This window comes from Pontibacter populi (genome assembly GCF_040278685.1).
Classification (GTDB): domain Bacteria; phylum Bacteroidota; class Bacteroidia; order Cytophagales; family Hymenobacteraceae; genus Pontibacter; species Pontibacter populi.
This window is the reverse complement of record NZ_JBEOKT010000005.1, coordinates 115344-339944: the sequence shown is the minus strand read 5'-3', so window position 1 is coordinate 339944 and position 224601 is coordinate 115344. Positions and strand designations below refer to the sequence as shown.

General features: G+C 44.2%; 197 protein-coding genes and 3 tRNA genes. 138 read left to right on the top strand and 62 right to left on the bottom strand.

Annotation, left to right across the window (positions count from 1 at the left end; translation table 11 throughout):
• The 3 genes from ABS362_RS08080 to ABS362_RS08070 all read right to left on the bottom strand — a co-directional run.
• The coding region (locus ABS362_RS08080) for a DUF4369 domain-containing protein (protein ID WP_350411895.1) at nucleotides 1–890 on the bottom strand (890 nt) is incomplete at its 3' end.
• A gap of 153 nt (nucleotides 891–1043) precedes the next feature.
• Nucleotides 1044–2423: a DNA repair protein RadA gene (gene radA, locus ABS362_RS08075; protein WP_350411894.1), complete on the bottom strand. Its 1380-nt coding sequence runs from the start codon at nucleotides 2421–2423 to the stop codon at nucleotides 1044–1046.
• 126 nt (nucleotides 2424–2549) lie between these two features.
• Entirely contained in the window at nucleotides 2550–5468 is a 2919-nt protein-coding gene (locus ABS362_RS08070) for a CHASE domain-containing protein (RefSeq protein ID WP_350411893.1), read from the bottom strand.
• A 229-nt stretch (nucleotides 5469–5697) separates the two neighbouring features.
• Here ABS362_RS08070 and ABS362_RS08065 point away from each other — a divergent pair, with 229 nt between their 5' ends.
• The 13 genes from ABS362_RS08065 (at nucleotide 5698) to ABS362_RS08005 (ending at nucleotide 16177) form a co-directional block, all read left to right on the top strand.
• Nucleotides 5698–6180, top strand: a complete 483-nt coding sequence (locus ABS362_RS08065; RefSeq protein ID WP_350411892.1) for an Mpo1 family 2-hydroxy fatty acid dioxygenase — start codon at nucleotides 5698–5700, stop codon at nucleotides 6178–6180.
• Nucleotides 6181–6201: 21 nt separating this feature from the next.
• Entirely contained in the window at nucleotides 6202–6921 is a 720-nt protein-coding gene (locus ABS362_RS08060; RefSeq protein ID WP_350411891.1) for a hypothetical protein, read from the top strand.
• 715 nt (nucleotides 6922–7636) lie between these two features.
• Complete coding sequence (locus tag ABS362_RS08055) at nucleotides 7637–8683, top strand: hypothetical protein (RefSeq protein ID WP_350411890.1); 1047 nt, start codon at nucleotides 7637–7639, stop codon at nucleotides 8681–8683.
• Nucleotides 8684–8868: 185 nt separating this feature from the next.
• Complete coding sequence (fumC, locus tag ABS362_RS08050; RefSeq protein ID WP_350411889.1) at nucleotides 8869–10263, top strand: class II fumarate hydratase; 1395 nt, start codon at nucleotides 8869–8871, stop codon at nucleotides 10261–10263.
• Between the two features lie 176 nt (nucleotides 10264–10439).
• Entirely contained in the window at nucleotides 10440–10940 is a 501-nt protein-coding gene (locus tag ABS362_RS08045) for a GbsR/MarR family transcriptional regulator (protein ID WP_350411888.1), read from the top strand.
• 432 nt (nucleotides 10941–11372) lie between these two features.
• A complete protein-coding gene (locus tag ABS362_RS08040) occupies nucleotides 11373–11744 on the top strand; it encodes a hypothetical protein (RefSeq protein WP_350411887.1) in 372 nt (123 codons plus the stop codon).
• 223 nt (nucleotides 11745–11967) lie between these two features.
• Entirely contained in the window at nucleotides 11968–12933 is a 966-nt protein-coding gene (gene rlmF, locus ABS362_RS08035; RefSeq protein WP_350411886.1) for a 23S rRNA (adenine(1618)-N(6))-methyltransferase RlmF, read from the top strand.
• Nucleotides 12934–13190: 257 nt separating this feature from the next.
• On the top strand, nucleotides 13191–13592 hold the full coding sequence (locus tag ABS362_RS08030; RefSeq protein ID WP_350411885.1) for a methionine-R-sulfoxide reductase: 402 nt from the start codon (nucleotides 13191–13193) through the stop codon (nucleotides 13590–13592).
• Nucleotides 13593–13731: 139 nt separating this feature from the next.
• Entirely contained in the window at nucleotides 13732–14040 is a 309-nt protein-coding gene (locus tag ABS362_RS08025; protein WP_350411884.1) for a peptide-methionine (R)-S-oxide reductase, read from the top strand.
• A 24-nt stretch (nucleotides 14041–14064) separates the two neighbouring features.
• The gene (gene msrA / locus ABS362_RS08020) at nucleotides 14065–14604 is read left to right on the top strand and encodes a peptide-methionine (S)-S-oxide reductase MsrA (RefSeq protein ID WP_350411883.1); all 540 of its coding nucleotides are present in this window, start codon (nucleotides 14065–14067) and stop codon (nucleotides 14602–14604) included.
• A 219-nt stretch (nucleotides 14605–14823) separates the two neighbouring features.
• Nucleotides 14824–15201, top strand: coding sequence for a diacylglycerol kinase family protein (locus ABS362_RS08015; RefSeq protein WP_350411882.1), 378 nt, complete (start codon nucleotides 14824–14826; stop codon nucleotides 15199–15201).
• A 111-nt stretch (nucleotides 15202–15312) separates the two neighbouring features.
• Nucleotides 15313–15696: a DUF6970 domain-containing protein gene (locus ABS362_RS08010; protein ID WP_350411881.1), complete on the top strand. Its 384-nt coding sequence runs from the start codon at nucleotides 15313–15315 to the stop codon at nucleotides 15694–15696.
• 4 nt (nucleotides 15697–15700) lie between these two features.
• Nucleotides 15701–16177, top strand: a complete 477-nt coding sequence (locus tag ABS362_RS08005; protein WP_350411880.1) for a DinB family protein — start codon at nucleotides 15701–15703, stop codon at nucleotides 16175–16177.
• Nucleotides 16178–16444: 267 nt separating this feature from the next.
• Here ABS362_RS08005 and ABS362_RS08000 read toward each other — a convergent pair whose 3' ends face one another.
• Nucleotides 16445–17242 carry a DUF4382 domain-containing protein gene (locus ABS362_RS08000; RefSeq protein WP_350411879.1) on the bottom strand — a complete coding sequence of 266 codons (798 nt, stop codon included), beginning with the start codon at nucleotides 17240–17242 and terminating at the stop codon, nucleotides 16445–16447.
• Nucleotides 17243–17495: 253 nt separating this feature from the next.
• Nucleotides 17496–20525, bottom strand: coding sequence for an AsmA-like C-terminal region-containing protein (locus tag ABS362_RS07995; protein ID WP_350411878.1), 3030 nt, complete (start codon nucleotides 20523–20525; stop codon nucleotides 17496–17498).
• A 133-nt stretch (nucleotides 20526–20658) separates the two neighbouring features.
• Between ABS362_RS07995 and ABS362_RS07990 the strand changes: the two genes are divergently transcribed.
• From ABS362_RS07990 to ABS362_RS07980, 3 genes are all read left to right on the top strand, one after another.
• The gene (locus ABS362_RS07990; protein WP_350411877.1) at nucleotides 20659–21672 is read left to right on the top strand and encodes a PorP/SprF family type IX secretion system membrane protein; all 1014 of its coding nucleotides are present in this window, start codon (nucleotides 20659–20661) and stop codon (nucleotides 21670–21672) included.
• Nucleotides 21673–21735: 63 nt separating this feature from the next.
• Nucleotides 21736–22974 (top strand): gliding motility lipoprotein GldJ, encoded by a 1239-nt coding sequence (gldJ, locus tag ABS362_RS07985; RefSeq protein WP_350411876.1) that lies wholly within the window; start codon nucleotides 21736–21738, stop codon nucleotides 22972–22974.
• A 67-nt stretch (nucleotides 22975–23041) separates the two neighbouring features.
• On the top strand, nucleotides 23042–23524 hold the full coding sequence (locus ABS362_RS07980) for a DUF4265 domain-containing protein (protein WP_350411875.1): 483 nt from the start codon (nucleotides 23042–23044) through the stop codon (nucleotides 23522–23524).
• An 8-nt stretch (nucleotides 23525–23532) separates the two neighbouring features.
• Here ABS362_RS07980 and ABS362_RS07975 read toward each other — a convergent pair whose 3' ends face one another.
• On the bottom strand, nucleotides 23533–24219 hold the full coding sequence (locus ABS362_RS07975) for a ComF family protein (protein ID WP_350411874.1): 687 nt from the start codon (nucleotides 24217–24219) through the stop codon (nucleotides 23533–23535).
• A gap of 89 nt (nucleotides 24220–24308) precedes the next feature.
• Here ABS362_RS07975 and ABS362_RS07970 point away from each other — a divergent pair, with 89 nt between their 5' ends.
• The 12 genes from ABS362_RS07970 to ABS362_RS07915 all read left to right on the top strand — a co-directional run bounded on the left by ABS362_RS07970 (nucleotide 24309) and on the right by ABS362_RS07915 (nucleotide 38551).
• Entirely contained in the window at nucleotides 24309–24656 is a 348-nt protein-coding gene (locus tag ABS362_RS07970) for a carboxymuconolactone decarboxylase family protein (protein ID WP_185195066.1), read from the top strand.
• A gap of 73 nt (nucleotides 24657–24729) precedes the next feature.
• Entirely contained in the window at nucleotides 24730–25080 is a 351-nt protein-coding gene (locus ABS362_RS07965; protein ID WP_162344920.1) for a hypothetical protein, read from the top strand.
• 97 nt (nucleotides 25081–25177) lie between these two features.
• Nucleotides 25178–25939, top strand: a complete 762-nt coding sequence (locus tag ABS362_RS07960; RefSeq protein ID WP_350411872.1) for an exodeoxyribonuclease III — start codon at nucleotides 25178–25180, stop codon at nucleotides 25937–25939.
• A 150-nt stretch (nucleotides 25940–26089) separates the two neighbouring features.
• Nucleotides 26090–29401, top strand: a complete 3312-nt coding sequence (locus ABS362_RS07955) for a DUF4175 family protein (protein WP_350411871.1) — start codon at nucleotides 26090–26092, stop codon at nucleotides 29399–29401.
• Between the two features lie 35 nt (nucleotides 29402–29436).
• Nucleotides 29437–29862 carry an ATP-binding protein gene (locus tag ABS362_RS07950; protein ID WP_350411870.1) on the top strand — a complete coding sequence of 142 codons (426 nt, stop codon included), beginning with the start codon at nucleotides 29437–29439 and terminating at the stop codon, nucleotides 29860–29862.
• A complete protein-coding gene (ybeY, locus tag ABS362_RS07945) occupies nucleotides 29846–30274 on the top strand; it encodes an rRNA maturation RNase YbeY (RefSeq protein ID WP_350411869.1) in 429 nt (142 codons plus the stop codon). The genes ABS362_RS07950 and ybeY overlap by 17 nt, the downstream gene beginning before the upstream one ends.
• Nucleotides 30275–30341: 67 nt before the next feature.
• Nucleotides 30342–32204, top strand: coding sequence for a tRNA uridine-5-carboxymethylaminomethyl(34) synthesis enzyme MnmG (gene mnmG, locus ABS362_RS07940; protein ID WP_350411868.1), 1863 nt, complete (start codon nucleotides 30342–30344; stop codon nucleotides 32202–32204).
• Nucleotides 32205–33092 (top strand): class I SAM-dependent methyltransferase, encoded by an 888-nt coding sequence (locus ABS362_RS07935; RefSeq protein ID WP_350411866.1) that lies wholly within the window; start codon nucleotides 32205–32207, stop codon nucleotides 33090–33092.
• 77 nt (nucleotides 33093–33169) lie between these two features.
• A complete protein-coding gene (locus ABS362_RS07930; protein ID WP_350411865.1) occupies nucleotides 33170–34783 on the top strand; it encodes an Ig-like domain-containing protein in 1614 nt (537 codons plus the stop codon).
• A gap of 675 nt (nucleotides 34784–35458) precedes the next feature.
• A complete protein-coding gene (locus ABS362_RS07925; protein WP_350411864.1) occupies nucleotides 35459–37519 on the top strand; it encodes a cation:proton antiporter in 2061 nt (686 codons plus the stop codon).
• Entirely contained in the window at nucleotides 37509–38012 is a 504-nt protein-coding gene (locus tag ABS362_RS07920) for a DUF4385 domain-containing protein (RefSeq protein WP_350411863.1), read from the top strand. The genes ABS362_RS07925 and ABS362_RS07920 overlap by 11 nt, the downstream gene beginning before the upstream one ends.
• A gap of 80 nt (nucleotides 38013–38092) precedes the next feature.
• Nucleotides 38093–38551, top strand: a complete 459-nt coding sequence (locus ABS362_RS07915) for a hypothetical protein (protein WP_350411862.1) — start codon at nucleotides 38093–38095, stop codon at nucleotides 38549–38551.
• A gap of 78 nt (nucleotides 38552–38629) precedes the next feature.
• Here ABS362_RS07915 and ABS362_RS07910 read toward each other — a convergent pair whose 3' ends face one another.
• Nucleotides 38630–39766 carry a hypothetical protein gene (locus ABS362_RS07910; RefSeq protein WP_350411861.1) on the bottom strand — a complete coding sequence of 379 codons (1137 nt, stop codon included), beginning with the start codon at nucleotides 39764–39766 and terminating at the stop codon, nucleotides 38630–38632.
• Between the two features lie 215 nt (nucleotides 39767–39981).
• Between ABS362_RS07910 and ABS362_RS07905 the strand changes: the two genes are divergently transcribed.
• From ABS362_RS07905 to ABS362_RS07850, 12 genes are all read left to right on the top strand, one after another.
• Complete coding sequence (locus tag ABS362_RS07905) at nucleotides 39982–41484, top strand: glycine--tRNA ligase (protein WP_350411860.1); 1503 nt, start codon at nucleotides 39982–39984, stop codon at nucleotides 41482–41484.
• A gap of 458 nt (nucleotides 41485–41942) precedes the next feature.
• Nucleotides 41943–43049, top strand: a complete 1107-nt coding sequence (locus ABS362_RS07900; protein ID WP_350411859.1) for a PQQ-dependent sugar dehydrogenase — start codon at nucleotides 41943–41945, stop codon at nucleotides 43047–43049.
• Nucleotides 43050–43202: 153 nt separating this feature from the next.
• Nucleotides 43203–43355: a hypothetical protein gene (locus ABS362_RS07895; RefSeq protein ID WP_350411858.1), complete on the top strand. Its 153-nt coding sequence runs from the start codon at nucleotides 43203–43205 to the stop codon at nucleotides 43353–43355.
• A gap of 239 nt (nucleotides 43356–43594) precedes the next feature.
• Entirely contained in the window at nucleotides 43595–46945 is a 3351-nt protein-coding gene (ileS, locus tag ABS362_RS07890; protein ID WP_350411857.1) for an isoleucine--tRNA ligase, read from the top strand.
• Between the two features lie 108 nt (nucleotides 46946–47053).
• Entirely contained in the window at nucleotides 47054–47671 is a 618-nt protein-coding gene (locus ABS362_RS07885) for a lipoprotein signal peptidase (RefSeq protein ID WP_350411856.1), read from the top strand.
• A 190-nt stretch (nucleotides 47672–47861) separates the two neighbouring features.
• Entirely contained in the window at nucleotides 47862–48629 is a 768-nt protein-coding gene (locus tag ABS362_RS07880; RefSeq protein ID WP_350411855.1) for a hypothetical protein, read from the top strand.
• A 51-nt stretch (nucleotides 48630–48680) separates the two neighbouring features.
• The gene (locus ABS362_RS07875; protein ID WP_350411854.1) at nucleotides 48681–50510 is read left to right on the top strand and encodes an ABC transporter ATP-binding protein; all 1830 of its coding nucleotides are present in this window, start codon (nucleotides 48681–48683) and stop codon (nucleotides 50508–50510) included.
• A gap of 833 nt (nucleotides 50511–51343) precedes the next feature.
• Nucleotides 51344–53644 carry a ribonuclease R gene (rnr, locus tag ABS362_RS07870; protein WP_350411853.1) on the top strand — a complete coding sequence of 767 codons (2301 nt, stop codon included), beginning with the start codon at nucleotides 51344–51346 and terminating at the stop codon, nucleotides 53642–53644.
• A gap of 7 nt (nucleotides 53645–53651) precedes the next feature.
• On the top strand, nucleotides 53652–54626 hold the full coding sequence (locus tag ABS362_RS07865) for a polyprenyl synthetase family protein (protein WP_350411852.1): 975 nt from the start codon (nucleotides 53652–53654) through the stop codon (nucleotides 54624–54626).
• A 217-nt stretch (nucleotides 54627–54843) separates the two neighbouring features.
• A complete protein-coding gene (locus ABS362_RS07860; protein ID WP_350411851.1) occupies nucleotides 54844–55470 on the top strand; it encodes a rhomboid family intramembrane serine protease in 627 nt (208 codons plus the stop codon).
• Between the two features lie 86 nt (nucleotides 55471–55556).
• A complete protein-coding gene (locus tag ABS362_RS07855) occupies nucleotides 55557–56027 on the top strand; it encodes a fasciclin domain-containing protein (RefSeq protein ID WP_350411850.1) in 471 nt (156 codons plus the stop codon).
• Between the two features lie 325 nt (nucleotides 56028–56352).
• On the top strand, nucleotides 56353–56799 hold the full coding sequence (locus ABS362_RS07850; RefSeq protein WP_350411849.1) for a hypothetical protein: 447 nt from the start codon (nucleotides 56353–56355) through the stop codon (nucleotides 56797–56799).
• 207 nt (nucleotides 56800–57006) lie between these two features.
• Here ABS362_RS07850 and ABS362_RS07845 read toward each other — a convergent pair whose 3' ends face one another.
• A complete protein-coding gene (locus ABS362_RS07845) occupies nucleotides 57007–58860 on the bottom strand; it encodes an ABC transporter ATP-binding protein (protein ID WP_350411848.1) in 1854 nt (617 codons plus the stop codon).
• A 355-nt stretch (nucleotides 58861–59215) separates the two neighbouring features.
• Here ABS362_RS07845 and ABS362_RS07840 point away from each other — a divergent pair, with 355 nt between their 5' ends.
• From ABS362_RS07840 to ABS362_RS07800, 9 genes are all read left to right on the top strand, one after another.
• Nucleotides 59216–59797, top strand: a complete 582-nt coding sequence (locus tag ABS362_RS07840; RefSeq protein WP_350411847.1) for a TonB family protein — start codon at nucleotides 59216–59218, stop codon at nucleotides 59795–59797.
• 12 nt (nucleotides 59798–59809) lie between these two features.
• Complete coding sequence (locus tag ABS362_RS07835) at nucleotides 59810–60637, top strand: TonB family protein (protein WP_350411846.1); 828 nt, start codon at nucleotides 59810–59812, stop codon at nucleotides 60635–60637.
• 19 nt (nucleotides 60638–60656) lie between these two features.
• Nucleotides 60657–61169: a hypothetical protein gene (locus ABS362_RS07830; RefSeq protein ID WP_350411845.1), complete on the top strand. Its 513-nt coding sequence runs from the start codon at nucleotides 60657–60659 to the stop codon at nucleotides 61167–61169.
• Nucleotides 61170–61734: 565 nt separating this feature from the next.
• The gene (locus ABS362_RS07825) at nucleotides 61735–61869 is read left to right on the top strand and encodes a hypothetical protein (protein ID WP_350411844.1); all 135 of its coding nucleotides are present in this window, start codon (nucleotides 61735–61737) and stop codon (nucleotides 61867–61869) included.
• Nucleotides 61832–62392 carry a hypothetical protein gene (locus ABS362_RS07820; RefSeq protein ID WP_350411843.1) on the top strand — a complete coding sequence of 187 codons (561 nt, stop codon included), beginning with the start codon at nucleotides 61832–61834 and terminating at the stop codon, nucleotides 62390–62392. Before ABS362_RS07825 ends, ABS362_RS07820 begins: the two co-directional genes overlap by 38 nt.
• A 15-nt stretch (nucleotides 62393–62407) precedes the next feature.
• Nucleotides 62408–62578 carry a hypothetical protein gene (locus ABS362_RS07815; protein ID WP_350411842.1) on the top strand — a complete coding sequence of 57 codons (171 nt, stop codon included), beginning with the start codon at nucleotides 62408–62410 and terminating at the stop codon, nucleotides 62576–62578.
• A gap of 13 nt (nucleotides 62579–62591) precedes the next feature.
• A complete protein-coding gene (locus tag ABS362_RS07810; RefSeq protein ID WP_350411841.1) occupies nucleotides 62592–62786 on the top strand; it encodes a zinc-ribbon domain-containing protein in 195 nt (64 codons plus the stop codon).
• 1 nt (nucleotide 62787) lies between these two features.
• Entirely contained in the window at nucleotides 62788–63156 is a 369-nt protein-coding gene (locus tag ABS362_RS07805; protein WP_350411840.1) for a magnesium citrate secondary transporter, read from the top strand.
• A gap of 373 nt (nucleotides 63157–63529) precedes the next feature.
• Complete coding sequence (locus ABS362_RS07800) at nucleotides 63530–64252, top strand: head GIN domain-containing protein (protein ID WP_350411839.1); 723 nt, start codon at nucleotides 63530–63532, stop codon at nucleotides 64250–64252.
• Nucleotides 64253–64412: 160 nt separating this feature from the next.
• Here the strand turns inward: ABS362_RS07800 and ABS362_RS07795 are convergent, their stop codons facing one another.
• The 5 genes from ABS362_RS07795 to recF all read right to left on the bottom strand — a co-directional run bounded on the left by ABS362_RS07795 (nucleotide 64413) and on the right by recF (nucleotide 68859).
• Nucleotides 64413–65792 carry a M28 family metallopeptidase gene (locus tag ABS362_RS07795; protein WP_350411838.1) on the bottom strand — a complete coding sequence of 460 codons (1380 nt, stop codon included), beginning with the start codon at nucleotides 65790–65792 and terminating at the stop codon, nucleotides 64413–64415.
• A gap of 68 nt (nucleotides 65793–65860) precedes the next feature.
• Nucleotides 65861–66415, bottom strand: a complete 555-nt coding sequence (locus tag ABS362_RS07790; RefSeq protein ID WP_350411837.1) for an acyl-CoA thioesterase — start codon at nucleotides 66413–66415, stop codon at nucleotides 65861–65863.
• 162 nt (nucleotides 66416–66577) lie between these two features.
• Nucleotides 66578–66901, bottom strand: a complete 324-nt coding sequence (locus ABS362_RS07785; RefSeq protein WP_350411835.1) for a DciA family protein — start codon at nucleotides 66899–66901, stop codon at nucleotides 66578–66580.
• Nucleotides 66902–66976: 75 nt separating this feature from the next.
• Nucleotides 66977–67702, bottom strand: coding sequence for a hypothetical protein (locus ABS362_RS07780; RefSeq protein ID WP_350411834.1), 726 nt, complete (start codon nucleotides 67700–67702; stop codon nucleotides 66977–66979).
• Nucleotides 67703–67752: 50 nt separating this feature from the next.
• A complete protein-coding gene (recF, locus tag ABS362_RS07775) occupies nucleotides 67753–68859 on the bottom strand; it encodes a DNA replication/repair protein RecF (RefSeq protein WP_350411833.1) in 1107 nt (368 codons plus the stop codon).
• 129 nt (nucleotides 68860–68988) lie between these two features.
• On the opposite strand from recF, the gene pdhA reads away from it, so the two are divergent.
• The 3 genes from pdhA to ribH all read left to right on the top strand — a co-directional run bounded on the left by pdhA (nucleotide 68989) and on the right by ribH (nucleotide 71522).
• Nucleotides 68989–70032, top strand: a complete 1044-nt coding sequence (pdhA, locus tag ABS362_RS07770) for a pyruvate dehydrogenase (acetyl-transferring) E1 component subunit alpha (protein ID WP_350411832.1) — start codon at nucleotides 68989–68991, stop codon at nucleotides 70030–70032.
• Nucleotides 70033–70147: 115 nt separating this feature from the next.
• Nucleotides 70148–70861, top strand: coding sequence for a tetratricopeptide repeat protein (locus tag ABS362_RS07765; protein ID WP_350411831.1), 714 nt, complete (start codon nucleotides 70148–70150; stop codon nucleotides 70859–70861).
• A 184-nt stretch (nucleotides 70862–71045) separates the two neighbouring features.
• Complete coding sequence (gene ribH / locus ABS362_RS07760; RefSeq protein WP_350411830.1) at nucleotides 71046–71522, top strand: 6,7-dimethyl-8-ribityllumazine synthase; 477 nt, start codon at nucleotides 71046–71048, stop codon at nucleotides 71520–71522.
• A 76-nt stretch (nucleotides 71523–71598) separates the two neighbouring features.
• On the opposite strand, the gene ABS362_RS07755 is transcribed toward ribH, so the two are convergent.
• Complete coding sequence (locus ABS362_RS07755; RefSeq protein ID WP_350411829.1) at nucleotides 71599–72162, bottom strand: DUF3575 domain-containing protein; 564 nt, start codon at nucleotides 72160–72162, stop codon at nucleotides 71599–71601.
• A gap of 589 nt (nucleotides 72163–72751) precedes the next feature.
• On the opposite strand from ABS362_RS07755, the gene ABS362_RS07750 reads away from it, so the two are divergent.
• The 11 genes from ABS362_RS07750 to recJ all read left to right on the top strand — a co-directional run bounded on the left by ABS362_RS07750 (nucleotide 72752) and on the right by recJ (nucleotide 86529).
• Nucleotides 72752–73141 carry a TraR/DksA family transcriptional regulator gene (locus ABS362_RS07750; protein ID WP_162344883.1) on the top strand — a complete coding sequence of 130 codons (390 nt, stop codon included), beginning with the start codon at nucleotides 72752–72754 and terminating at the stop codon, nucleotides 73139–73141.
• 12 nt (nucleotides 73142–73153) lie between these two features.
• The gene (gene scpB / locus ABS362_RS07745) at nucleotides 73154–73714 is read left to right on the top strand and encodes an SMC-Scp complex subunit ScpB (protein ID WP_350411828.1); all 561 of its coding nucleotides are present in this window, start codon (nucleotides 73154–73156) and stop codon (nucleotides 73712–73714) included.
• An 81-nt stretch (nucleotides 73715–73795) separates the two neighbouring features.
• Nucleotides 73796–75622, top strand: coding sequence for a pseudouridine synthase (locus ABS362_RS07740; protein WP_350411827.1), 1827 nt, complete (start codon nucleotides 73796–73798; stop codon nucleotides 75620–75622).
• Nucleotides 75623–75627: 5 nt separating this feature from the next.
• Entirely contained in the window at nucleotides 75628–76347 is a 720-nt protein-coding gene (locus tag ABS362_RS07735) for a type III pantothenate kinase (protein ID WP_350411826.1), read from the top strand.
• The gene (gene bamG / locus ABS362_RS07730; protein ID WP_350411825.1) at nucleotides 76340–77623 is read left to right on the top strand and encodes a BamG family beta-barrel-assembly machinery protein; all 1284 of its coding nucleotides are present in this window, start codon (nucleotides 76340–76342) and stop codon (nucleotides 77621–77623) included. The genes ABS362_RS07735 and bamG overlap by 8 nt, the downstream gene beginning before the upstream one ends.
• 135 nt (nucleotides 77624–77758) lie before the next feature.
• Nucleotides 77759–78298, top strand: a complete 540-nt coding sequence (lptC, locus tag ABS362_RS07725) for an LPS export ABC transporter periplasmic protein LptC (RefSeq protein WP_350411824.1) — start codon at nucleotides 77759–77761, stop codon at nucleotides 78296–78298.
• The gene (locus tag ABS362_RS07720) at nucleotides 78298–78471 is read left to right on the top strand and encodes a hypothetical protein (protein WP_350411823.1); all 174 of its coding nucleotides are present in this window, start codon (nucleotides 78298–78300) and stop codon (nucleotides 78469–78471) included. The genes lptC and ABS362_RS07720 overlap by 1 nt, the downstream gene beginning before the upstream one ends.
• 17 nt (nucleotides 78472–78488) lie before the next feature.
• Nucleotides 78489–79790, top strand: coding sequence for a hemolysin family protein (locus ABS362_RS07715; RefSeq protein ID WP_350411822.1), 1302 nt, complete (start codon nucleotides 78489–78491; stop codon nucleotides 79788–79790).
• A gap of 77 nt (nucleotides 79791–79867) precedes the next feature.
• Entirely contained in the window at nucleotides 79868–81967 is a 2100-nt protein-coding gene (locus ABS362_RS07710) for a peptidylprolyl isomerase (protein WP_350411821.1), read from the top strand.
• Nucleotides 81968–82116: 149 nt separating this feature from the next.
• Nucleotides 82117–83934, top strand: coding sequence for a tetratricopeptide repeat protein (locus ABS362_RS07705; protein ID WP_350411820.1), 1818 nt, complete (start codon nucleotides 82117–82119; stop codon nucleotides 83932–83934).
• Nucleotides 83935–84822: 888 nt separating this feature from the next.
• Entirely contained in the window at nucleotides 84823–86529 is a 1707-nt protein-coding gene (gene recJ / locus ABS362_RS07700) for a single-stranded-DNA-specific exonuclease RecJ (RefSeq protein ID WP_350411819.1), read from the top strand.
• Nucleotides 86530–86587: 58 nt separating this feature from the next.
• Here recJ and ABS362_RS07695 read toward each other — a convergent pair whose 3' ends face one another.
• Nucleotides 86588–87409, bottom strand: coding sequence for a glycoside hydrolase family 25 protein (locus tag ABS362_RS07695; RefSeq protein WP_350411818.1), 822 nt, complete (start codon nucleotides 87407–87409; stop codon nucleotides 86588–86590).
• Nucleotides 87410–87601: 192 nt separating this feature from the next.
• Between ABS362_RS07695 and lptB the strand changes: the two genes are divergently transcribed.
• Genes lptB through ABS362_RS07680 form a run of 3 tightly spaced genes read left to right on the top strand, consistent with a single transcriptional unit; the run spans nucleotide 87602 to nucleotide 90318 of the window.
• On the top strand, nucleotides 87602–88333 hold the full coding sequence (gene lptB / locus ABS362_RS07690; RefSeq protein ID WP_350411817.1) for an LPS export ABC transporter ATP-binding protein: 732 nt from the start codon (nucleotides 87602–87604) through the stop codon (nucleotides 88331–88333).
• A gap of 51 nt (nucleotides 88334–88384) precedes the next feature.
• Nucleotides 88385–88744, top strand: a complete 360-nt coding sequence (locus ABS362_RS07685; protein WP_350411816.1) for a four helix bundle protein — start codon at nucleotides 88385–88387, stop codon at nucleotides 88742–88744.
• Between the two features lie 56 nt (nucleotides 88745–88800).
• Entirely contained in the window at nucleotides 88801–90318 is a 1518-nt protein-coding gene (locus ABS362_RS07680; RefSeq protein ID WP_491568578.1) for a GH3 auxin-responsive promoter family protein, read from the top strand.
• Nucleotides 90319–90467: 149 nt separating this feature from the next.
• Here ABS362_RS07680 and ABS362_RS07675 read toward each other — a convergent pair whose 3' ends face one another.
• The 3 genes from ABS362_RS07675 to gltX form a co-directional block, all read right to left on the bottom strand.
• Nucleotides 90468–91235, bottom strand: coding sequence for a TIGR00266 family protein (locus ABS362_RS07675; RefSeq protein ID WP_350411814.1), 768 nt, complete (start codon nucleotides 91233–91235; stop codon nucleotides 90468–90470).
• Between the two features lie 110 nt (nucleotides 91236–91345).
• A complete protein-coding gene (locus ABS362_RS07670; RefSeq protein WP_350411813.1) occupies nucleotides 91346–91696 on the bottom strand; it encodes a hypothetical protein in 351 nt (116 codons plus the stop codon).
• Nucleotides 91697–91835: 139 nt separating this feature from the next.
• A complete protein-coding gene (gene gltX / locus ABS362_RS07665) occupies nucleotides 91836–93380 on the bottom strand; it encodes a glutamate--tRNA ligase (RefSeq protein ID WP_350411812.1) in 1545 nt (514 codons plus the stop codon).
• A 175-nt stretch (nucleotides 93381–93555) separates the two neighbouring features.
• Between gltX and ABS362_RS07660 the strand changes: the two genes are divergently transcribed.
• Nucleotides 93556–94581: a YihY/virulence factor BrkB family protein gene (locus ABS362_RS07660; RefSeq protein ID WP_350411811.1), complete on the top strand. Its 1026-nt coding sequence runs from the start codon at nucleotides 93556–93558 to the stop codon at nucleotides 94579–94581.
• Nucleotides 94582–95095: 514 nt separating this feature from the next.
• Here the strand turns inward: ABS362_RS07660 and ABS362_RS07655 are convergent.
• Nucleotides 95096–95476 carry a RidA family protein gene (locus ABS362_RS07655; RefSeq protein WP_350411810.1) on the bottom strand — a complete coding sequence of 127 codons (381 nt, stop codon included), beginning with the start codon at nucleotides 95474–95476 and terminating at the stop codon, nucleotides 95096–95098.
• A 47-nt stretch (nucleotides 95477–95523) separates the two neighbouring features.
• On the opposite strand from ABS362_RS07655, the gene ABS362_RS07650 reads away from it, so the two are divergent.
• Entirely contained in the window at nucleotides 95524–96207 is a 684-nt protein-coding gene (locus tag ABS362_RS07650) for a 3-hydroxyacyl-CoA dehydrogenase family protein (RefSeq protein WP_350411809.1), read from the top strand.
• A gap of 74 nt (nucleotides 96208–96281) precedes the next feature.
• On the opposite strand, the gene glmS is transcribed toward ABS362_RS07650, so the two are convergent.
• The 3 genes from glmS to ABS362_RS07635 all read right to left on the bottom strand — a co-directional run bounded on the left by glmS (nucleotide 96282) and on the right by ABS362_RS07635 (nucleotide 100417).
• Nucleotides 96282–98117, bottom strand: coding sequence for a glutamine--fructose-6-phosphate transaminase (isomerizing) (gene glmS / locus ABS362_RS07645; protein ID WP_350411808.1), 1836 nt, complete (start codon nucleotides 98115–98117; stop codon nucleotides 96282–96284).
• Nucleotides 98118–98202: 85 nt separating this feature from the next.
• Nucleotides 98203–99624: a DUF4270 family protein gene (locus tag ABS362_RS07640; RefSeq protein ID WP_350411807.1), complete on the bottom strand. Its 1422-nt coding sequence runs from the start codon at nucleotides 99622–99624 to the stop codon at nucleotides 98203–98205.
• On the bottom strand, nucleotides 99608–100417 hold the full coding sequence (locus tag ABS362_RS07635) for a glycogen/starch synthase (RefSeq protein ID WP_350411806.1): 810 nt from the start codon (nucleotides 100415–100417) through the stop codon (nucleotides 99608–99610). Before ABS362_RS07635 ends, ABS362_RS07640 begins: the two co-directional genes overlap by 17 nt.
• Before the next feature lie 134 nt (nucleotides 100418–100551).
• On the opposite strand from ABS362_RS07635, the gene panC reads away from it, so the two are divergent.
• The 7 genes from panC to ABS362_RS07600 all read left to right on the top strand — a co-directional run bounded on the left by panC (nucleotide 100552) and on the right by ABS362_RS07600 (nucleotide 106492).
• A complete protein-coding gene (gene panC, locus ABS362_RS07630; protein WP_350411805.1) occupies nucleotides 100552–101406 on the top strand; it encodes a pantoate--beta-alanine ligase in 855 nt (284 codons plus the stop codon).
• 95 nt (nucleotides 101407–101501) lie between these two features.
• The gene (gene panD / locus ABS362_RS07625; RefSeq protein ID WP_162428040.1) at nucleotides 101502–101849 is read left to right on the top strand and encodes an aspartate 1-decarboxylase; all 348 of its coding nucleotides are present in this window, start codon (nucleotides 101502–101504) and stop codon (nucleotides 101847–101849) included.
• Between the two features lie 9 nt (nucleotides 101850–101858).
• Nucleotides 101859–102902: a lysylphosphatidylglycerol synthase transmembrane domain-containing protein gene (locus tag ABS362_RS07620; protein WP_350411804.1), complete on the top strand. Its 1044-nt coding sequence runs from the start codon at nucleotides 101859–101861 to the stop codon at nucleotides 102900–102902.
• The gene (gene rfaE2 / locus ABS362_RS07615) at nucleotides 102886–103380 is read left to right on the top strand and encodes a D-glycero-beta-D-manno-heptose 1-phosphate adenylyltransferase (RefSeq protein ID WP_350411803.1); all 495 of its coding nucleotides are present in this window, start codon (nucleotides 102886–102888) and stop codon (nucleotides 103378–103380) included. The genes ABS362_RS07620 and rfaE2 overlap by 17 nt, the downstream gene beginning before the upstream one ends.
• A 2-nt stretch (nucleotides 103381–103382) precedes the next feature.
• Nucleotides 103383–104057, top strand: coding sequence for a zinc metallopeptidase (locus ABS362_RS07610; protein ID WP_350411802.1), 675 nt, complete (start codon nucleotides 103383–103385; stop codon nucleotides 104055–104057).
• A gap of 212 nt (nucleotides 104058–104269) precedes the next feature.
• On the top strand, nucleotides 104270–105409 hold the full coding sequence (locus tag ABS362_RS07605; protein ID WP_350411801.1) for an acyl-CoA dehydrogenase: 1140 nt from the start codon (nucleotides 104270–104272) through the stop codon (nucleotides 105407–105409).
• A 159-nt stretch (nucleotides 105410–105568) separates the two neighbouring features.
• On the top strand, nucleotides 105569–106492 hold the full coding sequence (locus tag ABS362_RS07600) for an AraC family transcriptional regulator (RefSeq protein WP_350411800.1): 924 nt from the start codon (nucleotides 105569–105571) through the stop codon (nucleotides 106490–106492).
• On the opposite strand, the gene ABS362_RS07595 is transcribed toward ABS362_RS07600, so the two are convergent.
• The 3 genes from ABS362_RS07595 to ABS362_RS07585 are packed head-to-tail and all read right to left on the bottom strand — an operon-like array spanning nucleotide 106475 to nucleotide 108205.
• A complete protein-coding gene (locus tag ABS362_RS07595) occupies nucleotides 106475–107242 on the bottom strand; it encodes a phosphoglycerol geranylgeranyltransferase (RefSeq protein WP_350411799.1) in 768 nt (255 codons plus the stop codon). The genes ABS362_RS07600 and ABS362_RS07595 overlap by 18 nt on opposite strands.
• A complete protein-coding gene (locus ABS362_RS07590) occupies nucleotides 107232–107828 on the bottom strand; it encodes a hypothetical protein (protein ID WP_350411798.1) in 597 nt (198 codons plus the stop codon). The genes ABS362_RS07595 and ABS362_RS07590 overlap by 11 nt, the downstream gene beginning before the upstream one ends.
• Nucleotides 107825–108205, bottom strand: coding sequence for a phage holin family protein (locus ABS362_RS07585; RefSeq protein ID WP_350411797.1), 381 nt, complete (start codon nucleotides 108203–108205; stop codon nucleotides 107825–107827). Before ABS362_RS07585 ends, ABS362_RS07590 begins: the two co-directional genes overlap by 4 nt.
• 153 nt (nucleotides 108206–108358) lie before the next feature.
• On the opposite strand from ABS362_RS07585, the gene ABS362_RS07580 reads away from it, so the two are divergent.
• Nucleotides 108359–109453 (top strand): tetratricopeptide repeat protein, encoded by a 1095-nt coding sequence (locus ABS362_RS07580; protein WP_350411796.1) that lies wholly within the window; start codon nucleotides 108359–108361, stop codon nucleotides 109451–109453.
• On the opposite strand, the gene ABS362_RS07575 is transcribed toward ABS362_RS07580, so the two are convergent.
• The 3 genes from ABS362_RS07575 to ABS362_RS07565 form a co-directional block, all read right to left on the bottom strand.
• Nucleotides 109440–109976 carry a hypothetical protein gene (locus tag ABS362_RS07575; RefSeq protein WP_350411795.1) on the bottom strand — a complete coding sequence of 179 codons (537 nt, stop codon included), beginning with the start codon at nucleotides 109974–109976 and terminating at the stop codon, nucleotides 109440–109442. The two genes, ABS362_RS07580 and ABS362_RS07575, sit on opposite strands and share 14 nt — an antisense overlap.
• 14 nt (nucleotides 109977–109990) lie before the next feature.
• Nucleotides 109991–110176, bottom strand: a complete 186-nt coding sequence (locus tag ABS362_RS07570; protein ID WP_350411794.1) for a hypothetical protein — start codon at nucleotides 110174–110176, stop codon at nucleotides 109991–109993.
• A 186-nt stretch (nucleotides 110177–110362) separates the two neighbouring features.
• Nucleotides 110363–110435, bottom strand: a tRNA-Phe gene (locus tag ABS362_RS07565).
• Between the two features lie 75 nt (nucleotides 110436–110510).
• On the opposite strand from ABS362_RS07565, the gene ABS362_RS07560 reads away from it, so the two are divergent.
• Entirely contained in the window at nucleotides 110511–111647 is a 1137-nt protein-coding gene (locus tag ABS362_RS07560) for a site-specific integrase (RefSeq protein WP_350411792.1), read from the top strand.
• Between the two features lie 271 nt (nucleotides 111648–111918).
• Here ABS362_RS07560 and ABS362_RS07555 read toward each other — a convergent pair whose 3' ends face one another.
• Nucleotides 111919–112392, bottom strand: a complete 474-nt coding sequence (locus ABS362_RS07555; protein ID WP_350411791.1) for a hypothetical protein — start codon at nucleotides 112390–112392, stop codon at nucleotides 111919–111921.
• A 199-nt stretch (nucleotides 112393–112591) separates the two neighbouring features.
• Between ABS362_RS07555 and ABS362_RS07550 the strand changes: the two genes are divergently transcribed.
• A complete protein-coding gene (locus ABS362_RS07550; protein ID WP_350411790.1) occupies nucleotides 112592–112822 on the top strand; it encodes a helix-turn-helix domain-containing protein in 231 nt (76 codons plus the stop codon).
• Between the two features lie 253 nt (nucleotides 112823–113075).
• Here the strand turns inward: ABS362_RS07550 and ABS362_RS07545 are convergent, their stop codons facing one another.
• Nucleotides 113076–114353 (bottom strand): Y-family DNA polymerase, encoded by a 1278-nt coding sequence (locus tag ABS362_RS07545; RefSeq protein WP_350411789.1) that lies wholly within the window; start codon nucleotides 114351–114353, stop codon nucleotides 113076–113078.
• The gene (locus tag ABS362_RS07540; protein ID WP_350411788.1) at nucleotides 114350–114814 is read right to left on the bottom strand and encodes a LexA family protein; all 465 of its coding nucleotides are present in this window, start codon (nucleotides 114812–114814) and stop codon (nucleotides 114350–114352) included. The genes ABS362_RS07545 and ABS362_RS07540 overlap by 4 nt, the downstream gene beginning before the upstream one ends.
• A gap of 322 nt (nucleotides 114815–115136) precedes the next feature.
• Here ABS362_RS07540 and ABS362_RS07535 point away from each other — a divergent pair, with 322 nt between their 5' ends.
• Complete coding sequence (locus tag ABS362_RS07535; RefSeq protein ID WP_350411787.1) at nucleotides 115137–115994, top strand: hypothetical protein; 858 nt, start codon at nucleotides 115137–115139, stop codon at nucleotides 115992–115994.
• A gap of 251 nt (nucleotides 115995–116245) precedes the next feature.
• Here the strand turns inward: ABS362_RS07535 and ABS362_RS07530 are convergent, their stop codons facing one another.
• Genes ABS362_RS07530 through ABS362_RS07520 form a run of 3 tightly spaced genes read right to left on the bottom strand, consistent with a single transcriptional unit; the run spans nucleotide 116246 to nucleotide 117200 of the window.
• Nucleotides 116246–116644, bottom strand: a complete 399-nt coding sequence (locus ABS362_RS07530; RefSeq protein ID WP_350411786.1) for an NUDIX hydrolase — start codon at nucleotides 116642–116644, stop codon at nucleotides 116246–116248.
• A 17-nt stretch (nucleotides 116645–116661) separates the two neighbouring features.
• On the bottom strand, nucleotides 116662–116886 hold the full coding sequence (locus ABS362_RS07525) for a hypothetical protein (RefSeq protein ID WP_350411785.1): 225 nt from the start codon (nucleotides 116884–116886) through the stop codon (nucleotides 116662–116664).
• On the bottom strand, nucleotides 116883–117200 hold the full coding sequence (locus ABS362_RS07520; RefSeq protein ID WP_350411784.1) for a hypothetical protein: 318 nt from the start codon (nucleotides 117198–117200) through the stop codon (nucleotides 116883–116885). The genes ABS362_RS07525 and ABS362_RS07520 overlap by 4 nt, the downstream gene beginning before the upstream one ends.
• A 64-nt stretch (nucleotides 117201–117264) precedes the next feature.
• Between ABS362_RS07520 and ABS362_RS07515 the strand changes: the two genes are divergently transcribed.
• From ABS362_RS07515 to ABS362_RS07495, 5 genes are all read left to right on the top strand, one after another.
• A complete protein-coding gene (locus tag ABS362_RS07515) occupies nucleotides 117265–117696 on the top strand; it encodes a very short patch repair endonuclease (protein ID WP_350411783.1) in 432 nt (143 codons plus the stop codon).
• Nucleotides 117680–118807 carry a DNA (cytosine-5-)-methyltransferase gene (gene dcm, locus ABS362_RS07510; RefSeq protein WP_350411782.1) on the top strand — a complete coding sequence of 376 codons (1128 nt, stop codon included), beginning with the start codon at nucleotides 117680–117682 and terminating at the stop codon, nucleotides 118805–118807. The genes ABS362_RS07515 and dcm overlap by 17 nt, the downstream gene beginning before the upstream one ends.
• A gap of 2 nt (nucleotides 118808–118809) precedes the next feature.
• Nucleotides 118810–120477: an AAA family ATPase gene (locus tag ABS362_RS07505; RefSeq protein ID WP_350411781.1), complete on the top strand. Its 1668-nt coding sequence runs from the start codon at nucleotides 118810–118812 to the stop codon at nucleotides 120475–120477.
• Between the two features lie 40 nt (nucleotides 120478–120517).
• A complete protein-coding gene (locus ABS362_RS07500) occupies nucleotides 120518–121900 on the top strand; it encodes an LlaJI family restriction endonuclease (protein WP_350411779.1) in 1383 nt (460 codons plus the stop codon).
• A 92-nt stretch (nucleotides 121901–121992) separates the two neighbouring features.
• The gene (locus tag ABS362_RS07495) at nucleotides 121993–123033 is read left to right on the top strand and encodes a hypothetical protein (RefSeq protein WP_350411778.1); all 1041 of its coding nucleotides are present in this window, start codon (nucleotides 121993–121995) and stop codon (nucleotides 123031–123033) included.
• A gap of 204 nt (nucleotides 123034–123237) precedes the next feature.
• Here ABS362_RS07495 and ABS362_RS07490 read toward each other — a convergent pair whose 3' ends face one another.
• Both ABS362_RS07490 and ABS362_RS07485 read right to left on the bottom strand, forming a co-directional pair.
• Nucleotides 123238–124242 carry a DUF3871 family protein gene (locus tag ABS362_RS07490; RefSeq protein WP_350411777.1) on the bottom strand — a complete coding sequence of 335 codons (1005 nt, stop codon included), beginning with the start codon at nucleotides 124240–124242 and terminating at the stop codon, nucleotides 123238–123240.
• 536 nt (nucleotides 124243–124778) lie between these two features.
• On the bottom strand, nucleotides 124779–125117 hold the full coding sequence (locus tag ABS362_RS07485) for a hypothetical protein (protein ID WP_350411776.1): 339 nt from the start codon (nucleotides 125115–125117) through the stop codon (nucleotides 124779–124781).
• Nucleotides 125118–125268: 151 nt separating this feature from the next.
• On the opposite strand from ABS362_RS07485, the gene ABS362_RS07480 reads away from it, so the two are divergent.
• Complete coding sequence (locus ABS362_RS07480; RefSeq protein ID WP_350411775.1) at nucleotides 125269–125985, top strand: hypothetical protein; 717 nt, start codon at nucleotides 125269–125271, stop codon at nucleotides 125983–125985.
• 191 nt (nucleotides 125986–126176) lie between these two features.
• Nucleotides 126177–126743, top strand: a complete 567-nt coding sequence (locus ABS362_RS07475) for a hypothetical protein (RefSeq protein ID WP_350411774.1) — start codon at nucleotides 126177–126179, stop codon at nucleotides 126741–126743.
• A 246-nt stretch (nucleotides 126744–126989) separates the two neighbouring features.
• Here ABS362_RS07475 and ABS362_RS07470 read toward each other — a convergent pair whose 3' ends face one another.
• The 4 genes from ABS362_RS07470 to ABS362_RS07455 all read right to left on the bottom strand — a co-directional run bounded on the left by ABS362_RS07470 (nucleotide 126990) and on the right by ABS362_RS07455 (nucleotide 130151).
• Nucleotides 126990–128291 carry a VapE domain-containing protein gene (locus ABS362_RS07470; protein ID WP_350411773.1) on the bottom strand — a complete coding sequence of 434 codons (1302 nt, stop codon included), beginning with the start codon at nucleotides 128289–128291 and terminating at the stop codon, nucleotides 126990–126992.
• Between the two features lie 172 nt (nucleotides 128292–128463).
• Nucleotides 128464–128715, bottom strand: a complete 252-nt coding sequence (locus ABS362_RS07465; RefSeq protein WP_350411772.1) for a hypothetical protein — start codon at nucleotides 128713–128715, stop codon at nucleotides 128464–128466.
• A 77-nt stretch (nucleotides 128716–128792) separates the two neighbouring features.
• On the bottom strand, nucleotides 128793–129590 hold the full coding sequence (locus ABS362_RS07460) for a hypothetical protein (RefSeq protein ID WP_350411771.1): 798 nt from the start codon (nucleotides 129588–129590) through the stop codon (nucleotides 128793–128795).
• A gap of 488 nt (nucleotides 129591–130078) precedes the next feature.
• Nucleotides 130079–130151 (bottom strand) — tRNA-Phe (locus ABS362_RS07455).
• Between the two features lie 168 nt (nucleotides 130152–130319).
• Here ABS362_RS07455 and ABS362_RS07450 point away from each other — a divergent pair.
• The 9 genes from ABS362_RS07450 to ABS362_RS07410 all read left to right on the top strand — a co-directional run bounded on the left by ABS362_RS07450 (nucleotide 130320) and on the right by ABS362_RS07410 (nucleotide 139533).
• Nucleotides 130320–131693, top strand: a complete 1374-nt coding sequence (locus ABS362_RS07450) for a 4Fe-4S dicluster domain-containing protein (RefSeq protein WP_350411770.1) — start codon at nucleotides 130320–130322, stop codon at nucleotides 131691–131693.
• Between the two features lie 97 nt (nucleotides 131694–131790).
• Nucleotides 131791–132606, top strand: coding sequence for a (Fe-S)-binding protein (locus tag ABS362_RS07445; protein WP_350411769.1), 816 nt, complete (start codon nucleotides 131791–131793; stop codon nucleotides 132604–132606).
• 100 nt (nucleotides 132607–132706) lie between these two features.
• Entirely contained in the window at nucleotides 132707–133189 is a 483-nt protein-coding gene (locus ABS362_RS07440; protein ID WP_350411768.1) for a hypothetical protein, read from the top strand.
• A 45-nt stretch (nucleotides 133190–133234) separates the two neighbouring features.
• Nucleotides 133235–135175, top strand: coding sequence for a CHU_0125 family OmpA-like outer membrane integrity protein (locus ABS362_RS07435; RefSeq protein WP_350411767.1), 1941 nt, complete (start codon nucleotides 133235–133237; stop codon nucleotides 135173–135175).
• Nucleotides 135176–135901: 726 nt separating this feature from the next.
• Nucleotides 135902–137071, top strand: coding sequence for an AIR synthase related protein (locus ABS362_RS07430; RefSeq protein WP_350411766.1), 1170 nt, complete (start codon nucleotides 135902–135904; stop codon nucleotides 137069–137071).
• 248 nt (nucleotides 137072–137319) lie between these two features.
• A complete protein-coding gene (locus ABS362_RS07425; protein WP_350411765.1) occupies nucleotides 137320–137601 on the top strand; it encodes a hypothetical protein in 282 nt (93 codons plus the stop codon).
• Nucleotides 137553–138005 (top strand): hypothetical protein, encoded by a 453-nt coding sequence (locus ABS362_RS07420; RefSeq protein ID WP_350411764.1) that lies wholly within the window; start codon nucleotides 137553–137555, stop codon nucleotides 138003–138005. The genes ABS362_RS07425 and ABS362_RS07420 overlap by 49 nt, the downstream gene beginning before the upstream one ends.
• Before the next feature lie 27 nt (nucleotides 138006–138032).
• Nucleotides 138033–138608: a hypothetical protein gene (locus ABS362_RS07415; protein ID WP_350411763.1), complete on the top strand. Its 576-nt coding sequence runs from the start codon at nucleotides 138033–138035 to the stop codon at nucleotides 138606–138608.
• Between the two features lie 190 nt (nucleotides 138609–138798).
• On the top strand, nucleotides 138799–139533 hold the full coding sequence (locus tag ABS362_RS07410; RefSeq protein WP_350411762.1) for a proline and serine-rich protein 1 family protein: 735 nt from the start codon (nucleotides 138799–138801) through the stop codon (nucleotides 139531–139533).
• A gap of 518 nt (nucleotides 139534–140051) precedes the next feature.
• Here ABS362_RS07410 and ABS362_RS07405 read toward each other — a convergent pair.
• Nucleotides 140052–140552 carry a DUF4293 domain-containing protein gene (locus ABS362_RS07405; protein ID WP_350411761.1) on the bottom strand — a complete coding sequence of 167 codons (501 nt, stop codon included), beginning with the start codon at nucleotides 140550–140552 and terminating at the stop codon, nucleotides 140052–140054.
• Nucleotides 140553–140615: 63 nt separating this feature from the next.
• On the opposite strand from ABS362_RS07405, the gene ABS362_RS07400 reads away from it, so the two are divergent.
• The 9 genes from ABS362_RS07400 (at nucleotide 140616) to ABS362_RS07360 (ending at nucleotide 151270) form a co-directional block, all read left to right on the top strand.
• Complete coding sequence (locus ABS362_RS07400) at nucleotides 140616–141815, top strand: acetyl-CoA C-acyltransferase (protein ID WP_350411760.1); 1200 nt, start codon at nucleotides 140616–140618, stop codon at nucleotides 141813–141815.
• A gap of 141 nt (nucleotides 141816–141956) precedes the next feature.
• Complete coding sequence (locus ABS362_RS07395) at nucleotides 141957–142385, top strand: hypothetical protein (RefSeq protein WP_350411759.1); 429 nt, start codon at nucleotides 141957–141959, stop codon at nucleotides 142383–142385.
• A gap of 148 nt (nucleotides 142386–142533) precedes the next feature.
• Entirely contained in the window at nucleotides 142534–143298 is a 765-nt protein-coding gene (gene truA, locus ABS362_RS07390; protein WP_350411758.1) for a tRNA pseudouridine(38-40) synthase TruA, read from the top strand.
• Between the two features lie 6 nt (nucleotides 143299–143304).
• Complete coding sequence (locus tag ABS362_RS07385) at nucleotides 143305–144588, top strand: cystathionine gamma-synthase family protein (RefSeq protein WP_350411757.1); 1284 nt, start codon at nucleotides 143305–143307, stop codon at nucleotides 144586–144588.
• A gap of 313 nt (nucleotides 144589–144901) precedes the next feature.
• Nucleotides 144902–147007: a putative Ig domain-containing protein gene (locus tag ABS362_RS07380; RefSeq protein WP_350411756.1), complete on the top strand. Its 2106-nt coding sequence runs from the start codon at nucleotides 144902–144904 to the stop codon at nucleotides 147005–147007.
• Between the two features lie 82 nt (nucleotides 147008–147089).
• Entirely contained in the window at nucleotides 147090–148916 is a 1827-nt protein-coding gene (locus ABS362_RS07375) for an ABC transporter ATP-binding protein (RefSeq protein ID WP_350411755.1), read from the top strand.
• Nucleotides 148913–149434: a GyrI-like domain-containing protein gene (locus ABS362_RS07370; RefSeq protein WP_350411754.1), complete on the top strand. Its 522-nt coding sequence runs from the start codon at nucleotides 148913–148915 to the stop codon at nucleotides 149432–149434. Before ABS362_RS07375 ends, ABS362_RS07370 begins: the two co-directional genes overlap by 4 nt.
• A gap of 69 nt (nucleotides 149435–149503) precedes the next feature.
• Nucleotides 149504–150121 carry a TetR/AcrR family transcriptional regulator gene (locus ABS362_RS07365; RefSeq protein ID WP_350411752.1) on the top strand — a complete coding sequence of 206 codons (618 nt, stop codon included), beginning with the start codon at nucleotides 149504–149506 and terminating at the stop codon, nucleotides 150119–150121.
• 3 nt (nucleotides 150122–150124) lie between these two features.
• A complete protein-coding gene (locus ABS362_RS07360; protein WP_350411751.1) occupies nucleotides 150125–151270 on the top strand; it encodes a formylglycine-generating enzyme family protein in 1146 nt (381 codons plus the stop codon).
• A gap of 74 nt (nucleotides 151271–151344) precedes the next feature.
• Here the strand turns inward: ABS362_RS07360 and ABS362_RS07355 are convergent, their stop codons facing one another.
• Nucleotides 151345–151758, bottom strand: a complete 414-nt coding sequence (locus ABS362_RS07355) for a hypothetical protein (RefSeq protein WP_350411750.1) — start codon at nucleotides 151756–151758, stop codon at nucleotides 151345–151347.
• A gap of 355 nt (nucleotides 151759–152113) precedes the next feature.
• Nucleotides 152114–153898, bottom strand: a complete 1785-nt coding sequence (locus ABS362_RS07350) for an ABC transporter ATP-binding protein (protein ID WP_350411749.1) — start codon at nucleotides 153896–153898, stop codon at nucleotides 152114–152116.
• Nucleotides 153899–154048: 150 nt separating this feature from the next.
• On the opposite strand from ABS362_RS07350, the gene ABS362_RS07345 reads away from it, so the two are divergent.
• The 8 genes from ABS362_RS07345 (at nucleotide 154049) to coaE (ending at nucleotide 160417) form a co-directional block, all read left to right on the top strand.
• Nucleotides 154049–155152, top strand: coding sequence for a Glu/Leu/Phe/Val family dehydrogenase (locus ABS362_RS07345; RefSeq protein WP_350411748.1), 1104 nt, complete (start codon nucleotides 154049–154051; stop codon nucleotides 155150–155152).
• Nucleotides 155153–155374: 222 nt separating this feature from the next.
• Complete coding sequence (gene nusB, locus ABS362_RS07340; protein WP_350411747.1) at nucleotides 155375–156523, top strand: transcription antitermination factor NusB; 1149 nt, start codon at nucleotides 155375–155377, stop codon at nucleotides 156521–156523.
• Between the two features lie 83 nt (nucleotides 156524–156606).
• Nucleotides 156607–156912, top strand: a complete 306-nt coding sequence (locus ABS362_RS07335) for a YtxH domain-containing protein (protein WP_350411746.1) — start codon at nucleotides 156607–156609, stop codon at nucleotides 156910–156912.
• Between the two features lie 2 nt (nucleotides 156913–156914).
• Complete coding sequence (locus tag ABS362_RS07330) at nucleotides 156915–157913, top strand: isocitrate/isopropylmalate dehydrogenase family protein (protein ID WP_350411745.1); 999 nt, start codon at nucleotides 156915–156917, stop codon at nucleotides 157911–157913.
• A 25-nt stretch (nucleotides 157914–157938) separates the two neighbouring features.
• Entirely contained in the window at nucleotides 157939–158499 is a 561-nt protein-coding gene (locus ABS362_RS07325) for a DUF1573 domain-containing protein (RefSeq protein ID WP_350411744.1), read from the top strand.
• A gap of 20 nt (nucleotides 158500–158519) precedes the next feature.
• Nucleotides 158520–158834: a preprotein translocase subunit YajC gene (gene yajC / locus ABS362_RS07320; protein WP_350411743.1), complete on the top strand. Its 315-nt coding sequence runs from the start codon at nucleotides 158520–158522 to the stop codon at nucleotides 158832–158834.
• 10 nt (nucleotides 158835–158844) lie between these two features.
• A complete protein-coding gene (locus tag ABS362_RS07315; RefSeq protein ID WP_350411742.1) occupies nucleotides 158845–159822 on the top strand; it encodes a hypothetical protein in 978 nt (325 codons plus the stop codon).
• A 1-nt stretch (nucleotide 159823) separates the two neighbouring features.
• Nucleotides 159824–160417, top strand: a complete 594-nt coding sequence (coaE, locus tag ABS362_RS07310) for a dephospho-CoA kinase (RefSeq protein WP_350411741.1) — start codon at nucleotides 159824–159826, stop codon at nucleotides 160415–160417.
• A gap of 782 nt (nucleotides 160418–161199) precedes the next feature.
• On the opposite strand, the gene ABS362_RS07305 is transcribed toward coaE, so the two are convergent.
• Nucleotides 161200–161274, bottom strand: a tRNA-Val gene (locus ABS362_RS07305).
• A 212-nt stretch (nucleotides 161275–161486) separates the two neighbouring features.
• Here ABS362_RS07305 and ABS362_RS07300 point away from each other — a divergent pair.
• Nucleotides 161487–163976: an AsmA-like C-terminal region-containing protein gene (locus ABS362_RS07300; RefSeq protein ID WP_350411740.1), complete on the top strand. Its 2490-nt coding sequence runs from the start codon at nucleotides 161487–161489 to the stop codon at nucleotides 163974–163976.
• 429 nt (nucleotides 163977–164405) lie between these two features.
• On the opposite strand, the gene ABS362_RS07295 is transcribed toward ABS362_RS07300, so the two are convergent.
• Genes ABS362_RS07295 through ABS362_RS07285 form a run of 3 tightly spaced genes read right to left on the bottom strand, consistent with a single transcriptional unit; the run spans nucleotide 164406 to nucleotide 167934 of the window.
• Nucleotides 164406–165578: a mechanosensitive ion channel family protein gene (locus ABS362_RS07295; RefSeq protein WP_350411739.1), complete on the bottom strand. Its 1173-nt coding sequence runs from the start codon at nucleotides 165576–165578 to the stop codon at nucleotides 164406–164408.
• A gap of 1 nt (nucleotide 165579) precedes the next feature.
• Complete coding sequence (locus ABS362_RS07290) at nucleotides 165580–166806, bottom strand: Glu/Leu/Phe/Val dehydrogenase dimerization domain-containing protein (RefSeq protein WP_350411738.1); 1227 nt, start codon at nucleotides 166804–166806, stop codon at nucleotides 165580–165582.
• 60 nt (nucleotides 166807–166866) lie between these two features.
• Nucleotides 166867–167934, bottom strand: coding sequence for an anhydro-N-acetylmuramic acid kinase (locus ABS362_RS07285; protein ID WP_350411737.1), 1068 nt, complete (start codon nucleotides 167932–167934; stop codon nucleotides 166867–166869).
• Between the two features lie 119 nt (nucleotides 167935–168053).
• On the opposite strand from ABS362_RS07285, the gene ABS362_RS07280 reads away from it, so the two are divergent.
• The gene (locus ABS362_RS07280) at nucleotides 168054–168362 is read left to right on the top strand and encodes an ArsR/SmtB family transcription factor (RefSeq protein WP_162347343.1); all 309 of its coding nucleotides are present in this window, start codon (nucleotides 168054–168056) and stop codon (nucleotides 168360–168362) included.
• 135 nt (nucleotides 168363–168497) lie between these two features.
• On the opposite strand, the gene hemA is transcribed toward ABS362_RS07280, so the two are convergent.
• Complete coding sequence (hemA, locus tag ABS362_RS07275) at nucleotides 168498–169772, bottom strand: glutamyl-tRNA reductase (RefSeq protein WP_350411736.1); 1275 nt, start codon at nucleotides 169770–169772, stop codon at nucleotides 168498–168500.
• A 114-nt stretch (nucleotides 169773–169886) separates the two neighbouring features.
• Here hemA and ABS362_RS07270 point away from each other — a divergent pair, with 114 nt between their 5' ends.
• The 4 genes from ABS362_RS07270 (at nucleotide 169887) to ABS362_RS07255 (ending at nucleotide 187201) form a co-directional block, all read left to right on the top strand.
• A complete protein-coding gene (locus ABS362_RS07270; protein ID WP_350411735.1) occupies nucleotides 169887–171068 on the top strand; it encodes an ATP-binding protein in 1182 nt (393 codons plus the stop codon).
• 143 nt (nucleotides 171069–171211) lie between these two features.
• A complete protein-coding gene (locus tag ABS362_RS07265; RefSeq protein ID WP_350411734.1) occupies nucleotides 171212–172144 on the top strand; it encodes a GNAT family N-acetyltransferase in 933 nt (310 codons plus the stop codon).
• Between the two features lie 651 nt (nucleotides 172145–172795).
• Complete coding sequence (locus ABS362_RS07260; RefSeq protein WP_350411733.1) at nucleotides 172796–180403, top strand: T9SS type A sorting domain-containing protein; 7608 nt, start codon at nucleotides 172796–172798, stop codon at nucleotides 180401–180403.
• Between the two features lie 618 nt (nucleotides 180404–181021).
• Nucleotides 181022–187201, top strand: a complete 6180-nt coding sequence (locus ABS362_RS07255; protein ID WP_350411732.1) for a T9SS type A sorting domain-containing protein — start codon at nucleotides 181022–181024, stop codon at nucleotides 187199–187201.
• A 66-nt stretch (nucleotides 187202–187267) separates the two neighbouring features.
• On the opposite strand, the gene ABS362_RS07250 is transcribed toward ABS362_RS07255, so the two are convergent.
• Together ABS362_RS07250 and dusB are read right to left on the bottom strand one after the other, a co-directional pair.
• Complete coding sequence (locus tag ABS362_RS07250; RefSeq protein ID WP_491568579.1) at nucleotides 187268–188104, bottom strand: DMT family transporter; 837 nt, start codon at nucleotides 188102–188104, stop codon at nucleotides 187268–187270.
• 507 nt (nucleotides 188105–188611) lie between these two features.
• On the bottom strand, nucleotides 188612–189607 hold the full coding sequence (gene dusB / locus ABS362_RS07245; RefSeq protein ID WP_350411731.1) for a tRNA dihydrouridine synthase DusB: 996 nt from the start codon (nucleotides 189605–189607) through the stop codon (nucleotides 188612–188614).
• Nucleotides 189608–189660: 53 nt separating this feature from the next.
• On the opposite strand from dusB, the gene ABS362_RS07240 reads away from it, so the two are divergent.
• The 4 genes from ABS362_RS07240 to ABS362_RS07225 all read left to right on the top strand — a co-directional run bounded on the left by ABS362_RS07240 (nucleotide 189661) and on the right by ABS362_RS07225 (nucleotide 193687).
• Nucleotides 189661–190623 (top strand): CPBP family intramembrane glutamic endopeptidase, encoded by a 963-nt coding sequence (locus tag ABS362_RS07240; RefSeq protein ID WP_350411730.1) that lies wholly within the window; start codon nucleotides 189661–189663, stop codon nucleotides 190621–190623.
• Between the two features lie 58 nt (nucleotides 190624–190681).
• Complete coding sequence (locus ABS362_RS07235) at nucleotides 190682–191509, top strand: phosphatidate cytidylyltransferase (protein ID WP_350411728.1); 828 nt, start codon at nucleotides 190682–190684, stop codon at nucleotides 191507–191509.
• Nucleotides 191510–191606: 97 nt separating this feature from the next.
• Nucleotides 191607–192881: a Glu/Leu/Phe/Val family dehydrogenase gene (locus ABS362_RS07230; RefSeq protein WP_350411727.1), complete on the top strand. Its 1275-nt coding sequence runs from the start codon at nucleotides 191607–191609 to the stop codon at nucleotides 192879–192881.
• 122 nt (nucleotides 192882–193003) lie between these two features.
• Nucleotides 193004–193687, top strand: coding sequence for a phosphatidylserine decarboxylase family protein (locus tag ABS362_RS07225; protein ID WP_350411726.1), 684 nt, complete (start codon nucleotides 193004–193006; stop codon nucleotides 193685–193687).
• Nucleotides 193688–194056: 369 nt separating this feature from the next.
• Here ABS362_RS07225 and ABS362_RS07220 read toward each other — a convergent pair whose 3' ends face one another.
• Together ABS362_RS07220 and ribD are read right to left on the bottom strand one after the other, a co-directional pair.
• Nucleotides 194057–194539 (bottom strand): GAF domain-containing protein, encoded by a 483-nt coding sequence (locus ABS362_RS07220; RefSeq protein WP_350411725.1) that lies wholly within the window; start codon nucleotides 194537–194539, stop codon nucleotides 194057–194059.
• Nucleotides 194540–194594: 55 nt separating this feature from the next.
• Complete coding sequence (ribD, locus tag ABS362_RS07215; RefSeq protein ID WP_350411898.1) at nucleotides 194595–195620, bottom strand: bifunctional diaminohydroxyphosphoribosylaminopyrimidine deaminase/5-amino-6-(5-phosphoribosylamino)uracil reductase RibD; 1026 nt, start codon at nucleotides 195618–195620, stop codon at nucleotides 194595–194597.
• Between the two features lie 180 nt (nucleotides 195621–195800).
• On the opposite strand from ribD, the gene prmC reads away from it, so the two are divergent.
• The 8 genes from prmC to ABS362_RS07175 all read left to right on the top strand — a co-directional run bounded on the left by prmC (nucleotide 195801) and on the right by ABS362_RS07175 (nucleotide 202286).
• On the top strand, nucleotides 195801–196655 hold the full coding sequence (gene prmC, locus ABS362_RS07210; protein ID WP_350411724.1) for a peptide chain release factor N(5)-glutamine methyltransferase: 855 nt from the start codon (nucleotides 195801–195803) through the stop codon (nucleotides 196653–196655).
• A 71-nt stretch (nucleotides 196656–196726) separates the two neighbouring features.
• Nucleotides 196727–197761, top strand: coding sequence for a UDP-glucose 4-epimerase GalE (gene galE / locus ABS362_RS07205; protein ID WP_350411723.1), 1035 nt, complete (start codon nucleotides 196727–196729; stop codon nucleotides 197759–197761).
• A 2-nt stretch (nucleotides 197762–197763) separates the two neighbouring features.
• Complete coding sequence (rfbB, locus tag ABS362_RS07200; protein ID WP_350411722.1) at nucleotides 197764–198813, top strand: dTDP-glucose 4,6-dehydratase; 1050 nt, start codon at nucleotides 197764–197766, stop codon at nucleotides 198811–198813.
• A 188-nt stretch (nucleotides 198814–199001) separates the two neighbouring features.
• A complete protein-coding gene (rfbA, locus tag ABS362_RS07195; RefSeq protein ID WP_350411721.1) occupies nucleotides 199002–199871 on the top strand; it encodes a glucose-1-phosphate thymidylyltransferase RfbA in 870 nt (289 codons plus the stop codon).
• A gap of 158 nt (nucleotides 199872–200029) precedes the next feature.
• Nucleotides 200030–200419 carry a DoxX-like family protein gene (locus ABS362_RS07190; RefSeq protein ID WP_350411720.1) on the top strand — a complete coding sequence of 130 codons (390 nt, stop codon included), beginning with the start codon at nucleotides 200030–200032 and terminating at the stop codon, nucleotides 200417–200419.
• Nucleotide 200420: 1 nt separating this feature from the next.
• Nucleotides 200421–201161, top strand: coding sequence for a DUF2071 domain-containing protein (locus tag ABS362_RS07185; protein ID WP_350411719.1), 741 nt, complete (start codon nucleotides 200421–200423; stop codon nucleotides 201159–201161).
• Nucleotides 201125–201907 (top strand): class I SAM-dependent methyltransferase, encoded by a 783-nt coding sequence (locus tag ABS362_RS07180; RefSeq protein ID WP_350411718.1) that lies wholly within the window; start codon nucleotides 201125–201127, stop codon nucleotides 201905–201907. Before ABS362_RS07185 ends, ABS362_RS07180 begins: the two co-directional genes overlap by 37 nt.
• Nucleotides 201891–202286, top strand: coding sequence for a hypothetical protein (locus tag ABS362_RS07175; RefSeq protein WP_350411717.1), 396 nt, complete (start codon nucleotides 201891–201893; stop codon nucleotides 202284–202286). Before ABS362_RS07180 ends, ABS362_RS07175 begins: the two co-directional genes overlap by 17 nt.
• Before the next feature lie 27 nt (nucleotides 202287–202313).
• On the opposite strand, the gene chrA is transcribed toward ABS362_RS07175, so the two are convergent.
• A complete protein-coding gene (gene chrA, locus ABS362_RS07170; protein WP_350411716.1) occupies nucleotides 202314–203483 on the bottom strand; it encodes a chromate efflux transporter in 1170 nt (389 codons plus the stop codon).
• Nucleotides 203484–203554: 71 nt separating this feature from the next.
• Nucleotides 203555–204538: an isopenicillin N synthase family dioxygenase gene (locus ABS362_RS07165; RefSeq protein WP_350411715.1), complete on the bottom strand. Its 984-nt coding sequence runs from the start codon at nucleotides 204536–204538 to the stop codon at nucleotides 203555–203557.
• A gap of 103 nt (nucleotides 204539–204641) precedes the next feature.
• Here ABS362_RS07165 and ABS362_RS07160 point away from each other — a divergent pair, with 103 nt between their 5' ends.
• Nucleotides 204642–205481 carry a hypothetical protein gene (locus ABS362_RS07160; RefSeq protein ID WP_350411714.1) on the top strand — a complete coding sequence of 280 codons (840 nt, stop codon included), beginning with the start codon at nucleotides 204642–204644 and terminating at the stop codon, nucleotides 205479–205481.
• 869 nt (nucleotides 205482–206350) lie between these two features.
• On the opposite strand, the gene floA is transcribed toward ABS362_RS07160, so the two are convergent.
• The 3 genes from floA to proS all read right to left on the bottom strand — a co-directional run bounded on the left by floA (nucleotide 206351) and on the right by proS (nucleotide 209703).
• Nucleotides 206351–207340: a flotillin-like protein FloA gene (floA, locus tag ABS362_RS07155; protein WP_350411713.1), complete on the bottom strand. Its 990-nt coding sequence runs from the start codon at nucleotides 207338–207340 to the stop codon at nucleotides 206351–206353.
• A gap of 10 nt (nucleotides 207341–207350) precedes the next feature.
• On the bottom strand, nucleotides 207351–207824 hold the full coding sequence (locus ABS362_RS07150) for an NfeD family protein (protein ID WP_350411712.1): 474 nt from the start codon (nucleotides 207822–207824) through the stop codon (nucleotides 207351–207353).
• A gap of 400 nt (nucleotides 207825–208224) precedes the next feature.
• On the bottom strand, nucleotides 208225–209703 hold the full coding sequence (proS, locus tag ABS362_RS07145) for a proline--tRNA ligase (protein WP_350411711.1): 1479 nt from the start codon (nucleotides 209701–209703) through the stop codon (nucleotides 208225–208227).
• A gap of 184 nt (nucleotides 209704–209887) precedes the next feature.
• On the opposite strand from proS, the gene ABS362_RS07140 reads away from it, so the two are divergent.
• The 4 genes from ABS362_RS07140 to ABS362_RS07125 all read left to right on the top strand — a co-directional run bounded on the left by ABS362_RS07140 (nucleotide 209888) and on the right by ABS362_RS07125 (nucleotide 216040).
• A complete protein-coding gene (locus ABS362_RS07140) occupies nucleotides 209888–211129 on the top strand; it encodes a hypothetical protein (RefSeq protein WP_350411710.1) in 1242 nt (413 codons plus the stop codon).
• A gap of 28 nt (nucleotides 211130–211157) precedes the next feature.
• Nucleotides 211158–212672 carry an OmpP1/FadL family transporter gene (locus tag ABS362_RS07135; RefSeq protein WP_350411709.1) on the top strand — a complete coding sequence of 505 codons (1515 nt, stop codon included), beginning with the start codon at nucleotides 211158–211160 and terminating at the stop codon, nucleotides 212670–212672.
• Nucleotides 212673–212844: 172 nt separating this feature from the next.
• Nucleotides 212845–215079: a S9 family peptidase gene (locus ABS362_RS07130; RefSeq protein ID WP_350411708.1), complete on the top strand. Its 2235-nt coding sequence runs from the start codon at nucleotides 212845–212847 to the stop codon at nucleotides 215077–215079.
• Nucleotides 215080–215248: 169 nt separating this feature from the next.
• Entirely contained in the window at nucleotides 215249–216040 is a 792-nt protein-coding gene (locus ABS362_RS07125; RefSeq protein WP_350411707.1) for a YybH family protein, read from the top strand.
• Between the two features lie 10 nt (nucleotides 216041–216050).
• Here ABS362_RS07125 and ABS362_RS07120 read toward each other — a convergent pair whose 3' ends face one another.
• The 5 genes from ABS362_RS07120 to ABS362_RS07100 all read right to left on the bottom strand — a co-directional run bounded on the left by ABS362_RS07120 (nucleotide 216051) and on the right by ABS362_RS07100 (nucleotide 221652).
• The gene (locus ABS362_RS07120; RefSeq protein ID WP_350411706.1) at nucleotides 216051–216911 is read right to left on the bottom strand and encodes a RelA/SpoT domain-containing protein; all 861 of its coding nucleotides are present in this window, start codon (nucleotides 216909–216911) and stop codon (nucleotides 216051–216053) included.
• 71 nt (nucleotides 216912–216982) lie between these two features.
• Nucleotides 216983–218266 (bottom strand): chloride channel protein, encoded by a 1284-nt coding sequence (locus tag ABS362_RS07115; protein WP_350411705.1) that lies wholly within the window; start codon nucleotides 218264–218266, stop codon nucleotides 216983–216985.
• Between the two features lie 260 nt (nucleotides 218267–218526).
• The gene (locus tag ABS362_RS07110) at nucleotides 218527–219072 is read right to left on the bottom strand and encodes a hypothetical protein (RefSeq protein ID WP_350411704.1); all 546 of its coding nucleotides are present in this window, start codon (nucleotides 219070–219072) and stop codon (nucleotides 218527–218529) included.
• A 9-nt stretch (nucleotides 219073–219081) separates the two neighbouring features.
• On the bottom strand, nucleotides 219082–220527 hold the full coding sequence (locus ABS362_RS07105) for an aldehyde dehydrogenase (RefSeq protein WP_350411703.1): 1446 nt from the start codon (nucleotides 220525–220527) through the stop codon (nucleotides 219082–219084).
• A 336-nt stretch (nucleotides 220528–220863) separates the two neighbouring features.
• On the bottom strand, nucleotides 220864–221652 hold the full coding sequence (locus ABS362_RS07100; RefSeq protein ID WP_350411702.1) for an SDR family oxidoreductase: 789 nt from the start codon (nucleotides 221650–221652) through the stop codon (nucleotides 220864–220866).
• Between the two features lie 117 nt (nucleotides 221653–221769).
• On the opposite strand from ABS362_RS07100, the gene ABS362_RS07095 reads away from it, so the two are divergent.
• The 3 genes from ABS362_RS07095 to ABS362_RS07085 all read left to right on the top strand — a co-directional run bounded on the left by ABS362_RS07095 (nucleotide 221770) and on the right by ABS362_RS07085 (nucleotide 224571).
• Nucleotides 221770–222309, top strand: a complete 540-nt coding sequence (locus tag ABS362_RS07095) for a 3-hydroxyanthranilate 3,4-dioxygenase (RefSeq protein ID WP_350411700.1) — start codon at nucleotides 221770–221772, stop codon at nucleotides 222307–222309.
• Between the two features lie 377 nt (nucleotides 222310–222686).
• Nucleotides 222687–223976: a cation:proton antiporter gene (locus tag ABS362_RS07090; protein WP_350411699.1), complete on the top strand. Its 1290-nt coding sequence runs from the start codon at nucleotides 222687–222689 to the stop codon at nucleotides 223974–223976.
• On the top strand, nucleotides 223969–224571 hold the full coding sequence (locus ABS362_RS07085) for an alpha-ketoglutarate-dependent dioxygenase AlkB family protein (RefSeq protein ID WP_350411698.1): 603 nt from the start codon (nucleotides 223969–223971) through the stop codon (nucleotides 224569–224571). Before ABS362_RS07090 ends, ABS362_RS07085 begins: the two co-directional genes overlap by 8 nt.
• Nucleotides 224572–224601: the final 30 nt, after the last annotated feature.

Below are 224601 nucleotides of genomic sequence, written 5' to 3'. Positions count from 1 at the left end.
TCTTCGGTGTGGCCAATATGTCCTTTCTGGATAGATTGTTTCAGGATATTTGCCTGTGCCAGTAAACGGGCATTGCCCTGCAGCTTTTCAGCAGCTAGCTTATAGTTGGTTTTATAATATTGTTTATCGGTTTCAGTTAGTCCGGCGGCTTTGGTATAGTGTGCGGTATAGTTGCGCAGGAACGCTATATAAGCAGGGCTTATCGCTAAACCTTTCTGCATGTCCAGTTCATCCAGAAAAGCATAAAAAGAGGTTGAAGGGGCTACATAATTTTTGCTGGCTCCTACACGCTGGCGCAGGGCCGGGTAGGTTACTTTATCGTTGGCGTATCCATACTCGATCTCTGATAGGGCAAAGGCTTTAAATTTATCTGAAACCGGATTTTTGGCTGCATACTTCTCCAGGTTTTTGAGCTGATCTTTCTTGCGCAGGTCCAGGAATTCGGTAAACTCCTTTTCATTTAGCTTAATGTTGTCGGGCAGCACCTGGTAATCTTCTACCTCATCAAAACGGCGGGTGTATTGTGCCAGGTAGTTGTTCTCGTTAGCGCCTTTACCTTCAAACTTTATAGTTTTCAGAAATTTATCACCGTTAAAACTCAGCGTTAAACTATAGCCGGGCTCCAGGTAAACAGGTACTACCTCGTTATCGTGCACCAGTTCGGCCAGCGTAGTTTCTGTAACGGGTATCTCCAGCTTAAAAGTGTTGCCGCTAAGTGCTACAGTTATTTCTTTTTCTTCAGGGATGAGCGGGTTTGGATAGGTGATGACCGTTATCTCATCGGAAAGCGGGTTGGTGATTTTGCCGGTAATAATGGCTTTGCTTTGCCCAAACGTGTAGTGTACCAGCAGCAGTGCTGCCAGCAACAGCAGTAATTGAATTCGCTTCATAAAAGGTTGGAAATAGAATGTTCAGCTACTTTAGCCCAATTTAATGGATTTATGTAACTGAACATCAAGATACTAACTATAAATTCCGGAACAACAGAAATTACTGCACAAAAACAGAAATGCTATAGTTGCTCTTTTATTACTGCAAAAGGCTTATCCAAACAATTCACCAAATACATCTTCCAGCTTACTAAAGGCATGTACTATAATGTTGAACTTACTGAAATCGAGCCCTTTTTTGTTGTATTTAGAGATGTAGATATCGGTAAAGCCCAGCTTTTCAGCTTCGGTAATGCGGTTCTCTACACGATTTACAGCGCGTATCTCGCCACCCAAACCTACTTCTGCAGCAAAGCAGGCTGTGTTTGGTATTGCCAGATCTTCAAACGACGATAGAATAGAAGCACAAACGGCCAGGTCCAGGGCAGGGTCTTCTACTTTAAGACCACCAGCTATGTTCAGGAAAACATCCTGTGCACCAAGCCTGTAGCCACCGCGTTTCTCGAGTACGGCCAGCAGCATGTTCAAGCGCTTGCCATCAAAGCCGGTACTGGTGCGTTGTGGCGTGCCGTACGTAGCAGGGGTTACCAGGCTCTGCACTTCAATTAAAAGCGGCCGGTTACCTTCCAGCGTGGCACCAATGCCAATGCCACTAAACGCATCCTCTCGCTGCGATATCAGGATCTCTGAAGGGTTGCTTACTTCACGCAAGCCAGATCCCATCATCTCATAAATTCCCAGTTCAGAAGTAGAGCCGAAGCGGTTTTTGGTGGTGCGCAGAATACGATAGGTCATGTGGCGGTCGCCCTCAAACTGCAGCACAGTATCCACCATGTGTTCCAGAATTTTAGGACCAGCCAGGTTACCTTCTTTGGTGATGTGGCCGATCAGGAAAACAGGCGTACCACTTTCTTTGGCAAATTTCAGGAGCTCAGCCGTACACTCACGCACCTGGCTCACGCTGCCCGCGCCGGCTTCTATAAAGGAAGAATGAAGCGTCTGGATAGAGTCAACTATAAGTATCTGTGGCTGCAGCTGCTCTATTTGCTTAAAGATGTTTTGGGTACCGGTTTCAGTTAATATAAAGCAGTCGGAGGTGGCTGTTCCAATACGTTCAGCACGCATCTTAATCTGCTGCTCGCTTTCCTCGCCGCTTACATACAGCACGCGCATGCCTCGTAAGCTCAGCGCTATCTGCAGCATCAGCGTCGATTTGCCTATACCTGGCTCGCCACCGATCAGTACCATAGAGCCAGGCACAATGCCGCCACCCAACACACGGTTCAGTTCCTGGTCGGTGGTATCTATGCGCTGCTGCTCCTGAAAAGTAATATCGGCAATTGGTTTAGGTTTGCTTGCCACTTGCGCCGAGCTGCTGCCGACTTTCCAGATGCTGGTCGGGGTCAGTTCTTCGCGCTGCACTACTTCTTCTACGTAAGTGTTCCACTCGCCGCAGGCCGGGCATTTGCCAATCCATTTTGCTGATTGTGCGCCACAGTTCTGGCAGAAGTAGGAGGTTTTTATTTTAGCCATGTAAGGTTAATTCTTGTTGGATTTATAGTTGGCAGAAAGGAGTTTTTTGCCATCAGACTATAACAACTATAAGGTGTAAAACGGTCAATAAAATGCAGCTTAAAGGTAATATTTTGTGGGTAGTAACTATACTTTTTCCTCCACAGGCACCTCTTTAAAATAAACCCTGAACGTGGTGCCCACGCCATGGTCGCTTTCTACTTTTATTTTACCGCCGTTGTTCTCGATAATGCGCTTTACAATGTATAAACCAATACCAGTACCCTCTACGTGCGTGTGCAGGCGCTTAAACATGCTGAATAACTTGTGCTGATGCTCTTTTTTGATACCCAACCCGTTATCGGTAACTTCCAGCACTACATAACCATCCTGGCGGTAAGTGCTTATTTTAACTTCCGGGGTTCTGTCCGTCGACCTGTATTTTACTGCATTGGATACCAGGTTGTACATAATGCTCCGCAGGTTCTTACGGGCATATACTATAGCATCCACGTTAAAGCTGGTATTTATATGGGTGCCTGTTTCATCTACCAGTCCGTTTATGTCTATCAGCACATCTTTCAGCGTTTCATCAAACCGGAGCGGCTCTACTTTAGACTGTAGCTCTTTTTGTACTTTGGTTATCTCGGTAAGGTCGGCTATAGTTCCTTTCAGCTTGTTTATGGAGTTGCTTACCATATCCAGCACTTTTTCGTCTTCGGTGTTAAGCTTGCCGTGCAGTATATCGCGGAGCATAATTACCAGGCCCTCAATGTTCGCGATCGGCGATTTAAGATCGTGAGAGGCAGTGTATACAAAGTTATCCAGGTCGCTATTGATGCGGAGCAGTTCGTTGTTCTTGTCGCTTAACTCATCGTTGGCAGCCAACAACCCCGATCGTGCTGTTACCAATTCCGTTACTTCTATGGCAAATACCAATACTGCTTCTACGTTCCCGTTCAGGTCTTTTAGCGGCTGATATACCAGGTTAAAGTAAGCTTCTATAGGCGCTCCGTTGCCCGTTGGTGTTATAGTTACTGGCACCTCGTTGCCTACATAAGGACTTCCGGTTTTAAAAACTTCCTCTATTTTCTTAAAGAAGCCATCTCCTTCGCGGTCTGTATGTGCTTCGTAAATGGTTCGGCCTACCAGCGGGCGGTTGCCATACAAACTACGGTAAAGCGGGTTAGCCAGCACATACTGCATATCTGGAGCACGCACCAGACCCACCAACGCCGGAACTTCCAGGAACAGCTTCTGCAGCAATTCAGCATTTTGTTTTACTCTTCGCTCGGCTTCCTTTATCTCTGTTATATCGATGATAGAAGTAATGTGGCCCATAAAGCCACCATCGGCGTTAAAACGTGGCGTACTGGTTGTGGCAACCCATCGGTATTGCCCGTCGAGGCGCAGCATTCGGAGTTCCATCCTGAAACTAACGCCTTCTTCAACAGCCTTATCGTATTTCTGGCCAGCGTATTCCCGATCCTCAGCATGAAGGTAACTGATCCACTGACGGTTTAAGGTGTCCTTTAAAGATGTTCCTGTAAAGTCGATCCACTGCTTGTTAACATAGGTAAAATGCCCTGTCTCGTCCGTGATCGCAATAATTACCGGTGCATTATCGGCCATCGCCCTGAAGCGTGCTTCGCTTTCTATAATTGCCTGCTGCGCCCGCTTTTCATCTGTAATATCGCGTACCTCGATTATAGTATAAGCCGGCACTCCGTTTTCGAAAATAGGTTGTGCAGCACAGCTTACGTTTATGAAAGTGCCATCTTTCCGGATAAAATTATCTTCGTGGGCACGCATGTCGTTGTTTGTAGGCAGAGCTCTGTCTATCGGGCATTCATGCATTGGGTAAGGCCTCCCGTCCGGGTAATGATGGTGGATCATTTCGTGGAGCGGCTTACTTGATATCTCCTCGAAGGTATAACCTGTCATTTCTTCCGCAGCGGGGTTCATAAAGGTACAGTAGCCATTGGCATCCATTATAAACAGGGCAGCTGTGGCATTATCGGTTATCGTTTGCTTCAGGCGGTTAGAGCGTCGTGTGCTTGATAGCGACCAGATAATAAAGAACATCAGGAAGCTGATGATGCTACCACCCAGCAAAATGAAATAGGGCAGGCCGGCATCGGAAGTTTGCAGGAAAGATGGTTTAGCTGTGCTGTGTATGCGCCAGGTATTGTTGGCTATAGTTATAGTATTGGTCTTGCTTAGCCGCTGCTTATTTCTGTTGTAATGCAATACGGAATCAGTGCTGTATAACAAGGTCTCTTCGTTCATAGTCGTGCCGTCGTACACTTCTATATCGATGTCGCCATGGTCTTGGCCTAAGGCATAGGACATAAAATCTTTTGCCCGGAAAGGACTATAGATGAAGCCTTTGATCATGTATTGTCGGTCCTGTATAGTTTCAGGGTCAGCGTTGTTGCGGTAAATGGGCAGGTATATCAGAAACCCGGACTGTTCATCTTTACCGGTTTCCTGCACCAGCCGCACCTTGCCCGACATAGCAGGTTGTTTGGTATCGCGGGCAATGCGCATAGCCGACTGCCGGATAGGCTCACTGAACATATCGAAACCAAAAGCCCGCAGGTTACGGCCGGTAAAAGGCTCCAGATAAATAATTGAACTATAGATCGGGCGCTCGCCTTCGGGCGTAACCTTATAATCCTGAAAGCCTTCGTTCCTTATCTGCCTGACGTGTTTTTCCATTTCGTCGGGCCTGATGAAGTGTGTATAACCAAGGCCCTGTATACCCGGGTACTTTTCTTCGAGGTTCAGGTTTTTATAGTAGGTGCGCCAGGCAGCGCGCTCGACAGTATCAGAGGCAATAAATAAGGCTTTCCCCCCGATCAGTATCTGTATGTAGTCGTTAAGGCGTTTGTGAATATCCTGCGTGGCCTGGTCGGCGCGTAGTTCAAATAGTTTTTCGCTTCGCTCGGCAGCCTTCTTCTTTGTCTCGGAATATAAAAATATTGTTACAAGAAAGATGAGCAGGAAAGAGGAGATAGCAATTACATGGTCCTGGATAAAAGAAGCAACTTTAGCTAATCTCATAGAATGGGGTTTAAACTACAGCCAGCGCAATAGTATAAAGTATACTTTTACCCTTTTTATTTGTTGAGCTGCGGTTGTAGCATACCCAAATATACAAAAAACCTATAGCCTAGCAAATTTACCGTTCTTATCATTTTATGACTTTTTGTATAATACGTTTTATCCCAATCTCTTGTAAATTATATACAAATCCGCTACATTAAGTAGTATAACTTATAAACCCTGCCAGATGAAACCGCTACAACAATGGTTTACCGAATATGGCCAAAGCCATCAGAACCATACAAACAAACTGATCCATTGGATATGTGTACCGCTTATCTTTTTCAGTATTATAGGTTTGTTAGCCAGCATCCCAAGCGAGCAGCTTAAACAGTTTTTCCCGGAACAGCTTCAGCCTTTTGTACATTTCGGAACTATAGTTATACTGCTGGGTCTGCTGTTTTACCTGCGCCTGTCGGTAACTATGTTTGTGGGCATGGCTATAGTTTGCGCCACCGTACTCTGGTTCGTGTACCTTGTAGATTATAAAACGGACAGCCCGCTATGGTTGGTAAGCCTGGTTATATTTGTGCTGGCCTGGGTAGGGCAGTTTTACGGACATAAAATAGAAGGCAAAAAACCTTCCTTTTTAAAAGATCTGCAGTTTTTACTGATAGGGCCTGCCTGGTTACTTGGATTTATATACCGGAAATTGGGTATACCCTATTAACTTTGCAGAAAATACCCGTTTATGCTTGAGATTATACGAAGCCTTTTGATAGGCATGTTTGCCATAGCCGCTTTGTTGCCTGTCATACGTTTTGCCATGCGCAGGTTACTGGCAGGCGCAACCGGAGAAAAGCTAACCCCAGACGAACAACAATACATGCAAAAGAAGGAGTGGAAGCTAACAATCGCTTACTTCTTTTTTACCTGCGTACTGGCCGTGTTTAGCGCCGGAGTGCTGGCTATGCTCTCAAGTATCATACATGCTTCTTCCCAGGGTTGGGTGCACCTGCTTACACCTAACTTCCGGGCATTCTTCGCGCCAGGCTTGCTGCTCGGTTTAACATTAGGCGTACTTCCGCTAAAACTGGCTCAAAAAGCACTCTTGGGTCATGATTATGAAATGTACCAAACACACCTACTCCAAACAGAAGGCCGTGGTTCTACAGCTATCTACCGGATCCTTTTCCTGGCAATGATAGTTATTTCCGGCGTGGTTGTCTGGTTTGTAATGCAATGGCACATCAGGGTCTACGAAAACACACTGACCGTTACCAATCTGTTTTCTCAGGAACGCAGCTATAGTATGTCAGATATCAATAAGATCGAATACCTTGGCAACGAAGGAGAATACCTGATAACTTTTAAAGATAACACCAACATTAACACCGCTTACCTGAAGCCTGTACAGTTAGAAATGATCGCTTTATTATCTGAAAAATCAGGGAAAAGGGTGATCAGGTAATATTACTATTTGTCTATCGTGTAGTTCTATAGCTTATTAGGGTTTTGTCATCCCGAGCGTCAGCCGAGGGATCTTATGTGTCTTATAGTTTGATTATTTTCTGATTTTAATCAAGCTATAGTTTCAAACTACTTTCAATCCTGGGAGCTTTACTTGCCTATAGTTTCAAATCAGCTTTGGTGCCCTCACGGCCGGGAGGCCCCGTCTTCGGGCATCGCGCGGTGCGAATCTCTTTTGCTCATTCTTCGCAATGCCTGCGGCACCAGATATTCACAAGGCGCTCAACCCAAAGACAGAGAAATTTCTCATAGCAACTGCTTTTCTATAGTTTGAACCATTGAGCTTCGACATTTATCGTGGTCATAATTTTGTAGGGACAGGCCGCGACCTGTCTGTGGGATAGACTTAAACTATAGAACTACATGTTAACTATAGCAATAGCAGAAAGTCCCCCTTTGAAGGGGGCGAAGGGGGATGTTAATCTATACCAGATCTCTCACGCTGTTCGAGATGACAAAGTAAAAAGCAAAAAACTCCCCGCCTTAGACTACCGAGAAGGGATTTCGAAGGTAGCGAGCGTAGCTCTGAGGGGTTGGGGGTGGTTGGACCACGTTAACTATAAAACTACACTCACCAACATAATCCTAAAATCCTTCAAGTCTTAAAAATCTTAGTTCTGTTAGTATCTTTGCATCCGAATTTCAGGATATCTAAAATGAAGTATAAATTACTGATGCTGATGCTGCTATGGAGTGTGGCAACTATAGCACAGAAGAAAGCAATTACTGTAACCGAGCAAACTATAACGATACCGGCAACAGGCCAGCAAAATATCCTACATTATGGTTTCCAGAAAGGTGACGTGGTGGTGCTGAATGTGGAACCTGACAAACCCGGGCAAACTATAAAACTGGAAGTACAGGACTATACTTCGGGGGCTATCGTTTATAGTTCGCAACCTGTAAAGAAGGTAAAAGAACTGAAGCTGACCGTGCCACAAAAGCTGGTTTACAAGTTTATAATTTCATCTGCATCCGATAAAGCCATACCTGCGCGGTTAGCTATAAAACGTTTGCCTGAAAAAGAAGAAACACGCCACTTCAATTCCAACATTACCTGGAAAACTATAGCTGACACCACCTGGACCACTGCCTCAGAAAAAGTGCTGGTGAAAGGTGAACTGCAGCCTGTTACTTTAGTTGATAAAACATTCCGGGTGGCATCTATGGCAAACCTGAACCCAAGCCGGGTTTCGGTGCCGTTTAAGTTGCCGGCCAACACGGTCCACTGGGTTTACTGGGTAGGCGTGGGGCAGCAATCGGTGGAGGAACTGAAGAACATGACCAAACTGGTAACGAAAGGCGCTTCTGTAATTGCTTCGTCTACTGTGAGTCCGGTGGTTGGTTTTGGATTGGGTTTGCTGCCTAGTCTGCCACAGGTTAATGCCAGCGGAAATATTGATTACTATTTCATGAATAAGCAATCAGCAGAGAAGTTTGTGGCCGATGAAGAAGGCTGGAAACCTTATACTTTCGCGCAGGGCACCGGCATTATCTCCGACTATAAAAAGGTAGCTCTCTCCGAAACCCCGAAAACAACCGATGGCACCCTTTACGCTGTCTTTCGGAACAGCAACACTGTTACAGGGCTGGACATTACCCTGAAGATTGTAGCTTTTGAGCAGGAAAAGAAATACGTAACCAAACAGGTGCGCAAGCCACTGAAAATAGAGCAAAGACAAGTACCAGTATTTGGAGAGTAATCCCATTTGTCATCTCGACGATAGGAGAGATCTATCTCAAATTCTAACTAGATTTCTCATTGCATTCGAAATGACTATATGAGCAGAAACTATAAATGAAGTGTAACTCGAAATTCGTAACTCGTAACTCTTTTTCGTAGTTTTGCCGCAGTTAAACTGATCCTTTAAACCAAACATAAATCGATATGCAAGTTCGCGTAGAGAAAGACACGATGGGCCCGATTGAGGTGCCTGCAGACAAATACTGGGGCGCTCAGACACAACGCTCTAAAGAAAACTTCACCATCGGCGGCCAGTTGATGCCGAAGGAAGTGATCGAAGCTTTTGCTATACTTAAAAAATCGGCTGCATTTGCTAACGCTGAACTAGGTGTATTGGCCCAGGAAAAAGCTGAGATAATCGGTAAAGTTTGTGACGAGATTCTTGAAGGTAAACTGGCTGATGAGTTTCCTCTAGTAGTTTGGCAGACAGGTTCGGGCACGCAGTCTAACATGAACGTGAACGAAGTGGTGGCTAACCGTGCCCACGTACTATTGGGCGGCAACCTGATGGACGAGAAAAAGAAGATTCACCCGAACGACGACGTAAACAAGTCGCAGTCTTCGAACGATACGTTCCCGACGGCGATGCACATTGCCGCTTACAAAAAAGTGGTTGAGCACACATTGCCATTAGTTAAAAAACTTCGTGATACGCTTAACAGCAAAGCCGAGGCTTACATGGATGTGGTGAAGATCGGACGTACGCACCTGATGGACGCTACGCCACTTACACTTGGCCAGGAGCTTTCGGGTTACGTAGCCCAGCTGGACTATGGTATGAAAGCGCTTCGCAACACACTGGAGCACCTGAGCACGCTGGCCCTTGGTGGTTCTGCAGTTGGTACAGGTCTTAACACACCGGCTGGTTACGATGTACTGGTAGCCGAGAAGATCTCTCAGTTTGCCGGCCATACGTTTATCACAGCTCCTAACAAATTCGAGGCTCTTGCCGCACACGATGCTATCGTAGAAACATCTGGAGCGTTGAAGCAACTGGCTGTATCGCTGATGAAGATCGCGAACGATATCCGTTTGCTGGCTTCTGGCCCACGTTCTGGTATCGCTGAGATCCTGATTCCGGAGAATGAACCGGGTTCTTCTATCATGCCAGGTAAAGTAAACCCAACGCAGGCCGAGGCTATGACCATGGTTTGCGCACAGGTGATCGGTAACGACGTGGCTATCTCGGTTGGTGGCATGAACGGCCATTTCGAGCTGAACGTGTTTAAGCCGGTGATGATCTACAACCTGCTGATGAGCGCCCAGCTGATCGGTGATGCCTGCGACTCGTTCGATAAGCATTGCGCCATAGGTATAGAGCCAAACACAGCCCGCATTAAAGAGAACCTGGAGAACTCGCTGATGCTGGTAACGGCCCTTAACCCGCACATCGGTTACGACAACGCCGCCAAGATCGCGAAGAAAGCCCACAAAGAAGGAACAACCCTTCGCCAGGCAGCCATCTCACTGGAACTGCTAACAAACGAGCAGTACGACGAGTGGGTGAAGCCGGAGGACATGATCGGCAGCTTGAAATAGTAAGAACTATAGTTTTATAGATAAAGGAAAAGCAGCTCCGGAAGGGGCTGCTTTTTTTGTTTGATGCTATATCTTTTGATTTAGGTAGAATATCTTTCTATCATATCACTTGTATACGAAGTAATTTAATTTTCAATAATGTTTGAAAGTTATGAAATAACATTTATCATTGTGTCATGGAATACAGCGAAGCAAAACAGCGATATATTGAAGCTTGGGGAAGTCTTGGATCTAGTTGGGGCGTAAACCGTACGATGGCACAAATTCATGCACTTTTAATGATAGCTACTATGCCTTTATCTACTGAAGATATAATGGATGAGCTGAAGATTTCCAGAGGAAATGCAAACATGAACCTTCGTGCGCTTTTGGATTGGGGCCTTGCAAAAAAAGTGCTTATACCTGGTGAAAGAAAAGAGTTTTTCTCTACTGATAAAGACCCTATGGTTTTGGCAGCGCAAGTTGCTAAAGAGCGCAAAAAACGTGAACTGGATCCGATAATAAGGCTTTTGGATGAAGTATCAACTGTACAGGGCGATGATGAACAGGTAAAGGAATTCAGAAAAGTAACTACAGATTTAAAAGGTTTTGCAAAACAGGCTGATTCAGTTATTAATACTTTTATTCAATCTAACTCTAATTGGTTCTTTAAGATATTGGGTAAGATAACTAGGTAAATTTTTTTGATAGTATGTTTCAATAATTACTGAAAGTTATGAATAACAATGAACATTAACTTAACCATAGTTGCTTATTCTATTTATCTACCGATAGGGCTGTTTGTTACATACTGGGTAGGGAAGAGCTTGTATACCAATGGCAGATTATATCTACTGCAGATATTTCAGCATAACGACGCTATGGTTGACCCAATCAATAAAATTTTACTTACAGGGTATTACCTGCTCAATATAGGTTATGTGTTTGTATTGATGGTCCAGGAATTACCTATTCAAACTTATGAGCAACTTTTAGAAGTGTTAAGCAACAGGATTGGTATTATTTTAATTTCCTTGGGATGCATACACATCTTCAATTTATTGACACTCTATTTTATCAGCAGAAAAAACAATAATCAAGAATAATTAAATCACTAAACAGACAGAGTAATGGAAAATGCATTAATGGTTAAAGGTTATCTAATCTATCTTCCTATCGCTTTATTAATGACAGTACTTGTAGCCCGAACGCTTTTCAAGAACAGCCAGATTTTTATGCTCGACATTTTTAATGGTCGACAGGAAATAGCTTTTGCTACCAACCGGCTCTTCGAAATTGGTTTTTATCTGATGAATATCGGAGCAGCTCTCCTTATACTTAAAATGAGCAATGTCCTCACTTCTCAGGATTTGATTGAAGCACTTAGCTACAAATTGGGTGGATTTTCTATTTATTTAGGTATCATGCTATTTCTTAATCTTTTCCTATTCTTCCGGGGCAAACGTAAGGCAAAAGAAAAAGTAGAAGTGAAAGAAGCCTAAGCTACCGTTATACCCGCTAGTGCGAGCTTGTAGCTCGTACTTACATTCTTATTTCAAAACAAAAGCACGAGCTACAAGCTCGCGCCAGCAAGAACGATCAACTATAAACACAGAATCTCGCTTCCGACAAATTACCGCTGAGCTAAAACCTACATTATAAACTATAGCAACAACTATAGATTCACAAAACCTACGTAATTACAAGCACACCACCAGCCGTTTCATGCTTCCTAAAAAGAAAGTACATCCAAAAGAGAAATCGGAGTTGCACCAACGCAATAGGCACCGCGGACGCTATAATTTCAAACAACTTATAGCCAGTTGCCCGGAGCTAAAGCCCTTTGTGAAGCTGAATGAGTACAAGGATGAGTCTGTGGATTTCTTTGACCCGAAGGCAGTAAAAATGCTGAACAAAGCGCTTCTGGCACACTTCTACGACATCAAGCACTGGGATATTCCACAAGGCTACCTAACGCCGCCCATCCCCGGTAGGGCAGATTATATACATTATGTGGCCGACCTGTTAGCCGCCTCAAACCAAGGCAAAATACCGACAGGCAATAAAGTAACGTGCCTTGATGTTGGCGTTGGCGCCAGCTGCATTTACCCGATCATCGGTAACAGGGAGTATGGCTGGTCTTTTATTGGCGCCGATATAGACCCGGTTTCCATACAGTCATCAAACAGCATCGTAGAAGCAAACCCTGCTTTAAAGGGTAATGTGGAGTTGCGGTTGCAGCCAAATGCTAAAAACATCTTTCACGGGATCATCAAAAAGGATGAGTTCATCGATGTGACCATCTGCAACCCGCCCTTTCATGCATCCTTAGCAGAAGCCCAGGCGGGAACCATACGCAAGTTAAAGAACCTGCAGCAAAAGAAGATCGCAAAACCAACCTTGAATTTTGGCGGGCAAAAAGCTGAGTTGTGGTGCGAAGGGGGCGAAAGAGTATTTGTGGAAAACATGATCTCCCAGAGCAAACAATTTTCTACCTCCTGCTTTTGGTTTACAACACTGATCTCAAAAGAATCGAACCTAAAAAGCGTACTATATGCGTTGAAAGCAGCAGGCGCTAAAGATATAAAGACTATACCCATGGGCCAGGGAAATAAAATAAGCCGCATCGTAGCCTGGACGTTTCTCAGCAAAGAGCAACAGCAAAAGTGGGTGGCAGTGAGATGGAAGTAGGTTTCATCCCGAAAGTTTAGCGGTAATGCAACTTGGGGTTATACTTTGCAGCCAGTTTGTAGCTGGCATTTTAAATTTTTCAGCATTCCTGCTTTCGCCAGTTACAAAATGGCTGCCATACCATCCCACAAGTTACCGCTGCGCTCAAACTTGCGGTATTTGCAGTTATTCCAACTATAGATTTACAAAACCTTCTTAACTTTTCGCTGTTCTTAAAACCTCACGTATAAACAGAACAACACAACATTTCTATACCTATGAAAATTGCGAAAGACCCATCAGAATATAACAAGCTTACCCCCGAAGAAGAGCGCATTATAGTACAAAAAGGCACCGAATACCCGGGCACCGGAGAGTACGAGCACAACAAAGCGGAAGGTGTATACTTGTGCCGCCGTTGCAACGCGCCACTTTATACTTCGGAGTACAAGTTTGAGTCGCATTGTGGCTGGCCGAGCTTTGACGATGAAATAACCGGAGCTGTAAAACGCATACCGGATGCCGATGGCAGACGTACTGAAATTGTTTGTGCTAATTGCGGCGCACATTTGGGTCACGTGTTCGAAGGCGAGTACCTGACTCCAAAGAACATCCGCCACTGCGTGAACTCGCTCTCTATGAAGTTTGTGCCGGTAGAAGACCTGGAGAAAGAAGATTAGTTTTCTGCTAACGTAAATCATCCCCCTGCCCCCTTCAAAAGGGACATTCAGTAATGCGTAAATCTATAGTTGATTACATTAGAAGATAAAGTCCCCCTCTGAAGGGGGTAGGGGGATAACAAACTGGATAGGCTCTTACATGACATTCGTACGCAACCAGAAAGTATCGGAGAGCGAGCAGAAAAACGGAGTCTATGTTTGCTCCAACTGCGGACTAATACTATTTGAAGCAAAGTATAAATTTGAGGTTGGTTCGGGCTTCCCAAGCTTCTGGGCACAGGCAGGAGAGAACATAAAGCAGAACCAATTAAACACATATGGTCGGGAACGGATACAACTGTTGTGCAGCCAATGTAAACAGCACCTGGGTCATTTGTTTGACGATGCCCGTACACCAACCAATGTGCGCTACTGCATAAATGCCGATGCGCTGAAGTATAAACTATAGATTACCTAAAAAGACAATAGAACAATGGAAATAGCAACGTTCGGCAATGGATGCTTCTGGTGCACAGAGGCAGTTTTTCAACAACTGAAAGGTGTGGATAAAGTAGAGTCGGGATATGCAGGTGGCCATGTGGAAAACCCTACGTATGAGCAGGTGTGCAGTGCCACTACAGGCCACGCAGAAGTACTACAGATAACTTTTGAACCTGAAGTGATAAGCTACGAAGAGCTATTGCGCGTGTTCTGGGAAACCCACGACCCAACCACTTTAAACCGCCAAGGCAACGACGTTGGCCCGCAGTACCGCTCTATTATTTTTTACCACAACGAAGAGCAAAAACAACTGGCCGAAAAGTATAAACTGGCCTTAGACGAATCGGGCGCATTTGATGACCCTATCGTGACAACTATAGAGCCGCTCACCAATTATTACCCAGCCGAGAATTACCACCAGGATTACTTTCTGAGAAACGGCAGCCAGCCTTATTGCGCCTTTGTAGTTCGTCCTAAAGTAGAGAAGTTCCGGAAGGTGTTTAAAGACAAGTTAAAACCGGAATATAGTTAGTGGCTGTCTGTTATTTGTTATTCGATATTATTCAATAACTTGGAATCGAGCCATTGTTGGTGTTTTCGCTAACAATTCGGTAAAATGGGATTTATACTTGCTGGTGAAAACACACAGTAAGGGCGTGAACTGACGTCAGAATAAACTCTGAATAGCTTAATAGTTCGTAACTTGATATTGTTTATCAAGAATTCGTCATTAATCATTATTAATTCTCCATTGGATAGCTACTTCAAGAAACGCTATAACAGCTTTAAGTTTGCCTTTAAAGGACTGAACTCGGCTGTGCGTTCGGAGCCGCACATGCGCCTGCATATACTGGCTGCCATCGGGGTTATAGTTGCCGGTATCATTTTCAGGGTTACAAAACTGGAGTGGTGCCTGCTGGCCGGAAGTATAGGGTTGGTTATTACCGCCGAGATCTTTAACACTGCCATCGAAACACTCACTAACCTGGTATCGCCGCAGCATAACCCGCTGGCCGGCAAAACCAAAGACCTGGCAGCTGGCGCTGTGCTGGTGGCTGCTATAACGGCAGCTATAGTTGGCCTGATCATCTTTATACCTTACATGCAGGACATGGTCAATTCATATTAAAGCTGTCGGTACCGATCTTCATCCTGCACTATAATTTATCCGTACTTCTCAGAGCGTATTCAAAACTCAGAATTAAATTAGCTACATTTGCAGCCGCTTAAAAAAACGGAAATGTATACAGCCATTAAACGCATACTGATCATTGCCATCTTTGGTATGGCTGCCTGCAAACCAGGCATATCGCCGCAGATTCCGGAAGGAGCTACAGCTAACGCACAGGCGGCACCCTGGCTAAACGAACTGATACAACAACTGCAGGAAGAAGCACCTGCTAACCCACCCGCTAAAATTTACCGCTATACCTATAACGATCAGGAAGTATACTACCTGACAGGCCGTTGCTGCGACATACCATCTAAGCTATTTGACAGGGATGGCAACCAGCTTTGCGAGCCGGATGGCGGTATAACCGGAAAAGGAGATGGCCGCTGCCCTGACTTTGCAGAAAAGCGCACAAACGAAACTATAATTTGGGAAGATAAAAGAGAACGCTAAGACAATGACAGGAAACGACGTACTGAAGAACTTATCAGAATATAATATCTGGGCTAACCAGACCATGCTGGATGTATTTAGCAGCTTACCAGCGGTACCAAACAATGCGGCACGCTTAATGAGCCATGCCCTGAACGCACAGGCCATCTGGATAGCACGCATTACCGGCACAACCAGCCCGGTTAAAGTATGGCAGGAGCATAACCTGGAGCAACTAAAAGAACTGCATAAAAGCGCATCTTATAAAATTGCCGAACTGGTAGCCAACGCCGACGAAGCCGAATTTAACCGCCTGATAAACTATACCAATAGCCAGGGCAACGAATACAGCACCCGCGTGCTCGATATTTTAACACATGCCTTTAACCACGCTACCTACCACCGCGCACAAGTGGCCACAGACCTGCGTAAGAATGGCTTTACACCGCCAAATACCGATTACGTTACCTATGTGCGTGAGCTGATGGGCCAGGTTTATTAAGATTTCAGGTTAATTGGCAAAGGAGAAAAAATTAACCCACCCCTAACCCCTCCGAGGAGGGGAATTTATTAAAGAGCATTTTATTCCCCTCCCTGGAGGGGTTAGGGGTGGGTTAAACTATGCAAGAGATTACACCTCACAACTCCAACAAATAACTATAGTTACCACAAATAAAAAGGAGCTCCAGATGGAGCTCCTTTTTACATGGAGGGGTTCACAAATTAATCAGTTATAGTTGATACCGGTTTAATAACGGCTCAATTTTCCTTATTCAGGCAATTCTATAGTTCCCAGGTCTTTAATGGCATCCTGCGATACTACTACATTTGTTATAGTTGTATCATGGGCAGCGCCTTCTGTAAAGAACTGAACAGAATACGTACCAGCCGGTACACCTTTTATCAGGAAGTTACCTTCGTCGTTGGCATAGCCACCCAGCGTATCGTTAGCGGCTGAGATCACATAAATACCTGGCTTATATTCAGCAGGCGTAACAGCACCTTTTATACCACCAGCAACAGCCTGCGAAATTACACGGATCACCGGTTTCAGGTTGTAACCGCCATTGCCTTTAGCTACTACAGATTTTGCAGCATCAAAGTCAAGCAGCATTACATAGGTTACATCAGACTCCAGCTTTGCATTTACTGATAGCTTAACGCCCGAAGTCTGGCCGCTTGGTGTTTTAAGGTCTATTACTTCACCGCTTTTCAGTTTAACTGAGTTGTCGTCGCCCAGTATAAGTCTGATCTGTGAGATAGTTCCGGCAGGTAGTTCAGAACTTGCCAGCAACGTATCACGGCCATTAGCAAAATCTAGCAGGTTATAGATACCCGGGTTAATCTCATCTAATGTTATCCAGCCTTCTTCGCTGTCAGTGTCTTCGGTGTGTACCTGTACTGATTCAATTTCAACATTTACTTCTTCATAATCGCCGGGTGCATCTGTCATGCGCACTTGCAGCTGAGATGTTCCACTGCCTTCAGAATCAGTGTCGCTGTCGCATGAGCTAAAGCCAAAAATAAGGCCGCTTAACAGGAATGGGATGATCAGTTTTCTTTTCATAATTATTGTATTTAAAAGTTATGGCTCAAATATCTATTGTAAACATGAAGACAACATGAAGATTTAAGTTGCTGTCATTTTTACCACTTGAGCCTGCAGCTTTCCAAAAGCTCTGATAGCAATTGTAGGGTTAGAACGCTGATAACCGCAGGAAATTACGTAAGCCTATATATGAAAGATGCCTGAAGAGGGTACTTCAGGCATCTTTCTTTAAATACAACAATTCTATATTACAGTACTACCATAAATTGTATTATTTTGTACCAGATTTTGTAGTGTCGGTTGGCGTTACAACAGGTTTAGCAGCCGGTTTTGCTTTCGGTTTCAGAAAATCAGTGATCTTATCGGTAGCCTGCTTCTTTATATTCTGTTCTGCTTCCAGTCTCTTTTTCTCTAATTCCTGGCGTGCTTTCAGTTCTGCTTCCTGCTTTCTGCGGTTCAATTCATTTCTGATACTGTCTTCTGCCTGCGCCTTTCGCTGGTCCAGTTTCAGTTTTGCATCATCCAGTTTGTTCTGTACCGCTTCTTTTACCAGGTTTGATGCCTGTTCTTTTACGCTGCCACCTGCCAGGCTAACTTTAGGATCAGCCAATGTGCCGCCCACTTTCAGGTTAAGCGTTACACGCTCCGCCGCTTTTAACTGGTTACCACCAATCATACCAGCCAACCGTGAGTTGATTTCCTGTCCTACCTTACCGGTTGGCACATTCAGGGCAGTTACATAATCTATCTGGCCGTTCACGTTATTGCTACCGCCCACGGTCATCTGCATATCACCTACCTTCAGGTCGAAAGGTTTAATTACCAGGCTACCGTCTATTATCTGGGCATCGATGATCTTGTTCTCGATCACGAAGTTCTTCAGTTCATCCAGGCGTGTCAGGGTACTGATCTGGTTCACGATCTTTACATCCCGCACAGCAGCCTTCAACACCTTTATTACACCGGCACCATCCAGCGTTTTAAACACCGGTGTCATGTCCGGGGCCATCTCGCCGGCAAAATTAAACTTGGTATTAAATGTACCATCCAGCAAACCGGCAATAGGAGCCAGTACTTTTATAGTATTAAAGGCCGAGAATGCTTGTTTAAAGTTAAGGTTCTGCACGTCCAGGGCCATATCGAACAATGGCTTCGAAAGATCCTGCGTGTTGTAGCTGCCGTTTGTAGCAAAAGTAGCCCCTAAGGTGTTAAAGGTAATTTTGTCCAGCTTCGCGATCCTATCTTTTACCAGCACGCGGCCTGTTATATTATTAAGTGTCAGGTTATCATAAAGCACTTTCTTGGCATTCACGTTCAGGGCAATGTCCAGGTTAGCTGGGATCTCTACTACCCCTTCGGCTTCAGTACTAGCTACAGGTTCGCCAGTCTCTTCTACCATCCACTCGTTCACGTCAAAGATGTTAGAGTTCAGGTTAAAGTTACCGCGCAGGCTCTGGTTATCGGCTAAGGCATAGCCCAGGTAGTTAGAGATGCTACCGTTTGCCTGTATATCGCTCTTACCTAAATAACCATTCAAGTTTTTGATCTCGATGCGCTCGTTGTTGAATACGGCATCGGCTTTACTGATCTTTATACCCTGCGGCATATCGGTGCTCACAAAATTCAGGTTAGCAATTCCCATCGTACCATTCGCCGACACATTACTATACTTCTCTGCTTCAATGTCGCTTAGCTTCCCTTTAGCTGCCACGTTCGCATTTATTCTACCCGATACGGTCATGCCTTCCTGCGGGAAGATCTTGGTCAGTTTGGTCAGGTCAAGTATACCTTTAATATCGAAGTCGAACGACGGCTTATCTATACCTGCAATAAGGGCACGGCCAGAAAGGGGCTCGCCATCCAGAGTCATGTTAAAGTTCTCTACATTAATGCGGGTGTCGTCGGTGTTGCCAGTCTTGTTCAGTATATTGGTTACCATGTTCAGGTTCTCGATAGGAGCCGGAAAATCCTTGGACTTAATGTAACCGTTCGTCAGGCGCATATCGGCATCTATAACCGGCATACTTGTTTTGGAGTAAATGCCTTTTGCATCAGCATCTACTTTCAGTAAGCCACGCAATGTCATTCCTTCAATCGGGAACACTTTGGTCATTTCGGTCAGGTCGATATTTGCTTTAACATTACCATCAACCTTCATCGGCTCCAGGCCTTCTACCAGCACTTTGGCATCAACAGGGTTCTTGCCCAGGTCTAAATGCAGTTGGCGTACGTTTATAGTTGTGTTATTCGGGTTGCCATCTTTGTTATCGATGCGCATGTCTACGTTAATGTTGCGGGCAGCCTGTGGCAGGTCAGGGTACTTAAAAAAACCGTTGATGATCTTCAGTTCTGTACCAAAGCCCGGCATCAGGGTATCAATCATACGACCTTTAAAGTAACCGTCGAAGCTTAGCTTACCTTCCGTTTTAATATCCTTGAACTGCTCTGTGTACATGCCCGGCACCACCGACAACACATTTTTAAAATCTGTCTCGGTAGCTTTAAAGGTCAGGTCAAAGTCCATGGCCTCGTCAGGCATCAGTATAGTTCCGGCAAAAGTGAAAGGCAGCTCGTTAACCCGGATGTTGTTGTCCTTGAAAGTATAAAGCGACTTAGCAAGGTCCATCGCCATGGTTACATCAGCATCCAGCTTTCCGTTCTCTATATAGTTTACACCATCGTAGGTCATAGTAAAGCGGTCTGATGTTGTCTGCGATTTCATATCGAACACATCTTTGGCAAAGTCGCCGGAGCCGGTATGGTTTACATTATAAGCAGCCATACCAAACGGAATGCTCAGGTCATCATAGAAAAGGGTACCATTGTTTACTTCCCATTTTTTTATGGCTATGGCAAAATCGCTGGCGGTAGTATCTGTTGGGGTAGGAGCCGCCGTGTCGGGTTTCATAATGTCCCAGTTGGCTTTGCCACTTTTCAGAACTATAAGCCTGATCTTTGGCTCCTCCATGGTAACAGAAGTAATTTCCAGTTCATCGCCGGCAACTACACTCATCAGGTCCAGGCCCATCCTGAAAGACGGCACCTGCGCCAGTGTGTCGGTGGCAAAAGAATCGATTCCAACTATAGCCAGGTTCTCAACGCCCAGCGATACATTCGGAAAATCGCGGAAAAGCGAAAGGCTTACATCATCGGTCTGGTAAAGCACGTTCGCATTAATATTCTTTGCTATCTCTTTGTCCAGGGTTTGTTTGATTTTATCTTTGAACAGAACAGGCACTAATGCCGCTACTGCCAGCAACACTGCCAGAAAAACAAAGAAGCCAATAACTACTTTTTTCATATCGGTCAGGTAAGGGTATCTTGTTATAAATGTGTATCCTGTAAATGTATAGCCAAAACTATGCAAAACTTTAAAGGCAAGGTAGAGTTAGCAGTAATTTTTAAGATTTGCCTGTTTTGACTTACTTTAAAGCATGTTTTCAAAAAAACGGATCTTGTGTATAGTTGCCTGCCTGTGGTGCCTTGTTGCCACGGCACAGGATGTACATTACTCCCAACAATACGCCAACCGCTTAAACCTGAACCCTGCTTTTGCCGGCCTGAACCACGACTGGAGCGTAACTGTAAGTCACCGAACACAATGGCCTGCTCTTAACGGAGCTTTTATTACGAACCAGGTAGCTGCAGACTTTTCACTTCCGAATACAAAAAGTGCAATTAGTTTTGCGCTTCAGCAAGATAAAGCAGGTATTGGCGGATTACAAAAACTGGCTGCTTCGGCAGGTTATGCTTATCACACCCCATTAACAGACCGTATTACCTTATCCGCAGGTTTGCAGGCTACGGTTGCCTCTATGCGTATAAACTTTGATAACCTTGTTTTTGGCGACCAACTGAGCAATAACGGGCAGACAGCAGTTACATCTGCAGAAGTAAATACCTTTGAACCAACACACTATGCCAGCTTTGCTACCGGTGTTTTAATTTACACCAATCAACTATGGCTGGGCATTACTGCTGCTCATCTTAATAAACCTGCTTATGGGTTCGGAGAAAAAACTACCCTGCCGATGCGATTTTTGGCAAACACTGGTTATAAGTTTTACGTTAGCAGCTACCGAACAAACGCTGGCACAACAGAATTTAGCATATCGCCAACGGCTACCTTTACACATCAGGAAAATTTTAATAGGCTTGATGCAGGTTTATACACTAATTACACACCTGTTTCGTTAGGATTATTATATAAAGGAGTACCGGTAACAGGCGGCTCAAACCAGGAGCAGGCACTTGCCGTAATAGCAGGGCTGCAGCTTAACCAGGTAAAAGTAGGGTTTAGCCACGACGTTGGAATAAGCGATTTTTACCGGCAAAGCGGAGGTGCAACGGAAATTTCTATAGTTTTTGAACGACTTGATACAGATAAAGTGTTTCGAAGCCGCTCACGGTCAAAAATAAGCAGACGCATTATTTGTCCGGAAATCTAATTTTAGTTATAATTGCACATTAAACTACGTTACAAGAACCTTATCTTAATTGGGTGCTATTTTATGAAATTTGCTAAGTATTTATCGGCAATGGTTTTGGGAGGCTTACTCCTTACTGCCTGCAATAGAGGAGGAAATCCTACCAGCACAGACCCGGGAGATTACAGCTCCGCTACAGGTATAGAGTATGGCGAGGATGAAGAAGCCTTTGCTGTTGAGGATTACGCTGATATTCAGGGTGGTCCGGGCTTGATCTTTATTGAAGGTGGCCGTACCGTGTTAGGTTCTATGGAAGAGGATGTTGCCATGACGCGCGATAATATTGAGCGTACGGTAACAGTTGCTTCTTTTTATATGGATGAAACCGAAGTAGCGAACATCCATTGGCTGGAGTACCTGCACTACATTAAGCAGGATTCGGTGCCGGAAGTATACCAGGCTGCCCTGCCGGATACTACTGTTTGGGAGCGTCAGCTTTCTTTCAACGACCCTTATGTAACGTATTACCTGCGTTATCCTGGTTTCCGCTTCTTCCCGGTTGTGGGGGTAAGCTGGTTGCAGGCTAACAACTATGCCATCTGGCGTACTGCTAAGGTTAACGAAAACCTGGCTAAAGAAGCTACCGGTGGCGGTGGCAGAAGAGGTCTGTTTGGCAGAAAAGGCGGCGAGGAAGCTCCTGCTGAAGGCGAAAAACCATCTATCGAGTCTGGTTATGTATTACCAAACTACCGTCTCCCAACAGAGGCTGAGTGGGAATATGCAGCCCAGGCCATGATCGGTACACAATACTCTGAAGACGAAAACCAGAATCACCGCAGATTGTACCCTTGGGACGGACACCAGGTTCGTAACCCGTATGGCAAGCAGATGGGTAAGTTTTTGGCTAACTTTAAGCGTGGCCGTGGTGACTATGCCGGTATAGCTGGAGCCCTGAACGATGGTGCGATGATCACAGACTATATTTATGCTTACCCGCCAAACGACTTCGGTCTGTATAACATGGCTGGTAACGTGAACGAGTGGGTACAAGACGTTTACCGTCCGCTTTCTTACGAGGATGTGGAAGACCTGAACCCATTCCGTAGAGATGGTTTCCTGGATGAAAAAGAAAACTATGCTAACGCTGATGTTAAAGATTTCCACTCTCTGATCAACGACGAAGTACGCGTTTACAAAGGTGGTTCGTGGAAAGATGTAGCATACTGGTTATCTCCGGGTACGCGCCGCTTCATGACCCAGGATTCATCAACAGCAACGATCGGTTTCCGTTGTGCTATGATCAACGCTGGTTCAAACAGATAATAAAGTTTACCTAACTATAGTTTTAAAGCCCGGACCAACATCCGGGCTTTATATTTTATATACCCCTATGAAAGAAGAAACAACCGAACATGCTCAGATCATAGTGAGAAGTTACAGCGATGTGTTTGAGCAGGATATAGAAGAAACGCTTTGGGCTTTTGTGCTGGATAAGGAAAACAGGCTGTACCAGATCGATAGCATTCCGTTCTATACTTCGCTGATTGCCTCAAATGATATTGTATTTGCAGACATCGACCCGGAAACAAAACAACTGGTTTACCAGAAAACAGTTAGCTACGGAGGTCACTCTACTATACAAGTAGTATTGAGCGACGAAACTATAGCTATGGATGACATTCGTGATACTTTCAGTAAGATGCGTTGTGTATCGGAACAGGTGAATGATGATTTTTTTGTGCTGGATGTTCCGGAAGATGTAGACTATAGTTTGGTAAAAACTGAACTAGATAAGCTGGAAGCAGAGGAGAAGATAGAGTATGCAGAGCCGAGCCTTTCGGATGTGCACCGCAAACAAACTTCAGGACTATAAACTATAGATCAGGCGGCAGCTATAGTTACAATACTGACTTCGGCTGCTCCTGCCTTTAACATCGCAACAGCACAGGCTTCTAAGGTTGCACCTGTTGTCAGTACATCATCCACTATAAGTATTCGTTTTTCTTTAACCTCTTCAGGATTAGATACTTCAAAAACCTGTTCTACATTGTGCCAGCGATTCAACCTGTCTTTCCGGGTTTGCGTGCTGGTATTTATAGTTCTGATTAGTACATCTGTTCTGGCAGGTAAATCCATAGCCTCGGCCAAACCACGCGCAAAAAAATCGGATTGGTTGTAGCCACGTTTGCGCAGCTTTTGTTTATGCAACGGCACCGGAACTATAAGATCGAACTGCTCATTATACTGAAAATCTTTAAGTAAGCTGCCATACCGTTGCCCCAAATGCTCACCCAGATCTTTAGCTCCTTTATATTTTAACTGGTGCAACAGCCGCTGCACACGACCCTTCGATTGGAAGTACACATAAGCAAATGCAAATCTGACAGGCACTTTACCCCAGAACCTGCGTTGCAACGGGTTTCGTTCGGTCGCTCCATGCTCATGAAAATCAGTATAAGGTAGCTTTATATTACAATCTGTACAGATGTAGCGCTCGCCTTTAACCATGGCTCCATTACAGGCAAAACAACTTTCCGGAAATAATAAGGCAAGCAGATCCTGAAACATAGTAGAGGGGTAGTGGTTAAGGTTTTGTTATTTTTTTGCCGTAATTTTATAATTATAGTTAAGCTATTTCAGCTAATCAATTTACAACAATGAGTCAAATAGAAGAATTCAACGAATATCGCTCGCGCATGAACGAGCGCATCATGTCTTACGACAATAAAGTGATTAAACGCTTCTTTAACCTTGATACAAATACATACGCAGAAGGAGCACTTGATGTAAAAACGAAAGAAATGCTGGGTTTGGTTGCCTCTATGGTTTTGCGTTGCGACGATTGCATTAAATACCACCTGGGCAAAAGCTTTGAAGAAGGCGTTACCGACGAAGAGGTATTTGAAGTATTCTCGATCGCCAACCTGGTAGGTGGTTCCATCGTGATCCCGCACTTCAGAAGAGCCGTGGAATATTGGGAAGAACTAAAAGCACAGAAAAGTTAATTGTTTAATGGTTGCATGGTACATTGTTAATGTTATCATAGATTAACAATTTAACTATGCAGCAATTCAACTTATGATAGAAGAATCAGATAACTTAGAACATAGATGGACGCAGCTTCGGGCTTTTATGATGAAGCAATTCGGAAAAAAGCCTGACCTGAACACCATTCTTTTCTTAATCGGAATTCAGGAACTCGGCAAAGGCATAACAGATTTTACCAAAGAAGAAAAGCAAGACCTGATGCACATTGCCACCTGTAAAGTATTCAGCCTGTCGGGTTACTACGAACTGGAAAAGATAGACGAAGACGGCTGGCCCCACTATAGAGCTGTTAAACCAATTCCGTTTGCCAACCTGAAAGAGCAGGAAAAAATGCTGAAGTGGCACATCCTGGAATATTTTACGCAGGCAGATCAACTATAATTTTTTAGTCAAAAGACTGTATGAAAGTGGACAAAGGACTTATAATTCTAATGTAGTCTTTTGTCATTCAGTCCTTTGTCAAATAGTCAAGTACAAAATGAAGATCATTACTTACAACGTTAACGGCATTCGTGCTGCTATCAGCAAAGGCTTCCAGGATTGGGTGAAGGCTGCTAACCCCGATGTACTGTGCCTGCAGGAGATAAAAGCTTGCGAACAAAAATTTGACCGTGCCATTTTCGAAGACATGGGTTACAACGTATACCTGCATCCGGCTGTTAAAAAAGGCTATAGTGGTGTGGCTATACTTTCAAAACTGAAACCGAACCATGTAGAGATAGGTTGTGGTATTGATTGCTACGATTTTGAGGGCCGGGTTATACGCGCAGACTACGACGATTATTCTGTGATGAGCGTATACATGCCTTCCGGCTCGAGCGGGGAGGAGCGCCAGGGCTTTAAGTTTCAGTGGATGGATGATTTCTATGGGTACATGGGCGATCTGAAACAAACACTGCCTGGACTTATAGTTAGCGGCGATTATAATATTTGCCACCAGCCAATAGATATTCATAACCCGAAATCGAATGCGAAGAGTTCAGGCTTTTTACCAGAAGAGCGTAACTGGCTCAGCAAGTTTATTGATAGCGGCTTTATAGATTCGTTCAGGCATTTTAATAAAGAGCCGCACAACTATACCTGGTGGAGTTACAGAGCCGGAGCACGCAACAAAAATCTTGGCTGGCGTATTGATTATAATATGGCTACCCAAAACCTAAGTGACAGGCTAAAACGATCGGCCATACTTACGGAAGCCAAACACTCTGACCATTGCCCTGTTCTGCTGGAAATAGGGTAGGCGGAACATACGAAAAGAATGTATTTTATAGTTATATTTAAGAGCACCTGATTATTAACTTTATAGTTTCATATACAGATAATTAGGTGCTTTTGCTTTATGTATAGCTGTAACCGCTCTGGTGGGTTAACGTTATAGTAACAAACACCTATGAAACAACAGGATGCACTTACCCAACTGATGCATCAGCTGCAGGCGTTCAAGAAGAAATTCTACCTGAACCTGTTGCTGCGGGGTAGCTTGTTTGCTATCGGCATGTTGCTTTCTATTTACATTATCTATAGTTTACTCGAGTACGTCTTTTATTTTCCGCAGATAGTACGCGCAATCCTTCTCTTTTCCTTTATAGGTATCATCATCTATGCTTTTGTTCGCTGGATAGCGATGCCGGTGGCTGCGTTGGCAAATCTTAGCAAGATCTTATCGGATGAACAGGCTGCTTTAAAAGTCGGTAGCTTTTATCCTGAAATAAAAGATAAGTTACTGAATGCCATCCAATTAAATAGCCTGGATAGAACAAACGAGCTGATAGCGGCTAGTATTAACCAGCGTTCCGGCCAGTTATTGCAGTTCAGGTTTAAAGATGCCGTTACCTACAAAGAGAATAAGCCGATCCTGAAATATGTGGCGCTTCCAGCTGTAGTCGCTCTCCTGATAGCGATGGTTTATCCGGCAATCTTCGTGCAGGGCACCGAACGCATTATAAACTATAAAACAGCATACGCACCGGTAGCTCCTTTTACTTTTGAAGTACAGAACGATGAACTACAGACTTTCCGGGGCGAAGACTTTGTGCTGAAAGTAGCGATTGAAGGGCAGGCCCTACCTAAGGAAGTATTCATCAATTATAATGGCCGCAGGCAATTATTGCAAAAAGCGGCAGACGGCAACTATAGTTATACGTTTAAGCAGCCACTCAAACCGATAGATTTCGAATTGGAAGGCTCTGGTTTTATGTCGGATACCTATACTTTAGAAACGCTTTCCCGCCCCAATCTTAAAGACTTTGAACTACAGGTACAATACCCAGCTTACCTGAACCGAAAACCTGAACTGATCCAGAATACCGGGAACGCAACCGTACCCGAAGGCAGCACGCTCACGTGGAACTTCAAAGCTTCCGAAACCGAAACTATAAACCTCTCTTTCGATAATCCGGCTCAGCAACTGAAAGCTGTAAGAGCAGACAACAGCTTTACGGCCACCAAAAAGATCAGCGAAAGCCAGAACTATAGTATCCAACTCAAAAACAAGCACAGCGCTAACAAAGAAGACATCAAATATCAAATTACAGCCATTGCTGATAAACATCCGCAGATTACGCTGGAACAGTTCCAGGACACAGCACTCTATAGTTATTTAGTGTTGGGTGGCGATGTAGCAGATGACTATGGTTTGTCCCGTTTGGCTATTCATTACCGCATCAGTAAGCAGGATAACCCTAAAGCTGGTTATAAAACTATAGCCCTACCACTTTCCCCCAGCCAGATTAGCCAGGCCTATTATTACCAATGGAACACCGCAGCCCTGAACATGCAGCCCGGCGATAAGCTGGAATACTTTGTTCAGGTTTGGGATAACGATGGCCTTCACGGACCTAAAAATGCCCGCACCCGCACCTTCGAGTTAAAAGTACCAACCAAGCGTGAGCTTGAAAAAGAACTTGACAGTAACGCCCAATCGGTAGGTAGCCAGATAAGCAAGACACTGGAGAAAGCGAACAAGTTACAGGATGAACTGGCTAAGTCAGAGGAGAAGTTAAAGACTAAGCGCGATCTGAACTGGCAGGATAAAAAACAACTGGAGGACCTGGTAGAAAAGAAAAAGCAACTGGAGCAGGACCTGGCAGCCATGAAGGAAATGTTTAACGAGCTGAATAAAAAGCAGAACATGCTAAGCGAGCAGGACAAGCAACTGGCCGAAAAAGCACAGGAACTGCAAAAGCTAATGAACGACCTGCTCGACCCTGAAACTAAGAAACTATACGAAGAACTGGAAAAGCTGCTTCAGGAGAAACAATCTAACGACCCTGAGCTTCAGAAGCTGTTGAGCAAACTCGATAACCGCGAGAAGAACCTGGAGCGCGAGTTAGAACGGGCAATGGAACTGTTCAAGCAACTACAATTTGAGCAGAAGCTGGATAACATAACCGAGAAATTGGAGGAAATGGCCCAGGAGCAGGAAAAGCTAGCTGATAAAACAGAACAGAAGCAGGAAGGCAACGAGCAACTACAGGAGCAGCAGAAGGATCTTCAGGAACAGTTTGAAGAAGTGAAAAAGCAAATGGATGAACTCAAAGAACTGAACGAAAATCTGGAAAACCCGAACTCGATGGATGAGCAACAGCAGGAGAAGGGCGAAGAGCAGATCGAGCAGAACATGGAGCAAAGCCAGCAGCAACTTCAGAAACAGCAAAACAAAAAAGCCAGCGAAAGCCAGCAAAAAGCAGGAAAACAGATGAAACAAATGGCCCAGCAAATGGACCAGATGATGAGCAGTATGAGCATGTCGGGTATGCAGCAGAACCTCGACCACTTGCGTGACATCCTGGAGAACCTGATCAAGCTATCCTTCGACCAGGAAGCTGTCATGAAATCGTTCCGTTCAGTTAACCAGAGCGACCCACGTTTTATCGCGTTATCGCAGGAGCAGCTCAGTCTGCGCGATAATGCCAAGATAATTGAAGACAGTTTATTCTCACTTGCTAAAAAAGTATTCCAAATTCAGTCGTTTGTTACCCGCGAAGTGACCACCATGAACCAGAGCATGGATAACAGCATGAAGGAACTCCGGGATAGAAATGTAAGCAAAGCCACAGCGCAACAACAACTCGCCATGACGAGTATGAATAATTTGGCCCTGATGCTGAACGACGCTTTGAAGCAAATGCAACAAGCCATGCAGAACATGCAGGGCGGAATGGCCGGAAAACAGAAGGGAAATCAGAAAAAACCGGGCGGTTTAGGCGAATTGCAGGACGCTTTGAATAAAAAAATAGAAGATTTGAAAAAAGGTGGCAAATCAGGTAAGGCACTGTCTGAAGAATTAGCTAAATTAGCTGCTGAGCAGGAGGCTCTCCGGAATGCCCTTCGTGAAATGGAGAAACAAGGCGCCAAGCCAGGTGAAAATGGGAAACAGGGTGAACTGGGAAATATTAGCCGGATGATGGAACAAAGCGAGACTGATCTCGTTAATAAACGGTTGACTGAGCAAACGATCATGCGGCAACGTGAGATCCTGACCCGGTTACTGGAAGCAGAAAGGTCGATGAAAGAGCGGGAGTTGGATAATAAACGGGAAGCTAAAACCGCACAAGACATTGCACGTAAACTTCCACCATCGTTTGAGAAGTACCTTAAAGCAAAAGAAAAGCAGACTGAATTACTTAAAACTATACCACCGGCTTTGTCACCGTACTATAAGCAAAAGGTAAATGAGTATTTTCAGAACTCTAAATTTTAAAAAAGCACCTAATAGTTTACATACCTAAGATTAATATGAATCAAGTTAAAATTCAGATTCCTTCCTTAATCGAAAACATCCGCGTAATTGAAAGTTTTATAGACAACTCAAAGGAAGAATTCGAGTTTGAAGATGATATCTATGGCAACATTATGGTTGCTGTGACAGAGTCTGTGAATAACGCTATCCGACACGGAAATAAGTTTGATAAAGACAAGAACGTTTATCTTACCTTAATGGTAGAACAGAACCAGCTTCTGTTTGAAGTGGAAGATGAAGGTCCTGGTTTTGATTACCAGCACCTGCCAGATCCTACTGCACCTGAAAACTTGGAGAACCCAGGCGGCCGTGGTATTTTCCTGATGCGCAACCTTTGCGACGAAGTTAACTTCCTGGATAACGGCAAGAAGGTACAATTGAAATTTAATATCGAAATGCATCAGAATGGATCATCCAATTGAGTTTCATAGCGAAGACATTGAATTTTCGTTATCAAACCCGGAGCAAGTAGCTGATTGGATTGCAACCATTATTGAGCAACACGATTTTGAGCTGGCTGGTCTTACCTACATCTTCTGTTCTGACGATTACCTGCACCAGATAAATGTAGAATATTTAGATCACGATACGCTTACAGATATTATCACTTTTGACAATGCCGATGAAGAAGGCGTAGTTGAAAGTGATATTTTTGTTAGTATAGATCGCGTCAAAGATAACGCACAAACATTAGGCATACCTTTCGAGGACGAACTTCACCGCGTTCTTATTCATGGCGTACTGCATCTGCTTGGTTTTAAAGACAAAACCGAAGAGCAGGAAGCACTTATGCGCAAACAAGAAGATTCTTGTTTATCTTTGCGAAAATTTTAATCGCAAAAAAGGAATTACCAATCCAAAGATGATGTTTCACGTGAAACATCTCTAAATTCAGAAATACATGTTTCCAGAATACGATATTATAGTTGTAGGAGCAGGCCACGCGGGATGCGAGGCCGCTGCTGCAGCTGCAAAAATGGGTTCAAAGGTTTTAATGGCCACCATGAACATGAATACGATTGCGCAGATGTCGTGCAACCCAGCTATGGGTGGTGTGGCAAAAGGGCAGATCGTACGTGAAGTTGATGCATTGGGCGGAATGAGCGGTATCATCACTGACCAAACCATGATCCAGTTCCGGATGCTTAATAAATCTAAAGGTCCGGCTATGTGGAGCCCGCGCGCGCAAAGCGACCGCATGCGATTTGCCGAAGCCTGGCGCCTGACTTTGGAGCAAACGGAGAATGTTGACTTCTGGCAAGAGATGGTTACGGGCATAGAAGTAGAAGAGGGAAGAGCCGTAGGTGTACGCACAAGCCTGGGGATAACTATACGTGGAAAGGCCGTTATCTTAACGAATGGTACATTTCTGAATGGTATTATCCACATTGGTGAGCGCCAGTTGGGAGGTGGCAGAGCCGCAGAAAAATCAGCAAAAGGTTTGACCGAGCAACTGAAAGAACTAGGCTTTGAAGCTGGCCGAATGAAGACCGGGACACCTCCGCGCGTGGATGGTCGCTCACTGGACTATAGCCGAATGGAAGAACAGTTCGGTGATGAGAACCCTTCTAAATTCTCTTACACCGAAACGACACCACTTGCACAACAACGCAGCTGCTACATAACCTATACCAACTCTGAAGTACACGATATCCTGAAAACCGGCTTTGAAAAATCGCCGATGTTCCAGGGACGAATTCAAGGTTTAGGCCCACGTTATTGCCCATCTATAGAAGATAAGATCAACCGTTTTGCTGACCGCGATCGTCACCAGATATTTGTGGAGCCGGAAGGATGGAGCACTGTGGAAGTTTACGTAAACGGTTTCTCTAGCTCGCTACCAGAAGATGTACAGTTAAAAGCGTTGCGTAAGATCGTAGGTTTCGAGAATGCTAAAATGTTCCGTCCGGGTTATGCAATAGAGTACGACTTCTTCCCGCCAACACAGCTTAACCTGAGTTTAGAAACAAAGCAGGTTGAGAACCTTTACTTTGCGGGTCAGATTAATGGTACAACCGGTTACGAAGAAGCTGCTTGCCAGGGATTGATGGCAGGTATAAATGCGCACAACAAGATAAACCAAAAAGCACCGTTCATATTAAAAAGATCAGAAGCTTACATTGGTGTATTAATTGATGACCTGGTAAACAAAGGTACTGATGAACCTTACCGTATGTTTACGTCACGTGCCGAGCACCGCATATTGCTGCGCCAGGATAACGCTGATATCAGACTTACAAAGCTTGGTTATGACCTTGGCTTGGCTGATGAAAGCAGATTAAAAACTGTGGAAAAGAAGATAGCCGAAACAGCTGAAATCATCGCTTACTTAAATAATAAGCCGATTGAGCCCGGAGATATCAACAGCATGCTGGAGAGCATGGGCTCAGCACCGATCGTAGAAAAGCAGCGTGCTGGCCAACTGATCAAACGACCTAATATCGAGATCCAACATATAGCGGCGGCAATACCTGCGGTTAAAGAATATTTAAGTAAGTTTAAAGCTGATAGTGTTGAGCAGGCTGAAATAGCAGTGAAGTATGAAAGCTACATCGAGAAAGAATACACGATGGCTGCGAAAATGGGCGAACTCGAAAACTATATTATAAAAGATAGAATCAACTACCGTAACATACCTGCCTTATCAGCGGAGGCAAAAGAAAAACTACTTAAGGTGCAGCCTGAAACTATAGGCCAGGCATCAAGAATAAGTGGCGTTTCGCCGGCTGATATTTCGGTATTGATGGTATACCTTGGAAAATAAATGAGCTACGAAAGACTGGAGCAGTGCCCGATCTGCAGTAAAGAGGATTTCAAAAACTTTATGGTAGTAACCGACAACTCTGTTTCAAAGGAGAGCTTTGTGATAGTGGAATGCGAGAACTGTACGTTTAAGTTTACAAATCCTCGTCCGGATGCAGAAAGCATTGGCAGCTATTACGAGTCGGAAGATTATATCTCGCACAGCAATACCAAAACCGGTATCATAAACAGGGCTTACCATGTGGTGCGCTCTATAACTACCAAACAGAAAGTAGAACTGATAAACCGGCATGTACCAGCCAAAGGAACAATACTGGATTATGGTTGTGGCACTGGAGTATTCCTGACAGCTTGTAAAAAAGATGGTTGGAAAATACGTGGGATAGAGCCAAGCGATAAGGCAAGAGAATTAGCGGAGAAAGCATCGGGAACCTCTATAGCTACAAGCTTATCGGAACTGGAAGATGAGAAGTTTGATGTGATCACGTTGTGGCATGTACTGGAGCATATGCATACGCTGAACGAAACTATAAAACAGCTGATCTCTCATTTAACGGAAGACGGTGTGCTTATAATTGCTGTACCAAATGCAGACTCGCATGACGCAAAAGAGTATAAGGAAAACTGGGCAGCTTATGATGTGCCCCGACACTTATACCACTTTACACAACCAACCATGAAGCGCTTGCTAAAGAAGCATAAGATGCAACTGGAGGAAGTGCTGCCTATGAAGTTTGATGCGTATTACGTAAGCATGCTGAGTGAAAAACATAAAGAGGGTAAAACCAAAATGCTGAACAGCGTACTAAATGGTTACAAATCGAACAGCTATGCCGAAAAAAATGGCAACGATTACTCAAGCCTGATCTTTGTAGCTAAACGTAAATAAGCATAAAACAGCAAATCAAAAATACCGTGGAAAAGGCAAGCGAAAGTTTGCCTCTTTTCATTTTTAAGCCATATTCTATGAAAATTGTCAACACCGTATTATTGGCATCAACTATTGTTACTCTGGCATCATGTGCCAGCGTTAGCAGCCCGGAAGGAGGACCAAAAGATACGACACCACCAACATTAATAAGCAGCACTCCGGCAGATCAGCAACTGAATGTAAACACAAGGACTATAAGTCTGCAATTTGATGAAGATGTGCAACAAGTAAATCTGCAGAAAGAATTACTGATCACTCCATATACGGATAACAAGTACCGGATAAAAATGGATGATGAGGTATTGATCCTAACCTTTGAAAAACCACTTCAGGACAGCACCACATATACCTTCAATTTCAGAAATGGAATTGCCGACATTAAAGAAAAGACAGTTGCCAAGGGATTAAAGCTTTCGTTCAGTACGGGAACATTTATTGATACAAGTAGGGTAGCCGGCCAGGTAGTAAACCTGATGACACAGGAACCGGAAGCAGATGCTATAGTTGCGCTTTACCCGGCAGAAGATACTTTGAACATACGAAAAAGCAGACCATACTACCAGGCACAAACCAATGCGCAGGGAGAATTCAGCTTCGAAAATATACGCGAAGGCAACTATAGAATATACGCGCTGAAAGATAAGAACAACAACTCGCTGTATGATAACGAAGGAGAGCGGATAGGTTTCCTGAAAAAACCTTTAACAATAAAAGCCGATTCTCAGAAAGTAACATTACAGACGTTTATTATTGATACCAAGAAGCCAATTGCCTTACAAAGACAAAAACTGGCGGACAGATTTACAATAACTTACAGTGAAGGCATAGAGAAAATAAATGCTGTTACTGCTACCGGGAAAGACACCATCTACTATAAAGCACTACCGGATGGCAAAACGATAGAGCTATTCAAAAGTCAAAATTTTAACGGTGGAAAAGCTTTAGTGGCAGCTGTGGATTCTGCTGGCAATAATACGCTGGATACAATTCAGGTGGATTTTGGCCAGGATTATACACAACGAATAAAAGGAGCGGCAATCAAAACTATCAACACAAAATCTGGTAACACCTTGTACCGCCCCAGCCAAAAACTAACGATAGAATTACAAACCCAGGTCAACATTAAAGGTACAGCTCCAATAACTATTCAAACTGATACAGCTACAAGCCTAGCTGTAAAATATCCGGAACAAATATCGCTTGATAAAACTGGAACCGAACTCACATTTACAATTCCGAAATTGGCAACCAGGCAGGCACCTTATACTATAGTTTTAGATAGTACCCAGATCGTGCCGATTCAAGGTAAAAATCTGAGCTACCCGAAACTGAACTTAACTATAGGGGAGGACAAAGGAACAGGCAGTGCCCAGGGAACTATAGCTACCACAGCTAAATCATTTATAGTGCAGTTGCTCGACAACAACTTTAAAGTTGTAAAGGAACTGAGGAATACCCGGAATTTCATTTTCCGTAATGTGGAGCCAGGCGTTTACAATATCCGGGTGTTAGTAGATGAAAATAATAATGGCAAATGGGACAGAGGCTCAGGCAAATTTGACAAGGAACCCGAAAGAGTATACATGTACCCGAATGAAGTAGAGATAAGGGCCAACTGGGAACTGGAAGACATCAAAATCGAACTATAGACAATAGGAGATCCAAAACGGGTCTCCTTTTTTTATGTACAATGTTTCACAACCCGTTCAAACATCTGGTCATGAGCGTAAGTAAAACATGTTCCACCGGACAAAACTTGTTACAAAAACTGCGAAAGAACCATAAAAATCTAAACAAAAAGGGAAAACCAAAAGTTGGTACAAGAAATCCACAAGTTGGTGTGGTATAACTGTGGATAAAAGTGGGTAATGTATTGAAAACACAAACACCCTAACCAACCGAGCATCCAAAAAGACCATGTTCCACGCTAAAAAGTGGATAGTGGTTTATAAGTACACATCAAAAAAACAGTTTTCCACGCGTGGAACAGGTGTGCAAAAAGAAATTCACATAAAACGCGTAAAAGTGGAAAAGCCATTTAACGGGCTGATCTATAAAATAATCGGAAGTTTAAAACTGTGGAACACCTGTGGATGAAACCAGAAACAGTAAACAAGTTATGAGCTTTGCCCGTGAAACATGAAACTTATGCACTTATAAACAGCCTAAATAGTGAAAGAAAGAAGAATTTAAGATTTAAGTTTTTTAAAATAATTAGAAGGTTGAATGTGTGGAAAGGTGTGGAACAGGAAGAAAAATGGCTTGAAAAAAATTAAAAGGAATATCTTTAAGAAGAGAAAAGAAAACGAACCAAAATAAAACGAATGAAATTAGCGCTGAAACTGACACTACCGTTCGAAGATCCTGTACTGATATTTACGCTGGTGCTTTTTATAATACTGGTATCCACAATAATTCTGAAAAGAATAAAAATACCAGGCATAGTGGGCCTGATCATAGCCGGTGTAATAATTGGTCCAAATGGCTTCGGGATACTACAGCGCGATGCCAGCATGATACTGTTCGGGACGGTGGGTATACTTTATATCATGTTCCTGGCAGGCCTTGAGATGGATATGGTAGGGTTTAAAAAGACCAAGAGCAGAAGCATTACCTATGGCGCACTTACCTTTTTGGTACCTATCATAATAGGGGCATTAACTTTCTTTTACCTTTTCGAATACGAATTTAAGTCTGCGGTATTACTAGGCTGTATGTTTGCGTCGCATACGTTGCTGGCGTACCCGATCGTCTCTAAACTGGGATTGGCTAAGAACGAAGCAGTAACGGTAACTATAGGTGGTACTATAATAACAGATACAGCAGTACTGATTGTGCTGGCAATTATAGTTGGCTCAATGGAGGGTAATATAAGCGCGACTTACTGGATGATACTGGCCTTAAAGCTGGCGGTATTTGTAGCGGTGGTACTGTTTGTTTTCCCGATGATTGCCAAGTTTGTTTTTAAAAGGATAGAAAGCGAAAAGGGAGCGCAGTTCATTTTTGTGCTGGCCATGGTATTTGCCGCTTCTTTTCTGGCGGAGCTGGCAGGTGTAGAGGCAATCCTGGGAGCGTTCCTGGCAGGTCTGGCACTAAACCAACTGATACCTCATACGTCAGCCCTCATGAACCGCCTGGAGTTTGTGGGTAACAATATTTTTGTGCCTTTCTTCCTGCTAAGTGTAGGTATGCTGGTTGATGTGAGTGTACTGTTTGAAGGGTGGCAGGCACTGGCAACTATAGTTATTGTAATTATACTGGCCATACTTACCAAATGGATAGCAGCATTTATAACACAGAAACTATACGGGTACTCATTAACCCAACGAAACCTTATATTCGGGCTTAGCACTGCAAGAGCCGCAGCAACACTTGCTGTAATACTGGTTGGTTTTGAAATGGGTATAGTAGAGGAATTTGCGCTGAACCTGACCGTAGTATTGATATTGGCAACCAGCCTTGTGAGTTCGTTTATTACCGAGAGAGCAGGACGTGCATTGGCAATTATCGAAAGCCGAAGAAAACCAGACCTGAGCGAAAAGCCTGACCGTATCCTGGTACCTATTGCAAACCCGGCAACTATAGAAAACCTGATAGATCTTTCTATCATGCTTAAAAACCCGGATTACCATGAGCCAATTTATCCGCTGGCAGTAGTAATCGACAACGAGCATGCAGAGGAGGAGATCTTCAAGAAAAACAAAATGCTGCAGGAGGCCATTAAACATGCTTCGGCTACTGACAACGACGTGCAACTGGTTTCTAAAATAGACATGAATATCTCGAGCGGGATATTACGTGCTATGAAGGAGATGATGATAACGGAAGTGGTGCTGGGCTGGAACGCCAAGATAACGACCCGCGACCGTATTTTCGGGACAGTGCTTGACAACCTGCTGGAGAATACAGAACAGATGATACTGGTGAGTAAGATCGTGCAGCCGCTTAATACTACCCGCCGTATTATCGTTATTGTTCCGTTAAACACCGAACTGGAGCGTGGCTATTTAAGATGGATCAGGTCGGTTAAGACATTATCGGTGCAGCTGGGTGCCAAAATATTATTCAGAGGCCGTAGACGTACCTTAAACAAGATCAAACAGACATTGGCAACTACTAAGCCTATAGTAGAAGCGGAGTTTGAGCCACTTACTGATTTTAAGGAAGTGGAAAACATGAAAACCAAGCTGGCAAAAGATGATATGATTGTGGTGATATCAGCGCGGCGAGGCACCATTTCTTACAACAGCAACATGGACTATGTGCCACGACTGCTATCCAGGAACTATAAAGAGAACAGCTTTATTATAGTTTACCCGGAGCAAAACCCGATGCTGCAAGAAAACGGATACCTAAACCTGGGCTACGCAGCAGATGGCAGATGATAAAAAAGCGTTTAACTATAACCTTGATTTCGATAAGACCGATTTCAGGAAAAACCCGGAACTATACCGTGTAGGTAAAGGCGAACAGGGAGTGTTGCTGGTAGAGCCTTATAAATCCGAGATACTGCCGCACTGGCGCTTTAAAACGCCCGAAATAGCCAAAGAATCGTCGGAGAAGATCTATAGTTTGTTTGAGGAATACCTGGAGCAGGAAGATTTTGTGGGAGCCGACATGGCACGCAAGTTTTTACAGATGGGGTACACCAGATCGCGACGCTATGCCAACCATAAATCCGGAAAGAAGTATAAAGGCCCTGTGCCCGACGATAAAAAAGGACAGAGCGGCGCACACGGCCGTGAGGAATTACCGAGAGAGATGGATCCGGTAAAAGCAGAATCAGCGGCTATCTTTAAAAAAAAGTGGGATCAGGCAAAACAGCACAGTACCTATATCAGATTAAAAGAGGCATTTAAAGCCCGTTATGAGCGATAAAATAATTAGCTGTAACCGTAATATCTCATAAAGAGTAATTCACATATCTTTGCATAAAAAGAAAAACACACTATAAAAAAATGATCAATAAAGACATCAGGTTAGGCAAGGGACTTGGTAAGATCAAGTTCGGCCTGACACAGGACGAAGTAGAAGAGTTAATTGGCGAGCCGGAAGAGGTGGAAGAATCGGATGAAGACGATGAGTTCGAGCACCAGGCCTGGAATTACTGGGAAGAGGGCTACTCGCTATACTTCGACAAAGAAGATGACTACCGCCTAAGCTGTATAGAAACGGCAAACCGCGAAGTTCAGCTTTGGGATGAGCGCATTTTTGAAATGAGCCAGGAACAGGTAAAACAACTTTTTGCAGATCATGATATAGTTGATCCGGAGGAAGAGGAAATGGAAGGCGGCGAAACCCGTATCTCTTACGAGCGCCACATGATAGACCTGTACTTCGACGAAGACCAGCTGATAGCCGTAAACTTCGGCGTTTATATTGACGACAACCTGGAAGTAAAGTGGCCTGAGAAATAAGCTCAAGCTAAACTATAAACCATAAAAAAGGCGCTGCAAAATCTGCAGCGCCTTTTCTGTTTTCATAAACTATAGTTCTTACTTAAAGAAGAAGCTTTTCAGTTCTTCCTGCATTACAGGGTTAATTGCAATAGCAAGTATCAGCGATATGATCAGACCTATAGTTACCGAAATGATATCTTTAAAAATCAGGTTAAAGGTTTTCGCGAATTTCTCACCTTTATCGTGTGCACGCAGGCGCATACCCAGCTCACGGCCGGCCAGCAAACCAACAAACACCCAGGTAGTACTCATCGGTATGTTATTCACTTCTTTAAAGTAGTAAAGTATAAGGGCGTATACCAGGTCAATTATAGTTGCGCTTCTAACATCACGTACTTCCGATTTCTCATTGATTACGTTCTGTATCTTGTCGCCTTTCATGTAGAACAGGAAGCCCAGACCCAGGAAGATAAAGCCTGTAAAGGCCAGGAACTCATAAATGTTCATTTGGCGTGGCAGGTAAACTGCAATGTTAGCCAAGTCCTGCGCCAACCATATGTACCACAGAAATCCACTGATTACCCACTGCGCTACTGTCCAGAAGAAATGTGCTTCACCTTTGATAAAGCGTTTTATAACCTTAGATAGTGCCAGGTAAATAATAAGTGCCGCAAAGAAGGCCCCAAAGTAACCTAACAAGCTTTTATTAACCATGCTTACAATAGTACCCGATGAAGCCGTGAAAACGCTCAGCAACATAAACGTTGTAGAAACCGGGATACGGAAACGGGTTAAAAGCAGAAGTATAATAGGAGAAGCCAGCTGCAGGTATACAAAGCTGGTTGGTGTTTTATCAAGGCCTTTCGTAGCTAAACGCTGATACGTAACGTCGCCATCAAAAACATACCAGCTGTAAGAAACAGTAGCAACAAAAATAAGGCCCATAAACAGCCATTGCCAGTACCATTTTTTGTCTTCGTTAGAGCCTATAAAAGTACCAAGCGTTTGTATACTGTCGTTGGCGATAGCAGAGTAACCGGCAAAAGCAAAACCAACCCACATGGCTATACTCGGGTAAGGATAAACTGCACCTGCGAGTATCAGAGAGAAAGCTATGAAGTATAAGAACTTCTTTTCTTTCTGCAGAACTACATCAACAAGGCTATATCTTTTGGTAAACTTGTGAGGGTGAGCATCTAAAACGTGCTTCGGGCTTTTTTTAGTTTTAGGCATTTTGGTGTCTAAAGATGGTAAATTAAAAAACGGCGCAAGTTAGTTTAATTTATTGTTATGAATTAAAGGCTAATGTTATCAAATTGTTAACACACCCGAAACTGCCATCAAGCTCTTATAAGCCTACAAACTATAGTTAGCTAACTATAAAAAGCACCTCTAAAACAGAAAATACGTTTGGCATACGCAATGCTAAAAAAGCTATCTTTGCACCTATGGCAACAAAAGAGAAAACTACTGAAGAAAATACCCAGTTAAAAGACATTATTTCGCATGCAAAAGAGTACGGTTTCGTATTCCCGAGCAGTGAGATCTACGATGGTTTGCAGGCTGTTTATGATTACGGCCAGATGGGTGTGGAGCTGAAGAACAACATAAAGCAGCTCTGGTGGAAATGCATGACTCAACTGAACGAGAACGTGGTTGGCCTGGATGCAGCCATCTTTATGCACCCGCTTACCTGGAAGGCTTCCGGCCACATCGATAGCTTTAACGACCCGATGATCGATAACAAAGACTCGAAGAAGCGTTACCGTGCCGATGTGCTGATCGAAGAAAAAGCTGCTGCTTTAGAGAATGAAGGCAAAGTAGAAGAATCGGGAGCACTGCTGGCTGAGATGGGTAAGCTGTTGGAAGCAGAAGACCTTGACGGTGTACGTGAGCTTATAGTTCGTGAAAATATAAAATGCCCTATTTCCGGAACAACTAACTGGACCGAAGTTCGGCAGTTTAATTTAATGTTCTCAACGCAGGTTGGTTCTGTAGCTGAAGATTCGAGCACTATCTATTTAAGACCGGAAACGGCTCAGGGTATATTCGTTAATTTCCTGAATGTGCAGAAGACCGGCCGTATGAAAGTACCTTTTGGTATCGCTCAGATTGGTAAAGCCTTCCGTAACGAGATTGTGGCGCGTCAGTTCATTTTCCGTATGCGTGAGTTTGAACAGATGGAATTGCAGTTCTTTGTACGCCCTGGCACCGAGATGGAATGGTACGAGAAATGGAAAGCAGCCCGCAAGACCTGGCACGAAGCAATTGGTATTCCGGCTGAGAGCCTGCGCTACCACGACCACGAAAAGCTGGCCCACTACGCAAACGCTGCTGTTGATATCGAGTATAAATTCCCGTTCGGTTTTAAAGAAGTAGAAGGTATCCACTCGCGTACTGATTTCGACCTGACCCAACATCAGGAGCTGAGCCGCAAGAAAATGCAGTACTTCGATAACGACCTGAACGCAGATGGCAAGCCATATGGTAACTACATTCCTTACGTGATCGAAACATCGGCCGGTGCTGACCGCCTGTTCCTGATGACGCTTTGCAATGCCTACCAGGAAGAAGAAATTACTGAAGGCGACGCGACCAAAACGCGTACGTTCCTAAAGTTGCACCCGGCTTTATCTCCGGTTAAGGCTGCTATTCTTCCGTTAACTAAAAAAGACGGCCTGCCGGAAAAAGCAACTGAGATCTTCAATTCGCTGAAGTACGATTTCAACATGATCTACGAAGAGCGCGACAGTATCGGTAAGCGTTACACCCGTCAGGATTTAATAGGAACACCATTCTGTGTCGCCGTGGATCACCAGACACTGGAAGACAACACCGTTACCGTTCGTGACCGCGACAGTCGCGAGCAGGTGCGTATGCCGATCTCAGAGCTAAGAACTTACATTGACAATGCCGTTAGCTTCAGAAGCATACTGGAGAAATTAGCATAACTATAAACTATAGTTTAAACGAAAGCCGAAGGTTATGCAGCCTTCGGCTTTTTTATTTATAAAGATATCGGGCTTGCTGTTTTGGACATCCCTGTCCGAAACTTTACTGCTTAGGACGTCCACGTCCGCGTAAACAGTAACACGGGGACAAGGATGTCCCCAACAGTCTTTTTTCAGACATCTATGTCCTAAAGAGCATAACTATAAACTATAGTATTATTTGAAAGGCAGCCTGGGAAACCAGGCTGCCTTTTTCTTTGGTGTTCCCTGTGGAAAAATCTTATGAAATCAGCCCATTTTATACTGTAACCGCATTTTAACTATAGTTTATACTATAGGCAGGAGCAAAAACTATAGTTAGAGTAATCAGCAAAATCAGGTAAAAAGAGCACTTAGGACCTAACCTTTTAAATCTGACTGAAGTTAGAAGGCTTGTTAGATCTTAATACAACACGATTATGCTTAAATGTCTGAAATCACTCTTATTTCTCAGCTTATTTTTCCAGTTCAGCTGCAACGACAATGACGACCAACCAGATCCTGTTCTACCGGATGCCGAATTTACCGATAGAGTAGTTACAAGTGGTTTAAGTTATCCCTGGGAATTGGTCTGGGGCTCTGATAATGCTATCTGGATGACGGAGCGTGGTGGAAAAGTAAGCCGCGTAAATCCTGAAACAGGCACCATAACTATAGTTGCTACTATAAATGAAGTTGAATCGAGGGGAGAAGGTGGCTTGTTAGGCATGGCCCTGCACCCAAATTTTAGTTCTACCCCGGAAGTTTTCCTGGTTTACAACTATGTAACTGTTGGCGGCGAATACTCTGAGAAAGTAGTAAAGTACAGCTATAACGGTTCTGCACTTATTAATCCGCAGGTCATTTTTGATGGTATTGGTGCGCTTAATTATCACAATGGTAGTCGACTGGTTATTTCTGATGATCTGAAATTATACATAACTACTGGTGATGCTGGTACCGTGCAGTGGGCGCAGGATATGAGTTCGCCGAACGGCAAAGTGCTGCGCATAAACCTGGATGGCTCTATTCCTGCTGATAACCCGGTAAGTGGAAATGCAGTCTGGAGTTTAGGTCACCGTAATGCGCAGGGGCTTGTTTTTGCGAAAGGTAAACTATACAGTTCCGAGCATGGGCCGGAAAAAGATGACGAGATAAATATCATTCAGAAAGGTGGTAACTATGGCTGGCCGGATGTAAATGGCTTTTGCGACGAAGCTGGTGAGCAAAGTTTCTGTAATGAAAAGAACGTGGTAGAACCGTTGGTAAGCTATACGCCAACTATAGCTGTAAGCGGAATGGATTACTATGACAACGCCCAGATACCACAATGGAAAAACTCGTTGCTGGTAGCTACCCTGAAAGATCGGACTCTCTACCAGTTTAAGCTAAATGAAGCCGGTACCGAAATTATAGAAACCAACGAATTTTACCGCGGCGAGTATGGTAGGCTGCGCGATGTGTTAGTTGCTCCAAACGGTAAAGTATATATAGCTACCAGCAATGGCTCCGACGATAAGATCATAGAGATCAGCCGTGGAAACTGATTGTTGAAAAACCGAAAGGAATAGCGCGCTAAAGCTCCCTTTCAGCGATTTTATAGTTTAGTTTTCAACTATAGTTTCTGCTTCGTTCCACAGGGAACAAAACTATAGTTCAGGCTAGAATGTTATCTATAGACAGACCAAATCTATAAAGCTATGGCAAACACATCTAAAACAAACAGCAGCAAGTCATCTGAAAAAGACCCGTGCTGGAAAGGGTACGAACAAGTAGGCATGAAAACCAAAGACGGTAATAAAGTGCCGAATTGTGTTCCGGAAAGCAAATCATCATCTAAAAAGAAAAGTTAATTAAGGCAGATAAGTAAAAGAAAAGCTCCGCTCGAAACGGGGCTTTTTTGTTGCCGCACTTATATGCAATGGTTGTTGTTAGCTTTAAGAGATGCCGGTAAGCATTTTGAGTTTATAAGAATGAGCAAAATTGCCTAACTTTACCGGCTTATAGTCAAACTGCTAACTATAGCTGCTAAACCTATAGTTTATAGTTTAGATATCAGTGCATTCGTGAGATAAAGATAAACCTGAAAACGGTGAAGTATAACGAGTATAAAAATCTGAATTACGCCAAGCTTGGCGAAGACGTACTGGCTTTCTGGAAAGAGCACAACATCTTCCAGAAATCAGTGGCGACGCGTGAAGGCAACGATAACTTCGTGTTTTACGAAGGGCCGCCATCTGCAAACGGAACGCCAGGTATTCACCACGTAATGGCGCGTGCGGTTAAAGATATTTTCTGTCGCTACAAAACCCTGAAGGGCTACCAGGTAAACCGCAAAGGCGGCTGGGACACACACGGCCTTCCGGTAGAGCTGCAGGTTGAGAAAGAACTGGGCATTACCAAAGAAGATATCGGTAAGAAGATAACGGTAGAGGAATATAACCAGCGCTGCCGCGAAACAGTAATGCGTTTTAAGGACCAGTGGGACGACCTGACCGAGAAGATGGGTTACTGGGTAGACCTGGACAATCCGTACATCACCTTTGAAAACGAATACATCGAATCTTGCTGGGCACTGCTGAAGCGCCTGTACGATAAAGGTTATTTGTATAAAGGATATACGATACAGCCATACTCGCCGGGTGCAGGTACAGGTCTGAGCTCGCACGAGCTGAACCAGCCGGGCTGCTACCAGATGGTAAAAGATACCACTATCGTCGCGCAGTTCGAGCTCAAGAAGATCACCCGTAACATGTTCCTGTTCGAGAACGAAGAGGAGAAAGTTTACTTCCTTGCCTGGACGACGACCCCATGGACGCTTCCGGCTAACACCGCACTGGCAGTTGGGAAAGGTATAAAGTATGTGAAGGTGAAAACCTATAACCCGTATACTTACGCGCCGATCTCGGTTATACTTGCCAAAGACCTGGTAAGCCGCTACTTCAACGATAAAGCCAAAGACCTTGCCCTGGAAGACTATAAACCGGGTGATAAACTGGTGCCGTTTAAAGTGGTAGAAGAGTTTGTGGGTGCTGACCTGGCAGGAGTAGAGTACCACCAGTTGATGCCATACGTGCAGCCGGACAAGCCAGCCTTCAGAGTTATAGTTGGAGATTTCGTGACAACCGAAGATGGTACAGGTATCGTGCATATCTCACCAACATTCGGTGCCGACGACTTTAGAGTAGCCGCTCAGAACGACATACCGGCGCTGCTGGTAACTGACGAGAATGGCAAGCAAGTACCTATCGTAGACAAGCAAGGTAAGTTTGTGAAAGAAATCACGGACTTTGCCGGCATGTACGTGAAGAACTACGATGGGCAGGATGAGTCTGATCCGAATTATAGGTCAACCGACGTATTGATCGCCATCAAACTGAAAGAAGAAAACAAAGCCTTTAAAGTAGAGAAATACGAGCACACTTACCCGCATTGCTGGAGAACCGACAAGCCGGTACTTTACTACCCACTGGATAGCTGGTTCATCAAAACTACTGCGGTGAAGGAAAGAATGATCGAGCTGAACAAGACGATCAACTGGAAACCGGAATCTACGGGCTCTGGCCGTTTTGGTAACTGGCTCGAGAACCTGGTTGACTGGAACCTGTCGCGCTCGCGCTACTGGGGTACGCCGCTGCCAATCTGGAGAACTGAGGATGGGGAAGAAGAAATCTGCATTGGTTCTATTGCAGAGCTGAGTGAGCAGATCGATCATGCTGTGGATAAAGGTTTCATGGATGCGGCTGTTGAGATAAACGACCTGCACCGCCCATACGTGGATAACATCGTATTGGTAAGCCCATCAGGCAAGCCAATGTACAGAGAGCCAGACCTTATCGACGTTTGGTTCGATTCTGGTGCGATGCCTTATGCACAGTGGCATTACCCGCTGGAGAACAAAGACATTTTTGAGCAGAACTTCCCGGCAGACTATATTGCCGAAGGTGTTGACCAGACCCGTGGCTGGTTCTTTACGCTGCACGCCCTGGCTGTGATGCTGGAAGACAGCGTAGCGTACAAAAACGTGATCGCAAACGGCTTGGTGCTGGATAAGAACGGAAACAAGATGAGCAAGCGCTTAGGCAACGCCATCGACCCGTTTGAAATGATAGGCCAGTATGGTCCGGATGCTGTGCGTTGGTACATGATCGCGAATGCGCCGCCATGGGATAACCTGAAATTTAATGCAGATGGTGTAGTGGAAACACAGCGCCGTTTCTTCGGAACGCTGCAGAATACGTACTCTTTCTTCGCGCTGTACGCTAACCTGGATAACTTCATGTATGCCGAAGCCGATGTGTCGCTGGAGCGCAGAACTGAAAGTGACCGTTGGATCATCTCGAAACTGAATACGCTGGTGCAGGATGTAGACGCTTATTTTGCAGACTACGATCCAACCAAAGCCGCCCGCGCTATCCAGGATTTCGTGACCGATGATTTGAGTAACTGGTACGTGCGCCTTAACCGCAAACGTTTCTGGAAAGGTGAGTACAACGAAGATAAGATCGCTGCTTACCAGACACTTTATACTTGCCTGGAAACGATAGCCAAACTTGCTTCGCCTATCGCGCCGTTCTATACCGAGCAATTGTTCCGTGACCTGAACAGCGTAAGCGGTAAAAACAAAGTTGAGTCAGTGCATCTTGCTTATTACCCTGAAGTATCACTTGCTGCTATAAACGAAGACCTGGAAGAGCGCATGGCGCTGGCACAGTCGGTATCATCATTGGTACACTCGCTGCGCAAAAAGCACATGATCAAGGTGCGTCAGCCGTTGCAGCGTGTGCTTATACCGATACTAAGCGAGCACACCAAGCACCAGATACAGGCCGTAGAAGACCTGATCATGAGCGAAGTGAACGTGAAGCACATCGAGTATATTGATGATACTTCCGGCATTTTGGTAAAGAAGATCAAGCCTAACTTTAAAAAGCTGGGCCAGGTATTCGGACCGAAAATGAAACTGGTTGCCGCCGCTGTGCAGCAAATGAACCAGGATGACATCGCAAAGCTGGAACGTGAAGGTGGCTTTGAAGTACTGATCGCGGATGATGAAACTGCCGTGCTGACACCGGATGATGTGGAGATCTCTTCAGAAGATATACCAGGTTGGTTGGTAGCCAGCGAAGGCAAACTGACAGTGGCCCTGGATGTAACTATAACCGAAGAGCTGAAGCAGGAGGGCATCGCCCGCGACCTGGTAAACCGTATCCAGAACCTGCGCAAAGACAGCAACTTGGAAGTACAAGACAAGATCCATATCCTGATGCAGCCATCTGCTCCGGAAGTAAATGCTGCCGTCGATAATTTCAGAGACTATATCTGTACCGAAACCCAGGCATTGAGCCTGGCTATAGTTGACGGATTGCCGGATGGTACACTGTTGGAAATGGACGAGTACCAGATCTACATGCAGATCCGTACTGAAGCTGTTACAGTTTAAACTATAAACGCACCCGTTTGTCTAATACTGACGGGTGCGTTTCTTTTTATTAAGTATACTTGCAGTTGCTGATAAAAATAACCCGGCAGCGCTGCTTACCTGACACACATGAAATACTGGAAATTTTACCTGCTCAGCCTTGTTGTGATCCTGATTGACCAGGTCGTAAAGCTGATCGTGCATTACAACATGGAAATGGGCCTTCCGGGCGAGATACATGTTATCGGCGATTTTTTTAAGCTGCACTATACCCTGAACCCGGGTATGGCATTTGGCGTGGAGTTGGGCTCTGAGTATGGCAAGCTAATGCTAACGTTGTTTCGTTTAGTGGCTATGTTTGGTATCGGTTATTACTTGTACTACCTGGTAGAGCATAGAGCTCCGAAAGGCTTGATCTGGTGTATTGCACTTATATTGGGTGGAGCAGTTGGTAACCTGATCGACAGTACATTCTATGGTGTTTTATTTGATAACGCTCCTTATGGATCGTCTACGCCATGGTTCCATGGGCAGGTAATTGATATGTTTTACCTGGATATCTGGGAAGGCATTATACCGCATTGGGTACCTTTAATGGGTGGAAAACCGATGTCGTTGTGGCCGATCTTTAACGTAGCCGATGCTGCTATTTTTATTGGTGTATTAACTATCCTGTTCAATCAAAAACGCTTTTTTGGCGAGCACCACGAGCAGGAACACAAAACTGTACAACAGCAAGGCTTCTAAGCTGAACTATAAACTATAAAAAGGCGGCTGTTCCATGTGGAGCAGCCGCCTTTTTGTTTTTGCCGGAAATGCAATTTCAGAATTGATAAGCCGTTTATAGTTCTGGCAAAATCATCTGTTTATAGTCAGAAAAATCTCACTTATATTTAATACTTTATTGCCTGTAATGACATTTTCATTCTTTTGATCAATGAAACTACCAAAACTTTTAGCCGCCGTTTTTTTATCGTTTAGCTTATACTCCTGTAGCTGCGAAGACGTGAATCTGGGTAAGTTGGAGCAAACTGGTGAACTGACTTCTTTTCTGCCGGCACAGGGAAGAAGCTATTTTGCTACATATAACAATACTAAACTGCCACTTTCTTACTATACACCAGATGACTCTTCTCCGCTAAGAGTACCAGTAAGAGAAACAGGTAGCAAAGCAATGGTCGGCAAAGGTGGTACCTATGATTGCATCGAATACTATACTGCCGAAGAGAAAGAGTATCCAGGTTATATAGAGGGGAAAAACCCATTCTATTTAAATCAGAAGTATACGAAGGATGTTAATCAGTTTGCTTTCAACAGCATTAAAGACAAAGACCAGGTAGTAGATGTAATTGAATTTATAGTTGGCTTTAACAATAAATTTCCGACTACTATAACCCGCGGCATGGGTAGCTACGATAGTTTTATGCCATACCGAAGCTTTACGTTAGCTAAAGATCCGGAAGCGTTACTGTTTAAGCGAAGTGACATGACACAGGAGTTTTTACCAACTATAACCCTGAATGGCGTGCAGCACCAGAACGTTTACCACCTGTACCTGAACAGCCCGCAGTACACCGAAGACGAAAAATTCTTTAACCAGTATTACCCGCTGGACTATCCGCAGGGCATTTATGTGAAGGAAGGAATTGGTATAGTTCAGGCCTATACCGCCGATGGTAAGCAGATAGATATAACAGTAGAGTAGCGAATACGGCAAAAACTCTTATTTTTACCTGAAGCTTAAACCTGAATTACCTTGACTACCCCGAAACCCATTCTTAAAGTCACCAACCTGGAAACCGTTTTCTCGACACACCGCGGCACTACCAAGGCTGTGGACAAGGTATCGTTTGAAATATACCCGGGCGAAACGGTAGCTATAGTTGGAGAGTCAGGTTCAGGTAAGTCGGTTACATCGCTTTCAGTGATGCGGCTAATCAACACACCACCGGGCCGCATAGCAGGTGGTACAGCCATTTTCCAGTCAGAGAAGTTTGGCGAAGTAGACCTGTTCTCGTTGCCTGAAAACCAGATGCAGCAGATACGTGGCAATGACATTTCGATGATATTCCAGGAGCCGATGTCATCGCTGAACCCGGTTTATACCTGTGGAAAACAAGTGGCGGAGGTATTGCTGCTGCACAGGGAAATTTCAGAAAAAGAGGCCAGGGAGCGAACTGTAGCCCTTTTTGAGAAAGCCAAACTACCACGACCGGAGAAGATTTTCGATGCTTATCCACATGAGATTTCTGGCGGACAGAAGCAGCGCGTAATGATCGCCATGGCCATGGCCTGTGAGCCAAGTATACTAATTGCTGATGAGCCAACTACGGCCCTGGACGTAACCGTGCAGGCACGCATGTTGCAACTGATCGATGAGCTTCGTGTAAAAGAAAATACAGCTGTTCTGTTCATCACGCACGATCTGGGAGTAGTGGCCGAAATTGCCGACCGTATCCTGGTAATGTATAAAGGCAAACTGGTAGAGCAGGGGAAGGTACTGGATATCTTTACAAATCCACAGCACCCTTATACCAAAGGTTTGCTAGCCTGCCGTCCTAAACTATCTGCCAAGCCACAATCTATACTTCCGACGGTTTCTGATTTTATGCTGGAAGATGAAAATGGGAACATTATAGAGCGAAAGAAAGAAGTTGTTGAGCCATCGCTGGTAGATGTGGTGAATAGCTATGTAGGCACCGTTACTGATATAAAACACCAGCAGGACAACAAGCAAAAGCCACCCTTACTTAAAGTGGATAACCTGAAAGTATACTTTCCGATAAAGAAAGGCTTTTTTGGTCGTACTACCGATTATGTAAAAGCTGTGGATGGCGTGAGCTTTACTGTTAACCCCGGTGAAACGATTGGCCTGGTAGGAGAGTCGGGTTGTGGGAAAACTACCTTAGGCCGTGCCTTACTACGGTTAGTAGAACCCACAGAGGGTAGTATTATCTTCAATGGCCGTGATATAGCCCAGCTTAGCTCAGAAGAGCTCCGCAAAAGCCGACGCGATTTCCAGATGATCTTCCAGGATCCCTACGCATCGCTGAACCCAATGCACACAGTAGGTGATGCTATTATGGAGCCTATGCGTGTGCATAAACTATACGCTAACGACAAAGAACGCAAAGCTAAAACCATGGAACTGCTTGAAAAGGTAGGGCTTACGGCAGAACACTTCCAGCGTTATCCACATGAGTTCTCGGGTGGCCAGCGGCAGCGTATCAGTATTGCCCGGGCATTAGCCTTACAGCCTAAATGCATTATCTGCGACGAATCCGTTTCAGCGCTGGATGTATCGGTGCAGGCACAGGTGCTTAATTTGCTTAATAAACTAAAGCAGGAGTTCCAGATGACCTATATCTTTATTACCCACGACTTGTCAGTGGCCAAATATATGTCGGACCGCATTCTGGTAATGAGCAAAGGGCAGATCGTGGAGAGTGGCACACCGCAGCAACTATACCTCAACCCACAGCAGGAATACACACGCACTCTCATTAACGCCATCCCGAAAGGCGAAGTAGAAGACATCCTGCAGGCGCAGGAGAAACGCGAGTTAATGAAAGCAGGGCGGTTATAGTTTCAAAGTTTCCGTTGTCCAACCACCCCCAACCCCTCAGAGCTACGCTCGCTACCTTCGAAATCTCTTCCCGGTAGTTTAATGCGGGGAGTTTTTATGCTATTTACTTTGTCATCTCGAACAGCGTGAGAGATCTGATACAGTTAACATCCCCCTTCGCCCCCTTCAAAGGGGGACTTTCTGTCTTTGCTATAGTTGAGGTTATAGTTTTATAGTTACAGCCAGTCGAGCGGACAGGTCGCGACCTGTCCCTACGGAACTATGACCACGATAAATGTCGGAGCTTACCGGTTCAAACTATAGAAAAGCAGTTGCTATGAGAAATTTATCAGTCTTTGGGTTGAGCGCCTTGTGAATATCTGGTGCCGTCAGGCATTGCGAGGTACGAGCAAAAGAGATTCGCGCAGCGCGATGCCCGAAGACGGGGCCTCCCTTAATGAGGGCACCAAAGCTGGATTGAAACGATAGGAGAGTAAAGCTCCCAGGATGAAAAGTGATTTGAAAGGATAGCTTGGTTAAAGAAGGATTACCCTAACTATAGAACCCAGATTTCTCCTAACGTCGAAATGACAAAAGAGAAACTATAGGATACATAAGATCCTTCGACTAACGCTCTAAATGACAAAGGAATTAAAAACTTAACCCTTTCTTAACACACATTATTCCCGATCAATAACCATTATATAGCAGTTTCTATATAAATTACCCTATAATTGCAATTATACTTTAGCCAAAGCGCTTTTTGTGGCGTATAGTATCAAAACTATTTAAGGTAAAGATTGTAAATACACTGGAGTGCGGCCAATGGGGCTGAATTCCTACCAATAAGATACATGAGAAGTAAAAGAGATAACACTAGCGGCAGAGGAAAAGGCCGCAGCGACAAAGGTGGCTCCCGCCGTGGCGAGTCATCAGCAAGAAAAGAAGGATCACCACGCAGTGAATCATCATCAAGAAGAGAATCGGGCGGTAGCCGCAGATCAGGTGACAGAAGAGAATCGTCTGGGCGCAGAGAAGGTGGCCGCGACAAGTCAGCTAAAGGAATGGTGCTGGAACTGTTCTCTAAAAATCCCGATACAGAATTTACGCTTCGCCAGATATACCGCCGCTTAGGTGTGGTAGATAAAAAAGGCCGTGAACTGGTAAGCGATATGCTTTCCGCCTTGCAGCGCGATGGCCGTATTCTGGTAGACGAAGACAAGTATACGCTAAACCTGAAGGTGGAAATTATCACCGGCAGGGTAGATATGGCCAATAATAAGTACGCTTACATTGTATCGGAACAGACTGAAGACGACGTGCGCGTGTTCCGGGAACACCTGAACTATGCCATGGATGGCGACACCGTGAAAGTAGAAGTATTGCCAACCTATGAAGGCGGACGTGCCGAAGGTATAGTTGTGGAAATTCTGGAGCGCCGCCGCGAAGAGCTGGTAGGTATCATGCAGTTGTCGAAGAACTTTGGCTTTGTAGTTCCGGATTTCAAGAAACTATATTTCGATATTTTTGTAGGCGAGCGTGGCCTTAATGGGGCTGAGAACGGCGACAAGGTACTGGTAAAAATTACCGAATGGCCTGATAAACCCGGCAAGAACCCGACTGGCGAAGTAACGCGTGTATTCGGACCTGCGGGCGAGCACGAAGCTGAGATCCATTCTATAATGGCGGAGTTCGGTTTGCCATTCGAGTTTCCGGAAACTGTAGAAGAAGAAGCTGAAAGCATATCAGATAAGATCACACAAAGTGAAATTGCCAAGCGCCGCGACTTCAGAGATGTAACCACATTTACCATTGACCCCGCAGATGCCAAGGACTTTGACGATGCCTTGTCGATACAAAAACTTGAAAATGGTAACTGGGAAATAGGTGTGCACATTGCTGATGTAACGCATTACGTGCACCCAAAAACGATACTGGAGAAGGAAGCTTTCCACAGAGCTACATCGGTTTATCTTGTGGATAGAACAGTGCCAATGTTGCCTGAGCGACTCTCAAACGGCCTTTGCTCGTTGCGCCCGAACGAAGAAAAGCTGACTTTCTCGGCTGTGTTTGAGCTCGATGATAATGGTAAACTATACAGCGAATGGTTTGGCCGCACTGTAATTTACTCTGACCGCAGATTTGCATACGAAGAAGCACAGGAGCGTATCGAAACCGGCGAAGGTGACTTTGCAGAAGAGATCAACATCCTGAACGGCATCGCCAAAAAACTAAAAGATAAACGCTTTAAGAATGGCGCCATCAGCTTTGAGACCACTGAAGTTAAATTTAAGCTGGATGATAACGGCAAGCCACTTTACATTTATGTAAAAGAGCGCAAGGATGCCCACAAACTGATTGAAGAATTCATGCTGCTGGCCAACAAAAAGGTAGCGGAGTTTGTGTATAACCTGGGCAAAGGCAAAAAGCACCCGACTATGGTTTACCGTACGCACGGCGCTCCAGACCCGGATAAACTGAGCACCTTCTCGATATTTGCCCGCAAGTTTGGCTATAAAGTAGACCCGGATGGCAACATATCAGCAGAACTGAACAACCTGGCCGAAGAAACTGAAGGCAAACCAGAGCAGAACGTACTGCAGAACCTGGCTATCCGTACGATGGCAAAGGCAAAGTATAGCACCGAGCCGGAAGGCCACTTTGGCTTGGCATTCGCGCATTATTCGCACTTTACATCGCCTATCCGTCGATACCCTGATATGATGGCGCACCGCCTGTTGCAGCATTATTTAGATGGTGGCCCATCTACGGAGAAAGATGAATACGAAGCAAAATGCCAGCACTCTTCTGAAATGGAAAAACGTGCTGCCGATGCCGAGCGTGCGTCTATCAAGTATAAGCAGGTAGAGTTTATGAAGGATACTATCGGCAACCAATACAAAGGAATTGTGTCTGGTGTTACAGAATGGGGTATATTTGTGGAGATCGAGGAGAACAAGTGCGAAGGCATGGTACGCCTGTCGAGTCTGAACGACGATTACTATGAACTTGATGCCAACAATTATCGCATTATTGGTCGCCAGAGCAAGCGTATTATTTCGTTTGGCGATGAAGTGCTGGTAGAGGTAACAAGCGCCAACCTGAACGACCGCACCATCGATCTGGAACTGGTAGAAACACTAAAAACACACTAATTACCCTGTGGATATCAACATCCTGTCTGAAAAGATAAACCATACCTTAAGTACGCTTCGCTACGGCGAGCAACCATCCGAACTATACGAACCCATCCGCTATATAATGGCGCTTGGCGGCAAACGCATCCGGCCTATGCTGGTGCTGTTGTCGGCTAAAATGTTTGCTGATGATATCGAGAAGGCACTTTTGCCTGCTGCAGGGGTAGAGGTTTTCCACAACTTCACGCTCATGCACGACGACATAATGGACAAAGCTCCGCTGCGCCGTGGTCAGCAAACCGTACACGAAAAATGGAATGCCAACATTGCTATACTTAGCGGCGATGTGATGCTGGTACGTGCGTACGAGCTCATGGCAAAAGCAGAACCGGACAAGTTGGGAAGAGTGCTGCAACTGTTCAGTAAAACCGCTGCCGAAGTTTGTGAAGGCCAACAACTGGATATGAATTTTGAGCAGCGCACCAAGGTTAGCATTCCAGAGTATATCCAGATGATAACTTTGAAGACAGCTGTGTTGCTAGGCTTTAGTTTAGAACTGGGCGCTATACTGCAGGGGGCTCCCGATACCGATGCTGAACACCTAAGGCTATTCGGAAACAACATTGGCATTGCCTTCCAGTTGCGTGACGACCTGTTGGATGTGTATGGCGATAAAGAAAAGTTTGGCAAACAGGTGGGTGGAGATATCCTTTCTGATAAAAAGACTTTCCTGATGTTGACCGCGCTGGAGCAGGCCAACCCGGAGCAACTGCAAACTATAGTTAGCTGGCGCGACAAAACACAGGAAACTATAGCCGAAGCCAAAGTAAAGGCCATTACGCAGGTTTACGACGAGCTAAACATCCGCCAGCAGACCGAGCAGCAGATAGACCTTTACTTTAAAGAAGCCTTGTGCCACCTGGATGCCATTGCCCTTCCGGAAGAACAAAAAGCAACTATACGCGGTCTGGCTATGCAGCTAATGGAGCGGGATAGTTAATTGTTAATTGCTATATTGTTGATTGTTGAAGTTTGTCTGAATCAGGATTTTCAGGATTAAAAGATTGACAGGATTTTTATAGTTGCTAAACCTATCATACGGGATCATAAAAATTAGCATAATCTCGATCTCTAGCCTAATCTGATAATCTGTAAAATCTTAAGAGTCTTAGTTCAACTTTCTAACCTTCTAACTTCCAAATTTTCTAACTCTAAAAATGAGCGTTACCCTTATATTGATCATCATTACTGTCGGGATCTCGTGGTATGCATTTAGCAACCATAGCCTGATGGAGAAATGGATATTTTACCCTTACACGGTAAACCGCGATAATTCCTGGCACCGCTTTATTACCTCAGGGTTCCTGCACGCCGATTTCTCGCACCTGTTTTTCAATATGTTTACGCTGTATTTCTTCGGTACCAACGTAGAGTACACATTTATTGGAAATTTTGGCGTTGTTACCGGTATCCTGATCTACCTGCTGATCTATATTGGTGGTATCATCGTTTCAGATATCCCTACTTACATCAAACACCGAAACGACCCGGGCTATCGTGCATTGGGTGCATCGGGTGGGGTGGCTTCTGTAGTTTTCTCCAGCATATTGTTTTACCCGACAGCAGATATCTGCTTATATGCTGTGCTTTGTATTCCTGGGTTCATACTTGGTATTTTGTACCTGATGTATTCTTACTTCTCGGGGAAGCGCATGGGCGACAACATTAACCACGATGCGCACTTTTATGGGGCTGTTTATGGCTTTGTAATCAGCTTAGCTATAGTTCCGCAGGCAGGTCCATATTTTATAGACCAGATCGCTGGCTGGAGACTTCCATTTTAATTGCACTGTTTTCTGGAAGTTTATAGTACAAGCTTACTTTAGTTAGGATTGCACGTATAAGTGTTTGAAAACAAACGTTTACACTTATGCGCCCCTCTAACTTTTTACTTGCCTTCACCCTGTTTGCTTTTCTGTTTACGAACATAAACTTACAGGCCCAGACCGTAGCTTCTGCTGAAGCTGCCCGAACAACCATGATCGAATACATCATGAAAGACAGGCCTGTTCTGGTAAGTTTGCTTACAACTGCCGGCCTTGTTCCGGCCCTTTCCGGCGATTCGCCTTACACTTTGTTTGCCCCACCCGAGTCAGAGCTTAAAGCGCTACAGAACGAGCCTGCTGATAGGATACGCATGGTAATGGCCGGGCATATTGTAAAAGGAAAGTATACCGAAAAAGACCTGAAAGATGGTGCCAAGCTGCAAGCTTTAAATGGCGAAACTATTACTGTTTGCCGCAAAAAGAGCACGTTGGTTAATGGCGTAAGCATTACCACTCCGGATACAGAATTAAAGAATGGGGTTTTACATATTGTAAGCAGCAAACTAACTAATTAAGCTGTAATAACCCCTCAATAAGAAGTTACATAAACTGCTACATTCACATGGCGCGTTCTGTTTGTCAGTAGCTGAACCGGAGAATCTATTATCTGCTTCTGATTCCCAACTATAGGTTAGAGGTGATTACACCGTTTCACCTTCTGAAGCAGAACTTATAATGCACTTTGTAACTATAGGAATTATAAATTCTGTGCAATAATTACCGTTTGTACTGCTGCTGATTTTAGGCAAATGTTGTTGAAACAAGCAAAATGCCGCCACATCTCAATTAAAACTTCATAAAATATAAAGCCTTACCCCAACGTACACGTACAACACTCCAATGTACACTACCAGCCTTCATAGCACCCCGGATAATGCCAGCGAGCAAATTGCGAGCAACTCAAGCTATGAGCTTAAGATAGATAAGGCCAAAAACCGGATCTATTTTACGATACATGGTTACTGGAAAAGTAAAGAAGTAGTGCCTGCATTTATCGAGGACTGGAAAAAAGCTGTATCGCTTACACAAGCCAATTTTACAGTGCTGACAGATATGCGCTCCATGATCACGCATCCGCAGGAATTGAATGAACTGCACCTGGAAGCACAGAAACTGGTAATAGAAGCTGGCGTGAAGCAAGTGGCCAATGTATTGCCCACAGATAAGATCGCTAACCTGCAGGCCAGTTCTATAGTATCGAACACCACATTACCTTACCGAAACTTTAACTCCTGCGAAGAAGCTGAAGCGTATCTTAACCAGCCATCTACAGCGTATTTAAACTAAAGCACTTATGTTCCACGTGGAGTAGGTTTAACCAGGAACTAAGATTTTTATGATTTAATGAATTTTAGGAATCTGTAAATCAGGTTTAAGAAGATAATGTAGACGCAATATATTGCGTCTTTTTGTTTGGGCTACATTTTTCGCGATGTATTCGATATGCAGGAAGTAGACCCCACAGTATCTTGAAACTATAAAAGAAGCAACAAACTATAGATACCCTTTTGCCTGTAGCTTAAATAACTCGGCATATTTACCATTATGTGCCAACAACTCTTCATGCGACCCCAGCTCTTTTAACTGCCCTTGCTCCAGGAACAAAATTCGGTCGGCCATGCGCACTGTAGAGAAACGGTGGGAGATAAGCACAGCAGTTTTACCAGCTATCAACTCCGAGAAACGTAAGAACACTTCGTGCTCTGCTCGGGCATCCAGGGCAGAGGTTGGCTCATCCAGGATTAGCAGCTGCGCATCGCGCATATAAGCACGCGCCAGCGCCACTTTCTGCCATTCGCCACCCGATAGCTCCACACCTTTGTTAAAGCGCTTACCGAGCACCTGGTCGTACTTATCAGGCAGACGTTGAATTACCGGATCAGCCAGGCTTTTTTGTGCCGAACCTTGTATGCGGTCTATATCTCTTATATTGCTGATCTGGCCAATGGCAATGTTATCGGAAGCCGACATCTGGAAACGCACATAATCCTGGAAAATGATACCTACCTGGTGGCGCAGATCGTTCAGGTCATATTCGCGCAGGTCGATGCCATCCAATAATATGCGGCCTTCTGTGGGTTCGTAAAGTCTGGCCAGAAGTTTTACTAAAGTCGTTTTACCTGCCCCGTTCTCACCAACCAATGCCAGTTTTTCGCCGGCCCGTAAATGGAAACTCAGATTGCTGACAGCCCATCGTTCGCTGTTCTGGTACTTAAAGCCAACATTCTCGAACGTGAAACCATGTTGTATAGGCCTCGGAATAGGTAATGGGTTTGCAGGAGGTGTGATATTAGGCCTTAGTTCCAGGAAATCGAACAGGTCCTGTAAATACAAGGCACTCTCGGCTATCTGCGAAAAACGGGTCATGATGCCCTGCAATAGCCCACGCATACTATTAAACGACCCTGCCAGGAACGTTAAGCTACCCACTGTAATAGCGCCGGCTACGGTTTGAGCCAGTATAAAAACGTAAGCGCCATAGTATGCCAGCGTACCCAAGGCCGATAAAGCAATACCCCAGACCGCCCGTTTTATGATAAGGCTTTTGTTGAGCAGGTAATATTTATCTGATAATAGCTTAAAGCGCTCTGCCAGGAAACCGGAAAGGTTAAAGGTCTTGATCTCTTTGGCGGTTTCGTCGGAGGCGCCAATGTAGCGCAGGTAGTCCAGTTCGCGGCGCTCTGGCGTCCAGGAACGGGAGAGGGAGTAGGTGCGCTCGTTAAAATGAGTTTCACCCAGAAATGAAGGAATTACCGCTATCAATAATATAACTATAAGCCACGGGTTAAAAGCTACCAGACCAACCGCCAGGAAACCTATAGTTACAATATCCTGCATCTGCGACAAAACCTGCGACATGAGCACCACACGCGTTACCGTTTGCCGGCGGGCACGCTCCAGTTTATCGTAAAAAGTAGCATCTTCGAACTGGGTCAGGTCCAGTGTAGCGGCATGTTCTATCAGTTGTACCGATGTTTTGTTGGAGAAAAGGTCGCCCAGCAAACTATCCAACAGGGTAATGCCCCGGTTTATCAGGTCCGAAACTATAGCCAGACCCAGTTCTGCAGCTACCAGCATCCATAAATAACTTAGGTCGCGGTCGCCGGTCACATCTATCAGCCGGATAACTTCATCAATGATCAGTTTGGCAACATACAGCATAGCCAGCGGCAAGGCTGATTTTATAAGGCGCAACACCAGGTTGCCAATGGTCATGGCAGGGCTGGTTTCCCAGATCAGCCGGAAAAACTTGGGCAGGTTCTTCAGCGCGCCTACCTGTTCCTTTAAACTCTTTTTATCGTCGGCTGCCTTTGGTGCGGCAGCAGGTTTGTCTCTGAAAATCTTCATCTATAGGTAGTACCAACTATAGTCTAATATGTTTACTATAACGCAAGATTTCAAACATTAAAGTATAGGGTGTATTCTATTTATTTCGTCAGCTTCACTATTTTTAGAGGATGAAAACAATCTATACTTTCTTAACTACTGCACTTATAGTTGTAGCGGCACATTTTGCTTCGGCTCAGACAGAAACTGTCACTTATCAGAGCAAAGGTGGCATAAAGCAAGTGCCTGCTGCAGAGGCTTTTTACTTTACTGTTGAAAAGGTGGGGTCTGATAAACTAATAACAAGTGTCCGTTACTTAACTGCAGACAGTACAAAGGTGAGGCAAATGACATTTAGAAGAAAAAAGTGCAGGATATGACTAATAATATACTGCAGGGGCCTCAGTACGAATGGCATAGCAACGGGAAACTATACTCAGAAGCTACTTACGAAAACGGAAACCCTGTAGGAGTGCATACCTACTGGCACGAAACCGGGGATAAGGATTACATCAAAAAATATAATTCAAAATTTGAGCTTGATACACTGGAAGCTTATCATAAAAATGGGGCAGTACGCCGGTTGGAAGTATATAGTGCAGGTAAGATGGTGCTGGGGCATGTGTATGACGAGACGGGCAAAGAACTTGAATATTTTCCTATGTTAAAGATGCCATCTTTTCCGGGAGGTGAACAGGCAATGCAATCTTGGTTGGCCCGAAACCTTACTTACCCAAAGACTACCCGAAAAGACAAAGCGCAGGGTCTGGTGGTTGTAAGCTTTGTAGTTAATGAAGCAGGTAAGATAACAGATGCTGAAGCCATTAAAGGAGTACACCCGGATGCAGATGCAGAGGCGCTCAGAGTCATAAATAGCATGCCATTGTGGGAAATTGGCTTATTGGAAGGCAAGCCATCTAAAGTACGCTTTACAGTTCCCATCAGATTTAGCCTATAATTACCCAGCACTATGAAAAAACTACTACTGCTCAGCTTTATAGTTTGCATTATAGTTAATTCCGCCTCTGCGCAAACGCAAACAGTGAGTTACTTTAACAAAGGTGGAATTGAGCTTTTATCTCCTGAAGGAGCATATTATGTAGAGTATATCGAAAATAACCCTTCAGGCGGCGGGACCCGGACAAGGTTCTTGAAAGCAGACAGCGTAAAAGTGTCTTTGTTTACCTATAGCAGCTTTGAAGGAGGAGAAGATGACAACGGAATCTTAAATGGGGCTTACTATCTGTGGTACAACAATGGTAAACCGTCAGAACAGGGTAACTACGAGAACAACAAACTCCAGGGCAAACTCTCTACTTGGTTTGAGAATGGGCAGATATCCTACGAGAAGTATTATGCGGAAGGAGAGTTGCAGGATACGCTCAGGGGATATTACGAAAATGGTGCCCTTAGAAGAGTAGAAGTATATGACAATGGTGAAATGGTAGAGGGCAAAGTGCTTTCAAAAGTTGGTAAAACGATTCCCTATTTCCCGGCATCTGTCATGCCTCAATTCCCTGGCGGTGAAAATGCGATGATAGGTTTTGTCTCACGTAACCTTAACTATCCGGATGAAGCAAAAGAAGTTGGTTTAAGTGGTTTAGTAGTAGTAAGCTTTATAGTTGAAAAGAATGGCGCTATTAAAACACTTGAAATAATTAAAAATGTGCACGAGGTGTTGGATGAGGAGGCTGCCAGAGTAGTTAAAGCCATGCCCCGATGGGAGCCTGGTTTACTGGAGGGTGAACCTGTGGCTGTTCGCTTTAATTTACCCGTTCGTTTCACAATTGTAGATTAACCTACTTAAGACAAATACTATGAAAAACCTCCTTTTCACTATCCTGCTTGCTGCTGCTGTAACTATAGTTGCTCAGGCCCAAACTATAGTTTCGCCGAAAGAGGTAGCAACTATAGAAGACATAACAGAAACCGGTTTACAAATTGTATCGGGGCCGAAAGGGCAGAAGCGCGACATGGAAAAGTTTAAGGCCTTGTTTTTGCCGGATGCGCAAATGGGAGGCGTGTTCTTTAAAGGCGATAGCAGCTTTGTACGGATAACCACTGTAGAGAAATTTGCCGAGCGTAACGGACCAGCGTACGAAGAGTTGGGTTTCTATGAGAATGTGTTAGGCTTACGTATTGAGCGGTTCGGTAACCTGGCCACAGCTTTTCAGACCTATGAAACGCGCTATGGCAAAGATGGCAAAGTAGAGGCAAGAGGAGTAAACACGTACCAACTGGTTTTTGACAAAGGCCGCTGGTGGATCGCCAGCCTGTTATTCACGCCCGAAACGGAGAAACAGAAGATCCCAGCTAAGTACTTAAAGTAAACTGTAAACCCCTAAAATGAGAAAAGCCCCGTCAAAATGACTGGGCTTTCTCTCACCTTAAAACAAACTAAACTAATCTAACTTTAACTAACCTTATCTTTATCCCGCAGGGGGTATTTTTCTACTTCATACTAGCGGGCTCAGAAAAAATAAACTAACGCCCACGAAAAAAAATCATTGTGAGATTTGGAACTCTAAATTTTTATTTGAATATTAGCTTTCCGATAAACTATCTCTCTCAATTCGGGTGCAAAACTATGATTCCTGTTTTCTAAAAGCAAGAGAACAGGCAAATATTTTTTTGCTTTTTTTTAAAAAGCCCCTTTCCTGCATTTAAAGCCCTATTTTTTCGGCAAATTACAAGCAGCACCAATCCTGTTTTCTAAACAATATCGAACTACAGCATCCTAACTATAGTTGTGCGTCTTACTTTTTACAGCTAGATTTTTTCTGCTTACTCCTATAACATAGCCTGTAAGGTTTTTGGGGTCGCTGCTTACACGGCTGCATTACATTTTGCGCTTGCCTGCGCCTTGTCTATCTTTATAAAATAAGACCAACCGAAATGGAAAATTCCCTTGCTGCCGAGTTAGCTATGCTTGGCACAGAACAGTTGCTGGATCTGCTGCACAAACGCGAACAGTACGAGCCCGAAATTACACTTGCCGTTATCACAGAACTGGAGAACCGCAAGCTGTAATGCTGTAATGGCAGGTGCCGGGCTGGTGGTGCTTATAATTGCTTACAACCTTATACCGTTTAACGGGCAAATGCGCTACCTGTATACCATGGACCAGGTGGTACAGAAAGAAGCGATAGCCATGCAGCCGCTGCAGCAAATTTCGGAAGTTGGGGAAAACGCCAGCGCCTCCGAATTTGTGCCTAAAGTAGAAGCTGGTATAAAACTGTGGGAAGAAACCGAAGTGATGCTGGAAGAGATAGAAGATGTGGATGGAAAAGAAAAAGACCGTGTATTAGTATTACTGGATTATGTGCGCCTTCGTAAAAAGTCTTATGAGATGCTGCGTGATGATCTGAAGAATGGCCGTGAACTGCTAAACCCGCAGCAACAACAGGTTTTGTGGGCCATAGATGGCTACGTAAACGCACTACGCGAAGGCAAGGAAAGCGAAGTAGTAGATAAAAGATTCAGAGAGGAACCGGAACTGTCGCAGGAAGAAAATGAAGTGCCCGTAAATATTTCAGGAACAGATAAGCCATAGGGTAAGATACTTTTAGTGGTAGATGGTGTTGAGGCCGGTTTTGTAGGCGGAGAAATGCCGACACAGGCAGCAGATCTTGAAGAAAATGACATCCAAGAAGTATCAGTACTGCAAGGGGAAAAAGCCAAGACACTTAACAGAGGAAATGCAGCCAATGGCGTAGTGCTGATCACAACAAAAAAGTAAAACCAGAATAGATTTGACAGAAGCTAACTCACACATCACCTGCCCGCATTGTGGCACTGAACTACCGGCCGGCTCCACCGTTTGCACCAACTGTGGCAAGCCGTTACCCGAAAGGAAATGGTATAGCCTGAAAGGGTTAAACGCCGCCGAAATATTCTTGCTGATCCTGGGAAGTTTAATGTTGCTGATTGGGTTGGTCGCTGTTTAGTATGAGAACCTTTGCCCATCCGGTTTTTATATGTAGCCTGGCACTTTTCTGCCTGAACCAGCTGCTGGAGTGGCAACGCATCTACATCGCGCCGCTGCATCAATACCTCGACGACCTGTTGTGCATGCCGCTGGTGCTTACAGTAGCCCTCGCAGCAGAGCGTTTATATTTTGATAACTATAGCTTTGTGTTGCCGCTACGCTATAGTTGGTGGGCAATACTGTTGTTCAGTATCTTTTTCGAGTTGCTGCTCCCACAGTTATCCAAGGTTTATACTGCCGATGCCTGGGATGTTCTGTGCTATAGTTGCGGAGCCATGCTGTTCCATTGCACCATCAATAAGGCTCCCGCGCCGGCACCCGAACTATAACCTGCTACAAATGCAAAACGGCAGACACTATAAAAGCACCTGCCGCTGCAAAAACAACACTCGTTCACTAAACCTTGCACAGCACGCTGGCAGCTATAGCCAAGCACTGTCATCGTCTTCACTTGCTACAAAATTAACCATCCAGCGCGTATTAAAACAGGCCAGCTATAGTTATTAGATGAACGGCACATAGTGCTGCCCTGACAACTATAAAACCCGGCTTAAAAGTGTTGCAGAGGTGCCTTATAGTTTGATCAATTTTTTTTTCAGCGCGCAAGCAACCTTTTAAAACAGAGTGCATCTATTAGGATGTAGCAGCTAAAAAAACAACCAGACTGCTCTGTAACACTATCCAAACCAATAAAATAAAACTATGAAGAATTTTACAGCCCACATGGCCATCATCGTTTCGTTTGTAATCGCTCTTGCCTTGCTGAGTGGAACCATTATAGCGCAGGATGTAAAAGGAAATGGCACCCTGAAAACACAAACCCGTAAAGTAGCCGATTTTGAAGGCATAAAAGTGAGCGGCGGTTTTATAGTTGAAATTAAGCAGGGCAAGCAGGAAGAGCTTAGAATTGAAGCCGAAGAGAACCTGATGGATAACATTAAGTCTGAAGTGAAGAACGGCGTGTTGCACCTGTATACCGAAGGCAGCTTCAATAGCAGGAAAGGTATAAAGGCTTTTGTTACTGTTAGCGACCTGAACAAAATAGATATAAGCGGAGGCGTAAAAGTAACAGGCTTATCTACTTTTAAGGCGAACACTTTTGACCTGGGTATGAGCGGTGGCTCGCATGTAACTCTGGCTATAGATGCCAATAAACTGGATGTAGAGATGAGCGGTGGCAGCAAAGTCGCCTTATCTGGCCATGCAGATGACCTGGAAATGAATATGTCCGGAGCCGCGTCGGTAGATACGCGTGAGTTGATTGCCAAACGCGTAAAAGTTGAATCTAGCGGAGCCAGCAGCGTAAAAGTGCATGCTACCGAAAACCTGGTTATAAATGCATCAGGTGCATCGCATGTGGCTTATGCCGGCTCACCTAAAATAGAAGCCCAGACCACAGCAGCAAGCAGAATCTCGAAACTATAAGTGAATAATATTACACACCCTGGAAAGAGCAGCCTGTTATGGCTGCTTTTTTTATGCGCTTCACGCTGGTAACTATAGTGCTGAATCGAAAAGTCTATCAAAGACAAAAGCCTGAAACTATAGCGTAGTTTCAGGCTTTGGCTTAAGGAGTTACCTATAGTTAGCGAACCGGTACCGGAATAACAGGTAGGCTGGTGTGGCCTTCGGCATCGGTAGCCTGTACTGCAAAAAAGTAATTATCTTTAGAATAAGGCAGTGTTACGCTGGTGTCTTTTACAAAAAACTTTTTCTCCCAGGCAGGGCTGCTGGTTTCGCGCATCAGCACATAGTAGCCTACTGGTTTTTTACCTGATTTAGGTGCTTCCCACTTCAGATCGGTTTTGTTGGTAAGGTTTGATGTGATGACGCCTACACTTTCGGGTGCTGCAGGAGCCCAGCCTAAATTAGCCATAGTTGCCAGGTTTACAGCCGTATTCTTACGCAGGTACTCAAAGTCCATAAACTCTACCAGGTCGCCGTACTGCTTGCCATCTTCTTTTCGCACATCCTGGTGCTGGTGGTCAAAATCTTCGTTCATTTCGCTCATGCGCACCGCTGCAAAGCCCTGTTGGTTAAATGGCGTGTGGTCGCCGCCACGCAGGAAACGGTCTGGTCTGTAGCCAAGTATCACTTCGATCTGGTCTACATAATTCTCACCTACAGTTTTCATGTAGCGAGCCAGGTTACGGCTTGGCCCGTCGTTCTCAGAGCCCAGGGTGCGGCGCAGGCGGGCCTGCTGTTCTGTTTCGTTGGCAGGAGTTGCTTCGCTGAATACACGCACGCGGGTATTGTCATGTATTCCGGTTTCGGCAGAGTAAGAGTTACCTACAATATCATTGTTCAGTACAGCTACTATATTCCAGTTTTGGTCTTTAGCGCGTTTAGCCAAATGTGTAGAGCCGTAAAGTCCCTGTTCTTCGCCCTGAAATGCCACAAATACTAACGTAGCCGGAAATTGCTTTGAGGCCATAATGCGGGCCATTTCCATAACTATAGCTACTCCTGATGCATCGTCGTTGGCGCCTGGTGCCTTGCTTTTTGCATCCATTACATCGGTAGCGCGCGAATCCAGGTGACCGCTCACTATAATAACACGTTTATCAGTAGGGTCAGTGCCTTTTAAGGTTGCCATTACGTTTGCCATTTCCACATCCTGTGGTATGCGGCGACCATCGGCTTTTACAGTAAAGCGATCCATCTCTACGGTCATTCGTCCGCCAGATACTTTGGCATATTTCTCAAATTCTGATTTTACCCACTCGCGGGCAGCACCGATACCACGCTTTTTATCCGTAGTAGTGCTCAAAGAATGCCGTGTTTCAAAAATTACCATCTTCTCTACAAGCGCTTTCAGATTATCTGCCGACACGGCATTTACCATTTCGGTAATGTCTTCGTCGTGGGTAGCAGGAGCCTGGGCTTGTGTGTTTAGAGAGGTAGAAAAGTATAACCCGGCTGCAGCTAGTAAGCCGGCAAATAGGGTGAAACGCTTAGTTTGCATGAGGTGTTTGTAAGGTAAGTGAAGTTTAAATATAGGAACGCCAGCGCAAAAATGCCAGTAACTATAGTTTAATAAGCCAGTTTGCAGCGCTCACCCTGCAACTTGTAAAGTTCCTGCTCTACGGCCAAGGTGGTTTTGGCTTCAGTAAATTCGGATTGATAGCGCTGGGCCAATTCGCGGCGTTTGATGGCTTCTAAAAAGCGGCGCGTATCGTCCGGCGTTTCAAGTATAAGTCCCGGAACCTGGGTTGGTTTGTTGTCGTCGCCTTTGGCTACCATGGTAAAGTAGCTGGTGTTGGTGTGTTTAACGAGGCCGGTTTTAATGTTCTCTGCAATGACCTTTATGCCTACCATCAGCGAGGTGTTGCCCACATAGTTTACCGATGCCAGCAACGACACCAGTTCCTGTACTTCCACGGGCTGCAGAAAGTGAACGCCCTCTACTGATACCGTTACACAGTAGTTCCCGGCATGCTTGGCCGCACAGGCATAAGCCACTTTATCCATGAGCGAAAGTAAGATACCACCATGAATTTTGCCGCCAAAGTTGGCATAGCTCGGAATCATGAGCTCGGTAAGAATAGTACGGGAATAAGAAACGGGACGGAAAGCGGGTGTGGTCATAGTAGCTGTTTTTATACTTTGGCAAGTATACGGCAGCTATCCTTTTTTTGTCTGAATCAGGATTTTCAGGATTTATGGATGAGCAGGATTTATCAGTAAACGAATTCCCCTCTTGAGAGGGGTCGGGGTGTTTTCTTGGTTTGGAGGATGCTTAGGTTATTGCTATAAAAACACTACTTCTTTTACTACCTCATGGCCCGAAGCGCGGTTCAGAAGCTCTACCACCTTACTTTTGCTCATGTTGAGTTCGTGCTTTAGCGGGGCGGAGGTCAGGCGTACAAAAAGTTTCTGGTCCCGGAAGTATAGTTCCTGGGTTTTCATGGCGATGGGTTTACCCATGATCTCTTCCCAGCGTTGCACCAGGTTTACTTCATTCAGCTTGCCTTCCAGCCGGTAAGCCTGCAAAAGCCCTTTTATACTTTCGCCTATAGTTTGCGTGCCCGCTTTTCGCTTCGCAATCTCTTCCTTCTTCTTATAGTAGCGCACGGTTTGGGTAATTAAGGATAGGTGGGTGAATTAGTGATTGCAAATTACTCAATTTACAAGAAAGATTGTTGGCGGTTATTTTACTTCAATTAAGTTTCCAAATAATCGTCTGATGATAAACACCTTTTCAAATTGAGTTACCAGTTCATCTTGCCCGAATGTTTCTACATCTGCAAACCAAGAATTTGGTATTTCTCCTTCTGCTATTACAAGTATAGCTTTATCAACTTTATTAAGATAATTGCTCATCTTTTTCTCTTTCTTGTTGATAACATTGATAATTTCTCTTTTCGTAAGATTTGGCACAAACCTACCTTTAGCTGAATACCAACATGCATCTGTAACATTAGGGAAATAATCTCCATCTACATAAATAAGCTCATTTGGGAGACAGTTATTCAAGGAAAAGGAGAATCTCTCTGATAGTTCTCTGTCCTTAATTTCGTCTGCAACTAACTCACAAATTTGTTCTGAAAGTATTTCTCTCTGCTTTGCATTCAATACTATGTTATCTGAAAAGTGAAACCTAACATACAGAGGAATACCACTGCGAAGAGCAAATAGGTGCTCTGCAGTTTTTAATATTTGATCTTCAGTAGCATGTTTTTGAGCAGGTGTAAACTTCTGGCTATGCTCTTTCTCGTTGTGAATTTGTGTAATCTCGACAGCTATAGTTTCTGAGCTTGTTTGGATTAAAAAATCAGGAGGTTCTGGTCTACTCACCTTGCCATTAGGAAGCTTAGGATAGAGTTCTCTCAATTTATTAAAGTAGTATTCTTCTATCTGATGCTTACTTTCCATTCTTAACTAACTTGGTTGGTATCAACGATTCACATAAAAGATCTCTACAACTACCCAATCACCTTCACAATCCCATCCTTTACATCAAATCTACGGATACTTTCTGAGAGGCCTTCGAGTATTTTGTCGGTACGGTCGAGGTGGGTATCTGTTAAAAATATCTGTCCGAAGGTATGGGCGGCTACCATTTGCATGAGTTTGGTGATGCGCTTCTCGTCGAGGCGGTCAAAAATATCGTCGAGCAGGAGCAGGGGCTTGTGGTGCTGGCGTTCGGCCATTACTTCAAAGTGCGCCAGCTTTAGGGCAATCACATAACTTTTCTGCTGACCCTGCGAGCCAAAATGCTTCACCGGGTTGCCATCCATCAAAAACACAAAGTCGTCTTTATGCGGACCTATAGTCGTGCGTTGCAATGCCATGTCTTTGCGCTCGTTCTGCAGCAGCTGGTGTGCAAAATCAGAACCCAAAAGCTGGCTTTTATAGGTGAGCGTAACGGTTTCGGAGCTGTCTGATATGTGTCGGTAATGCTTCTGGAACACAGGCACAAACATTTCTAAAAACTTTTCGCGCTCCTGCGCCAGTTGCTGGCCCAGCGGTACAAGCTGCTCGTTCAGTATGTGCAGGTAATCCTTATCGTAGTAATGGCGCTCGGCAAACTGCTTTAAAAGGGAGTTTCGCTGCTTGAGTATATAGTTGTACTGTATCAGCGTGTCCAGGTAGGTGTGGTCCAGCTGCGAGATCAGGCTATCGAAGTACTTGCGGCGCTCTTCGCTGCCTTCGCGTATCAGGTCGGTATCGTAAGGCGAGATCAGCACCACCGGGAAACGGCCGATATGTTCGCTCATCTTCTCATAAAGCACTTTGTTGTGCGTTACCGTCTTTTTCTGGCCCTGCTTTAAGCTAACCTGCACCGTGTGTTTGGTGTCATCAACTATAAACTTGCCTTTCACCATAAAAAACTCTTCGCCTTGCTTTATACTTTGGGCATCGGAGCTGTTAAAGGCACTTTTGGTGAGCGAGAGGTAATGGATGGCGTCCAGAAGGTTTGTTTTGCCGCTTCCGTTGTCACCGATAAAGCAGTTTATGTGCTCCGAAAAAGCCAGCGAGGCATCGTCGTAGTTCTTGAAAAACAGCAGACTTAGATTTTCGAGGAGCATTCAGTTTATAATTGATTTCTTTTTCCTTAATTTCGCAGCTAAACCCGTTCCGGGCCTTTTCGCCCAACGTGCAAGGTAGTTTTTATACCTGAGCATGCAACGGATAAAAACCAGATTAGATATTTACCCATGGCTACGAAAGAAAAGGCAAAAGCGAAGTCGACGAAAGCAAAGGTACAGGCTGAGCCAAAGTTTTCAAAGGAAACATATATGTGGTGGTTCGAGAACATGAAACTCATCCGCCGCTTCGAAGAAAAAACAGGCCAGTTATATGGTCAGCAAAAAATTAAGGGTTTCTGCCACCTGTACATTGGCCAGGAGGCTTGTGTGGCTGGTGCAGTTACAGCCCTTGAGAAAGGTGATAAGTGGATTACTGCTTACCGCGACCACGCACACCCGCTTGCTTTGGGTACTGATCCGGGTGCTGTAATGGCCGAAATGTTTGCTAAAGCAACCGGCTGCTCTAAAGGCAAAGGTGGTTCTATGCACATCTTCGATAAAGAAGTAAACTTTGTAGGCGGCCACGGTATAGTTGGCGGTCAGGTGCCACTGGGCGCTGGCCTGGCATTTGCCGAGAAGTATAACAAGACTGGCAAGCTTTGCATTTGCTACATGGGCGATGGTGCTGTGCGCCAGGGTGCTTTCCACGAAGCGCTTAACATGGCCATGAGCTGGAAACTGCCTGTGATTTTTGTTATCGAGAACAATGGTTACGCTATGGGTACTTCTGTATCGCGTACATCAAACGTGCAGGATCTATACAAACTGGGCTCTGCGTACGATATGCCTTCATTCCCGGTTGATGCTATGAGCGTTGAGAATGTGCATACTGCCGTAGCTGAAGCTGCTGAGCGTGCCCGTGCCGGCGAAGGACCTACCCTGCTTGAGTTCAGAACTTACCGCTACAAAGGTCACTCTATGTCGGACCCTGCCAAGTACAGAACCAAAGAAGAGCTGGAAGACTACAAAGGCCGCGACTCGATAGAATCTGTAGCAGGAACTATACTAAAGAATGGCTGGGCTACAGAAGAAGAACTGGAGCAGATAGATGAAAAAATAAAGGCGAGAGTAATGGATGCCGTGAAATTTGCCGAAGAGTCTCCTTACCCGGACCCATCTGAGTTATACACAGATATTTACGTGGAACCGGACTACCCTTACGTAATGGACTAAAATAATTTAGAATTAGGAATTAAAAATTATAAATTTGGTGTTCCGAAACTAAAGGACATAGATTTAAATCCAATTTTTAATTCCTACTTTTGAATTTCTAATTCAATTTATACTAATGGCAAAAGAAACAGTACAGAAGCACAGCGAGTTTGAAGAGCTGGTTGAAAATCCGGATGCGTTAGCAGAACGCCTGTCGCACACGGATGATTTCGTAAAGAAAAACAAGTCAATTCTGCTTGGTGTGTTTGCCGCCATTGCCGCTATAGTTGTAGCAGGCTTTTTATACTATAACCACCGCACTACCCAGAGCCAGGAAGCGCAGGATGCGATGTTCCAGGCAACCTATTACTTCGAAGCTGACTCGCTGAACAAAGCCCTGAACGGCGACGGACAGTACAAAGGTTTTACAGCAATAGCTGACGAGTATAGCGGAACAGATGCCGGAAACCTGGCAAATTTCTACGCTGGTGTAGCGCTTTTAAAGACTGGCAAATTTGCTGAGGCGCAGCAGCACTTGGAAGAATTTGAGTCTGATGACTATTTGCTGCAGGCCCGTGCTTATAGTTTAATTGGTGATGCGCTGTTAGAGCAAGGCAAAAACAAGGAGGCTGCTGACCAGTACATGAAGGCTGCTAACCACAATGCCAACCCACAATTTTCGCCACAGTACATTATGAAAGCTGGTATCGCTTACGAAGCCGATAACAATTATAAAGCAGCTGCCGAAGCTTACGACAAGATCGTGAAAGATTACGTAACAGCAGCTGAACTGAACGACGCTAAAAAATACAAGGCTCGTGCTGAGGCACTTGCAGGTGGCGCTAACTAATTAACAGCCGCATATAAACTATAAAAGCGCTTTTGTCTTTACTTGTAAGGCAAAAGCGCTTCTGTTTTATAACCTGCCCTAAACTATAGTTACATACAAACTATAGTTTACATGGAAACGCAGAAATTAACGGGTATGAAATCCCGATTAACAAACAACGCTTAACGAACAACGAAATTAAAGTATGGCAACAGCTTTAAAAAACCTGAACGACTATAGTACCGCCACCTTCGCCGACATGGCCGATAAGAAATTCGGGATTGTAGTAGCCGAGTGGCACAAAGATATTACCGATGTACTGAGCAATGGCGCCATCGAAACACTGTTAAAGCATGGCGCTCAGAAAGAGAACATTTTTAGAAATACCGTGCCTGGCAGCTTCGAGCTTACCTTAGGAGCCCAGTTTCTGGCGCAGCACGAAGAAATAGATGCTGTGATCTGCATTGGTGTGGTAATTAAAGGCGATACCAAGCACGACGATTACATTAACAATGCAGTGGCGAACGGTCTTACCAATGTATCTTTAAAGTACAACAAGCCGGTAGCTTTTGGTTTGGTAACTACCAATAACCTGGAGCAGGCTTTAGACAGAGCAGGTGGTAAGCATGGCAACAAAGGTGTGGAAGCAGCGGCAGCGGTCATTCACATGCTTAGCTTTTAAGGTATAACCAATGTATAATAAAAAAGAGGCGTCCTGTAAAGGACGCCTCTTTTTTATTATACATTGTTGTTTCTGATTAGAACTTAATACCTAAAGCAAGGCCGGTACGGATACCAAAACCGCTAAATGCACCAGTCTGGAAGTTTTCTTCGTTGGAATTATCTTCTGTCTTAACGCTGCCCGCATTATAGCTAGGGCCAAGGAAAGTATCAAGCACGAAGCGGTCAGCAAATACCCACTGACGACCGATTAGTAAACCACCGCCAAATGTTGTTAAATTAGCCTCACCGCCAGTTTCTTCTTCAGTAAAGTCAGAATCTTCTACCTTAAGTTTAAAAGACTGTAAACGCAGGAATGGAGCAATATAAAAACCCGCTGGAGCCTCGCTTGAGCTAGAAAGGTATTTTCTGAATTCCGGAGTAAAACCGAAGCCACTAAACTTAGTGTCATCAACACTGAAGCCTGTGTAAAAAAAGCCTAACTGAGCACTCTTGTCTTCAGAAATAGTGCGCTCATAGAATACAGAGCCGGTACGTACTACAGGGCTAAGAATGTTAATTTTGAAAACATTGCTCTGAGCCTGTGCAGCTCCCATGAAAAGGGCAAATGCTGCCACTGTTAAAAGTAAAATTCGCTTCATAGCTGAATAAATAATAAAAAAGTTAAAAATTATTAAGTTTACAATGGTAAATATATAAAGACTTATATATATAGGTAAGCATATATTAAAAAAAATTATAATGTTATAACATTTAGTGTGCAGAGCAAAAAGAGAACATCCTCCGTAACACCGTGCTGGGAAGCTCCGATCTTACCTTTGGAGCCTAGTTTCTGGCGCAGTACGATAAGATCGAATCTGTGATCTGTATAGATGTGGCTATAAAGGCGATACCTATCACCATAACAAAGGAGTGAGGCTGCAGCAACAGTCAATCATATGCTTAGATATGGCCATATTCCCGTAAAATAACAATCTGGACTGATTTTTGTAACATACCCTACAATGTACAGTTAACGCCTGAACTGTAAAATTTTTAGGCTGGCAGCGAACGGAAAGTGCTGATACTGTGAGTTAAAAAAAATTAAATAAAGCAGGATAGGTAGTAAAGAATAAATATTACTGCTATTTTTGCACGAATTTTAGTAAAATATGCTTTATACTATAAGCTAGTAAGGGAGCATAGGTAACTATAGAAAACGAACCCAAGCAAGTATATTTATACGATAAGATGAATACGAACGAAGAAAAACAGCGCTACTCTAAAGAAGACCTACAGGAATTCGAAAACATCATCCTTGAGAAGCTGACGAACGCTAAAAAAGAAGTAACTTTTATTAAAGAGACTCTTAGCCGCCGTAACGATACCGGTACTGATAACACCGCATCTCCTACAAAAGTATTGGAAGATGGAGCTGACACAGCAGAAAAGGAAAGCTTAAACCAGTTGGCATCACGCCAGATGAAGTTTATCCAGCAGTTGGAGAACGCTCTTATCCGCATTAAAAACGGTACATATGGTGTTTGTATAGTTACCGGTAAGCTTATCCCGAAAGAGAGACTGCGCGCCGTGCCGCACACACAACATACTATCGAAGCTAAACTACAGCGTAACGACTAGAACTTTTACTTCTTGAATATCTTACAGCATCATATACAAGCACTGGTTTTTTGTGCGCAATCACCCATCAGCATAGAGGAAATTCAGCGTTGCCTTACGGAAGCGCTGCAAATGGAAATTGCTGTTGGTGATGTGCTTGAAAGTATCGAAGCTATAAATGAGCAGCTGAACGATACCGGTTTTGCCTTTCAGATCTACGCGATCGGGGGTGGTTACCAGTTTCTTACCAAACCAGAATACCAGGATACGGTAAGTGTTTACCTGAAACAGAAATCAAAGAAAAAATTGTCAGCGTCCGCACTCGAGACGCTGGCAATTATTGCCTACAAACAGCCTATAACACGTTCTGCAATGGAGCAGATACGTGGCGTTGGCTGCGATTATGCCGTCCAGAAATTGCTGGAAAAGGAGCTGATCGAAATTAAAGGAAAAGCAGATACCATCGGAAGGCCGGTACTTTACGGTACTTCACAGAAGTTTATGGACTACTTCGGTATCAACCACATAAAAGACCTCCCACAGCTAAAGGATTTCGCTACGGAAGAAAACGTAATTGGCGAAATTGCAGATTAGCGAACCCACACACTAGCATAAAATTCAATTATACTGCATATAAGGTACAGTAGCGATACTGCATCGAGTAACAAAACAACAATGGCAAGAGATAACGAAAGACCTGCGCGCGACAACGACAGTGCAGGACGCAGAGATACTGACAGAAATTCTTCTGGCAGACCAAACAACGACCGCGGCGAGAAAAAGATATTTAACAGAAGAGATAAGAACGAAGGTGGCGAACGCCGTTCATTCGGTTCTGATCGTGGTGAGCGCAAGCCTTACGGCGATAGAAGAGAGGGTGGCGAGAGAAAATCGTTTGGCGACAAACGTGAAGGCGGCGAAAGACGCAACTATAGTTCTGACAGAAGAGACGACCGACGCGGAAACAGCGAAGGCGGAGAGCGCAGATCATTTAACTCAGACAGACGCGATGACAACAGAGGTGGCGAGCGCCGCTCTTTTGGCAGCGACCGTCGTGAAGGTGGTGAGAGAAGATCTTTTGGCGCTGACCGTAGAGAAGGCGGCGAGAAAAGATTTAGTTCTGATCGCCCGAACAGAGCGGAGCGTCGCGGATCTGATGAAAACAGAGAAGCAACTCCAAAAAGAGAAGAAGGCGAAAAGCGTACATTTAACACGGACCGCAGAGAAGGTGGCGAACGTCGTTCTTTCGGTGCAGACCGTGGCGAACGTAGCGAGCGCCGTTCATTTGATTCGGACCGTGGTGAGCGCAAGCCTTACGGCGATAGAAGAGAAGGTGGCGAGAGAAGATCGTTTGGCGACAAGCGTGAAGGCGGAGAGCGTCGTTCATTCAACAGCGACAGACGTGATGACAAAAGAGGCGGTGAAGGCCGTTCTTTTGGCAACGACCGCAGAGAAGGTGGCGAAAGAAAACCTTACGGTGACCGCCGTGAGGGTGGAGAGCGCCGCAACTATAGCTCAGAACGCAGCGAAGGTGGCGAGCGTCGTTCATTCGAATCGGATAGAAGAGATAACCGCGAAGACAGACCGGCAAGAGGTGGCGAGCGCAGCTTTAACTCCGACAGAAAACCATTCAAATCAGATCGGAATTCTAAGTTTGGCAACAGAGACCGCAGAACCAGCTACTCTAACAGAGAAGACTTCGGTGATCCGGAAACTCCGACGTACAATACCAAGCATTACGAGAATAACCCACGCATCAAGAAGAGTAATCGCAAAGAGGAGGGAGAAGATGACGGAACGATCCGTTTGAACCGCTACATCGCCAATGCAGGTGTTTGTTCCCGTCGCGAAGCTGATACCCTGATAGAGTCTGGTGAGATAAAAGTGAACGGTGAAGTGGTAACCGAAATGGGCTTTAAAGTAAAGCCGGAAGACACGGTGCAGTATGGCAAAAAGTTACTGAACCGCGAAAAACTGGTGTATGTACTGCTAAACAAGCCAAAAGATTTCCTGACAACTACAGACGACCCTGAAGGCAGAAAAACTGTAATGAGCCTGGTAGAGAAATCATCGAAGGAGCGCATTTTCCCGGTTGGCCGACTTGACCGTAACACCACAGGTTTACTTTTATTCACGAACGATGGCGAACTGGCTCAAAAGCTGACGCACCCATCTAACGGCGTGAAAAAGATTTACCAGGTAGAGCTGGATAAGCCAATTACCAAAGAAGACTTCCTGAAAGTAGCAGAAGGCCTGGAACTGGAAGATGGTAAAGCAGAAGTAGATGATGTAGCCCTGATCGGTGATACAGGTAAGTTCTTAGGATTGGAGATACATATCGGGCGTAACAGAATTGTACGTCGTATTTTCGAACACTTAGGCTACGAAGTAGTAACGCTGGACAGAGTGCAGTACGCAGGCTTAACGAAGAAAGACCTGCCACGCGGCAACTGGCGCTACCTTTCTGAGAAAGAGCTTATCCGTCTGAAATACTTTATGTAAGAACTATGCATAGCATTGCGGTAGACGTAGGCAACACAGGCACCAAGTATGGCATCTTTAAAGGGAATGATCTTGTAAAACAGGGCTATTTCCAGGGAATGGAAAACTTCCCGGAAGAGATAACCAACTGTACTTTTGAGCATGCCATAGTTGCCAGCGTAGCCGCTGATGCTGCAAACTATAGTGCAATGCTGCCTGTAACCGGTAACATTATAACGTTATCGGCACAGACAGCCTTGCCTGTTTTAAACAGCTATAAGACCCCGCAAACGCTGGGGGCAGACAGAATTGCAGCGGCCGTAGGGGCTAATTATTTTTTTCCAGGGCGCAACTGTTTGGTTTTTGATGCCGGCACTGCCATTACCCACGAGTTTGTAACCGCTGAAGGTAGTTACGAGGGCGGCGGCATAGCACCAGGCCTGCGCATGAAATTAAAGGCGCTGCATACTTTTACCGAAAGGCTGCCGTTAATAGACCAAATTCCTGATAACTTTCCACTAACCGGTCAGTCAACACAAGAATCAATTTTAAGTGGCGTTTTAGCAGGCACAGTTGCAGAACTGAATGGCCTGATACAGTTATATTCTGAAAAAGCACCGGATTTAACGGTTATACTTTGCGGTGGCGACGCAGGATTTTTTGAAAGTAACTTAAAAGGACGCATCTTTGTAATTCCTGAATTAGTCTTGATCGGGCTTCATAGAATTTTGACGTATAATGTATAAATCACTTCGCGCCCTTGTTTGCGCCGCGGTACTTTGCTTTTCGTATGGGGCACAGGCCCAAAACATTGGCAATGCTCCTTATTCACGCTACGGCCTAGGCGAGTACAACTATAACACAGGCAATATCCGGAATGCAGGTATGGCCAACACCGGTATAAGTGCAGCCAACAGTTTCCAGATAAATACGGCTAACCCTGCTTTGCTATACTATAACACCCTTACAGCTTTTGAGATTGGTGTTAACGGCGAAATAAAAAAACTGGAAAGTGGATCAGGATCGCAGACAGACGGAACGGCAAACTTGTCGAATGTTTCCTTATCTATACCTGTTTCCAAGCGATGGACCACAGCCCTGAGCCTGCGCCCTTACTCTTCAGTGGCGTACGAGGTTTCTACTACATCGCAGCTAAACCCTACAGCTACTGCTACTGAAGCTTATAAAGGAGAAGGCGGCATTTCTGAACTATACTTCGGGCATGGTGTGAGAATAACGAAGGGCTTAACAATAGGGGCAAGCGCTTCCTACCTGTTCGGTTCTATTATCAAAGAATCATCAACCTCTATAAACGATACAGAAATACCGGAAGCAAGAGGCGAGTCTGTTGTATTAAGTGAAAAAACAAAATACAACGACCTGCTTTTCAGAACCGGGGCAAACTATAGAGCGAAGCTGAAAGACCAGTTATTTATAAGCGCAGGAGCAGTTTATAGTTTAAAAGCTGACCTTGGTGCGGAACGTAAATCATCTTTTGAGCGCCGCGACTTTTTTGGTGCAGTAAAAGAAGCCATGTATGCTGATAGCGCAAGCAGCAAGGTAAATATACCTTCGAGCTTTGCAGCAGGTTTAAGCCTTGATAATGGTTCTAACTTAACTGTTGCCGCAGATTATTACGCACAGAAATGGTCTGAATTCAGAAACTTCAGAGGCGAGCAGGAACTGGCAGACAGCTACCGTGCAAGCCTTGGCGCCGAATATACCCCTGATGCAAACTCGGTAGGTAACTATTTTGAGCGTATTACTTACCGTGCAGGTCTGTACTATGGCAATTCGCCTTACGAGTTCAACAACGAGCAGATAAAAGACAAAGGCTTTACAGTAGGTGCAACGCTGCCTTTTGGGCGCTCAACTATCTATGACCTGTACCAGTTGAACACAGCGTTCGGTTACGGCACACGCGGTACTTCTGATAATGGACTTATAAAAGAAAATTACTTCAAGTTCAGCGTTGGCTTTACCGTTAACAGCCGCTGGTTCATAAAGCGCAGACTCGAGTAACGATCTTATAGTTTAATCTATAGCATAGAAGGCCGTTGTAAAGCGGCCTTTCTTGTATTATAGGCAACCGTAAACCCAGGTCTGGTACAGATTCGCATAAAATTTGCTAAATTCACAGAAACCATAACGCAGGAGATGAACATAAAAGGGTGGCTATATTTATTTTTGCTGACCATAACTATAGCAGGTGCCGGTTGCCAGAAAGAGCTGAAGGACCCGGATAAAGAAGTGAAGTATACCGGGCCTGTAATGGAGAACAAAGATGTTTTCACACTTTACAGCGACTCTGCCAAACTGATGATCCGGATGAAGGCTCCCGTGCAGCAGGAGTTCGAGCAAGGTGACGGTGTATTTCCGAAAGGTTTTAATGTAGAGTTCTTCCAACAACCTGGTAAGGTAACATCTACCATGCGCGCAGACTATGGCAAGCAAACCAAGGGCAGCGAACTATATTATGCGAGAGGCGACGTGCAGGTACACAACATTCTGAAAGGGGAGAAGCTCGAAACCGAAGAACTATACTGGGACAGGCGCCGCCGCAAGATCTATACAGATAAGTTTGTGAAGATAACAACCCCTAACCGCGTGGTTACAGGCCAGGGCCTGCAGTCGGACCAGAACTTCGATAACTATACTATAAAAAAGATAACAGGGGTGTTTGAGATAGAAGAGTAATGAACCAAAAACTTTTAAATACCATTTTATTATCGCTGGCATTCGTGACCATCGTTATCGGCATCCACAGAAGCATTGAAGAAAAGGACATTGCCGGCAACTACTGGATTTTTATGATCGCGCTGGTGCTGTTTATAGTTTACAGGCACCTTAAAAAGAACACCAAGGCCTAAAGCCAGGCTTTTTATAAATGATAGAACCTTATCAGATCATACTTTTAGTTACAGGGCTCGCGTTCTCTGCTTTCTTTTCAGGCATAGAGATCGCGTTTATGTCGGTTAACAAACTGCAGATAGAGCTTAGCGAAAAGAATGGGGTATTGTCAGGGCGTATACTATGGCATCTGCTCAAACACCCGGCACGCCTGATGGGTACAGCCCTAATTGGCAACACGCTGGCGTTGGTGCTGTATGGCTTTGCAATAGCCGGTGTATTACACACATTGCTGTCGCAGGTTTTCCCGGAGCAACTGCAGTTCGACCTGCTTATAGTTATAATACAGGTGGCTGTAGCATCGGTGGTGGTGCTTTTTACAGCCGAATTTTTGCCGCGCAGCCTTTTCGTTATTAATCCTAACCGAATGCTGCAGGTATTAGCTTTGCCTATAGTAGTGTTTTATTACCTTCTTTACCCGGTAGTTATAGTTATAGTTAGCCTGAGCAAGTTGGTAGCCGAGAAAGTATTTAAGATCGAGTTTTCTGATCAGAAGCCGGTTTTCGGCTTTACAGACCTGAATGCCTATATCAAGAACCGCCTTTACCAACCCGAGCAGGAACATGCCCCGGAAGTAGACTCAGAGATATTCCATAATGCGCTGGAGTTTAAAACCGTGAAGGTGCGCGAGTGTATGGTACCCCGTACCGAGATAGAAGCTGTGGAAGTAGACGACTCTGTCGAAAAACTTCGGCACGCTTTTACCGCAACAGGCCATTCCAAGATTCTGATCTACCGCGATAACATTGACAACATAATTGGGTATTGCCACCAGCTCGACATGTTTAAGCAGCCAAAACGCATTGAGGATATACTCTCAGTGGTAAGCCTGGTGCCGGAAAGCATGCTGGCCAGCGAGCTGTTTGTAAAGTTTGTGGCAGAACATCGGAGCGTGGCTGTAGTGTTGGATGAGTTTGGCGGAACAGCCGGTATAGTTACCGTGGAAGACGTGATTGAAGAAATTTTTGGGGAAATTGAGGACGAATATGACCTTGACGAAACGCTTTTAGAGCAGGTAATACCCGAAAAAGGCATATATACCTTAAGTGGCCGCCTGGAAGTTGATTACCTGAACGATAAATACGAACTTGGCCTGCCGGAAGGCGATTACGAGACGCTGGGCGGGTTTATTTTTTCTGTTGTCGGCGAAATACCGTCGTCGGGCGATGTCATTGAGTATCCGCCGTTCCATATCACGATACTTTCGATGGATGAAAACCGGATAAATACCGTGCGGCTCGTGAAAACATCAGAGTTTCAGGGAGAAACAGAACGTTAAACAGAATTGCATAAAATTTTGAATTTTAGCGCGATTAACCTTATTTTGCACAATCCTTTTTATAAGTTAAACAGATAATGGCATTAATTAACAAGATTAGAGAGAAGTCTGGTTGGGCCGTAGGCGCCATTGCCATTGGGCTTGGTATATTTGTAGTAGGCGGAGACCTGCTCGGACCAAACTCAAGGCTTCTTGGAAACGACTCCAACGAGATTGGCGAGATAGCTGGTGAAACAATTGAATACCAGGAGTTTGATGAGGTTTTTCAGCAACTGAAGACCAACTATGAGAATCAGACAGGCAGATCTGCCAACGAAGGCGAGCTTGCTATGCTGCGTGAGCAGGCATGGAACCAACTGATCTTTAAAATTGCCCTAGAGAAAGAGTACGAGCGCCTTGGTATCGAGGTATCGGAAGAAGAGTTGTTTGACATGGTCCAGGGTAACAACATCCATCCAGCCGTTCGTCAGGCATTTACTAACCCGCAAACTGGCGAGTTCGACCGCGCACAGGTGGTGCAGTACCTACAGAACATGGTACCAGCAGACCGACCAATGTGGACGAATTTTGAGCAGGGCGTAGCATCTGACCGTGTACGTGCCAAGTACAGCAACCTGCTTAGTAAGTCGGTTTACGTAACTACAGCAGAGGCTAAAAACTTCTTTAGCGCGCAAAATGCTACAGCTTCTGTAAAAGTATTGTATGTGCCTTATTTCACCATATCTGATTCTGCGGTAAGCGTAACAGATGCGCAGCTGAAAGATTTTTATGAGCGCAACAAAGAGCTTTACAAAGTAGAGGAAGGCCGTAACATAGAGTATGTAACTATACCGGTTACTGCATCGCAGGAAGACAACAAGACATACGAAGAGGAAATGGCATCTGCAGCGAAGCAATTTGCAGCAGCAACCAACGATTCAGCTTTTGTTAATGCTAACTCAGATCAGCCATTTAACGGCACTTACTTAACACCAGGTGAACTGCCGGAGCAACTACGCACTGTAACCCTGGAAGAAGGTAAAGTTTATGGCCCTTATACTACTGCAGAGTCTTACTCGCTTTACAAAGTAATTGATGTGAAAGATGGTGGTAAGAGTGCTGCAAAAGCAAGCCACATCCTTATAAAGCCGGAGAGCGATACTCCTGAAGCAAAAGCTGCTGCAAAAGCAAAAGCAACTGATGTACTGAATCAGATTCAGAAAGGTGCTGACTTTGCTCAGATGGCAGCGCAGCATGGCTCTGATGGTACCGCCTCTACAGGTGGTGACCTGGGTTGGTTCCAGACTGGCCAGATGGTACCTGCTTTCGAGAAAGCGGTATTTGGTGCTACATCAGCAGGTTTATTACCAGAGCTGGTAGAGACAGAATACGGTTACCATATCGTAAAAATTACTGCGCCTAAAACAAGCCGTAGCTATAAAATTGCTGCAATCGAACGCGCAATGGAGCCAAGCGAGTCTACACGTGATGCAGCCTATGCTGTAGCCGACGAATTGTCTGGTACAAGCGGTAGCCTGGAGGAGTTCCGTGCAAACGTAGAGCAGAACAAAGCCCTTGCGAAGCAGGAAGTGAAAGAGATCGGTAAGAATAACATTGTTGCCGGTGGTCTTAACAATGCCCGCGAGCTAGTACGCTGGACATATGCTAAGGACACTGAAGTTGGCGATGTTTCTCCGGTGTTCGAGATCGAAGATCAGTTTGTGGTGGCTGTACTTACAGGCAAGCGCGAAAAAGGCTATGCTAAAGTAGAGGATATAAAAGATGAACTTACTGCTGCTGTTCGTAACGAGCTGAAAGCAAAACAGATCATCGAGAAAATACAGAAAACAAAAGGCACTGTAGACCAGATGGCTGCTGCTTATGGCCCGGATGCAATGCTTAGAACTGCTGATGACGTAACATTTGCTTCCGGCACTATACCGGGTATTGGCCTGGAGCCTGTGGCAGTTGGTAAAACATTTGGCCTTAAGCCAGGTGGCCGTACTGCTCCTTTCGAAGGCAATGGAGGAGTTATAGTAGTAGAGCTTGTAAATGTTACAAAAGCACCTGAAGTTCAAGACCTGTCTGGCGTAAAGCAGCAACTTGTAAACATGCGCTCTGCTAACGCAGAAAGCCAGGCTTTTGAAGCTATCAAAGAAAAAGCAAACATCACTGACAACCGTGTTAGATTCTTCTAAGCCACGTTGCCAACATACTAGAAGAGCCACTCCCAACAGAGTGGCTCTTTTGTTTTATAGGATATCAGAACTATAAGCTTTAATTTAAAGTAGAGAACCGCTAAAGTTCGTATATCAAGTTCAGGCAAACTCTCGTTTTAAGTACACCTATGGCCCTACTCAAAAAAACATACCTGTTGCTGGCGCTTTGCTTAACTATAGTTGCAACTATAGCGCATGGGCAAACCCAGGACCTGGAGCTGGCCCGGGAGTATTTCAGTAAAGGAGAATACCAGAAAGCTGCCGCGCTCTACGAAAAGCTGGTAGAAGACAAGCGCCTCTTCTCATTAACTTACCCGGATTATCTGAAAACTCTATTGGCGCTGCGGGACTATAAAGAGGCCGAAAAGCTGGTAAAGCGGACTATAAAACAGAACCCCGGCAACTATAATTTTGAGGTTGATCTGGGTATGGTGTACCAGGCTGCAGGCGATAAGTCGGGAGCTGAGAAACACTTCAGTAAGATCATTCAACAGATGAGCCCGGAGGCAACGGTTGCGGTAGCCAGCGCTTTTATACAGAACGAACTATACGACTATGCCGAGAAAGCCTACCTGCGTGGCCGCGAACTAAGCAAAAACCCGCTGGAGAATAACCGCCCGCTGATAGCGCTCTATAGTTACCGGCAGAAAAATGAAGCCCTGATACCTGAAGTATTGAACCTGTTGCAGGAGAATGAAACTGAAGTAGGCTACGTGCAGAACATGCTGCAAAACAGTGTGCGCGACGAAAAGACCCAGGATGCATTAGAGAAAGAGCTGATCATGCGCGTGCAGCAGAACCCGGATAAACTAGCTTACAGTGAATTGCTGATCTGGCTATATGTGCAGCGCCTGGATTTTTATGGTGCCCTGATGCAGGCTCGTGCCGTTGATAAACGGACAAGGAGCGGCGGATCGAGGGTGATGGAGCTTGGTGCGATAAGTGCCAGGAATAAAGACTATAGCAGTGCAATAGAAGCGTACGAATACATTATTAGTGAGTATCCGGAAGGCCCATATTACCTGGTAGCACGGCAGCGCCTTATAAATGCCCGCGAAGAACAGGTGCAGAATACCTTCCCGGTTGATCAGGAAAAGATACGTGCTCTTATTGCAGACTATAATGCCCTGCTGACTGAAGTTGGACGTAGCGCTTCTACAGTAGAAGTACTGCAACACATGGCAAACCTGTATGCCTTTTATCTTGATGATAAAGCCAAAGCCATAGAATTGCTACAGGAAGCGATAGCAATGCCCCGTGCCAATGCAAACCTGGTAGCTGAAAGCAAACTTACTTTAGGGGATATTTATGTATTGAAAGGCGAACCGTGGGAAGCTACGCTGCTTTACTCGCAGGTAGAAAAATCGCACAAAGATACCCCGATCGGCTATGATGCAAAACTGCGGAATGCCCGCTTAAGTTACTATAAAGGAGACTTCGAACTGGCCCAGGCCCACCTCGATATTCTGAAATTAGCTACCAGTCGCGAAATTGCCAACGATGCCATGGACCTGGGCCTGCTGATAACAGATAATACCGGACTGGATACTTCCACTACAGCTATGGAGGAGTACGCAGCCATAGAGCTGCTTGTGTTCCAGAATAAGCTACAGCAGGCCCTTACCAGCTTAGATGGCATGCTGAAAAAATACCCCGGCCATAGTTTAACCGATGAGATATATTTCCAGAAAGCAGGTATACAGGAACGCATGGGTAATTTTACGGAAGCAGTTGCCAGCCTACAACATATCGTTGGAAACCCGCAATACGACATCCTCAGCGACGACGCCCTGTTTAAGATGGCCTACATCTACGAAGAGAACCTGAAAGACACTACTAAAGCGCAGGAACTATACAACGACCTTCTTAAAAAGCACCAAGGCAGCATCTTCGTAGCCGAAGCCCGCAAACGTTTCCGTAAGTTGCGTGGTGATACGGTTAACTGAGCAGATTTATAGTTGGTGTTATCCAACCACCTCCAACCCTTCTCATGAATCAAGTCCGGGATCTACAACTTCTCTAAGACTGGGAGTTTTTCGGCCTTTGCCAATTTTCAAACTATAGTTCTATAGTTGCCGTTTGTCATCCCCCTACCCCCTTCAAAGGGGGACTTTTTGCCGCTACTTTTCAACTGTCATTTCGACGAAAGGAGAAATCTGGTATCGTTCTATTGCTGCAGGTATAGAGCGGACAGGTCGCGACCTGTCCCTACGGAAATACATTCCTGATAAATCTCGAAGCTTACCGGTTAAACAATAGACAGGCTGTTACTATCGAACTGATATCAGTCTTTGGGTTGAGCGCCTTGTGAATATCTGGTGCCGTCAGGCATTGCGACGAAGGAGCAAAAGAGATTCGCGCAGTGCGATGCCCGAAGACGAGGCCTCCCGGCCGTGAGGGCACCAAAGCTGAATTGAAACGATGGGTTTGAAGAGCTCCCAGGATTAGAGGTGATTTGAAAGGATAGCTTGGTTCAAAATGAAAGGAAATCTAACTATAGAACCTAGATTTCTCCTGACGTCGAAATAACAAAATGGAACGATAGTACACATAGGATTTCTGGGCTATCGCTCGAAATATCAGAAAACTTAACTGAAGAAGATAAAAAGGAAAAGTATAAACAAGAGGAAGAACCCATACATGACCAGATCGAGGGAGTAATCCTTATACTTATTAAATATTTCTATGAATCGTTTCACGGTGCAGGCTGTTGTAGTAATACAAAAGTAAAAAAATCAGGCGAAAGATGACCAGGCAGTGAAGCACTCGAAAACTAAAACCTGTTTAATTTAGTTACCTTTGCACCGGAACAGATAGCAAGTCCGAGAAGCATTATGGAGAAAAGGTGGGTATATAAGCAGCAAGTATCTGAAGAGATAGTAGGCAACCTGGCAGAAAGCCTGAAGGTGAGCCCTACTATAGCCAACATACTTTGCCAGCGCGGTGTCTGCAATTTCGAAGAGGCTAAATCCTTTTTTAGGCCGTCTATGGCCGATTTGCACGATCCCTTCCTGATGAAGGACATGCACCTTGCTGTTAACCGTTTGACAGAAGCGCTGCACCGTTCCGAAAAAATTCTGGTTTATGGCGATTATGATGTAGATGGTACCACTTCGGTAGCGCTTATGTATGGTTTCCTGCGACACTACACCCACCAGATCGAGTTCTACATCCCAGACAGGTACAAAGAAGGCTATGGCGTTTCTACGGCAGGTATAGAGTATGCTGCAGAAAATGGTTTTGGTCTCATCATCAGCCTCGACTGTGGTATCAAATCTGCTGATAAAGTAGCTTATGCAGCCAGTCTAGGTATCGATTTTATTATCTGCGATCACCACTTACCCGACGAAGATGTGCCTCAGGCAGTAGCCGTTCTGGACCCGAAACAGGTAGATTGCCCTTATCCATTTAAAGAGCTGTCGGGTTGTGGTGTTGGGTTTAAGCTGTTGCAGGGGTTTTGTTTGCAGAATGGCGTAGAACTGGAAGAGCTTTCCAATTTCCTGGACCTGGTAGTGGTAAGCATTGCTGCCGATATAGTTCCTATAGTTGGTGAGAACCGAATACTGGCCTACTATGGTTTGCAGCTATTAAATGGTCCGCAGGCAACGCGCCCGGGCCTGGAAGCTTTGAAAGACCTGGCTGGTATAACAGGTGAGATGGATATTACGAGTATTGTATTCGGTTTCTCGCCACGCATAAACGCTGCCGGCCGTATGGGTGATGCCAAAAATTCGGTTCGGATGCTGCTTGCTCAAACAAAAGATGAAGCCTTTAAGATGGCTGACATTATAAACGAGTCTAACAAGGAGCGCCGCAGCAAAGACAGCAACATTACCAAAGAAGCACTGCAGATGATCGAGGAAGATGATTTTCTGCGGAGCGCGAACTCTACGGTTTTGTACAAAGAGAGCTGGCATAAAGGAGTTATTGGTATAGTTGCATCGCGTTGTATTGAGAAATACTACCGCCCAACTATAATACTTACAGAATCGAATGGTAAAGCCTCTGGCTCGGCACGCTCAGTACACGGGTTTAACGTGCACAGTGCCATAGAAAGCTGCTCAGACCTTTTAGACCAGTATGGTGGGCACATGTATGCGGCAGGCTTAACATTACCTGTTGAGAACATTCCGGCTTTCAGAGAGCGCTTTGAGCAGTTTGTATCCAATGTTATTACCGAAGATCAGAAGACGCCACAGATAGAGATAGATGCTAAGATCAGTTTCAGCCAGATCACGCGTAACTTCTTTGGTATTATAAAGCAGATGGAGCCATTCGGACCGGGCAATATGCGCCCTGTGTTTGTATCCGAGTGTGTGTATGATACCGGTAACCTGCGTGTAGTTGGCGATACTCACCTGAAATTGCGCCTGACCCAGGACGGTTACACTTCTTTCGATGCGATTGCTTTTGGGTTCGGCGACTTCTATCACCACATCTCTAAAGGTATTCCGTTTGATGTTTGCTATACGATTGAAGAGAATAACTACAGAGGCAACATCACTACTCAACTTTCCATTAAAGACATCCGCTTTAAATAAAAAAGCAACCTGTACTTGCTGTAGAGGCTGCTTTCCTGTAAAATCTATAGTTGCTGAACTATGGCTGCGGATACTTATGCTTTAATTGTTGTAATGGGCTGATCTGCTCGGTGGTAGTTACAAAATCAGGCAGGCAAAGCTCGGTCAGCTTATCCATATCACCGGCAAAGAAGTTAATATCAACAGCTGCGTTAATGCCGGCAACAGAACCACGGTCGGTAAACTGCCAGAACATCCAGCTATCCGTATGGTGAATCTCCGGTTTTACATCGCTGTAGCGGGCAATCCAGAAATGATAATCAGTAAAATGTCCTTTTAACCAGCGGCGGTAATAATTCTGGCTGGTATAGATAATTGGTCTTACGCCATAGTATTGAGTTACTGCTTCCAGCCATGTTTTAAGGTCGGCACGCAGTTGCTCGCCAGTCATGCCTGGTTTCGCTACTTCAATATCCAGCACAGGGGGCAAATCGCCGGGAGCGAGTGTTACGGTGCTCGTAAAAAGCTTTATCTGATCCTGAACGGGAGCTTCGGGCTTATAGAAATGGTAAGCGCCGCGCTTAATACCATTGCGTTTGGTTTCTTCCCAGTTACGCTCAAAAAATGGATCTAACCTGAAATCTCCTTGTGTTGCCTTTACAAAGGCAAACGTTACACCTGCATCTTTCACCTGCATCCAATCCACTTCTTTCTGCCACCTTGATACGTCGATACCTTTAAGCGAGGAACTGGTATTGCTCTTGGTTTCGCCGCTATTATCTATAGTTCTGACAACCATATTTTCGGCAGAAACAGTATTAAAACCTGTTATGGAAGTATACCATAGCAGGCCGGTAAGCGCAAAGTGTTTGCCTAAAGATAGGAGTAAAGAAAGCGTCATAATCAGGTGTTTGGCTAAAAGTATTTTAATTTATGTAACTACCCGCTGATAAACAAGTCGATATAGCAACTTTTATACAGATTGTTAATAAAGTTAAATTGTACAAAAGCTGGAGTCCCGTATGCAACACCTTCCTTATAACGAAAAGTTACAACCTTGCAGTATGAAACTATAATTCCGTAACTTAGCCTCATGATACTCAGAGCTGAACACTTATTTAAAAAATATAAATCGCGCCATGTTGTAAACGATGTGAGCGTGGAAGTGAACCAGGGTGAGATTGTAGGATTACTTGGCCCGAATGGTGCCGGTAAAACTACCTCCTTCTACATGATCGTGGGGCTGGTAAAGCCTAATTCGGGCAAAATTTACCTGGATACAGAAGATATTACTGACCTGCCCATGTACCAAAGAGCCAAACGCGGCGTTGGATACCTGGCTCAGGAAGCATCTGTGTTTCGCCAGTTAACAGTAGAAGAAAATATTCTGGCAGTACTGGAAATGACTAACAAGTCCAAGGAAGAGCAGCACCAGAAAGTAGAAGAACTGCTGGAGGAATTTTCGCTGACCCATGTGCGTAAAAATAAGGGAGTTGTACTATCCGGTGGTGAGCGCCGCCGTACCGAAATTGCCCGCGCTCTAGCCGTGGATCCGAGCTTTGTTTTGCTCGATGAGCCTTTTGCAGGTGTAGACCCTATTGCGGTAGAGGAGATACAAAGTATAGTTGCCAAGCTGAAGAGCAAAAACATCGGCATCCTTATAACGGACCATAACGTAAACGAGACCCTCTCGATTACCGACCGCGCTTACCTGCTATTCGAAGGGAAGATCCTGAAATCTGGTACTGCCGAAGAACTAGCCGCTGACGAACAGGTGCGCCGTGTGTATTTAGGTAAGCATTTTGAGTTAAAAAGGAAGGTCTGAACAGTTATCAGTGATTAATTAGCAGTAAACAGTATCACGTTTTAATTGTATATGAGCAATAATAACCTTTATAGCAAGTGTTATGCTTTTGCAATTAGAATAGTGAAAGCTTACCAGCATCTTAGTACGGATAAGAAGGAGTTTATACTTTCTAAACAACTACTGAAAAGCGGCACTTCTATCGGGGCAAATGTTGCAGAAGCTAATGGTGGTATATCTACAGCAGATTTTTCATCAAAAGTATCTATAGCTTATAAAGAGAGTTTGGAAACTAAATATTGGCTAAGTCTACTTAAGGATACTGGCTATTTAGATGCTACCATTGCTGATAGTATGATGAAAGATGCAGATGAGCTTAGTAAGATTTTATTCTCTATCTTAAAGACAACAAGAATTAATCCTAAAGTATAGCAGCACAGGATTTCCAAAACTGATTACTGCTTATTGTTAACTGTTAACTGTAATTTGTGGAAATAATAAACTCAATAGTAACCTGGGTAATGAAGAAGCGGATCCATGATATAGATTTGTTTCGGAAATACCCGCATGAGGTGCAAAATGAGCTGTTTCAGAACCTGATAAGTACTGCAAAAGGTACAGAATGGGGAAAGAAATACGGCTACGGTGATGGGCTTTCGGTGAGAGAGTTCCAGGAGCGTGTGCCGGTTACTACTTACGAGGAACTATATCCCTACATTGAGCGCGTGATGATGGGTGAGCAGAATCTGCTCTGGCCTAGTAAGATTGAGTGGTTCGCCAAATCATCGGGCACAACCAACGCCCGTAGCAAGTATATCCCTGTTAGCCCGGAAAGTTTGGAAGATTGCCACTACAAAGGTGGTAAGGATATGCTGTCTATCTATGTCAATCTTTATCCTGAAACAAAGCTATTTACTGGCAAAGGATTGTCAATAGGAGGGAGCCATCGCCCAAGCGAACTCAATGCGAAGGTAAATTGTGGCGACGTATCGGCAGTGATCATGCAAAACCTGCCTATATGGGCGGAAGCCATGCGCACGCCGCCGCTTAAAGTTGCCCTGATGGACAAGTGGGAGGAGAAGATCGAGAAAATGGTGGAGCTGACCGTGCAGGAAAATGTAACCAGCATGAGCGGTGTACCCACCTGGACCTATGTGCTCCTGAAACGTATTCTGGAAGTTACCGGAAAAGACAACATTCTGGATATATGGCCAAACCTGGAGCTCTTTACACATGGCGCAGTGGCTTTTGGTCCTTATAGGCAGTTATTCAAAGAGATCATTCCTTCTGATAAGATGAATTACCTGGAAGTATACAATGCTTCGGAAGGATTTTTCGGGATACAGGACCAGGCCGGAACGGAAGATGAAATGCTGCTGATGCTGGACTATGGCGTATACTATGAGTTTATACCGATGGACCAGTTTGATGAAGAGAACCCTAAAACGCTGACGCTGGAGCAGGTGGAGTTAGGAAAGAACTATGCTATAGTTATCTCTACAAACGCAGGATTATGGCGCTATAAAATAGGGGATACAGTACGTTTTACTAGCCTTAGTCCGTATCGCATTAAAATATCAGGCCGTACCAAGCACTTCATAAATGCCTTCGGCGAAGAAGTTATAGTTGAAAACGCAGAAGCTGCTATTACCAAAGCCTGCGAAGCAACCGGAGCCATCATCACAAACTTTACTGCTGCGCCAATCTTTATGGAGAGCGGCAAGCGCGGTGGCCACGAATGGCTGATTGAATTTGAGAAGCAACCGGATAACCTGAAGCAATTCACGTACCTGCTCGACGAAACACTGCGCGAAGTAAATTCCGATTACGATGCCAAGCGTCAGAATGACATTGCCCTGCAAGGCCCGATCGTACACGCTGCCCCACAAGGTACTTTTATGAACTGGCTCCGCGATAAAGGCAAACTAGGCGGACAAAATAAAGTACCACGCCTCAGCAACTCCCGCGAATACCTGGAAGAGATCATGCAGGTAAACGGGCTATAGAAAGTTCTGAGTTTCGAGTCCTGAGTTACGAGTTAACAAAATAAAATCCCCGGCAAATATAGAACTGCCGGGGATTTTATTTTTAAGAGCTATACTTCAAGTATAACCCATTTATAATTTCTAATTCATAATTGGGAGTGCAGCGACCTCTACTCCAGGAAACTACTCAAAATGCTGCCTTCTTTTTTAGCGTTTTCGCCTTGTGGCATCAGCGCCTGAATCAGTTTCTTAACTGGCATAGACTGTAGCCACACGCGGCCAGTACCACGCAGCGTTGCCAGGAACAAACCTTCTCCACCAAATATCATCGACTTTAAGCCGCCGGCACGCTGCACACTAAAATCTATCCCTTCTTCAAAAGCAACTACGCAGCCCGTATCTACTCTTAAGGTTTCGTTGTTCAGTTGCTTCTCAACTATAGTTCCGCCGGCGTGTATAAAGGCCATGCCATCGCCTTGCATCTTTTGCAGTATAAATCCTTCGCCACCAAAAAAACCAGCCCCTAAACGCTGGTTAAAATGAATGCTGAGCTTCGTACCCAATGCCGCTGCCAGGAAAGCGTCTTTTTGCGTGATGAGTGTACGGTTACGCACTGTTGTCAGATCGACGGACAGAATAGTGCCCGGGTAAGGAGCAGAGAACGCAACACGACTTTTGCCGTGGCCCATGTGGGTAAAGTGCGTCATGAACAGCGATTCGCCCGTAATCAATCGGCTGCCTGCAGATACCAGTTTCCCTAAAAAGCCCTGGCTTGGGTTAGAGCCATCGCCCATTTTAGTCTGGAAGTCGATGCCTTCTTCCATGTATACCATAGCACCGGCTTCGGCAATTACCGTTTCCTGCGGGTCGAGTTCAATCTCCAGCACCTGTATGTCGTTGCCAAAGATCTTGTAGTCAATTTCGTGTGAGTTTCTCATAGTCAGATTATGATTTGTTATAGTAAAGCAAGATAAGAAATTAGCAGAAATTGAGCGGCAACTATAGTTTAACTTGCTCCATTGGTTAGTGAAGGAGGCCTAAACTATAGTTAATCTTCGTCGTCCTCCTCGTCGGCTTTGCGCTTTGGTTTTACAGGCAGGTCGTCTTCGTCATCCGATACAGAGCTCGTGCCTCGTACAAAATCCTCGTCGGTTTCTTCTACTTCTTCACCTTCTTCCACGTGATATTCTTCTTCCTCTTCGCGCTTGGCTTTCTCGGCAGCGTCCCGTTTCTGTAGCTTCTTGTCGTCTACATTTTTGTTCAGGAACTCGTTTATCTTATCAATGCTATAGTTTGAGATGATCTCACCGTGCTCGTTTACCTTTATCTCGAAGCCTTCCAGGTCTTTATGCACTTTAGATTTCTTTTTGCTTTTATCGGGTTTCTTATTTCTGGCCATGTTATTTATAGTTTGTATTCCCTGATGTTATAAGTAGAAACAGGTAAATAGTTACGGTTTACACGGCTAGCTATAGTTTGCTGCAATAAAAAAGGCTGACCCATTTACGGATCAGCCTTCTGTTTATAGTTTGGGTTGCTTACTCGGCAGCAGCGTACTGGCTAAGTTTTGCAATAGCCGTTTCGATGCGGCTTATAGTTTCCTCACGGCCAATAATCTCGATGATCTGCATCAGGTCAGGGCCGGCTTCGGCACCGGTTACAGCAAGGCGAAGTGCCTGCATTACCTGGCCGATCTTCATGCCGTTACGCTCCAGTATAGTTGTAAGCAGCTCTTTTACGGAGTCAGCGTTGAAGTCAGCTATAGTTGGTAACTCGTTCTTAAACTGCTCAAACACGGCAACCGACTGCGCATTCCATTTTTTAGAAGCTACCTTGTCGTTATACTCTTCCGGGGCTACAAAGAAATAAGCTGCCTCTTTCCAGAAATCCTGCGGGAAGCTTATACGCTCTTTCATTAGTCCGGCTACTTTGGAGGCTTTCTCGTGCGTGCAATCGATATTATGCTCTTCTAAAGCAGTTAACAGGTAGTTTGCCAGTTCGCTGTCAGGTTTGGCACGCAGGTATTGTTCGTTAAACCAACGGGCTTTCTGAATATCGAAACGTGTACCTGATTTACCGATACGCTCTATTGTAAACTCGTTTGCCAGCTCTTCCATCGAGAATATTTCCTGCTGTGTGCCCGGGTTCCAGCCCAGGAAAGCCAGGAAGTTAACGAAAGCATCAGGCAAATAACCGGCCTCACGGTAACCAGAAGATATCTCACCTGTAAACGGATCCTGCCAGTGCAGTGGAAATACCGGGAAGCCCAGCTTATCGCCGTCACGCTTGCTCAGTTTTCCGTTTCCGTCTGGCTTCAGCAGCAATGGTAAGTGTGCAAACTCAGGCATGGTAGCTTCCCAACCTAAATAGCGGTACAGCAATACGTGCAGCGGTGCAGATGGCAACCACTCTTCCCCACGGATTACGTGCGTTATCTTCATCAGGTGGTCATCCACGATGTTGGCCAAGTGATACGTTGGCATGCCATCCGACTTCATCAATACTTTATCATCTATAGAAGAAGAATGCACCATAACCCAGCCACGGATCATGTCTTTCAGGCGGATCTCTTCTTTACGCGGTACTTTCAAGCGGATCACATACGGTGCGCCAGACTCCAGAAGCTTTTTCACTTCATCTTCGGGCATGGTAAGCGAGTTACGCATAGTTGCGCGCGTAATAGCGTTATACTGCGGGGTAGCTACTTTAGCAGCTTTCAGGCGCTCACGCATCGCATCCAGCTCCTCGGCAGTATCGAAGGCATAGTACGCATGGCCGGCATCAATAAGCTGCATAGCATACTGCATGTACATCGGCTTGCGCTCCGACTGGCGGTAAGGCGCATAAGGGCCGCCATTCCATGGGCTCTCATCCAGCTCAATGCCACACCACTCCAGCGACTGACGGATATAGTCTTCAGCACCCGGTACAAAACGGTTCTGGTCTGTATCCTCGATGCGCAGTATCATTTTGCCGCCTGTTTTGCGGGCCAGCAGGTAATTGTAAAGGGCCGTGCGAACACCGCCTATATGAAGTGGCCCGGTCGGGCTTGGGGCAAAGCGTACTCTAACTTCTCTTTCCATGTATGGTCGTCTCTTGTAATCTTCTAATTCGGGCGCAATTTACAAAATAAAGTATGTAATCGTAAGTATAACCTGCACCTTCGTTTGATGTTATACTTTATTCGTACTATGGCAAGTACAAACAATATCAGCTATTTGCGTATCAGCCTAAGTACACATATCTAAAACCAGCCGAATGGTACGCTCCCGACTACTTATGATCTGGCTTTTGCTTGAGGAAACCTGGCTGGAGTTCCTGGATAACAACTCTTTTCAGAAGGGAGCAGCGCTGGCGTATTACACCATCTTTGCGTTGCCACCCATGCTTATCATCATTATAAGTGCCAGTGGCTATTTCCTGGAAGAGCAGGCCGTATCGGGGGAGATATACTATAGAATTAAAGACCTGATAGGCTCGGAAGGAGCTTATGCTGTGCAGAAGATGGTCGAAAATGTAAACGCCTTTACCAACCTGAATCTGGCAGCTGTAGTTGGCGGTATTGCGTTGTTTATTGCGGCTACAGGCTTTTTCGTGTCGCTGCAGGACTCCTTGAATGAGATTTGGTATGTGAAACCCAAACCCAAGCGCGGCTACCTGAAATTACTGCTCGACCGCTTCCTTTCTTTTGGGATGATCCTGGTTATAACGATTATACTTTTACTGTCACTTCTGGCTAATACCATACTTGTTGTTATCGGCGATTTTATGACGGCACGGTTTTCTGGTTGGGTCGTGTACATTCTGCACGCAGCTAATTTTATGTCGAGCCTGGTTATGATGTCGTTTCTGTTTGCCTGCATTTACAGGTTTCTGCCGGATGCCAAGATAAAATGGCGCGATGTATGGGTAGGCGCTATAGTTACGGCAGTGCTGTTTTCGATCTTCAGGGGAATCATCGGGTTTTACCTGGGCAAAAACGATGTGGCTTCTGTTTATGGAGCGGCAGGCTCAGTGGTAATAATACTGACGTGGGTGTTCTTTACCTCGCAGATCATCTTTTTCGGGGCAGTGTTCACGTTTGTTTTCTCACGCAAATATGGCCACAACATTTATCCGGCCAACTATGCTGTCAGGGTTATTCGCCAGGAAATAGAAGTAGGCAACTCAGCAGTAAACGCCGAGCCCGGCAAACACGCTAAGGAAGTATATGGCGAAGAAACTATAGTTGTTCCTGAAATCGGCCCAGAAGAAGCCGATAAGGAACATGGAGCGAATATTTGAAAGTTAGAGAGTTTAGGAGTTAGAGATTTGAGGAGTTCTGTGTGTTTGCTTTAACTATAGCATTACAGCCTACACTATAACTATAACAGTAATTCCCCTCTTGGGAGGGGCAGGGGTGGGTTGAAACGTTACTATGAAACTATAAATCAAACTATAGCGAAGACGTAAAATTCCTCGCCTTAGACTACCTAGAAGCGATTTCGAAGGTAGCGAGCGCAGCTCTGAGGGGTTAGGGGTGGTTGGACCAGTAACTATAGAGCTATAGCCAGCGTCGTTGCCATGCTTGTCCCTGTTGGGCCAGTTGAGTCAGGAGACTCAACACCATCCCAAGTCACGAGTCTGGAGACTCGCGCCCGTGGTATTTACTATAAAGCCAAGCCCTCAACTATAAACCGAATCCAAATCTTGTCAATCCTTTAATCCTGTAAATCTTGATTCAGAAAAAAAGGACAAAAAACCCGGAAGTATAGCTCCTTTGTCTTTTGTCCTTTGTCAAAGTATCTTTTAGCAAGCTCTACTTCACTGCAATACACGATATCTCCACATTCACATCTTTTGGTAAGCGGCTTACTTCCACGGTTTCGCGGGCAGGTGGATTGCTGGTAAAGTAGCTGCCGTACGTTTCGTTTATCTTGCCAAAGTTGTTCAGGTCTTTCACAAAAATTGAGCACTTTACAACGTTACTGAAGTCCATGCCTGCTTCCGTAAGTATAAACTGCAGGTTTTTCATCACCATGTGTGTTTCTTCTTCTATGCTGCCTGTTACCAGTTCGCCGGTTTGCTGGTTTAGCGGTATCTGACCTGAAACATAAAGTACGCCATTGGCCATAGTTGCCTGGCTGTATGGGCCGATCGGGGCCGGAGCATTATGTGAGTTAACGATAGTATGTGCCATTCTGAATAAGTTTAAATGTTTATCTTTACCATCAAAAGTACATAATTATGCACATACTTGTTTTGGCTGGCCCCGAAATGGCCGAAGAGTTCAGACAAAAGTTTCCGGTAACAAACAACGGTACGCGCTTTACTTTCCTACAAAGCCACAGTGTTATCGATGAGCAGTTAGAACCCTCTGATGTTGTTTTTGATTTCCTGCTGCACGAAGAGCCTGAGCGCCTGAGTTTTTATGCCCCTGAACAAGTAGTTTTCTGTAATGCCGCAACTATACAGCTGGCAGCGCTTGTAAAAGCTTCCGGAATACAGAATCCCTGCACGCTAATCGGTTTTAACGGACTTCCTTCTTTGTTTAACCGACCGGTTCTGGAAGTAAGTTTATACAATAAAAGATCTGAGTCGAAGCTGATTGAAGTGTGTAATGAGTTGGGAACGGAATTCCTGGTTGTAGAAGATCGTGTTGGAATGGTTACCCCCCGCATTATTTGCATGATCATAAATGAGGCCTGCTATACACTGCAGGAGCAAACAGCCGGAATAGAAGACATCGACCTTGGGATGAAATTAGGTACCAACTACCCAAAAGGTCCTTTTGAATGGGCTAACCAGATCGGAATAAAGAATGTGTATAGTTTGTTGCGGGCAGTTTACGAAGACACCAAAGAAGAGCGCTATAAAGTTTGCCCTTTACTAAAAACCAAATTCCTGAAAGGGGAGAAGTTTGAGCTATAAGTTATAGTTAACTATAAGCCATAAAAAAAGGAGACCTAAGCGGGTCTCCTTTTCTGTTTTATAACAACTATAGATTACTCCACTGTTACTGATTTTGCCAGGTTACGAGGCTGGTCTACATTACAACCGCGCATAACCGCAATGTGGTAAGACAGCAATTGAAGCGGCACCACAGACAGTAATGGCATCAGGTGTTCGCTGGTTTCAGGTATCTCAATTACGTGGTCAGCCATAGACGGTATAGTTGTGTCACCTTCGGTTACGATAGCAATTACTTTACCTTTACGGGCTTTCACTTCCTGCACATTCGATACGATCTTCTCATACGAGCTGTCTTTTGTAGCAATAACTACAACCGGCATCTGCTCATCAATCAGCGCGATCGGACCATGCTTCATTTCGGCAGCAGGGTAACCTTCAGCGTGTATGTAAGAGATCTCTTTCAGTTTAAGTGCGCCTTCCAGGGCAACCGGGAAGTTATACCCACGACCCAGATACAGGAAGTTGGTTGCATCTTTATAGATAGCCGCAATTTCTTCGATCTGCTTATCCAGTTTAAGTGTCTGCTCTACTTTAGCCGGTATCTGCTCCAGTTCAGCGATCAACTCGTGTAGTTTGGTAGTTTCTATAGTTCCACGCTTGCTGCCGATCATCATAGCAATAAGGGTAAGAACTGTTACCTGTGCTGTAAATGCTTTTGTAGAAGCCACACCAATCTCAGGGCCAGCGTGCGTATAGGCACCTGCATCTGTAGCACGGGCTATAGATGAACCAACTACGTTACAGATTCCGAAGATAGTAGCACCTTTTGATTTAGCCAGTTCTATAGCAGCCAGTGTGTCAGCCGTTTCACCAGACTGAGAAATAGCGATAACAATGTCGTTCTCGTTAACAATAGGATTACGATAGCGGAATTCAGAAGCATATTCTACTTCTACCGGTATACGTGCCAGGTCTTCAATCAGGTACTCGGCTACAAGGCCTGCATGCCAAGAAGTACCGCAGGCAACTATAAGTATACGCTGTGCATTTGCGAATTTATTTTCATACTCACGGATACCACCCATCATCAGGTGGTTGTTCTCCGCTATCATACGGCCGCGCATGCTGTCAAGTATCGAGCGAGGTTGCTCAAATATCTCTTTCAGCATAAAGTGCTCATAGCCACCTTTTTCAATCGACTCAAGAGCAAGCTCTAATCGCTGAACGTATGGTGTCTGCTTTACATCTTCTTTTGTACGGATATCCAGTTGGCCATCCTTAATTACCGCGATCTCAAAATCATTCAGGTAGATCACATCGTTCGTATACTCAATAATCGGGGTAGCATCAGAAGCAAAGAAGTATTCGCCCTCGCCGACACCAACTACCAGCGGGCTACCTTTACGGGCAGCAATCAGCTGGTTCGGATCATCTTTAGATAATACCACAATAGCGTAAGCACCTACTACTTCATGCAACGCAAGACGAACTGCTTCAACTAAGGTGCAACCTGTAGTAGTGCGGATGTCCTCGATCAGGTTAATGAAAACTTCAGAATCAGTATCAGACTGGAACGTATGGCCTTTCTCTAAAAGCAAAGTTTTAAGAGATGCATAGTTCTCGATGATACCGTTGTGGATGATGGCAATTTTACCTGATGTAGAGTAATGCGGGTGTGCATTTACATCGTTGGGTTCGCCGTGGGTAGCCCAACGGGTATGGCCCATACCAATATTGCCATGTACATTTTTGTCGGCTATAAATGCTTCGAGTTCGCTTACCTTGCCCTTCTTCTTATAAACATTAAGTTCACCGTTCATTAGTGCAACACCTGCACTGTCGTATCCTCTGTACTCGAGGCGCTTTAGGCCTTTAATAATGATAGGGCAAGCTTCTCTATGCCCAACGTATGCTACAATTCCGCACATAAGTCTGTTGTGTAAAAACTAAAATAGGTACCCACAAAAAATAGGTACCCGCAAAGGTACCTATTAAAAATATTTAATAATAAGATTAGTCCAGTTTTGTAAAGTAGATGCGCAGTTTCACACCTTGCTCTTCAGTGTTAACTATAATAGCTCTTTTAGGAATGCTTTCCAGACCTATTGTTCCCCCACCATTTGAAGAAGCTAAATATCTGCCCGGTGTGATCAACAGACCATCATTTGGCTTGTCGCCGCGCAGTATAGCCTGCACATAAGCCGTTACATTTACTTTGTAGCTACCTACACCAGTTCTTACCTCGTTGCTACCCTCTTTTCTGGTCTCAGCATCAAATTGCAAGTAAGTCGGGAAACTATAGTTATTGGCGCTCATGATACGCGCGTCATCAATAGGAACTGTTTTAGCTACACCACTTGATGTATACAGCACACGGTTTGAGCTATTGGTTTCGTAAATACCAAGTTGTAAGGGCTCTCTAAGCGTTGTAAACGAGTTGTTTTTAACTGGAACTACAAGCTCAGCCCTGTTAATAACAATATTGCCATACTTCTCTTTCAGTTCCTTAAGGTGTGGTATCGTTATTTTTGTAAACAGCTGTGTACCGGCTTGCACATAACTCTCACCTCCGGTTTGCGACGATGGCAACACTTTATATGGCGTTAAACCTGCCAGTGCGGTAGCGCTACGGTTAGTTTCTATTTTAGAGAAGTTACGGATGTTAGACCCATTCAATAAAAATGAGTGCTCTTTCCGGGTCGTATCATTTTTATAGTACAGCGTAAGCCTGGTTTTAGAAGACAGCGTATTCAGGCTGATCACTTCCCTTGGGTTTGCCTGTGTCGGAACTATAGCCAGACCTTTAAAGAACTGTACAAAATTGAACTGGTCCTTCAGGGTAGTTTTGCCTGACTGAGCCAGTATCTCGTTAGCCAGCGCCATATCCAGGTGTATTCTAACAGGCTCCGTGAACACAGGAGTTTTTACAGTTGCTGTAGACGTGTCGATAGGATCCGGGTCAAACGATACAGTTCCAAGCGGAGTGCTTTCGTAAGCCAGCGAAGAATTTGTAAAGTAAGATGCCTTATCCTGGAAGCCTTCTGTTAACCTGTGGATACTTAGGTTTAGCGGTGGATCATCAGAACCATAGATATCGGTTGTATAATCCAGCGTAAGCACAAGCGAGTCTGCTACCGGGTTTTCACCGAATTTCAGATCTAAGCCTGAAAGACCTACTTCTGTAAAGGCTGTAGCTTTTACATTGCCTAAAGTACCATCCTGGTAACCACCAACAGGCAGCGGATACTGTCTGAAAGCTAAAATAGAATCAGATTTAAGGACAGTGCCTGTATTTATAGTTAACGTATCGGTATAAAAAGCTCCGATCTGGTTTTCATCCTGAAGGTCTAAGCCTATGTCAGATGGGTCTTCGCAAGATGCAAGTGTAGCAATAGAAAAGAAGAAAAGGGTAAATCTTCTAACGGCTAAGTTCATTATACAGGTTATAGTATGAATCTGAAAGGGTGTCGTCGGCGGTAACAGTGCTGATGTTCTTGGCTGTAAAGTCGTTGAACAGAACATTGATGTTATCGCTGAAATCTTCGTTTGTTTTAATTACTGAATCGGCATACTCCATTCCTATTTTCAGGAAGCTGTCGATATCGGCAGACTTCAGGTGGTCCAGCATGCTGTCGTCAATATCCAGCATCTTTACTTTCTCCATTAAGTCGCCTGCAAATTTATGGGTATAGTTGTGGTTATACACCGTAAACATCGACTTAGAGTCTTTAAAGATCGGATCTTTCTTGTAAGTAGTTTTCAGGTACATTGGTATCAGGCCGGTCATCCAGTCGTTGCAATGTACAATGTCCGGAGCCCAACCCAGTTTCTTTACAGTTTCCAGCACGCCTTTGCAGAAAAAGATGGCACGCTCGTCATTATCCTGATGAAACTTGTTGTTCTTGTCAACAAAAACGGACTTTCTGTGGAAATAGTCTTCGTTGTCGATAAAATATACCTGTAATTTGGCATTTGGTATAGAAGCCACCTTGATTACCAGTGGTTTCTCGTCGTCGCCAACAGCAATGTTAATGCCTGAAAGACGAACAACCTCATGTAAACGGTTTTTGCGCTCGTTAATAATACCGAATCGCGGCACAAAGATACGTATCTCCATACCTCTTTCCTGCATCGCCTGTGGTAGCGTATTCAGAAACTCTGCTACTTTTGTGGTTTGAAGAAAGGGAAGGATCTCGGTGGCGGCGTACAGAATTCGCAATTTTGACATGAGTTTGTAATTAAAAATTAAAAGGCAACAGTATTGGGACGTGCAAAATTAGTATTTTTTATTCTAATTTTCAATTTTATCTGCTGTGACTTACTTTTGCCGGCTTTTATAGTTTTAACACTGAAACACAACATATGCAAGTAATTACGCAGGTAAACCAGCTTCGCGAAACAATGCAAGCACTGCGCTGCCAAGGCAAAAGCATAGGCTTTGTGCCAACTATGGGCGCCCTGCACGAAGGACACCTGCAACTGCTGCGCGCATCGGCAAGTGATAACGACATTACGGTATGCAGTATTTTTGTAAATCCCACGCAGTTCAACAACCCCGACGACTATAAACTATATCCGCGCACATTAGACGCAGACGTAGCACTACTGCAAACTACCGGTTGTGATTATGTTTTTGCACCAACTCCCGAAGCTATATATCCACAACACACTATGTTGCAGTTTAGTTTCGGAAAGCTGGAGGCGGTAATGGAAGGAGAACACCGGCCAGGGCACTTTAACGGTGTGGCAACTATAGTTAGCAAGCTATTTAATATGGTGCAGCCGCACAAAGCCTATTTCGGTCAGAAAGATTTGCAACAGGTAGCTGTAGTTCGGCAGCTAATTTTAGGAGTAGGGTTTAATATTGAATTGGTATGTTACCCGACAGTGCGTGAAACAGATGGTCTGGCTATGTCATCCAGAAACAAAAGGCTGAACGCAGCTCAGCGGCAGATCGCTGTGAGTTTGCACGAAGCCTTAGAGGTGGCCAGAAAGCAGCTGGTGCATACGCCACTATCAACTATAAAAGAAGCCGTAGCCGAATACTTAAAGGATATGCCCGAAGTAGAGCTGGAATATTTTGAGATAGCAGACCCGCTTACTTTGCAACCGTTGGCAACTATAACCGGAGTGCAGGAGGTAGCTCTATGCATTGCAGCACACGTAGGGCCAGTACGCCTGATCGATAATATTGTAGTGAATCTTAGCGAAGTTTAAGTTGTTTAGAACAAGAGTAGTAGCGGGTGGGTTTATAGTTTCATAGTTTATCTGCCTGATATTAGCTAACTTTGCGCTTTATTTAGTCACAAACCATGTATATTGAGGTTTTAAAATCCAAGATTCACCGCTGTAAGGTAACACAGGCCGAACTGCATTATGTTGGCAGCATCACCATAGATGAAGACCTGATGGACGCCGCCAATGTGGTGGAGAATGAGAAAGTTACCATCGTAAACATTAACAACGGCGAGCGCTTCGAGACTTATGTAATTAAGGGCGAACGCGGCACCGGAACAGTTTGCTTAAACGGCCCGGCTGCGCGCAAAGTACAGGTAGGCGATATCGTTATAGTTATTTCTTACTGCAGTATCCCGTTCGCGGATGCAAAAGCTCACAAACCAACCTTAGTATTCCCGGATCAGCATAATCGCCTGGTATAACGCCGCTGCATGAAAAAGCTGTTCTCTATTCTTAAATACGGTCTTTTGCTCGGCGTATCAGCATTGCTGATGTGGTATGCTTTAAAAGAGCTCGACTTTGAGAAGATGTGGGCAGAACTGCAGAGCGCAAACTATGGCTGGGTGGGCCTTTCGCTTTTGATGGGTGTTGCCGCTTACATGAGCCGCGCGTACCGCTGGAAAATGCAGATAAAGCCAACCGGTTACCAGCCATCGTTACCCAATACCTATAACGCCATGATGGTGGGCTACCTGGCTAACCTGGTATTGCCGCGCATGGGCGAAGTGGTACGTTGTACGATGCTCCGACGTTCCGATGGCATTCCGGTAAATAAAGGCTTTGGTACGGTAATAGCAGAGCGCTTTGTAGATATGCTTATGCTGCTGCTGGCCATTACCATTACGTTCCTTTCCGAATTTAAACAGATCAAAGATTTTTTCTGGGAGCTCCTTTCCAGCAAGTATAGTAACCTCGAGCAAACTATAGATTCGCTTTACTGGGTGGCCGGAGTTTTCCTGGTATCAGGTATAGTTATCGTTTTGATAGGGTTGCGTTACCTGAGCAGGCTACGGGAAAACAGTTATTTCCAGAAAGCTGTGCAGTTTGTGAAAGGTATGTTGCAGGGCGTGTTCAGTATTACCAGGCTCGATAACCAGGCTGTTTTCTGGGGGCATACTGTTTTTGTGTGGCTGATGTACTATGGCATGAGTCTGGTCGTTTTTTATGCACTTCCGGCTACAAGCGGGCTGGGCTTTGGAGCGGCACTTTCGGTATTGGTAGTAGGCAGTTTAGGTATGGCGGCGCCGGTGCAGGGTGGGGTGGGCGTATACCATTTGCTGGTACAGGCTACGTTATTACTTTACGGGGTTCCTGCAGAAGCCGGTATGGCTTATGCGCTGCTGGCACATACTTCTCAAACGCTTTTGGTAGTTATAATGGGAGTGCTTAGTTTTATAGCAGGTATGGTACGTCGCCCATCGGCGCTAGTACCCTCTGAAACGAAAGCAATGGCAAACCATGAACTCAACCGATAAAATATTTACTCTTCCGAAATTACTGGAGCAACTACAACTATGGCGCAGCCAGGGGCAGAAGATTGTTTTCACGAACGGCTGCTTTGACATATTGCACTTAGGCCATGTAGATTACCTGGAAAAAGCACGACAACTTGGCGATAAACTGGTACTCGGCCTCAACACAGACCACTCCATCAGCAGTATAAAAGGCCCGAACCGCCCGCTTCAGGACGAAATGTCACGCGCACGCGTAATGGCATCGCTTTTGTTTGTAGACGCTGTAGTGTTGTTTGATAGTGATACCCCGCTGGAGCTGATAAAAGCCGTAAAACCCGATATACTTGTAAAAGGTGATGACTATAGTATAGCGCAGATTGTAGGTCACGAAGAAGTATTGAAAGCCGGTGGCGAAGTGAAAACAGTTCCGCTGGTAAACGGTTATTCTACTACAAACATCGTAAAGAAGATAGAAAACCAATTAAACGAAAATAAATAACCATGATCTGGATTATAATGATCTCTATTATGCTTGCAAGCTGGCTTGTGAGCTGGAGATTGAAAAGCAAGTTTAAACAGTACTCTCAAACACCTTTGAGCTCAGGTTTAAGCGGACGTGAGATTGCAGAGAAAATGCTGGCCGATAACGGTATTACAGATGTGCGTGTTATTTCGGTAGCCGGCAGATTAACTGACCATTACAACCCTGCCGATAAAACAGTAAACCTGAGCGAGTATGTATATGATGCCCGCAGTGCTGCTGCAGCGGCTGTGGCAGCCCACGAGTGTGGCCACGCGGTGCAACATGCAAAAGCTTATACCTTCCTGAAGTTCCGTTCGGCCATGGTGCCTGCGTTAAGTATCGCCTCTCGTTACATGCAGTGGATTCTGTTGATCGGTATCTTAATGCTGCAGACGACGCCTGTGCCGCTGGCAATTGGTGTGGCGCTGTTTGGTTTAACTACACTGTTCAGCTTTGTAACGCTGCCGGTAGAGTTCGATGCAAGTAAGCGTGCCCTGGCCTGGATCAGCTCTAATGGAATTGTAACCCAGCAGGAATACGGTATGGCGAAAGATGCACTAAAATGGGCTGCTTTAACCTACGTAGTAGCAGCGCTTGGTTCGCTTGCCACGCTATTGTACTATGCATCATTATTAATGGGCCGTCGCGACTAACCTTAAAATGATACGTATATAAAACAAACGCCACCCTCTTCTGTTTAGCGGGTGGCGTTTGTTTTCCCCTCTATGCCTTCAGATCATCGTTTACTGCACAACATTGTATAGTTAATTACAATATTTAGCAGTCAGGTTAAATTTATATTGTTGTATTTTATAGTTTTGTACCCGAAAAGTTATCGTTTTACCATATCCGATTTATAAATAACATGAACTTTCAGTTAACAGAAGAACACCTGGCCGTACAGGAAGCCGCCCGCGAATTTGCACAGACAGAACTTTTGCCTGGGGTAATCGAACGTGACGAGCACCAGAAATTCCCGGCAGAGCAGATCAAGAAAATGGGTGAGCTTGGCTTCTTAGGAATGATGGTTGATCCAAAATACGGCGGTGGCGGTATGGACACTATCTCTTATGTACTGGCTATGGAAGAGATATCTAAAATAGATGCTTCTGCTTCTGTTGTAATGTCGGTTAACAACTCGCTTGTTTGCTGGGGTATCGAGAAGTATGGCAACGAAGAGCAAAAGCAGAAATACCTGACAAAATTAGCTACTGGTGAGATCATCGGTGCCTTCTGTTTATCAGAGCCGGAAGCGGGTTCTGATGCTACCTCACAAAGAACTACTGCTGAAGACAAAGGTGATTACTATTTACTAAACGGTACAAAGAACTGGATCACCAACGGTAGCACTGCTTCTGTATACATTGTAATCGCTCAGACTGATGTTGCCAAAGGTCACCGTGGTATTAACGCGCTTATAGTTGAGCGTGGCATGGAAGGCTTCGAGATCGGTCCGAAAGAAAATAAGTTGGGTATTCGTGGTTCTGATACACACTCTTTGATGTTTACTGACGTTAAGGTGCCAAAAGAGAACCGCATTGGCGAAGATGGCTTTGGTTTTAAGTTTGCTATGTCTACGCTGGCTGGTGGCCGTATCGGTATTGCGTCACAGGCGCTGGGTATAGCATCAGGCGCGTACGAACTGGCAGTTAAATATTCTAAAGAGCGGAAGGCATTTGGTGTGGAGATCGCGAAGCACCAGGCAATACAGTTTAAGCTGGCTGATATGGCTACTAACATCGAAGCAGCTCGTCTGCTTTGCCTGCAGGCTGCTTACGACAAAGATTCGCATGCTGATTATGGTAAGTCTGGCGCTATGGCAAAACTTTTTGCATCAAAAGTAGCAATGGATACAACTATAGAAGCAGTGCAGGTACATGGTGGTTACGGTTTCGTGAAAGAATACCATGTTGAGCGTTTAATGCGCGATGCAAAAATTACACAGATATACGAAGGTACTTCCGAGATACAGAAAATAGTAATTTCGAGAGAACTGCTAAAATAGAAATGCGTGTAAAAATGTGTTTCTGTGCAGCTTAGGCTATCTATAGGTTTTTCCGAATTAAAATTTATTTTTAAAATTTAATTTGAATTTTATAAAGATTAGTCTTAGCTTTAAGCCATAATTAACGGGTTTATAGTATAAAAGTTAGTTGGTTACACAATGGAAGATTACAATAAAATTATTGAATCGCTTGGGGTGCGGTTCATTAAGGCTAAAAATCTAGTATTGCAGCAGCCGTTTACGGTTCGCAATTACTACGATGTTGGCAACAACCTGATATTGCTGCACAAAGGCAGCATATTCTTTGGCGATGAAGAGCATGTAGTGGAAGAAGGGGAGCTACTATTTGTTCCGGGAGGCCGAAACACGCGCGTTAGATACGGTGCCGGCGACGGCAAAGTGATCTCTAACGACGACCTGATCACGAACAAAGAGAAGTTCTTTAAAAATAACAGCGATCTTGACCTTATCGGTGATGCAGAAGAAAGCCACAGCTTTGTAAGCTTCGAAGCGAAGGTGTTTGACTCTGTAAACTTCTTTTCATCTCTGGATGTGCCTGCTTTCCTGATCTCAGGAAACAACAAACTAGCTAACCTGGTGATAAAGGTAGTGGAAGAGAGCATGCAGGATCTGCCAGGTAAAGAGCGACTGATCAACATCTACACAGAGAATATTGTAGTAGAGGTTGTTCGCCATATACTTCGCAACAGAATGTTTGTGGAGCAGCTGGCAACAAACAGCACATATTTTAAAGATCCACGCCTCATAGACCTGTTCAACTATATTAAGGAGAACTTAGGTGGTGATCTTTCTAACAAAGTGCTTTCTAACGTTGCGAACGTATCAGAGGATTATGTAGGCCAGTATTTCAAAATGCTGACTGGTATCAACCCTCAAGATTACATCGAGTACCAGCGTATGGAGCGTGCCGTGTTCCTGTTAAGAACTACTAAGAAGAGCATCCGCGAAATTGGTAAAGAAGTTGGTTACAAAGATACCGCTTATTTCTGCCGTCGCTTTAAGATGATGTTCGGTATTCCTGCCGGCAAGATGCGTCGCCGCGAATCAGCGATGAACATCTAAGGCAAGATTATAAGAAGCAACTATAGAAGAAACCTCGGCCAGAAAGCCGGGGTTTTTTTCTATGTGGTTACCAACCACAATTACATCAGCGCCTGCCTCTAAGGCAGCTTTTGCTTTCTCGGCAGTATTAATGCCACCGCCAACTATAACCGGCACTTCCACCGCATCACAAACGGCAGTAATCATTTCAGCGCTTATTGGTTTTGCTGCCCCACTGCCACCATCCAGGTAAATGTATTTAAGGCCAAGTAATTCACCGGCCATGGCGGTGCAGGTAGCTATAGCAGGCTTATCATAAGGGATAGGCGTAGTGCCGCTCATGTACGATGCCGTGGTCTGGCGACCGCAGTCTACAAGCATGTAACCGGTTGGGTAAACATGCAGGTTGCTGGCTTTAAGTATAGGTGCAGATAGTACGTGCTGGCCAATCAGGAAATCGGGGTTGCGGCCCGAAATTAAAGAAAGCAACAGGATGCCATCGGCTTGTTTATCGATGTGCAAACTGTTGCTCGGGAAAAGGATAACCGGAATGCGGCTATGCTGTTTTATCAGTTGAATTATAGTTGCCTGGTTCTCGGTAGTTATCAGGCTGCCACCTACAAAAAAGAAATCGACGTGGCTGGTTTCGCTTAGGTGCAGCAGTTGCAGGCAGGTTGCTTCATCCAGGTTATCGGGGTCTAGCAATACGGCAAAATGTTTTCTGCCAGTGCGTTTGGTCTGCTGTGTTTCGCGAAAGTTATTAAATGGCATGCTTCTCTGAGGCGCTTTGTACAACTGGGTCTGCTTCGGTAGCCGGAACAGCTTTAGCTGCAATATCGGTATTTTCAGGTTCAGATTGCATGCGCTCCGCTGCCTTTTTAGCGATATAAGCTACCAGTAAGGTTATGCCGTGCTGCATCATGGTGCGGGCATATTCAGAATGCAGTAATGTTTGTACCACGCCAGGTTCTGACTTTTGCTTCTTTACTTTTGCAGCTTTCTTTTTAGAAGTGTAAGCAGGTTCACGTTCGGCAGTAAAATCTGTTACCGTTCTATGCGCAATCGGGTCATAGTCTGGTATTGGATGCGAAACAGGTATAGTTCCGGTAGCAGCTTCTTCGCCTTTTTTAGATTTCGCTACTTTCGGGGCTTTTTTTTTATCGCTGCTGGTAAACATGCGTTTCAGTAAGTAGCCGGCTAGTATTACGCCGCCCGCTAGAGCTACTTTTTTACCAACTTCCTGTCCCTGGCTTTTTATCTGTTCTACATCACCCATCAGCGCATTTTTATACTCTTCTTTCTGGCGCTCCAGAAACTCGCGCTGGTTATCAAATAATGGATTGTTAAGGTCGCTCATATAGATTTTTCTCTTTTATCAGTCTTATAAATTGTGTTGTCAAATGCTTTATCGGCCATGCCCTGAAATACCTTTTTATCTAACCCAATCACAAGTATAACCAACAACACAACGTAAAATAAAGCGATGATACCGAAGCCCCAGAACGTGCTGTCTAAAAGATGGTTTAACAACAGGCCCAGGAAGATGTTTACAAATATAAGGCACATGAAGCCGATCAGGCCCAGTAATATACCGTGTGCTGCGCCTACAAACGATGCTTTTAGCTTTTCCTGTATCTCTAATCGTATAATATCGATGCGGGTATCGATGTAACCCATCAGGTTCTCGATAATATTTGTGTTTTTTTCCTTAGTGCCGTTATCTTGCATTGCCATAGTTTTTAGCTTTTTTTATTGCGTCACTTTGTATACGCAGGTGTATTCAAATATTTACGTAAAGTATAATTACATTGCTGCCTTATATACAATTAACACTAAAAATGTGTTTTAATCAGGCGTATTGCTACCTATAATTTAAGCTTCATTGCATTGGAACAGACCTTTTATACCGTACTTGGCATTACTCCGGCAGCTACGCAGCAGGAGGTAAAGCAGGCGTATAAAAAGCTGGCCGTTAAATATCACCCCGATAAAAACCCTGATAACAAACTAGCCGAGGACAGATTTAAACTGGTGAATACTGCTTACCAGGTGCTGTCTAACCCCGGCAAGCGTGCGCGCTACGACCTGAAATTACAATATCTGCGCGAACGCCAGCGTGTAGCACAACAATACCAGCCATACTATAACGAGCGCTACCGTCATACCCGCGAACCTGCCCCGGTTTCTGAGCGGTATTACCGGCCAATTTACAGGGAGCAACGCAAGTTCTCACGCAAAGACCTGTACATTACCATTGCTTTTGTGAGCGGCATTCTGCTTTTCAGTTTGTTGCTGAAAGTAACAATGGACCACATTGCCGGTGAAGATAAATATAAAACAGCGCTAACCTATATAGCTGACGGCAAATACAGCAGTGCGCACCGTATGCTGACGGATGCGATTCATTTTAAGCCGGAACATGCTGCTGCTTACAAGGAAAGAGGTTGGCTTGAGCTGAATGTTTTCGAAGATTACGAAGCTGCTCTCCAGGACTTTAATCAGGCTATAGCCTATCAGAAGAAGCCCTCGGCTGATGTTTATTTTATGCGTGGCGTGAGCAGGCAGCACCTGGCCAGTTACCTGCAAGCTGAAGCGGATCTGAACCGGGCCATTCATTTAAACCAGAAACTTTGGGATGCTTACCTGGCCCGGGGTGAAGTCAGGTTATTCTATCTGCAAAAATATAAACCGGCCCTCAGCGATTTTTCAACTTACCTGCGCTACGGAACAAACAAAGAGAAGCGAATAGCAGCGCTTACCTATCGTGGGTTTGGTTACTATAAAATTGAGGCTCACAAACTATCAGAGCATGATTACCGCCGCGCCTTAACTATAGATAAAGAAAATGGAAGAGTGAATTACCTGATGGGACGAACCAAGATGGAACTACAGGAACCGGACTCGGCGTGCATCTATTTTAACCAGGCATACGAGTTGGGTTATTCAGCAGCTTTGCTGGAGTTGCGGGCTAATTGTTATTAACTATAGTTTGTTTCTCATCAGGTTGAATCTGACCGTAGGCTACAATCTTATTTACCCGCGGCTGAATAAACCAGATAGTAAAAGGCCAGAAAATAAAACCTATGGCAAGTACTAGGTACTCTCCGAATTCGACATTCCTATTAAGCTCTATAGACTTTAGTACTCTTGCTGGAAAGGCTAATGTGTAATAAGCAGCATAGAATACATAAAAAATCGGAAGTGCATACAATCCGGTTAGGTGAAGCCCCTCAGGGCCAAAAAGTGTAGTTGCTGCAATAACGACTACTGCAAAAATAAAACTGTTAATAATAAACAGGTTATAGTTTAGCTCTACTCGCCTCGGGAGATAGTCATAAAGATAGTGCCCATAAGCTACTAAAATTGTCAGGTATAGTAGTAAACCGGTTAGCGAGAGAAAAATATTTAAATCCTCCTGGCCACCTATTTCAGTATTCCCGATCAACATTATTAACAACAGTATCAAAAAGACCTGCCAGTGCTTAAGGCGTAATATAGTTTTCATGATAACTACAACTCTTATTTATTCATTTCCAAAGCTAACTGGTACTTGCGTTTATAGCGCCTGTACTGGTACCATAAAACTATAGTTAGTGCCGGGTGAAGTATCACAAACAGGATTACATTCAATTGCTGATAGGTTATACCCAGTACATTTGCGCCGACCTGCATCAGTTTCACACAAATCCAGAAGATTGTATCCACATGTAGGGTAACTATAAGCTTAAATGCATCCTATAACTATAAACTACAGTATAGTTGCAGAGACAATATAAGCAAAAAGAGATAGAGTGGAATAAGTGTAAACTATAGTTCAGGCAAACTGTAAGATTTGATCCGGAAAAGCTTAAAAACAAAAAACCCTTGCCGTTTCTGACAAGGGTTTCATTGTGGTGATGATTGGAATCGAACCAACGACACAAGGATTTTCAGTCCTTTGCTCTACCAACTGAGCTACATCACCAGGGCACTTTTTAAGAGATTATCTATCATTTGAGACAATAGGTGAGACAATGGTTTCACTTAATTCTATTGTCTTATGTTTACTGATCCACAAGCTTACCATCCAGAGAATTTAACCAAACGCAGTTTCATTAGCTTTTACTATAAAGGATTACGTTATCGCTATTATCATGGGAAGGCAATAGGTGTTCTTCTGTATCCTAATAAAGCTAAAACACTGCAAGAAAGAGAGCGCCTGATAAGACAGCTTGTTAGGGCTTTTACGAAAGCTTTGTTGACAGGCTGGACTCCAGACGATACAACTACTCAACCAAGTGTTAAGCCTCGACAAATAGCGTTAAAAGAGGTAATAAGATTACTTATAGCTGATGCCTATAATAGTTCTTACAGCAACACATATAAGAGGGATGTCTCTGGTACAGCTGACCAGCTTTTAGGTTGGTTAGAAGCACAGGGGAAACAGGCTGTACTGGTTAAAGAGATAACAGCAGCTGATATAGAACGTTTCTTACAGCAGTATACCTCTTCAGGGACCTATTATCAGAATAAAAGAAGAACACTGTCTGCCATCTTTTCAAAGATGGTTAAACAAGGCTACCTTGGTTCCAATCCAGTTCTAGTTACTTCTAAACGAAAGGCAAAAGCTGTACTGCATCAGGCATACACGACAGACCAACTAGCAAGGCTCCTGCCTTATCTTAAAGTGAATTATCCCAACCTATATCTCTGCGCTATCCTAATGTATGGGTTACTCTTGAGACCTCATCAGGAGATCAGGTTATTGGAGCGTCGTCATTTTAACAAGGATCTGACACTCTATATGCTGGAGGGGAAAGAGAATAAGAGTGGCAAGATAAGGAGCCTGCCAGTGCCTGAATTTGTTAGGGAAGTGTTACTGGAACGTGAAGTCCTCTTACTTCTACCAAATCATAACCTGCTTACAGGAGGAGCCTGGGCCTATAATGAATCTTACCTGAATACCCAATGGTCCAGGGCTAAGAAAAAGATGCTGGAGCTGAAGATGATAGAAGCGAACCAAACGCTTTACAGCTTTCGTCATGCAGCTTCAGTTAATGTTTTTAAAAGAACACAGAACCTTAAACTGCTGCAACAGCTTTTGGGACATTCAAGTCTTAATACAAGCTTGATCTATCTACGAAGTGTAGGGGCTGTTGATGTTGAGGTAAGTCAAATGCCTAGCCTTGACTTCTGATAGCATTTAAAGGATATAATACATTTGGGCTCACCATACTAGATGATCTATTATGTTATCGTCACCAAGTCCATTGGTTCTTTATGAATCCTCAACTTTCTTGATTGCTAGAAAGCAGATAGCTAAAAATCCTATAATCAATATAAGTTGAATGTAATCATCTGTTTTCAACGCATCGTAAATGCCATATAGGACAGCTAATATACCCAGTATGATAAGAGCACGACCTTCCATAATATTGCTAGTATTTTAATTTAAATACACTTAAAAGCTAATACACTTGTACCATGCTGCCATCGCTGTATACTATTTTATCAACCTGTAAAATAATATCTTCTCCAAGCCCTTCTGCTTCTGCAACCCTGATAGAAGTAGTGTAAGTTTGATCAGGTTTTAGTCTTACTTTGAAATGCTTGTTAAAATCAGAGTAATCTTCTTTACGTTTGAGTGTAAATGCCTTTATTGTCTTCTCTGACTTGTTCTGAATAGTGAGGTGTACTGTAGGTATAAAGTTGGAATCATACTTTGTCTGAGAGCTAACTATACTTAAGTCTTTTACAGCCTCCCAGCCCCTCCTTATTTTAGATTTCATTAAAGCTTCTTCACGCTTGTATTCTTCTGATCGAAAAATATGCTCATCAGGCATCTGTTCTTCTGGCTGGTAGCGTTTTCCTGAATCACAGCTGACAGCCATGAATGTCACGATAAAGGCTAATATGATTAGAGGTAAAGGGTTTTTTATCATTTCAGGTTAAATAGTTATGTGTTTTATCTCTGATTAAAGTAAATGGTGTATCATCTACTATAACACCACAAAAGTTGAGAAGCATTAACATGCAGCTTCTCCCGCATCGTTTAAAGATAGTTAATAGTTATAATGTATACTATGTGGTGTATATATTTATGATGTAATATTAAATAAGGTATAATCTCAACTTTCGTTCATGAAGAGCGAAGAAGAGATACTTAAGGCAATAGGGGAAAGACTAAAGGCTATTCGTATAGAAAAGGGCTACAGTAGCTACGAAACTTTTGCCTTAGACCATGACTTGGGAAGAATGCAGTACTGGCGATTGGAAAAGGGGGAGGCAAACTTAACTATGAGAACCCTAATTAGGGTACTAGCCATCCATAGAATGACTTTGCAGGAGTTCTTTTCTGAAGGATTCAATTAAAAGCCAGCTAAAGCTAATATGCAGATAAAAGTATATCAGGACACTTGATTTAATGCTCTGGAAATCTTATATTTACATGCTTGTCAGGGCTTGAAAAGCCCCCTGCTCTTGTCTTGCTTTTTTAACTATAACTTCAGTTTGCCTTAAGAATAGATTTATTCCTCTATATATGTAGTAAAAGGTAATTGCTAGGAGTTAAGAATATTTACTAAATGGGTTACAGGTGATGCTTCTATAATCAGGAGTATCAAATCTACTTCAGGTTATAAGCAACAGGGAGTTCATTTATTCTGGTAGTGTAACAGGGAGACATATAATCGCTCTTCAGTATCCAACTCTTGCTAAGACCTTGTGCTGCTACTTGTACTTTACTTCTGCCAAATCTGTCTGTCAGTCCATCCATTACTTTCATAAGCTTGGTATGCTTATCCCTATCCACTGTATCAAGTAAGTCATATTGAATCTGGCGCTCAGGTACAATATCAGTTACGATCACACCACTCTTTTTGTAATAATAAGATGGTCTGTATATCTCTTTAAGCGCAAGCGAGGCGTAGTGAATAAGTTCCATGTCTGAATTGGTAGCAACTGGTAAGCAGATCGTCTTACTGTTATAATACTGTTTATCGTGCTCAGAAAAGGGATTAGTCTGGACAAACACTGTAACTAGCCTGGCGCAGCTTTTCTGTACCCTCAGTTTCTTAGCGCACCTAGCTGCATAAGAGGCTGTTGCTTCTTGTACATCGTTAAAAGAGGTAAGTTTTTTTCCAAAGCTTCTGGAGGTGCAGATACCTTTCTTGGGTGGAGCTACTTCATCCAGTTCCAAGCATGATTGACCTCGTAGCTCTTTGTGTAGTCTCACACCAACTACAGTCATGTGTTTCCTGATCCAGCTCTCAGATGCATTCGTAAAATCCAGCGCAGTATTGATGTGATGGTTTTTAAGGAATTTCGCATACTGTCTTCCAATACCCCAGACATCTTCGATCTTAGTTGCTTGCAGTGCTTTCTCAATGTGGTAAGGTTCTGTTAGAACCAACACACCATTAGCTTTAGCAGACTTCTTAGCTAGCTTATTAGCGACCTTTGCTAAGGCTTTGGTAGGTGCTACACCTAAGCTGACAGGAATGCCAGTCCATTGCGCTACAGTACGCTTGATCTCCCATGCATATTTAAACAAGTCAACATCATAAAAGTCCCCCAGATCCAAGAAACACTCATCAATGGAGTATACTTCTATGTTAGGCGTGAACAGCGATAGCGTCTGCATCACCCTGTCTGACATATCCCCATAAAGCACGTAGTTGGATGAAAAGGCATATAGCTGCTTATGCTCCACAAAATTCCTAATCTTAAAGAATGGGTCACCCATCTGAATACCTAAGGATTTAGCTTCATTACTTCTGGCAATCACGCAGCCATCGTTGTTGCTCAAAACTACAACAGGCTCCCCATGAAGAGTAGGGTCAAAAACGCGTTCACAGCTTGCATAGAAGTTGTTGCAGTCGCACAAACCAAACAAAGTCGTCATAACTTAACAGGCTTATGCAGTACCCATACTACCACACCCCAGACACGTATATCCATTTCTTCTGTTACCTCGATTGGTTTATAAGCAGGGTTTGCAGGGTACAGATACGTTTTACCATTTGTCTTCCTAAATGTCTTAACAGTGAATTCACCATCCAGAAAGCAAACAACAGGCAGGCCATCTGTAGCTTTAAGGGATCTATCGATTACGAGAATGTCCCCATCATGAATGTTAGCATTTTGCATTGAACTACCCTTCACACGCATCATAAAGGTGGAAGTTGGGTTTTGGACCAGATACTTGCTCAGGTCAATTCTGTCTTCCAGATAATCATCAGCAGGGGATGGAAAGCCAGCTGAAACATAAGAAGCATATAATGGGATATTTATCTGATCTAGAATATCAAAGCTAAAAACCTCTAGGGTGTATGAAGAGATAGGTATAACTTTGGCATTACACATAACAACTGCTATTAAATTAAAAAACTAATTACATTAGCAAATACGTGTAAATTAATTTTATTTGCTAATATAATTTGCTTGATTTGCTGTTAATTAATGACTGTTACTGATAAATGGTTGATCAGTAGTTAAGTAAATATTTGATACGTTACAGAATTGAACCTTTATGTTTTGGTTAAAGGATAAATCAAGATCCCAATTAGTACAAAGCTTATATATTTAAATTTTTATAGTGAATTTATTGAAATGCTTAGCCTACTCATTTATAATAAGCATTGTATGTTATATATTCGCAACTCTATAAATATTCTAATAATCAATTATGGGTTTTTTGTGGTTCCTAGTGCCATTATTCTTAATATTTGGTCTGACTTCTATTGTAAAAACAGTGCGGAACTTTATTGAACATTATTTGTCAGAATTTCTAACAGCGTTAGGAGCTATTGGATTAACAGTAGTAGATGTAATGTCAGAAAGTGATGAGAAATTTTTAGGAGATGATATTGCATGGAAGGAGGCTTGGGTTTTTTTACTTATAACCTTTGGGCTATTGTTAATAAGTGCGATTGTAGTGGGTGCCAGAAGAAACCTGCATAATCGAACAGTCCAAGGCGAAATTGATAAAAATCAGAAGCTTAAGGAGGAAATTAAGCTTTATAAGAAAGAGTACTATAATCTGTGTAGCAATAACATTCTTCATTTATTCAAATCATTTTATACTACTGGTGGCGAAAGAATTAGTATTTATAAACATCATGGTGATCACTTTACGCTTTTAGGGAGATGCGCAATGAATAAAGCTTACAATCAGGCTTCTGAATATAAGTATAAAGAGGATGAAGGACTTATAGGCGATGGATGGGTTCATGGTGAAGCTTTTGTGACAGGTGCTCCTCAATGGGTTAATAAGGGGAAAACCTATATAGAATTCATGAGAGCGAGATGTGTGATATCAGAAAGAAGGCTAAAAAAGATAAGGATGAAAAGCCGTTCCATTTATGTAAAAACATTGAATGATGTTAATACTGCTGCAAATCCAGATGGTATTATTGTTTTTGAGTCGATGTCACCAACGAAAGTTGAAAAAGCTGAGTGCGCAACATTGATAAGCAGCTCAGAGAAAGCATTATTGGCACTACTTAAAGACATGAGTAGTTTAACAACAAATCTAAATAGATAACATCCCTAACATCAGAAGCTTAAAGCCTTTTTTATGGTTGCAATGTTGTCCTTTAGTGCCATCGTATTTACAGAAGTTAGGGTATTGTAGTGTCCCTTTAAATACTCGACAGACCTGAATTCACTTAATACCTGTAACTAGTTTGGATTTTATGGTAGTACTTAAGGTTTCATCTATCACCAGCCCCATTTCTCCACTTTCAAACAAAGTAATGGAATAATTAAAGTCTTTAAATTCCATCACTAATAAAATCAGTGTATCAGATTCCTTTCCTTTAACCAGTCAAAGATAAGTTGGTCTACAGGTGAACTAAGCTCCCTGCTCTTGTAGGTCAGCCAGATTACTTCTTCTATCTCTGCTGCAGGACTGATAATGCCTTTGAAATCACCTGTATAGCAGGTCATCTTCACCTCAATGCCTTCTGCATGACTGTCTGCCTGTGCCTGAAATACACCTACAAACCTTACTGTGTCTTCAAGCAGTTCTACGCTCAGCTCTTCTCTGATCTCTCTGATAAGAGCTTCCTTATCACTCTCTCCAGCTTCACGCTTTCCACCAGGTATATAGTACTTGGTTCTCCCCTTGCTTCTGGTGCTAAGCACTTTCTTATTCTGTATCTCCAGCCAAGCCAGTTTATCTATAACTTTCACGCTTCTTGGGCTTGGGGTTAGTGACTTTCATCAAAATATTCTTCTCCATTTATGAAGAACCTAAGCTGCTGGCCCCTTACTGTCAATTTAAAGGTAGCACAGGCTATCACATAGGCACTTCTTACAGAAGTAGCTTCAATTGTCAATTTCTCATACTCAAAGGGCAGGGTCTCACCAGTCAGAGGGTTAGGTCCTGGTTCTCTGATGATTTCTACTTTGTATTCATGTATCATGCTCATCATAGGCTATTTTTAACCTTCTCCCAGCTTGTAACTGACACTAGATTCTGCCCTATTAATTTAGCTACATTCCAATACTCAGAAAAGCGACCAGAACCTGTTTCTATGACTGTTCTATTATTATTTGATTTGCATACAATAACAAATCTCCAGAACTGAGCAGGGGCACAAGTCACAAAAACTTCAATAGAAAACTCGATTGTATCAACGCTGCCAATATAGGTTTCAACATTAGTTTCACATACAAATTCATTTAGACCTAACTCAATAATGAGGGGTAAGTCACTTTCATGAGGTGTATTAATCTCGTACATCATAAAGATTTAAAATACTTGAGGGGTTACAAGTGATTAAAGGTACAAAATAAAAAGACAGATTTATATGAGCGATGTGCATTCCAAAGAGACCAGAAGCTACAACATGTCCAGGATCATGGGGGCAGATACAAAGCCTGAAATGCTTGTGAGGAGATACTTGTTCAGCAAGGGATTTAGATATAAATTGCATCATAAAGGCCTGCCTGGTAAACCTGATCTGGTTTTCCCTAAATACAAAACCGCTCTCTTTATCAATGGTTGCTTTTGGCATTGCCATGAAGGGTGCAAGTATTTTAAAATGCCTAAATCCAGAGTGGAGTTCTGGAGTAATAAATTAGAGAAGAATAGGGTTAGAGACAGCTTAGTTAAAGAGCAGCTTAGTCAGCTTGGTTGGAATGTGTTTGTGATTTGGGAGTGTGAGCTTAAAAAGGATAAGCGTGAACAGACTCTCAGTAACGTAGAAGAATATCTTAAAAATAATGAGTACAAAAGATAAACAAGTAATATTAGATTTTCAGGAGCAGACATTAGTAGAAGCAAAGGAGCCTGAGTTTAAATTCATAGATCTGTTTGCAGGGATAGGTGGTTTTCATATTGCTATGCATAGAGCTGGTGGGGATTGTGTATTTGCTGCAGAGTGGGATAAGTTTGCCAGAGTAACCTATGAAACCAATTACAAGCACATAAGTCCTGATCTATTCAGCAGTGGGAGGTTTATTGGCGACGTGACACAGGTAAGCGAGAATCTGGAGATGGTACCTGATTTTGATGTACTGTGTGCTGGTTTCCCATGTCAACCTTTTTCTAATGCAGGTCACAAAAAGGGTTTTGAGGATACCAGAGGTACTTTGTTCTTTAATATAGCTGAGATAGTAGACCACAAGGTACAGTTAAGCAAGCAGGATCCTTCTAGAAGAGCACCTAAGGTATTATTGCTGGAAAATGTCAAAGGACTTAAAGGGCATGATAAAGGCAGAACATTGAAGACAATCCTTGAGACTCTGGAAAACATAGGCTATAAGTATAGTTATGAAGTCCTGAATAGTAAAAACTTTGGTGTGCCGCAGAATCGTGAAAGGCTTTTTATTATTGCTTGGCTCGATACTCCAGATGCCCCTGCGAAGTTTAGCTTCCCTTATGGGTTAGATGAAAATGATCAGGTGATTTATGATGCAAGTAAAATCTCTGAACTTGCTAAGAGAACTTATCTAGGACAAATACTTGAAGAAGAAGTGGATCCAAAGTATACTATTTCCCAAAAGCTTCATGAAGGGCATCTGAGAAGAAGAGAAATGCATAAGCAGAAGGGGAATGGCTTTGGATTTTCCCTGTTCAAGTACGACTCTCCTTATACCAGTACTATATCAGCCAGATATTATAAAGATGGGAGTGAGATTATGATCCATCAGGATGATAATAGACCACGCAAGCTAACTCCATCAGAAGCTGCAAGACTTCAGGGCTATCCTGCATATGACCATTTGCCTGAGGAAGAACGCTTTAAAATTCCTGTATCTGATGGTCAGGCTTATAAACAGTTTGGTAATAGTGTTTCAGTGCCAGTAGTTAGCACCCTAGCCAAAGAAATTAAAAAACAGCTACTATAAATATGCCCTTAAGAAGCCTGAATGAACTAGCTAATGAAGCTAAAGCAAAATTTGAGCACAATGACTATAGTAATGAACTAGAGTTATCGGATGACTTTAAGCATATATTTGAGCAGACTCTAGAGGATAGCCAAGTTACATTTTACAAGCACACATTCATAATAACAAAAAGTGATGGGCTTAGAATATATGGACCTAATCAATGGTTTGTTTTAGGAATTCACTTAGTTGATTTTCTTCAAGAGCTTAAAGAGTATAAAAGACACACTGCAAGAATCTTTTCAAGCCAAGCACCACGTGGGACTGCTAAGGAATTACAACCTATCTACGTTAGGCTTAAGAACGCTGGTTCACCAGAAAGAATTAGTGCTGATGATGCTAGTGCTATTGATTCTTACTTCTCACTTGAGAGCGACAGAATGTACTACAAGCAATTCGTTACTAATTATAATTGGTGGGTTGGCAGTAAAGGTCTTGATAGAGGAGACTATGCTTATACTCCATTGTTAACTATACCTAAGCTAGTACATGACACTCACTCTTTAGTTGCAGGTATAGCGCTAATGTATGCTAGTAATCCTGCGCTTTTAGAAGCGATTATACCTATAGCAGATAGGGCTGTATCTCAAAGTACTCAGCAAATAGTGGTAAACACTCAACTTAACTTGCCTCACAATTGGATTGTTTATGGAGCTCCAGGAACAGGTAAGAGTAATTATTTGGATGCGAAAGCCAATGCATTATTTGCTGAAGACAATAGGCTAAGAGTCACATTCTATCCAGACTATTCTTATAGTAAATTTGTAGGTACTTATAAACCAGTACCTGTTTATAAAACAGTGCCATCTGCAGATAATTCAGTTTATTATGACTATGAAAGGAGGGAGCATACTGGTGAAACAAGGAGAGAACCAATTATAGATTATAAGTTCGTGCCAGGGCCTTTCCTAACTCAGCTTGTAAAGGCTTTAAAGAGTCCTTCAGAGCCTGTCCTTTTGCAAATAGAAGAAGTAAATAGAGCAAATGCTGCAGCTGTTTTTGGTGAAGTATTCCAGCTATTAGACAGAGATAATGGCAGGAGTTGTTACTCTGTAGGTCTTTCCAAGGAGGCGATGAAGTATATTCAGGATGAAGTGGAAGGATTCTGTTCTGAAACTGTCAGCTTACCTTCCAACTTATATTTATGGGCGACCATGAATAGTGCTGATCAGGGTGTTTTACCGCTTGACAGTGCATTCAAAAGAAGGTGGGTGTTTAAATATTTACCTTTAAATCGTAATGCTGGCGTTATTTCTGATTGGTCTTTTAACATATCTGGGGTTGAATTTAGTTGGGCTCTATTACGTGAAATTATCAATACAAAACTTGCAAGTGAGAAAGTATCAGAAGATAAACTATTAGGTCCATTCTTCATATCACGCAGTGTGCTTTCTGATACTGATGCTGTTATATCAAATCTGTTGCTATACTTAAGAGAAGATGTGGTAAGGCATAAACCAAGCGTCCTTTTTAATGATATAGATGGCAGTTATAACCTTTCCAAACTCATCCAGCGTTTCAAGTCTTTTCCTTTAGACACCTTTACATTTAGCATTCATGATGCTGTAATAAATGATACTGGAACAGATACAGAAGCGCAAGCAATTCTAAATGAGGATCAACAGATCTAAATAAAAATATAATTAAGCTCCTTCATAACTCTGTCGGATAATGAATACAGTAAGTCTGCTGGAAGGCAAGAAGTACAGGATAGAGTACATTTGTGAAGTGCTACAGGCTTCGTTCGCAGAGGTAGACTCAGTATTGCGTGATGTAACTGAATACCTGAAAGGAGAACAGCTATCATTCAGATTCGTAGGTTTTATCTTTTGGAAGAGACATTTACTAGTGATTCTTCCAAAATATTATCTTGATTTAGTCAATCAAGAGTATATAGAGCATAGGATGCTCCTGATGCAGACTTTACTTAAGTGTCAGAAACATAGGTATTCAGATCTAAGCTTGCTTGGAGTTTATAGTTCTGATTTTGAAGAAGAAATAAGTGAAGCAGGTGCAGCTCTTTACCTTATAGAGGACTTTCTATCCTATGGGTATTGGAATAGACAAGAAAACACAATAGATCAGGCAGGTGATGGAGAGATCCTATGGGATAGCACAATAGATAATTATCATCCTTACAAATCTGGGAATAATATTACCTATCTTGAGTTTAACAGGAGGAACTCAATCAATACTGGGGATTTGATTACAAGCTATCATCAGTGGGCCATTACAGTGCTTTGGGAGAAGTATGGAGAATTATTAGGGTTCCCATATCCTATAGGAGAAGAAGAGTACAGTTATGGTGCAGATGTTTTATCAGCTCGAGCAACAGATTATTTTGATATCGAGTTTCTAAAGCATGCCATTGCTGTTGAACTTCAAAGGAGCTTTCGCGACAGAGATATAAGGTTACTGAAGTACTTATTGTTCCTTCTGATAGATGAAGAATCAGATACTTATGATACCAAACAAGTTTCTCTTTATGGTACTACAGAATTTCACATTGTTTGGGAGAAGATGTGTGGGTTCTTATTTAGGAACCAGTATGAAGACTACAAGAGATTTATACCTAAACCACTTTGGGAAGACTCTGAGGGTAGAACATCACAAGCATCATATACAATAAGACCAGATATAACAATCTTTCATCCTGTTTCTCGTCAGTTCCTGATTCTTGATGCAAAATATTACTTCCTAAATTTTGACTACTCTTCAGAATTTAGAGTCCATGGTGGAATGGACACATATGACATAATTAAACAACAGTTCTATGAGCTTGTTCTGAGGGATAAAGCAGATTTGCATGAGTATGTTCAAAGCAGAGTAGGCCAAGGTATTACTATAGAAAGGTTTAGAAGTATGTTCCTGCTCCCTTCGCTAGAGTGTGAACATTATCAGTACATTGGAAATGTATCATTAAAGGACTTCCAACTGGCATCACGAATCAATCTGTTTAGACTAAACCCTATAATGCTTATGAATCGGTTCGTTTTGAATAAACCTTATTCAGACCAAGAAATTGATGATGTTATTTCTGTGGCCTTAGTATAAATCAAGTAAGTTTGTTTTAATCACTGTTCTGGAAAGCTAGTAATAGTATAAATTTCTAACTATATTTAAATAATTAGTTATAAAATGCTGCAATGCTTAATTCACAGGAAGAAAACAAATTTAAAGTTCAGCTTATCTCTACCCTTACTACATTAGTTTATAATAATATCTACTGTTCTAACCCCAAGGATGACATTAAGGCTTCAGACGCTGCTAATGCGTTAGAAAAAAGGTTGCTAGGCTTTAGAGCTGAACTTGATATTAAGCAAGTATTACAAAAGGATAAAGATAGACAACTCTTAGATGGTGGCTTTATGCTGCCAACCAAAACTGATAGCTTGCCTCATCAGAACTCAGTATATTTCACTGTTAGTAGCGATGCTCCTGATAAATACATACCAGTTTATGAAAACCTGAGTAAACTGGATTTCCTGCAAATGTTCTTTGTGACTTATTCTTTAAGTTTAGAGACTTGGAGTTTGAGTGACGAGTTAATAAAAGGAGAAAGTCTTTTAGTACCTAACACAGAATGTCTCAGCTTTATTGATGGCAGTTTCACAAAATTACAGTTCACAACTCAAAGAGAACTTATGAGGAGCTTTACTAGAAGAAGAGACATTTATAAAGCTGAATATAGTATAGAAAGTAAAAAACAGGAAATAAATAAAGCCCAAGAACTGCTAAAACAATACAGCATAACTGAACTTCAATCCCTAGTGGCAGAGAGATATATTTATGATGGTATAATAGGAGGGAAAGTTTATAAAGGTATGCCTGCTGATATTGATTTAATTACTTTCAGGTTTGATAGATATAACTTTATAGAAGTAAAAGAAAAGGATCTGTCGAAAAGAGAACCTATTGGATTTGGAATGGATGTACATCGCTTAAGTAATATGCTCACGATGGAGAAGGTAACCCAAATACCATATTTTTATATAGTTAAGCATGTTAATAATCAGAGAGAGAGAATTTATCAGGGTTGGAAATATGTGAGACTTAAAGGTTTTGAGAAAGCTGTTGAGGGATATGGAACAATTAATGGAGGAATGGGTATGTCAACTAAAAGTAGTGAACATCCTACTTTAGTGGCACCTAAAGAAAAGTTTATTGACTTTCCTTCTAAATATTAAATCTAATAACTGAAAGTAGAACTATGGTTTGTATATCTGCTTCTCTAGTTATTGTAATACTTAATTTAAAACTTTAAGAAAATTGGGTAGAACTAAATCTACCCAAATCAGACATCTACCTAGTAGACTTCACTACGTCCTTTCAGTGGTTTGATTTTAAGGCGTAACCATCTCACGTAACAACGATAAAAAATTTCAGAATAATCAGTTAATGTACCAGCTCATGGATTTGCCTCGCAGTGCGTCTTGTATCTGAGAAGCAAAGCTCATTGCATTAACAGAACGATCAAGGTACTGGTCGATGTAAGTTGACTTGTTTGCTCCAGTTAAAAGGTTATAAAACTTCCACAAACTGATGTTGCCATCTTCCTGTTTACAGAAGTTGGGGTCTCTGTAATAGTCTTTACAGACAGCAGTCAGTTGAGAGTCTCCATATAATAAAGCGGGGATCTGTTTCTTCTCCTCAGTAGGAAGGTGCTGGTACATCCTGCAACGCCCCAGCAGCTGGGCGAACTGCTGTTCTGTAATAGTGCGCTCTGTCAAAGCTTGCATCTGTGTTAGGTGCTGGTGCTGATCGTACGAGTTCAAAAGCTGATGAATGCCTGTATAAAGCTGATCCACATGGTTTACTTTAAGATCAGCTAAATAACCATCTGTTCTAACGCATAGGTTGGTGCATACCATGTTGTTAAAGCCAATGAAAACTTTGAAATGCTCAGCAGCCCCTTTTTTATTGTAGAGGTTGTCAAGGTTGTAAGCCTTCACGCCTCCAATTGTTAAGGTAAGCTGGTTGCCATCAATGGTGTTAGTGATCGAGGGAATCTCCAGGAGAAACATCATGCGCTCATAGTATAAGGTTTTCTCCCAATCCAGCAGCTGGTTTGCAGGCTTGTCCTTCGCCTCTGGTATTCTACCCTTGATAGGGTGGCTGCATCTGATCAGAGGAGCTTGGATCTGCTCTCCACTAAAGATAGTAGAGGCTGCTTCCTGAGTTGTGCGAATGAAATCTGCCTGACTGATCAGTGGCTCGTTGTCTTTCACATAAACAGGGATAATGTGCTCCTGTTGTAGCTCAGACAAAACAACTGGTATAGTGTTAGCCTCTATAAAAGCAGAAGAGACAGAAGTGGTTGCTTCTGTCTCGTTGTTGCTGGTTACTGTAAGCCTGGGCTCTGAATGGGGTGTAACCCTGATAAGTGACTGTCTCATAATCATTAAGTTTGTGGTTGATTAAAATAATTGTAGTGCTGCTGAGGGATAGAAGCCTTGTATGACTGCTACCCCTTCCCATCTTGCTGCAGCGAATGGTCGTGGCTACGTTCTTTCAGTAGTTTTTTAGTTAGCAGGAGAAACTATCTCACAGAACAATGCCTAAGAAATTCAGCATAACTCCTGTTGTTATTCAACCTATCCTAGTTAGTATAAAATGTAAAGGTGGATGGTATCTAAATGAGTGGTGGGGATAAAGTTTGCCTTCAATAAAGTATAGCAGCGTACCTGTTCCCCAGCTTAATACTTTATCTACCTGCCTTCGCTCTCCAATTTTAATATTTCTGATAGAGCTGATACATTCGACATGAAAGGGGCACTTGACTCTCTGCAGCCTGGACTGAGAAAGAAACAGGCAATCATCAGAAAACCTGCTGGGCTCTGGGTTTAGTAGAAAGTTGGTAATCATGATTGTTGTTGCAGTGACGTTTAAAGAGAAAGAGAGCAACACAAGATGTGCTACTCCCTTCTGAAGACTAGGCAGCCTTCATATTGAATACTTCCTGTTCCATTGTCTTTGGTGCTGGAACATAGTAATAAGTGTAGTTGAGAATAATAACCTCTCCACTATCAGGAATGGTGTACTCATAAGGATCACAATCCATTTTCTCGATAGTACCAGGCAATGTCCTGCCTATCAGAGAAGCGCAGATGACCTCATTGAACGTGCAGGAGATCGAGCATTTCTTAGCAGTGGCATAAAACCTTCCTGTTTCTTTGGATTGAACTAGCTCCAGGTCTCCCTGAAGAACCAAGGCATTATACTCCCTGCCATCCTCAGTATTTCTTGTCTTCCAGTCTACAATTGTTACCATAATGATTAAAGATTTATAAGTTGAACAAACGAAAGGCACCATGCCAGACGCAGGGGTAAGGGCAGGGGCAGTCTAATATGTTATGTGGCGAAGGGAGGGAGGCAAAAAAATATAAAAAAAAGCTATATTACAGCAGCCTTTTTAAACGCTTATGACAGCATATGCATTGCTTCTTCAGGCTCCTGAGTGGAAGCAGAAACGTAAATCTATCATCAAAAGAGACAACCAAACCTGCACAGCCTGTAGCAACAAGATACCCTTCAAGTACTCCACTTTTGTCTTTACTGCTAGTATTAATCTGTTAAAGGACTGTCTTTGGGTTACTGTCCAAGACTACTACTCTGGGAAAGTTGGAGATGTATATATGCCCAAGCAATACTTAGAAGATTTGAGATTCTGCAGTCCTTTACTGGTAAATGGAAGAAGAAGCAATGATGGGAAGATTAGGAACTTTACTGTAGCTTTAAAGAAAGCCTCACAAAGAGATTGGGATATTAAACGATTAAAGAGAGAACTTGGAGAAGGGGATATTAGGTATATGGCTGCATTCAATGAATACAGAAAATGGGTCTTTGATTCGTGGGATATAGTTGGAGGTTTAGAAGTCCATCATAAATATTATAAAGTTGATTTGAAGCCTTGGGAATATCCAGATGATGCGCTCACTACTTTGTGCTGGTGCTGCCATGACAATTTACACAAGAATGGAAAAGTGCCTGTATTAGACAAATATGATAATGTAACTGGTGAATACACAAATTGCTCCAGATGTAATGGAGTAGGGTACTTCCCAGAGTTTAGTCACATTCAAGGAGGGATATGTTTTGAATGTGATGGAGCACGATATGAGGAGCTTATTGTCAAATGATTTAATTTTTTATACACACCTGTAGCGTTTAAAGAGGAAAGATGACAGCATATGCTGAATTACTAACAGACTGTAAGTGGAAAGAGAAACGAGAGGCTATCATTGCAAGGGATAGGAGCTCCTGTACTAGCTGTAATAATGACAACTTGTTCAAAAATGCTATTCTCAGTAAGGTAGTACGTATACAGAAGATGGCAGACTGGACGATGGTAATCATGGTAACGTTCCTGAATGATGAGGTTTATAAAGCATTTGTTCCTATAGAGGAAACAGGGGCATTAAAGAGGGGGCTTATGGTTCTTATAATGCCCAAGGGAAGTAGAGATGGAGAAGATTTTGCAACTATTATAGCACGTAAAGCTAACACAGAAGAGGACTTCGATATCATGTTTTTAAAGGAACAGTATGGGAAAGAGCATGAGATATTTACAGAAGCCTTCAACTCTTACAAGCATAGAATACACAATGCATGGAAGCGAATTAAAGGGCTGGAGGTGCACCATAGGTATTATAAAGTAGGTGCATTGCCCTGGGAGTACCCAGATGGGGCATTAACTACGCTTTGCTGGTATTGCCATGAAGAACTGCATAAAAATGGCAAGGTGCCTGTACTTGATAGAAATGGAAATGTGATAGGAGAGTATACGAACTGCACGAGGTGCTATGGTGCTGGTGTCTTTCCAGAGTTCAGCCATGTGCAGTCAGGCATATGTTTCAGATGTAATGGAGCTAAGTATGAAGAGTTAATTGACTCGTGAAGTCTACTTGCTTCTTTTATTTTAAGCTATATTAATAGATATGTCTACTATTCTTAAACAACCTCAATCTCCTGAATAATCAGGGGAAACAGCCTGTTGTTTTTCATTTTTCTAAAAACATATTCGAGTTTAGTTTGCATAGGGTGGGGAGGGTAACCTGTTTTATAAAAATTGAAATAGTAACACTAGAACTCCCAGAGAGAGCTCTAGTGTCTTCATGAATTATACGTTATAACCCTGCCTTGCCTACCCTATTGAGTCTGCGTGATTAGTAGTATCAGTACTTTTTAGCTTTAGGGCATACTTCTGAGCTCCACCTTTTTTGTAAGTCTGGTATCCTAACTTCTTGAGCGTTCTGCCTATTCGTTGAGTAGTTGCCTCATTTATGGTATAACCATTAATATTAGAAGCAAAATATTCTGCTATCTGGGTTGCGCTGTATAACAGACACCCCCTGTCTCCCTCTTTAGCAGGCAGGAACATCTCTGTTATCAACTCTTCTTCTGTAGTCAGCTTCTGAAACTTTCTGTTACTTGCTTCCAATTCAGCAATATCTTCTAAGCTTAGCCAATGTTGATATCCCTGCATATATAAAGCATAAGCCTGGGCATATACCTTATCCATATCAATCGTATGGTTGTAATCCAGCTCAAAGACCTCAAAGCATAAAAACCTGCGGGAGCCAGTTGTGTCGTTTAGGAACTGACTTGAGTTTACAGAGCCTGCAAACGAAGCTCTACGAGGCAAGTCCTCTGCGTTTCGTGCATATGTGCGCCTCATTTTGATTTGCGGCTTGGTGATTACTTCTTTCAACGCCCCCACTTCTGAATTATTCAGGTTTTCAAGTTCATCCAGATTTATGAGGAAACAACTCGACAGGTAAATCAGTGTGTCCTTATTATTAGGATTTATAGTGCCAGAAAACACATAGTCTTTTAATTGCTGTGGCGCAAGCCTTAAGATCCAACTGGTTTTGCCTATTCCCTGTTTGCCAGAGAAAACCAAGGCAGTTTGGTTTACTATCTCAGGATTAACTAGTGAGGCTACTGAAGCTACCAACCATTTTCTAAGCAGTCGCACAAACAACTCATCATTATCTGTCTTTACAGTCTGAGCAAGCTGTGCTATATAATCAGTTGACTGATCCCAGGGAATTAAACTCTCTACATATTCTTTAAGAGGATCATATATTTTGCTGAAGTCAGAATAGAGTATCCCTCGCAGATAGGAAAGACTGAAGGAGGTGACTTTAGCATCCTTAAGGGTCTTATCCTTTTGCATTCTTCTCCAGAAGGTGTTTTCATCACGATCTGTCAAAGGTTGAAATTTTGTGTTAGCCCCCTTCTTTCTAAACTCTAATTTGCCTGTGACCATATTTTGTCTGAACTCATGATTTCTGCTCAAGAATTGCTCAATTGAATGTATTTCACTGCTAGAGTCTTCTTCATCGTCACCATTATAATAATAATCAGTTATCTCTAATCCATTCACTTCTATTGATGGATATCGTTGTGCTATATCGTTGTTGTCATCTGTTTGATCATTCATGACTGTTCCTTTTAAAATGTTATAAAATCAGTTTTAGGAAATAATTATTGATACTGCTCTTATTCAGAGCTTAGGAATGATGAATGGTCGAAATAGCCCTCCTGCTCTGCTGTACTGGTAATACACGGTTTATGCAGGAGTAGCTAATTCTAAATGTTAAGAAGTCGTTTTATTATAACTCAGTATCTGTTGAAGAGTCAGATGAAAACTTACGACTCAGTTGAATTAGATCTTCATCTAGAGATACTGTTATATCTAGCTTGAATTGACTTTTGCTCTCAGATTTAACTAAAAGCCTTTTTAATTGATGCTCAACATCCTCAATGATAGCTTGTGCTTGCATAAGCAAGTCCAGCGTTGAAATTCTATCTTTTGACATTTTTTTATATTTTAATTTAATAATGGTGCCTGCCCCTTCCTGCATAGGCACTCACTGCTGGAAGGATATCACAAATGTCAGAAGAAGGATTTAGTGTAAGGGGCTACAGAGGGGTTACAACTTTACTTTATATTCTTTAGTGCCTCCTCGTCTATTTCTTTAATAATTGACAGTAATAAATCTTTTAGCTCATTAAGGTCTTTATTACGGTCATTGATTGGCTCTCCATCTTTATTCCATCCTCTCTTTATGTTTTTAATAAGTCCAAAGCCTGCAGCTCTAAGATTTTGTTTAGAATGCCCTGTTAGTGTAGAGACAATTTCAGCTAAGCTACTGTCATTATAATTAAGTATAGCTTTGTGTTTTAAGAGATAATCAAACAGCAAGGCAGATTGTCTGAGATTAAGTCGCTCTGCTTTAAGATTGAGCTTTGGCAGGTTAAAGTTATTAGGGAGGTTTAATGTCTGCTCTGGAGATTTAGGTGTAAGCTCTTCTGTCTTATAATATGAAAGATTGGTTTCTAGGCATTCTTTAAAATCAGTAAGAATTACTATCGTTTCTGGATATGATCGTGCGAAATCAGAACTAGACCATCTCTGAAAAATATCATTTATGCGCTGCAAAGCATACTTACTGAAGTTTTCTCTTTCCTGATCATTATTGATTGAAAAAGTCTTCTCATCTAATTCAATGTTTATGTTTTTTAATAGCTTTCTAAGCTCTCTACTTACAACAGTTGTAAAAGAGAGGCTGCCCATCTGTTCCTTTCCAGATTGATCATCAATATGAAGAAAACTTAGGCTATCAGATAGAGAATCATATTTAATATCAAAGGCGCTTGGTGGTGGGGTAAACTTTGATCTTAATTCAGCTAATCCTTCTGGAGAAAGGAAGTGATTTATTTGAGTAAGTGGGTTCATGGCTAAGAAAGACTCTTTCAGTGTGTTAAATTAATAAGCTCAATCTGTAGTAGCGAATGCTATTACGTTTCTGTCAAGTTCTTATTCAGAAAGTTGGGTTAGTATAGAAGCTACTAGTTAGTGTCTATAGCTTATAAATTTAATAAACATTTAAATCTTTCATATGAGTTGTTCAATGTGCTGCAGCATTAAAGGTTTATTCTCTATGTGATTGCAGATGAAAGCTTCAGACTTAAATCTTTGATTGATTGTAATTAGATATGCAACCATGCTTTTCTCTTTAAACGAAAGTAAAAGTGAGACAGCAAATGAGACAGCGGATGAGTTAATAGGTAACGAAAGGGAGGTTAATTGAGTAAATGTCTACTAACTTTATAACGTCTTGCCAAACGTCTTAAGTGATAAGATGAACGCTTAAAAAGGCTCACAGTGCTGTAGGAAAGCTTAAAAACAAAAAACCCTTGCCATTTCTGACAAGGGTTTCGTTGTGGTGATGATTGGAATCGAACCAACGACACAAGGATTTTCAGTCCTTTGCTCTACCAACTGAGCTACATCACCAGCTCTGTTGTGTCACCCTTTTCCGTAAGGGTATGCAAAAGTAGCAACTAACTTTTAAGTAGCAAACATTCCGGCTAAAATTTTTTTAAAAAAGGCCTTAGTATGCGTTTGTTCTTATAATTCTACTATCTTTATCTACAAATTGGTATGTATAACGAATAATTTACCGTGATAGGAATTTCAAATATTATCTTCCTGATTGTGGCAGCCATAGGCATAGGCCTGTTTGTGTGGCAGATCCGCAAAATTCGTAAAAACGTGCTTATGGGCCGCGACCTTGTTTTAGAGGACAACCCATCGGAGCGAATTAATAAAACATTGCTGGTTGCTTTCGGGCAGCAGAAAATGTTTAAGCGCATGTTGCCGGCTGTGCTGCACCTGTTTGTGTATGTAGGATTCCTGGTGATCAACATAGAGGTACTGGAGATCCTGATAGACGGTATTTTTGGTACGCACCGTGTGCTTGGTTTCCTGGGGCCGTTTTACGATGGCCTGATGGCTGTAAACGAGGTGTTGGCTGCACTGGTAATTATTGCCTGCGTTATGTTCTTATGGCGCCGTAACGTTACAAAAGTGCCTCGCCTGGCAACCGGTGTAGAGATGCGTGCATGGCCTAAAATGGATGCCAACATTATTTTGATGATCGAGATCATACTGATGTTTGCCCTTTTCGCCTTTAACATTGCCGACCTGAAATTAGCTGAATTAAACGGCCAGGAACTGGCAGGCGCTTTCCCGGTGAGCCAACTGTTTGTAAATGCCTTCGGCTCTGATGCCGGAACGCTGGCAACTATAGCTGCAGTTGGTTGGTGGATCCATATCATCGGTATCCTGGCGTTTATGAACTACCTGCCAAGCTCAAAGCACTTCCACATCATCATGGCTTTCCCGAACGTGTACTTCTCTAAACTGGTACCAAAGGGCAAAATGACAACTAACCCAGCTATTACGCATGAGATCAAAGCGATGCTGGACCCAAGCTACCAACCACCGGCGCCTGAAGTAGATGCAGAAGGAAACCCGGTTATACAACGCTTCGGGGCAAAAGATATAGAAGACCTGACCTGGAAACAGATGATGGATGCTTACACCTGTACCGAGTGTGGGCGTTGTACTTCGGTTTGTCCGGCTAACATTACAGGCAAGCTGCTTTCGCCACGTAAGATCGTGATGGATACCCGCGACCGCATGGAGGAAAAAGGCGAGCATCCGGCTATCTTTAAACCAAACCATTACAAAGAGATGGGCGTGGAGCGTGTAGAGACGACTGAAGAAAAGACGTTGCTGCGTGGTTACATTACCCCGGAAGAACTATGGGCTTGCACTACCTGTAATGCCTGCGTAGAGTCCTGCCCGGTAAACATCGATCAGCTTTCTACAATTATGGATCTGCGTCGCTACCTGGTACTGGAAGAGTCTGCTGCGCCGGCATCGCTTAACGCTATGTTCACAAACATCGAGAACAATGGTGCACCCTGGGCGTTCCCGGCATCTGACCGCTTCAACTGGGCCGACGAACTATACTTACCAAGCAAAAATTAAACTATAGATTTTTCGGATAAAGAACATAAGTCATTGGTGCAGGAATTGATTAGTAATTCCTTTGTCAGATTGTCCTTTATCGTTTACAAATACTCAGATGGAAGAGAATAAGAAGTTAATAAAAGTACCTACCATGGCCGAAATGGCTGCAAATGGTCAGGAACCGGAAGTCCTGTTTTGGGTTGGCTGCGCCGGCTCATTTGATGATCGTTATAAGAGAGTGACCCGCGCGTTTGTACAGATACTGGAGCACGTGGGCGTAAAATATGCCGTGTTGGGTACCGAAGAAAGCTGCACCGGCGACCCGGCCAAGCGTGCCGGTAACGAGTTCCTGTTCCAGATGCAGGCGCTTACCAACATTGAAGTACTGAATGGCTATAACATTAAAACTATAGTTACAGCATGTCCGCATTGCTTTAACACCATTAAAAACGAGTACCCTGACCTGGGTGGTAACTATGAGGTGATTCACCACTCGACGTTCCTGCAGCAGCTTATAAATGAGGGCAGAGTAAAGATACAGGGTGGAGGCGAGTTCAAAGGAAAGCGCATAACCTACCATGATTCTTGCTACCTGGGCCGCGCCAACGATATTTATGAAGCGCCGCGCGATGTGCTGGCAGCGTTAGATGCTGACCTGGTTGAAATGAAGCGTAGTCGTGCCAATGGTTTATGCTGTGGTGCCGGTGGTGCTCAGATGTTTAAAGAAGCAGAGCCAGGCCGTAAAGAGATCAATATCGAAAGAACAGAAGAGGCCCTGGCCACTTTAGGAGCAGAAGGTGTAATAGCTACGGCATGTCCGTTTTGCATGGTAATGATGAACGACGGGGTGAAGAACAAGGAGCAGGAACAAAACGTAAAAGTGTTCGACATCGCTGAGTTAATTGCACAGGCTGAGGGACTTAATAAGTAAATTGCTACATTGTTAAATTGCTTAATTGTTGTTTTCAGTATTAGTAACAAATACGTGCTGTGATCTAACAATTTAACAACCAACAATTCAACCATTAACTATGTATATTCCGTTTGATGAGCTGCCGCCGCAAGCGCGTGTCTGGATTTACCAGGCAAGCAGACCTTTAGCTGAGGCAGAACAAGCAGCATTAAAACCTTTGCTGGAACAGTTTGCCGAAGACTGGAGCAGCCATGGTACCAACTTACATGCATCAGCAGAGTTGTTGCACGACCAGTTTTTAGTGCTTGCCAATAACGAAAGTGCTACAGCAGCCAGTGGTTGCTCTATCGATAAGTCGGTTAATTTTGTGCGGGAGCTGGAGCAACAGTTCAATATCTCTTTTTTCGACAGAACACAACTTGCTTTTCTGAGAGATGGGGAAGTGGAGCTGGTAAGCATGAGTGAGTTGAAAAATAAAGTGGCAGCCGGCGATATCAGCAGAGATACATTATATTTCGATACGCTCGTTACTAACTATGGCGACCTGCAGGCTGCGTGGCCCCGACCGGCGCAACAAAGCTGGCTTTCGCGTTACTTTTAGATATCTGCCTAATACATATAAGACATACATAAGCACATGCACCAGATGCCACACACTACCCGGTTAACCAGAAGCCTGAAGCAGATCTGCTTGCTGGCCTTGCTTGCTTTGTTTGTAAGTGCATGTGGGGCTTCGCAGTACCTTGGCAAAGGCGACAAGCGCTTCGAGATGGAGCAATACGATAAAGCCATCGAGTATTATAAGCAGGCGCTGAGCAATTCTAAAGATCCTGGGGAAGTAAACTATAAAATTGCGGAGTCTTACCGGTTGTCGAACAGGTTAGCGGAGGCCGAGCCATTTTACAAAGCAGCCCTGGATGCTGGCTACCGGAAAGAGCAGGCATATTACTACTATGGTATGTCGCTGAAGGCTAATGGCAAATACGAAGAAGCCCTGAACCAACTACAGGATTACGCCAGCATTGGCACCAACTCCAGGTTAAAAGGACTGGCAGCGCGCGAAGTGGAAAACTTCGGGCAACTGAGCGAAATTATGCGTGGCAAGTACCCATACGAAGTTCAGAACCTGCAGGCACTTAACACCGACGGATCCGAATTTGCACCTTACATCCTGAACAACGAGCTGATATTTTCGTCTACCCGCGAGCCTGGCAAAGCTTATATGGGCAACGGCGAAGGCTTTATTGATATTTACGCCACCACACTCACCGACTCGATGGCTGAACAGGGCGGAGCGGTGCGTAAGTTTGAGAACGTGAACGTGGAAGGCATACATGATGCGCTGGCAACTTTCGCGAACGAAGGTAGAACAATGGTTTTTGCGCGAGGCAACGAAGGTTCTAAGAAAGGCCGCCAGAACGTGGACCTTTTCGTAACCTATTTCCGCTCTAACGCCTGGACCGAACCTAAACTGCTAACTATAAACGATGCCCGCGCCTGGGATTCTTCCCCGGCTTTCTCGCCAGACGGTAAAACGCTTTACTTCTCATCAGACAGAAAAGGGGGCTTGGGTGGCAACGATATCTATAAAGTAACATTAGACGAGAACAACCGTTTTGGTTCGCCGGAAAATCTTGGTCCGGATATTAACACGCCGGGTAATGAAAGCTTTGTGCACGTTGCGCCGGATGGCACCTTGTACATTGCCTCAGATGGTTTGCCGGGCTTAGGTAACCTGGATCTGTTCAGGGTAGAGAATGGAAAGCCTGTAAACATGGGTACACCTGTAAACTCGCCTGGCGATGATTTCAGCATTTACTTCCAGAGCAACACGCGTGGCTTTTTTTCCTCAAACCGCGAAGGTGGCAAAGGCGGAGATGACCTTTATAGTTTAGTGAAATCGCAGCGCAAGCAGGTTAATTTTTATGTGGATGGTACCGTTTACCTGCGCCGCGACAAAGCAAAACAGCAAACTGTTATGCCGAATCAGCTGGTTATACTTCAGAACGAAAAAGGTCAGAAGATAAAAGAAACCACTACAGATGCTGAAGGTAAATTCTCCTTTGCACTGGATACTGCCTCTACTTACTCTCTGATCTCTGAAAAACCAGGTTTCTTTACAGCACGCACACGCATTACTACAGTTGGCAAGATTCCATCGCAGGACGAGCTGCTGGAAGATGTGAACGATATCAGGCTAAAGACTACGTTGGTGCTGAACGAGATCGTAAAAGAAAAGCCAATCGTGCTGGAGAACATTTTCTATGACTTCGATAAAGCAGATATTCGTCCGGATGCAGCTTTGGAATTGGATAAACTAGTAGAGATACTGCAGGATAACCCTAACATTTCGATAGAGCTAAGCTCACATACTGACGTTCGTGGCTCTGATATTTACAACCTGGATCTGTCGCAGCGTCGTGCAGAGTCGGCTGTGGAGTACATTATCTCGAAAGGCATAAGCAGGAACCGCATTACAGCTAAAGGCTATGGCGAGACCAGGCTGGTTGTTAAAAATGCGAAAACCGATGCCGAGCACCAGCGTAACCGACGTACAGAATTTAAAGTGGTACGTATACAGGAGTAATCAGTGTAGCGCTACATAAAAAAAGCGGCTGGAGTTTAGACTTCAGCCGCTTTTCTGTTTTTTACTGGTACTATTGTCATTTCGAGCATCGGGAGAAACCTGGGTTCTATAGTTTGATTTACTTCTAACTTAAACCAAGCCATAGTTTCAAACTACATCTAATCCTGGGAGCTTTACAAACTTATAGTTTCAATTTAGCTTTGGTGCCCTCACGGCCGGGAGGCCCCGTCTTCAGGTATCGCGCTGTGCGAATCTATTTTGCTCCTGCGTCGCAATGCCTGCGGCACCAGATATTCACAAGGCGCTCAACCCAAAGACTGATACGTTTCTCATAGCAACCGGCATCTATAGTTTGAACCAATACGCTTCGAGATTTATCGTGGTCATAGTTTCGTAGGGACAGGTCGCGACCTGTCCGCTCGTAGGCTGTAACTATAAAACTTTAGTCTGAAAATTGGTAATGACAGAAAGTCCCCCTTTGAAGGGGGCGAAGGGGGATGTTAAAACTGCAACTATAAAACTATTAAGCCGCCTATAGCGAAAGCCCAAAGCCCCTTCTCCTGTTCTGGGCATGGGTAAGCACAAACTTCTTTCCGTTGCAGTAGTAGTCAAGTCGGAATAGGCAGCTTTAAGGCTATAGTTTATAAGTATGCTGTTCTTTTTATTTGGTTCTGCTGCTACAATCCCGGTTGCTTTATTAAATTTGTAAGCAAATCATCCCGAACTATGGAAAACAGATATTTGCGCCGTGGCGTGTCGGCTTCCAAAGAAGATGTGCACAACGCCATCAAGAACATCGACAAAGGCATTTTCCCGAAAGCTTTCTGCAAGATCATTCCTGATATACTGACCGGCGACCCCGACTACTGCAACATTATGCACGCCGATGGGGCCGGTACAAAATCATCGCTGGCTTACCTGTACTGGAAAGAGACCGGCGACCTGAGCGTTTGGAAAGGCATTGCCCAGGATGCTGTTGTAATGAATACCGACGACCTGCTTTGCGTGGGTGCTACCGATAACATCCTGCTTTCATCAACTATAGGCCGTAACAAACACCTGGTTTCCGGTGACGTAATTGCGGCTATTATAAACGGCACCGAAGAAGTGCTGCAGATACTTCGCGATAACGGAATCGGTATTTACAGTACCGGTGGCGAAACTGCTGACGTAGGCGATTTGGTACGTACCATTATAGTTGACAGTACGGTGACTGCCCGCATGCGCCGCGATGAAGTGATCAGTAACCATACCATACAGCCCGGCGATGTTATAGTTGGTTTTGCATCTTACGGGCAGGCCACATACGAAACGGAGTATAACGGTGGTATGGGCAGTAACGGTCTTACCTCGGCCCGACACGATGTGTTCCATAATTACCTGGCTGCATCGTACCCCGAAAGCTACGACCCTGAATTGCCTGTAGACCTGGTGTATTCCGGCAGAAAACGCCTGACCGATATAGATAAGGAAACAGGTATGGAAATAGGTAAACTGGTGCTATCTCCGACAAGAACCTATGCGCCTATAGTTAAAGCTATTTTGGAGCAACACCGCCAGCACATACACGGCATGGTGCATTGCAGCGGTGGTGCCCAGACCAAAGTGCTGCACTTTACCGATAAGGTACACATCATAAAAGATAACCTGTTCCCAACGCCGCCATTGTTCCGCATTATTCAGGAGCAAAGCCACACCGACTGGAAAGAAATGTATAAGGTGTTTAACATGGGCCACCGCCTGGAAATTTACCTGCCCGAACAATATGCCCAGGAGCTGATTGCGATCTCGAAATCCTTTAATGTAGATGCGCAGATAATTGGCCGCGTGGAAGCCAGCAAAACTAACGAACTAACTATAAAAAGCCCCCACGGCGAGTTTTACTACGAAGGTTAACTATAGCTGCAACTATAAATTGATGAAAAGCCGCAGGTAAAAAACTTGCGGCTTTTTTGTTGACTGGATGTTACGGATGGCCGCTAAAAGGGGTAATTTTTTACCAATATTTTGGAAAAATCTCCCTTTAAATACTGCAATGCAAGTTCGGGGTTTTAAAAAGTGATGTTACAAATGGTGGTGAAATAGCCTTTTATAGTTTGGGAATTATATTTAGCTTGAGCTATATTCCTAGCCTTATTCAATTTATGAAGACACTTTTCCTGTCACTCACCCTTGCACTCATCTCATTAGCCGCAGTTGCTCAAGTCAATAATCCTGATTCTATATCAGAAAAAAAACATTTCGTTGGCATAAATGGGCTTGCCATTGGATTTGATTTGGAATATAAAGAAGAGCCGAAAGGCGCTAATATACAGCCTTATACTTCTCTCTATTTCGGATACAAACTAAGTAATAAGCTAAGAATACAAGCAGGAGTATGGTATGGTATGGTACTGATAATAGGGATTTTGGGTCTGTCTATGTAGAATCTGAAGATAAACTGATTTACTACGATGATATTTCTAGAACCAAAGGTATAGGTGTACCTATTACAGTAGATTATGTGCTGTTTTACCCGCTTAAGAAGCTGCAATTTTATGGAACAGCCATGCTTACACCTATGTATAGCAAAACTTTCGCAGAGAAATCGGAGACAAGAGATGGAGTTAAAACAATTACTTATAGTGCGGAGGCAACTGGTATAAATACTTTTATAACAGCCGGTTTGGGAATAGCCTATCCTATAAGCCAACGTTTTGATACATATCTGAACTACTACCTGATAAGCCGCAATTTTAACAAAGGATTGCAGCCACGAGACCAGTATCCTTATCAGGGATCATTGGCATTAGGCATAAACTATAATTTTAATTTAAAACGAGGGAAGTAAGAAATTCCGGATATGAACCTGCCCTTTATGAAAACATCTTTCCTATTCCTTATTCTTTCACTCTCCACGTTAGTCGCTGTAGCGCAGGTTAATCCAGACTCCTTAGCAATTCAGAAGCAGATGGAGTTTGCTGCAGCACCGCCTTATAAACTTGCTATAGGCGTAAGGGTATTAAATTTAGTTGGTGAGTTTGATATGGGGCTCAATGCGAAATACTTTATTGGAAGGCAGAGTGCATTGGAAGCAAGTGTTTCAAAAGTAATTTTTAATGATAATGCCTATCAACTAGCTTTAATGTACGAACGGCACAATAAGTTATTTAACTCGAATCATTTTTTGCTTTATTATGGAGGCGGTACAGGCCTGCTGCATATTACGAAAGAAGGATATGGTACTATCATGAGCGAAGATCCTAAACCTTCGACGCAGGTAGGTGCCGGATTTATAATAGGTGCTGAAGTGGGGTTAGGCAAAATTCCAGTTGCTCTTTCCGCAGACTTCCGTGGAATTTACTACCTGAAACCAAACAGGCAGGGAGGAGCCGCTAATGTTGCCAACGCTACTTTAGGTATCAAGTATAGAATCGGAATGCCACGCAGATAATAGTTGTATTCAATTACTGCTAAGAATGAGCCGCAGGTGTAATGCCTGTGGCTTTTTTAGTTGGCTATAGTTCAGATAATAAGCAATTTATAGCTACTCCAAACTATAAATTCAAACAATAACAGCAAAAACCTATATAACTGGCACAGAAATTGAATTCGACAAAGTATAGCATTTAAACTATACTACCATGAGAAAGCTTCTACTTCCGCTCCTGCTTGTGCTACTGGCGATGCCGGTATTGGTACAAGCTTCTGTGCTAACTTTCAGGGCCCCTGCCGGCGAGGCCTTTTACCTGAAACTGGATGGCAAACTGGTTAATCGTACGGCTTCTAACTTTGTGCGTGTTGATCATCTGCGCCCGGGCAAGCATTACGTGGAAGTAAAAGTGCGCACTCGCCACCGCGATTACCAGTTGGGTACGAATGTATATGTGCGCCACGGCTTTGAAACTAACTATGGAGTGGATGTAGTAGCGCGCAAAGGCAAATTAAAGTTGAGAGTGCTGAGCGAAGTACCGTTGTTGCCACCGCCACCGGTTGTAGTTCCACGTGTACCATATCCGCCAGCAGAGCCCTACAGGCCAGCACCACCCCGCTACGGCGATCGTTATGATAGCCGCGACCGCTGCGATTACCTGATGAGCCGACAGGATGTAGACCGTTTAGCCGACGCCATGAAAAGCCGCAGCTTCGAGAGCACCAAACTAACTATAGCCCGCGAAGCCCTGCGTAACAACAGCATCCTGGCCGAAGACCTGAAATACATTCTGCAGCAGTGCGATTATGAAAGCACAAAAGTAGAGTTCGCCAAATACGCCTACGACTACGTGTGTGACCGGGAACGCTTCTATTACGTGTATGATGTTTTCAAATTCGATAGCAGCGTGCGAGAATTGGAAGAATACACCAGCCGAAGGAGGTAGTTTAAGAGTTAGAGAGTTTAGGAGTTAAAGAGTTCTAGGCTGTAGAGGTGCAATATTTTGCGTCTTTCTTCCACAACGATACAAAATTGAGTGTTAAAGTTAAAGTGTTAAATAGTTAAACAGTTTGTTTGTGAAGTAAAAAGCCGCTCACGGAAACGGAAAGCGGCTTTTTCTATTTTAACGGGTTGGTGTTATCCAAACTTCTATAGTTCGAAATACATTTAGCGTGTTCTGCTTTATACATATACATTTAACCAACTCCCTAACCCCTCCGAGGAGGGGAATTATTGATAAATTATAGTTTAGCTATAGCTTTATAGTTCCTGCAAGAAGCCAACTATAATACTATAGTTCGATTTAAAGCTTAAGACAGAAATTCCCCTCCTCGGAGGGGTTAGGGGTGGGTTCCTACAGTGTCCGACCCAACAAAAAAACCGCTCCCGGAAATCTCCGGGAGCGGCCTTATAACTATAGTTCAGCGTTAACTTTTTAACTTCCAAACTTTCTAACTTTCTAACTTACCTCAATCTGTCCACAGATCTTACCAGATCTTCGTCGCGCTTGATGAAGCGGTTGGCTAAGGCGTTTAATAACAATCCAAGCATTGGCATGTAGAAACCCGCTTCGTACGAGCCATTATCGGTTCCTTTTATCATTTCGGCACCAACGTAAGCAGCATAGTAAAACGACGTGCCAAATAAAGCAGCCAGTACCAGTGTGTTTAATAAGCCTAGTTTCATCTGGTTCAGGCGGCTACGGAACTGGAAGATCTCTACTAATGCAACTACAGCAGCAGCGATAGCCAGCAGGCCGATCGCAATAGCGCTTTTAGATGGAACATTACCGGCAGCAGTGGCCTCACCATCAGCATTAAGTACCTGCGATTTCAGCTCCCAGGCAGTAAGAACTATAGTTTCGCCGGTAGCAGCGTCGGTCTTAGACCACAGTGGTAAGAACAGCATCGAGATAACGGCCAGTACCAGCAAAAACAGAAATACGGTTTGAATTCTTTGTATCATGTGTTGGTTAAATTAACTTGCAAAGAGTTGCAAAATTAGACAAAGACCTGTAAAACTAAAATAATGAATTCAGCTTACATCATAGATATAGTTAGAACACCCGTTGGCAAGTTTGGCGGAAGCCTTAGTTCAGTGCGTCCGGATGACATGGCAGCGTTTATTTTAAAGGAACTGATGGCTCGGAATCCGCAGGTTTCCCCGGAATTAATTGAAGATGTAGTATTGGGTGCGGCTAACCAGGCTGGTGAAGATAACCGTAACGTGGCGCGTATGGCCTTGCTTTTGGCTGGCTTACCGTTACAAATTGGTGGCGTAACCGTTAACAGGCTTTGTGCTTCGGGGTTGCAGTCTATTATGGATGCCAGCCGCGCTATTAAAAGTGGCGATGGTGATGTGTACCTGGCAGGTGGCGTTGAGAGTATGACCCGTGCCCCATTTGTAATGGCCAAAGCCGAAACTGCTTTCAGCAGAACTCCAGAGATTTACGACACAACTATAGGCTGGCGCTTTACCAACCCTGCTTTATCTAAATTGCACCATCCTTTTGCTATGGGCGAGACGGCCGAAAATGTGGCAGAGCGCGAAGGTGTTTCACGTGAAGCGCAGGACGAGTTTGCCCATAACTCACAGTTAAAGTATAAAGCAGCCCACGAAGCAGGTAAATTCAACGATGAGATTATTCCTTACCCGGTTCCACAGCGCAAATCCGACCCGATTATTTTTGATACCGACGAACATCCAAGATTATCAACTATAGAAAAGTTAAGTCAGCTGGCGTCGGCATTTAAAAAAGGGGGCAGTGTAACAGCTGGCAACTCATCGGGTATAAACGATGGTGCGGCAGCATCGCTTATAGTTAGCGAAGAGACTGTAAAACGATTAGGCTTAACGCCAATGGCGCGCGTTGTTTCGGTGGCAATAGCCGGTGTAGAACCAAGCCATATGGGTATGGGACCGGTTCCAGCAACTTTAAAAGCGCTGAAAAGAGCAGGCCTAACTATAAACGATATTGGCCTTGCCGAAATAAACGAAGCTTTTGCCGCGCAGGCCTTGCCATGTGTGCAGCAACTGGGCATAGATCCGGCTATAGTTAACGTGAACGGTGGTTCTATTGCCATTGGTCATCCGCTGGGGGCAAGTGGCACGCGTATTTCAGCAACCTTGCTACACGAAATGAAGCGTCGCGAGAACGTGCGTTACGGCCTGGCAACCATGTGCGTAGGTGTAGGGCAGGGCGCTGCGATCATCTACGAGAAAGTATAGCAATAAAAAATATTAAACTATAAAACCCCGTTTCTGGAAGCAGGAGCGGGGTTTTGCTTTTTATAGTTGAAAAACAAGGCAAAAGATCAGTAAACTGGCACTGCCTTTGTATATAGAGAAACAACATATTAACTGAAGCTTATGAAAAAGGTATTGACAATTGTATTGGTAGCAGTGCTGACGATAGTTGGCCAGCAAGCCATTGCACAGGGTAATAGTAACGCACGAAGCAAAAGACCTGAGTTTGTAAACGAGAAACACCGTGCCCACGCCGAGTGGAAGCGCGAGAAAGAATATTCTAAAAAGCACAAGAAACATAACAAGAAGAAACACGACCGCGACCATGACGACGATGAGGACCGTTGGGAAAGAGATGATGACCGCAGAAGGGATCGCGATAGAGACAGAGATGACGACAGAAGAGTAGAACGCGATTATCCTTGGGAAAGAACAGCTGAACAGCGCCGCGCGGAAGAAAGACGCCGTGAAGAAGAACGCAGACGCGAGAGTGACAGTGACAGACCAAGAACGGTACGCGACGTGATTCTGAAAAGAACAGGCGGCAACTAAGAAATTATACAGGCTGATTTAATAATTCAGCCCACCAGCTATTAAAATACCTAACAGTGCCCCGGAGCCCGGCTATACTTTGTGTAGCCGGGCTTTTTATGTGCTATAGTTTGTGTGCAGCTTTAAAAGGAAATGATAACTTTGCTGCATGCGGTATTTCTTAGAGATAGCCTACGACGGCACACGTTTCCATGGTTGGCAAATACAGCCTAACGCTGTTTCGGTGCAGGAAGTGCTGGACGATAGCCTGAGTAAAATTCTGCGTGAAACTATAAACACGACTGGCAGCGGCCGCACCGATACCGGCGTACACGCCAGCCAGCAGTTCGTGCACTTCGACTCGGTGCAGCAGCTAGACCCGCAGCACATTGTTTACCGTCTCAACCGCATTTTACCCGACGATATATCTGCTTATAACTTATACCTCGTGCCCGACGAGGCACATGCCCGCTACGACGCTTTTGCCCGCACCTACCATTACCACATCACGCTCCGCAAAGATCCTTTTAAACGCTACTACGCCTGGTACCACAGCAAACCTTTGGATGTGAACCTGATGAACGAAGCCGCAATTATACTGCTGAAGTACGAGGATTTTACCACCTTCAGTAAAGTGAAAGGCGATACCAAACACTACCGCTGCAACATGTACGAGGCTTACTGGCAACAACAAGGCGATGAGCTGGTATTTACTATCCGGGCAAACCGGTTTTTGCGCGGCATGGTTCGGCTTATAGTTGGCGCACTTACAGATGTTGGTCGAGGTAAGTTAACGATAGCAGATTTCGAAAAGAGCATTGCGAGCCAGGACAGGAGCCTGGCCAGTGGCGCAGCCCCATCAGAAGGGCTTTATTTAGCCAAAGTAGAGTACCCGGATCATTTATTTCAAAACATCACCCAAATCAAACCATAAAATTCTATGCAACTAGAAGAAGACCATCGTGGGCCGCATTTAAACGGTAAACACCTGCGGCCAGAAAGCTTAATGATGAGTTACGGGTACAACCCCGAATGGTCAGAAATGGCCGTAAAAGCCCCCATATACCAGACATCCACTTTCGTTTTTAAGAACGCCGAAGAAGGCAAAGCATTTTTTGAGCTGGCGTATGGCCTCCGCGATAAAGGCGCCGAAGAGCAGATGGGCCTTATTTATAGCCGTCTCAACAACCCCGACCTCGAAATTTTAGAGAATCGCCTCCGCTTCTGGGATGGTGCCCAGGATGCTGCAGTTTTTGCGAGTGGTATGGCCGCTATAAGCACCATGCTATTGGCGCTGCTAAAACCCGGCGACGTTATCCTGCACAGCGAGCCTATCTATGGCGGCTCTGATTACTACATCAAAAACATCCTTCCGAAGTTTGGCATTCAAAGCATAGGGTTCCGGGCGAACATGGAAGCACATGAAGTAGATGAACTACTGGTTGCTTCTGGCGTAGCTGATAAGCTGGCCATGGTGTATATCGAGACCCCTGCCAACCCAACCAACCACTTAGTAGATATCGAAGCCTGTGCGACACTGGCCAAAAAACATTCTACGGAAGATAAAAAAGTTATAGTTGCGGTTGACAACACTTTCCTCGGTCCGCTGTTCTGCCACCCGTTAAAACATGGCGCTGACCTGCTGGTTTACTCTGCTACCAAATACATAGGCGGCCACTCTGACCTTATAGCAGGTGCTTGTTTAGGTTCTTCAGAGGTGATGAAGCAGGTGAAGGCCATGCGTACATTTATGGGTTCTATGGCCAGCCCATGGACAGGTTGGATGCTGATGCGCTCGCTGGAGACCTTGAAGATACGAATGGAATGCCAGGCGCGTGGTGCAGAAACTGTAGCTGTTTACCTTAAAAACCATCCGAAAGTAGAGCGCATTTACTATTTAGGCGATCTGCAGGGCAGCCCGCAGCAGCAAGCCATTTACGAAAAGCAATGCTTATCGGCAGGTTCTATGATATCGTTTGATATTAAGGGCGGCGAAAAAGAAGCCTTTACATTCCTGAACAACCTGAAACTGATAAAACTGGCTGTAAGCTTAGGTGGCACCGAGTCGCTGGCAGAACACCCTGCTTCCATGACTCACTCCGATATCACACCGGCTGACAGAGCTGTAATGGGAATTGGAGAAGGCATGGTACGTATTTCAGTGGGCGTAGAGCACCCTGAAGATATAATAAGCGATATAGAACAGGCGCTGGCAAGCGTATAAACAATCTATAGTTACACCCATAAAAAGAGCCGCAGCTTTATAGTTGCGGCTCTTTTGTTTTGCAAATTCAATTAATTATATATTTAATATGATAATTTTTATAAAAAATTGAAACCAATCAGCAGGGTTATCGTTGTGGTATATAAGTAAAATTATATATGGAAGTGTGCAGGCGAATTTAAATGCATCATACGGAGGCTATTTAGTAAAGTATACAAACTACTAAGTAAAAATCACTCCAATTCTTTTTTCTGCCACCTCACTTGTACTTTTTACTACCGCGACCCAATTCTGAAACCCTAATATCAAATACATGCAGGCACCTTTACACCCTGATACTGCAATCCGTATTTTAAGATCGCTCGTGCGCCTGATAGCGGCGCATGGTGCAGGCAAATCCTTTCTCATACTTTTCTTTATACTCACTGTTACAGCTGCGCAGGCATCTCATTTCCGGTATGGTAATGTTAGCTGGCGCTGGGTAAGTGGAAATACTGTCGAGTTTAAAGTAAGCCAATCGTGGCGCTACACGGCTTTTTATGCCGAGAAAGGCCAGGTAGTTAACCCCGGAGATTTCTTTTTTGGAGATGGAACATTCGCTGCTATTCCGCTGCAGGTTACGGCCGTTAACCAAACCGACGACTGGATGTACGGCGAAGCGATCATAACTAAAACCTATAGTTCGGCGGGCAACTATACCGCCTACTTTACAGGTTGCTGCCGCGTTAGCTCCCTCAAAAATAACTCAGATGGCAATTGGAACTTACAGACTACAGTAACAGTGGGCAACGGCAACAGCGCTCCGGTAACTACACTTCCGGCTATAGTTAACCTGCCGCATAGCAAGCCCAATGCTTCTTTTAAAATGCCCGTAACAGACCCCGATGGCGACGCACTTACCTTTAGGCTGGCAAACCAGCAGGAGATGGGCGGTGGAAATAACCCCGAAGGCTTAAGCGTAAATGCTATAACCGGAACCATCTCTTTTAACACGACAGGCATGCTGGCAGGCGATATGTACAATGCCGGTGTCACTGTAACCGATAGCAGAGGTGCCAGCGTAACCACCGACTTCGTTATCAAAATTACAGATCAGTCTACACCACCGGTTTTCGATTATAGTGTAACGCCGGCTAACCAGGCCGTTTACCAGGTGGCGCCCGGGCAACAGGTAAATTTTATAGTTAAAGCCCACGATGCAGACCCGGATGATAAAGTAATGCTGCAGGCTACCGGCATTCCGGCTGGTGCTGCGCTTAACCCGGCACTGCCGGCTATCAACAACCCGGTACAAAGTACATTTGCCTGGACACCCGCTTCTGCCAACTTAGGCGTATATGTCATCAATTTTATAGCCCAGGACCTGAAAGGCGTACAAACCACCACATCAGTAACGATACAGGTAAGCTACAAGCCTAAATTTGACGTACCGCCTACGCCAGCTGCCAAGAGCTACACGTTTGTGAGGCCGGGTAATAAAATAGATTTTACAGTACAAGCCTCAGACCCGGATGTAAACGATAAAGTACAACTGGTAGAAATAAAAGGATTACCGGATGGAGTGGCTCAGTTGCCAACTATAGCTGCAAACCCGGTAAACATGCAGGTAACCTGGACTCCGGAAGTAAAGAACTGGGGGGTAAATGCCATAACTGTAAAAGCCCGCGACACCCAGAACGACGAACAGGTGCATAGCTTTAATATAGTTGTGAACACGCCGCCGGTCTTTACATCAGCCCCTACAGAATATCCGCTGGCAGCAGGCTATGCCTATAGTTATGATATTAAAGTGCAGGACAACGACCTTCCGTATGGCGACCGCATGGAGATTTTTGCTGAGCAATTACCTGCCTGGCTTTCTTTAATAGATAAAGGAGATGGCAATGCTACACTTTCCGGAACGCCAACTATAGCCGACGAAGGCGAATACACTATAAAACTAATTGCGGAAGATAAATGGCACCACAACGGCGGCCTGGCCGTGCAGGAACTATATTTAAAAGTAACCAATGCCAGCTGCGGCGATAAAAACGAAAAAGTGCTGGTTTGCCACAATGGCCAGACGATCTGCGTAGCTAAAAGCATGGTACAGGAACACCTGGACCATGGCTGCTACCTGGGCACCTGTGACCCGCTTATACCTTCTGAGGTTGTGGATGAAGATATCAAACTTCTGGCTTATCCAAATCCGTTTACTGCTGCTACCACCCTGGAATATGTACTGCCAACTGCCGGCAACTATAAACTGGAACTGCTGGATGTAAAAGGGCAATTGGTAAATATACTGCAGCAGGGCGAGGGAAATAAAGGCCAGTACTTCGAATCAGAAACAAACACCACTTCCCTTAAGCCCGGAATTTACTTTGTGCGCCTGATAACCGCCACACAGGTACAGCACGTAAAGGTGGTAAAACAATAGCGCTCCGCTGTACTTATCGCTGCAAAATTACGACTGCTTTAGTCCGTTAAAAACACTTACCTTTGCGACTGGTTAAGTATAGATGCCTGCACACGCAAGCGCGGGGGCCACATTTATACGTTTTTACTACTCGCAGATTTTGGAAGACAAACCTAAAAATACAGGCAAAGTATTCGATGCAGATGTGCTGAAGCGGCTCTTTGAGTTTGTGAAGCCACACGTACGCATTTTCTACTTTATCGTATTCCTGACTTTCGCCTCAGCTATACTGGCCGCCGTTCGCCCCTTCCTGATACAATACACGGTTGATAACGAGATACTACAGGGCGACTGGCAAGGCCTGAACAAGATGTTCGTGATACTGGGTGTGCTGCTGGTGGTGCATGCTATCGTTCAGTATTTACATACCTATTTTGCCGGCTGGTTGGGGCAGCATGTGGTCCGCGATATCCGCATCAAACTATACCGCCACATTCTGGAGCTTCGCCTTAAATTCTTTGACCGCACACCGATCGGTACACTCGTAACCCGCAATGTATCGGACGTAGAAACCCTGTCTGATGTGTTTAGCGAAGGCCTGGCCGCTATGATAGGTGATATCCTGCAGCTGGTATTTATAGTTGGCTTCATGTTTTACATCGATTGGGAACTGGCACTTGTCAGCCTTTCTACTTTCCCGATCATGCTCATCAGTACCTACATCTTTAAAGAGAAGATAAAAGACACCTTTCAGGAAGTTCGCACCGCTGTGGCCCGACTTAACTCATTTGTGCAGGAACATATTACCGGCATGAGCATCGTGCAGATCTTTAACAACGAGAAGCGCGAGATGGACAAGTTCAAAGAGATCAATAAAGAGCATACCCGCGCCAATATCCGGTCTGTTTTATACTATAGCGTTTACTTTCCGGTAGCCGAAATTATTGGTGCAGCTGGCCTCGGCTTGCTGGTGTGGTATGGTGCGCACGGTGTGATTGATGACGATACTTCGCTGGGTACGCTGATGGCCTTTATCCTTTACATTCAGATGTTCTTCCGCCCTATCCGCATGATAGCTGACCGCTTTAACACCTTGCAACTGGGCGTAGTTAGCACCGAACGTTTAATGCGCCTTTTGGACAGCAAAGAAATGATCGCTGATAACGGGGATTATACACCGGAGAAGATAAAAGGCAATGTGCGTTTCGAGAATGTATGGTTTGCTTATAACGAAGAAGAATGGGTGCTGCGCGATATCTCTTTTGATGTAAAAGCCGGCGAAACTGTTGCTTTTGTAGGTGCAACCGGAGCCGGTAAAACATCCATCATCAACCTGCTCAACCGTTTTTACGAAATTAACAAAGGCCACATTATAGTTGACGGACACGACATAAAAGAATACGACCTGAGTGTGTTGCGCCACCATATTGGCGTTGTGTTGCAGGATGTTTTCCTGTTCTCCGGAAGTATAGCCGACAACATTAGCCTGGGCAACAAAAGCATTACCGAAGAGCAGATGTGGCGCGCCGCTGATTTAGTGGGAGCCCGCAAATTTATAGAACGATTACCTGGTGGGCTGCACTACCAGGTAATGGAGCGGGGAGCAACCCTGTCGGTAGGGCAGCGGCAGCTTATCTCGTTTGTGCGGGCCATGGTTTACAATCCAGAGATCATCATTTTAGACGAGGCCACCTCCAGCGTTGACTCCGAAACCGAAGAACTGATACAGTACGCCATCGACCAGCTGATGCATGGCCGTACATCTATAGTTATTGCGCACCGTCTGAGCACCATTCAAAAAGCAGATAAGATAATAGTGCTGGATAGGGGCGAGATTAAAGAAGTGGGTAACCACGAAGAACTGCTGCGGCATAACGGCTACTACGCCCAACTATACCAGATGCAGTATAAGAACATGATCAATATATGAGCAAGAAATTTGTAGTGGCTGTGGCCGTAGTGGTTGCCATCGGTGTTGGTATTTATGCCTATCTGGGTGGTTTTAGTAGCCCAACTGTAACTGTTACCACTTCGGAGCCTCTGCTACTGGCAGGTCAGCCTTTTGAAGGTACCGTAAACGACGAAGCTTTCGGGAACGCTTTCAGGAAGGCCGCACAAATCCGCGACTCTAAACAACTGACCGGCATACTAGGGAACGTGTACTATAATAGTCCGGAAACCAAAAAAGATTCTATCAAGGCTTTTATCGGGCTTGTAATACAAGACTCCACTGTAAAACTACCGGAAGGATACAAACTGCTGCGCGTGCCGGGTGGCCGCAAAGTAGTACGCAGCGAAGTAGACGCGCATTATATGGTGGGTCCGGGCAAGCTATATACTTCTCTGTTTGATTATGCCGAAGAAGAAAAGCTGAACCTGGAAAACTTTTATGTAGAGTGGTTTCCGTCGGATCGCAAAGGCATAGTAGAAGTGCCGGTTAAGAAATAGCCTGTAGCTTGTAACTATAGAATAATCGCTTATATTTGATAAGGCAGATATTAACTGGTTAACGATACTTTGGGCAAAAAAGCAGACGCAAAACGAGAGCTGATACTGGACGCAGCTAAATCCGTGTTCGGGAGACTAGGCTACAGCAAAGCCACGCTTGATGATATTGCCCATGCCATCGGCCTGAAAAAACCCACCTTATACTACTACTACAAAAGCAAGGAAGTACTGTTTATAGAGGCCTTCTCGCAGGAGTGGAAGGATAGCTTGTACCGACTGAAGAAGATTGCCGAGCAGGAACCCGATCCGCATAAACAGCTTTTACTCTACATTCAATCCTCGCTGCGCTATTATCAGAAGATCGTAACACAGCACACCATCTCCATAAAAGTACTGATAGAAACCCGCAGTTTGTTCCAGAAACTTTTTGCCGAATCCAGGGCCAAGGAAACGAACTACTATGCTACCGTTATAAAAGACGGCATTGATAAAGGTGTGTTTAGACCCTGCGAAGCCGAGCGTGTAGGCTATTCTATTATGGTGGTTAAAGACCTGATCCAGTTCGATGAGTTTGAACGTGTTTTTTACCAGCAGCTGCCAACTATAAATTTCGCCAAAATAGAGCAGGATGTGTTATTTACAGTCTCGCTTATACTGAACGGTATCTCTGCTCAAAAACAACTATAGCCTATGCGCAACTATAGTTTTCTTCTGCTGATCGTGATAAACGTGTTTTCAGTATCGTGTTATTACAGATATCCGAGTTCAGTTCGTGGAACTGTTGTAAGTACTACCACTGGTTACCCGATAGGCTACGGCTATTTTGATCCTGAATACAACTATGGCGGCTTTAATGAAAATGAGTTAATTATAGAAGGAAGTAAGAAGTGGTCAGATACGCTTAACCTAACGAAAAAAGAAAGAAAAGCTCAGTCAAAAGCGCAATGGACAACTATACAAAAAGTTATAGTTGGCCGGTCTTTAGATAGTATAAAAGGGAATCCTGTGCCAGGAGCAGTTTACATCGGTCCGCTTCAACTTTATGCCGATGAAACTGAAGTCGCTAATATCCACTGGCAGGAATTTATGTATTATATAAACCGTGATTCAGTACTTTTTCACGAACTAAATTTGTTGCCAGATACATCAGTAATCAAACTAAACAAGAGTGACTACTATTACTATGGCCTTTCCCCTGCTGAAGGTATAAAACCCATAACATCTTACTTTTATCATCCCGAGTATCTGTATTATCCTGTAGTTGGTGTAAGTCATGAGCAGGCTGTGGCTTATTGTAAATGGCGCTCTAAAGTGGTGACAGCGCAGCATAACACAAATCAGAAGAGTAAACAAAAATTAAAAATAAACTATAGGTTGCCAACAGAGCAGGAGTGGGAAGTTATAGCTGCTGGTGGGCTGGATAAGAAGAAACTCCCTTTTTCCAGCTATACAGGATTGAATGTAAGGTATAAAGTTAACCCTAAGGCAGCATCTTTTATTGCTAAAAAGACGGTAGAGCCAAAATCTGTAGCGCAGATAGAGCAGGATTTAAAAGAAACGGAAGTACACGACCAGCCATTAAATGTAAAGCGCCCGCTGCCATACTTTTTACAATTCCGGACGCCAGCTTATGTTTATAGTGGTATTCCCAATGATTATGGCCTTTTCAATATACTGGGCAACGTAGCCGAAATGGTAGCCGAGAAAGGCATAGCCAAAGGAGGAAGTTGGAAAGATGAACTCAGCAATTCCAAAATAACCGACAGTCAACTATACACCTCCCCATCCGATAAAGTGGGATTCCGATGTGTGTGTGAAGTAGAGTTAATGAAATAAGAATCTATTTACAGTTTCGCTTATACTGAACGGTATCAGCAGTAAGCAGCAGGCACAGCCCCAACAGTAACAATCTATTCAGTTGCTTTCGCTTTAAGTTCATTCAGTTTGCTCATTAAGGCATCTACATCGGCGTGGTGGCCTTTGGCAACTTCAGCGGCATCCAACTCAAGTAACATGTTCTTCATTTGTAGCAGGTAGGCGGCCTTGTCTTTTTTCAGGCAATTCTTTGGCGTATCGTGGCATTCGCCGTTAACTTTAGGTTTAAACATGCTGCCCTCGCCATAAATAAGCCACTGTGGGTTCAGGTCTGGGAAATGTTTTACGATCGCTACCAACTCATCAAGCACAATGTTAGAGCCGTTTAAAATATGGTTCAGCGTTTCTTCATCGCTGCCTGTCATCGCTTTCAGGTCGTCCATTTCCAACTCGTTCAGATGCGTGTAAAACCTGAATCTCTTTCCGATTTGCTGTAAGTCAATAGCCATATATAGAGCGTTTTATAGTTTCGTAGATTAACCTATACGTATCTATAACAGAATCTGCTCTAAAAAATTCCTCCAAAGTGCTACAAGTATAATTCTTATAGCCCCGGGTATAATTTTTTAAAGGCTTTTCAGTGGCTTTTCAAATAAAAGTTTGACTCTTATATTGTAACTATAGTACTGTAGCTCAAATTATAGCAAAGGCTGAAAGTCCCCCTTTGAAGGGGGCAGGGGGGATGACCAACGGAAGCTATAGAGCTATAAGTCAGACACTAGCAGGAGCCCCGAAATGCTTCCGGGCAGGTGCACACGCTGTTAGGTCTAAATCCTGCCAATCCTAAAATCCTGATTCAGACATTTACTCCAACTCTTCTGTCTGCAACTGTCGTTCGTATAGTTCTTTGTACAAGCCTTGCTGCCTGATCAGTTCATCGTGCGTGCCATGTTGTATGATCGCGCCATCATCCAGTACCAGAATCCTATCCGCCAGCTTAACCGACGAAACCCTGTGCGAAATAATGATGGAAGTACGATTGGCCATAATGCGGCGCAGGCTGTTCAGGATAGCATTCTCCGTTTTGGTATCTACAGCCGATAGCGAATCATCCAGGATTAAGATACGTGGCTCACGCACCAGCGCTCTGGCTATAGAAACACGCTGTTTTTGCCCGCCTGATAAGGTAATGCCGCGCTCGCCCAGCTTCGTGTCGAACTGCTCCGGGAAGCGGATGATATTTTCGTACACGTCAGCATCTTTAGCGGCCTGTACCATTTGCTCTTCGGTTATAGTTGGCAGGCCAAAGCCAATGTTGTTGCGGATAGAATCGGAGAACAAAAACACATCCTGGGGTACATACCCGATCTGGCTTCGTAGGCTTTCGATATTATAGTCGCGCACGTCCACACCATCTATCAGAATACGGCCGCTGGTTACATCGTACATGCGCGGCAGTAACGTAGCAATCGTGCTTTTGCCTGAGCCGGTGTTGCCAATTACAGCCAGTGTTTCGCCGTGTTTTATACTGAACGATACATGCTTCAGAGCGTGAATATTGGTGTCCGGGTAAATAAAGTCAACATTCTCGAACTGGATATCGCCTTTTATCTCTTTGATGATATTTTCACGGGAAACAATGTCGTTTTTGGTATGCAGGAACTCATTGATACGCGCCTGTGATGCAGCTGCCCGTTGCACCAGACTGGCCGTCCAGCCCAATGAGGTAACCGGCCAGGTAAGCATGTTCACGTAAATGATAAATTCGGCGATGTTACCCGTAGTTATAGTTCCGTTTATTACCTCCTGTCCGCCAATATAAATGGTAATAATCGTGCTCAGGCCAACCAGGAAAAGGATAAGTGGGAAGAAAAGCGAGTTTACAAAGTTAAGGTCCAACGACTTGTCTTTATACACATTGCTGGCTGTGGTAAAGTTGTTATGCGAGTCATCTTCCCGCACAAACGATTTGAGTACCCGGATGCCTGAAAAAGCTTCCTGCACAAACGTGGTTATACCTGAAAGGCTCTTCTGTATCTCATCAGACTTACGCTCAATAATGTTGTTAACATAGTAAATGCTGATAGCCAAAATAGGCAACGGAATCAGGGTATACATCGTCAGTTTCACGTTCACCGACAGCATATAGGGTATTACCATCAGGAAAAGTACTACCAGGTTAAGGCCATACATAATAGCAGGACCAAGGTACATACGCACACGACTTACATCTTCTGATATGCGCGACATCAGGTCGCCGGTGTTGTTCTTGCGGTAAAAGCTGAGGGGTAGGCTCTGGTAGTGTTCGTAAATTTCGTTCTTCAGGTCGTTTTCAACCAGGCGGCTCATCACAATTATAGTTTGGCGCATAAAAAACAGGAATATGCCCCGCAGCAGCGCCATAACTAATATAACAACTCCATAAACCAGAATGCTGCTGGCAAAAATATCATATATCATTGCCTGCTGCTCCATTCCATCGTAGAGGTTGTGCAGGTTAATGCCTTCCTTTATCAGGTTAAAGGCGTAGCGTACGACCTGTGCAGGCAGTATCTGGAAAAAGTTGGATATAACTATAAAAACCAACCCCCACAGGAGACGGAATTTATACTTGAGCAGGTATTTATTTAAGTAGCGTAAAGATTTCACGGTAAGTTATTAAAGCCTAAGGCCTTTTACGATGAGATGCAAAGTACAAATTGAATAAATCAAAAAAAGAATTAATTTTGCAGCGCGAAAGAGAGTAGCTGGCTGCACGCTTCAGCACAAAGATAGAATAACACTAAACCAATTTCATAAATGGTCGAAATTAAAGAAGTAGAACTGAAGAAAGACACATCATCTATCTTCGGTCAGATTTCAGAATACAATCATGAGAAAGTTGTTTTCTGCCATGACCACGATACAGGCCTGAAGGCTATCATCGGTATCCACAATACGGTATTAGGTCCTGCACTGGGCGGTACACGTATGTGGTCTTATGCTTCTGATGCCGAAGCGCTGAACGATGTGCTGCGTCTTTCAAGAGGTATGACCTACAAAGCGGCTATCTCTGGTCTGAACCTGGGCGGTGGTAAAGCAGTTATCATCGGCGATGCCAAAAAAGATAAATCTGAAGCGTTAATGCGCCGTTATGGCCGTTTTGTAAAGAACCTGAACGGTGCTTACATCACAGCTGAAGACGTAGGAACCACTACAAAGGATATGGAGTACATCAAGATGGAAACAGATCACGTAGCTGGTTTGCCAGAGGCGATGGGCGGTAGCGGAGACCCTTCTCCGGTAACGGCTTACGGTACGTATATGGGTATGAAAGCGGCTGCTAAAAAAGCATTCGGTTCTGACTCATTAGAAGGTAAGAAAATATCTGTACAGGGGGTTGGCCACGTTGGTGGTTACCTGGTAGAGCTTCTTGCAAAAGAAAATGCACAGATCTTTATCACAGATATCTATGAAGATCGTCTGCGCGAGATCTCTAACAAGTATGGTGCTAAAGTAGTAAGCATGGATGAGATCTATGATCTTGATGTGGATATCTACTCGCCATGTGCGCTTGGTGCAACTGTAAACGATAATACAATTGACAGACTAAAGTGCCAGGTAATTGCAGGTTGCGCAAACAACCAGCTACGCGATGAGAACGTGCACGGACCGGCTCTTGTTGAAAAAGGCATTATTTACGCACCAGACTTCCTGATAAATGCAGGTGGTTTGATAAACGTATACTCTGAGCTACAGGGCTACAACCGCGAAAGCGCGTACGCCCAGACAGAGCGTATCTATGGTTACACCCTGGATATCTTTGACCTGGCTGAGAAAGAAGGTATGCACAACCAGCTGGCAGCTATGAAAATGGCTGAGAAGCGTATCACCAGCATCAGCAAAATAAAGTCTAAGTACTAATAGCTGATTGCCTTGCTAACCCAATAAATAAAGTAAAAGTGCTGCAGTAATTGTGGCACTTTTACTTTAAACATACCATACCAAATTGTGTTATAGGCTACTTGCTTTGCAGTATGCGTATAGTTACACATTGTGCCCGGCACACAACTATAATTTTACAGTCACGACACGTTCTTTATACAATTAATTATGCTTAACCGCAGAACACTACGAATTAAAGCCATGCAGGCAATTTATGCATATATGCAGGCCGAAGGTTCTGACTATTTGCTGGCACTGGACCAGATAGGAGAAGATTTTGCACCAGATCTTAACGCGATGGAAGTGCAGGACAGAAAACTACTCGAAGGACAAAAGCAGATCGCAACGCTGCTTTTTAAAGAGTGGTACGAGAAGCGCCAGTTCGATGCGGAAGATGCAGACAAAGAAATAGTGAATGCGGTAAACAGAGCTATAGTTTCCTACCAGAACCAATCTAAGAAAGACCGCCGCTATTACCACGACCAGATGCTGATCGCTGTTGAGCGCATTTACGACCATTACCTGGCCAATCTGCAGCTAATGGGCGTACTAACAGAACTGGTAAAAGAAGAGGAAGAGAAAAGAAGCAAGCGCTTTACAGAAGCTAAAGGCCCGGACGTAAAGCAGTTCCTGCGCAACCAGTTGGTGCACCGCATCCTGGATAACAAATCTTATCAGCAGCATGTCAACCGCCGCAACATTAGCTGGGGCTCCGATGTTAGTGAAATAGCACAGGTTTACAGAACCGTAATTAAGCAGGACGAAGTATTCCTGGCTTACCTGCAAAACCCTTCGCCGTCGCTTTCTGACGACTTTGAGCTGGTGAAACATATTTATAAAAACATTATCTTTAAAGAAAAAACTTTACAATCTTTGTTTGAAGAGCAGGATCTGAACTGGGCTGAGAACAAAGCCATCGTGAAGAGTCTTGTAAACAAAACCCTTAAAATGTTTGGTGAAGAAGCCGAAGGCAACGCAGAAGATGTGAAGCTGCTGGACCTGTCGCCGAACTGGGAAGATGACAAGGCCTTTTTTGAAGAGCTCTATGAGCAAACCCTGCAGGAAAGCGAGAAGTATGAAGGTATGATAGCGGGAAGCGTACAGAACTGGGATGTGGAACGCGTGGCACTGCTGGATAAGATCATCCTTAAGATGGCTCTCAGCGAAATGTACATTTTCCGAAGCATTCCTGTTAAGGTAACTATAAACGAGTACATCGAGATCTCAAAGATCTATAGCACGCCAAAGAGTAAGCAGTTTATAAACGGTGTGCTTGATAAAATGGCTCAGGAGCTTGTGAATAAAGGAGAAATACGCAAATCGGGTCGAGGACTTATTGATAACAAATAAGTTTTATGCCCGGGCTACCATTTAGCCCGAAATGTCGTAAGGAGAGTAAATAAATAGAATCCGATATATTAGCATATACAACTATGGGTAAGAAAACAACCGCCATGCTGGCTTTTGTATCCGGCGCCGCAGTAGGTGCTGCAGCGGGCATTTTGTTCGCTCCTGAAAAGGGCCAGGAAACACGCAGCTGGCTTAGCTACCGACTTGAGAAATACCGCGACACACTTTCTGACTTGCTGGAGCAGCTGGTTGCCAAAGGCGAGAACCTGCCAACCAGTGCCAGAACCGAAGGTCAGCGCGTGATAGAGGATGCTAAGAGCAAAGCTGAAAAACTGCTTGGTGATGTAGACTCACTGATAAACGAAATAAATAGCCGGAAAGAAATATAGGTATGAGACAAATTACACTTATTCCTGGTGATGGAATAGGCCCGGAAATTACAGAAGCTGTAAAAGCGATTTTTGCTGCAGCCAATGTACCCGTAACCTGGGAAGAAGAGAATGCCGGACAAACAACGTTTGATGCTATCGGGGAACTGATACCAGCTACACTGATCGCCTCTTTAGAAAAAAATAAAGTAGCACTTAAAGGACCTATTACTACTCCGGTTGGTAAAGGCTTTAAAAGTGTGAATGTGCAGTTACGCCAAAAGTTTGATTTATACTCGAACGTGCGCCCAGCCAAGACCACGAAAGGTCTGGTAACCAGGTTCGAGAACGTAAACTCGGTGCTGTTCCGTGAAAACACTGAAGGCTTATATTCTGGCCTGGAGATGTTTGATGAGCGCCTGCAGATATCTGACTCTGTGGCCCGCATAACACGCTTAGGCTGCGAGAAGATAATAAAAGCTGCTTTTGTGTATGCCGATAAGCATGGTTGCAAAAAAGTAACAGCTGTTCACAAAGCTAACATTCTGAAAGGCGCAGGTGCTTTGTTCCTGGGTGTGTTCAATGATATGGCTAAGCAATACCCGCATATACAGGCTGATGACAAGATCATTGACAACATGTGCATGCAGCTGGTTGTAAAACCGGAGCAGTTTGACGTTATTGTAACAACTAACCTGTTTGGCGATATACTTTCAGACCTGTGTGCTGGTTTAGTTGGCGGACTTGGTGTGGTTGCCGGTGCTAACATTGGCGACGATATGGCTATTTTTGAAGCTGTACACGGCTCAGCGCCGGATATTGCCGGCAAAGGCATAGCTAACCCTACTGCTTTACTGCGCTCAGCTATTATGATGCTGCATCACATTGATCTGAAAGAGCAGGCTTATAAAATAGAAGCAGCTCTGGATGCTACATTGGCAAACAAAGAAGAATGCACCGGCGACTTAGGTGGTAAAGCCGGAACTATGGAATTCGCTCAGAATATCATATCTAAACTATAACTTATTAATCAGTCGTTATTATAGTATGAAAAAGAACCTGATTTTATCATTTGCAATGGCTGTGGCCCTGATGGCTACCAGCTGCACCGAAAACAATGCTACTGATACAGCAGCAACTACCGGAAGCGATGTGGCAACTATTGCCCCTGCAACCGAGGCTACTGTAGATAACCCGAACATTGCCACAACTGAGCAAACGGCTGCTACTACAACCGCAGCTAATCCAAATGCTCCGGCCATGTCGTTTAAAGAAACTGTTTACGATTTTGGTACTGTAAAGCAGGGCGAGGTTGTTAACCATACCTTTACATTTACAAACACAGGTAAAGAGCCGTTAATCATCGAGAATGCTTCGGCATCTTGCGGTTGTACTGTACCTGAGTGGACAAAAACACCTGTTGCTCCTGGCCAGACCGGCGAAATTAAAGTGCAGTTTAACAGCACTGGTAAATATGGTCAGCAGGCGCCAATGGTAACTATACGTGCCAACACTGAGCCTAACATTACACAGGTATCTCTTAAAGGTACAGTAGAGGCCAGCACAATACCTACAGCAGGTGCTGACGGCCCGGTAAAAAGAAACTAATACGACCCTTATAACATAATATGCAGACCTTACTCTTACAGGCCGGACAAGATGGTGGCTTAATGCCCCAGTTGTTAATGTTTGGCGCTATCATCCTTGTGTTTTATTTTTTCATGATCCGTCCGCAGCAGAAAAAGGCTAAAGACCAGAAGAAATTCCGTGAAGAACTGACAAAAGGGATGTTTGTAGTAACTATAGGCGGACTGCATGGCAAACTGGTTGCCGTGGAAGATGATACTGTGGTAGTAGAAGTAGATAAAGGAGTCCGACTGACATTCGACAAATCTGCTATCTCTACAGAAGCTACAGCAAAGTTAAATCAGCAACCAAATTAGCTAGCGACCATTGCCTTTTGAAGCAGTCAGAAATATAGTAGTATGGTTCCTGAAGCCATTCAGGCCACAAACAAAGCAGTACTGGCGAGTAGTGCTGCTTTGTTTTGTGGCGGCTTCTACTTTCTGGATGCTGAATGCGCTTAACAAAAGCTACTCTACCCAAACTACGTACCCTATAAAGTTTATTTATAACGAACAACAGCTGGTACCGGTAAAACCGCTGCCAGAAGAAGTGCTTGTTAACGTAACTGCCAAAGGGTGGAAACTGCTGCGTAAAACACTTCGCCTGGAAGTGCAACCGGCAGAGATCTATATCCGTAACCTTCCCCGCAATAATTACCTGTTAGGTTCGGCCCTGCGCCCTGCGCTTGTAAACGCGATGGATGGCCTGCAACTTAATTTTGTAGTAACAGATACCCTGTCCTTTAATTTCGACTCGAAAGTAACGCGTACTGTTCCATTACAGGTAGACCCAAAACAAAAGCTGGCCACAGATGGCTTTGAGGTATCGGGGCCTGTAAAGCTTTCCCCTGACTCCATCACATTTGTTGGCCCGTCAACTATAGTTAATAAAATTCCAAGTCCTTACCTGGTACGTCTCCCGAACACTAACCTGAGAGAATCTGCAAAAGTAGAGGTGCCGGTAAACTTTACAAACCAGGAGTTGGTGAAAGCAAACATCGAGGAGACAGAAGCAACTATAACCATTAAAAATTTAGTGCAGGAGGAACGCCAACTGTTACCTGAACTGGTAAATGTGCCTCAAGGCAGAGAAGTAACGTTACAGCCTGCTTCTATCATAGTGCGTTATCAGCTTTTCGAGGATTCTGTTTCGTTACTAAACCGCGAATCGTTCAAGGCTGTTCTCAACTTTGCCAACTTTAACCCACAGGACTCTACTATAGTACCCGAACTTATACAGAAACCAGTTGGTGTACGTAAAGTAACGCTTTCACCGCAGCGTGTAAAAGTTATCCTGCAACGATAACATGCTAAAGATTGGAGTAACCGGAGGCATAGGTGTAGGCAAATCAGTGGTTTGCCGCATATTTGCCTTGCTAGGTATCCCGATTTATGATGCTGATACCCGCGCCAAATGGGTAATGCGCCACGACGAAGCCCTGAAGCAGGAACTAACCGATGCTTTTGGAACAGGAAGTTACACCGAAGATGGTGAGCTGAACAGAGCCTATCTTGCCAAAACTGCCTTTCACGACCCTCAGAAGCTTGCCTTGCTCAATAGCATTGTACACCCGCACGTTGCCAAAGATTTTAGCGATTGGGTAGCAGCAAATAACTCAGCACCTTATATTGTTAAAGAAGCAGCTCTGATGTACGAATCGGAAGCATGGCGACAGATGGACGAAATTATAGCTGTGTTTGCCCCGATGGATGTACGCATAAAGCGCTTGCTACAACGCGATACCCACCGCACCCAGCAGGATATAGAAGCTATTATTGGCAAGCAGCTGCAAGAAGAAGAGAAAATGGCGCGTGCCCAGCACATTGTCTATAACGACGATAAACAGCTTCTTATTCCGCAGGTGTTAAAGCTGCATGAGGCATTCTTAAGTAAAGTATAGTTCGCGCAGAAGTGCAAGTTTACTTCATGTCATTTCGAACAACATGAGAATTCTGAGTTCTATAGTTTGATTCTTTGCCTCTTAAACTTAGCTATCCTTTCAAATCACCATTAATCCTGGGAGCTTCATTTACCTATCGTTTCAATCCCGCTTTAGTGCCCTCATGGCCGGGAGGCCCCGTCTTTGGGCATCGCGCTGTGCGAATCTCTTTTGCTCCTACGTCGCAATGCCTGCGGCACCAGATATTCACAAGGCGCTCAACCCAAAGACTGAGAAATTTCTCATAGCAACCAGCATCTGTAGTTTTACTGATAAGCTTCGAGATTTATCAGCAATATATTTCCGTAGGGACAGGTCGCGACCTGTCCCTACGGATGGAATTTAACTATAGAACTATAACCTCAACTATAGCAAAGGCCGAAAGTCCCCCTTTGAAGGGGGCGAAGGGGGATGTTAAACTGCACCTATAGAACTATGACCCAGACACTAGCAGGAGCTGCGCACGCTGCTAGGTCTAAATTTTGTCAATCCGTTAATCCTGTAAATCCTGATTCAGACAAAACTCCCGCTCCTGTCTTGAGGGTAGGAACTCTCTTCAAAGGAGAGAACTGATGTGATGTAAAACTTCCAGTATAAAAATTCTACTCAACAATCAAGTGTAAATCAGGATATTATACTATTGTATGTAGTAAGGCGTTAAACTATAGTTGGAAGAGTAAAAGAGTTAGCTTCTTCGAAAAGTATGGACATAAAAAAAGGACAACTTTTTGAGTTGTCCTTTGTGGGGCGTACTGGATTCGAACCAGTGACCCCCTGCTTGTAAGGCAGGTGCTCTGAACCAGCTGAGCTAACACCCCGTTTTATCGTTTCGTTGACCTGTTGTCCCCGTTTGATGATGCAAATATGGGGGCTTTTTTTGTAACTGCAAAACATTTGAAAAAAATTTTAACAATTTTTTTTCTGAGCTCCGATACCTATTGTTCGCCTGTGATTACTACTGTACCTTTATCTTTTGTAAGATGCTTAAAATCTGATAATTCTCTTGAAGCAAAAAGGTCTTGTTAAAAAAGTGCTATTTTATGCAGCTGTTTCTATAGTTGCTGTTATAGGTATAGCCTTTACGCTGGTGTATGTATATCAAGATAAGATCATTACGCTTTTTGTAACGGAAGCCAACAAGCACATTAAAACAAAGGTGGATGTAGAGAAGATCTCGCTTTCGCTTTTTGATAAGTTTCCGCAGGTAGCCGTGTCGTTGGATAAGGTGAATGTGATGGAAGGCGTGCCGGAAAGTACTGAATCGTTGGCAAAGCTTAACAAACTATATTTTACCTTCAGTATCTGGGATGTGCTGCGTGGCAAGTACAATGTAAATGAGCTGTACCTTGAAGACGGTACCATTTACATAAAAGTGCTGCAGGATGGCAGCGTAAACTATGAGATCATCAAAACAGATACAACAGCAACCGAAGACGGTGATTTCGCTTTTAACCTGGAGCAGATAGACCTGAACCGCGTTCAGATAAACTATACCGACCTTAAGCTTAACCAGACTTACGAAATAAATGCACACCAGCTACAGGCCGCTTTAGCTATCTCCACTGAAACTATCGGCGTAGAAGCTGATGGCGATGCAACTATAAATACCATAAAAGTTGGCTCCGGTGAATACTTTAAAGGCAAACGTATAACGCTGAATACTGCCCTGCAGATCGACAGGCTGAAGAAAACGATAGCACTGGAGCCGTCGGTGATAAATGTAGAGAACGCCGCTTATGAAGTGGCCGGAACTATAGATTTTGCCAGATCTACAGACCTTGACTTGACATTGCAGGGCAAGAACACCAGTATACAGTCGATGTTGTCGTTGTTGCCACAGCATATAACCAAAGAATTTAACAAGTACCGTTCTGAAGGGGACGTTTACTTTAGTGGAACTATAAAAGGGGAGGCGTCAAGTAAGCGCAATCCTGAAATAACGTTCAGCTTTGGCTGCCGCAATGCCACCTTCTATCATCCGGATGTAAACCAGCGTGTAGAGAAACTGAGCTTTGAAGGAAGCTTTACCAACGGCAGCAATCAGAATGCATCCACATCTGCACTGGCACTGAAGAACCTGAAAGGCTCGCTGAACAACAGGCCGTTTTCCGGCAATGTGTCTTACAAAAACTTTAACAACCCAACTATAGCTTTCGACCTTAGCGGCATGGTAGATGTGGCTTATGTGCTGGGGCTGTTGCAGCTTGATGAGGTGCGTAGCGGAAGCGGCTTGGCCGATGTAAAGATCGCGTTCTCGGGTAATTTCAATGAGTTTAAAGCCCGTCCGGGAAACAGCACGGTTAACACATCCGGAGACATTACGCTGCACAACGTTAGCCTTAACCTGAGCGATTTGCCGTTGCCGGTAAATGGGATGAATGGCAACTTTATTTTTAAGCACAATGATGTGGCTGTATCTGATTTTAAAGGCAAACTAGGCGAGTCGGATTTTGTGCTGAACGGGATGTTTAACAACGTAATGGCCTGGCTGCTGCTCGATAATCAACGTTTGTTTGTTGACGCCGACTTCAGCAGCAACTACCTGAACTTCGATCAACTACTGAGCGAGAAACAGAACACGCCAGCCAGTGCCCGTAAAAGCGACTCTGGTTATCGCCTGGAAGTATCGCCGAACATTGCGTTTAACTTAGGGGCAACTGTTAAAAAGATGCAGTTCCGGAGGTTTAAGGGCGAGAATATAAAAGGTGAGCTAACACTCAAGAATCAGGTCATCACAACACCTAATATTTCTGTTAACACACTGGGCGGTAACTTTGCTGTTCGGGGGAGTATCGATGCCAGCCAGCGCAACCACATAAAAGTCAGCACTGCCAGTAAAATCAATAACCTGAGCGTAGACAGCCTGTTCTATGTGTTCGAGAACTTTAACCAGGACTTTATCCTCGACCGCAACCTGAAAGGCAGTCTTACGGCAAATATTATTTCTGATGTATACCTCGATAGCCAGCTTAACCCGAAGACCAACCTGCTGCAGGCCGAAATAGAAGCAACTGTGCGCAACGGTCAGCTTATAAACTTTGCGCCTATGCAAAAGATGTCGGCTTTTGTGAAGCGCTCAGAACTGGCCAATATGCGCTTCTCGGAACTGCACAACAACTTTTATATCCAGGAGCGCACCATTTACATTCCGGAGATGGATATCCGCACCAATCTGTCGCCGCTCCCCTCTGTTTCCATTTCAGGCACGCACACTTTTGACCAGGACATGGACTATAAAATTAAGATGCCCCTGTTTCAGAAGCGCCGCCCCGATAAGGATGCCGTGTTTGGCGTAGTTGCCGAAGACCCTGATGCCGGAAACAGCATGCTTTTCCTGACGCTGAAAGGCAAAGAAAGCAACTTTAAACTGGCCTATGACGATGACCGCGTGCGTGCCAAAATTAAAGATGACCTAAAGGAAGAAGGCCTCGAAATTAAACAGATACTGAAAGGTAAGAAGCCGGTTAAAAAAGAGAAGACCGTAGAACTGGAAGAAGGGGAGTACTTCGATTTCAATTAAACTATAGTTTGCAACAGCTTAAAGCTATAAATCATGCTGTGCGTGTAACACAGGCTGTTACTAAATTATTGCCAGATCCACTTACCTGCCCGCAACTACAACTGCCAGGATAGCTTAAATCAGATGTTTCTATATTGTAAAAATTCTATTTTATGTTTGCATATAATTTAGGTGTGTTTACATGCGTGTAAGGTGGGTATAACGAAAAAATTATAAATAAATTGTAACTAAGGTGCTATTGGTGCGTTAAGTAAATCAAAACTACAATTCCTGAGTGAATGTGGTTTTTGTAGGGATAAGGTTTTATTAAATGATAGGTTCCTGCTTTGGTTCTATTGAACTGCGGAGCCTGTAACGTCTGATGTAGGACAGACAAAAGATATAAGGGTGAAAAAAAAGCCGGAGCTTCTCCGGCTTTTTTATTTATAGTTACTCAAAGTCTGAGGCTTTGCTCTTTTCAGGTACCAGGGTGTTTGCTGGCCGAGCAGGGGCCACTCCGGGTTGGAAGTGTAACGTTTGTGTAGGGAAAGCAAATTCAGCGCCATGCCGCTCTACGATCTCCACCACTTTGTAAGTAATTTCCTCCTTAATGTTTACATACTCGTTCCAATCCATCGACTCTACAAAGTAAAGTACCATTACATTTTTAGAGCTTGAGCCCAGCGATTGAAAGCGTACGACACCATCCTGGTTTGTATTGGGATGGCTATCAATAAATTGCTGTAAATCTGTAACAATAGCCCTTATTTGTGCAGAAGAGGTATCATAGGTCAGTGTGAGGTCGAACTGTACTCTCCTGAAGGTGCGCAGTGTAAGGTTATTCAGCGGCTTATCGATCATGCTCTTGTTAGGCACCGTTACAAACGACTTTTCCAGGGTACGGATACGTGTACTTCTGAAACCGATCTTTTCTATAGTTCCGGTTATGCCGCCCACTTCAACCAAGTCGCCGACAACAAACGGATGATCGAGGAAGATGGTAAAAGATGCCAGCAGGTTCTCTAAACTCTCTTTTGCTGCAAAAGCGATGGCCAGACCACCTACGCCCAGACCAGCAACCAAACCTGCTACATTCACGCCAAAAACCGTTCCCAGCATCACCATGATAGAGAATATCACGACCATTACTTTAGAGAAATCTTTAAAGAAAGGTACCAACTGGTCATCCATTTTAGATGCTGTGCGCTCTGTACGGTGCTGGAAAATAAGTCCAACAAAGTCTACTAGGCGTAGCACCACCCACGTAAGTGCAACTATCACAAAGACCTGGTACGTCCGGAAAAAGAATGTTTTCAGGAACGGATCACCTTTGCGGATCTCACTTGGGTCCATGGGGTAATCGAGCACCTGAAATGCAAAATACAGGAATACCAGGAATAGCAGTACTTCCAGTGGTTGTATCAGTAACTTCCTGAAAGTTGGCAGATTATCTTCGTGCCAGAAGCGTTTAACAAGCTTGTATAAAACAGTAGAAACCAGCTTAGACAACATCGTTTTAAAGATGAAGCCAAACAGCAGGATGCCCACAAACCACAGGTAATTGGTGACAGAGTTACCCAGGAACTCGTATTGTAGTATTTCTCTCCAAGAGGTTAAATCCATATTATAGTAACTGGCTTAAAGCAATTTCGAAAGATGTTTTAGCGATCTCAGTTGTTGCTGCTCTTTTAGCATGCGTTTTCTCGAGAGCGCGGGCTATCGTTTTAGAGATGTCAGAGAAGATGGCTTCATCAGTGATCTCCACTTCGCTCTCCATTAAATAAGCAAACACGCGCGCCATGCCGCAATTGGCAATAAAATCAGGTATTACAGCTACGTTCTGGTCGGCAAACTCGCCAGTGGCACCAAAGAATATCTCCGGATCCTGGAATGGTACGTTGGCGCCACACGAAATAACTTCCAGACCACTGCTGATCATTTGCTGTAGTTGGTTTCTGGTTACCAGGCGAGATGCAGCCGCCGGGATAAATATCTCAGCATTTACAGACCAGATACGGTTATTCACTTCTTCAAAAGGAAGCATGTTTTCGGCGCGTAACGCATTGCCTTCACGTTTAAAGAACAATTCCTGTATCTCCTCAAAACTATAGCCTTCCGGTTTTATCAAGCCGCCGGCTCTGTCGATGATACCAACTATAGTGGCACCTTTTGCCGCTAGGTAGTAAGCTGCCGCAGCTCCCACATTTCCCCATCCTTGTATAATAGCGCGCTTGCCCTCAAACTGGCCACCCCATATGCTATAGTAATGACGAACAGCTTCAGCCACACCATAACCCGTGATCATATCGGCTATGGTATACTTGCGTGCAGCAGATGGCGTATAGTTCGGGTCTTCGATAACCTTGATCACACCCTGGCGCAGCTGGCCTATTTTGTTTATTTTCTGAGGTTCGGTAGCATGAAAGTGACCATTAACTACACCTTCCTGTGGGTGCCATAAACCATAGTCTTCTGTTATCGGAATTACTTCGTGTATCTCATCCACATTCAGGTCGCCACCGGTGCCATAGTAACTTTTAAGCAACGGAATAACGGCTTTGTACCAGCGCTCCAACACGCCACGTTTACGCGGGTCGGCAGGGTCGAAGTTGATACCTGATTTTGCACCACCTATAGCCGGACCGGAAACGGTAAACTTAACTTCCATGGTCTTCGCCAGCGATTCTACTTCACGCTTATCCAGGCCTTTGCGCATACGGGTACCACCGCCGGCAGCACCGCCACGCAGCGAGTTTATAACTATCCAGCCTTCGGCTTCGGTTTCAGCATCTTTCCATTCAAAAACTATTTCAGGTCTTTTATTCTCGAATTTCGCGAGCAGGTCTTTCATGTTGATCTATGTTATTCGGGTTGTGGTGCAAAGGTACAAAATAAGTGTTGAGCGTACAGGTCACCCCATATAAATGCCGCCGCCCACACTGTTGCGGCTGGCGCCGGTTACAGTTTGCAGGCTATTGGTTTCGTTTCGCCATCGCAGCACGCCTAAAAAAGCAAATACCAACGCTTCCTTAAAAGAAACGATCTCAGGAGAAGGTACTTCTATGCTATAGTTGTCGCCGGCATACTCTTGTAGCAGCTCCATTAAGTATAAATTAAAAGCACCACCACCTGTTGCCAGCAGCCGCTGTTTATAGTTAGCCGGCTGCAGTGCTTTGGCTATTTGCTGCGCGATGTGGTGGCAGGTGGTGTGTAGTTTATCGGCTATAGTTGCCGGGCTCTCAGCTATAGTTTGCAGACTGTTTTGCAGTGCCCATTCTTTGCCTAACGATTTTGGGTAAGGCTGACTGAAATATGAAGGAGCATTAAGTTTCTCCAACAGTTGTGCATTCATTTTGCCGGATCGGGCCAGTTTTCCATCCTCATCATAGTTTAGGCCGGCTTCGTTGGCGAGCGTGTTCAGCAACATATTGCAGGCCGATATATCATACGCGATGCGTTGACCGTTATGGTTGAAAGAGATATTGGAGATGCCACCCAGGTTCAGGCAATAATCATAGTCCGAAAAAAGCAGCTCGTCGCCGATAGGTACCAATGGAGCACCTTGACCTCCCAAGGCAATATCGAGCGTTCGGAAATCGCAGACTACAGGTAATTTAGCATGGGCAGCCAGGTAGGCGCCATTTCCGATCTGTAAAGAAATATGTTTTTCTGGTTGATGGAAGATGGTGTGCCCGTGCGATGCTACAAAATCGGGGTTCAGGTTGTGGCGAACTATAAATTGTTGTACCTGTTCGCCCATGTATTTCCCGAAAGAATGGTCAAGTTCAATTAGTTGCTGTGCACCGGCTGTTTCGGCACCACGGAGAGAGTCAATTAGACACGGGTCGTAAGCTAAAGTTTCAGCATTAAGTATATTATATATCCAATTTTTGTTTTTATACGTAAGTCTACAATACGCAATGTCGAGGCCATCCAGAGAGGTGCCAGACATTAAACCGATCACGTGATAAGTATCCATGTGGCGAAGTTAAAAAAATGCTGGTAAACAGTTCAGCCAAATAACGTAAGCCTCGTATATATCTTATTATGAATAGGATAGTAAAATAATGTAGAAACTGTTAGGTATAATTTTAAATTATGAAAAGTTTGTTATCTCGAATTGAATCAAAGAAGATAGATAAGGCGGCTGCCATGCTAAAAGTATTGGCTCACCCTAAAAGACTGGCTATAGTCGACCTGCTGGGTAAGGAGGAGAAAATGACTGTAACTGAGATATATAAGTATCTGAATTTGCCACAGGCAATAGCTAGTCAGCACCTGATCACGCTAAAAGATAAAGGTGTGCTCTCCTCGTTTAAAGTTGGTACTAAGATCTATTACTCGCTTTCGATCCCTAAACTTATTGATGTGATTGATTGCCTGGAAGAGTGCTGTATTGATATCTAATACCTCTACATTCTGTTAAGTCAGTTTGATCTGAAAAGACCAAAGGCATCCGTTTTTGCTTTTAGTAAGCTAACGGATGCCTTTGGTCTTTTTCATTCACTAAAAAAAATAAGCTATTCACTTATTTATATAGTCTTATAATTGAATCTCTTCAGATTGATTTTCAAGGTTGAAAAGGTCGTTCAATAAATCAATAAGTGTTTCGGCCTCGCCACGCTTACAGGCAGCTTTCAGCTGTAACACAGGTAACTTAATGATCTTCTGCATCATAGATTTGGTAATGTTATCTATGTGCTTCACTTCATCGGGGTTAAGCTTTTTAACATAACGCGCTATTTCTTCCTGGCGAATACTTTCCAGCGCGTTTTTTAGCTTATTTATAGTTGGCGATACTACCATCTCTTTCGACCAGTCGTTGAACTGCTCTATAGATTCGGCAATGATAGCTTTTACTTTCGGGATAGAATTGATGCGTTGCTGCAGTGCTTCAGATGCCTTGTTCTGGATGGTGTCTATATTATAAAGCAGCACACCCGGTATAGTTTCCACATCAGACTCCACGCTACGTGGCACCGACAGATCAATAAAGAACTTGAACGTCAGGGTGTCCAGGCGCTTGATCATTTCTTTTGTGAAGAATGGCGTTTCGCGGGCAACGGAAGAGATAATCACATCAGCTTCTTTTAATCCCTGTACTATATCTTCAAAAGGAAGCACCTGCATGTTGCACTCATCGGCCAGGTGTTGCGCCTTGGCAAGTGTACGGTTGGTAATTTTAACATCGGTAAAGCTGCTGTCTTTCAGGTTGCGGCACACATCGGCACCAATCTCACCTAAGCCAACAACCAGTATTTTCGGGTCAACTATATCAGCAGTCAGTTCTTCTATTAACTCCACAGCGGCGTATGAAGTAGATGCAGCCCCATCGCGGAAAGACGTTTCCTGAACTACACGCTTGTTAGTGAAGAAGATAGTGTGCATCAGGCGGTGCAGGAACGGACCGGCTGTATCGTTATCCGCTGACCACTGGTACGCCTGTTTTGCCTGGTTAGATATCTGCATATCACCCACTACCTGCGACTCTAATCCCATAGAAACATCGAACAAATGCTGTACAGCATCGTTGTGCTCATTCAGGATAGTAAAGTAATCGAAATAGCTGGAGATGTTACTGATGCCTTTTGTGATGCCAAGTAGCTTTACAATTTCCTGGCTAAAGTCAGTATCGGAGTTATAATAAACTTCGGTGCGGTTGCAGGTAGAAAGTACCAGTATATCAGTCGCCTGGATAAAATCCTTGAGCGTCTGAAGGAATTGCCTGCATGAGTTTTCATCTAAGGCAATCAGTTCCCTGATATCCAGCGGCGCTTTCTTGTAAGACAGGCTGATTGCTTTAAAATTCTGTAGCATAGTGGCTGTAGAAATACTAAAGTGCAAATTTACAGTTTGATTTATCAAAAATAAAACTTACTTGCCCTTATTATTCAATTTATACTAAATTCAAATAATTTTCGTGTTCCCTGCATGATACCCATCTATTCTCAGAAAAACAGAATAAAGTTTATAGTTGTAATAATTGCGCTCATAATAGGGGCTGCAACTATAACCTATACCAATATTCTGGTAAGTAAGTTATCTGAGCGGGAGCAGGAACTGGTGCAACTATACGCCAAGGGCCTGCGCTACATGATCAGTGCTCCTTCCGACGACAACATCGTGTTTATTGAAGAGGAAATACTGTCAGCTAACACTACGGTGCCCGTTATACTTACCGACGAAAACGAAAACATACTTGACTCTAAGAACATAAATATACCCGAAAACATTGCAGATGATCCCGAAAAAGTAAACGAAATGCTGCAGCGGCAGATCGAGAAAATGAAAGCCCAGCATGCGCCTATAGTTGTGCCATGGGCCGAAGGCTCGGTAAATTATGTTTTCTACAAAGACTCAGACCTGCTCTCGCAGTTGCGTTACTACCCGTATGTGCAGCTGATGGTAATTGCCTGCTTTGCGCTGATGGCCTATTTTGCGTTTAGTTACTCGCGCAAAGCGGAGCAGAACAGGGTTTGGGTTGGGCTTGCAAAAGAAACTGCTCACCAGTTGGGTACACCATTGTCGTCGTTGATGGCGTGGTACGAATACATGAAAGTTAGCCCCAAGTTTGAGAACGAACCTATAGTTGCAGAACTATGGAAAGATATCAGAAGGCTGGAGATAATTACCGAACGCTTCTCGAATATTGGTTCGGTGCCATTGCTCCGCGACGAAAACATTTATCAGGTAACCCAGAACGCTATTAACTACTTGCAAAACCGTATTTCGCGTAAAGTAGAGATGGAGGTTGTTTCTACGTTTTCGCCTGATATTACCGCAAAAATCAATGTGCCACTTTTTGACTGGGTAATTGAGAATATCTGCAAGAATGCTGTAGATGCTATGGAAGGAAGAGGAAATTTAACACTGAAGTTACTCTTGCTTGGCAAGAGCAATATCGCCATTGATATTACAGACACCGGTAAAGGTATCCCTAAAAGCAAGATAGACTCTGTCTTTCTGCCCGGCTATACAACCAAGAAACGCGGCTGGGGCTTAGGTCTGGCACTTGCCAAACGAATTATTGATAACTACCACCGCGGCAGGCTTTATGTAAAATCGTCTGAAGTTGGTAAAGGCACCACGTTTCGGATTGTACTGAACAGGTAACTACTATAGTTAAAGAGTTTGTGATTTAGAGAGCTTAGGAGTTAAAAAGTTATAACCATAAATCCCTTTAAGCTATAGTTCAGATAGCACCCTGGAATCTGTAATTTTAAGAATCTTAGTTCAATTCCCTTAATCACTGGTCAGTGGAAGTAATAAAGTATAGCGCGAACTATAAAGATGCCTGGGATGCTTTTGTGGCAACTTCCAAAAATGGCACGTTTATGTTGCAGCGCGGTTACATGGACTATCACGCCGACAGGTTTGAGGACCACTCGCTGTTATTTTATAGTAATGGGAAGCTTGTAGCTTTATTGGCGGCTAATCTAACAGGCAGAGAAGTGCAATCGCATGGCGGGTTAACATATGGTGGTATAGTTAGCGGTCCAACTATGAAAGCCCAGTTAATGCTGGATGTTTTCGATGCGATGATCCTGTATTATAGAGAGCAAGGCTTTGAAACTATAAACTATAAAACTATACCGCACATCTACCACCAACTGCCCGCCGAAGAAGATTTGTATGCCCTTTTCAGGAATGATGCCGTGCTTTACCGACGTGACCTGAATACTGTTATCTCGCTTAATAATAAATTGCCCTATAACACACTTCGCAAACGGAAACTAAAACAGCCGCATAACCTGCAAATTGAGCTAAGCCATGACTACGATAAGTTCCTGAGCTTGCAACACACATTACTGCAACAGAAATATAAAACAGCTCCGGCTCATACTGCTGCTGAAATGCACTTACTTGCATCTCGTTTCCCTGAGAACATTAAGCTTTATACAGTTTTAAACCAAGAGGTTTTAATTGCTGGTGTTATAGTGTACGAAACGGCAAGCGTTGCTCATTGCCAATATATTGCCGCCACCCCGGAAGGCAAAACGTCAGGCGCTTTGGATATGCTGATCGATCATCTTGTCGCAGAAGAGTATCAGCATAAACACTACTTCAGTTTTGGGGTATCTACAGAGCAGCAGGGGAGATATTTAAACCAGAACCTTGTTCGTAACAAGGAGAGCTTTGGGGGTAGAACTATAGCGCATGATTTTTACATCATTCAGCTTCTGAAATAAGCGATCAAATCTATAAAGTCGCTAGCATCTCCTTTCTTCCAGTCCATTCTTTTAACGCTGATATAAATAATCATCAGCTGATAATGCTGCCCTCTCAGGCAGTTCTTGGCTATATAGTTATTGAAGAAAGAAATAATGTTATGCAAGCATACATGTTTAAAATTTGTCTTGCTTTTGTTCAAAAACAAGCGATTAAAGTTACTTTAAATATAGATTTCTTTGAATATTCCTAGTCTTTTACGGTGTTATTAAAAGAAAGTTATATGAATATTCGAAGTAAATTCTATTTAAAAGCTTACATTAACAAATGCATATTGTGTATTAAAAAGAATATCAAAATGCACTATAGGTACTGCTTGTGGATACCATAAACCTTGTATAACTTCTATATTGAAAGGCACTAATAAGGCAGTATAGTTAAATTTATAATTCGTAAAATGCCTTTTGTGATTTACATAGGTCCGTTTTATTACCTTAATAAATCAATTGAAAGCGGGCTTAGCTTTGTGATATTGAAAAGAAAATATGCAAAAAGTTACATTTAGCCTGATGTCATACATTGCCAAGTTGTGCCTTTGATTAGGTAATTAAAAATTATACTGTTTCTAATTTTATTAAAAAGTTTACCCAGTTTCACCCTTAGTTTAATCTATGAGAACTTTTACTCTTGTTAATGTTTTGTCATCTGGCAAACGGATTTCATTTTTGTTGGTATTACTGTTGTTTGTAGATCTGAACAGTTTTGCAGATGTCATAAAATGGCGCGGGGGCAATGGTAGCACTGCTACAGACTGGAATACTGCAGATAACTGGGAACCTAAAAAAGTTCCTGGCATTAATGATGATGTGGTGATCGGTGATACTGATATGACAACTGGTAAGGCTGGTCCTGTAATAAATGACTGGGCCGATTATACCATTAAGTCATTAACTATAGGTGAAGGAAAAGTTGTAGAATTTTACATGGCTCCTAAAAGCATGCGTGTTACAGGGAACGTAAAGATTGGAGTAAGTGGCTATTTAAGAAACTTAGGTGTTCAGGCATTTTATGGGGGAAGCTTTACAGTAGTTGCAGGCGGTAGATATTCAGAGGTTGCTTATGCAGAGAACAGTGGAAAAGGGAATGCGAGTAAAGTATGGCCTGTTACAGAATTTTATGGTACAGGTACTATATCAGGGCTAACTGTTGCAGATGTAAACGGAAGCTTTAGTAATTTACTTATTTCAGGATCAATAACACTAGATAGTAACCTTAGCTTAACTGCGGTTGATGCTGTTAATACAAAGAATGATAAAGTATCTGTAACAATAAATCCGCAGCTTTATATTACAGGGTCATTAAACCCCAAAGAAAACCAGATTAAGTTTCAAGAAATTGTTACTAGTAATAGTGGAAGTATAATATTCTCCGTTGCGCAGCGTGCTGTGGCGCATGTGCAGGCAGAGGACTATATAGGTAATTATATTAATGTAAGGACCGGTCTGGAAATGTTTCCTACCCAACTTGATGTTCTTGGCGAAATAAACTATTCAGGCGGTAGAAATCAAAACATCTTATCAGGTAGAACATATGGTGTACTACGTATTAGTGGTACAGGAATCAAATCATTGTCTGCGCATACCAATGTTCTTTCCAACCTATTTGTTGATGCCGCAACACTTGATATAAAAGGCTTTAATTTAAATAGAACAGCCTTGGGTGGTACTATGAGTGTGGCAAACTATGCTAATTTAATGTTAAGCGCATCAAATTTTCCATCCAATTATGAAACTGTAGACCTTGGTTCTTCAAGTACAGTTGAATACTATGGAGTAGACCAAAATGTGACATATGTAGTGAATGGATATGGCAATCTGCATTTAACTGGTAGCGGCACTAAAGAAATGCCTACGCTTGCTGCGAATGTACCTCTTGTAATTGGAGGTAATCTGAAGGGAGCAGGTTCTGCTAAGTTTAGGGCTCTTAGTAATATGGATATATCTGGAGATGTAGACTTAAGTGAAACGGCAATTTTTAGAGGTGGTTTATCAGCACTAGCACATACTGTGGGTGGTGACTGGATTAATAATGCCGACTTTGAAGGCGAGTCAAGCACAGTTATACTAAAAGGTACAACTGGCGATGAAATAAGAATCAATGTAGACCTGCTAGTTAATAGTACTGAAAGTAATGAATTTAATAACCTGATTATTACTGGTAAAATAGATATAAATGTAGGGAATAGAAATGTCGCAGTTAAAGGGGATTTGGAAACAAGAGGTGCAGGTACACTAACACAGACTGTAGGAGGCGTTGCAATGAAAGGAGCCGCACGTTCTATAAAAGGGACAGGTATTACACTGAATAACCTTTATGTAAGCGGCACTATAGCATCAGTAGCATCTTTTACTATTAACGGTAACTATGAAACAATTGCAGGTGGTGCTTTTACAGCTACAGGTGGTACTATCACTTTCACAAACAAGATAGATAATACTACTACTAAAAACATCACTCACGCTGGTTCAGGTAAAACACAGTTTTATAATTTAAATATTGCTCCAGCTACAACAACGACTAAAATATCTACAGTATCAGATTTCTTCATAAATTCTAACCTGAGCGGTAATGGTCTAACGGCTACTCAAGGAACTATAACTTTTAATGGGAACTCAACCTTTAGTGGTGAACATGATCTGTTTAATGTATCAATAGAGTCAGGCAAAAAACTGAAAATGGGCGCAGGCTCTACAATGGGTATTGCTGGTCTATTCACAGGTGTTAATACTGATTTTGATGTTACAGCCCAAAATACTGTTAATTACAATGGCGGTAATCAAAATGTAAATAATGTTACCTACCACCATCTGAAATTTTCCGGTGCCGAGACAATAAAAACAGCAATAAGCAGCCTTGTAACTTTGGGTGATATTGTAATTGGGGAAGGAGTAACTTTTGCTGCCGGTGACTTTGTGCATGAATTGAATGGTAACTGGGTAAATGCAGGAACTCTTTCCGCTGCGAATGGAGCTATAAACTTTACTGGAAACCGGAATACCACAATAGAAGGGGTAACTACCTTTAATAAGATACAGATTAATAAAAGTGATTTAGTAAACTTTGTAACTCTTGATTCTGAAATTCAGACTACAGATATAGTATTAGCAACCGGGTTTATGAAGACTGGAGCTAATAGTATAACCGTGATAGGTGATAGAAGTGGTACTGGTTGGATAGAGGGCACTATAACACGAGAACCGGTTGACGGTTTTAATACCACAACAGAATATACATTTAACGGGCCATATGTTACTATTAAATTGGGAGAGATAGTTGATCCGGTAACCACAATCTCTGTAACAACAACTCCAACAGTGGTTACATTTAAAGATGCCGTACCTGTAAACAGGCTATACTATGTGCAAGCGAATGGTAGCTACAAAAGAGCAAAAATAAGATTGCAATATGAAGACTCAGAACTAAATGGTAACACTGAAGTTAGTGATGAAAACGGTTTAAAGCTTTCATGGTCAACATATTATCCTAATAATGTAAACTGGTCAGTAGCAGATAAGATTGATAATCAATATGAAGAAAACTGGGTAGAGGACGATGGTACAAAGGCAGACCCAATAAACGGTTTTACAAATCTGAATAAATACTGGGCAATATCAGATAAGCCTAACAGATATGTATGGACTGGAGAAGTAGATGAAATATGGGAAAAGAAAGCAAACTGGATGAGGTATAAAGTGGATGGTGTTACGTTGGAGGCAGCTACTGAAGCACCAGCCACTACTGATATTGTTGAACTTGGTAGTTGGGATCATAAGAATGAACCGGTTATTGGATCAGAAGTTTTCTTAAAAGGCCTCCTTTTCAAACCAGATTTCCAAACAGTACTAACTATTAGTAATACTTTATTCAATCCTATAGATACAGAAGAACCGGCGCTAAGAATAAAAGGTAACTTATCTCCAGTTGAGGTAACAAGCCAAACCCATACTATAATAACAAATGATAGGGAACTTGAAGTGCGAAGCAATCTTCAAATGGATAATGGTTTACATAAAATAAACATAACCAAAAATTCAGGAGAAATAATTGTAAACAACTCCCTTATTCAAAATACTGCAATATTAAATATAGGCTCTGGTAACTTGAGGCTAAAAGGCAACTACATTAATAATGGATCAGAAAACTTTATAACTAATGAAGGTACAGTTACATACGAAGGAGGAAGTGCTCAAACTGTTGCAGATATACCTTATCATCATTTAGTTATAGATAAGACAGGAGGTGCGGCTAATTTTGAAGTGAGTGGTGTTAAAACTATTGGAGGAAATTTAACAATAACTGATGGTACTCTTGTTATTCAATCATCAGAGGTAGATCCAAACACAACACAAAATAATGAGCTTATAGTTAGTGAGGACTTAACTATAGCTAATACAACAAGTGCTAAATTAAGAACAACTAACACAAATCTAAATCTTAAAGGGAACTGGATTAATGAAGGAGGAGCATTTGAAGGTGGTTCAGCTATAGTAAGATTCACAGGTACTGAACCTCAAAGTGTGTCTTCGTCAGAGTTTATTAACCTTGAGTTTGATAACGCTTCTGCAGAGGGTGTTTCATTAAACGGAGATGTAGCTGTTGACGGCGATGTTAAAGTTCTGTCAGGAACGCTAAATTTAGATACATATAAATTAGACAGAACGAGTAGTGGTGGTCTGCTTCATTTAGCAGATGAATCTTCACTAATAATTAAAGGGGAGAATAATTTTCCGTTAAATTTTGGTTATGATCTAAGTCTTGAAAGTGTAGTAAATTATAATGCTACTATAAATCAACTTGTAGCTCCTGTGGCTTATGGTAAACTAACCTTATCTAATTCTTCACTTAAATCTTTAGCAGGATTAACTACAGTTAACAATGAACTTCTAATAGAGGAAGGCACAAGCTTTACTGCGGGGTCTCATCCTATAAACTTAAGTGGAGATTTAATTAATAAGGGAGAGATTACGCTAACAGGAAATAGTACCCTTACGCTTGCAAACACAGGAGGTGTTGAAAGAGTACTGAAAGGAACATCTGCAACAGCAAGAGACGTAGATGGGAAAACAGTATATGATCCTAAAAGTATTTTGAACTTCTATAACCTGACTGTTCAAAATGAAGCAAAATACAGAATAGAGAAACTTAATACAGCTCCTGAGGCAGTAAACCCAATAATGCAAATAGCAGGTAGTATTGATATAAAAGGGACATTGGATGCTGGTACAAGCACAGTATACGTGGTTGGGGACTTTATTAACAGTGGTATTTTAACTAGTAGTGGGCAGGCTATATTTGTTGGAGTTCAGCCTCAGAATATTAGCCTTATGGCTCCGATTAACCCTGGGCCGGGTGGTGCACCAACCGTAGTTTTTACAGGTAATGTCCCTCCCGTTCTGAAATCAGATGCTGCACCTGCCTTTGGGAATGTTGTCATTCAGAATACAGGTGGTGTAAAAGCGAGTGTTGGATGGGGTGTGGCTGGTATGTTTAGAATTGACCCAGGCGCTACTTTTGATGGCGGGTCTTATACACATAAAGTCTTTACTATTTTTGAAAATAATGGGACATTCAAAAGCTCTGGATTATTAGAGTTTTTGCCGCCTTATCCATTATGGCCGGTAGGGGTGCCTTTGCCTAAAGCTTTCCCTTTCCGATTTGGTAATTTTGAGAGTACAGGTACACTAAGGTTCGGAGGGTCAGGTCAAATTATATTGGCAGGGTCAACTACTCCAGTTCTGAATAATTTAATTGTAGCTAACAATTTAGGTATATCTACAACTACGTTAGACCCAGAAGGTAAATATGTTTTAAGCATTACAGATTGGAACATTGACGGAAATCTTGTTGTAGAAAGTGGTGCTACTTTAAATGCTGTTCCGCTGTTCCCTGATCATGGCTTGTTAGGTACTAACTTCTTTATTAAAGGCGAGCTGATTAACAGTGGTACAATAGCAAGTATTAGCCCAATAACTAAGGGGAGCGTTGGATTAGGAGGAAACTTCACATTTACTGGATCAAATTCAAAGATTTCGGGTAATGGGGTTACTATGATAGGAGACCTTACAGTGGCCAATAACGCCAGCTTAACAATAGGCAACAGTATAATGCTTTTTGGTAACCTTGCTCATAACGGAGTTGGTTTTAATAGCGGTGAAAACAAAATCACATTTGTAGGGCCACATCCATCTAGTATTTCAACCGATCCTATTAAACCATTAACTTTATCTAGATTAGTAATAGATAAATCAGACCAGGCATCTACAGTGAATGTTTCTACTAACATAGATAAAGTACTTAGTGTTGATGTAGAAAAAGGTGTGTTAGATTTAGGTGAAAGTGTTATAACTGTTCATCCCAATTTATCAGAAGGAGAAGAAGGACTGATTTCAACTTCATTTAAAGTACTTGATGGTGCCACTGTAAAAGTCGACGGCTTAGCTTCTTTACCAAACTTTGATGCACAAGACATTGTGTCTCTTGCTCCAACCAGTACAGTAGAATACTATGGCGCCAACCAGCAAGTGAAAAGTGTACAGTATGGTAACTTAGTACTAACAAATACAGGTACTGCTACTTTTGAAACAGGTCATGCTAAAGTTGCTGGTAACTTTGTCGTAGCAGGTGAGTTAGGTCAATTAATTGAAGCACCAACCACCTTTGAATTTAACGGTGCCAGTGCGCAGGATGTAGCAGCGATTGATTATAACAACCTGATTTTTAGTAATGCCGGAACAAAAACTTTTGCTTCAGGTATAATAGGTATAGCTGGTGATCTGACTATAGCTGCCGAAGGTACAGCCGAAGCCGATGCTATTACGAACAGTACTACCATAAATTATAATGGCTCAGCAGTGCAGGCGGTGTTACCAATAAACTACTACAACCTGACGCTGAGCGAATCTGGTACTAAAACTTTCACCGGCACTACAGCCATTAGGAATACATTTGATGTAACTACTCCTGGCCTCGCAAACCTAAGCACAGCCGGAAACACAATAGAGTTTGACGGGGCTGATCAGAGCGTTCCAGGCCTCACTTATAAAACGCTTAAGCTATCAGGCTCCGGAGAGAAAACCCTGTTGGTAGATGCAATTGCTGATGAACAAGTGATTATGAATGGTGGTATCTTAAATACTGACAAGTATATACTTACGCTTGGCAATACAGCTAATCTGGTTGGTGAGAATAACAATAGTTATGTTTATGGTAAAGTAGTTACAGAGCGTACATTCGGAGAGACCTCTGGAAACTCAGTAGTACAGACACAAGGCACAGTACCACAAGCCGTAACTGCAACTTCTCATGATTTTGGAAATATGGGTATACAAGTGTCGACTACTGATAATGTAGGGACTGTCACTGTTGAACGGACAACTGGAACTCCGATAAAGTCTGATCAAACTAATAACTATAGTATCGCTAGAGATTTTGCTTTTACAGTTTCAGGTACAAATAGTAACCTAAATGCATCGGTAGTATTTAACTATTTAGATTGGGAATCGAACAATTTACCAAAAGAAGAACTACGTTTGCATAGCTTTGAAGGAGGTAAGTGGATTAAGCAGTCAACTTCAGCTCCTGATGCTAATAATACGTTAGCAGCGCAAGTGAAGACTTTAACCCGTTTAACACTTGGCAGCAATGTTACTCCACTCCCAGTAGAACTGCTTTCATTCACAGCAACCAAAAAAGGTAACAATGCTGAGTTGAGGTGGGCAACTGCAAGTGAGCAGAATAACAAGGGTTTTGAAGTGCAGGTATCAACAGATGGAAATACTTACCAGAGACTTGGCTTTGTAGAAAGCAGAGTAGGATCATCGGCTACAAAGCAGGAGTATAGCTTTACCGATACCCGAAGCAGCAAAAACGGAGTGCAGTATTACCGCCTGAAGCAGATCGACTTTGATGGTACTTCTAAAATGTATGGTCCGAAGACTGTAAACTTTGGGATAGTTGTGGCTGCGGTTCCTGCTGAAGTGTATCCTAATCCGTTTAAGAATAAATTACGTGTTAATATTAGCACACTTACGACAGGAGTAGCAACTATAAAACTGTACACAGCTACAGGCCGTCTGCTTAAAACGGAAGCACTACAAGTGCAAGCCGGTATAAATGATAACCCACTATCATTAGCGAACACAGCTTATGAGCCAGGGTTGTATTTACTGGTAATTGAACTGAACGGTCAACAACAGACGCTTAAGCTGATGAAAGAATAAGGTCTATGACTAAATAAACACAACAGGCTCCTCACAAGGGAGCCTGTTGTGTTTTATATGAAATCACAACTCTTTCGCCTGCGGTGCAAAGCTTTTAAAAGGATTTACAAATACCCGCCTCCTATTAATACTTCATTATAAAATTATTTAACAGCGATATGCTTTTTAAGCAAACTAAACCTCAAAGAGCCTGTGTGTTTAGTTTTTAAAGCATTATGCAAGCTATTTATTGAATTTTTTTAAACACTGAATAAATATTTTAGTCAATAAATGCAATAAATTATTGCTATGATAAGTAAATTTATATATATTCATCCATAAATACTTATTAGCTCAAACCGTCTTAAATTTTACCGTTTCCATATGTAACTAAAGCAGTATGGTTAAGGTCTCAATCAATCCAGAATTTTGCTATAGCAACAAGCTGTCCTATAATTAGGATAACTAGTTGGTTGATTAGTACAAATTTTAGCATGCCGCATACGAATACGCTTACTATTTACAGCATTATATGGTGCAGTAGCTTAAAGCTATTTGCAGCAATACTTTAAAAGCGATACTATGTATTTAACTGCTACTGCTAACAAAATTTTAGCTCTTAGATTATGTCTAGTTACGTTGCTTTGGCTAGGGCTACAGCTTAATGCTTTTGCACAAATCACCACAAGTTGGACAGGTGCCGGCACAGATTGGAATACTGCCGGCAACTGGACGGCAGGTGTGCCGGATGCTACCAAGCATGCCGTTATTGGGGATGCTAATTTTACAGGTAATAAAGAGCCCAAGATAGACCAGACTTCTCTGGCTGAATGTCTTTCTCTGACAGTTGGTGGCGCGAAAGCAGTTAAGTTACTAGTATCATCGGACAAGGGATTAACCGTGCATGGAGATGTATTGATTGTGCCTGGCTCCGAAATAGAAAATGAGGGAACGTATATTACTGTAAAAGGTAACTGGACCAACAATGGTATCTTTACTGAGAATCTATATATAAAAGGTAACTCTCCTAATGCTCGTAGTACACAGTATCCTAAAGTAGAATTTACCGGCACAGGTAAAACAATTGGAGGTACCGGCGCAAATACATTTAATCACCTTATACTTAACGGAGCAACAATTCTTAATGCAGGTATAAGTATGGTTGCCCGTTCAAACACAAGTGGTAACGTTACTGTGCAACCAGAACTGTATGTAAAAGGCAGCCTGGATCCCGGAACTCATTTGGTATCGGTGCCGAGTGTGCCCGACGTAAAATTTGAATTGGCCGCATCCGCTACTCTTTTTGTAAAAGGTCCAACCTATTCTTCTAACTACAGCAGATTTCCTTCAGTTTATTGGACTGCCAGCACCATTAATTATGCCGGCGGGAATCAATTAATAGATAACGCTTTAGTTTATCCCATATTACGGGTAAGCGGTAGCGGGGTGAAAAAGTTAAGTGGCAATACACGTGTTTATGGAGCTACAGATTCAGGGCTGCATATTGATGCGGGTACCCTTGACCTGGAAACCTATACTTTAGATAAAGATAGTAGCCCGGGTGCGTATTTAAGTATAGCTTCAGGCGCAACCCTGCGCATCGGAGGTACCAATACATTTCCTGCAAACTATGGCACAAATACTCTACACGCAAACAGTACAGTTGAGTATTATGGTACAAACCAGACAGTTGCCCCCCAAACATACGGCCATTTGCTTTTAAGTACTTCTGGGGTAAAAACAATGCCTGTAACAGCCATGACGGTACAGGGCAACCTGACAAGTACAGGCACAGTGTCTTATACAGCAGGGGCATCGGTAAACGTAGCAGGAAACGTAACCATTGGAACAGGCACTACCTTTAATGGAGGAAGCGCTACACACACCATAGGTGGCAACTGGGGTGCCAACGGCACTTTCACAGGCAATGCCAGCACCGTGCTTATGACAGGCAACAGTAAAACCATATCAAGTACGGCCGGAGCTACAGAGTTTTACAACTTAACTTTAAACGGAACAGGTATAAATGTAACAGTGCCAGCCTTAACTATACGCGGAGACCTGAACGCTCCGGGAGGAATTTCGCAGGTGGCGGATGGTACGATTACCTTTATAAATACTGTAAGTAAAAGTATAAGCGGCAATAATTTAAACTTCCAGAACCTGACAGTGGATGGTATAGTTACGACAGCTGCCAACCCAACCATGTATGGTAACTTTACAGTTAATACAGGCAAGACCTTTACGGCCAGTGCGGGTACGGTAACAATGGCTGGTGCCAGCAAAAATATAGCGGGCTCGGGCACTAAAACATTCTTTAATCTGAACATTGCCAACCTTACTTCTACAGCAAATTCCTTTACAGTAAATGCTTCGCTCAGTGGAGCAAGTCCGTTAACGGCGAGTGCAGGTACAGCTACTTTCGGTAATACTTCTACTTATGCAGGCACACATTATTTATACAATGTAGGCATTACTGGTACAAGCATGCGTATGCTGGCTAACGCAAACCTGTATGTGGCTGGTGCATTTACCAAAGGCGTAAGTTCCGCTTTTGATGTAACTACTTCTACACCAAATACAGTTTATTATAACGGTACAAGTGCTCAGGCTATACTTGCTACACCTTATCATCACCTGGTGTTAACCAACACGGGAGCTAAAACTGCAGGCGGGGTTGTAATTGTAAATGGGAATATGCTTTTGGATGCTGGGGCTATATTTAATGCAGGTAATTTCAACCATATGATGTATGGTAACTGGACTAACAACGGCACATTTAACCATGACAACGGAACCGTAACTTTTACAGGAGCAGCCAATGCAAGTATAACCGGGGCAACAACATTTAATGCCTTAACTATAAATAAGACGGCAGTAACCAACGCTGTAACCCTTAACAACGATGCTACGGCCACAACCCTGAACATGACGAATGGTGAACTGCGCACCGGTGCCAGCAAAATAACTATACTCGGCGACAGAACTGGTAACGGCTGGGTAGTGGGTACAGTAACAAGGCAGCATGCATTTGCACCAGGTTCGGCTTATGCTTTTAACGGGCCATATGCCACACTGGCATTTACAGGAGGCACTGGCGTAACAGAAGCATCTATGATAACAGGAATATCCTTACCTACAGATTTCCTGAGTGGTAAAAGTATAAACAGGCAATACCAGCTATTAGCCCCGATAGGAAATTTTACAAGTGCCAGTGTACAGTTGCAGTACCAGGATGCAGAGCTTAACGGATGTCTGGAAGACGGCCTGAAACTATACCGGAGAGCCACTACTTCAGATGTATGGTCTAATGCCAGCCGCCATGCCTACGACGCTGCACAGAACTGGGTGCGCCGAAACAATTTGACCACAGTTGCTGGCTATTGGACGCTGACTGATAACCCAAGCACTTATAAATGGGATGGAGCAAACGGTATAGCCTGGGAAGAGGGCGCTAACTGGGAAGTATGGACAGATGGTGTAATGACTCGTGGTATTGCCGGGCCTATCAATACTGATTTTGTAGAACTGGGAGGCTTGGTGCCAACTAATCAGCCAAGTATAAATTTTGCAGAATGGGTAAAGGATGTTAAATTTTTTGGAGCCAACCAGATCACGCTGTCAATGCCGGCCGGCTCACTGAGAACAAATGGCGATCTGGCAACTTCTGGCGGCGGTGCAGGCACGCAACATGCGCTGAATGCAGGTGCTCAAACTATAACTATAGGCGGTAACCTGATACTAAATGATGGTAATGCCGGTAACAGCCTTTCGTTAAACAGCGCTTCCGGTACAGTTGCAATAACGGGCGGAATACAGCATCGCGGAAATGGAAGTATAGCATTAGGTACAGGTAACCTGACTATCGGCGGAGACTATACATATGAAGCTGGCAACTTTACAGGTGGAACAAGTACGGTAATTTATAACGGAACTGCTGCCCAGGTGGTAGCCGGAGTGCCTTATCATCATCTGACAATAAACAAGACCACAGGTACAGCAACTTATACTTCGGCTTCGGCACAAAGTATAACCGGTAACTTAACTGTTAATAATACCGGAACTTTAGCCATGGCTATACCTGCAATTAATGTGGCTGGCAACATAAGTATAACTAGCGGGGCATTGCAGGGGAATGCCGCGACCATAGATCTGAAAGGAAACTGGAGCACAGCCAATACTTCTTCTTTTGTTCCGGGCACAAGCACCGTCATCTTCTCGGGCAGCACAGACCAGACCGTATCAGCAACCAATTTCAATAACCTGAGCAAAACAAATACAAATACATTAACCACTACAGGCAACTCTACTCTAAATGGCTCGCTGAATGTACAAAGCGGCATGTTGATATTGAATAGCCATACCATGAACAGGACTGGGGCAGGAGGAACTCTTACGCTTGCTGATGGTGCAACACTTCGGATCAACAACACGGCAACTTACCCTGCCAACTTTACTACAAATACATTAGGTGTAAACAGTTCTGTTATTTATTCAGGAGGTAACCTGGCAATAGCACCTGTAACCTATGGCTACCTTACGTTACAGGATGGCAGCACCAGGGCTCTTCAAGCCAATACGCGCGTTGCTAACCTGATGACCATCGCAAATGGGGCAACTTTAAACAACTTCAACACTACACTAACGCTGGATAATGACCTGGTAAACAACGGGACTATAAATGCTGCTGCTACCAATCTTACTTTTACAGCAACCGCAGCTAACCTGAGCGGTACAGGATCAACAGTAATAAAAGACCTGACAGTTGCTTCGGGATGTGGCTTAACGGTAAGTAAAAACCTTACCCTTCATGGCAGCCTCACTAATAATGGCAACGGATTTAGCGCTGCAGGTAATTGGGTTGATTTAACAGGAACAGCCGCCGCAACTATAACTTCAGCAAACCCAATAACTATAAACGAGCTGCGGGTAAACAAAACAGGCACGACCCCAACGGTATTATTGGCTGGTGATATTAATGGCTTGCAAACTATAAATGTAGCTACCGGTACCCTGGATGCAGCCAACCGAATTCTTACGAAAAAAGCAGTAGCCGGAACCACACTTACAGTAGCCAACAACGCCACCATGAAGGTAGGAGGAACAAGTACGCTTCCGGTTTTTGATAGCTATACTTTAAACCCGAGCAGTACTATAGTATACAATGGCAGCAACCAAAGTATAAAAAGTGTGCAGTACGGCCACCTGGATCTGCAAAACTTCGGAACGGCCACCTTTGAAGCAGGTATAGCGCAGATTGCAGGTAATCTTACTAAAGGCAATGAAGCTACTGTAATAACACCAGCAACTATAGAGTATAACGGTGCTAACCCGCAAACCATAGCAGCCCTTGATTATAACAACCTGATGTTGAGCAGCACAGGCGCCAAGACCTTTGCTGCAGGCAACCTGAGAATTGCCGAAACACTTACAAAGCTAGGAACAGGAGCTGTAGATGCCCGCTCAAATGCTGGAACGGTGCATTATACCAAAGCTGATATCCAAAGTGTATTGCCACTAAATTATCATAACCTGACACTAAGCGGAAGCGGGGCCAAGGCATTCTCCGGCACTACAGGTATAGCAGGCGTTTTCTCTATAGGTGCACCAGCCTCAGCAGACCTTGCCACCAACGAGAATACGATCAACTTTAATGGGGCCGCGCAATCAGTGCCAGCACTGAACTATAAGAATCTGACCATTTCGGGAACCGGTATAAAAACGCTGGCTGGTACTACTAATGTTGAGAAAGCATTAGCCGTTACAGCCGGCGAATTGCGCACAGGCAACAGCAACAAAATTGTACTTAGTACAGCAACCGGATCTATTTCAGAAACGGCAACCGGATATGTAACCGGCACCGTAGAGAACACACGAACACTTACAAGCGGTGCAGCACAAGGTTTTGGAGGGTTAGGAATAACGATAACTCCAACTACAGGAACGCCGGGCATAACCAAAGTAACCCGGGTAACAGGCTCAACCGTTGGCTCTGCTGGTAAAAGCATTTTGCGCAGCTTTAACGTGGAGCCGCAGGGCACTAACACCGACCTGAATGCAACTGTAACCTTAGCCTACCAGCAACACGAACTTAATGGGCTTGCTGAGGCAGACCTGGCCGTTTATACATCATGGACAGGTGGAGACGACTGGAAACTGCAGACTGCTAGTGGAATTCCTGATGAAGTAAATAATTTTGTCTCCTTAGGCAGTGTACAAAGTATGGCCCGCTATACATTGGGAGGCCGCAATACTCCACTACCTGTAGAACTGCTATACTTTAAAGCAACGAAGCAGGATAATGCAGCAGTGTTGGAGTGGAAAACAGCGTCGGAGAGAAATAACAGCGGTTTTGAGGTGGAGGCATCTGCAGATGGCTATAGTTACCAGAAGATCGGGTTTGTGAAAAGCGCGGTGGGCACATCGGCCATAGCGCAGAACTATAGTTTCACAGATAACCGGAATGGTAAGAATGGGGTGCTGTATTACCGTTTGCGCCAGGTAGATGAAGACGGAACTTTTAAGTTTTACGGACCTCGTACGGTAAATTTCGGGACGGTTACCAAAACAACTATCGTTGCCTATCCTAACCCGTTCGAGTCTGAAGTAAAACTGGCTATAGATGCCGCTAACGATGGTAAAGCAAGACTGACCCTATACACGGCTGCCGGTAAAATTATAACGCAACACGAAGAGCCGCTGGCTAAAGGAGCATCGGTGTTACAACTAAACCTGAACCAGAGTCTGCCACGCGGCCTGTACCTGCTAACTATAGAACAGAACGGAGATGTGGAGACACTGAAGTTGATAAAGAATTAGCCTGATTAGTTTCTAAATAAAAAAGGCTCCTGTTTTACGGGAGCCTTTCTTTTGCAGCAGTTGTTTTTATCTGGCCCTGTTAACTATAAATACGCCAACCAGGATAATGACCATGCCTATATAATGCCATAGGTGTATGGTTTCACCATCGAGCACGCCCCACATAAGCGCAACTATAGGAATGAGGTAAGTAGAGGAGCTGGCAAAAAGCGTAGTACTCATGTGTATCAGTTTATTGAAAAGCACCAACCCTACAGCCGTACTGAAAACAGCCAGGATAGCTATATACATAAACGCCTCCCAGGCTCCCGGTGTGTGCTGCAGTTTCGGAACCACGTCGGTTGTAAACATATAAGCTATAGCCACGGGCCCCACCGTAAGCAGCGCCATACTCGACATTACCAGCGGCTTCATGCCCTGCAAGCGGTGCTTTATAATGTTCACGCTGCCGCCATAGCATATAGTAGCTATCACGATGTAGATGCCATAAAACGTATTATCCATGTTGGTGTCGCCGCCTGAGAAGATTAGGATAACCGTGCCAACTATACCGATGATAATACCGAGCATGCGCATCCAGGTGATGGCCTGATGGAAGAACATAGCGCCAACCAGCAGCGTGAAAAGGGCCGTGAGCGAGTTAAGCACCCCGGCAAGTCCGCTGGCTAACTGCGTTTCAGCATAGGCAAACAGGAAAGCCGGGAACAGATTGCCCAGCAGGCCGCTGCCCAGCAAGTACTTCCAGCGGTACGGCTCCACCTGCCGGATATGTTTAATGGCAAACGGCGAAAGAGTTATGAAAGCGATCGCTATCCGGATAGCACCCAGCTCGTTGGAGCTGAACACTACAAGCCCCTTCTTGATAAGTATAAAAGATGTACCCCAAATAAGGGCCAGCGTAATGAGCAGGAACCAGGCCAGTGGCGGCGTTCCGGTTTTCTCGGGTGCGATAGTCGGTGCTGTTTTAATAATATGAGCTATAAAAGTAAAAGCGTATCTGCAAAAGTAGATGATTTTTGAAGTTAAAGAGTTAAAAAGTTTAGGAGTTTGTGAGTTGAGGAGTGTAACTATAGAACTATAGTTGTAATTATACTAAAAGCAGAAATTCCCCTCTTGGGAGGGGTTGGGGTGGGTTATACACCAACCATAGAGCTATAGCCAAAGCCACTACCAATCCTGTCCCTTCCGGGCCAGTTGAGTCACAAACTCAACACCATAGTAAGACACGGGTTGCAAACCCGCGCCAGCAATATGTATAAGGAACAGTAAAGCAACTATAAAACTATAGCTGCAACTATAACCTAAGCATGGAGATCCATTAATCCTGAAAATCCTGATTCAGACAAACAAAAAACGCCCGCTGCAAAAGCAACGGGCGTTTAAAGTATAACTTTCTAACTTCTAAACTTTCTAACCTTCTAACTCCGCATAGCTCATCGTCTGCGCTATCTCTTCCAGCGTGTCGTAAATTTCCTGAATGTCTTCGGACTGCACCAGTTTCATGCGGAGCGGTTTGAAGTGCGGAAGGCCTCGGAAATAATTTGTATAATGGCGGCGCATCTCAAAAATTCCCAACTTATCGCCTTTCCACTCCAGCGAGTGGGTAAAGTGCTGTCGGCAAACCGCTACGCGCTCTTCCAGAGTTGGCCCTGGCAGCATTTCGCCGGTTGCCATGTAGTGTTTTATTTCGTTAAAGATCCATGGGTAACCGATGCTGGCACGGCCTATCATGATGCCATCCACGCCATAACGGTTTCGGTATTCCAGTGCCTTCTGCGGAGAATCGATATCACCGTTTCCAAAGATCGGGATCTTCATGCGCGGGTTGTTCTTTACTTCTGCTATCAGAGTCCAGTCGGCTTCGCCTTTATACATTTGCACGCGTGTGCGGCCGTGTATGCTCAGCGCTTTTATGCCAATATCCTGTAAACGTTCAGCAGTCTCAACTATAAACTTGGTGTCTTCGTCCCAGCCGAGGCGGGTTTTTACGGTAACCGGAAGGTTGGTTGCTTTCACAATTTCCTCGGTCATCTTCACCATTTTGGGCACATCGCGCAGCAAAGCCGCACCGGCACCTTTGCAGGCCACGTTCTTTACAGGGCAGCCATAGTTAATATCTATCAGGTCGGGGCCAGCCTGCGACGAAACTATAGCAGCTTCGCGCATCGACTCAATATCAGACCCGAAGATCTGGATACCGATAGGGCGTTCGTAATCAAAAATGTCGAGTTTTTGCACACTTTTAGCTGCGTCGCGTATCAAACCCTCAGAGGAAATAAACTCGGTGTACATCAGGTCGGCCCCATTGGCTTTGCACACTTTTCGGAACGGCGGATCACTCACGTCTTCCATTGGTGCAAGCAGTAACGGGAACTCGCCCAACTCTATGTTCGCTATCTTTACCAAAGCAAAATTTAATTATTCGCGTAAATTTACACCAATTTAACCTAAACTCCTGTATGAAAGGTTTCATCCGTAAAGAGCCACATCCATTTTATATACTGCTTCTGCTGTTTGCTTTTATGATGGCAGGCTATTTTGTAGGTAGTTTTATCTTCGCCATTATCGCAAGTGTCGCCTTCGATTTTAATTTAATGCAGATACCGGAAATAGCAACCAACCCACTCTCGCACCCGAACGGGCGCAATATAATGTTGCTGCTGCAGGGCGTAATACAGTTTATGTCGTTTGTGGTGGGGCCGTTGTTTATGCTGCGGGTTTTAAAATATGACGTGGAGCCTTACCTGAACTGGAAAATGCCGGTTGCTCCATTGCTGGTATTGTTAGCTGGTGTGCTGATGATCGTAATTATGCCGGCCAACTCGGTTGTTATAAACTGGAACGCTAACTTAAATTTCCCGGATTTTATGCAGGGATTTGAGGAGTGGGCACGCGCCAAAGAAGACGAACTGGCCGAGCTTACCAAAATGATAGCCGACTTTAACGATATTCCGAAGCTGTTGATAGGCATACTGGTTATTGCGGTTATTCCTGCCATCGGCGAAGAAATAGTTTTCCGTGGAGTGTTACAAAAACAACTACACCGCTGGACGGGTAACCCGCACGCCGCCATCTGGATCGCTGGATTAGTGTTTGCAGCAATACACGTACAGTTCTTCGGGTTTGTGCCACGCGCTATACTGGGTGCTTTGTTTGGATACTTATATTTCTGGTCGGGGCGCATAAGCGTGCCTATAGTTGCCCACTTCTTTAACAATGGCTTTACCGTGCTGATGCTGTATTTGCAACAAACCGGAGCCGTTGATATAGATGTAGAATCTACGGAGCCGATGGAATGGTGGAGCGTGCTGCTATCTATAGTTTTAAGCGGAGCGTTGCTGTATTACCTGTACAACGAGTTTAAAAAAGTGCCGCCACGCACCGATGCCCAACCTGAAACTATAGTTGAATCTGGAGTATAGGCATTTTACAATCTAATAATTTTAATACCTTTAATGCTCCAATAGCATCCTCTACTACATGGGCAATAAAATTTCGGGACTAAGTAATTTAAACCAGCGGATCATAATAGGGGTGTTGGGCGCCGCCTTATTTGTAGGCAGTATACTTGTAAGCGAGTGGACGTATTTCGTGCTGTTCCTGCTGCTAACTATAGTTGGGCTGCTGGAGTTTTACAGGCTGGCCGGTACGCAAGGTATTAAACCGAATAAGACCATTGGAGCAGCGCTGGGCGCCCTGTTTTATATCCTCATCTTCCTGATAGAAAAAGAGCTTGTACGGAGCGAGCTGCTTTACCTGACACTTCCGTTAATGGGCCTTGTTTTTGTGCTCGAACTATACCGCAAGCAGCCGCAGCCTTTTACTAACATTGCTTTTACCCTTTTAGGGGTACTTTATGTTGCCCTGCCTTTCGGGTTATTGCACAAATTAGGTTACCTGAATGATACGTACGACTGGCAACCCATACTGGGGCTGATGCTGCTGATCTGGGCTTCGGATACGGGAGCTTACATTGCCGGCAAGAACTTTGGTAAACGAAAACTTTTTCCGCGCATCTCGCCGGGTAAAACCTGGGAAGGCTGGTTTGGCGGCATGTTACTGACGTTGGCTGTAGCCTATGGTTTATCCGTTTATTTTCAGGACCTGGAGCTTTATCAGTGGCTCGGAATAGGCGTTATCGTTTCGGTTTTCGGCGTACTCGGCGACCTGGTAGAATCGATGCTGAAGCGCAGCCTGGATGTAAAAGATTCGGGTACTTTATTGCCCGGCCATGGCGGTATTTTAGACCGTTTCGACAGCCTTATAATTGTTATTCCTTTTATAGTTGCCTTTCTCCAGATTTTCTAATTTTTTGTTTCCTGTATAGTTGGCGGTTGTATGTATAAATTATATACCTTTACCGCCGAAATCTTAATCAAACTGATCAATTCAAAAGATTAATATAATGTTATACAAAGAGCCAGCACCGATCAAGGATAGGGAGAACCCGTTCGAATCGATGATGTCACGCTTCAATATCGCAGCTGAAGTATTGGGGTTGGATGAAGAGACATATAACGTACTTAAATCGCCTACCCGCCAGGTGATCGTAAACGTGCCTGTAACCATGGATGATGGTAAAGTGCGCGTTTTCGAAGGTTACCGCGTAATACACTCAACTATACTAGGTCCTTCTAAAGGTGGTATCCGTTACGCTCCGGATGTATTTCTGGATGAAGTAAAAGCCCTTGCTGCCTGGATGACGTGGAAATGCGCTGTTGTTGATATCCCTTACGGCGGTGCCAAAGGCGGTATCATCTGCGACCCTTACACCATGTCGGCTGGTGAGATCGAGCGTTTAACAAGAGCTTATACTCAGGCTTTGGTAGATATCTTCGGCCCTGACCAGGATATTCCTGCACCGGATATGGGTACAGGTCCGCGCGAGATGGCCTGGCTGATGGACGAATACTCTAAAACAAAAGGCTCTACGGTACACGCTGTAGTTACTGGTAAGCCGCTTGTATTAGGTGGTTCGCTTGGCCGCGTAGAGGCTACTGGTCGTGGCGTTATGGTTTCGGCTATGGCTGCTATGGATAAACTGGGCATGAACCCATCTAAATCTACTGCTGCTATACAGGGCTTTGGTAACGTAGGGTCGTGGGCTGCCAAGCTTATGGCTGAGCGTGGCGTTAAAATTCTTGGTGTTAGTGATGTAAGCGGCGCTTACTGGAACGACAACGGTATCGACATTGAAGATGCGATCGAGTACAAGAACGCACATAACGGTCGCCTGGAAGGCTATAAAGGCGCTGAAATGATGGATCCGGATGAATTGCTTACTTCTAAAGTTGATGTAATTATCCCGGCTGCTGTGGAAGATGTGATCACGATCAAGAATGTTGATAAGATCCAGGCAAGACTTATAGTTGAGGGTGCCAACGGCCCGACTTCTTACAAAGCCGATAACATCATCAACGAAAAAGGTATTATGGTGGTGCCGGATATCCTTGCGAACTCAGGTGGTGTAACGGTATCTTACTTTGAGTGGGTGCAGAACCGCATGGGCTTTAAATGGACACTGGACCGCGTAAACGAGCGTGCCGAGCGTATCATGAATGAGTCGTTTGAGCGTGTTTACGCCGCTTCTCAGAAATATAACGTACCTATGCGTATTGCTGCTTATATTGTTGCTATTGATAAAGTAGCAATGACATATAAATACCGTGGAGGCTTCTAACAGAAGTTTTTATTTAAAATAAGCGAAAGTTTATATAATTTTGATGCAGATAATAGCCCATCTACTAAACTGGATGGGCTATTATAACTTATAAAGACCTGCAGTAATTACACAACACACTAATGAAGATTCATAAAGAAGGACGAAAAATTCTGTTTTTTACATTGCTAGGTTTAGTAGTGATCAACCTGTTGCTCTACAACTTCAACGCTGAAAACAATACCTTCAACAAGATTTTCACTGGTGTGTCTGCGGTACTGTTCCTGCTTATACTTCAGTTTTTTCGTAGCCCGTACCGTACCCTCCTGCTGCACGAAGACTTAATTATTGCGCCTGCTGATGGCAAGGTAGTAGTAATTGAGGAAGTGGAAGAGCCGGAGTATTTTAAGGACAAGCGCAAGCAGATCTCTATTTTTATGTCGCCGATTAACGTGCACATTACGCGTAACCCGGTTTCAGGCATTGTAAAGTATTTTAAGTATCATCCGGGTAATTACTTTGTAGCCTGGCACCCAAAATCAAGCACGCAAAACGAGCGTACTACGGTTGTAGTAGAATCAAATGCCGGCCCTGAAGTACTGTTCCGCCAGATTGCCGGAGCCATGGCCCGCCGCATCGTTTGGTATGTAAAAGAGGGAGATGAAGTAAGCCAGGGCGAAGAGTTCGGCTTCATTAAATTCGGTTCGCGCGTAGATATTTTTGTGCCGCTTGATACGGAAATAAAAGCAGAGCTTGGTCAGAAGACCAAAGGTGGACAGACTGTTATTGCTCAGTTGAAAACCCCACCACCAACTTTATTTGGGTAAGCTTTATAGTTAAAAAGATATTAAAAAAAGCCGCTGCGAACTATAGTTTGCAACGGCTTTTTTGTTTCTGGATCAGGATTTTCAGGATGTGGAAGGATGAACAGGATTTGTAGAGACCCTAAAATGCCGCAAGTTTAGCGCAGCGTAACTTGTGGTTGTGCTTGGCCAGAATTTTGTAACTTCTGTGCTTTGCAAAAGCAGGAACAGCTATAGGCGCAACTATAAAACTATAGTTTAAGCTCTGGACATTTACCTTTCTGCTCACGCAGAAAGCCAGTTACGAACTGGCACCATAGTAAGCCACAAGTTACGCTGCGCTAAACCTGTGGCATTTTCCGGATAACGATCAACCAACAACGATCAACGAAACTAATACCAGCTTTCTACCAGCTTCATCAATTGCTCCAGGTACTTCTGGTCAACTTCGTCAAAGTCGTTTAGTTTGTCGCTGTCTACGTCCAGTACCAGTTTTACTTCGCCATCTTTAATAGCAGGCAAAACTATCTCCGATTTAGACTCGCTAGCGCAGGCAATGTGGCCGGGGAAGGCTTCCACATCTGGCACCAGTATAGTCTCCTGACGGGTATAGCATGCACCACAAACTCCTTTATGGTAAGGTATGCGCGTGCAGGCTATCGGCCCCTGAAACGGACCAAGTACCAATTGACCTTCTTTATTAAAATACACTCCCACCCAGAAAAAGCCTAAGCCTTGCTTCAGGGCAGCCACCATGTTCGAGATGTTAGCAATAAGGTCGGTCTCGCCCGTTGTTAATGCTTCTATCTGCGGCAACAGGGCTTTATATTTTTCTTCTTTGGTAAGGTTCTGGTCAACTATAAGCGATTCGGCCATAGGTTAATTTTGAATAACTGAATTTTGAATGATTGAATAAGGTAATCAGTGATTATTATTTATTGTTTTGGTAATGCAACAGCATGTCGGAGCCTAATGTTTGCTGTTTTGTTAAAGTCCCGTAAACCATAGTTGGTGCTTTTATGCCGTCACCTATAGTTTGAAATGTGCTTTTAAGTATAAACGCCTCGTCCCACAGGTTTTCTTTCAGCAGGCTTTCCAGCAGGTAAGTGCCGCCCTCCACTAAAACAGAAATTATGTTTCGCTTATACAGATCTGCCATGATCTGTGGCAGTAAGGGTTCGTCTTCCTGTAGTTGTGCGAAGTATAGATTCTCCTGCTCCTCCTGTTTTTTATAGTTATAAACTATAGTTGGCTGACTGCCATTAAACAGGTTTATAGTTTTAGATAAGGTCAACTGGCGATCTATAACTATACGGGTCGGATCTGGACCTGTCCAGTGACGGGTATTCAGGTTTGGGTTGTCGTGCAGGGCGGTACGGGTGCCTATCATAATGGCCTGCTCTTCGGCGCGAAGTTTATGCACAAAACGCTTTGCCAGTGCAACACTTATCTGTAGTTGCTCGCAGGCCGGCCCGGCTACAAAGCCATCAGCAGTCTCAGCCCATTTTAATGTAATGTAAGGCCGCTTTAAACGATGACTGGTAAAAAAGCGCTTGTTCACTTCCAGCCCTTCATGCTCCAGCAAGCCGGTCTCTACTTTAATTCCTGCATCCAGCAGCTTCTGCACACCACGACCAGCTACCACCGGGTTAGGGTCCAGGTTACAGATCACGACATCGCGCACACCGCTTTTAATTAATAGATCAGCGCAGGGCGGGGTTTTACCGAAATGGGAGCAGGGCTCTAAGGTTACATACACTGTGCTAAGCGGCAGCAAACTTATATCCTGCACGCTGGCAATGGCATTCACTTCGGCATGCGGTCCGCCATAGTTACGGTGCCAGCCTTCGCCAATTATCTGCCCGTTATGCACTATCACGCAGCCAACCATGGGGTTAGGAGCCGTATAGCCGCTACCCAACTTTGCCAGTTCCAGCGCACGCCGCATGTAAAACACTTCGTTCAAGTTAGAAAGTTAAAAAGTTAGAAGGTTAGAAAGGTATTGGGCTATGTAGAGACGCAATACTTTGCGTCTTTGGTCAGGAGGTGAAATCACGTTCTAACTTTTTAACCTTTTAACTTTCTAACTCCAAAAGAGTACTTTTGCAAAGATACCGAAATCAATAGAAAAACAGCCTTGGCCACCGTTCAGCAGACAGCACAAACTATAAGACAACAGCTCAGCAGCATTTACCAAGAGCAGGAAGCAGGTGCTATGGCCCAGGATGTGCTGGAGCATGTACTGCAACAGTCGCGGGTGCAAATGAGCCTGAACCAGCAGCAGGAGGTAACTATAACACAGCAGGAAGAACTGCAAACTATAGTTGAGAAGCTTCTGAAACACGAGCCGTTGCAGTATGTGCTGGGCGTCGCGCATTTTTATGGACTGGAATTGCAGGTAAATAAAAACGTGCTCATTCCACGTCCCGAAACTGAAGAACTGGTGGATATGGTGATTAAAGAGCACCGGAATCAGCAGCAATTACGGATACTGGACATTTGCACTGGCAGCGGTTGTATTCCGATAGCCCTGGCCGAGAACCTGAATACTGAAGTTGTTTATGGACTGGAAGTATCGGAAGGAGCGTTGGAAGTGGCGAAAGCTAATGCAGCTAACTATAACCAACCTGTAAAATGGCTGCACCAGGATATTTTTGACGAAGTGCAAACTATAGAAGCTGGTTCTTTAGACATCATCACAAGCAATCCGCCTTATGTGCTGGAAGAAGAACAGCAACAGATGCGCGCCAACGTGCTGGAGTTTGAGCCGCACCTGGCCCTTTTTGTACCTGATACTGACCCGCTGAGGTTCTACAAACGCATTGCTATAGTTGGCTATAGTTTACTGAAGCCCGGCGGGAAACTATACTTTGAGATAAACGAACGCTACGGACCAGAAACCTGCGACGTGTTGCTGCAAGCCGGTTTTGCAGAGGCGAAAGTAGTGGAGGACCTGTTTGGCAAAGACCGGATGGTGCGCGCAGTGAAATGATTAAGCAGAATATTGTAACTTTACAAAGAATAAAAGACTAAACCCAGCTTTTGAAGCTGACTACATAAAACATGAATAAGATTTTAGTGACAGGCGGAGCCGGCTACATTGGCTCGCACACAGTAGTGGAGTTGCTGCAGGCAGGTTACGAGCCGGTTATAGTGGATAACTTTTCTAACTCGGAAGAGCGCTCTCTGGAAGGTATAAAAGCTATAGTTGGCCGCAACGTAACATGCCACCGCATTGATTGCACCGATGCTACCGAGTTACGCAAAGTGTTTGAGCAGGAACAAACTATAGTTGGCGTTATTCATTTTGCGGCTTACAAGGCAGTAGGAGAGTCGGTAGAGAAGCCCCTGATGTATTACCACAACAACGTGGGCTCGCTGGTAACGCTGCTACAGGTAATGCAGGAATTTGATGTGCAGAAACTGGTTTTCTCGTCGTCGTGTACGGTGTATGGTATACCAGCCGAGTTGCCTGTAACCGAGCAAACGCCTGTACAGAAAGCTAACTCGCCATACGGCAACACCAAAAAAGTTTGCGAAGAGATTTTAACGGACCTGGCACATAGCGGTAATAGCAACATCCAAAGTATAGCCTTGCGTTACTTCAACCCGATCGGGGCGCATCCTTCGGCTCAGATAGGGGAATTGCCTTTAGGCGTGCCGAACAACCTGGTACCATTTATTACGCAAACCGCCGCAGGCATCCGTGAGCAGATCACGATTTTTGGAGACGATTACGATACCCCGGACGGAACCTGCATCCGCGATTATGTGCATGTGGTGGATCTGGCCAAAGCGCACGTAGTGGCTATTGAGCGCCTGCTGCAAAATAAAGCCGGAGCCATTGAGTTCTTTAACGTAGGTACTGGCCAGGGCAATACTGTGTTGGAGGCCATTCATGCGTTTGAAAAGGCAACAGGCGTAAAACTAAACTATAAAATTGGCCCGCGTCGCGCCGGCGATATACCTAAAATATACGCTGACGTTACCCAGGCTACGCAAGAACTGGGCTTTAAAACCACCAGTACCCTGGAAGAAGCCATGAAAAGCGCATGGGACTGGCAATTACATTTACAGGAATCTACAGCTAAACTATAGCCATGAAAATATTGATAACAGGCGGCGCAGGCTTTATTGGCTCGCATGTGGTAAGGTTGTTTGTTACCAAGTACCCCAACCACCAGATCTATAACCTGGACAAGCTGACCTACGCCGGTAACCTGGAGAACCTAACGGATATTGAGCAAAAGGAGAATTATACGTTCCTGAAAGGCGATATTACCGATGCCGCTTACCTGGAAGAGATCTTTGCCAACTATAAATTTGATGCGGTTATCCACCTGGCAGCCGAATCCCACGTGGACCGCTCTATTACCGACCCGCTGGCCTTTGTGCAGACCAACGTGATCGGTACGGTAAACCTGCTGCATGCGGCTAAAAAGCATTGGGCGGATGATCTGAGCAAACACCTGTTTTACCACATCTCGACCGACGAAGTGTATGGCTCTTTAGGGGAAGACGGCCTGTTTACAGAAGAAACACCGTATGATCCGCGTTCGCCTTATTCAGCCTCCAAAGCCAGCTCCGACCACTTTGTTCGTGCCTGGTACCATACCTATGGTTTGCCGATCAAAATATCCAACTGCTCGAACAACTATGGCCCGAACCACTTCCCTGAGAAGCTGATTCCGCTGGCCATCAACAACATTAAAAACGAGCGTCCGGTGCCGGTTTATGGTAAAGGCGAGAACGTGCGCGACTGGCTCTATGTGCTGGACCATGCCCGTGCCATTGATGTGATCTTTCATGAAGGCAAAGTAGGAGATACCTACAACATTGGCGGCATAAACGAGTGGAAGAACCTGGACCTGATAGAGTTGCTGTGCGATGTGATGGATGAGAAACTGGGCAGGCCAAAAGGCCATTCGCGCAAGCTGATCACGTTTGTAAAAGACCGCGCCGGCCACGACTTGCGCTATGCCATCGACTCAAGCAAACTGGTAAATGAGCTGGGCTGGAAACCATCGGTTACGTTTGAAGAAGGCTTGAGCAAAACCGTAGACTGGTACCTGCAAAATACTGAGTGGCTGGAGCATGTAACCAGCGGCAACTATACGCACTACTACCAGGAGCAATACACTAACCGATAGGTTGGCAATTGTTAAATTGTTTAAGGTTAAATTGTTGATCTGAACAAGTGGAACCCACCCCTAACCCCTCCTCGGAGGGGAATATGGGAAAGCAGAAAATCCCCTCTTGGGAGGGGCAGGGGTGGGTTAACTATAGCTAGAGTTAACCATTAAACAATTTAACCATCAACCATTCAACCATCAATAAGATGAAAGGAATTATACTTGCCGGGGGCTCTGGCACACGTTTACACCCACTTACTTTGGCTGTCAGTAAGCAGTTGATGCCGGTGTACGACAAGCCGATGATATATTACCCGCTGTCTACATTAATGCTGGCCGGCATCCGCGAGATCCTGATCATCTCCACGCCGCACGACCTTCCTATGTTTGAGCGCTTGCTGGGCGATGGCTCGCAGATCGGTTGCAAATTTAGCTATGCGGTGCAGGAAGTGCCCAACGGGCTGGCGCAGGCCTTTGTGATAGGCGAAGAGTTTATCGGTAACGATAAAGTAGCGCTGGTGCTGGGCGATAACATCTTCTATGGCTCAGGGATGAGCAAACTGCTGCAGGCCAACAGTGACCCTGATGGCGGTGTGGTATATGCCTATCATGTGCACGACCCGGAGCGTTATGGTGTGGTTGAATTTGATGCCGGTAACAAGGCGGTTTCTATAGAAGAAAAGCCAGCGCATCCAAAGAGCAGCTATGCCGTGCCAGGCTTATACTTTTATGATAACGAGGTTGTAGAGATCGCCAAGAACCTGGAGCCAAGCCCGCGTGGTGAGTATGAAATAACCGACGTGAACAAAGAATACCTGCGCCGCGGCAAATTGAAAGTAGGCATCCTGAACCGCGGAACTGCCTGGCTTGATACGGGTACTATTCAGTCGCTGATGCAGGCGGCTACGTTTGTGCAGGTAATAGAAGAGCGGCAGGGCCTGAAGATAGGTTGCATTGAAGAAGTGGCCTGGCGCATGGGCTTTATAGATGCTCAGCAACTACAGCGCGTAGCAGAACCGCTACGCAAAAGCGGCTACGGCGAATACCTGCTCCGGATACTAAAAGAGAAACGCTAAACTATAGAAAGGCTGCCTGGTGGGTAGCCTTTTTTGTGGGCTATAGTTTTAGAAAGCCATAGTAGCTTAATTTATATTATGCTATATTTAATAATAGAAGCGGAATACTTTATCAATTATACTTCGCTCTGTTAATGCAGTAAAACACATCAGGACCAATGAGGAGAAGAGAAGTCCATACAATATTAAACTATTGTATTGCAGCAGTCTGGATAATAAATGGACTCTTTTGCAAGGTGCTTGATCTAGTTAACAGGCATGAGCAGATAGTCGGCAGAATATTGGGAGAAGAATTTGCACGACCATTAACATTCATGATCGGTATGTCTGAAATAGGAATGGCTATTTGGATCTTAAGTGGTATAAAGCCAAGGCTAAATGCTATAACCCAGATAACTATAGTTGCTGCTATGAACATACTTGAGTTTGTGCTTGTACCTGATCTGCTGCTATGGGGTAAACTAAATTCAGTGTTTGCGCTCCTGTTTATTCTTGTTGTTTACTACAACGAATTTGGTCTCAACAAAAAGTTAATACAACAGGCATAATATGCTCCCATTTCTTAAAAATCACCCTTTTGCTGTTGAGGCCTTTTTCAAAAGTTCGCTGGTATTAACGTTTGCTGTTCCGAAAGAGCAGTTGCAAGACCTTATTCCTGAATGTTTGCAGCTAGACACTTTTAACGATAAATGGGCTTTTGTTGCTGCCGCAATAGTTCAGACAAAAGAGCTTAGGCCAAAAGGGTTACCTAAATTCATGGGTAATGATTTCTTCCTGATCGGCTACAGAGTTTTTGTAAGATATACCAATAAGGCAGGAAAGAGACTGCGTGGGCTTTATATTTTAAAGTCTGAAACTGATAAAAAGAAGATGGAAATAATGGGCAATATTTTCACCCATTATAACTACACAACAACCGACATACTTCAGTCTGAAAACTGGAAGACTAAAGAGATAAAATCAGTTAAATCGGATTTTAAAGTCATCATAGATAACACGGATAGTGAAGTTGCTTTGCCTGAGCATTCGCCGTTTACTGACTGGAAAGAAGCCCGAAGGTTTGCCGGGCCACTTCCTTTCACTTTTACCTATAACCCTAATTCTAAAGAAGTATTGATTATTGAAGGTGTCAGGCAAAACTGGGTGCCAAAGCCCATAAAGGTTGTTAACTATAGTTTTTCGTTTCTTAACACACTTAACTTACAAAATCCTGTTCTGGCAAACGCATTTATCATTAACGACGTCCCATACTATTGGAAAAAGGGCAGAAGAGAGAAATGGAAAAAGTAAGAAAGCCACTGCAGGGAGTAACTAATATTATCAGGTTCAACTGGCATTTTTATGTGATTGCACTCGCCTTAATTTTACTGTTATTATTTGTAGCCGGCTTTCTTGATAATGCGCTGCAAACTTACATCTACATAGTTTGCTCATTGGTTTTAGGGGCAATGGTCATCTCCTTATTGGTGTCAATGTATGTCTATGACTTTTCGGGGCTTTACAAATTACAATGGGTTGAGCAGGAGAATACCGAAAACGTAGTGGTAAACATTAATGCTGGGTTTGACGAAACAAGTGCTTTGCTGAATGCTAAGTTCAAAAGATCAGAGCTTATAGTGATGGATTTCTATGATCCTGCGAAGCATACTGAAGTATCAATTAAACGGGCAAGAAAAGCTTTTCCACCATTCCCAAACACAAAACACACAAGAACAGACCATATACAACTGACAGATAATTCGGTTGATAAAATATTTTTAACTCTGTCGGCACACGAGATAAGAGATGAAGATGAGAGAGCCGCTTTTTTCAGGGAGATAAATAGAATATTAAAGCCTACTGGTCAGATATACATAACTGAACACTTGAGAGACCTTGCTAATTTCCTGGCTTATAATATCGGTTTCTTTCATTTCCATTCGAAGAGGTCCTGGCTAAAGACGTTTGAAAAAGCAGAACTTAATGCAGGACGGGAAATTAAACTGACGCCTTTCATTTCCTCATTCATACTAACTAAAAATGGAAATACACTTTAAGCTGATTGGCGTTATTCTGATTGTGTTAGCCTTGGTTCACGTTATCTTTCCGAGATATTTTAACTGGGCGGAAGAATTAAAGTCGTTGAGCCTGATCAACCGGCAGATAATGACGGTTCATACATTCTTTATAGCTCTGGTGGTGTTTTTAATGGGCTTGCTATGCCTGACATCAGCAAGTGAATTGGTAAGTACTGATCTCGGGAAAAAAATATCGTTAGGCTTAGGAGTGTTTTGGGTAATCAGGCTTTATTTTCAATTCTTCGGCTACTCATCTGATCTGTGGAAGGGAAAGAAGTTTGAAACCTTAGTGCATATAATGTTCTCTTTCCTTTGGACCTACCTAAGCATTACTTTCTTGACGACATACTTTGCTTAGAGAAGTGAGTGTTTACTTTTTTTGTCTCTACAGCACAAACCCCAGTAACAACCCGGTAACTATAAGTACAGGTGCTGGTATTTTAGTAAACATCAGCAACGCAAACGTAGCTACAACTATACCGAAGTTTAGAAGTGTGTTATCGATAGGGTGGTAGAGCATGATAGCGGCGGCTACAACCATGCCGGAGCTTACGGCACTAATACCTTCTAAAGATGCACGTACAACCCTGTACTTTTTAAGCTCTTCCCAGAAGCGGATAACGAAGAAAATAAGAAACGTGCCCGGCAGAAAGATGCCAACCGTAGCTACAAACGAACCCAGGAACTGACCGGCAATACCATACTCGCGCATAGCCAGGTTACCTACAAATGAAGTGAACGAGAAAGTTGGCCCGGGCAAAGCCTGCGCAATGGCGTAACCCGACAGAAACTCTTCGCCAGTTAGGTAGCCTTTAAACTGCACAAACTCGGTATACATAAGCGGTACCAGCACTTGCCCGCCACCGAAAACCATGCTGCCGTTACGGTAAAAGTTCTCGAATAACCTTACGGGTAACGATGAGGTAGCCCCACCGAGTGCCGCAGCAACTATAAACACGACTACATACAGAAAAAAGTTAGCCCATTGGATGTGCAGTTTTTTATCCTTCTCCTGAGGGTGTTGTTTAAAACGCAGGGCAGTTACGGCGCCGCCGGCAATTAGCAACAACGGGTATACCCACGGCGACCGGAAAAAGTAAGATAGCACCGCCGACACAACCATCAGCGCAATAGCGACCTTCGTATTCACAACTTTAACACTTATTTTCCAGGCGGCATAAGCTACAAACCCAACCGCCATGGGCAGTATAATCCGGAGAAAGTGAAGTGAAATGTCGTTTTGCTGCAGGTAGGAGATGATGAGTGCGGCAAAGGCCATTATAGTTGCAGCAGGCGCTATCCAGACAAGCAGGGTTAGGTAAGCCAGGTTAGGACCTCCAATTCGGAAACCAATGGCCGTTATAGTTTGCGTGGAAGTTGGCCCGGGCAGGATCTGGCAAAGCGCATTGAGTTCTATCAGTTCCTGGTCGGTGAGGTAGCGGCGCTTTTCTACAAGCAGTTTAAACATTAAAGCAATGTGTGCCTGCGGTCCCCCAAACGAAGTAAGGGCGAGTACCAGAACGTCTTTCAGGAAGATGTAGTAACGCAGGCTCATAGCGGGTAAAAATAAAAAAAGAGAGACAGCTTGTAACTATCTCTCTCTTAAATATTTTAAATAATTTATACTTAGGCTTTTTTAAGTCCAAGCTCTACCAAACGCTCATTCAGGTATTCGCCTGCTGTTGCATCCGGGTAGCCTTTTGGGTTCTGCTCGTCTATGCAGCTCTCCAGGCAAGTCAGGTCCATTTCAGAACGTGGGTGCATAAAGAACGGAATAGAGAAACGCGAAGTATGCATCAGCTCACGCGGCGGGTTAACCACACGGTGTATAGTTGATTTAAGCTTGTTGTTTGTTAAGCGCGCTAACATATCACCTACGTTCACTACAACCTGCTCTGGCAACGCTGTTATCGGAATCCACTGACCATCACGACGAAGCACCTGCAAACCATCGGCGCTGGCACCCATCAGTAAGGTAATCAGGTTTATATCACCGTGCTCTGCTGCACGTACGGCATCTGCTGGTACGTTGTCCGGGTTCTCGATAGGGAAGTAGTGGATAGGGCGCAGAATGCTGTTACCATATTTCACTTTATCGTCAAAGTAATTTTCGTCCAGGCCAAGGTGGATAGCAATAGCGCGCAATACTTCTTTTCCGGCAGCTTCCAGTCGGCGATAAGCTTCTAAGGTTACTTCTTTAAACTCCGGTACTTCTGTCGGGAAAATATTCTCAGGATATTCTTCTTTGATCGGGTCGCTGTCAGGAATATCGCTTAGTTCCTGGCCAACATGGTAAAACTCTTTTAAGTCGCCGGTATTAAAACCTTTCGCTTTTTCTTTTCCTTTGCCGACATAGCCGCGCTGGCCTGCAAGTTCCGGGTGTTCGTATTTCTGTTTTACTTCATCAGGAAGCGCAAAGAATTTTTGAGTCGCAGCATACAGTTTTTCAGTCAGGTCATCGCTAAGGCCGTGGTTGCGCAGCGCAATAAAACCGATGTTCTGGTACGCATCACCCAGCTTTTTCACAAATTGAGTCCTTCTTTCCGCATTCCCTGATGTAAAGTCTGCTAAATCGAGAGAAGGAACCTCATCAAACAAAATCTCGCTCATATAGTTATTTCTGTATACTTTTTTGTGTTATTCACGTAGTTCGCAATATACGAAAAAAATAAATTCACTAACTTAGCTGAATTGCTAACCTAATCCCTTACTGATGAAAAAAACCTACTTTGGCCTTGCAGCCGCCCTGTTGCTTGGCTTTTCTGCCTGTGATACCGCCAGACAAACTCAGGATGCTGAGAACCAGACACCTGTAGTAACAACTACTAGCAGTGGCCCAACGCCAGCGGGTGCCGTAATGAGCAAAAATGGATTACGCGTTTATGCTTTTGATGATTCGCAGCAGTATCCGGAGTCAGCTATACGCCTGAATACACCGCCTGCAGGTGGTGTGGTAGATGCCGGCCCTGTTGAATTTAACTATAGCCTGTCTAACTACCAGCTTACCCGCATGACGCCTCACTCTAATGCAGAGCACATGGCTAACTCGCAGGAAGGGCAGCATATTCATAACATAGTAGATAACGAGCCTTACACTGCGCACTACGAAACTACGTTCACGAAAGACATGACCGAGGGCGACCATATTATCCTGTCTTTTCTGTCGCGATCTTACCACGAAAGCCTGAAGCATAAAGGTGCTTATGACCTGCGCATGGTTACTGTTGGCAGACCAGCCGAGCGTATGACATTTGATATGAAAGCGCCGCACATGTTCTATAGCCGCCCTAAAGGTGAGTACGTAGGTAAAGATACCGAAAAGATCATGCTTGACTTTTACCTGGTAAACACTGACCTGAGCACAACTGGTAACAAAGTACGTGCAACTATAAACGGTACTGAGTTTATGCTGGATCGTTGGTTGCCATACATTATAGAAGGCTTGCCAATGGGCGAAACAACTATAAAGCTGGAATTACTGGATAACAATGGTACTGTATTGCCTGGCCCTTACAATACTGTAGAGCGTAAGATCACGCTGAAAGAAGCTTAAGAAGTATAAACTTCAGATAAAGAAGAAGGCCGATGCTGTAACCAGCACCGGCCTTCTCTTTTTATAGTTAGCTATAGTGTATTACTGTCATCCCGAGCTAGACCGAGGAATCTTATATGTCCTATAGTTCTCTTTTGTCATTTCGACGTCAGGATAAATCTGAATTCTATAGTAGCCTATAATTCCAACTTGCACCAAGCTATCCTTTCAAATCCACTCTAATCCTGGGAGCTTTACTTTCCTATCGTTTCATCGTCAGCTTTGGTGCCCTCACGGCCGGGAGGCCCCGTCTTCGGGCATCGCGCTGTGCGAATCTCTTTTGCTCGTACCTCGCAATGCCTCACGGCACCAGATATTCACAAGGCGCTCAACCCAAAGACTGAGATCATTCACATATTTCCTGCTTTCTATAGTTTGAAACTTCACGCTCCGAGATTGATCGTGGTTGTATTTCCTTGTGCCAGGCTGCGCCTGCCTGCTCGTGGTCTGTCTGCAACTATAGAACTATAAAGTCAACTATAACTATAGCAGGATTATCCCCTTGAGGACAAGTGAGAATGGGAGTTCGAATCTTGCGAGCATAGCTCAATAGGGGTGTTAAATCACTAACTATAAGGCAAACTGTAACTATAGCAGAAATCTCCCCGCCTTAGATAAGGAGGGGCTAGGGGTGGTTGGACCAAGCAAACTATAAAAACACCTCCCTGCCCTCCTCAAGGAAGGACTCTTCTCGATATATCACCCCTGCCCTCTCCTGTTTTTAGGAGAGGGCAGGGGTGAGGTAATTCCTCCTAGGATAGGCAGGCGCAAAAACAAAAAAGCCGGAACATATTACTGTTCCGGCTTTCGTTTTATAGTTAAGTATAAAATTACTCTTTTGGCTTATTAGGTCCGCTGGTCTGACCAGGGCTGGCAATAGAATTGCGCATGTCGGTGTCAGACTGAATATTCTGCATTTTATAGTAATCCATGATACCCAGATTGCCACTACGGAAAGCTGCTGCAATTGCCTGTGGTATCTCAACTTCGGCTGCAATAACCGATGCACGGGCTTCCTGCGCTTTGGCTTTCATTTCCTGCTCCACGGCTACCGCCATGGCACGGCGCTCTTCTGCTTTGGCTTCAGCTACCTTTAGGTCGGCACTTGCCTGGTCTATCTGTAGTTTGGCACCAATGTTTTCTCCAACGTCAATATCGGCAATATCAATAGACAAGATCTCGTAAGCTGTTCCGGCATCCAAACCTTTCTGCAGTACCAGTTTTGAGATCATGTCCGGGTTTTCCAATACACTTTTATGCGACACAGATGAACCGATTGATGTTACAATGCCTTCGCCAACACGAGCAAGTATCGTTTCTTCGCCGGCACCACCTACCAGTTGCATAATGTTAGCCCGTACCGTAACACGCGCTTTTGCGATCAACTGAATACCATCCTGCGCTACAGCAGCCACATTTGGCGTGTTAATCACTTTCGGGTTTACAGATGTTGTTACGGCTTCAAACACGTTTCGGCCTGCCAGATCGATAGCAGTTGCCTGCTTAAACGAAAGTGGAATGTTAGCCTTATCAGCAGAAATAAGTGCTTTGATAACAGTAGGTACGTTACCACCGGCCAGATAATGGGTTTCGAGTTCGGTACTTGTAAGGTTAATGCCTGCTTTACTCGAGTTGATCATAGAGTTTACGATCAAACTTGGCGGCACCTTACGGATGCGCATAAATACCAGCTCCAGTAAGCTAATCCTTACACCGGAAAACAGTGCTGTTATCCAGAGGCTTATCGGGAAAAAGTATAAAAAGATCAGGAGCAGTATAATGCCACCTGCTATTAAAAAAATGACGGATAGATTTTCCATTTGTAAGGGCTTAGCTAACTTCTTCTACTGTTATTTTATTATGATTAAGACTGATAATGCGGATCTGGGTATTGGGTGCTAAAAATTCGCCTTTGGTTTGCACCTCGTGGCGGTGATCATTAAAAAGTGCTGTACCCTGTGGGCGCAAAGCTGATACTGTTAAACCGGTTTCGCCAATCTGCAAGGTGTGCGGGTGTTCATCATTTACACGGCTTTTAATCTGGTCGTTCAGCGCAAACCTGGACCACGCATCTGTCCGGAAACTATAGAAAAATGCAACGCCTGCAATAAGAACCGAGGAGCCGAGTATGATATGCCCTATCGTTGTCCCTAAAGCTGAGTAGCCGATCCAGATGCCGATACCTGCAAGCACAAAACCCAAAATACCAATTAGGGTAGTGCCCGGTATAAACACCAGTTCCACAATGATCAGGACCAGCCCAATCACGATAAGTAAAATGACAGTTACCCAGTCTAGTAGCATAGGAGGTGGCTTGTTAGGTAAATATAGTGATTTTTAGATTAAACTGCGAATTATTATAGGTTGATTATGGAATAGTGTTAGGTTGGATGTATAGTTTATTGCTCTTTATTTGTTATTTCGAACAGCGTGAGAAATACGAATCTATAGTTTAAGCATTTTCAACTGGTAACAAGACGTAAAGTATTGCGTCTCTACAATTCAGACGTGTCCGCCTTTTGGACTGTAATTATAGAACTTGAAAGTCAACTATAGCGATGGCCAAAAAACTCTCCGCCTTAGGCAAGGAGGGTTAGGGGTGGTTGGATTTGCCACACAGGCAAAAAAAAGCGCCACTCCTTTAACAGGAAAGTGGCGCTTTTATAGTTAGCCGATCTAACGATCAGCACTCAACGATCAATAATTAGTAAGCCTTCGCAAAATAAACACGGCGCTTGCTTGGTTTGCCGGTCAGCATATCAACGCCATCTTCGTCAGGGGTGTTAAGCGCAATGCAGCGTATAGTTGCTTTGGTCTCTTCTTTAATGCGCTCTTCGGTTTCAGGAGTGCCATCCCAGTGGGCTAACACAAAGCCGCCTTTGGTTTCCAGCACTTGCTTAAACTCTTCGTAACTGTCTACTTTTGTGGTGTGCTCTTCTCTATAGTTCAGGGCTCTGTTGTAGATGTTCTCCTGAATCTCGTCAAGTAAAGCAGGAATGTAAGTAGCCAGGCTGTCGAATTGCTGTGAGCTTTTCTCTTTTGTGTCGCGGCGGGCAATTTCGGCGGTTCCGTTTTCCAGATCGCGGGCACCTATTGCAATGCGTACCGGCACCCCTTTCAGTTCCCACTCGGCAAACTTAAATCCTGGGCGCTCGGTATCGCGGTCATCAAATTTAACGCTGATACCTTTTGCTTCCAGTTCTTTTTTCAGCTGCAGCACTTTTTCGCTGATCTGTGCTAATTGCTCTTCGCCTTTGTAGATCGGAACTATAACAACCTGTATTGGAGCTAGCTTTGGAGGTAATACAAGACCTTCGTCATCAGAATGAGCCATTACCAGCGCACCCATCAAACGGGTACTTACGCCCCATGATGTCCCCCAAACATACTCTAAACCGCCATCTTTGGTAGCAAACTTCACATCAAATGCTTTGGCAAAGTTCTGACCCAGGAAGTGCGATGTACCAGCCTGTAAAGCTTTGCCATCCTGCATCATGCCCTCGATACAATATGTTTCCAGGGCTCCGGCAAAGCGTTCGTTCGGTGTTTTTATACCTCTTATAACTGGTAAGGCAATGTACTGCTCGGCAAAGGTGGCGTATACTTCCAGCATCTGTTCTGTTTCGGCAATGGCTTCTTCGGCAGTAGCGTGGGCCGTATGGCCTTCCTGCCATAAGAACTCAGCAGTGCGCAAAAACAAACGTGTACGCATTTCCCAACGCACCACGTTAGCCCACTGGTTTATAAGCAATGGCAGGTCGCGGTAACTTTGTATCCAGCCTTTGTAGGTGTTCCAGATAACAGCTTCAGACGTAGGGCGAACAATAAGCTCTTCTTCCAGTTTAGCATTTGGGTCTACACGCAGTTTGCCTGGCTTGTCCGGGTCGTTCTGCAGGCGGTAATGGGTAACTACAGCACACTCTTTTGCAAAGCCTTCGGCATTCTGCTCTTCGGCCTCGAATAAGCTTTTGGGCACAAATAGCGGGAAGTATGCATTCTGGTGGCCGGTAGCCTTAAACATATCGTCCAGCTGACGCTGCATTTTCTCCCAGATAGCATAACCGTAAGGCTTTATAACCATACAACCACGTACTGCGGAGTTTTCGGCAAGCCCTGCTTTTTTCACCAGTTCGTTATACCATAAGGAGTAATCTTCGCTTCTTTTTGGTAACCCTTTGCTCATTTTTAAATTATTTTATAGTATATTCTTTATTGAAGATGTTTTTGGAATAATAATTGCTTCAATTCCATTGACAATTTAGACATCAATACAGCCCAAAATTACGTTAATATATTATACTATTGATAAGGTTTTGCGCCATTGTGTTTATATCTTTGATATAGAAGAAGTTTCACATCAGAAGGCCATGAAAAAGTTTACCATTTTAACGATAGCACCGGCGCTTGCTCTTTTTGCAGTTGGCTGCAGCAGCCCTAATGCTATGCAGTCTACGGAGTACGATGATATGTACTATAGCACTGCGGACAAAACCGAATATATACAACCAGCACAGCAAACATACGCTGATGGTACAGACACAGAGCAGCAGGCAACTACAGAAGATGGCGTCACAAACCCGGAATATTCTGAAAGAAGCAGTGCCGTTACCGATAATTATTATGGTGACGAGTATTATGATGGACGCGAATACGATCAGCGCGATAACTGGTATCGCCCAAATTATTCTTTTGTAGATCCTTCGTGGGCTTACGATCCTTATCCGAGCTATTATGATAGCTATAGTTATAGCAGAAGCTATCGCCATCGCTATGCCGATCCTTTTTATGATCCCTTTTACGATCCGTTCTTCTATGATCCTTTTGCCTACAGACCTTACTGGAGAAATGGTGTAACTATATCGATCAGCTATCATTATGGTTGGGGCGGTGGCTATTATGGCCGTTATAACCCGTATTATGGCTATGGCCGATACTATAATCCTTGGAACCCTTACTATAACAACTATTACGGAAGCTACTATGGCCGCCAGTATGTGTATGATTATCCTGGGTATAACAACCCGCGCAAAGTACAGTATGGCCCGCGTGGCGAACGTGGTGGTGTAGTAACAGATAGAACACAGCGTGAAGGCAGAACAGAGAGAGGTACTTTAACTGAAAGAAGCGAGCAACGCGCAGTACAGGGTCGTCCGGCCAGAACTACAGAGCGTGTGCGCCCACAAACTACCGAAGAAAGAAAAGACGTAATAACGACACGCCCAAGCCGCGAAACTACAAGACCACGAAACACTGAAGTAACCCGTCCGGTGCGTGAAGAGCGAACTACAAGACCACAGCAGTTACGTGATGGAGATCAGCCTGAGATACGCAAAATAGAACCACGCACGCGTCAGGTAGAGCCGGCGACACGCCAGCCTGAGCAGCGCACTATCCGTGAAACTCGCCGGGAGTATCGTCAGCAGCAGCGTAATACCGAAACAAGACCTGCTGTAACACCACGCCGCGAAACTACACGCCCAGTTGAACCAACACGTTCTTACGAGCAACGCGAAACCCGCAGATCGGAGCCGGCGCCTACCCGCAGCAGCAGTTCTGGTAGCAGCAGTGAACGTAGAAGTGGCGGCGGCCGACCGGCAAGAGGTAATTAACCCTATTCAGTAAACGAACCACATGAAAATGAATAAGCTATTTTCTGCCAGCCTGGCGCTACTGCTGGGCTGGAGCGGAACCGCTTTGGCTCAGAACGAGGAAGACGCTCTGCGTTACACTCGCCTTGGCCTTCAGGGTTCTGCCCGTATACAAGGTATTGGCGGTGCGCAAACTGCACTTGGCGCTGATATTTCAACCATGTCTGTAAACCCGGCTGGTCTGGGTATGTTCCGCAGGTCTGAGGCAAACCTGAGCCTTGGCTTTACCAACAACAGTTCAAATGCTCTTTTCGGAGGCAACAATACCCCAGACGAACGTTCTACGATCAACATTCCGCAGGCTGGTGTCGTGTTCAGTAACCGCAAAGACGACAGCGAAAGCAGCGACTGGCGTGGTTCTACCTTTGGTATAAGCATGTCCAGGATCAACAATTTCAACAACCGAACTACTTACAACGGCACTACATCTGACACTGCTCCTGGTATAGTGGAGTACATTTATGAGCGTGCACTGGCAGATGGTGTTACAGTGGATGACCTAGCAGATGAGTTTAACGATGGTTATTATTCGTTACCGGGCTTAGCATACGGCACTTATCTTTTTGATGAACTGGAAGATGATCAGGGTGCTTATTATTTGCCGGTAGAACGCTTTGGGGCATTAAACATACAGGAAGAACTGGTGCGGCGCGGCTCACAGAGCCAGTTTGATTTTGCCTTTGGTACCAGCTTCCGCGACAGGGTTTATTTAGGCGCTTCGCTGGGAGTTGTGAATTCTAAATTTACACAGGAGCGCATTTACCGCGAAAGCGAATCCGATGCTGATTCTGATTTCCAAAGCCTGGAACTGCGCGATGAGTTTACAACAGAGGGTGCGGGCATTAACCTGAAACTTGGGGTTATAGTTAGGCCGGTAGATGCATTGCGTTTAGGTATAAGTGTGCAGACACCAACTGCCTACACGTTTACCGAAACCTATGACCGTTCTTTGTACTCAACCTTTATAGGCACCGCCGGAGCCGAGAACTATAGTGCTATCGAAATGCCGGGCGAGTTTTCGTACCAGTTGCATACACCGTTCAGAGCAAATTCCGGTGTGGCAGTTTTTATTGGCAAGTATGGTTTTATTACTGCCGATGCCGAGTATGTAGATTACAGCGGCATGCGCTTTAGAGAGGAAGATGAAGGCAGCAACTTTAGCAGCTATTTTAGTGGCGTAAACAGCCGTATTAACGATACTTACAAATCGGCGATGAACTATAGAGTTGGTGCCGAAGGGCGCTTTGATGTGTTTAGGCTACGTGCCGGGTATGCCATTTCAGGTAGCCCGTATAAAAACAGCTCGTTGGATGCGAAAGTAAATACCTTTACACTGGGTGCGGGTGTGCGTCTGCAAAACTATTATGCTGACATTGCTTATGCACGCTCTAACGGTGACATCCGCTACTCACCTTACACCTTCGAAGACGCATCGCTCGACCCTATAGTGGATATAGAGAATAAGCAAAGCAATGTAATGGTTACCGTTGGACTAAACTTTTAAATAAATAATACTTCCAGTTTAAAAAGCGCAGGGCTTATGGCCAGGCGCTTTTTGCTTTTACAGGCTATAGTTATACTTTGGACGGGATACGGGTATGGTTTTAGCTGTAAAATATGGCATAACAATATTAATCACCTAAATTAGGGGAGCAAAACTAAAAAAATCGAATCGCATGCATATTAAACTCAGATCAGGCCTTTTGGCTGCTATGTTGCTTTGCTTCGCTTTTGTGGCGCAGGCGCAGCAGAAAAAAGACATCACCCTGGAAGATATCTACCGCAAAGGTACGTTCAGAGCCCAGTCGGTGTATGGTGTAAACTGGATGAAAGATGGCCAGTACTATAGTTCTACCGTGCCCGATGAGCAGAACAAGGTATACGACATCGTGAAATATGATGTAACCACAGGCAAGCCGGTAAGCACTATTATTGAAGGCGAAAACCTGAAGCCGGAAGGCAGTAGCACACCTATCCAGTTCGATGACTATACCTTCTCTTCGGATGAACAGAAAGTGTTATTCTCTACGGACACCGAGCAGATCTACCGTCGCTCTTCCAAAGCAGAGTTTTACATTTATGACATTGCTTCTAAAAAACTGACCAAACTGAGCAACGGTGGTAAGCAACTGTACGCTACCTTCTCGCCAGACGCTAAGCGTGTTGCTTTTGCCCGCGACAATAACATGTTCGTGACCGACCTGAGCAACATGAAGGAAACGCAGATCACCACCGATGGTAAATTCAACTCTATCATTAATGGCTATGCTGACTGGGTTTACGAAGAAGAATTCTCTTTCGCACAGGGCTTTCATTGGTCACCGGATGGTAAAAAGATCGCTTTCTATACATTTGATGAGACCAATGTGCCGGAGTTTAACATGCAGATGTGGGGCGAACTATACCCGCAAGACTATAAATTCAAATACCCGAAGCCAGGTGAGGCGAACTCAAAAGTAAAAGTATCGGTGTACGATGTGGCCAGCGCTAAGACTACAAAAATGGATACTGGCAACGAAGCCGATATCTATATCCCGCGCATTAAATGGACGAACAACCCAAACCTGCTGTCTATCCAGAAGATGAACCGCCTGCAGAACACCCTGGAGATACTGCATGCAAACGCCACAACCGGTAAGTCTGATGTAGTACTGAAGGAAACCGACAAGGCATATATTGATGTAACCGACGACCTGACCTACCTGAAAGATGGCAAGCACTTTATCCATAGTTCGGAAGTGAAAGGGTTTAACCACCTGTACCTGTACAACATGAGCGGTAAACTGGTGCGCCAGATAACCAATGGCAACTGGGAAGTAAGCAGCTTTGTAGGCTACGACGAGAAGAACGACCGCCTATACTATATGTCTACCGAAGTGTCGCCGCTGGAGCGCCACTTGTACAGTATTAGCAGCAAAGGCAAGAAAAAGCAACGCCTTACCGAGAAAGCTGGTACGCACAACGTGAACATGAGTACTGATTACAAATACTATCTGGATTATTATTCTGCGGCCAACGTGCCAACTACTGTTAGCCTGCACACGGCTAAAGATGGTAAGCTGATTAAGGTACTGGAGGATAACCAGAAACTGAAAAACACACTTGCGCAGTACGACATCGCCAAGCAGGAATTCTTTACCATGAATACTGCTGACGGCACAAAACTGAATGGCTGGATGATAAAGCCAACGAATTTCGACCCGAAGAAAAAATACCCTGTGCTGATGTTTGTATATGGTGGTCCGGGTTCTCAGACGGTAACGAACAGCTGGGGTGGTGCAAACTACCTGTGGCACCAGGTTTTGGCTGACAAAGGTATGATCGTGGTAAGTGTAGACAACCGTGGTACCGGTGCCCGTGGCGCAGCGTTCAAGAAAGTAACCTACGCTAACCTGGGTAAATATGAGATAGAAGACCAGATAGAAGCTGCGAAATGGTTAGGTAACCAGCCGTATGTAGATAAAGACAGAATCGGTATCTGGGGCCATAGTTATGGTGGCTACATGACACTGCTTGGCTTAACAAAAAGCAACGGCGTTTTTGCAGCCGGTATAGCAGTAGCGCCTGTTACTAACTGGAGATATTACGACACCATTTACACCGAGCGATTCCTTAAAACACCACAAGAGAACGCTGCCGGCTACGACGATAACTCACCACTTTTCTTTGCTGATAAACTACAGGGCGATCTGTTGCTGATTCACGGAACGGGCGATGATAACGTACATTTCCAGAATGCGGTAGCGATGCAGGATGCTTTGATCAGTGCTAACAAGCAGTTTGAAAGCTTCTACTACCCGAACCGTAACCACGGTGTTGGCGGTGGCATTACATCGCTGCACCGCTTTACCATGATGACGGACTTCCTGGAGCGCAAGCTTATCAACAAAACAGAGAAGGCAAATCAGTAAGTAAACTATAAACTATAGCTAAGAAGGCCTGCCGGAAACGGTGGGCCTTTTTTAGTGTGTTATAGTTTGAAAGAAAGAGTAAGTAACTATAGTTTAGGAGGTTAGCGGTGTGTTATTTTGAAATTTCAATTATATTTACGAGTTCATTCCGCCCTCAAACTATAAAACTATGAAGATCACTATGATGCTTATTCTTCCTATGCTGCTGTGCGCTTTGCAGGCTTCCAACATTACCCGCGATAAAGCTTTAGAAGACCTGGCTAATGCTGAACGCGCATTTGCAGCTACATCAGTAAAGAAAGGATATCATCAGGCTTTTACAGAGCACCTGGCCGAGGACGGATTAGTATTTGCGCCGACACCAACTAACGGTAAGAAGCTGCACGCCGAAGCTCCCGAAAGTAAAGCCTTGCTCACCTGGTATCCTGCCTTCGCCGATATTTCTGGTTCGCTGGACTGGGGCTATACTACCGGACCTTACGAGTTTAGAGTGAACCCTGAAGATGAAAAGCCTGCCGGTGCTGGGTTCTATTTATCGGTTTGGCGAAAGCAACCAGACGGGCAATGGAAAGTGGCTATTGATATGGGCAACTCCTTTTCGCCGGATCTTATAAAAGCAGAAACCTACCAGCCCGCATCGGCACTAAAACAAACTATAGGTAAAGGCTCAGAAAAAGATTTGCTAACAATTGATGTGCAAAAAGTACAGCCATACTACACTGAAACACTGCTCTACCGCCACGGCGAATATCCTTACAAGTACAAAAACGCAACAACAGAGCCAGCCGAAACTATAGTTTACACCAACCTGGGGCACGAACTTTCGCCTGCTGCCGACATGGCCTATACTTACGGGAACTACACACAGAACAACATAACAGGCCATTACCTGAAAGTCTGGAAAATGCTGGATGGTAACTGGAAACTGGTGGCCCATAACCTGGTGCCCGATAAAAAATAAGAAACTATAGTTAGCCGTCGGTTAGTTTAGCCAGGCAGGCATACAAATATTGTTTTTCCTGTTGGTCTACAGGCAGGTTATCGATGTGGCTGTGCAGCTGCGAAACTGTTACTTCAGGTCCTGTTTTGTGGCCTTGTTTATAGATGTGCCATTCATCAGCAAGTGCTTGTATCTGGGTAGCCAGCGCATCGGCTTTAGACGTAGATTGGTTTAGTAACCAGAGTAGCCTGTTCAGCAGCTCGTTTGGCTGATGGTCAGGGTAACGGATGCAGTGGTCTATCTCACTCCAGCCTTCTTCAAACAACGTTTTAACCTGAACTTCAATAAAGTATAGTTGCCGGGTAGCCTGAACTTTAATAATGTAGTGCTGCGCTTTATACCCCCGGCTGTTTACCATAACCTTATAGTTTAAAGCGCTGAATTGCTTCGCTTCCAGGGTATTTCCCTGGTCAACATACGCATACGGTTCCCGCTTCAGGTCCCAGGTTTGTTGTATATAGTTGGCTATGTTGTGGCAGGATTGTTTGGAAAGGTGCAGTATGCGTACGCCGGCCAGGTCGTTTATGTAAGCCGTATAGTTGGCCACATCTAAATGCCGGTCGGGATATTCCTGCTTCTTCCGGATGATCTTTTTTAGCAGGTGCAGCGGTTCTTTTACCCTGTAGCGCAACGCATGCACATCTTCATGGCGTTTCAGGGTATTTGTTACCAACATAGCAATGGTCTTTAACTCATCTACGCGACTGATATAGTCGTTGTAGATAGCCAGTAATGTCTCAGCCTCTACGCCATTTGCCCGCAGGCTTTCCTCGCTTTCATTCAATTCAGAAAGGACATAGGAGAGTTCAGTTGTCGATGCGCGGTTTACCATCTGTCAATCAGAGAGATACTGTTATATACAGTACGCTCCTGAAACAGAAAGGCTTAGCCTACACTAGGAAACTACTCATGTTCGCTGCTTTTTACACCCAACTGCGCGTTTATGAGCGGTGTTTTAGGAGCCAGAAAAAAGCCGGTAAGGCTGGCAAACATGATCGGCACGAACTGATGAAATCCGGTTAAAGTAGAAAGCAGGATAATCGTGCTGATAGGCGTGCGTGTTACGCAGGCATTAATAGCAGCCATGCAACTCACCAATATAAGCGGCAGGTTCTGGCCCGGGAACAGTGAGTTGATGATTAGTCCCGTAATGGCACCGACAAAAAATAGCGGAATAATAAAACCACCACGCCAGCCCGAAGTTACCGTAAAGCTGATAGCAAATATTTTGGCAATCAGTAGGGCTACCAGAAACTCAAGGCTAAAACTTTCTTTCAACAGTACAGTCAGTTCGTCGTGGCTGAAGTAACGGGAAAGCGGCATGTAGTATGCGATGGTACCTATCAGTAAACCACCGATCGCCATGCGCACATAAACAGGCATCCGGACCAAACTGAAAATGTATTTGCTCTGGCGAACTGTGAAAATGAAAAGCCAGCCTACCGCCGTTCCGGCCAGAGCATACAGCATGGCGTAAAAGAAATCATTAAGCTGCGGTGTGGTATAAACCGGAAATACCCACGTAGGCCCGATGCCGATGTGCGTAATAAGTATAAAAATAACAAAGCTGGAGCAACTGGCTACAAAAGCAGGTATAAGTGCCTGGTAATATTCTACTACATGGCGGTGATGTAGAATTTCCAAAGAGAACAAGCTGCCACCGAGCGGTGCGCCAAACAATGCTGTAAACCCCGACGCCATACCGGCTATAGTTAGCGAGCGCAGGTCTTCGCCTTTAAATTTAAGTTTACGCGCTATCCAGGAGCCCGTTGATCCGGTAACCTGCACCAGCGGCGCTTCAGGGCCCGCGCTGCCACCACTCGCAATACACAGCAACGACGACAGGATCATAGCCGGGTTATTCTTTGGTTCCAGCTTGCCACCCTTAAAGCGAATATTGTTCACAATAAGGTCCATCTCGCCGGGGTCGCCGAGTTTGTGGATGATAAGGCCTGCCAGTAAGCCGGCTGTTGCCATTAGCGGTATAACGATAAGTCCCTGAAACTGGGCCAGGAAATGCATTAGCTGTTCAAGCACGATCCAATAAGAACCAGCAATAACGCCACCAATAACACCAACCGCCACCCACAGAAAAAAAAGTTTGCTAAACACGAACGGGTTAAACCGAAGCGGGTAGTTTAGCCGGTCACGTAACAATATGAACCGTTTTGCTTTTTTATACTTCATGCCGCAAAGGTACGCAGAAATTCAGGCGGGGGTAAAGTGAAAAGTAAATTTGCAAGTATTAGGCTGGTTAAAAGTATCTTAGGGTGTTTAGGTTAATGGGCATACCGCCAGTTTGAGCGCAGCGGTAACAGGTGGTTAACTATGGAAGGCAGTTTGTAACTGGCGTGTTTAAACTATAGTTTCGCCAGTTACAAACTGGCTGCATGTAAAGCCACAAGTTGCAAACTTGCGGCATGGGTTTAGGTACAGTGAAACGTAGATTAAGGTATAGTAAGTAATGGGATTGATTTCTGTCTGATTATCTCTTTTATACCATCAATAGCAGAACGGCCAATCTCTTTAGTTGAAAATGACCATGCCAAATATGGGTTCTCATTAAATAGATAAACTGTTTCCTGATCTTCAAGGAAGGCTTTAAATTCATCCCATTTAGCAATAGTAGTTCTATCTTTCTGCAGTAGCTGAATCTCAGATTCGCTAAAGCATAATAAAACTGATGGATTTTCTTGTAGAGCCTCTACTACGAACTGACGAAGAGAAAATTTCTGGCGCCTATAAGTTATCCACTTTATGTAAATTAGGTACAAACCAAAGCACACCCAAAAAAGTGGTATCAATACAAACCAAGCTACTATAGAGTCGCTATCTGTTAAGAAAAAGAAAAGTATAACTACAATAGAAAGTGTCAAGAAAACTATAGCTCTTTTAATATTTTTCTTAGCTACAGATGTAACAATGAAGTTATCTATAAACAATATTTGCCTATAAGATTCCTCAAAGGTTGTTTCTATAGGAATCGGAACCATAACTATCTACTACAACTTCACACAAACATTCTGCGGTTCGGTAAAGAAACGAAGCGCTTCAAAACCGCCCTCACGGCCAACGCCGGAGTTTTTCATGCCGCCGAAAGGCGTGCGTAAGTCACGCAGGAGCCAGGTGTTGATCCAGATAATGCCGGAGTGTACCTGGTGCGCCACACGGTGGGCCCGTTGCAGGTTATTTGTCCAGATGGTGGCAGCGAGGCCATAGTCGGTGCAGTTGGCGTACTGGATCACTTCTTCTTCTGAGTCAAAAGGCATGAGCGTAACGACAGGTCCGAAAATCTCTTCGGTGTTGGTGCGGCAGTTGTAAGCGAGGCCTTCAACTATAGTTGGGGCTATAAACCAGCCGTTCGCGCAGCGTCCTTCTACCTGTACCTGGTGTCCGCCGGTAAGTATAGTTCCGCCTTCCTGCTTGGCCAGTTCTATGTAAGACAACACCTTTTGCATGTGTTGCTCTGAAACCACAGCGCCCAGTTTAGAACCTTCTTCCATCGGATCGCCCACTTTCATGGCCTTTACTTTCTCCACAAAAGCATCCCTAAATTTCTCATAAATTGGCCGCTCAATAAAGATGCGTGAACCGCACAAACAGATCTGTCCCTGGTTGGCAAACGATGAATGTATAGTGGTGTGCAGCGCGTTGTTGAAGTCGCAATCCGCAAAAATGATGTTCGGGTTCTTGCCACCCAATTCTAACGACAGTTTCTTGAACATTGGAGCTGCTGTTGCAGCTATAGTTCGTCCGGTAGCAGTGCCACCTGTAAACGAGATAACCGGAACTTTAGGGTGAGCTGTCATGGCAGCGCCCACTTTATGCCCGTAACCATGGACAATATTCAGCACGCCAGCCGGCAAGCCAGCTTCAATACATATTTCAGACAGCAGATAGGCCGTCATGGGTGTAACTTCCGATGGCTTGGCAACTACACAATTTCCGGCAGCCAGGGCAGGAGCGATTTTCCAGGTAAACAGGTATAAAGGCAGGTTCCAGGGAGAGATGCAGCCCACCACGCCATGCGGATGACGCACTGTATAGTTGATAGCATCGGTTCCTTCCATGTAATGCGCTTCCGAAGCAAAATGCTGGATGGCCGTACCATAAAAGCGCATGTTGCTACTAGCCCGCGGTATATCTACTGACTTGGCCAGTTTCAATGGCTTGCCATTGTCTACAGATTCAGCTTCAGCCAGTTGGTCAAGGTTTTTATCAATCAGGTCCGCAATGCGCATCATAATCTGTCCGCGCTTCTCAGCTGGTGTATTAGACCATGCCGGGAAAGCTGCCAAAGCTGCCTGCACCGCCTGCTCCACATCCTGCTCATCCGAATCCGGAATCAGAGAATATACTTCACCCAAAGCTGGGTTATAGTTGTCGATGTATTGCCCAGCTACAGGCATTACCAACTCGCCATTTATATAGTTATGTATGTGCTTCACTGCGGGATAATTAATAATTAAGTAATGAGTAAGTATTAGCGCTTGAACTTCTCTATTGTAACTCTGAGATGTTTTAGAATAGCTTTCCTGAAAGGTTCAGCCACAATGTAAACAACTGCAAGTGGCACAAAGAATCTGACTGACATTGGATATTCAACAAGTATATCAAAGTACTTGCTGGTGTACATCAAAGCAATTACTAGATTTAAACATATCAGATTGAAAAAAAAATCTTCTAATCTAAATTTATAAAATCTTGATAAGCTCAATAGTGTTGCCGTAAAGCCTACATTAAGGAAGAAAATTATAATAAGCACTACCATTTAGCTGTTCCAACTATAGGCATCCGGTTCTGCCACCATCAACCGGTACATTTATACCATTTATGTAAGCAGCAGCCGGTGTAGCTAAAAACGCGGCGGCGGCTGCAACTTCTTCGGGTTCAGCAAAGCGACGGGCAGGTATTTCCTTCATCATTTCTTCTTCCACCGCGTCCACTTCGGTAGATGTTTTCTTTGCTTTATTTTCGATGATGGATTCTAGGCGACCAGTTCGGGTTGCGCCCGGTAGTACGTTGTTTACGGTTATACCAAAAGCTCCCAGCTCGTTTGCCATCGTTTTAGCCCAACTAGCCACCGCTCCACGAATGGTATTTGATACACCCAACCCATGCAACGGCTGTTTTACTGATGTGCTGATAATGTTGATGATGCGGCCATACTTTGCTTCCTTCATCCCTGGAATCACAGCTTTTGCCAGCAAATGGTTTGCGATCAGGTGCTGGTTAAAGGCGTCCATAAACGCATCCGAAATAGCTTCGGTAATTGGTCCGCCGGCCGGGCCGCCGGTGTTGTTTACCAGTATATGCACTGTTGGTTGCTGCGCCAGGTAGCCCTGCACCTGTATGTTCAGGTTATAAGGGTCTGTAAAGTCGGCAACTATATAGTCGTGCTGCTGGCCCTGGCTGGTGTCCAGGTCTTGCAGTGCAGTTTGTAATTTGTCTTCGTTGCGGGCTGCTAAGGTTACGTTGGCTCCCAGTAGGGCCAGTTCTATAGCTATGGCTTTGCCGATGCCTTGCGTGCTGCCGCAAACTATAGCGCGTTTGTTCTGTAGGTTCAGGTTCATAGTATAAAAGTACACAAAAGCCGTTAAACTTACAGGACATACTTCCAGCGCAGGCAAGTGTTACCATTTTTGCCAGCTTTTGCGTACCTTCAATTTATCAACATAACAAACAAAACTATGGCTGTAGCAAAACCTTTCAACTTTAAAAAATGGATTGACGAACACCGCCACTTGCTTAAGCCACCCGTTGGCAACCAGCAGGTGTTTAAGGGCAACGACGATTTTATAGTGATGGTAGTAGGCGGACCAAATGCGCGCAAAGATTACCATTACGACGAAGGCGAAGAGTTTTTCTACCAGCTGGAAGGCGACATTACGCTAAAAATAATTGACGATGGCAAGCCTGTAGATATCGAGATAAAGGAAGGGGAGATTTTTCTGTTGCCGCCATGCGTACCGCACTCGCCGCAGCGCCCTGCCAATACGGTTGGATTGGTAATAGAGCGCTACCGTCGCGAAGGAGAGAAAGATGGCTTTATGTGGTTCTGCGAGAATTGCGGCAACAAACTGCACGAAGATTTTACCGAAGTAACCGACATTGTAACGCAGCTTCCAGTTATTATGGGCAATTTCTGGGATGATGAACAGAAACGTACCTGCAACAAGTGCGGCGAAGTGTTACAGCCACCCGCAAAACCAGCCGAAGCCGCGAAGTAAACTATAGCAAACCTTGAATTTGTTTAGTTTTTATAGTTGGAGTAGTAAAAAACGAGCCATTGTTGGTGTTTTCACCAACAAACCAATTAGCTCGCTTTTACACTTGCTGGTGAAAACACGCAGCAAGGGCCTATACTAATCTCAGGAAAAGCTTTTTACAGATAACCTCATACACCACAAAGCACAGTAAGGACTTGCCTGCTGTGCTTTGTGGTTTTATAGTTGAGGCATTTAAGCAGGCTGTCGTTTTACACGCTGCTTAAACAGAAAACTATAGTTACCGCTCCGCTGAATTGATCTTAAAATAGCTGCACAGGTCTGTTTTCCGTACAATGCGCTAAAGAAAATCACAAACAGCACCTATCACCCTCCTCCTTATGGATTCTTATGTACTTATTATAACCATAATCGGACTGGCTGCGCTCTCTATGGCCTGGGTGCCGTCTATGTTAGAAAAAAGCTTTATTTCTTACCCCATTATTTACTTGCTGATCGGGGTCATTATTTATTCGCTACCCCTTGGTCTTCCTTTTCCGGACCCTTTATGGCACGAAACCTATGCAGTGCACCTCACAGAGCTAAGTGTAATCATTTCGTTAATGGCTACAGGCCTGAAGATCAGGCGTAATTTTAGCTGGAAAAACTGGAAAATTCCGCTACAGCTGGTGTCTGTAACGATGCTGCTGTCTATTGGTACACTGGCTTTTTTTGGCTGGTGGTGGCTGGGGCTGGCGCCTGCGGCAGCTGTGTTGCTAGGGGCGGTTATGGCCCCAACTGATCCGGTGCTGGCCGAGCAGGTGCAGGTTGGTCCGCCTGATGAAGCAGAAGAAGATGATGTGCGCTTTTCGCTTACCGCTGAAGCCGGCCTTAACGATGGTACTGCTTTCCCGTTTACATGGCTGGCTATAGCTATGGCTGTGGCCGCAGGTACCGGCACCGCAGAAGGATGGCTTACCGACTGGATACTGCGTGACTTGGTCTACAAAATTATTGCGGGGCTGGTAATGGGTTACGGAATAGGGCGGGGCCTGGCGTATCTCGTTTTTTATCTGCCTAAAAGCACCTCTTTCCCTAAAACCCGCGATGGCTTTGTTGCCTTATCGACCACGTTGGTAACCTATGGGTTAACAGAAATGATACATGGTTATGGATTTATAGCTGTGTTTGTGGCTGCGCTAACCATGAGTAGTTACGAAGAAGGCCACGAATATCACACCGAGATGCATGATTTTGTAACGCAGGTAGAGCGGATATTAATGGTTGTGCTGCTGATACTGTTTGGCGGAAGCCTGGTAACTGGTTTGTTAGATCATTTAACCTGGGAGGGGGCGTTACTGGGGTTGGGCTTTTTATTTGTCATCAGGCCTCTTACGGCTTATATCGCTGTTTTTAAAGATAAGTGCAGCACCCGGGAAAAGATAACGATAAGCTTTTTCGGGATACGCGGTATTGGGTCGTTCTTTTACCTGGCTTTTGCCATAAACGAAGTCGCTTTTGCCGATGCAGATGAACTATGGTCTATTGTTGGGTTTATAGTGATGGTGTCTATAGTTCTGCATGGCGTAACAGCTTCGCGGGTAATGGATTATCTGGACTCGAACCGTAGAAAGGAAAGAAGAGAAAGAAGACGCCTCCGTGCTGAAAACAGATCGTACAGAGATGAGTAAGTTTATCCAGAGCAGTGCCTCAAAACTATATATTCCAGATGCGGAAGTATACTATGTGCCAGGCTTCTTTACAGAACGGGAAAGCGAACGATACTATACGCAACTGCTGGAGCAGGTAAGCTGGAAACAGGAAAAGATACGCATGTTTGGTAAGGAAATGCCGATGCCGCGCCTCACCGCCTGGTACGGCCATAAAGCCTACACCTACTCTGGGTTACAAAATAAACCGCAACCCTGGCTACCGCTATTGCTGCAGATAAAAGAGAAGGTGGAACTAGCCACCGGCCATAGTTACAACAGCGTATTGCTAAACTTGTACCAAAGTGGGCAAAACAGTATGGGTTGGCACTCCGACGATGAACCTGAACTAGGGCCCGAGCCAACTATAGCTTCCGTTAGTTTGGGGGCTGAGCGCAGGTTTGGTTTCCGGCATCGGCACAATAAAGCGCAGAAGAACATTTACCTGACCATAACCCACGGCAGCCTGCTGCTGATGCAGGGCCCCACGCAACATAACTGGCAGCACGCCATCCCTAAAACATCCAGGCTCATAGGCAACCGCATCAACCTTACTTTCCGTAACATTGTAAGCTAAACTGCCATAGCTTGCAACAACCGTTGTGAA

Coding starts and splice junctions, on each gene's coding strand:
- ABS362_RS07330 (WP_350411745.1), top strand. CDS start 156,915: ATGAGACAAATTACACTTATTCCTGGTGATGGAATAGGCCCGGAAATT.
- ABS362_RS07925 (WP_350411864.1), top strand. CDS start 35,459: ATGAAATTAGCGCTGAAACTGACACTACCGTTCGAAGATCCTGTACTG.
- ABS362_RS07470 (WP_350411773.1), bottom strand. CDS start 128,291: ATGAATGATCAAACAGATGACAACAACGATATAGCACAACGATATCCA.
- ABS362_RS07480 (WP_350411775.1), top strand. CDS start 125,269: ATGACAGCATATGCATTGCTTCTTCAGGCTCCTGAGTGGAAGCAGAAA.
- ABS362_RS07860 (WP_350411851.1), top strand. CDS start 54,844: ATGAGCGTTACCCTTATATTGATCATCATTACTGTCGGGATCTCGTGG.
- ABS362_RS07230 (WP_350411727.1), top strand. CDS start 191,607: ATGTTATACAAAGAGCCAGCACCGATCAAGGATAGGGAGAACCCGTTC.
- ABS362_RS07225 (WP_350411726.1), top strand. CDS start 193,004: ATGAAGATTCATAAAGAAGGACGAAAAATTCTGTTTTTTACATTGCTA.
- ABS362_RS07685 (WP_350411816.1), top strand. CDS start 88,385: ATGAGCAATAATAACCTTTATAGCAAGTGTTATGCTTTTGCAATTAGA.
- ybeY (WP_350411869.1), top strand. CDS start 29,846: ATGGATCATCCAATTGAGTTTCATAGCGAAGACATTGAATTTTCGTTA.
- ABS362_RS07325 (WP_350411744.1), top strand. CDS start 157,939: ATGAAAAAGAACCTGATTTTATCATTTGCAATGGCTGTGGCCCTGATG.
- ABS362_RS08000 (WP_350411879.1), bottom strand. CDS start 17,242: ATGAAAAGAAAACTGATCATCCCATTCCTGTTAAGCGGCCTTATTTTT.
- chrA (WP_350411716.1), bottom strand. CDS start 203,483: ATGAGCCTGCGTTACTACATCTTCCTGAAAGACGTTCTGGTACTCGCC.
- ABS362_RS07335 (WP_350411746.1), top strand. CDS start 156,607: ATGGGTAAGAAAACAACCGCCATGCTGGCTTTTGTATCCGGCGCCGCA.
- ABS362_RS07790 (WP_350411837.1), bottom strand. CDS start 66,415: ATGACCACACCCGCTTTCCGTCCCGTTTCTTATTCCCGTACTATTCTT.
- recF (WP_350411833.1), bottom strand. CDS start 68,859: ATGCTCCTCGAAAATCTAAGTCTGCTGTTTTTCAAGAACTACGACGAT.
- ABS362_RS08010 (WP_350411881.1), top strand. CDS start 15,313: ATGTATACAGCCATTAAACGCATACTGATCATTGCCATCTTTGGTATG.
- ABS362_RS07930 (WP_350411865.1), top strand. CDS start 33,170: ATGAAAATTGTCAACACCGTATTATTGGCATCAACTATTGTTACTCTG.
- ABS362_RS07955 (WP_350411871.1), top strand. CDS start 26,090: ATGAAACAACAGGATGCACTTACCCAACTGATGCATCAGCTGCAGGCG.
- ABS362_RS07910 (WP_350411861.1), bottom strand. CDS start 39,766: ATGCCTAAAACTAAAAAAAGCCCGAAGCACGTTTTAGATGCTCACCCT.
- ABS362_RS07220 (WP_350411725.1), bottom strand. CDS start 194,539: ATGGCCGAATCGCTTATAGTTGACCAGAACCTTACCAAAGAAGAAAAA.
- ABS362_RS07850 (WP_350411849.1), top strand. CDS start 56,353: ATGTACACTACCAGCCTTCATAGCACCCCGGATAATGCCAGCGAGCAA.
- ribH (WP_350411830.1), top strand. CDS start 71,046: ATGGCAACAGCTTTAAAAAACCTGAACGACTATAGTACCGCCACCTTC.
- ABS362_RS07440 (WP_350411768.1), top strand. CDS start 132,707: ATGTATATTCCGTTTGATGAGCTGCCGCCGCAAGCGCGTGTCTGGATT.
- ABS362_RS07960 (WP_350411872.1), top strand. CDS start 25,178: ATGAAGATCATTACTTACAACGTTAACGGCATTCGTGCTGCTATCAGC.
- ABS362_RS07970 (WP_185195066.1), top strand. CDS start 24,309: ATGAGTCAAATAGAAGAATTCAACGAATATCGCTCGCGCATGAACGAG.
- ABS362_RS08045 (WP_350411888.1), top strand. CDS start 10,440: ATGGAATACAGCGAAGCAAAACAGCGATATATTGAAGCTTGGGGAAGT.
- ABS362_RS07185 (WP_350411719.1), top strand. CDS start 200,421: ATGCTCCCATTTCTTAAAAATCACCCTTTTGCTGTTGAGGCCTTTTTC.
- ABS362_RS07715 (WP_350411822.1), top strand. CDS start 78,489: ATGATAGAACCTTATCAGATCATACTTTTAGTTACAGGGCTCGCGTTC.
- ABS362_RS08005 (WP_350411880.1), top strand. CDS start 15,701: ATGACAGGAAACGACGTACTGAAGAACTTATCAGAATATAATATCTGG.
- rfaE2 (WP_350411803.1), top strand. CDS start 102,886: ATGAACTCAACCGATAAAATATTTACTCTTCCGAAATTACTGGAGCAA.
- ABS362_RS07540 (WP_350411788.1), bottom strand. CDS start 114,814: ATGTGTAATGCCAAAGTTATACCTATCTCTTCATACACCCTAGAGGTT.
- ABS362_RS07885 (WP_350411856.1), top strand. CDS start 47,054: ATGAAATACTGGAAATTTTACCTGCTCAGCCTTGTTGTGATCCTGATT.
- ABS362_RS07355 (WP_350411750.1), bottom strand. CDS start 151,758: ATGGCTATTGACTTACAGCAAATCGGAAAGAGATTCAGGTTTTACACG.
- ABS362_RS07240 (WP_350411730.1), top strand. CDS start 189,661: ATGAAAGGTTTCATCCGTAAAGAGCCACATCCATTTTATATACTGCTT.
- rnr (WP_350411853.1), top strand. CDS start 51,344: ATGAGAAGTAAAAGAGATAACACTAGCGGCAGAGGAAAAGGCCGCAGC.
- ABS362_RS07990 (WP_350411877.1), top strand. CDS start 20,659: ATGTTTTCAAAAAAACGGATCTTGTGTATAGTTGCCTGCCTGTGGTGC.
- pdhA (WP_350411832.1), top strand. CDS start 68,989: ATGGCTACGAAAGAAAAGGCAAAAGCGAAGTCGACGAAAGCAAAGGTA.
- ABS362_RS07100 (WP_350411702.1), bottom strand. CDS start 221,652: ATGAACCTGAACCTACAGAACAAACGCGCTATAGTTTGCGGCAGCACG.
- ABS362_RS07750 (WP_162344883.1), top strand. CDS start 72,752: ATGAATACGAACGAAGAAAAACAGCGCTACTCTAAAGAAGACCTACAG.
- ABS362_RS07980 (WP_350411875.1), top strand. CDS start 23,042: ATGAAAGAAGAAACAACCGAACATGCTCAGATCATAGTGAGAAGTTAC.
- ABS362_RS07895 (WP_350411858.1), top strand. CDS start 43,203: ATGGCAAACACATCTAAAACAAACAGCAGCAAGTCATCTGAAAAAGAC.
- ABS362_RS07095 (WP_350411700.1), top strand. CDS start 221,770: ATGGCTGTAGCAAAACCTTTCAACTTTAAAAAATGGATTGACGAACAC.
- ABS362_RS07805 (WP_350411840.1), top strand. CDS start 62,788: ATGAGAACCTTTGCCCATCCGGTTTTTATATGTAGCCTGGCACTTTTC.
- panD (WP_162428040.1), top strand. CDS start 101,502: ATGTATATTGAGGTTTTAAAATCCAAGATTCACCGCTGTAAGGTAACA.
- ABS362_RS07975 (WP_350411874.1), bottom strand. CDS start 24,219: ATGTTTCAGGATCTGCTTGCCTTATTATTTCCGGAAAGTTGTTTTGCC.
- ABS362_RS07135 (WP_350411709.1), top strand. CDS start 211,158: ATGAATAAGCTATTTTCTGCCAGCCTGGCGCTACTGCTGGGCTGGAGC.
- rfbA (WP_350411721.1), top strand. CDS start 199,002: ATGAAAGGAATTATACTTGCCGGGGGCTCTGGCACACGTTTACACCCA.
- ABS362_RS07420 (WP_350411764.1), top strand. CDS start 137,553: ATGGTATGGTATGGTACTGATAATAGGGATTTTGGGTCTGTCTATGTA.
- ABS362_RS07165 (WP_350411715.1), bottom strand. CDS start 204,538: ATGAGCGAGATTTTGTTTGATGAGGTTCCTTCTCTCGATTTAGCAGAC.
- ABS362_RS07600 (WP_350411800.1), top strand. CDS start 105,569: ATGGAAGATTACAATAAAATTATTGAATCGCTTGGGGTGCGGTTCATT.
- ABS362_RS07965 (WP_162344920.1), top strand. CDS start 24,730: ATGATAGAAGAATCAGATAACTTAGAACATAGATGGACGCAGCTTCGG.
- ABS362_RS07235 (WP_350411728.1), top strand. CDS start 190,682: ATGGGCAATAAAATTTCGGGACTAAGTAATTTAAACCAGCGGATCATA.
- ABS362_RS07620 (WP_350411804.1), top strand. CDS start 101,859: ATGAAAAAGCTGTTCTCTATTCTTAAATACGGTCTTTTGCTCGGCGTA.
- ABS362_RS07795 (WP_350411838.1), bottom strand. CDS start 65,792: ATGCAAACTAAGCGTTTCACCCTATTTGCCGGCTTACTAGCTGCAGCC.
- ABS362_RS07395 (WP_350411759.1), top strand. CDS start 141,957: ATGAAAAAGGTATTGACAATTGTATTGGTAGCAGTGCTGACGATAGTT.
- ABS362_RS07360 (WP_350411751.1), top strand. CDS start 150,125: ATGCGCAACTATAGTTTTCTTCTGCTGATCGTGATAAACGTGTTTTCA.
- ABS362_RS07545 (WP_350411789.1), bottom strand. CDS start 114,353: ATGACGACTTTGTTTGGTTTGTGCGACTGCAACAACTTCTATGCAAGC.
- ABS362_RS07575 (WP_350411795.1), bottom strand. CDS start 109,976: ATGAAAACTATATTACGCCTTAAGCACTGGCAGGTCTTTTTGATACTG.
- ABS362_RS07140 (WP_350411710.1), top strand. CDS start 209,888: ATGAAAAAGTTTACCATTTTAACGATAGCACCGGCGCTTGCTCTTTTT.
- ABS362_RS07995 (WP_350411878.1), bottom strand. CDS start 20,525: ATGAAAAAAGTAGTTATTGGCTTCTTTGTTTTTCTGGCAGTGTTGCTG.
- ABS362_RS07405 (WP_350411761.1), bottom strand. CDS start 140,552: ATGATACAAAGAATTCAAACCGTATTTCTGTTTTTGCTGGTACTGGCC.
- coaE (WP_350411741.1), top strand. CDS start 159,824: ATGCTAAAGATTGGAGTAACCGGAGGCATAGGTGTAGGCAAATCAGTG.
- ABS362_RS07755 (WP_350411829.1), bottom strand. CDS start 72,162: ATGAAGCGAATTTTACTTTTAACAGTGGCAGCATTTGCCCTTTTCATG.
- ABS362_RS08060 (WP_350411891.1), top strand. CDS start 6,202: ATGCTTGAGATTATACGAAGCCTTTTGATAGGCATGTTTGCCATAGCC.
- ABS362_RS07190 (WP_350411720.1), top strand. CDS start 200,030: ATGAGGAGAAGAGAAGTCCATACAATATTAAACTATTGTATTGCAGCA.
- ABS362_RS07400 (WP_350411760.1), top strand. CDS start 140,616: ATGAATTCAGCTTACATCATAGATATAGTTAGAACACCCGTTGGCAAG.
- ABS362_RS07800 (WP_350411839.1), top strand. CDS start 63,530: ATGAAGAATTTTACAGCCCACATGGCCATCATCGTTTCGTTTGTAATC.
- bamG (WP_350411825.1), top strand. CDS start 76,340: ATGTATAAATCACTTCGCGCCCTTGTTTGCGCCGCGGTACTTTGCTTT.
- ABS362_RS07640 (WP_350411807.1), bottom strand. CDS start 99,624: ATGAACTTAGCCGTTAGAAGATTTACCCTTTTCTTCTTTTCTATTGCT.
- glmS (WP_350411808.1), bottom strand. CDS start 98,117: ATGTGCGGAATTGTAGCATACGTTGGGCATAGAGAAGCTTGCCCTATC.
- ABS362_RS07915 (WP_350411862.1), top strand. CDS start 38,093: ATGATCAATAAAGACATCAGGTTAGGCAAGGGACTTGGTAAGATCAAG.
- radA (WP_350411894.1), bottom strand. CDS start 2,423: ATGGCTAAAATAAAAACCTCCTACTTCTGCCAGAACTGTGGCGCACAA.
- ABS362_RS07295 (WP_350411739.1), bottom strand. CDS start 165,578: ATGGATTTAACCTCTTGGAGAGAAATACTACAATACGAGTTCCTGGGT.
- ABS362_RS07610 (WP_350411802.1), top strand. CDS start 103,383: ATGATCTGGATTATAATGATCTCTATTATGCTTGCAAGCTGGCTTGTG.
- ABS362_RS07555 (WP_350411791.1), bottom strand. CDS start 112,392: ATGATAAAAAACCCTTTACCTCTAATCATATTAGCCTTTATCGTGACA.
- ABS362_RS07160 (WP_350411714.1), top strand. CDS start 204,642: ATGAAAAAAACCTACTTTGGCCTTGCAGCCGCCCTGTTGCTTGGCTTT.
- ABS362_RS07520 (WP_350411784.1), bottom strand. CDS start 117,200: ATGATGTACGAGATTAATACACCTCATGAAAGTGACTTACCCCTCATT.
- ABS362_RS07880 (WP_350411855.1), top strand. CDS start 47,862: ATGAAACTACCAAAACTTTTAGCCGCCGTTTTTTTATCGTTTAGCTTA.
- ABS362_RS08030 (WP_350411885.1), top strand. CDS start 13,191: ATGAAAATTGCGAAAGACCCATCAGAATATAACAAGCTTACCCCCGAA.
- ABS362_RS07150 (WP_350411712.1), bottom strand. CDS start 207,824: ATGCTACTAGACTGGGTAACTGTCATTTTACTTATCGTGATTGGGCTG.
- galE (WP_350411723.1), top strand. CDS start 196,727: ATGAATAAGATTTTAGTGACAGGCGGAGCCGGCTACATTGGCTCGCAC.
- proS (WP_350411711.1), bottom strand. CDS start 209,703: ATGAGCAAAGGGTTACCAAAAAGAAGCGAAGATTACTCCTTATGGTAT.
- gldJ (WP_350411876.1), top strand. CDS start 21,736: ATGAAATTTGCTAAGTATTTATCGGCAATGGTTTTGGGAGGCTTACTC.
- ABS362_RS08040 (WP_350411887.1), top strand. CDS start 11,373: ATGGAAAATGCATTAATGGTTAAAGGTTATCTAATCTATCTTCCTATC.
- ABS362_RS07515 (WP_350411783.1), top strand. CDS start 117,265: ATGAGCGATGTGCATTCCAAAGAGACCAGAAGCTACAACATGTCCAGG.
- ABS362_RS07490 (WP_350411777.1), bottom strand. CDS start 124,242: ATGAGACAGTCACTTATCAGGGTTACACCCCATTCAGAGCCCAGGCTT.
- ABS362_RS07175 (WP_350411717.1), top strand. CDS start 201,891: ATGGAAATACACTTTAAGCTGATTGGCGTTATTCTGATTGTGTTAGCC.
- ABS362_RS07290 (WP_350411738.1), bottom strand. CDS start 166,806: ATGAAAGACCTGCTCGCGAAATTCGAGAATAAAAGACCTGAAATAGTT.
- ABS362_RS07430 (WP_350411766.1), top strand. CDS start 135,902: ATGGAAAACAGATATTTGCGCCGTGGCGTGTCGGCTTCCAAAGAAGAT.
- ABS362_RS07125 (WP_350411707.1), top strand. CDS start 215,249: ATGAAGATCACTATGATGCTTATTCTTCCTATGCTGCTGTGCGCTTTG.
- ABS362_RS07435 (WP_350411767.1), top strand. CDS start 133,235: ATGCCACACACTACCCGGTTAACCAGAAGCCTGAAGCAGATCTGCTTG.
- mnmG (WP_350411868.1), top strand. CDS start 30,342: ATGTTTCCAGAATACGATATTATAGTTGTAGGAGCAGGCCACGCGGGA.
- ABS362_RS07595 (WP_350411799.1), bottom strand. CDS start 107,242: ATGCCATTTAATAACTTTCGCGAAACACAGCAGACCAAACGCACTGGC.
- ABS362_RS07660 (WP_350411811.1), top strand. CDS start 93,556: ATGGTACGCTCCCGACTACTTATGATCTGGCTTTTGCTTGAGGAAACC.
- ABS362_RS07705 (WP_350411820.1), top strand. CDS start 82,117: ATGGCCCTACTCAAAAAAACATACCTGTTGCTGGCGCTTTGCTTAACT.
- hemA (WP_350411736.1), bottom strand. CDS start 169,772: ATGCTACAGAATTTTAAAGCAATCAGCCTGTCTTACAAGAAAGCGCCG.
- ABS362_RS07845 (WP_350411848.1), bottom strand. CDS start 58,860: ATGAAGATTTTCAGAGACAAACCTGCTGCCGCACCAAAGGCAGCCGAC.
- ABS362_RS07780 (WP_350411834.1), bottom strand. CDS start 67,702: ATGGAAAGTAAGCATCAGATAGAAGAATACTACTTTAATAAATTGAGA.
- ABS362_RS07445 (WP_350411769.1), top strand. CDS start 131,791: ATGGAAGAGAATAAGAAGTTAATAAAAGTACCTACCATGGCCGAAATG.
- ABS362_RS07935 (WP_350411866.1), top strand. CDS start 32,205: ATGAGCTACGAAAGACTGGAGCAGTGCCCGATCTGCAGTAAAGAGGAT.
- ABS362_RS07285 (WP_350411737.1), bottom strand. CDS start 167,934: ATGGATACTTATCACGTGATCGGTTTAATGTCTGGCACCTCTCTGGAT.
- ABS362_RS07920 (WP_350411863.1), top strand. CDS start 37,509: ATGGCAGATGATAAAAAAGCGTTTAACTATAACCTTGATTTCGATAAG.
- yajC (WP_350411743.1), top strand. CDS start 158,520: ATGCAGACCTTACTCTTACAGGCCGGACAAGATGGTGGCTTAATGCCC.
- ABS362_RS07410 (WP_350411762.1), top strand. CDS start 138,799: ATGAGAAAGCTTCTACTTCCGCTCCTGCTTGTGCTACTGGCGATGCCG.
- ABS362_RS07500 (WP_350411779.1), top strand. CDS start 120,518: ATGAATACAGTAAGTCTGCTGGAAGGCAAGAAGTACAGGATAGAGTAC.
- ABS362_RS07525 (WP_350411785.1), bottom strand. CDS start 116,886: ATGATGAGCATGATACATGAATACAAAGTAGAAATCATCAGAGAACCA.
- ABS362_RS07385 (WP_350411757.1), top strand. CDS start 143,305: ATGCAACTAGAAGAAGACCATCGTGGGCCGCATTTAAACGGTAAACAC.
- ABS362_RS07765 (WP_350411831.1), top strand. CDS start 70,148: ATGGCAAAAGAAACAGTACAGAAGCACAGCGAGTTTGAAGAGCTGGTT.
- ABS362_RS08065 (WP_350411892.1), top strand. CDS start 5,698: ATGAAACCGCTACAACAATGGTTTACCGAATATGGCCAAAGCCATCAG.
- ABS362_RS07120 (WP_350411706.1), bottom strand. CDS start 216,911: ATGGTAAACCGCGCATCGACAACTGAACTCTCCTATGTCCTTTCTGAA.
- ABS362_RS07495 (WP_350411778.1), top strand. CDS start 121,993: ATGCTTAATTCACAGGAAGAAAACAAATTTAAAGTTCAGCTTATCTCT.
- ABS362_RS07535 (WP_350411787.1), top strand. CDS start 115,137: ATGGGTTTTTTGTGGTTCCTAGTGCCATTATTCTTAATATTTGGTCTG.
- truA (WP_350411758.1), top strand. CDS start 142,534: ATGCGGTATTTCTTAGAGATAGCCTACGACGGCACACGTTTCCATGGT.
- ABS362_RS07260 (WP_350411733.1), top strand. CDS start 172,796: ATGAGAACTTTTACTCTTGTTAATGTTTTGTCATCTGGCAAACGGATT.
- ABS362_RS07380 (WP_350411756.1), top strand. CDS start 144,902: ATGCAGGCACCTTTACACCCTGATACTGCAATCCGTATTTTAAGATCG.
- ABS362_RS07670 (WP_350411813.1), bottom strand. CDS start 91,696: ATGGCCAGAAATAAGAAACCCGATAAAAGCAAAAAGAAATCTAAAGTG.
- ABS362_RS07675 (WP_350411814.1), bottom strand. CDS start 91,235: ATGAGAAACTCACACGAAATTGACTACAAGATCTTTGGCAACGACATA.
- ABS362_RS07825 (WP_350411844.1), top strand. CDS start 61,735: ATGGAAAATTCCCTTGCTGCCGAGTTAGCTATGCTTGGCACAGAACAG.
- rfbB (WP_350411722.1), top strand. CDS start 197,764: ATGAAAATATTGATAACAGGCGGCGCAGGCTTTATTGGCTCGCATGTG.
- panC (WP_350411805.1), top strand. CDS start 100,552: ATGCAAGTAATTACGCAGGTAAACCAGCTTCGCGAAACAATGCAAGCA.
- ABS362_RS08025 (WP_350411884.1), top strand. CDS start 13,732: ATGACATTCGTACGCAACCAGAAAGTATCGGAGAGCGAGCAGAAAAAC.
- ABS362_RS07855 (WP_350411850.1), top strand. CDS start 55,557: ATGCGCCCCTCTAACTTTTTACTTGCCTTCACCCTGTTTGCTTTTCTG.
- ABS362_RS07085 (WP_350411698.1), top strand. CDS start 223,969: ATGAGTAAGTTTATCCAGAGCAGTGCCTCAAAACTATATATTCCAGAT.
- ABS362_RS07605 (WP_350411801.1), top strand. CDS start 104,270: ATGAACTTTCAGTTAACAGAAGAACACCTGGCCGTACAGGAAGCCGCC.
- ABS362_RS07475 (WP_350411774.1), top strand. CDS start 126,177: ATGGCAGACTGGACGATGGTAATCATGGTAACGTTCCTGAATGATGAG.
- ABS362_RS07370 (WP_350411754.1), top strand. CDS start 148,913: ATGAGCAAGAAATTTGTAGTGGCTGTGGCCGTAGTGGTTGCCATCGGT.
- ABS362_RS07830 (WP_350411845.1), top strand. CDS start 60,657: ATGAAAAACCTCCTTTTCACTATCCTGCTTGCTGCTGCTGTAACTATA.
- ABS362_RS07900 (WP_350411859.1), top strand. CDS start 41,943: ATGCTTAAATGTCTGAAATCACTCTTATTTCTCAGCTTATTTTTCCAG.
- floA (WP_350411713.1), bottom strand. CDS start 207,340: ATGGAAAATCTATCCGTCATTTTTTTAATAGCAGGTGGCATTATACTG.
- ABS362_RS07720 (WP_350411823.1), top strand. CDS start 78,298: ATGAACCAAAAACTTTTAAATACCATTTTATTATCGCTGGCATTCGTG.
- ABS362_RS07695 (WP_350411818.1), bottom strand. CDS start 87,409: ATGACGCTTTCTTTACTCCTATCTTTAGGCAAACACTTTGCGCTTACC.
- ABS362_RS07550 (WP_350411790.1), top strand. CDS start 112,592: ATGAAGAGCGAAGAAGAGATACTTAAGGCAATAGGGGAAAGACTAAAG.
- ABS362_RS07950 (WP_350411870.1), top strand. CDS start 29,437: ATGAATCAAGTTAAAATTCAGATTCCTTCCTTAATCGAAAACATCCGC.
- ABS362_RS07635 (WP_350411806.1), bottom strand. CDS start 100,417: ATGTCAAAATTGCGAATTCTGTACGCCGCCACCGAGATCCTTCCCTTT.
- ABS362_RS07560 (WP_350411792.1), top strand. CDS start 110,511: ATGTTTACTGATCCACAAGCTTACCATCCAGAGAATTTAACCAAACGC.
- ABS362_RS07425 (WP_350411765.1), top strand. CDS start 137,320: ATGAAGACACTTTTCCTGTCACTCACCCTTGCACTCATCTCATTAGCC.
- ABS362_RS08070 (WP_350411893.1), bottom strand. CDS start 5,468: ATGAGATTAGCTAAAGTTGCTTCTTTTATCCAGGACCATGTAATTGCT.
- dcm (WP_350411782.1), top strand. CDS start 117,680: ATGAGTACAAAAGATAAACAAGTAATATTAGATTTTCAGGAGCAGACA.
- ABS362_RS07460 (WP_350411771.1), bottom strand. CDS start 129,590: ATGAACCCACTTACTCAAATAAATCACTTCCTTTCTCCAGAAGGATTA.
- lptB (WP_350411817.1), top strand. CDS start 87,602: ATGATACTCAGAGCTGAACACTTATTTAAAAAATATAAATCGCGCCAT.
- ABS362_RS07130 (WP_350411708.1), top strand. CDS start 212,845: ATGCATATTAAACTCAGATCAGGCCTTTTGGCTGCTATGTTGCTTTGC.
- lptC (WP_350411824.1), top strand. CDS start 77,759: ATGAACATAAAAGGGTGGCTATATTTATTTTTGCTGACCATAACTATA.
- ABS362_RS07090 (WP_350411699.1), top strand. CDS start 222,687: ATGGATTCTTATGTACTTATTATAACCATAATCGGACTGGCTGCGCTC.
- ABS362_RS07735 (WP_350411826.1), top strand. CDS start 75,628: ATGCATAGCATTGCGGTAGACGTAGGCAACACAGGCACCAAGTATGGC.
- ABS362_RS08055 (WP_350411890.1), top strand. CDS start 7,637: ATGAAGTATAAATTACTGATGCTGATGCTGCTATGGAGTGTGGCAACT.
- ABS362_RS07110 (WP_350411704.1), bottom strand. CDS start 219,072: ATGGTTCCGATTCCTATAGAAACAACCTTTGAGGAATCTTATAGGCAA.
- fumC (WP_350411889.1), top strand. CDS start 8,869: ATGCAAGTTCGCGTAGAGAAAGACACGATGGGCCCGATTGAGGTGCCT.
- ABS362_RS07375 (WP_350411755.1), top strand. CDS start 147,090: ATGCCTGCACACGCAAGCGCGGGGGCCACATTTATACGTTTTTACTAC.
- ABS362_RS07485 (WP_350411776.1), bottom strand. CDS start 125,117: ATGGTAACAATTGTAGACTGGAAGACAAGAAATACTGAGGATGGCAGG.
- ABS362_RS07505 (WP_350411781.1), top strand. CDS start 118,810: ATGCCCTTAAGAAGCCTGAATGAACTAGCTAATGAAGCTAAAGCAAAA.
- gltX (WP_350411812.1), bottom strand. CDS start 93,380: ATGGAAAGAGAAGTTAGAGTACGCTTTGCCCCAAGCCCGACCGGGCCA.
- ABS362_RS07270 (WP_350411735.1), top strand. CDS start 169,887: ATGATACCCATCTATTCTCAGAAAAACAGAATAAAGTTTATAGTTGTA.
- ABS362_RS07280 (WP_162347343.1), top strand. CDS start 168,054: ATGAAAAGTTTGTTATCTCGAATTGAATCAAAGAAGATAGATAAGGCG.
- msrA (WP_350411883.1), top strand. CDS start 14,065: ATGGAAATAGCAACGTTCGGCAATGGATGCTTCTGGTGCACAGAGGCA.
- ABS362_RS07585 (WP_350411797.1), bottom strand. CDS start 108,205: ATGGCAATGCAAGATAACGGCACTAAGGAAAAAAACACAAATATTATC.
- ABS362_RS07835 (WP_350411846.1), top strand. CDS start 59,810: ATGAAAAAACTACTACTGCTCAGCTTTATAGTTTGCATTATAGTTAAT.
- rlmF (WP_350411886.1), top strand. CDS start 11,968: ATGCTTCCTAAAAAGAAAGTACATCCAAAAGAGAAATCGGAGTTGCAC.
- ABS362_RS07650 (WP_350411809.1), top strand. CDS start 95,524: ATGCACATACTTGTTTTGGCTGGCCCCGAAATGGCCGAAGAGTTCAGA.
- ABS362_RS07655 (WP_350411810.1), bottom strand. CDS start 95,476: ATGGCACATACTATCGTTAACTCACATAATGCTCCGGCCCCGATCGGC.
- ABS362_RS07905 (WP_350411860.1), top strand. CDS start 39,982: ATGGCAACAAAAGAGAAAACTACTGAAGAAAATACCCAGTTAAAAGAC.
- ABS362_RS07840 (WP_350411847.1), top strand. CDS start 59,216: ATGACTAATAATATACTGCAGGGGCCTCAGTACGAATGGCATAGCAAC.
- nusB (WP_350411747.1), top strand. CDS start 155,375: ATGCAGGCAATTTATGCATATATGCAGGCCGAAGGTTCTGACTATTTG.
- ABS362_RS07740 (WP_350411827.1), top strand. CDS start 73,796: ATGGCAAGAGATAACGAAAGACCTGCGCGCGACAACGACAGTGCAGGA.
- recJ (WP_350411819.1), top strand. CDS start 84,823: ATGGAGAAAAGGTGGGTATATAAGCAGCAAGTATCTGAAGAGATAGTA.
- ABS362_RS07710 (WP_350411821.1), top strand. CDS start 79,868: ATGGCATTAATTAACAAGATTAGAGAGAAGTCTGGTTGGGCCGTAGGC.
- ABS362_RS07115 (WP_350411705.1), bottom strand. CDS start 218,266: ATGAAGTATAAAAAAGCAAAACGGTTCATATTGTTACGTGACCGGCTA.
- ABS362_RS07590 (WP_350411798.1), bottom strand. CDS start 107,828: ATGAGCGACCTTAACAATCCATTATTTGATAACCAGCGCGAGTTTCTG.
- ABS362_RS07415 (WP_350411763.1), top strand. CDS start 138,033: ATGAAAACATCTTTCCTATTCCTTATTCTTTCACTCTCCACGTTAGTC.
- ABS362_RS07345 (WP_350411748.1), top strand. CDS start 154,049: ATGGTCGAAATTAAAGAAGTAGAACTGAAGAAAGACACATCATCTATC.
- ABS362_RS07465 (WP_350411772.1), bottom strand. CDS start 128,715: ATGCAGGAAGGGGCAGGCACCATTATTAAATTAAAATATAAAAAAATG.